The sequence below is a fragment of the Citrobacter sp. GW821-FHT02E08 genome, from assembly GCF_059421685.1.
In genome coordinates this window covers 1-230,686 of record NZ_JBWKVL010000005.1, presented here as the reverse complement: position 1 = coordinate 230,686, position 230,686 = coordinate 1, and the positions used below count along the sequence as shown (strand labels likewise).

At 53.1% G+C, this 230,686-nt stretch carries 200 protein-coding genes, 2 pseudogenes, 1 riboswitch and 1 other annotated feature (1 of these 204 cut by a window edge); of the genes and pseudogenes, 123 read left to right on the top strand and 79 right to left on the bottom strand.

Annotation, left to right across the window (positions count from 1 at the left end):
• Window positions 1–201 carry the 3' end of a multifunctional transcriptional regulator/nicotinamide-nucleotide adenylyltransferase/ribosylnicotinamide kinase NadR gene (gene nadR, locus AC07UY_RS09485; protein ID WP_494701063.1) on the top strand. 1,032 nt of this gene lie to the left of the window's left edge, so 201 of the gene's 1,233 nt are visible here — the last part of the coding sequence; its start codon lies beyond the left edge, outside the window; the stop codon is at window positions 199–201.
• 31 nt (window positions 202–232) lie between these two features.
• On the opposite strand, the gene ettA is transcribed toward nadR, so the two are convergent.
• Window positions 233–1,900, bottom strand: a complete 1,668-nt coding sequence (gene ettA / locus AC07UY_RS09480; RefSeq protein WP_203358996.1) for an energy-dependent translational throttle protein EttA — start codon at window positions 1,898–1,900, stop codon at window positions 233–235.
• Between the two features lie 212 nt (window positions 1,901–2,112).
• Between ettA and sltY the strand changes: the two genes are divergently transcribed.
• Window positions 2,113–4,050: a murein transglycosylase gene (gene sltY / locus AC07UY_RS09475; RefSeq protein ID WP_494701064.1), complete on the top strand. Its 1,938-nt coding sequence runs from the start codon at window positions 2,113–2,115 to the stop codon at window positions 4,048–4,050.
• Between the two features lie 89 nt (window positions 4,051–4,139).
• Window positions 4,140–4,466, top strand: coding sequence for a trp operon repressor (gene trpR / locus AC07UY_RS09470; RefSeq protein ID WP_192610991.1), 327 nt, complete (start codon window positions 4,140–4,142; stop codon window positions 4,464–4,466).
• Between the two features lie 80 nt (window positions 4,467–4,546).
• Here trpR and yjjX read toward each other — a convergent pair whose 3' ends face one another.
• Window positions 4,547–5,062 (bottom strand): inosine/xanthosine triphosphatase, encoded by a 516-nt coding sequence (gene yjjX / locus AC07UY_RS09465; RefSeq protein WP_494660000.1) that lies wholly within the window; start codon window positions 5,060–5,062, stop codon window positions 4,547–4,549.
• Window positions 5,063–5,113: 51 nt separating this feature from the next.
• On the opposite strand from yjjX, the gene gpmB reads away from it, so the two are divergent.
• Window positions 5,114–5,761, top strand: a complete 648-nt coding sequence (gene gpmB, locus AC07UY_RS09460; RefSeq protein WP_203358994.1) for a 2,3-diphosphoglycerate-dependent phosphoglycerate mutase GpmB — start codon at window positions 5,114–5,116, stop codon at window positions 5,759–5,761.
• On the opposite strand, the gene robA is transcribed toward gpmB, so the two are convergent.
• Entirely contained in the window at window positions 5,758–6,627 is an 870-nt protein-coding gene (gene robA / locus AC07UY_RS09455) for an MDR efflux pump AcrAB transcriptional activator RobA (protein WP_192610994.1), read from the bottom strand. The genes gpmB and robA overlap by 4 nt on opposite strands.
• Window positions 6,628–6,838: 211 nt before the next feature.
• Between robA and creA the strand changes: the two genes are divergently transcribed.
• From creA to creD, 4 genes are read left to right on the top strand one after another with little or no spacing between them, the layout of a single operon-like run.
• Entirely contained in the window at window positions 6,839–7,312 is a 474-nt protein-coding gene (creA, locus tag AC07UY_RS09450; protein WP_203358993.1) for a protein CreA, read from the top strand.
• A gap of 11 nt (window positions 7,313–7,323) precedes the next feature.
• Window positions 7,324–8,013, top strand: coding sequence for a two-component system response regulator CreB (gene creB, locus AC07UY_RS09445; RefSeq protein WP_203358992.1), 690 nt, complete (start codon window positions 7,324–7,326; stop codon window positions 8,011–8,013).
• On the top strand, window positions 8,013–9,437 hold the full coding sequence (gene creC, locus AC07UY_RS09440; RefSeq protein ID WP_494701065.1) for a two-component system sensor histidine kinase CreC: 1,425 nt from the start codon (window positions 8,013–8,015) through the stop codon (window positions 9,435–9,437). Before creB ends, creC begins: the two co-directional genes overlap by 1 nt.
• 58 nt (window positions 9,438–9,495) lie before the next feature.
• Window positions 9,496–10,854 carry a cell envelope integrity protein CreD gene (creD, locus tag AC07UY_RS09435; protein WP_494660002.1) on the top strand — a complete coding sequence of 453 codons (1,359 nt, stop codon included), beginning with the start codon at window positions 9,496–9,498 and terminating at the stop codon, window positions 10,852–10,854.
• Window positions 10,855–10,915: 61 nt separating this feature from the next.
• On the opposite strand, the gene arcA is transcribed toward creD, so the two are convergent.
• Complete coding sequence (gene arcA / locus AC07UY_RS09430) at window positions 10,916–11,632, bottom strand: two-component system response regulator ArcA (RefSeq protein WP_001194359.1); 717 nt, start codon at window positions 11,630–11,632, stop codon at window positions 10,916–10,918.
• A gap of 95 nt (window positions 11,633–11,727) precedes the next feature.
• Here arcA and yjjY point away from each other — a divergent pair.
• The 6 genes and pseudogenes from yjjY (at window position 11,728) to thrC (ending at window position 17,997) form a co-directional block, all read left to right on the top strand.
• Window positions 11,728–11,867 (top strand): annotated as a pseudogene (gene yjjY / locus AC07UY_RS09425) (YjjY family protein).
• A gap of 400 nt (window positions 11,868–12,267) precedes the next feature.
• Window positions 12,268–12,954, top strand: coding sequence for a tRNA/rRNA methyltransferase (locus AC07UY_RS09420; protein ID WP_494660003.1), 687 nt, complete (start codon window positions 12,268–12,270; stop codon window positions 12,952–12,954).
• Window positions 12,955–13,166: 212 nt separating this feature from the next.
• Window positions 13,167–13,232: a thr operon leader peptide gene (thrL, locus tag AC07UY_RS09415; protein ID WP_192614291.1), complete on the top strand. Its 66-nt coding sequence runs from the start codon at window positions 13,167–13,169 to the stop codon at window positions 13,230–13,232.
• Window positions 13,168–13,288: a sequence feature (Thr leader region), on the top strand. Its footprint overlaps the gene before it by 65 nt.
• Window positions 13,289–13,313: 25 nt before the next feature.
• Window positions 13,314–15,776, top strand: a complete 2,463-nt coding sequence (gene thrA, locus AC07UY_RS09410) for a bifunctional aspartate kinase/homoserine dehydrogenase I (RefSeq protein WP_494701066.1) — start codon at window positions 13,314–13,316, stop codon at window positions 15,774–15,776.
• A gap of 1 nt (window position 15,777) precedes the next feature.
• Window positions 15,778–16,707, top strand: a complete 930-nt coding sequence (gene thrB, locus AC07UY_RS09405; RefSeq protein ID WP_494660005.1) for a homoserine kinase — start codon at window positions 15,778–15,780, stop codon at window positions 16,705–16,707.
• 3 nt (window positions 16,708–16,710) lie between these two features.
• Window positions 16,711–17,997, top strand: coding sequence for a threonine synthase (gene thrC / locus AC07UY_RS09400; protein ID WP_192611002.1), 1,287 nt, complete (start codon window positions 16,711–16,713; stop codon window positions 17,995–17,997).
• Between the two features lie 104 nt (window positions 17,998–18,101).
• Here the strand turns inward: thrC and yaaA are convergent, their stop codons facing one another.
• A complete protein-coding gene (gene yaaA / locus AC07UY_RS09395) occupies window positions 18,102–18,875 on the bottom strand; it encodes a peroxide stress protein YaaA (RefSeq protein WP_203358986.1) in 774 nt (257 codons plus the stop codon).
• 69 nt (window positions 18,876–18,944) lie between these two features.
• The gene (locus AC07UY_RS09390; RefSeq protein ID WP_494701067.1) at window positions 18,945–20,390 is read right to left on the bottom strand and encodes an alanine/glycine:cation symporter family protein; all 1,446 of its coding nucleotides are present in this window, start codon (window positions 20,388–20,390) and stop codon (window positions 18,945–18,947) included.
• 272 nt (window positions 20,391–20,662) lie between these two features.
• Here AC07UY_RS09390 and tal point away from each other — a divergent pair, with 272 nt between their 5' ends.
• From tal to AC07UY_RS09375, 3 genes are all read left to right on the top strand, one after another.
• Entirely contained in the window at window positions 20,663–21,616 is a 954-nt protein-coding gene (gene tal, locus AC07UY_RS09385) for a transaldolase (protein WP_192611005.1), read from the top strand.
• Between the two features lie 111 nt (window positions 21,617–21,727).
• Window positions 21,728–22,315, top strand: coding sequence for a molybdopterin adenylyltransferase (gene mog / locus AC07UY_RS09380; RefSeq protein WP_203358983.1), 588 nt, complete (start codon window positions 21,728–21,730; stop codon window positions 22,313–22,315).
• 123 nt (window positions 22,316–22,438) lie between these two features.
• Window positions 22,439–23,746 carry an MFS transporter gene (locus AC07UY_RS09375; protein WP_494701068.1) on the top strand — a complete coding sequence of 436 codons (1,308 nt, stop codon included), beginning with the start codon at window positions 22,439–22,441 and terminating at the stop codon, window positions 23,744–23,746.
• 35 nt (window positions 23,747–23,781) lie between these two features.
• On the opposite strand, the gene satP is transcribed toward AC07UY_RS09375, so the two are convergent.
• Entirely contained in the window at window positions 23,782–24,348 is a 567-nt protein-coding gene (gene satP / locus AC07UY_RS09370; protein ID WP_203358981.1) for an acetate uptake transporter, read from the bottom strand.
• Window positions 24,349–24,880: 532 nt separating this feature from the next.
• Here satP and dnaK point away from each other — a divergent pair.
• From dnaK to nhaR, 4 genes are all read left to right on the top strand, one after another.
• Window positions 24,881–26,797: a molecular chaperone DnaK gene (dnaK, locus tag AC07UY_RS09365; RefSeq protein WP_494660009.1), complete on the top strand. Its 1,917-nt coding sequence runs from the start codon at window positions 24,881–24,883 to the stop codon at window positions 26,795–26,797.
• A gap of 86 nt (window positions 26,798–26,883) precedes the next feature.
• The gene (gene dnaJ, locus AC07UY_RS09360; protein ID WP_203358980.1) at window positions 26,884–28,017 is read left to right on the top strand and encodes a molecular chaperone DnaJ; all 1,134 of its coding nucleotides are present in this window, start codon (window positions 26,884–26,886) and stop codon (window positions 28,015–28,017) included.
• A gap of 205 nt (window positions 28,018–28,222) precedes the next feature.
• The gene (gene nhaA / locus AC07UY_RS09355) at window positions 28,223–29,389 is read left to right on the top strand and encodes a Na+/H+ antiporter NhaA (protein WP_494701069.1); all 1,167 of its coding nucleotides are present in this window, start codon (window positions 28,223–28,225) and stop codon (window positions 29,387–29,389) included.
• 68 nt (window positions 29,390–29,457) lie between these two features.
• A complete protein-coding gene (gene nhaR, locus AC07UY_RS09350) occupies window positions 29,458–30,357 on the top strand; it encodes a transcriptional activator NhaR (RefSeq protein ID WP_494701109.1) in 900 nt (299 codons plus the stop codon).
• A gap of 73 nt (window positions 30,358–30,430) precedes the next feature.
• Here the strand turns inward: nhaR and rpsT are convergent, their stop codons facing one another.
• Window positions 30,431–30,694, bottom strand: a complete 264-nt coding sequence (gene rpsT / locus AC07UY_RS09345; protein ID WP_003018940.1) for a 30S ribosomal protein S20 — start codon at window positions 30,692–30,694, stop codon at window positions 30,431–30,433.
• A gap of 105 nt (window positions 30,695–30,799) precedes the next feature.
• Here rpsT and AC07UY_RS09340 point away from each other — a divergent pair.
• From AC07UY_RS09340 to caiF, 11 genes and pseudogenes are all read left to right on the top strand, one after another.
• A pseudogene (locus AC07UY_RS09340) lies at window positions 30,800–31,014 on the top strand (DUF2575 domain-containing protein).
• Between the two features lie 7 nt (window positions 31,015–31,021).
• Complete coding sequence (gene ribF, locus AC07UY_RS09335; RefSeq protein ID WP_494701070.1) at window positions 31,022–31,960, top strand: bifunctional riboflavin kinase/FAD synthetase; 939 nt, start codon at window positions 31,022–31,024, stop codon at window positions 31,958–31,960.
• Between the two features lie 32 nt (window positions 31,961–31,992).
• Window positions 31,993–34,809, top strand: a complete 2,817-nt coding sequence (ileS, locus tag AC07UY_RS09330) for an isoleucine--tRNA ligase (RefSeq protein ID WP_494660012.1) — start codon at window positions 31,993–31,995, stop codon at window positions 34,807–34,809.
• A complete protein-coding gene (gene lspA, locus AC07UY_RS09325) occupies window positions 34,809–35,306 on the top strand; it encodes a signal peptidase II (RefSeq protein WP_192611018.1) in 498 nt (165 codons plus the stop codon). The genes ileS and lspA overlap by 1 nt, the downstream gene beginning before the upstream one ends.
• A gap of 183 nt (window positions 35,307–35,489) precedes the next feature.
• Entirely contained in the window at window positions 35,490–35,939 is a 450-nt protein-coding gene (fkpB, locus tag AC07UY_RS09320) for an FKBP-type peptidyl-prolyl cis-trans isomerase (RefSeq protein ID WP_203358975.1), read from the top strand.
• Between the two features lies 1 nt (window position 35,940).
• Window positions 35,941–36,891 carry a 4-hydroxy-3-methylbut-2-enyl diphosphate reductase gene (gene ispH, locus AC07UY_RS09315; protein ID WP_494660013.1) on the top strand — a complete coding sequence of 317 codons (951 nt, stop codon included), beginning with the start codon at window positions 35,941–35,943 and terminating at the stop codon, window positions 36,889–36,891.
• 66 nt (window positions 36,892–36,957) lie between these two features.
• Window positions 36,958–37,872, top strand: coding sequence for a ribonucleoside hydrolase RihC (rihC, locus tag AC07UY_RS09310; RefSeq protein ID WP_494701071.1), 915 nt, complete (start codon window positions 36,958–36,960; stop codon window positions 37,870–37,872).
• 173 nt (window positions 37,873–38,045) lie between these two features.
• Window positions 38,046–38,867: a 4-hydroxy-tetrahydrodipicolinate reductase gene (gene dapB / locus AC07UY_RS09305; protein ID WP_494701072.1), complete on the top strand. Its 822-nt coding sequence runs from the start codon at window positions 38,046–38,048 to the stop codon at window positions 38,865–38,867.
• Window positions 38,868–39,323: 456 nt separating this feature from the next.
• Window positions 39,324–40,472, top strand: a complete 1,149-nt coding sequence (gene carA / locus AC07UY_RS09300; RefSeq protein WP_494701073.1) for a glutamine-hydrolyzing carbamoyl-phosphate synthase small subunit — start codon at window positions 39,324–39,326, stop codon at window positions 40,470–40,472.
• Between the two features lie 18 nt (window positions 40,473–40,490).
• A complete protein-coding gene (gene carB, locus AC07UY_RS09295) occupies window positions 40,491–43,715 on the top strand; it encodes a carbamoyl-phosphate synthase large subunit (RefSeq protein ID WP_494701074.1) in 3,225 nt (1,074 codons plus the stop codon).
• Between the two features lie 289 nt (window positions 43,716–44,004).
• Window positions 44,005–44,397 carry a carnitine metabolism transcriptional regulator CaiF gene (gene caiF / locus AC07UY_RS09290; RefSeq protein ID WP_494660018.1) on the top strand — a complete coding sequence of 131 codons (393 nt, stop codon included), beginning with the start codon at window positions 44,005–44,007 and terminating at the stop codon, window positions 44,395–44,397.
• A gap of 103 nt (window positions 44,398–44,500) precedes the next feature.
• Here the strand turns inward: caiF and caiE are convergent, their stop codons facing one another.
• The 6 genes from caiE to caiT all read right to left on the bottom strand — a co-directional run bounded on the left by caiE (window position 44,501) and on the right by caiT (window position 51,719).
• Window positions 44,501–45,097, bottom strand: a complete 597-nt coding sequence (gene caiE, locus AC07UY_RS09285) for a carnitine operon protein CaiE (protein WP_494701075.1) — start codon at window positions 45,095–45,097, stop codon at window positions 44,501–44,503.
• 89 nt (window positions 45,098–45,186) lie between these two features.
• Window positions 45,187–45,972, bottom strand: coding sequence for a crotonobetainyl-CoA hydratase (caiD, locus tag AC07UY_RS09280; RefSeq protein ID WP_203358967.1), 786 nt, complete (start codon window positions 45,970–45,972; stop codon window positions 45,187–45,189).
• 116 nt (window positions 45,973–46,088) lie between these two features.
• A complete protein-coding gene (caiC, locus tag AC07UY_RS09275) occupies window positions 46,089–47,642 on the bottom strand; it encodes a crotonobetaine/carnitine-CoA ligase (RefSeq protein WP_494701110.1) in 1,554 nt (517 codons plus the stop codon).
• Between the two features lie 64 nt (window positions 47,643–47,706).
• Window positions 47,707–48,927: an L-carnitine CoA-transferase gene (caiB, locus tag AC07UY_RS09270; protein ID WP_494701076.1), complete on the bottom strand. Its 1,221-nt coding sequence runs from the start codon at window positions 48,925–48,927 to the stop codon at window positions 47,707–47,709.
• 100 nt (window positions 48,928–49,027) lie between these two features.
• Window positions 49,028–50,170, bottom strand: coding sequence for a crotonobetainyl-CoA dehydrogenase (gene caiA, locus AC07UY_RS09265; RefSeq protein WP_192611036.1), 1,143 nt, complete (start codon window positions 50,168–50,170; stop codon window positions 49,028–49,030).
• A gap of 31 nt (window positions 50,171–50,201) precedes the next feature.
• Window positions 50,202–51,719, bottom strand: coding sequence for an L-carnitine/gamma-butyrobetaine antiporter (gene caiT, locus AC07UY_RS09260; protein ID WP_494660022.1), 1,518 nt, complete (start codon window positions 51,717–51,719; stop codon window positions 50,202–50,204).
• Between the two features lie 481 nt (window positions 51,720–52,200).
• Between caiT and AC07UY_RS09255 the strand changes: the two genes are divergently transcribed.
• From AC07UY_RS09255 to folA, 8 genes are all read left to right on the top strand, one after another.
• Window positions 52,201–52,974 (top strand): electron transfer flavoprotein FixA, encoded by a 774-nt coding sequence (locus tag AC07UY_RS09255; RefSeq protein ID WP_301701346.1) that lies wholly within the window; start codon window positions 52,201–52,203, stop codon window positions 52,972–52,974.
• Window positions 52,975–52,985: 11 nt separating this feature from the next.
• A complete protein-coding gene (locus AC07UY_RS09250) occupies window positions 52,986–53,927 on the top strand; it encodes an electron transfer flavoprotein subunit alpha/FixB family protein (RefSeq protein ID WP_276292874.1) in 942 nt (313 codons plus the stop codon).
• 57 nt (window positions 53,928–53,984) lie between these two features.
• The gene (locus tag AC07UY_RS09245; RefSeq protein ID WP_203358962.1) at window positions 53,985–55,271 is read left to right on the top strand and encodes an FAD-dependent oxidoreductase; all 1,287 of its coding nucleotides are present in this window, start codon (window positions 53,985–53,987) and stop codon (window positions 55,269–55,271) included.
• On the top strand, window positions 55,268–55,555 hold the full coding sequence (gene fixX, locus AC07UY_RS09240; protein ID WP_162380925.1) for a ferredoxin-like protein FixX: 288 nt from the start codon (window positions 55,268–55,270) through the stop codon (window positions 55,553–55,555). The genes AC07UY_RS09245 and fixX overlap by 4 nt, the downstream gene beginning before the upstream one ends.
• A 117-nt stretch (window positions 55,556–55,672) precedes the next feature.
• On the top strand, window positions 55,673–56,998 hold the full coding sequence (locus AC07UY_RS09235; protein WP_494660025.1) for an MFS transporter: 1,326 nt from the start codon (window positions 55,673–55,675) through the stop codon (window positions 56,996–56,998).
• A gap of 120 nt (window positions 56,999–57,118) precedes the next feature.
• Window positions 57,119–57,649 (top strand): glutathione-regulated potassium-efflux system oxidoreductase KefF, encoded by a 531-nt coding sequence (kefF, locus tag AC07UY_RS09230; protein WP_494660026.1) that lies wholly within the window; start codon window positions 57,119–57,121, stop codon window positions 57,647–57,649.
• Window positions 57,642–59,504: a glutathione-regulated potassium-efflux system protein KefC gene (kefC, locus tag AC07UY_RS09225; RefSeq protein WP_494701077.1), complete on the top strand. Its 1,863-nt coding sequence runs from the start codon at window positions 57,642–57,644 to the stop codon at window positions 59,502–59,504. The genes kefF and kefC overlap by 8 nt, the downstream gene beginning before the upstream one ends.
• A gap of 198 nt (window positions 59,505–59,702) precedes the next feature.
• Window positions 59,703–60,182, top strand: a complete 480-nt coding sequence (gene folA / locus AC07UY_RS09220) for a type 3 dihydrofolate reductase (RefSeq protein ID WP_203358958.1) — start codon at window positions 59,703–59,705, stop codon at window positions 60,180–60,182.
• Between the two features lie 93 nt (window positions 60,183–60,275).
• On the opposite strand, the gene apaH is transcribed toward folA, so the two are convergent.
• The 6 genes from apaH to lptD are packed head-to-tail and all read right to left on the bottom strand — an operon-like array spanning window position 60,276 to window position 67,034.
• A complete protein-coding gene (apaH, locus tag AC07UY_RS09215; RefSeq protein WP_203358957.1) occupies window positions 60,276–61,124 on the bottom strand; it encodes a bis(5'-nucleosyl)-tetraphosphatase (symmetrical) ApaH in 849 nt (282 codons plus the stop codon).
• Window positions 61,125–61,134: 10 nt separating this feature from the next.
• On the bottom strand, window positions 61,135–61,512 hold the full coding sequence (gene apaG, locus AC07UY_RS09210; RefSeq protein WP_192611047.1) for a Co2+/Mg2+ efflux facilitator ApaG/CorD: 378 nt from the start codon (window positions 61,510–61,512) through the stop codon (window positions 61,135–61,137).
• Between the two features lie 2 nt (window positions 61,513–61,514).
• A complete protein-coding gene (rsmA, locus tag AC07UY_RS09205; protein ID WP_192611048.1) occupies window positions 61,515–62,336 on the bottom strand; it encodes a 16S rRNA (adenine(1518)-N(6)/adenine(1519)-N(6))-dimethyltransferase RsmA in 822 nt (273 codons plus the stop codon).
• Window positions 62,333–63,322 (bottom strand): 4-hydroxythreonine-4-phosphate dehydrogenase PdxA, encoded by a 990-nt coding sequence (pdxA, locus tag AC07UY_RS09200; protein ID WP_494660028.1) that lies wholly within the window; start codon window positions 63,320–63,322, stop codon window positions 62,333–62,335. Before pdxA ends, rsmA begins: the two co-directional genes overlap by 4 nt.
• A complete protein-coding gene (gene surA, locus AC07UY_RS09195) occupies window positions 63,322–64,608 on the bottom strand; it encodes a peptidylprolyl isomerase SurA (protein WP_192611050.1) in 1,287 nt (428 codons plus the stop codon). Before surA ends, pdxA begins: the two co-directional genes overlap by 1 nt.
• A gap of 53 nt (window positions 64,609–64,661) precedes the next feature.
• Window positions 64,662–67,034, bottom strand: coding sequence for an LPS assembly protein LptD (gene lptD / locus AC07UY_RS09190; protein ID WP_494660029.1), 2,373 nt, complete (start codon window positions 67,032–67,034; stop codon window positions 64,662–64,664).
• Between the two features lie 332 nt (window positions 67,035–67,366).
• On the opposite strand from lptD, the gene djlA reads away from it, so the two are divergent.
• Window positions 67,367–68,179, top strand: a complete 813-nt coding sequence (gene djlA, locus AC07UY_RS09185; protein ID WP_494660030.1) for a co-chaperone DjlA — start codon at window positions 67,367–67,369, stop codon at window positions 68,177–68,179.
• A gap of 53 nt (window positions 68,180–68,232) precedes the next feature.
• Here the strand turns inward: djlA and rluA are convergent, their stop codons facing one another.
• The 6 genes from rluA to araB form a co-directional block, all read right to left on the bottom strand.
• The gene (rluA, locus tag AC07UY_RS09180) at window positions 68,233–68,892 is read right to left on the bottom strand and encodes a bifunctional tRNA pseudouridine(32) synthase/23S rRNA pseudouridine(746) synthase RluA (protein ID WP_494660031.1); all 660 of its coding nucleotides are present in this window, start codon (window positions 68,890–68,892) and stop codon (window positions 68,233–68,235) included.
• Window positions 68,893–68,903: 11 nt separating this feature from the next.
• Window positions 68,904–71,810, bottom strand: coding sequence for an RNA polymerase-associated protein RapA (gene rapA, locus AC07UY_RS09175; protein ID WP_494660032.1), 2,907 nt, complete (start codon window positions 71,808–71,810; stop codon window positions 68,904–68,906).
• 131 nt (window positions 71,811–71,941) lie between these two features.
• Entirely contained in the window at window positions 71,942–74,293 is a 2,352-nt protein-coding gene (gene polB, locus AC07UY_RS09170) for a DNA polymerase II (RefSeq protein WP_494701078.1), read from the bottom strand.
• 112 nt (window positions 74,294–74,405) lie between these two features.
• On the bottom strand, window positions 74,406–75,101 hold the full coding sequence (gene araD, locus AC07UY_RS09165) for an L-ribulose-5-phosphate 4-epimerase (protein WP_494701079.1): 696 nt from the start codon (window positions 75,099–75,101) through the stop codon (window positions 74,406–74,408).
• A 95-nt stretch (window positions 75,102–75,196) separates the two neighbouring features.
• Window positions 75,197–76,699, bottom strand: a complete 1,503-nt coding sequence (araA, locus tag AC07UY_RS09160; protein WP_203358950.1) for an L-arabinose isomerase — start codon at window positions 76,697–76,699, stop codon at window positions 75,197–75,199.
• Between the two features lie 10 nt (window positions 76,700–76,709).
• On the bottom strand, window positions 76,710–78,419 hold the full coding sequence (araB, locus tag AC07UY_RS09155; RefSeq protein ID WP_494701080.1) for a ribulokinase: 1,710 nt from the start codon (window positions 78,417–78,419) through the stop codon (window positions 76,710–76,712).
• Between the two features lie 338 nt (window positions 78,420–78,757).
• Between araB and araC the strand changes: the two genes are divergently transcribed.
• Together araC and AC07UY_RS09145 are read left to right on the top strand one after the other, a co-directional pair.
• Entirely contained in the window at window positions 78,758–79,603 is an 846-nt protein-coding gene (araC, locus tag AC07UY_RS09150) for an arabinose operon transcriptional regulator AraC (protein WP_203358948.1), read from the top strand.
• Between the two features lie 119 nt (window positions 79,604–79,722).
• Window positions 79,723–80,490 (top strand): DedA family protein, encoded by a 768-nt coding sequence (locus AC07UY_RS09145; RefSeq protein ID WP_494660035.1) that lies wholly within the window; start codon window positions 79,723–79,725, stop codon window positions 80,488–80,490.
• A 66-nt stretch (window positions 80,491–80,556) separates the two neighbouring features.
• Here the strand turns inward: AC07UY_RS09145 and thiQ are convergent, their stop codons facing one another.
• The 4 genes from thiQ to sgrR form a co-directional block, all read right to left on the bottom strand.
• Window positions 80,557–81,255 (bottom strand): thiamine ABC transporter ATP-binding protein ThiQ, encoded by a 699-nt coding sequence (gene thiQ / locus AC07UY_RS09140; RefSeq protein ID WP_494660036.1) that lies wholly within the window; start codon window positions 81,253–81,255, stop codon window positions 80,557–80,559.
• Complete coding sequence (gene thiP / locus AC07UY_RS09135) at window positions 81,239–82,849, bottom strand: thiamine/thiamine pyrophosphate ABC transporter permease ThiP (RefSeq protein ID WP_494701081.1); 1,611 nt, start codon at window positions 82,847–82,849, stop codon at window positions 81,239–81,241. The genes thiQ and thiP overlap by 17 nt, the downstream gene beginning before the upstream one ends.
• Window positions 82,825–83,808 carry a thiamine ABC transporter substrate binding subunit gene (thiB, locus tag AC07UY_RS09130; RefSeq protein WP_494701082.1) on the bottom strand — a complete coding sequence of 328 codons (984 nt, stop codon included), beginning with the start codon at window positions 83,806–83,808 and terminating at the stop codon, window positions 82,825–82,827. Before thiB ends, thiP begins: the two co-directional genes overlap by 25 nt.
• 31 nt (window positions 83,809–83,839) lie before the next feature.
• A riboswitch (TPP riboswitch) is annotated at window positions 83,840–83,940 on the bottom strand.
• A gap of 35 nt (window positions 83,941–83,975) precedes the next feature.
• Window positions 83,976–85,631 carry an HTH-type transcriptional regulator SgrR gene (sgrR, locus tag AC07UY_RS09125; protein WP_494701083.1) on the bottom strand — a complete coding sequence of 552 codons (1,656 nt, stop codon included), beginning with the start codon at window positions 85,629–85,631 and terminating at the stop codon, window positions 83,976–83,978.
• Between the two features lie 93 nt (window positions 85,632–85,724).
• Here sgrR and sgrT point away from each other — a divergent pair, with 93 nt between their 5' ends.
• A complete protein-coding gene (gene sgrT, locus AC07UY_RS09120) occupies window positions 85,725–85,847 on the top strand; it encodes a glucose uptake inhibitor SgrT (protein WP_203358942.1) in 123 nt (40 codons plus the stop codon).
• A gap of 127 nt (window positions 85,848–85,974) precedes the next feature.
• Entirely contained in the window at window positions 85,975–87,153 is a 1,179-nt protein-coding gene (locus AC07UY_RS09115; protein ID WP_494660040.1) for a sugar efflux transporter, read from the top strand.
• 100 nt (window positions 87,154–87,253) lie between these two features.
• Here the strand turns inward: AC07UY_RS09115 and leuD are convergent, their stop codons facing one another.
• The 5 genes from leuD to leuL form a co-directional block, all read right to left on the bottom strand.
• On the bottom strand, window positions 87,254–87,859 hold the full coding sequence (gene leuD / locus AC07UY_RS09110) for a 3-isopropylmalate dehydratase small subunit (RefSeq protein WP_203358940.1): 606 nt from the start codon (window positions 87,857–87,859) through the stop codon (window positions 87,254–87,256).
• A 10-nt stretch (window positions 87,860–87,869) separates the two neighbouring features.
• Window positions 87,870–89,270, bottom strand: a complete 1,401-nt coding sequence (gene leuC / locus AC07UY_RS09105; protein WP_494660042.1) for a 3-isopropylmalate dehydratase large subunit — start codon at window positions 89,268–89,270, stop codon at window positions 87,870–87,872.
• A 2-nt stretch (window positions 89,271–89,272) separates the two neighbouring features.
• Entirely contained in the window at window positions 89,273–90,364 is a 1,092-nt protein-coding gene (leuB, locus tag AC07UY_RS09100; protein WP_192611069.1) for a 3-isopropylmalate dehydrogenase, read from the bottom strand.
• Window positions 90,364–91,935, bottom strand: coding sequence for a 2-isopropylmalate synthase (leuA, locus tag AC07UY_RS09095; RefSeq protein ID WP_203358937.1), 1,572 nt, complete (start codon window positions 91,933–91,935; stop codon window positions 90,364–90,366). Before leuA ends, leuB begins: the two co-directional genes overlap by 1 nt.
• 90 nt (window positions 91,936–92,025) lie before the next feature.
• The gene (gene leuL / locus AC07UY_RS09090; RefSeq protein WP_192614293.1) at window positions 92,026–92,112 is read right to left on the bottom strand and encodes a leu operon leader peptide; all 87 of its coding nucleotides are present in this window, start codon (window positions 92,110–92,112) and stop codon (window positions 92,026–92,028) included.
• Between the two features lie 656 nt (window positions 92,113–92,768).
• On the opposite strand from leuL, the gene leuO reads away from it, so the two are divergent.
• The 23 genes from leuO to mutT all read left to right on the top strand — a co-directional run bounded on the left by leuO (window position 92,769) and on the right by mutT (window position 119,888).
• Window positions 92,769–93,710, top strand: coding sequence for a transcriptional regulator LeuO (gene leuO / locus AC07UY_RS09085; protein WP_203361320.1), 942 nt, complete (start codon window positions 92,769–92,771; stop codon window positions 93,708–93,710).
• A 316-nt stretch (window positions 93,711–94,026) separates the two neighbouring features.
• On the top strand, window positions 94,027–95,751 hold the full coding sequence (gene ilvI / locus AC07UY_RS09080) for an acetolactate synthase 3 large subunit (protein ID WP_494701084.1): 1,725 nt from the start codon (window positions 94,027–94,029) through the stop codon (window positions 95,749–95,751).
• 2 nt (window positions 95,752–95,753) lie between these two features.
• Window positions 95,754–96,245, top strand: a complete 492-nt coding sequence (gene ilvN / locus AC07UY_RS09075) for an acetolactate synthase small subunit (RefSeq protein ID WP_162380992.1) — start codon at window positions 95,754–95,756, stop codon at window positions 96,243–96,245.
• Between the two features lie 180 nt (window positions 96,246–96,425).
• A complete protein-coding gene (cra, locus tag AC07UY_RS09070; RefSeq protein ID WP_203358935.1) occupies window positions 96,426–97,430 on the top strand; it encodes a catabolite repressor/activator in 1,005 nt (334 codons plus the stop codon).
• Between the two features lie 604 nt (window positions 97,431–98,034).
• Complete coding sequence (mraZ, locus tag AC07UY_RS09065; protein WP_203361319.1) at window positions 98,035–98,493, top strand: division/cell wall cluster transcriptional repressor MraZ; 459 nt, start codon at window positions 98,035–98,037, stop codon at window positions 98,491–98,493.
• Between the two features lie 2 nt (window positions 98,494–98,495).
• Window positions 98,496–99,437 carry a 16S rRNA (cytosine(1402)-N(4))-methyltransferase RsmH gene (gene rsmH / locus AC07UY_RS09060; RefSeq protein ID WP_276295228.1) on the top strand — a complete coding sequence of 314 codons (942 nt, stop codon included), beginning with the start codon at window positions 98,496–98,498 and terminating at the stop codon, window positions 99,435–99,437.
• A complete protein-coding gene (gene ftsL / locus AC07UY_RS09055; RefSeq protein ID WP_203358934.1) occupies window positions 99,434–99,799 on the top strand; it encodes a cell division protein FtsL in 366 nt (121 codons plus the stop codon). Before rsmH ends, ftsL begins: the two co-directional genes overlap by 4 nt.
• 15 nt (window positions 99,800–99,814) lie before the next feature.
• Window positions 99,815–101,581, top strand: a complete 1,767-nt coding sequence (locus AC07UY_RS09050) for a peptidoglycan glycosyltransferase FtsI (RefSeq protein ID WP_203358933.1) — start codon at window positions 99,815–99,817, stop codon at window positions 101,579–101,581.
• Window positions 101,568–103,055: a UDP-N-acetylmuramoyl-L-alanyl-D-glutamate--2,6-diaminopimelate ligase gene (gene murE / locus AC07UY_RS09045; RefSeq protein ID WP_203358932.1), complete on the top strand. Its 1,488-nt coding sequence runs from the start codon at window positions 101,568–101,570 to the stop codon at window positions 103,053–103,055. The genes AC07UY_RS09050 and murE overlap by 14 nt, the downstream gene beginning before the upstream one ends.
• Window positions 103,052–104,410 (top strand): UDP-N-acetylmuramoyl-tripeptide--D-alanyl-D-alanine ligase, encoded by a 1,359-nt coding sequence (gene murF / locus AC07UY_RS09040; RefSeq protein WP_494701085.1) that lies wholly within the window; start codon window positions 103,052–103,054, stop codon window positions 104,408–104,410. Before murE ends, murF begins: the two co-directional genes overlap by 4 nt.
• Entirely contained in the window at window positions 104,404–105,486 is a 1,083-nt protein-coding gene (gene mraY, locus AC07UY_RS09035; RefSeq protein WP_203358930.1) for a phospho-N-acetylmuramoyl-pentapeptide-transferase, read from the top strand. Before murF ends, mraY begins: the two co-directional genes overlap by 7 nt.
• Window positions 105,487–105,488: 2 nt before the next feature.
• Complete coding sequence (gene murD / locus AC07UY_RS09030) at window positions 105,489–106,805, top strand: UDP-N-acetylmuramoyl-L-alanine--D-glutamate ligase (protein ID WP_494660045.1); 1,317 nt, start codon at window positions 105,489–105,491, stop codon at window positions 106,803–106,805.
• Window positions 106,805–108,049, top strand: coding sequence for a cell division protein FtsW (gene ftsW, locus AC07UY_RS09025; RefSeq protein WP_494660046.1), 1,245 nt, complete (start codon window positions 106,805–106,807; stop codon window positions 108,047–108,049). Before murD ends, ftsW begins: the two co-directional genes overlap by 1 nt.
• Window positions 108,046–109,113: an undecaprenyldiphospho-muramoylpentapeptide beta-N-acetylglucosaminyltransferase gene (gene murG / locus AC07UY_RS09020; RefSeq protein WP_494701086.1), complete on the top strand. Its 1,068-nt coding sequence runs from the start codon at window positions 108,046–108,048 to the stop codon at window positions 109,111–109,113. Before ftsW ends, murG begins: the two co-directional genes overlap by 4 nt.
• Before the next feature lie 53 nt (window positions 109,114–109,166).
• Window positions 109,167–110,642, top strand: coding sequence for a UDP-N-acetylmuramate--L-alanine ligase (murC, locus tag AC07UY_RS09015; RefSeq protein ID WP_494701087.1), 1,476 nt, complete (start codon window positions 109,167–109,169; stop codon window positions 110,640–110,642).
• The gene (locus AC07UY_RS09010) at window positions 110,635–111,555 is read left to right on the top strand and encodes a D-alanine--D-alanine ligase (RefSeq protein WP_494701088.1); all 921 of its coding nucleotides are present in this window, start codon (window positions 110,635–110,637) and stop codon (window positions 111,553–111,555) included. The genes murC and AC07UY_RS09010 overlap by 8 nt, the downstream gene beginning before the upstream one ends.
• Before the next feature lies 1 nt (window position 111,556).
• A complete protein-coding gene (gene ftsQ, locus AC07UY_RS09005) occupies window positions 111,557–112,387 on the top strand; it encodes a cell division protein FtsQ (RefSeq protein ID WP_162381018.1) in 831 nt (276 codons plus the stop codon).
• Window positions 112,384–113,646, top strand: a complete 1,263-nt coding sequence (gene ftsA, locus AC07UY_RS09000; protein ID WP_192611085.1) for a cell division protein FtsA — start codon at window positions 112,384–112,386, stop codon at window positions 113,644–113,646. Before ftsQ ends, ftsA begins: the two co-directional genes overlap by 4 nt.
• Before the next feature lie 61 nt (window positions 113,647–113,707).
• Entirely contained in the window at window positions 113,708–114,859 is a 1,152-nt protein-coding gene (gene ftsZ, locus AC07UY_RS08995) for a cell division protein FtsZ (RefSeq protein WP_003018753.1), read from the top strand.
• Between the two features lie 100 nt (window positions 114,860–114,959).
• Window positions 114,960–115,877, top strand: coding sequence for a UDP-3-O-acyl-N-acetylglucosamine deacetylase (gene lpxC / locus AC07UY_RS08990; RefSeq protein ID WP_162381022.1), 918 nt, complete (start codon window positions 114,960–114,962; stop codon window positions 115,875–115,877).
• 281 nt (window positions 115,878–116,158) lie between these two features.
• Window positions 116,159–116,665: a secA translation cis-regulator SecM gene (gene secM, locus AC07UY_RS08985; protein WP_192611086.1), complete on the top strand. Its 507-nt coding sequence runs from the start codon at window positions 116,159–116,161 to the stop codon at window positions 116,663–116,665.
• A gap of 65 nt (window positions 116,666–116,730) precedes the next feature.
• Window positions 116,731–119,436 carry a preprotein translocase subunit SecA gene (gene secA / locus AC07UY_RS08980; protein WP_494660048.1) on the top strand — a complete coding sequence of 902 codons (2,706 nt, stop codon included), beginning with the start codon at window positions 116,731–116,733 and terminating at the stop codon, window positions 119,434–119,436.
• Window positions 119,437–119,495: 59 nt separating this feature from the next.
• Window positions 119,496–119,888, top strand: coding sequence for an 8-oxo-dGTP diphosphatase MutT (gene mutT / locus AC07UY_RS08975; RefSeq protein WP_276292835.1), 393 nt, complete (start codon window positions 119,496–119,498; stop codon window positions 119,886–119,888).
• Between the two features lie 74 nt (window positions 119,889–119,962).
• Here the strand turns inward: mutT and yacG are convergent, their stop codons facing one another.
• Genes yacG through coaE form a run of 3 tightly spaced genes read right to left on the bottom strand, consistent with a single transcriptional unit; the run spans window position 119,963 to window position 121,543 of the window.
• Window positions 119,963–120,157, bottom strand: a complete 195-nt coding sequence (gene yacG, locus AC07UY_RS08970) for a DNA gyrase inhibitor YacG (protein WP_276292834.1) — start codon at window positions 120,155–120,157, stop codon at window positions 119,963–119,965.
• A gap of 22 nt (window positions 120,158–120,179) precedes the next feature.
• On the bottom strand, window positions 120,180–120,923 hold the full coding sequence (zapD, locus tag AC07UY_RS08965; RefSeq protein ID WP_494660049.1) for a cell division protein ZapD: 744 nt from the start codon (window positions 120,921–120,923) through the stop codon (window positions 120,180–120,182).
• The gene (gene coaE, locus AC07UY_RS08960) at window positions 120,923–121,543 is read right to left on the bottom strand and encodes a dephospho-CoA kinase (protein WP_494660050.1); all 621 of its coding nucleotides are present in this window, start codon (window positions 121,541–121,543) and stop codon (window positions 120,923–120,925) included. Before coaE ends, zapD begins: the two co-directional genes overlap by 1 nt.
• Before the next feature lie 226 nt (window positions 121,544–121,769).
• On the opposite strand from coaE, the gene AC07UY_RS08955 reads away from it, so the two are divergent.
• Complete coding sequence (locus AC07UY_RS08955) at window positions 121,770–122,813, top strand: GMP reductase (RefSeq protein WP_494660051.1); 1,044 nt, start codon at window positions 121,770–121,772, stop codon at window positions 122,811–122,813.
• A 38-nt stretch (window positions 122,814–122,851) separates the two neighbouring features.
• Here the strand turns inward: AC07UY_RS08955 and hofC are convergent, their stop codons facing one another.
• The 4 genes from hofC to nadC all read right to left on the bottom strand — a co-directional run bounded on the left by hofC (window position 122,852) and on the right by nadC (window position 127,011).
• Window positions 122,852–124,051 (bottom strand): protein transport protein HofC, encoded by a 1,200-nt coding sequence (gene hofC / locus AC07UY_RS08950; protein ID WP_494660052.1) that lies wholly within the window; start codon window positions 124,049–124,051, stop codon window positions 122,852–122,854.
• A complete protein-coding gene (gene gspE / locus AC07UY_RS08945) occupies window positions 124,041–125,426 on the bottom strand; it encodes a type II secretion system protein GspE (protein WP_494701089.1) in 1,386 nt (461 codons plus the stop codon). The genes hofC and gspE overlap by 11 nt, the downstream gene beginning before the upstream one ends.
• A gap of 9 nt (window positions 125,427–125,435) precedes the next feature.
• On the bottom strand, window positions 125,436–125,873 hold the full coding sequence (gene ppdD / locus AC07UY_RS08940) for a prepilin peptidase-dependent pilin (protein ID WP_494701090.1): 438 nt from the start codon (window positions 125,871–125,873) through the stop codon (window positions 125,436–125,438).
• 244 nt (window positions 125,874–126,117) lie between these two features.
• Window positions 126,118–127,011 carry a carboxylating nicotinate-nucleotide diphosphorylase gene (gene nadC, locus AC07UY_RS08935; RefSeq protein ID WP_494660054.1) on the bottom strand — a complete coding sequence of 298 codons (894 nt, stop codon included), beginning with the start codon at window positions 127,009–127,011 and terminating at the stop codon, window positions 126,118–126,120.
• Between the two features lie 86 nt (window positions 127,012–127,097).
• Here nadC and ampD point away from each other — a divergent pair, with 86 nt between their 5' ends.
• Window positions 127,098–127,661 (top strand): 1,6-anhydro-N-acetylmuramyl-L-alanine amidase AmpD, encoded by a 564-nt coding sequence (gene ampD, locus AC07UY_RS08930; RefSeq protein WP_192611097.1) that lies wholly within the window; start codon window positions 127,098–127,100, stop codon window positions 127,659–127,661.
• Window positions 127,658–128,512 carry a beta-lactamase regulator AmpE gene (gene ampE / locus AC07UY_RS08925; protein ID WP_494701091.1) on the top strand — a complete coding sequence of 285 codons (855 nt, stop codon included), beginning with the start codon at window positions 127,658–127,660 and terminating at the stop codon, window positions 128,510–128,512. Before ampD ends, ampE begins: the two co-directional genes overlap by 4 nt.
• 80 nt (window positions 128,513–128,592) lie before the next feature.
• On the opposite strand, the gene AC07UY_RS08920 is transcribed toward ampE, so the two are convergent.
• The 3 genes from AC07UY_RS08920 to aroP form a co-directional block, all read right to left on the bottom strand.
• Window positions 128,593–129,543: a glycoside hydrolase family 43 protein gene (locus tag AC07UY_RS08920; protein WP_494701092.1), complete on the bottom strand. Its 951-nt coding sequence runs from the start codon at window positions 129,541–129,543 to the stop codon at window positions 128,593–128,595.
• Window positions 129,543–130,949 carry a glycoside-pentoside-hexuronide (GPH):cation symporter gene (locus AC07UY_RS08915; RefSeq protein WP_494701093.1) on the bottom strand — a complete coding sequence of 469 codons (1,407 nt, stop codon included), beginning with the start codon at window positions 130,947–130,949 and terminating at the stop codon, window positions 129,543–129,545. The genes AC07UY_RS08920 and AC07UY_RS08915 overlap by 1 nt, the downstream gene beginning before the upstream one ends.
• Window positions 130,950–131,105: 156 nt before the next feature.
• Window positions 131,106–132,479: an aromatic amino acid transporter AroP gene (aroP, locus tag AC07UY_RS08910; RefSeq protein ID WP_203358913.1), complete on the bottom strand. Its 1,374-nt coding sequence runs from the start codon at window positions 132,477–132,479 to the stop codon at window positions 131,106–131,108.
• 593 nt (window positions 132,480–133,072) lie between these two features.
• Here aroP and pdhR point away from each other — a divergent pair.
• The 5 genes from pdhR (at window position 133,073) to traT (ending at window position 141,101) form a co-directional block, all read left to right on the top strand.
• Complete coding sequence (pdhR, locus tag AC07UY_RS08905; RefSeq protein ID WP_192611100.1) at window positions 133,073–133,837, top strand: pyruvate dehydrogenase complex transcriptional repressor PdhR; 765 nt, start codon at window positions 133,073–133,075, stop codon at window positions 133,835–133,837.
• 161 nt (window positions 133,838–133,998) lie between these two features.
• The gene (gene aceE / locus AC07UY_RS08900; RefSeq protein WP_301701433.1) at window positions 133,999–136,662 is read left to right on the top strand and encodes a pyruvate dehydrogenase (acetyl-transferring), homodimeric type; all 2,664 of its coding nucleotides are present in this window, start codon (window positions 133,999–134,001) and stop codon (window positions 136,660–136,662) included.
• 14 nt (window positions 136,663–136,676) lie between these two features.
• Window positions 136,677–138,551: a pyruvate dehydrogenase complex dihydrolipoyllysine-residue acetyltransferase gene (aceF, locus tag AC07UY_RS08895; protein WP_494701094.1), complete on the top strand. Its 1,875-nt coding sequence runs from the start codon at window positions 136,677–136,679 to the stop codon at window positions 138,549–138,551.
• 199 nt (window positions 138,552–138,750) lie between these two features.
• Complete coding sequence (gene lpdA, locus AC07UY_RS08890) at window positions 138,751–140,175, top strand: dihydrolipoyl dehydrogenase (RefSeq protein ID WP_203361317.1); 1,425 nt, start codon at window positions 138,751–138,753, stop codon at window positions 140,173–140,175.
• Window positions 140,176–140,369: 194 nt separating this feature from the next.
• Window positions 140,370–141,101: a conjugal transfer complement resistance protein TraT gene (gene traT, locus AC07UY_RS08885; RefSeq protein ID WP_203358910.1), complete on the top strand. Its 732-nt coding sequence runs from the start codon at window positions 140,370–140,372 to the stop codon at window positions 141,099–141,101.
• A gap of 131 nt (window positions 141,102–141,232) precedes the next feature.
• Here traT and AC07UY_RS08880 read toward each other — a convergent pair whose 3' ends face one another.
• Both AC07UY_RS08880 and AC07UY_RS08875 read right to left on the bottom strand, forming a co-directional pair.
• The gene (locus AC07UY_RS08880; protein ID WP_494660095.1) at window positions 141,233–142,024 is read right to left on the bottom strand and encodes a DUF2950 family protein; all 792 of its coding nucleotides are present in this window, start codon (window positions 142,022–142,024) and stop codon (window positions 141,233–141,235) included.
• Between the two features lie 12 nt (window positions 142,025–142,036).
• On the bottom strand, window positions 142,037–143,734 hold the full coding sequence (locus AC07UY_RS08875) for a DUF3300 domain-containing protein (RefSeq protein WP_494660059.1): 1,698 nt from the start codon (window positions 143,732–143,734) through the stop codon (window positions 142,037–142,039).
• 400 nt (window positions 143,735–144,134) lie between these two features.
• Here AC07UY_RS08875 and acnB point away from each other — a divergent pair, with 400 nt between their 5' ends.
• Together acnB and yacL are read left to right on the top strand one after the other, a co-directional pair.
• A complete protein-coding gene (acnB, locus tag AC07UY_RS08870) occupies window positions 144,135–146,732 on the top strand; it encodes a bifunctional aconitate hydratase 2/2-methylisocitrate dehydratase (RefSeq protein ID WP_494701095.1) in 2,598 nt (865 codons plus the stop codon).
• Between the two features lie 220 nt (window positions 146,733–146,952).
• A complete protein-coding gene (gene yacL / locus AC07UY_RS08865) occupies window positions 146,953–147,315 on the top strand; it encodes a protein YacL (protein WP_276292816.1) in 363 nt (120 codons plus the stop codon).
• A 104-nt stretch (window positions 147,316–147,419) separates the two neighbouring features.
• Here yacL and AC07UY_RS08860 read toward each other — a convergent pair whose 3' ends face one another.
• Both AC07UY_RS08860 and AC07UY_RS08855 read right to left on the bottom strand, forming a co-directional pair.
• Entirely contained in the window at window positions 147,420–149,348 is a 1,929-nt protein-coding gene (locus AC07UY_RS08860; RefSeq protein WP_494701096.1) for a glycoside hydrolase family 36 protein, read from the bottom strand.
• Between the two features lie 140 nt (window positions 149,349–149,488).
• Entirely contained in the window at window positions 149,489–150,892 is a 1,404-nt protein-coding gene (locus AC07UY_RS08855) for a sugar porter family MFS transporter (protein ID WP_494660061.1), read from the bottom strand.
• 242 nt (window positions 150,893–151,134) lie between these two features.
• Here AC07UY_RS08855 and AC07UY_RS08850 point away from each other — a divergent pair, with 242 nt between their 5' ends.
• The gene (locus AC07UY_RS08850; protein ID WP_494660062.1) at window positions 151,135–152,133 is read left to right on the top strand and encodes a LacI family DNA-binding transcriptional regulator; all 999 of its coding nucleotides are present in this window, start codon (window positions 151,135–151,137) and stop codon (window positions 152,131–152,133) included.
• A gap of 25 nt (window positions 152,134–152,158) precedes the next feature.
• On the opposite strand, the gene speD is transcribed toward AC07UY_RS08850, so the two are convergent.
• The 3 genes from speD to AC07UY_RS08835 form a co-directional block, all read right to left on the bottom strand.
• Window positions 152,159–152,953, bottom strand: a complete 795-nt coding sequence (gene speD, locus AC07UY_RS08845) for an adenosylmethionine decarboxylase (RefSeq protein ID WP_494660063.1) — start codon at window positions 152,951–152,953, stop codon at window positions 152,159–152,161.
• Window positions 152,954–152,973: 20 nt separating this feature from the next.
• A complete protein-coding gene (gene speE / locus AC07UY_RS08840) occupies window positions 152,974–153,834 on the bottom strand; it encodes a polyamine aminopropyltransferase (RefSeq protein WP_494660064.1) in 861 nt (286 codons plus the stop codon).
• Window positions 153,835–153,940: 106 nt separating this feature from the next.
• Window positions 153,941–154,288 (bottom strand): YacC family pilotin-like protein, encoded by a 348-nt coding sequence (locus AC07UY_RS08835; protein WP_000846617.1) that lies wholly within the window; start codon window positions 154,286–154,288, stop codon window positions 153,941–153,943.
• 166 nt (window positions 154,289–154,454) lie between these two features.
• Between AC07UY_RS08835 and cueO the strand changes: the two genes are divergently transcribed.
• On the top strand, window positions 154,455–156,038 hold the full coding sequence (gene cueO / locus AC07UY_RS08830; protein WP_494660065.1) for a multicopper oxidase CueO: 1,584 nt from the start codon (window positions 154,455–154,457) through the stop codon (window positions 156,036–156,038).
• A 171-nt stretch (window positions 156,039–156,209) separates the two neighbouring features.
• Here cueO and AC07UY_RS08825 read toward each other — a convergent pair whose 3' ends face one another.
• Entirely contained in the window at window positions 156,210–156,482 is a 273-nt protein-coding gene (locus AC07UY_RS08825; protein WP_494660066.1) for a SemiSWEET transporter, read from the bottom strand.
• A 325-nt stretch (window positions 156,483–156,807) separates the two neighbouring features.
• Here AC07UY_RS08825 and AC07UY_RS08820 point away from each other — a divergent pair, with 325 nt between their 5' ends.
• The 3 genes from AC07UY_RS08820 to hpt all read left to right on the top strand — a co-directional run bounded on the left by AC07UY_RS08820 (window position 156,808) and on the right by hpt (window position 160,452).
• Entirely contained in the window at window positions 156,808–158,235 is a 1,428-nt protein-coding gene (locus AC07UY_RS08820; RefSeq protein WP_494660067.1) for an MFS transporter, read from the top strand.
• Window positions 158,236–158,263: 28 nt separating this feature from the next.
• Window positions 158,264–159,568, top strand: coding sequence for a glycoside hydrolase family 28 protein (locus AC07UY_RS08815; RefSeq protein ID WP_203358901.1), 1,305 nt, complete (start codon window positions 158,264–158,266; stop codon window positions 159,566–159,568).
• A 347-nt stretch (window positions 159,569–159,915) separates the two neighbouring features.
• Window positions 159,916–160,452, top strand: coding sequence for a hypoxanthine phosphoribosyltransferase (hpt, locus tag AC07UY_RS08810; RefSeq protein ID WP_192611113.1), 537 nt, complete (start codon window positions 159,916–159,918; stop codon window positions 160,450–160,452).
• A gap of 104 nt (window positions 160,453–160,556) precedes the next feature.
• Here the strand turns inward: hpt and can are convergent, their stop codons facing one another.
• Window positions 160,557–161,219 (bottom strand): carbonate dehydratase, encoded by a 663-nt coding sequence (gene can / locus AC07UY_RS08805; protein ID WP_203358899.1) that lies wholly within the window; start codon window positions 161,217–161,219, stop codon window positions 160,557–160,559.
• Window positions 161,220–161,327: 108 nt separating this feature from the next.
• Between can and AC07UY_RS08800 the strand changes: the two genes are divergently transcribed.
• The 4 genes from AC07UY_RS08800 to AC07UY_RS08785 all read left to right on the top strand — a co-directional run bounded on the left by AC07UY_RS08800 (window position 161,328) and on the right by AC07UY_RS08785 (window position 164,856).
• Complete coding sequence (locus AC07UY_RS08800; protein ID WP_203358898.1) at window positions 161,328–162,254, top strand: ABC transporter ATP-binding protein; 927 nt, start codon at window positions 161,328–161,330, stop codon at window positions 162,252–162,254.
• Entirely contained in the window at window positions 162,251–163,021 is a 771-nt protein-coding gene (locus tag AC07UY_RS08795; RefSeq protein ID WP_203358897.1) for an ABC transporter permease, read from the top strand. The genes AC07UY_RS08800 and AC07UY_RS08795 overlap by 4 nt, the downstream gene beginning before the upstream one ends.
• 102 nt (window positions 163,022–163,123) lie before the next feature.
• Window positions 163,124–163,564 (top strand): PTS sugar transporter subunit IIA, encoded by a 441-nt coding sequence (locus tag AC07UY_RS08790; RefSeq protein WP_494701097.1) that lies wholly within the window; start codon window positions 163,124–163,126, stop codon window positions 163,562–163,564.
• A gap of 62 nt (window positions 163,565–163,626) precedes the next feature.
• Complete coding sequence (locus AC07UY_RS08785; protein ID WP_494701098.1) at window positions 163,627–164,856, top strand: polysaccharide deacetylase family protein; 1,230 nt, start codon at window positions 163,627–163,629, stop codon at window positions 164,854–164,856.
• Between the two features lie 6 nt (window positions 164,857–164,862).
• On the opposite strand, the gene panD is transcribed toward AC07UY_RS08785, so the two are convergent.
• From panD to thpR, 9 genes are all read right to left on the bottom strand, one after another.
• A complete protein-coding gene (panD, locus tag AC07UY_RS08780) occupies window positions 164,863–165,243 on the bottom strand; it encodes an aspartate 1-decarboxylase (protein WP_203358894.1) in 381 nt (126 codons plus the stop codon).
• A gap of 93 nt (window positions 165,244–165,336) precedes the next feature.
• Entirely contained in the window at window positions 165,337–166,191 is an 855-nt protein-coding gene (gene panC, locus AC07UY_RS08775; protein ID WP_192611119.1) for a pantoate--beta-alanine ligase, read from the bottom strand.
• Between the two features lie 126 nt (window positions 166,192–166,317).
• Window positions 166,318–167,109 carry a 3-methyl-2-oxobutanoate hydroxymethyltransferase gene (gene panB, locus AC07UY_RS08770; protein WP_494660070.1) on the bottom strand — a complete coding sequence of 264 codons (792 nt, stop codon included), beginning with the start codon at window positions 167,107–167,109 and terminating at the stop codon, window positions 166,318–166,320.
• A gap of 119 nt (window positions 167,110–167,228) precedes the next feature.
• Window positions 167,229–167,708: a 2-amino-4-hydroxy-6-hydroxymethyldihydropteridine diphosphokinase gene (folK, locus tag AC07UY_RS08765; RefSeq protein ID WP_494701099.1), complete on the bottom strand. Its 480-nt coding sequence runs from the start codon at window positions 167,706–167,708 to the stop codon at window positions 167,229–167,231.
• A complete protein-coding gene (pcnB, locus tag AC07UY_RS08760; protein ID WP_238929257.1) occupies window positions 167,705–169,102 on the bottom strand; it encodes a polynucleotide adenylyltransferase PcnB in 1,398 nt (465 codons plus the stop codon). The genes folK and pcnB overlap by 4 nt, the downstream gene beginning before the upstream one ends.
• Before the next feature lie 59 nt (window positions 169,103–169,161).
• Window positions 169,162–170,058: a tRNA glutamyl-Q(34) synthetase GluQRS gene (gene gluQRS, locus AC07UY_RS08755; RefSeq protein WP_494660072.1), complete on the bottom strand. Its 897-nt coding sequence runs from the start codon at window positions 170,056–170,058 to the stop codon at window positions 169,162–169,164.
• A 72-nt stretch (window positions 170,059–170,130) separates the two neighbouring features.
• Window positions 170,131–170,586, bottom strand: a complete 456-nt coding sequence (gene dksA / locus AC07UY_RS08750; protein WP_003829221.1) for an RNA polymerase-binding protein DksA — start codon at window positions 170,584–170,586, stop codon at window positions 170,131–170,133.
• Window positions 170,587–170,763: 177 nt separating this feature from the next.
• Complete coding sequence (sfsA, locus tag AC07UY_RS08745) at window positions 170,764–171,468, bottom strand: DNA/RNA nuclease SfsA (RefSeq protein ID WP_494701100.1); 705 nt, start codon at window positions 171,466–171,468, stop codon at window positions 170,764–170,766.
• A 13-nt stretch (window positions 171,469–171,481) separates the two neighbouring features.
• The gene (gene thpR, locus AC07UY_RS08740) at window positions 171,482–172,012 is read right to left on the bottom strand and encodes an RNA 2',3'-cyclic phosphodiesterase (protein WP_494701101.1); all 531 of its coding nucleotides are present in this window, start codon (window positions 172,010–172,012) and stop codon (window positions 171,482–171,484) included.
• A 73-nt stretch (window positions 172,013–172,085) separates the two neighbouring features.
• Between thpR and hrpB the strand changes: the two genes are divergently transcribed.
• The 6 genes from hrpB (at window position 172,086) to fhuB (ending at window position 183,346) form a co-directional block, all read left to right on the top strand.
• A complete protein-coding gene (gene hrpB, locus AC07UY_RS08735) occupies window positions 172,086–174,515 on the top strand; it encodes an ATP-dependent helicase HrpB (RefSeq protein WP_494701102.1) in 2,430 nt (809 codons plus the stop codon).
• Window positions 174,516–174,636: 121 nt separating this feature from the next.
• On the top strand, window positions 174,637–177,168 hold the full coding sequence (gene mrcB, locus AC07UY_RS08730; RefSeq protein WP_494701103.1) for a bifunctional glycosyl transferase/transpeptidase: 2,532 nt from the start codon (window positions 174,637–174,639) through the stop codon (window positions 177,166–177,168).
• A 219-nt stretch (window positions 177,169–177,387) separates the two neighbouring features.
• On the top strand, window positions 177,388–179,631 hold the full coding sequence (gene fhuA / locus AC07UY_RS08725) for a ferrichrome porin FhuA (protein WP_203358884.1): 2,244 nt from the start codon (window positions 177,388–177,390) through the stop codon (window positions 179,629–179,631).
• A gap of 48 nt (window positions 179,632–179,679) precedes the next feature.
• Entirely contained in the window at window positions 179,680–180,477 is a 798-nt protein-coding gene (fhuC, locus tag AC07UY_RS08720; protein ID WP_192611128.1) for a Fe3+-hydroxamate ABC transporter ATP-binding protein FhuC, read from the top strand.
• The gene (fhuD, locus tag AC07UY_RS08715; protein ID WP_494660077.1) at window positions 180,477–181,367 is read left to right on the top strand and encodes a Fe(3+)-hydroxamate ABC transporter substrate-binding protein FhuD; all 891 of its coding nucleotides are present in this window, start codon (window positions 180,477–180,479) and stop codon (window positions 181,365–181,367) included. Before fhuC ends, fhuD begins: the two co-directional genes overlap by 1 nt.
• A complete protein-coding gene (gene fhuB, locus AC07UY_RS08710) occupies window positions 181,364–183,346 on the top strand; it encodes a Fe(3+)-hydroxamate ABC transporter permease FhuB (RefSeq protein WP_494701104.1) in 1,983 nt (660 codons plus the stop codon). The genes fhuD and fhuB overlap by 4 nt, the downstream gene beginning before the upstream one ends.
• Window positions 183,347–183,462: 116 nt before the next feature.
• Here fhuB and hemL read toward each other — a convergent pair whose 3' ends face one another.
• A complete protein-coding gene (gene hemL / locus AC07UY_RS08705) occupies window positions 183,463–184,743 on the bottom strand; it encodes a glutamate-1-semialdehyde 2,1-aminomutase (RefSeq protein ID WP_192611131.1) in 1,281 nt (426 codons plus the stop codon).
• Window positions 184,744–184,894: 151 nt separating this feature from the next.
• Between hemL and clcA the strand changes: the two genes are divergently transcribed.
• Genes clcA through erpA form a run of 3 tightly spaced genes read left to right on the top strand, consistent with a single transcriptional unit; the run spans window position 184,895 to window position 186,741 of the window.
• Entirely contained in the window at window positions 184,895–186,316 is a 1,422-nt protein-coding gene (gene clcA / locus AC07UY_RS08700) for a H(+)/Cl(-) exchange transporter ClcA (protein WP_494660079.1), read from the top strand.
• Complete coding sequence (yadW, locus tag AC07UY_RS08695) at window positions 186,240–186,404, top strand: small protein YadW (protein WP_494724431.1); 165 nt, start codon at window positions 186,240–186,242, stop codon at window positions 186,402–186,404. The genes clcA and yadW overlap by 77 nt, the downstream gene beginning before the upstream one ends.
• Window positions 186,397–186,741 carry an iron-sulfur cluster insertion protein ErpA gene (gene erpA, locus AC07UY_RS08690; RefSeq protein ID WP_006686771.1) on the top strand — a complete coding sequence of 115 codons (345 nt, stop codon included), beginning with the start codon at window positions 186,397–186,399 and terminating at the stop codon, window positions 186,739–186,741. Before yadW ends, erpA begins: the two co-directional genes overlap by 8 nt.
• A gap of 44 nt (window positions 186,742–186,785) precedes the next feature.
• Here the strand turns inward: erpA and AC07UY_RS08685 are convergent, their stop codons facing one another.
• Genes AC07UY_RS08685 through mtnN form a run of 3 tightly spaced genes read right to left on the bottom strand, consistent with a single transcriptional unit; the run spans window position 186,786 to window position 188,938 of the window.
• On the bottom strand, window positions 186,786–187,409 hold the full coding sequence (locus AC07UY_RS08685; RefSeq protein ID WP_203358879.1) for a TRIC cation channel family protein: 624 nt from the start codon (window positions 187,407–187,409) through the stop codon (window positions 186,786–186,788).
• A 37-nt stretch (window positions 187,410–187,446) separates the two neighbouring features.
• A complete protein-coding gene (btuF, locus tag AC07UY_RS08680) occupies window positions 187,447–188,247 on the bottom strand; it encodes a vitamin B12 ABC transporter substrate-binding protein BtuF (RefSeq protein ID WP_494660080.1) in 801 nt (266 codons plus the stop codon).
• Window positions 188,240–188,938: a 5'-methylthioadenosine/S-adenosylhomocysteine nucleosidase gene (gene mtnN / locus AC07UY_RS08675; RefSeq protein WP_203358877.1), complete on the bottom strand. Its 699-nt coding sequence runs from the start codon at window positions 188,936–188,938 to the stop codon at window positions 188,240–188,242. The genes btuF and mtnN overlap by 8 nt, the downstream gene beginning before the upstream one ends.
• Window positions 188,939–189,021: 83 nt before the next feature.
• On the opposite strand from mtnN, the gene dgt reads away from it, so the two are divergent.
• From dgt to AC07UY_RS08660, 3 genes are all read left to right on the top strand, one after another.
• Window positions 189,022–190,536, top strand: a complete 1,515-nt coding sequence (gene dgt / locus AC07UY_RS08670) for a dGTPase (RefSeq protein WP_203358876.1) — start codon at window positions 189,022–189,024, stop codon at window positions 190,534–190,536.
• A gap of 132 nt (window positions 190,537–190,668) precedes the next feature.
• Complete coding sequence (gene degP, locus AC07UY_RS08665) at window positions 190,669–192,105, top strand: serine endoprotease DegP (protein WP_494660081.1); 1,437 nt, start codon at window positions 190,669–190,671, stop codon at window positions 192,103–192,105.
• Window positions 192,106–192,283: 178 nt separating this feature from the next.
• On the top strand, window positions 192,284–192,694 hold the full coding sequence (locus AC07UY_RS08660) for a helix-turn-helix domain-containing protein (protein ID WP_494701105.1): 411 nt from the start codon (window positions 192,284–192,286) through the stop codon (window positions 192,692–192,694).
• 124 nt (window positions 192,695–192,818) lie between these two features.
• Here AC07UY_RS08660 and AC07UY_RS08655 read toward each other — a convergent pair whose 3' ends face one another.
• From AC07UY_RS08655 to map, 4 genes are all read right to left on the bottom strand, one after another.
• Window positions 192,819–193,205, bottom strand: coding sequence for a DUF3461 family protein (locus AC07UY_RS08655; protein WP_192611139.1), 387 nt, complete (start codon window positions 193,203–193,205; stop codon window positions 192,819–192,821).
• 110 nt (window positions 193,206–193,315) lie between these two features.
• Window positions 193,316–194,140, bottom strand: a complete 825-nt coding sequence (gene dapD, locus AC07UY_RS08650; RefSeq protein WP_203358873.1) for a 2,3,4,5-tetrahydropyridine-2,6-dicarboxylate N-succinyltransferase — start codon at window positions 194,138–194,140, stop codon at window positions 193,316–193,318.
• 30 nt (window positions 194,141–194,170) lie between these two features.
• Complete coding sequence (glnD, locus tag AC07UY_RS08645; RefSeq protein ID WP_203358872.1) at window positions 194,171–196,843, bottom strand: bifunctional uridylyltransferase/uridylyl-removing protein GlnD; 2,673 nt, start codon at window positions 196,841–196,843, stop codon at window positions 194,171–194,173.
• Between the two features lie 113 nt (window positions 196,844–196,956).
• Window positions 196,957–197,751 (bottom strand): type I methionyl aminopeptidase, encoded by a 795-nt coding sequence (map, locus tag AC07UY_RS08640; protein WP_494660084.1) that lies wholly within the window; start codon window positions 197,749–197,751, stop codon window positions 196,957–196,959.
• 321 nt (window positions 197,752–198,072) lie between these two features.
• Here map and rpsB point away from each other — a divergent pair, with 321 nt between their 5' ends.
• The 20 genes from rpsB to tilS all read left to right on the top strand — a co-directional run bounded on the left by rpsB (window position 198,073) and on the right by tilS (window position 221,575).
• Entirely contained in the window at window positions 198,073–198,798 is a 726-nt protein-coding gene (gene rpsB, locus AC07UY_RS08635; protein ID WP_203358870.1) for a 30S ribosomal protein S2, read from the top strand.
• Window positions 198,799–198,934: 136 nt separating this feature from the next.
• A complete protein-coding gene (gene tsf, locus AC07UY_RS08630) occupies window positions 198,935–199,786 on the top strand; it encodes a translation elongation factor Ts (RefSeq protein ID WP_203358869.1) in 852 nt (283 codons plus the stop codon).
• 151 nt (window positions 199,787–199,937) lie between these two features.
• Window positions 199,938–200,663: a UMP kinase gene (pyrH, locus tag AC07UY_RS08625; protein WP_046475796.1), complete on the top strand. Its 726-nt coding sequence runs from the start codon at window positions 199,938–199,940 to the stop codon at window positions 200,661–200,663.
• A gap of 152 nt (window positions 200,664–200,815) precedes the next feature.
• Window positions 200,816–201,373, top strand: coding sequence for a ribosome recycling factor (gene frr / locus AC07UY_RS08620; RefSeq protein ID WP_203358868.1), 558 nt, complete (start codon window positions 200,816–200,818; stop codon window positions 201,371–201,373).
• Window positions 201,374–201,468: 95 nt separating this feature from the next.
• Window positions 201,469–202,665 (top strand): 1-deoxy-D-xylulose-5-phosphate reductoisomerase, encoded by a 1,197-nt coding sequence (gene ispC / locus AC07UY_RS08615; RefSeq protein ID WP_203358867.1) that lies wholly within the window; start codon window positions 201,469–201,471, stop codon window positions 202,663–202,665.
• A 188-nt stretch (window positions 202,666–202,853) separates the two neighbouring features.
• A complete protein-coding gene (gene ispU, locus AC07UY_RS08610) occupies window positions 202,854–203,612 on the top strand; it encodes a (2E,6E)-farnesyl-diphosphate-specific ditrans,polycis-undecaprenyl-diphosphate synthase (protein WP_162381150.1) in 759 nt (252 codons plus the stop codon).
• Window positions 203,613–203,624: 12 nt separating this feature from the next.
• Window positions 203,625–204,482, top strand: a complete 858-nt coding sequence (cdsA, locus tag AC07UY_RS08605) for a phosphatidate cytidylyltransferase (RefSeq protein ID WP_192611145.1) — start codon at window positions 203,625–203,627, stop codon at window positions 204,480–204,482.
• 11 nt (window positions 204,483–204,493) lie between these two features.
• Complete coding sequence (rseP, locus tag AC07UY_RS08600) at window positions 204,494–205,846, top strand: sigma E protease regulator RseP (RefSeq protein ID WP_192611146.1); 1,353 nt, start codon at window positions 204,494–204,496, stop codon at window positions 205,844–205,846.
• Window positions 205,847–205,875: 29 nt separating this feature from the next.
• Complete coding sequence (gene bamA / locus AC07UY_RS08595; RefSeq protein WP_203358865.1) at window positions 205,876–208,305, top strand: outer membrane protein assembly factor BamA; 2,430 nt, start codon at window positions 205,876–205,878, stop codon at window positions 208,303–208,305.
• 122 nt (window positions 208,306–208,427) lie between these two features.
• Window positions 208,428–208,913: a molecular chaperone Skp gene (gene skp, locus AC07UY_RS08590; RefSeq protein WP_192611148.1), complete on the top strand. Its 486-nt coding sequence runs from the start codon at window positions 208,428–208,430 to the stop codon at window positions 208,911–208,913.
• Between the two features lie 3 nt (window positions 208,914–208,916).
• On the top strand, window positions 208,917–209,942 hold the full coding sequence (gene lpxD / locus AC07UY_RS08585; RefSeq protein ID WP_203358864.1) for a UDP-3-O-(3-hydroxymyristoyl)glucosamine N-acyltransferase: 1,026 nt from the start codon (window positions 208,917–208,919) through the stop codon (window positions 209,940–209,942).
• A 105-nt stretch (window positions 209,943–210,047) separates the two neighbouring features.
• The gene (gene fabZ / locus AC07UY_RS08580; RefSeq protein ID WP_003018528.1) at window positions 210,048–210,503 is read left to right on the top strand and encodes a 3-hydroxyacyl-ACP dehydratase FabZ; all 456 of its coding nucleotides are present in this window, start codon (window positions 210,048–210,050) and stop codon (window positions 210,501–210,503) included.
• Between the two features lie 3 nt (window positions 210,504–210,506).
• Window positions 210,507–211,295 carry an acyl-ACP--UDP-N-acetylglucosamine O-acyltransferase gene (gene lpxA, locus AC07UY_RS08575; RefSeq protein WP_203358863.1) on the top strand — a complete coding sequence of 263 codons (789 nt, stop codon included), beginning with the start codon at window positions 210,507–210,509 and terminating at the stop codon, window positions 211,293–211,295.
• A complete protein-coding gene (gene lpxB / locus AC07UY_RS08570) occupies window positions 211,295–212,443 on the top strand; it encodes a lipid-A-disaccharide synthase (protein ID WP_162381163.1) in 1,149 nt (382 codons plus the stop codon). Before lpxA ends, lpxB begins: the two co-directional genes overlap by 1 nt.
• Window positions 212,440–213,036, top strand: a complete 597-nt coding sequence (gene rnhB, locus AC07UY_RS08565) for a ribonuclease HII (protein WP_203358861.1) — start codon at window positions 212,440–212,442, stop codon at window positions 213,034–213,036. The genes lpxB and rnhB overlap by 4 nt, the downstream gene beginning before the upstream one ends.
• A 36-nt stretch (window positions 213,037–213,072) precedes the next feature.
• Entirely contained in the window at window positions 213,073–216,555 is a 3,483-nt protein-coding gene (gene dnaE, locus AC07UY_RS08560; protein ID WP_494701106.1) for a DNA polymerase III subunit alpha, read from the top strand.
• Between the two features lie 12 nt (window positions 216,556–216,567).
• Window positions 216,568–217,527 (top strand): acetyl-CoA carboxylase carboxyl transferase subunit alpha, encoded by a 960-nt coding sequence (gene accA / locus AC07UY_RS08555; RefSeq protein ID WP_203358859.1) that lies wholly within the window; start codon window positions 216,568–216,570, stop codon window positions 217,525–217,527.
• 98 nt (window positions 217,528–217,625) lie between these two features.
• Complete coding sequence (gene ldcC, locus AC07UY_RS08550) at window positions 217,626–219,764, top strand: lysine decarboxylase LdcC (RefSeq protein WP_494701107.1); 2,139 nt, start codon at window positions 217,626–217,628, stop codon at window positions 219,762–219,764.
• Between the two features lie 61 nt (window positions 219,765–219,825).
• The gene (locus AC07UY_RS08545) at window positions 219,826–220,215 is read left to right on the top strand and encodes a VOC family protein (protein WP_203358857.1); all 390 of its coding nucleotides are present in this window, start codon (window positions 219,826–219,828) and stop codon (window positions 220,213–220,215) included.
• Between the two features lie 61 nt (window positions 220,216–220,276).
• Entirely contained in the window at window positions 220,277–221,575 is a 1,299-nt protein-coding gene (gene tilS, locus AC07UY_RS08540) for a tRNA lysidine(34) synthetase TilS (protein ID WP_494701108.1), read from the top strand.
• Window positions 221,576–221,666: 91 nt separating this feature from the next.
• Here the strand turns inward: tilS and rof are convergent, their stop codons facing one another.
• Together rof and AC07UY_RS08530 are read right to left on the bottom strand one after the other, a co-directional pair.
• On the bottom strand, window positions 221,667–221,927 hold the full coding sequence (gene rof, locus AC07UY_RS08535; protein ID WP_162381175.1) for a Rho-binding antiterminator: 261 nt from the start codon (window positions 221,925–221,927) through the stop codon (window positions 221,667–221,669).
• Window positions 221,914–222,114, bottom strand: coding sequence for a YaeP family protein (locus tag AC07UY_RS08530; protein ID WP_192611158.1), 201 nt, complete (start codon window positions 222,112–222,114; stop codon window positions 221,914–221,916). The genes rof and AC07UY_RS08530 overlap by 14 nt, the downstream gene beginning before the upstream one ends.
• 199 nt (window positions 222,115–222,313) lie before the next feature.
• Here AC07UY_RS08530 and AC07UY_RS08525 point away from each other — a divergent pair, with 199 nt between their 5' ends.
• Genes AC07UY_RS08525 through nlpE form a run of 3 tightly spaced genes read left to right on the top strand, consistent with a single transcriptional unit; the run spans window position 222,314 to window position 224,015 of the window.
• Window positions 222,314–222,859, top strand: coding sequence for a YaeQ family protein (locus tag AC07UY_RS08525; protein WP_276292778.1), 546 nt, complete (start codon window positions 222,314–222,316; stop codon window positions 222,857–222,859).
• Window positions 222,856–223,278 (top strand): alternative ribosome rescue aminoacyl-tRNA hydrolase ArfB, encoded by a 423-nt coding sequence (arfB, locus tag AC07UY_RS08520; RefSeq protein WP_203358853.1) that lies wholly within the window; start codon window positions 222,856–222,858, stop codon window positions 223,276–223,278. Before AC07UY_RS08525 ends, arfB begins: the two co-directional genes overlap by 4 nt.
• A 32-nt stretch (window positions 223,279–223,310) precedes the next feature.
• Window positions 223,311–224,015 carry an envelope stress response activation lipoprotein NlpE gene (nlpE, locus tag AC07UY_RS08515; protein WP_494660088.1) on the top strand — a complete coding sequence of 235 codons (705 nt, stop codon included), beginning with the start codon at window positions 223,311–223,313 and terminating at the stop codon, window positions 224,013–224,015.
• Between the two features lie 61 nt (window positions 224,016–224,076).
• Here the strand turns inward: nlpE and proS are convergent, their stop codons facing one another.
• The 6 genes from proS to metN all read right to left on the bottom strand — a co-directional run bounded on the left by proS (window position 224,077) and on the right by metN (window position 229,788).
• A complete protein-coding gene (proS, locus tag AC07UY_RS08510) occupies window positions 224,077–225,795 on the bottom strand; it encodes a proline--tRNA ligase (protein WP_494660089.1) in 1,719 nt (572 codons plus the stop codon).
• Between the two features lie 233 nt (window positions 225,796–226,028).
• Window positions 226,029–226,736 (bottom strand): tRNA (N6-threonylcarbamoyladenosine(37)-N6)-methyltransferase TrmO, encoded by a 708-nt coding sequence (gene tsaA / locus AC07UY_RS08505; RefSeq protein WP_494660090.1) that lies wholly within the window; start codon window positions 226,734–226,736, stop codon window positions 226,029–226,031.
• On the bottom strand, window positions 226,733–227,137 hold the full coding sequence (gene rcsF, locus AC07UY_RS08500; RefSeq protein WP_198906381.1) for an Rcs stress response system protein RcsF: 405 nt from the start codon (window positions 227,135–227,137) through the stop codon (window positions 226,733–226,735). The genes tsaA and rcsF overlap by 4 nt, the downstream gene beginning before the upstream one ends.
• 118 nt (window positions 227,138–227,255) lie before the next feature.
• Entirely contained in the window at window positions 227,256–228,071 is an 816-nt protein-coding gene (gene metQ / locus AC07UY_RS08495; protein ID WP_192611165.1) for a methionine ABC transporter substrate-binding lipoprotein MetQ, read from the bottom strand.
• A 39-nt stretch (window positions 228,072–228,110) separates the two neighbouring features.
• Complete coding sequence (locus AC07UY_RS08490) at window positions 228,111–228,764, bottom strand: methionine ABC transporter permease MetI (protein ID WP_192611166.1); 654 nt, start codon at window positions 228,762–228,764, stop codon at window positions 228,111–228,113.
• Window positions 228,757–229,788, bottom strand: coding sequence for a methionine ABC transporter ATP-binding protein MetN (metN, locus tag AC07UY_RS08485; protein WP_203358849.1), 1,032 nt, complete (start codon window positions 229,786–229,788; stop codon window positions 228,757–228,759). The genes AC07UY_RS08490 and metN overlap by 8 nt, the downstream gene beginning before the upstream one ends.
• Window positions 229,789–229,975: 187 nt before the next feature.
• On the opposite strand from metN, the gene gmhB reads away from it, so the two are divergent.
• Window positions 229,976–230,542 carry a D-glycero-beta-D-manno-heptose 1,7-bisphosphate 7-phosphatase gene (gene gmhB, locus AC07UY_RS08480; RefSeq protein WP_203358848.1) on the top strand — a complete coding sequence of 189 codons (567 nt, stop codon included), beginning with the start codon at window positions 229,976–229,978 and terminating at the stop codon, window positions 230,540–230,542.
• Window positions 230,543–230,686: the final 144 nt, after the last annotated feature.

Sequence of the window (230,686 nt, the reverse complement as noted above, 5' to 3'; positions counted from 1 at the left end):
CTGGAAAACAACACGCCGTGGGTGGCTGACGGTTTGCGTAGCCTGGGGAGTTCGGTCGATCGCAAAGAGTTTCAGACGCTACTGGTTTCGATGCTTGAGAAAAACAATATTGAGTTTGTGCACGTCGAAGAAGCGGACTATGACTCGCGGTTCCTGCGCTGTGTGGAACTGGTCAAAGAGTTGATGGGCGAGCGGGGATAAAAAAATGGCCCTCCGCAGAGGGCCATTCAGATTACTTCGCGATACGCTTGTACTTGATACGCTTCGGCTCCAGCGCGTCTGCGCCCAGCGTGCGTTTCTTATACTCTTCGTATTCGGTGAAGTTACCTTCGAAGAATTCGATCTTACCTTCATCCTGATAATCCAGAATGTGGGTAGCGATACGGTCGAGGAACCAACGGTCGTGCGAGATAACCATGGCGCAACCCGGGAATTCCAGTAAGGCGTTTTCCAGTGCGCGCAGGGTTTCGATATCCAGGTCGTTGGTCGGTTCATCGAGCAGCAGCATGTTGCCGCCAACCTGCAGCAGCTTCGCCAGGTGCAGACGACCGCGCTCACCGCCGGAGAGTTCGCCGACGCGTTTGCCCTGATCAACACCTTTAAAGTTAAAGCGGCCAACGTAGGCGCGGCTTGGCATCTCGGTGTTGCCGATCTTCATGATATCCAGCCCGCCGGAAACTTCTTCCCATACGGTTTTGCTGTTATCCATCGCATCACGGAACTGGTCAACAGAGGCCAGCTTCACGGTTTCGCCCAGCGTGATAGTGCCGCTATCTGGCTGCTCCTGACCGGACATCATACGGAACAGCGTGGATTTACCCGCGCCGTTCGGACCGATGATGCCGACAATCGCCCCTTTCGGTACGGAGAAACTCAGATCGTCGATCAGTACGCGATCGCCGTAAGACTTACGCAGGTTACTGACTTCAACGACCTTATCGCCCAGACGCGGTCCAGGTGGAATAAACAGTTCGTTGGTTTCGTTACGTTTCTGGTATTCGGCGCTGTTCAGCTCTTCAAAGCGTGCCAGACGAGCTTTGCCTTTGGACTGGCGGCCTTTCGCGCCCTGACGCACCCACTCCAGCTCTTTCTCAATGGATTTACGGCGAGCCGCTTCCTGAGAGGCTTCTTGCGCCAGACGCTGGTCTTTCTGCTCCAGCCAGGAAGAGTAGTTGCCTTCCCACGGTATACCTTCGCCGCGGTCAAGTTCGAGGATCCAACCGGCAACGTTATCAAGGAAATAACGGTCGTGGGTGATCGCCACGACAGTGCCTTCGAAGTCGTGCAGGAAGCGTTCCAGCCAGGCCACGGATTCGGCATCCAGGTGGTTGGTCGGTTCATCGAGCAGCAGCATGTCTGGTTTTTCGAGCAGCAGACGGCAGAGCGCCACACGGCGACGTTCACCACCGGAAAGAGTAGCCACTTTCGCATCCCAGTCTGGCAGACGCAGTGCGTCAGCAGCACGTTCCAGCTGTACGTTCAGGTTGTGGCCATCATGCGCCTGGATAATTTCTTCAAATTTACCCTGCTGCGCAGCCAGCTTGTCAAAATCAGCGTCCGGTTCAGCGTACTTCGCGTACACCTCATCCAGACCTTTCAGTGCGTTAACCACTTCGGCAACCGCTTCTTCGATAGACTCGCGAACGGTGTGTTCCGGGTTCAGCTTCGGTTCCTGCGGCAGATAGCCAATTTTAGTGCCAGGCTGTGGGCGCGCTTCGCCTTCGATATCGGTATCGATGCCAGCCATAATGCGCAACAGGGTCGACTTACCGGCACCGTTCAGGCCCAGTACGCCGATCTTAGCGCCAGGGAAGAAGCTCAGAGAAATGTTTTTCAGAATGTGACGTTTCGGCGGAACCACTTTGCCGACACGATGCATGGTATAAACGAATTGAGCCACGTTGGACTTCGCCTCTATGTTTATCGTGATGAATAAGAGTTTTCAAAGGCGAAGTGTAGCTGTTTTCACTGTCCAATCCCAGCTAGCAGATCTCACTCGCAGTAAAAGTAAAAAAGTGTCCTCAACGTGGCGCAAATGCTAATGACTGGTTAGCATAAATTTATTACGTGGCATGAAGCCGCATTGACGCACATTGATTAGAGGAAGAGCTTGTGGACAAAGCCAAACAATTTACCTGGCGTCTTCTGGCGACCAGCGTATGCCTGCTGACGGTGAGTAGCGTGGCAAGGGCTGATTCACTGGACGAACAGCGTAACCGCTATGCGCAAATTAAACAGGCCTGGGATAACCGACAGATGGATGTCGTTGATCAGATGATACCAGGACTGAAGAATTACCCGCTGTACCCCTACCTTGAATACCGTCAGATCACTGACGATTTGATGAATCAACCAGCCGTGACGGTCACCAACTTTGTTCGCGCGAATCCGACGCTGCCTCCGGCCCGCACGTTGCAATCACGTTTTGTGAATGAGCTGGCACGACGTGAAGACTGGCGAGGGCTTCTGGCATTCAGCCCGGAGAAACCCGGCACCACAGAAGCACAATGCAATTATTACTACGCAAAATGGAATACCGGACAACCCGAAGAGGCATGGACCGGCGCAAAAGAACTCTGGTTGACGGGGAAAAGCCAGCCGAATGCCTGTGACAAATTATTTAGCGTATGGCGGGCTTCCGGCACGCAGGATCCGTTGGCCTATTTAGAGCGTATCCGGCTGGCGATGAAGGCGGGCAACACGGGGCTGGTGACGGTGCTGGCCGGACAGATGCCCGCAGAATACCAGACGATTGCCTCTGCCATTATCTCTCTGGCGAATGATCCCAACAGCGTGATGACATTTGCACGCACCACCGATGCGACCGATTTTACCCGTCAAATGGCGGCGGTCGCCTTTGCCAGCGTGGCGCGTCAGGATGTTGAGAATGCCCGACTGATGATCCCTTCTCTGGTGCAGGCGCAACAGCTGAATGAGGATCAAACTCAGGAGTTGCGTGACATCGTCGCGTGGCGACTGATGGGCAATGATGTCACCGATGAACAGGCGAAATGGCGTGATGACGCCATTATGCGATCGCAGTCGACGACGTTAGTCGAGCGTCGTGTCCGTATGGCGTTAGGAAATGGCGATCGCCGGGGGCTGAACACCTGGCTGGCGCGTCTGCCCATGGAAGCCAAGGAAAAAGACGAGTGGCGTTACTGGCAGGCCGACCTGTTGCTGGAGCGGGGCCGCGATGCGGAGGCGAAAGAGATCCTGCATGCGCTGATGCAGCAACGTGGTTTCTACCCAATGGTGGCAGCACAGCGTTTAGATGAAGAGTACGTCCTGAAAATCGATAAAGCGCCTGATAATGTTGATTCGGCGCTGACGCAGGGGCCAGAAATGGCGCGGGTCAGGGAACTGATGTACTGGAATATGGACAACACCGCGCGTAGCGAATGGGCGAATCTGGTGAGCAGCAAAACCAAATCCGAACAGGCACAGCTGGCACGTTATGCATTCAACAACCACTGGTGGGATCTCAGCGTGCAGGCGACGATCGCCGGTAAGTTGTGGGATCATCTGGAAGAGCGTTTCCCGCTGGCCTATAAAGATCTCTTCACACGCTATACCAGCAGCAAAGATGTTCCGCAGAGCTACGCGATGGCCATTGCGCGTCAGGAAAGCGCGTGGAATCCGAAGGTGAAATCCCCGGTGGGGGCCAGCGGTTTGATGCAAATCATGCCGGGCACGGCAACGCATACGGTGAAAATGTTCTCCATTCCGGGGTACAGCAGTCCGAACCAACTGTTAGACCCGGAAACCAATATCAATATTGGCACCAGCTACTTACAGTATGTGTACCAGCAGTTTGGCAATAACCGCATCTTCTCCTCTGCGGCTTATAACGCCGGGCCGGGTCGCGTACGTACCTGGCTTGGTAATAGCGCCGGGCGCATTGATGCCGTTGCGTTTGTGGAAAGCATTCCCTTTTCTGAAACGCGTGGCTATGTGAAGAATGTCCTCGCTTATGATGCTTACTATCGCTACTTCATGGGCGGTAAGCCGACGTTGATGAGTGACACAGAATGGCAGCGCCGTTACTGATCGCTTCGGTTGTGTTATGCTATCGTACTCGTTAAAGAGTACAATCAGGGGAAGCGAGTTCGTTTCCCCCAGCAATATGGCGATATTTTATGACCCAGCAATCTCCCTATTCAGCTGCGATGGCAGAGCAACGTCACCAGGAATGGTTACGTTTTGTTGAGCTGTTAAAACGCGCCTATGAGCAAGATCTACATCTTCCACTACTGAGTTTGATGATGACGCCGGACGAGCGTGAAGCGCTGGGAACGCGCGTGCGTATCGTTGAAGAGCTGTTGCGCGGCGAGATGAGCCAGCGTGAGCTGAAAAACGAACTGGGGGCGGGGATCGCGACGATCACGCGCGGTTCGAACAGCCTTAAGTCTGCGCCGGTTGAACTGCGCCAGTGGCTGGAGCAGGTACTGCTGAAAAACGGCTGACGGTTGATTGCCGGATGGCGGCCTGTGGCGAATTATGGCCATTTTGTAGGCCTTAACGCTGTGCGCCACCAGGCAAAATGCTATTGATACACCGCATTATGGAACGGACTTAACGCCAGAATCACCGCCTGATGATAGACGCTGGCGCGCGTTAACGTCCCGGCGGTAAACACGCCAATCGCCCCCTCTTTACGCCCAATCTCATCAATGCCGGTATAGTGAGACATCACCGGACCGAGCGCGTCTCCTGCCTGAACTTTCTCCAGAATGACAGTAGGTAACGGCAGAGTGGCTGAGCGTGATTCCCCGCGCTGTTCTCGGTTTTCGATAACGACCCAACTGAATGTACTGCCCTCATCAATACCCGCTTCAATGGCGACCCAAAAGTCAGCTTGCGGGCGTAGGGCGCGCGCGTTTTCTACGCGATTTCGTGCGCCAGCACGCGTTTCCGGACTTCCAAAGGGCTGTTCTGGTACCCCGCTCTCGACGGAGACGGATTCAATATGGCAGGATCCTTCACCGAAGATCTCGTTAAATGCCTGCAGAATTGCCTGAATTTTGGCGGGATTGGTGGTTGCTGAGACAACATGGTGCATAATCAGATTTACTCAGAAAAGAATGTCATCGCAGTATAACGGATAAAAAGCATGTTACAGGTATACCTTGTTCGCCACGGTGAGACGCAGTGGAACGCCGAGCGACGTATTCAAGGCCAGTCTGACAGCCCGCTGACCGCTAAAGGTGAGCAACAAGCCGTGCAGGTGGGCGTGCGCGCCAAAGAGCTTGGCATCACTCATATCGTGAGCAGTGATTTAGGTCGCACGCGTCGCACGGCAGAGATAATCGCCCAGGCGTGTGGTTGTGATATCACCTTCGATTCTCGTCTGCGTGAGCTGAATATGGGGGTGCTGGAAAAACGGCACATCGATTCACTCAATGAAGAAGAAGAGAACTGGCGCCGCCAGCTGGTTGATGGCACGGTCGATGGCCGTATTCCGGATGGCGAATCAATGCAGGAATTGAGTGAGCGCGTAAACGCGGCACTGATGTCTTGCCTGGAACTCCCGCAAGGCAGCCGACCTCTGCTGGTCAGTCACGGTATTGCGCTGGGCTGTCTGGTGAGTACGATTCTGGGGCTGCCAGCCTGGGCGGAACGTCGGTTACGTCTGCGTAACTGTTCTATTTCCCGCGTCGATTATCAGGAAAGTTTGTGGCTGGCGTCTGGCTGGGTTGTTGAAACCGCAGGGGACATCTCACATCTGGACGCCCCTGCGTTGGATGAGTTGCAGCGTTAACGACGAATCGGAATCAGGAATTCGCAGCGCAGGTTAATAGGGCGATCGCCGGCTTTGGCATCATCTGCCGGGAAGTATCGCTCTATATCCTGCCCTTTACGGCGGGTCAGATTCAGCGTTGGCATGCATGTACCGTAGACCGTCAGGATAAAGTCCTGAACGCCGGTGCCCAACCCTTCATAAGTGAACATCACGTATTCACCACCTTGCAGCAGGACAGGGTGTCCGGCCTGCACATAACCGTCGGCTTGCTCTCGCGGTAAGGCGGTGGTGTAAAACACTTCCTGCTCGTCATCTTTCTCAAGGCTTGGGCGCGACTCGTTAAGCCCGTACAGCACCGGAGGGATCGTCGGGGCATGGCTCAGGAAATCTCGCCAGAATTGAACGCGCATCTCGTGGCGGAAATCGGAAATTTGTTCCAGCGAACAGGAATAGCTCTGTGTAATGCCGAGCAGACTGGTGTCTTCCAGCGTGACAAACTGATGTTCAGGCAGGGTAAATTCGCCCAAACGCAGAGGAGGGCGGATCCCGAAGGAACTCCACTCTGGAGAGCGGCGATATAACGCTGGCGTTTGGGAGAACTGCTTCTTAAAAGCGCGTGTAAAAGTTTGTTGAGAATCGAAGCGGTATTGCAGAGCAATGTCCAGAATAGGACGCGCCGTCAGGCGCAACGCCACAGCGGATTTCGATAATCGACGGGCGCGAATATAAGCGCCGATAGCATGGCCCGTCACGTCCTTGAACATTCTCTGCAGATGCCACTTGGAATAACCCGCTTTTGCCGCCACATTGTCAAGCGACAGGGGCTGATCCAGATGACCTTCCAGCCAGATTAATAGGTCGCGAATAATGCCAGCCTGATCCATAAAATATCCTCATCCTTTCAACAACGAGTACCTGACATCAGGTATTCGGATAATAGCATTTTTTGCTGTTTTAGCATTCAGTGTTTTTTTTGCGCATAAATGCTTTTTTTGGTCAGTCGAAAGCGTGATTATTGTAATCCTGTGATCTGTAAACATTTTATCTTAGAATGTTTAATAATTGCACAGCGAAACATTTAAAAATGGTAACAATATGAAATATAAGAGCTTAGTAATATCCTCAATTCTGCTCATGCTGACACATGTTGCCCATGCAGAGCAGATTGGTTCGGTCGATACCGTCTTCAAAGTACTGGGACCGGATCACAAAATTGTCGTGGAAGCGTTTGATGATCCCGATGTCAAAAACGTCACCTGCTACGTGAGCCGTGCAAAAACCGGGGGCATTAAAGGGGGACTGGGACTCGCTGAAGACACCTCTGATGCCGCGATTTCGTGTCAGCAGGTTGGACCGGTTGAACTGAGCGAAAGAATTAAGAACGGTAAGGCGGAAGGTGAAGTCGTCTTTAAGAAGCGGACTTCGCTGGTGTTTAAGTCATTACAGGTCGTCCGTTTCTATGATGCGAAACGCAACACGCTGGCCTATCTGGCATACTCTGACAAGGTTGTCGACGGGTCGCCTAAAAATGCCATTAGCGCGGTACCCATTATGCCGTGGCGGGAATAACAAGGAAGTCTATGCAACAGGAACGGGTATGGTTGGTTGAAGATGAGCAAGGTATTGCCGATACGCTTATCTACATGCTGCAACAGGAAGGATTTACCGTCGAGGCGTTTGAACGCGGGTTCCCCGTACTGGAACAAGCGCGCTCCAGACTGCCCGATGTCGTCATTCTGGATGTAGGGTTACCCGATATTAGTGGTTTTGAGTTGTGTAGAAAATTGCTGGAACGCCACCCGGCATTACCGATCCTCTTTTTGACCGCACGTAGCGACGAAGTGGATCGGCTTCTCGGGCTGGAGATTGGCGCGGATGACTATGTCGCGAAACCGTTTTCTCCACGGGAAGTGTGCGCCAGAGTGCGCACACTGCTCAGGCGCGTGAAGAAGTTTTCGACCCCTTCACCTGTTCTGCGTATTGGGCAATTTGAGCTGAATGAACCTGCGGCGCAAATTGCCTGGTACGGTATGCCGCTCAACCTTACACGCTATGAATTTCTGCTACTGAAAACGCTGCTGGTGTCGCCAGGGCGCGTTTACTCTCGTCAGCAACTGATGGATCTGGTCTGGGCCGATGCGCAGGATACCTTTGACAGGACAGTCGATACGCATATCAAAACGTTGCGGGCGAAGCTTAGGGCAATCAATCCGGAAGTCTCTCCCATTAACACTCATCGCGGTATGGGATACAGCCTGAGGAGCGCCTGATGCGCATTGGGATGCGATTGCTGCTCGGTTACTTTCTGATTGTGGCCGTCGCCGCCTGGTTTGTGCTGTCGATCTTTGTACAGGAGATAAAGCCCGGTGTGCGCAGGGCAACGGAAGGGACGCTGATCGATACGGCGACGCTGCTGGCGGCGCTGGCGCGGGATGATATGCTCTCTGGCGATCCTGCACATGGCCGACTGGCGCAGGCGTTTAACCATCTACAGAACCGTCCTTTTCGCGCCAATATCAGCGGTATTAACAAAGTGCGCAATGAATACCATGTCTACATGACTGATACCCAGGGCAAGGTACTGTTTGATTCCGCAAACAAAGCGGTGGGCGAAGACTACTCCCGCTGGAATGATGTGTGGCTCACGCTTCGCGGGCAGTATGGTGCGCGCAGCACGCTGCAAAATCCGGATGACCCGGAAAGCACCGTGATGTATGTCGCCGCGCCGATTACCGAAGGTAACACTATCATCGGCGTACTCAGCGTGGGTAAACCCAATGCGGCGATGGCTCCGGTCATTAAGCGTAGTGAGCGCCGAATATTGTGGGCGAGCGCCATATTGTTGGGCATCGCATTAGTGATTGGCGTTGGGATGGTCTGGTGGATCAACCGCTCCATAGCCAGACTGGCGCGCTATGCCGATTCGGTAACCGAGAATCAACCCGTCGCCTTACCTGAACTGGGCAGCAGCGAGCTGCGTAAACTGGCGCAGGCGCTGGAAAGTATGCGTCTGAAGCTGGAAGGTAAAAACTACATTGAGCAGTATGTGTATGCCTTAACCCATGAATTGAAAAGCCCGCTGGCGGCGATTCGCGGCGCAGCGGAGATCTTGCGCGAAGGGCCGCCTCCCGATGTGGTCGCGCGGTTTACCGGGAATATACTGACGCAAAACGCCCGCATGCAGGCGTTGGTCGAAACCCTGCTGCGGCAGGCGCGACTTGAAAATCGGCAGGATATCGCGTTGACGCCGGTGGCTGTTGACCCGCTATTGGCTCAGGTGGGCGAGGCTCGCAGCATCCAGCTGGCGGCAAAAAATATCTCGCTGCATATCAGCCCTTCGCCATTTGTGGTTTTAGCCGATCTGGCGCTGCTGGAGCAGGCGCTGGGGAATCTGCTTGATAACGCGATCGATTTTACCCCTTTGCAGGGGGAGATTTTCCTGAAAGCGGAAGCCGATGCGGAATATGTCACACTCCTGATTTGCGATACCGGCAGCGGAATTCCCGATTTTGCGCTGCCGCGTATTTTTGAACGTTTCTACTCGTTGCCGCGTGAGAATGGGCACAAGAGCAGCGGTCTGGGACTGGCGTTCGTGAGCGAAGTGGCCCGTTTGCTCAAAGGAGAGGTCGCATTGAAGAACCGCCCGGAAGGCGGCGTTCAGGCATCGCTGACACTTCACCGTCACTTCACATAACTTCAAATTCTCCCCACATAGCCTCTCTACTCTGCTGTCATTGCAAAGGAGAAAGGCTATGTTTAAATCCCCCCTGTTCTGGAAAATGGTCACGCTAAGTGGCGCGATATTACTGCTGTTGATTCCGTTGATGATGGTCAGACAGGTAATCGTGGAGCGAGCGGATTACCGTAGCACCGTCGAGGATGCGATTCGTCAAAGCACCAGTGGATCGCAAAAAATGGTTGGCCCGCTGATCGCCGTTCCCGTGACAGAGCTGTATACCGTTCTGGAAAATGAGAAAGAGGTTCAGCATAAGCGCAGCTACATTCATTTCTGGCTGCCAGAATCCCTGATGGTGGAGGGAAATCAGAACGTCGAGTCCCGCAACATCGGTATTTATGACGCTCAGGTCTGGCACAGCGATTTGTCAGTGAAGGCGGAGTTTGATGCCACTCGCCTGAGTGAATTAGAAAGACCGAATATCACCCTCGGGAAACCGTTTATCGTGGTGGGCGTAGGCGATGCCCGGGGGATAGGTGTGGTTAATGCGCCGCAGGTGAATGGGACCGCACTGACCGTTGAACCCGGCACCGGACTTGCCGGAGGGGTACAAGGTCTCCATATTCCACTGCCGGATGCGCAATGGGTAAAGACCAATCTGAGTCTGGCGTTTTCGCTGAATCTGAGTGGAACCGGGAGTTTCTCCGTGGTGCCGGTGGGGCGAAATAGCGAAATGACGCTGGTCAGCAACTGGCCCCATCCCAGATTCCTGGGCGATTTCTTACCGACCAGCCGTGAGCTGAGCGAGTCGGGTTTTCACGCAAAATGGCAGAGTAGCTGGTTTGCCAATAATCTTGGAGAGCAGTTTCCCGAGGCCGGAGAGACCGAAAAAATGGGCTGGTACAGCCTACCGTCGTTCAGAGTCGCCGTCACCACGCCCGCCGATCAGTATCAATTAACCGACAGGGCGACAAAGTATGCCATTTTGCTGATTGCGCTGACGTTCATGGCCTTTTTTGTCTTTGAGACCCTGACGGCGCAACGCCTTCATCCCATCCAATACCTGCTGGTTGGGATGTCACTGGTCATGTTTTACCTGTTATTACTGGCACTGTCTGAACACATTGGTTTTACGGCGGCATGGGGCGCTGCAAGTCTGGTGGGCGCATTGATGAACGGTGTTTATTTACAGGCGGTGCTAAAAGGGTGGCGTAACAGCGTGGTGTTTACCCTGGCGTTATTGGCGCTGGATGGGGTGATGTGGGTACTGTTGAACTCTGCTGACAGCGCGTTGTTGCTGGGAACCGGCGTACTCCTGTTGGCGTTGAGCGGGGTGATGTTCCTGACGCGTCATTTTGACTGGTATTCGCTTTCCCGCCCAAAGGCGAAAGAATTGAAACCCGCGAGCGATGATGAACTGCGTATCTGGAAGTAGCGAAGGTGAAAAATGGAAAACGGCGCCAGGAGCGCCGTTTTTAATACCGGAGGGGTCAGGATTAATCCTGCAGGTCGCCGCAGAAACGGTAGCCTTCGCCGTGGATGGTGGCGATAATTTCCGGCGTATCCGGCGTTGATTCGAAATGTTTACGAATACGACGAATGGTCACGTCAACAGTACGGTCATGCGGCTTCAGCTCGCGACCGGTCATTTTCTTCAGCAGTTCTGCGCGAGACTGGATCTTACCCGGGTTCTCACAGAAGTGAAGCATGGCACGGAATTCGCTGCGGGGCAGTTTATACTGCTCGCCATCTGGACCAATCAAAGAACGGCTGTTGATATCGAGTTCCCAACCATTGAACTTGTAGCTTTCAACGCTACGGCGTTCTTCGCTGACAGTCCCCAGGTTCATGGTACGAGACAGCAGGTTGCGCGCACGGATAGTCAGTTCACGTGGGTTAAACGGTTTGGTGATGTAGTCATCCGCACCGATTTCGAGGCCGAGGATTTTATCGACTTCGTTATCGCGGCCCGTCAGGAACATCAACGCAACGTTAGCCTGTTCACGCAGTTCACGCGCTAACAGAAGACCGTTTTTCCCTGGCAAATTGATATCCATAATCACCAGGTTGATGTCATATTCAGAGAGGATCTGATGCATTTCCGCGCCATCTGTCGCTTCGAATACATCATAGCCTTCCGCTTCGAAAATACTTTTTAACGTGTTGCGTGTTACCAACTCGTCTTCAACGATAAGAATGTGCGGGGTCTGCATGTTTGCTACCTAAATTGCCAACTAAATCGAAACAGGAAGTACAAAAGTCCCTGACCTGCCTGATGCATGTCGCAAATTAACATGATCGGCGTAACATGACTAAAGTACGTAATTGCGTTCTTGATGCACTTTCCATCAACGTCAACAACATCATTAGCTTGGTCTGGGTACTTTCCCTCTGGACCCGACAGTGTCAAAAACGGCTGTCATCCTAACCATTTTAACAGCAACATAACAGGCTAAGTGATACCGGACACCCAATAAAACTACGCTTCGTTGACATATATCAAGTTCAATTGTAGCACGTTAACAGTTTGATGAAATCATCGTATCTAAATGCTAGCTTTCATCACAAAATTGCAGCAATCCAACTAGTTGCGCGACCTAACTAATAAATGTAATGAATCCAATGGATGCGATTCAGTTTAAATTAAATTATCCTAAATAAACAGAAGGATATGCAACTTTTATTAACATAATAATCGTTTGTAAACACAGGAAACAGTTTAGCGTCTTTTACTGAATGTGAAATGCTGATTCAGTGATTTTCGTTAAAAATTTGTAAATTCGCGCCGCGTAATATGATGATATGCATCACATTATTCCCCGCGGGCCAGTCAAAAAGAGTCTCATAAATGCGTTTAACAATCATCCTGGTCGCCCCGGCCAGAGCGGAAAACATTGGCGCTGCGGCACGCGCTATGAAGACGATGGGTTTTACCGATTTGCGTATCGTCGACAGTCAGGCCCACCTTGAACCCGCCACGCGTTGGGTCGCGCATGGTTCAGGTGATATTATTGATAATATTAGTGTTTTCAATACCCTGGCGGAGGCTCTGCACGACGTTGAATTTACCGTCGCGACGACAGCCCGTAGCCGCGCGAAATTTCATTACTATGCAACGCCAGCAGAACTGTTGCCCTTGTTGCAGGAAAAGTCCGGCTGGATGCGTCACGCCGCATTGGTGTTTGGACGCGAAGATTCAGGGCTAACAAATGAAGAATTGGCGTTGGCGGATGTGCTGACGGGGGTTCCGATGGTCGCTGATTACCCTTCGCTCAATTTAGGCCAGGCGGTGATGGTCTACTGCTATCAATTAGCAGGTTTAATGCAACAATCCATAAAAGAGACTGAAACATCTGATGAGTTTCAGTTGCAGGCATTACGCGCACGGATTGTAAGGTTACTGGGTTCTCTGGATGTGGCTGACGACATCAAACTGGCAGATTGGTTACAGCAACGCATTGGCCTGTTAGGGCAGCGGGACACCGCAATGTTGCACCGTTTGCTGCATGATATTGAGAAAAATATAGAAAAATAAAATCTCAACTAAGTATGGTTGTGTGGTTTTTTGTTCTGGTTTCAAGTGGGGTTTTCACTCTGTATTGGTTGAAAGTAAAGACGCAAGCAGCAGCTCGTGAACAAGTTTCGGAGTGTGATCAAATTAAAAATTTATTGACTTAAGTCATCAGATACTTTAACCAATATAGGCAACAGCACAGACAGATAATAATTACAGAGAACACAACATCCATGAAACGCATCAGCACCACCATGATTACAACCATCACCATTACCACAGGTAACGGTGCGGGCTGACGCGTACAGGAAACACAGAAAAAAGCCCGCACCTAAACAGTGCGGGCTTTTTTTTCGACCAAAGGTAACGAGGTAACAACAATGCGAGTGTTGAAGTTCGGTGGTACATCAGTGGCAAATGCAGAACGCTTTCTGCGGGTTGCCGATATTCTGGAAAGCAATGCCAGGCAGGGGCAGGTCGCAACCGTGCTTTCTGCCCCTGCGAAAATTACTAACCATCTGGTGGCGATGATTGAAAAAACCATCGGTGGTCAGGATGCTTTACCCAATATCAGCGATGCCGAACGCATCTTTTCCGAACTTCTGACGGGACTCGCTGCCGCGCAGCCGGACTTTCCGTTGGCGCAATTAAAAGCCTTTGTCGAACAAGAATTTGCGCAGATCAAACATGTGCTGCACGGCATCAGCCTGCTGGGTCAGTGCCCGGACAGCATCAATGCCGCGCTTATCTGCCGTGGTGAAAAAATGTCGATCGCCATTATGGCGGGCTTGCTGGAAGCACGCGGCCACGGCGTAACGGTCATCGACCCGGTTGAGAAATTACTGGCGGTTGGGCATTACCTCGAGTCCACCGTCGATATCGCTGAATCCACGCGTCGTATTGCTGCCGGGCGTATCCCAGCAGACCATATGGTGCTGATGGCTGGTTTTACCGCCGGGAATGATAAAGGCGAACTGGTCGTGCTGGGGCGTAACGGCTCTGACTATTCGGCTGCTGTCCTGGCAGCTTGTTTACGCGCGGATTGTTGTGAGATCTGGACTGACGTTGATGGCGTGTACACCTGCGATCCTCGCCAGGTGCCGGATGCCAGATTACTGAAATCGATGTCTTATCAGGAAGCGATGGAGCTTTCCTACTTCGGCGCCAAAGTTCTCCATCCTCGCACGATTACCCCTATTGCTCAGTTCCAGATCCCATGCCTGATTAAAAATACCGGAAACCCGCAAGCGCCCGGTACCCTGATTGGCGCCAGTTGCGATGATGACAATCTGCCGGTGAAAGGGATCTCGAATCTTAACAACATGGCAATGTTCAGTGTTTCCGGTCCCGGTATGAAAGGGATGGTGGGAATGGCGGCGCGTGTGTTTGCCGCCATGTCACGCGCCGGTATTTCGGTGGTCCTGATCACGCAGTCCTCTTCAGAGTACAGCATCAGTTTCTGTGTGCCGCAGGGCGACAGCGCACGTGCCCAGCGCGCGATGCAGGATGAGTTCTATCTGGAGCTGAAAGAAGGTTTGCTGGAGCCGCTGGCGGTGACTGACTACCTGGCCATCATCTCTGTGGTGGGCGATGGTATGCGAACGCTGCGTGGCATTTCAGCAAAATTCTTCGCGGCGCTGGCCCGCGCCAACATCAATATTGTTGCTATTGCGCAAGGCTCGTCCGAGCGTTCTATTTCTGTCGTGGTCAACAATGACGATGCAACAACCGGTGTCCGCGTCACACACCAGATGCTGTTCAATACCGATCAGGTCATTGAAGTGTTTGTCATCGGTGTGGGGGGCGTCGGTGGCGCATTGCTGGAGCAACTCAAGCGCCAGCAGACCTGGCTGAAGAATAAACATATCGATCTGCGCGTGTGCGGTGTGGCGAACTCAAAGGCGCTGCTGACCAATGTGCATGGCTTGAATCTGGAAAACTGGCAGGCGGAACTGACCGAAGCTAAAGAGCCATTCAACTTAGGCCGTTTAATTCGTCTGGTGAAGGAATATCACCTGCTCAACCCTGTGATTGTGGACTGCACCTCCAGCCAGGCCGTTGCGGATCAATACGCAGACTTCCTGCGCGAAGGTTTCCACGTGGTGACGCCAAACAAGAAGGCGAACACCTCGTCGATGGATTACTACCATCAGCTGCGTTTCGCAGCGGAAAAATCACGGCGCAAATTTTTATATGACACGAACGTCGGCGCGGGCCTGCCGGTGATTGAAAACCTGCAAAACCTGCTCAACGCGGGGGACGAGCTGCAAAAATTCTCCGGTATTCTCTCCGGCTCGCTCTCATTTATCTTCGGTAAACTGGATGAAGGGATGAGCCTCTCGCAGGCCACCACACAGGCTCGCGAGATGGGGTACACCGAACCCGATCCGCGCGACGATCTCTCCGGGATGGATGTCGCACGCAAGTTGCTGATCCTCGCCCGTGAAACGGGTCGGGCGCTGGAGCTTTCCGATATCGTGATCGAACCGGTGTTACCGGAAGGGTTTGATGACTCTGGCGATGTGGCGGCGTTTATGACGAATCTGCCGCAGCTTGATGACGTGTTTGCGGCACGCGTGGCGAAAGCCCGTGATGAGGGCAAAGTGTTGCGCTATGTGGGCAACATTGAAGAGGACGGCGTTTGCCGCGTGAAGATTGCCGAGGTCGATGGCAACGATCCGCTGTTCAAAGTGAAAAACGGCGAAAACGCGCTGGCGTTCTACAGCCACTATTATCAACCGCTGCCGCTGGTGTTGCGCGGTTACGGTGCGGGCAACGACGTCACGGCGGCGGGGGTCTTTGCCGATCTGCTGCGTACCCTCTCATGGAAGTTAGGAGTCTAAGATGGTGAAAGTTTATGCTCCGGCTTCCAGCGCCAATATGAGCGTCGGGTTTGATGTCCTGGGGGCGGCAGTGACGCCCATTGATGGTTCGCTGCTGGGTGATGTGGTCACCGTTGAGGCGTCGGACAGCTTTCGTCTAATTAATCGGGGGCATTTTGCTGACAAGCTGCCGCCAGAGCCGCGAGAAAATATTGTCTACCAGTGTTGGGAGCGTTTTTGCCAGGAGCTTGGCAAGCAAATCCCGGTGGCGATGACGCTGGAAAAGAACATGCCGATAGGTTCCGGGTTAGGTTCCAGCGCCTGTTCCGTTGTTGCTGCGCTGGTGGCGATGAACGAACACTGCGGTAAACCGCTGAACGATACGCGACTGCTGGCCATTATGGGGGAGCTGGAAGGACGTATCTCCGGCAGCATTCATTACGATAATGTCGCGCCGTGTTTTCTGGGCGGCATGCAGTTGATGATTGAAGAAAACGGCATCATCAGCCAACAGGTGCCAGGCTTTGATGAGTGGCTATGGGTACTTGCCTATCCGGGGATCAAAGTGTCCACGGCGGAAGCCCGCGCGATCTTACCCGCGCAGTACCGTCGTCAGGATTGCATCGCCCACGGGCGACACCTGGCTGGGTTTATTCATGCCTGCTATTCCCGTCAGCCGCAGCTTGCTGCAAAGCTGATGAAAGATGTGATTGCTGAGCCTTATCGCGCGCGTCTGCTGCCTGGTTTTAGCCAGGCGCGTCAGGCGGTGGCGGAGATAGGCGCGCTGACCAGCGGTATTTCCGGGTCCGGACCGACGCTGTTCGCGCTGTGCGATAAACCGGATACCGCTCAACGCGTAGCGGATTGGCTGACTAAACATTACCTGCAAAATCAGGAAGGCTTTGTTCATATTTGCCGTCTGGATACGGCGGGCGCACGAGTACTGGGATAATCAATGAAACTCTACAATTTAAAAGATCACAATGAGCAGGTCAGCTTTGCACAGGCCGTCACGCAGGGACTAGGCAAAAATCAGGGATTATTCTTTCCACACGAACTCCCGGAATTTAGCCTGACCGAGATCGATGAGATGCTGAACCAGGACTTCGTTGTCCGCAGCGCTAAGATCCTCTCTGCATTCATTGGGGATGAGATCCCGCAGGAGATCCTTGAAGAGCGTGTACGCTCCGCATTTGCGTTCCCGGCGCCGGTGGCGCAGGTAGAAAGCGATGTCGGCTGTCTGGAGTTGTTTCATGGACCCACTCTGGCATTTAAAGATTTCGGCGGGCGTTTTATGGCGCAGATGCTGACGCATATCAGCGGCGATAAACCGGTCACCATCCTGACGGCGACCTCCGGAGATACCGGTGCGGCAGTGGCTCATGCTTTCTATGGCCTGAAAAATGTGCGTGTCGTTATCCTCTACCCTCGCGGTAAGATAAGTCCATTACAGGAAAAACTGTTTTGTACGCTTGGCGGCAATATTGAAACCGTGGCAATCGACGGGGATTTTGATGCCTGCCAGGCCCTGGTGAAGCAGGCGTTTGATGATGAAGCGCTGAAGCAGGCGCTGGGACTGAATTCGGCCAACTCCATTAACATTAGCCGTCTGTTAGCGCAGATTTGTTACTACTTCGAAGCGGTTGCACAGTTGCCGCAAGAGGCACGTAATCAGCTGGTGGTTTCCGTTCCTAGCGGCAACTTCGGCGATCTGACCGCGGGCCTGCTGGCGAAATCGCTCGGTCTGCCGGTGAAGCGTTTTATCGCCGCGACCAACGTGAATGACACCGTACCGCGCTTCCTGCATGACGGGCAGTGGGCACCTAAGACAACGCAGGCGACCCTGTCGAATGCCATGGACGTCAGTCAGCCAAATAACTGGCCGCGTGTGGAGGAGTTGTTCCGCCGTAAGATCTGGCGTCTGAATGAACTGGGTTACGCGGCGGTGGACGACGCGACGACGCAAGAGACGATGCGTGAGTTAAAAGCAGTGGGTTACACCTCAGAACCGCATGCGGCAGTTGCCTACCGTGCGTTGCGCGATCAATTGCATCCTGGCGAGTATGGCCTGTTCCTGGGAACCGCGCATCCGGCAAAATTTAAAGAGAGCGTGGAAGCTATTCTCGGCGAAACGCTGGATTTGCCAAAAGAGTTGGCGGATCGCGCCGATCTGCCGCTGCTTTCTCATCATCTGCCCGCCGATTTCGCGGCGCTACGTCAGTTGATGATGACGCGCAGCTAGTTGCTGTGCCGGATGGCGACGCTGACGCGTCTTATCCGGCCTGCGGAACAGCCGTTATGTTTTGTAGGCCGGATAAGGCGTAGCCGCCATCCGGCACGCTTCAATTACTGCTCGTGGCGTTTAAACACCAGTTCACCCTGTCCTGACGCTTCTTCATCAAAGAAATAGCCTTCGCTGTTAAAGCCGGTGAGCTGCTCCGGCGTCGTCAGGCGATTTTCAATAATGTAGCGACTCATCAGACCGCGCGCTTTTTTGGCGTAGAAGCTGATGACCTTAAACTTGCCGTTTTTCTCATCAAGGAAAACCGGTTTGATAAGCTCGGCGTTCAGTTTCTTCGGCTTCACGGATTTAAAGTATTCGTCTGACGCCAGGTTGATGACAACCTGATCTCCCTGTGCTTTCAGGGCTTCATTGAGCTTTTCAGTGATCGTATCGCCCCAGAATTGGTAGAGATCTTTCCCTTTCGCGTTTTCAAGGCGAATCCCCATCTCCAGACGATAAGGTTGCATTAAATCCAGCGGGCGTAAGACGCCATACAAACCAGACAGCATGCGTAAATGTTGTTGGGCGAAGTCAAAATCCGCATCGCTGAAGGTTTCCGCGCGCAGTCCGGTGTAGACATCGCCCTTGAACGCAAGAATAGCCTGACGTGCATTCTCGGGGGAAAAGTTGGGTTGCCAGTCGTGAAAGCGGGTGGCATTGAGGTCGGCCAGCTTGTCGCTTACTCCCATCAGTTTACCAATCTGCGGTGCAGAGAGTTTACGCGCCTCGTGGATAAGCTGCTGGGAGTGATCCAGCAGCTCGGGCAGGGTATGACGCGTAGTCGCCAGCGGGCTCTGATAATCGAGCGTTTTTGCAGGTGAAATGAGAATCAGCATATCCAGTCCTTGCGGGAAATTTACTGCGACTTTAGCAAAAAAAACGACAGAATTGATCGATGGCTGCGATTACCTTATGTCATCCCGCTCACGAGGCGCGTCTTCCCAGCTCCCCGGCGCCAGCTGTTGGCCGATATCAGGATAACGAAGCGGATCAAAGACGGGTCGTACGCCGAGTTTACGCTGACGCAGGTAATCTCCCGCCAGGGTATACACCACCGGAGAGAGTAACAGTATTGCTGTCAGGTTGGTGATCGCCATGCAGGCCATAATAATGTCGGCCAGTTGCCAGACAACCGGTAGGCTCAGCAGCGTTCCCAGAACAACCATACAGACGGTGGTTATACGCAATATCCAGACATTTCGGCCGTTGTCCAACTGAAGAAAAATCAGGTTGTTTTCGGCGTAAATATAGTTGGCGACGATCGAGCTGAAGGCAAACAGCACCACAATCAACGCGACGAATCCTGCTCCCCATTCTCCGGTCAATGAGGTCATCGCCCGCTGAACAAGCTGAATACCTTCGGTCGGCATATAGGCGGTGCCGTGGTCGGCCAGTAAAATGATCATGGCGCTGGCGGTACATATAATCACCGTGTCGGTAAACACACCGATCATTTGCACAATGCCCTGCGCGGCAGGATGGGGAGGCCATGATGCCGCCGCCGCTGCGGCGTTAGGCGTGGACCCCATACCGGCTTCATTCGAGAACATGCCCCGCTGAAATCCACTGGTGATGGCCTGACTGAGCGTATAGCCAGCGACGCCTGCCGTCGCTTCCTGCCAGCCGAAGGCACTTTTCACGATGGCGATAATGATGCCGGGGAGTTGGTCGATATGCCAGACACAGATCGCCACACTGGCGGTCAGCCACAGCAAGGCCATCACGGGGACAAACCACTGCATGATCCGTGCGACACCTTTGATCCCGCGAACGATCACCAGCAATGCCAGAGACGCCAGCGCCAGACCAGAATAGAGGGGAGGTATGTCAAAAGCAAAATTCAGAGCCCGCGCGACAGAGTTTGCCTGGACACTGTTAAAAATAATACCGTAAGCAATGAGTAAGAAGACGGCAAAGATAACGCCCATCCAACGCATGCCGAGCCCTCGCGCCATATACCAGGCCGGACCGCCGCGAAACTGGCCTTTGCTGTCGCGTTCTTTATAGAGTTGGGCGAGCGAGCACTCAGCAAAGGATGTTGCCATACCTATCAGCGCTGACATCCACATCCAGAATACCGCACCGGGGCCGCCTGCGGTGATCGCGACGGCGACGCCCGCTAAATTGCCGCTGCCAACACGGGCGGCAAGGCTGGTGCAAAGTGCCTGAAATGACGTTAAGCCGCCGGGTTGTGGGGTAAGGCTATTTTTCAGACTTTTGCCAAACTGGCGAATATAGCGAAATTGAACGAACCCGGTACGGTAAGTGAACCAACACCCTGCGCCAAAGAGCAGGTAGATCATTACCGATCCCCAAAGTACGTCATTAATAAATGATAAAAAATCAGGCATTAACATCCCTCTTGTTGATGCCGGTACGCTTCTGTTTTCCTGTGTAAGCGTTACCAATTCATATGCAGTATATACCCTGCAAGATGATTCATAACAGAATCGTATGATACACAAGCGCGTGGTCAGTAATGCCGTGCAGGGTCAATGTCGCGTTAAAAACCGCATCGGGCGGATAACCGCATTGTCTTCGGTTGCGATGTCAGTACGTCGTGTTATCATCAGGGCAGACCGGTTACATCCCCCTAACAAGCTGTTTAAAGAGAAACACTATCATGACGGACAAATTGACCTCCCTTCGTCAGTTCACTACCGTGGTGGCTGACACCGGAGACATCGCGGCAATGAAGCTGTACCAGCCGCAGGATGCCACAACTAACCCTTCTCTCATTCTGAATGCAGCGCAGATCCCGGAATACCGTAAACTGATTGACGACGCTGTTGCCTGGGCTAAACAGCAGAGTAACGATCGCGCACAGCAAGTGGTTGATGCCACTGACAAGCTGGCGGTGAACATTGGTCTGGAGATCCTGAAACTGGTCCCTGGCCGTATCTCTACCGAAGTTGACGCGCGCCTGTCTTACGACACCGAAGCGTCTATCGCGAAAGCGAAACGTCTGATCAAACTCTACAACGATGCGGGTATCAGCAACGATCGTATTCTGATCAAACTGGCTTCCACCTGGCAGGGCATTCGTGCTGCGGAGCAGCTGGAAAAAGAAGGCATCAACTGTAACCTGACGCTGCTGTTCTCCTTCGCGCAGGCGCGTGCATGTGCAGAAGCAGGCGTGTACCTGATTTCTCCGTTCGTAGGTCGTATTCTTGACTGGTATAAAACCAATACCGACAAGAAAGAGTATGCGCCGGCTGAAGATCCGGGCGTGGTTTCCGTGACGGAAATCTACGAGTACTACAAACAGCACGGCTACGAAACAGTAGTGATGGGCGCAAGCTTCCGCAACATGGGTGAGATTCTGGAGCTGGCGGGTTGCGATCGTCTGACTATCGCGCCTGCATTGTTGAAAGAACTGGCTGAAAGCGAAGGCGCTGTTGAGCGTAAACTGTCCTTCTCTGGCGAAGTGAAAGCACGTCCGGAACGCATCACTGAGTCTGAATTCCTGTGGCAGCACAACCAGGATCCGATGGCTGTAGACAAACTGGCGGACGGTATCCGTAAGTTTGCTGTAGACCAGGGTAAACTGGAAAAAATGATCGGCGACCTGCTGTAATCATTTTTAGCGTGGCCCTGATACGGGTCACGCTAACCCCTCTGAAACCTGTCTGTCTGTCCCTTCGCAGTGTATCATTCTGTTTAACGAGACTGTTTAAACGGAATAATCATGAACACCTTACGTATTGGCTTAGTTTCCATCTCAGACCGCGCCTCCAGCGGTGTTTATCAGGACAAAGGTATCCCGGCTCTGGAAGAGTGGCTAGCCGCCGCCCTGACGACGCCTTTTGAAGTAGAAACCCGACTGATACCAGATGAACAGGCGATTATTGAGCAAACGCTGTGTGAACTGGTCGATGAGATGAGTTGTCACCTGGTGCTGACGACCGGCGGAACCGGGCCTGCGCGCCGCGATGTGACGCCGGATGCGACGCTGGCCGTCGCTGACCGGGAAATGCCCGGCTTTGGCGAACAGATGCGCCAGATCAGCCTGCACTTTGTGCCAACAGCAATTCTCTCTCGCCAGGTGGGCGTCATTCGCAAACAGGCGCTGATCCTCAATTTGCCGGGACAACCTAAATCCATCAAAGAAACGTTGGAAGGGGTGAAAGATGCGGACGGCAAAGCGCTGGTGGCGGGGATTTTTGCCAGTGTACCGTATTGTATACAGCTGCTGGATGGCCCGTATGTGGAAACCGCACCCGACGTGGTAGCATCATTTCGCCCGAAAAGCGCCATCCGCGATACAAACGCCTGAAGTTAACCGTTTCGTGACATAAGCGGTGAAGTGAGTGGAGTATTGAATTGTTTACGATATAGTAATTTTTAATTTACATATCGCTTAACCCAATCAATAACTCCACTTTACTCATGGTTTGCTATGTCACAACACACACGACCTCTGAATCGTCAGGATTATAAAACCCTTACGCTGGCCGCTCTCGGTGGCGCGCTTGAGTTTTATGACTTCATTATTTTTGTCTTCTTCGCGGCTGTCGTTGGCGAACTGTTTTTCCCTTCAGACATTCCAGAATGGCTCCGCCAGGTGCAGACCTTCGGCATCTTTGCTGCCGGTTATCTGGCACGTCCACTGGGAGGCATCATCATGGCGCACTTTGGCGACATGGTGGGGCGAAAAAAAATGTTCACCCTGAGCATTTTGTTGATGGCCGTGCCGACGCTGGCGATAGGTCTGTTACCCACCTTTTCCTCCCTGGGGATTCTGGCACCGTTGCTGCTGTTACTGATGCGCATTTTGCAGGGTGCGGCCATTGGTGGTGAAGTCCCCGGCGCGTGGGTGTTTGTGGCGGAACATGTTCCTGAACGTCGGATAGGGATCGCCTGCGGTACGCTGACTGCGGGATTGACGGTAGGGATCCTGCTCGGCTCTGTCGTTGCCACGCTAATTAACACCAGCATGACTCAACAGGCAGTACACGATTATGGCTGGCGTATCCCTTTTGTGCTCGGGGGTGTTTTCGGCTTTGTGGCGATGTATTTACGCCGCTGGTTGCAGGAAACGCCCATCTTCCTCGAGATGCAGCAGCGTAAAGCGTTGGCGCAGGAACTTCCGGTAAAATCTGTTGTGGTTAATCACCGAAAAGCGGTGGCTGTCTCGATGTTGCTGACCTGGCTTTTGTCGGCAGGTATTGTGGTGGTGATTTTGATGTCGCCAGTCTGGCTGCAAAAACAATACGGCTTTGCGCCAGCGCTGACCCTACAGGCAAACAGCATCGCAACCATCATGCTGTGTGTGGGATGTTTGCTGGCGGGACTGGCCGCCGATCGTTATGGTGCCAGTAAGACTTTCATTGTGGGGAGCCTGCTGCTGGCCTGCTCAAGCTGGTTCTTTTATCACTTATCAGGCGCGCATCCGGAGCAGCTATTCTTTCTTTACGGCGTTGTAGGACTGTGTGTCGGCGTGGTAGGGGCGGTGCCCTATGTCATGGTCAGAGCTTTTCCGGCGGAAGTTCGCTTCACCGGCATTTCGTTTTCTTACAATGTCTCGTATGCGATTTTTGGGGGACTGACGCCGATTTTCGTTACCGTGCTGATGGGCATTTCGCCGATGGCGCCTGCCTGGTATGTGCTGGCGTTATCACTGATAGGGTTGGGATTAGGAATGTGGCTGCGTCAGGATATTTATTACCGTGACATCCATGATGAGGCAAAACTGCAGCAAGAGTAAAAAAATATCCCCCCAGTCGGGGGGATATCAACAAATTAGTGCGCTTCGCCGATAGGCAGAATGGTGCGCCCAAACTGCTCGTTCAGCACTTCGCCCATGGCCAGATAGATGGCGCTGGAGCCGCAAACTAAGCCCACCCAGCCTGCAAAGTGGATCACTGCTGCATTACCGCCGATGTTGCCGACAGCCAGCAGAGCAAACAGCACTGTCAGACTCAGGAAGACAAACTGCAGTGCACGGTTGGCCTTCAGCGTACCGATGAACATGAACAGCGTGAACACGCCCCACAGTCCCAAATACACGCCCAGGAACTGCGTATTGGGTGCATCTGTCAGACCCATTTTCGGCATTAACAGGATCGCGACCAGCGTCAGCCAGAAGGAGCCGTAAGAAGTGAATGCGGTTAAGCCGAAGGTGTTGCCTTTCTTGTATTCCAGCAGGCCGGCAAAGATCTGCGCGATACCGCCGTAGAAAATCCCCATCGCGAGAATAATACCGTCAAGAGCAAATAAACCCACGTTATGCAGGTTAAGCAGAATGGTGGTCATGCCGAAACCCATCAGGCCCAGCGGTGCCGGATTAGCCAACTTAGTGTTGCCCATAATTCCTCAAAATCATCATTGATTGAATGGTGAAATAGTTCCCCCGATAAAGCAGTATCAGTTCGGGGCGCGGCATAATAATCATGGGGATGGGGGCTGTCTATGATCTACCAGGGGTAAAATGAAGTTTTTTTACTCAAGTGCGCGTTTTACTTTTGAGTGACGCCGATCACACAGCGTCTACACCGTTTATGCCGCGCTTTTTGGTTCTCCAACAAGAGACAGTGGCGCTGCGCTTTTCGTAAAGGTTCTGTCTGGATTTCGGTCTTATAAAGGTGGCAGAAGAGAGATAAAAGCACTTTTCAGGTCGGAGAACGGTCGTCCTATTATGCTTTTCTGGTGTTTATTTTCTCTTCGCGGTAAAAAAAATTTTCGTGCCCCCCTTGATGACGTGGGTTACGACCCCATCTTGTAGTCAACCGCAGTGAGTGAGTCTGAAAAAAAACGATTCAGGGTAGTTGAAACCGCACGTTTCGCCCTTATTACAGATTCACAACCACATGATGACCGAATTTTTAGTGGAGACGTTTAGATGGGTAAAATTATTGGTATCGACCTGGGTACTACCAACTCTTGTGTAGCGATTATGGATGGCACTACTGCACGTGTGCTGGAGAATGCCGAGGGCGATCGCACCACGCCTTCTATCATTGCTTATACCCAGGATGGTGAAACTCTGGTTGGTCAGCCGGCTAAACGTCAGGCAGTGACAAACCCGCAAAACACCCTGTTTGCGATTAAACGCCTGATTGGCCGCCGCTTCCAGGACGAAGAAGTACAGCGTGATGAAGCCATCATGCCGTACAAAATCATCGGTGCTGACAACGGTGATGCATGGATTGATGTAAAAGGTCAGAAAATGGCACCGCCGCAGATCTCTGCTGAAGTGCTGAAAAAAATGAAGAAAACGGCGGAAGATTACCTGGGCGAGCCAGTAACTGAAGCGGTTATCACTGTACCTGCATACTTCAACGATGCTCAGCGTCAGGCAACCAAAGATGCCGGTCGTATCGCAGGTCTGGAAGTCAAACGTATCATCAACGAACCGACTGCAGCAGCGCTGGCTTACGGCCTGGATAAAGAAGTTGGTAACCGTACTATCGCGGTCTATGACCTCGGTGGCGGTACTTTCGATATCTCTATTATCGAAATCGACGAAGTTGACGGCGAAAAAACCTTCGAAGTTCTGGCAACCAACGGTGATACCCACCTGGGTGGTGAAGACTTCGACAGCCGTATGATCAACTACCTGGTTGACGAATTTAAGAAAGATCAGGGCATTGACCTGCGTAATGACCCGCTGGCAATGCAGCGCCTGAAAGAAGCCGCAGAAAAAGCGAAAATCGAACTGTCTTCTGCGCAGCAGACCGACGTGAACCTGCCGTACATCACTGCAGACGCGACCGGTCCGAAACACATGAACATCAAAGTGACCCGTGCGAAACTGGAAAGCCTGGTAGAAGACCTGGTGAACCGTTCCATCGAGCCGCTGAAAGTTGCTCTGCAGGATGCTGGTCTGTCTGTTTCTGACGTTCAGGATGTTATCTTGGTCGGTGGTCAGACGCGTATGCCGATGGTGCAGAAGAAAGTTGCTGAGTTCTTCGGTAAAGAACCGCGTAAAGATGTTAACCCGGACGAAGCTGTTGCAATCGGTGCAGCTGTTCAGGGTGGTGTACTGACTGGTGATGTGAAAGACGTACTGCTGCTGGACGTTACCCCGCTGTCTCTGGGTATCGAAACCATGGGTGGCGTGATGACGGCGCTGATCAGCAAAAACACCACCATCCCGACCAAGCACAGCCAGGTGTTCTCTACCGCTGAAGACAACCAGTCTGCGGTAACCATCCATGTGCTGCAGGGTGAACGTAAACGTGCCGCTGATAACAAAGATCTGGGTCAGTTTAACCTGGATGGCATCAGCCCAGCACCGCGCGGTATGCCGCAGATCGAAGTGACCTTCGATATTGATGCCGATGGTATCCTGCACGTTTCCGCGAAAGACAAAAACAGCGGTAAAGAGCAGAAGATCACCATCAAGGCTTCTTCTGGTCTGAACGAAGAAGAAATTCAGAAAATGGTTCGCGAAGCAGAAGCGAACGCAGAATCTGACCGTAAGTTTGAAGAGCTGGTTCAGACCCGCAACCAGGGTGACCATCTGCTGCACAGCACCCGTAAGCAGGTTGAAGAAGCAGGCGATAAACTGCCGGCTGACGACAAAACTGCCATCGAGTCTGCTCTGACTGCGCTGGAAGCATCTTTGAAAGGTGAAGACAAAGCAGACATCGAAGCGAAAATGCAGGCACTGGCTCAGGTTTCCCAGAAACTGATGGAAATCGCCCAGCAGCAGCATGCACAGCAGCAGGCTGGTTCAGCTGATGCTTCTGCAAACAACGCGAAAGATGACGATGTTGTCGACGCTGAGTTTGAAGAAGTGAAAGACAAAAAATAATCGCCCTTTGATTGGGTAATTACTGACACGGGCGAAGAGGTTTTCCTCTCCGCCCGTTTATGCATGTTAAGGGCAGATAAAAAGAGATGGCTAAGCAAGACTATTACGAGATTTTAGGCGTTTCCAAAACAGCGGAAGAGCGTGAAATCAAAAAGGCCTACAAGCGCCTGGCCATGAAATTTCACCCGGACCGTAACCAGGGTGATAAAGAGGCCGAAGCCAAATTCAAAGAGATCAAAGAAGCCTACGAGATCCTGACCGATGCACAAAAACGTGCGGCTTACGATCAGTACGGCCATGCTGCGTTTGAGCAAGGCGGTATGGGCGGCGGCGGCGGTTTTGGCGGCGGGGCTGACTTCAGCGATATCTTTGGTGACGTGTTTGGCGATATCTTTGGCGGCGGTCGTGGCCGTCAGCGCGCTTCACGTGGTGCTGATTTACGTTACAACATGGATCTCACTCTGGAAGAAGCCGTGCGTGGCGTCACCAAAGAGATCCGCATCCCGACGCTGGAAGAGTGTGATATTTGCCACGGCAGCGGCGCGAAATCAGGTACCAAGCCGCAGACCTGTCCAACCTGTCACGGTTCAGGCCAGGTACAGATGCGTCAGGGCTTTTTCGCTGTACAGCAGACCTGTCCGCATTGTCAGGGCCGCGGTACGCTGATCAAAGATCCGTGCAACAAATGCCACGGTCACGGTCGCGTTGAGAAAAGCAAAACGCTGTCCGTTAAAATCCCGGCAGGCGTGGATACGGGCGATCGCATTCGTCTTTCTGGTGAAGGTGAAGCCGGTGAACATGGCGCGCCAGCAGGCGATCTGTACGTTCAGGTACAGGTAAAACAGCACCCTATTTTCGAACGCGAAGGTAACAACCTGTACTGTGAAGTGCCAATCAACTTCGCAATGGCGGCGCTTGGCGGTGAGATTGAAGTCCCAACGCTGGATGGCCGCGTGAAGCTGAAGGTGCCTGGCGAAACACAGACCGGCAAATTGTTCCGCATGCGCGGTAAAGGCGTGAAGTCCGTACGCGGTGGCGCACAGGGCGATTTACTCTGCCGTGTTGTCGTCGAAACGCCGGTTGGCCTGAATGACAAGCAGAAGCAACTGTTGAAAGATCTTCAGGACAGTTTTGGTGGCCCAACGGGCGAGAAAAACAGCCCGCGTTCAAAAAGCTTTTTCGACGGCGTGAAAAAATTCTTTGATGATTTGACCCGCTAATTGCTTGCATGAGATCGGACAAGGGCCTGAGGTTGAGAAATCTCAGGCCTTTTTTATTAAGCGTATTCATATAATTCGGCAAGGCGTAAGACTTCATTTCATCGTAAAAACCGAATTGTTTATCATAAATAATCTAATTTTAACGATCGATCATGCAGGTTAATATAGTAATTACGAAGTATTCACCTGATTGAGAGAATAAAAAGTGAAACATCTGCACCGTTTCTTTAGTAGCGATGCCTCTGGGGGCATCATTCTTATCATCGCCGCTGCGCTGGCTATGTTGATGGCGAACCTGGGGTGGACCAGTGGCTGGTATCACGCATTTCTGGAAACACCGGTACAACTGCGGGTCGGCGCGTTAGAAATCAATAAAAACATGCTGTTGTGGATCAACGATGCACTGATGGCGGTGTTTTTCCTGTTGGTAGGGCTTGAGGTCAAACGTGAACTTATGCAGGGGTCGCTGGCCAGTTTGCGTCAGGCGGCTTTCCCGATCATTGCCGCCATTGGCGGGATGATTGTCCCGGCCTTGCTCTATCTGGCGTTTAACTATGCGGATCCCATAACGCGTGAAGGGTGGGCCATTCCAGCCGCAACCGATATCGCGTTTGCTCTGGGTGTGCTGGCGCTGTTGGGGAGCCGTGTACCTCTGGCGCTGAAAATTTTCCTGATGGCGCTGGCGATTATCGACGATCTGGGCGCTATTGTGATTATCGCGCTGTTCTATACCAGTGACCTTTCCGTAATGTCGTTAGGCGTTGCCGCGTTTGCGATTCTGGTGCTGGCCGTCCTGAATATGTGCGGGGTAAGGCGTACTGGTATTTATATTCTGGTGGGCATGGTGTTGTGGACAGCAGTGCTGAAGTCTGGAGTGCACGCAACGCTTGCTGGCGTGATTGTCGGCTTCTTCATTCCGCTCAAAGAGAAGCACGGTCGCTCTCCGGCCAAACGTCTGGAGCACGTTTTGCATCCGTGGGTGGCGTATCTGATTCTGCCACTGTTCGCTTTTGCCAATGCTGGGGTCTCGCTGCAGGGGGTGACGATGGACGGGCTGACCTCCATGCTTCCTCTGGGGATTATTGCGGGTCTGTTAATCGGTAAACCGCTGGGTATCAGCCTGTTCTGCTGGCTGGCTCTGCGTCTCAAACTGACGCAATTACCGGAAGGGACGAACTTCCAGCAGATTATGGCCGTCGGGATCTTGTGCGGTATCGGATTTACCATGTCGATTTTCATCGCCAGTCTGGCATTTGGAAATGTCGATCCTGAGCTGATTAACTGGGCAAAACTGGGAATTCTGATCGGATCGTTGTTGTCGGCGATTGTGGGTTATAGTTGGCTTCGTGCCCGCTTAAATACGCCTGTTTAACGGGTGTGGAATGACAAGGGAGCCGAATGTGGCTCCCTTTGCGACATTGTTCAGGGAGAGAAATGAGCATGCCCCATATTAATTACAACCATCTTTATTACTTCTGGCATGTCTATAAAGAAGGTTCTGTTGTTGGTGCAGCAGAGGCGCTGTATCTGACCCCACAAACTATTACCGGCCAGATTAAAGCCCTTGAAGAGCGTTTACAGGGAAAATTGTTCAAGCGGAAGGGGCGTGGTCTGGAGCCCAGCGAGTTAGGGGAATTGGTTTTTCGCTATGCGGATAAAATGTTCACGCTGAGCCAGGAGATGCTGGATATCGTGAATTACCGCAAAGAATCTAACTTGCTGTTCGATGTGGGCGTGGCGGATGCGTTGTCTAAACAACTGGTCAGCAGCGTGCTGGATGCCGCTGTGGCTGAGGGAGAACAGATCCACCTGCGGTGCTTTGAATCTACGCATGAGATGTTACTTGAACAACTGAGTCAGCATAAGCTGGATATGATCATCTCTGACTGCCCGATAGACTCCACGCAGCAGGAAGGACTCTTCTCCGTGAAGATTGGCGAATGCAGTGTCAGCTTCTGGTGTACCCATCCGCTCTCCGAAAAACCGTTTCCTACCTGTCTGGAGGAGCGTCGCCTGCTGATACCAGGGCGTCGCTCAATGCTCGGGCGTAAGCTGCTGAACTGGATCAACTCGCAGGGGCTGAATGTTGAGATCCTCGGGGAGTTTGACGATGCCGCGTTGATGAAGGCATTTGGCGCGACTCACAATGCGATCTTTGTGGCTCCAACGCTCTATGCGAATGATTTTTATGCAGACGATTCGATTGTTGAAATCGGGCGCGTAGAGAATGTCATGGAAGAGTACCATGCCATTTTTGCGGAGAGGATGATTCAACATCCTGCGGTACAACGAATTTGTCATGCGGACTACAGCACGCTTTTTGCTCCTGCGAGCAAATAAGGCTTGTTTGCCAGACAGACATAAAAAAACCCGCTTGCGCGGGTTTTTTTACAAAGCTTCAACACTCAGGCGATTAAGCCAGTTTGTTGATTTGTGCAGTCAGGTTAGCTTTATGACGTGCAGCTTTGTTTTTGTGGATCAGACCTTTAGCAGCCTGACGGTCCACGATTGGTTGCATTTCGTTAAATGCTTTCAGTGCAGTAGCTTTGTCGCCAGCTTCGATAGCTGCGTATACTTTCTTGATGAAAGTACGCATCATAGAGCGACGGCTTGCGTTGTGCTTACGAGCCTTTTCAGACTGAACGGCGCGCTTCTTAGCTGATTTGATATTAGCCAAGGTCCAACTCCCAAATGTGTTCTATATGGACAATTCAAAGGCCGAGGAATATGCCCTCTTAGCCTTCTTTTGTCAATGGATTTGTGCAAATAAGCGCCGTTAATATTGCAGCACTCGTTGCGTAGTGATGGCGCAGGATTCTACCAGCTTGCGGACTGTGAATACAGCTTTTCCGCGATAAAAATTGAACAGGGCGGCCAGTTTTTTGTATTGATTTGGCCATAACAATGAAAACAAACCTCTTTATGTTTCGCTGCATCAATCGCCGGTTAACCTTGACCGCTGTACAAGGTATACTTTGGCGATTTTCACTGTTTTGAGCCAGACATGAAGCTGATACGCGGCATACATAATCTCAGTCAGGCCCCACATGGGTGTGTGCTGACCATTGGTAATTTCGACGGTGTGCACCGTGGCCATCGTGCATTGCTGCAGGGCTTGCAGGAAGAAGGGCGCAGGCGTGGGTTACCGGTAATGGTCATGATTTTCGAGCCGCAGCCGCTGGAGCTGTTTGCGACTGAAAAGGCGCCTGCGCGTCTGACCCGCCTACGGGAAAAACTACGCTACCTGGCAGAGTGTGGCGTTGACTACGTGTTGTGTGTGCGTTTCGACCGACGGTTTGCCGCGCTCACGGCACAAATGTTTATCAGTGACCTGCTGGTAAAGCGTCTCGGCGTCCAATTTCTTGCCATTGGCGACGATTTCCGCTTTGGCGCTGGTCGCGAAGGCGATTTCTTGTTATTACAGAAAGCGGGCGCTGAGTATGGTTTTGACATCACCAGCACCCAGACGTTCTGTGAAGGTGGTGTGCGAATCAGCAGTACAGCGGTGCGCCAGGCGTTGGCAGAAGACAACCTGTCGCTCGCTGAAAGTTTACTGGGACGCCCCTTTACCATCTCCGGGCGTGTTGTCCACGGCGATGAGTTAGGGCGCACCATCGGTTTTCCTACGGCGAATTTACCGCTACGTCGTCAGGTTTCCCCGGTTAAAGGGGTCTATGCGGTTGAAGTGATGGGCCTTGGCGACACGCCGTTACCCGGCGTCGCTAACATTGGCACTCGCCCAACGGTGGCGGGCGTGCGTCAACAGTTGGAAGTGCATCTGCTGGACGTTGCAATGGACCTCTACGGTCTCCATATAGATGTAATACTGCGTAAAAAGATACGCAATGAGCAGCGGTTCGCTTCTCTTGATGAGTTGAAAGCGCAGATCGCGCGTGATGAGTTAACGGCCCGCGAATTTTTTGGGCTATCAAACCCGGCGTAAGCCTACGTGAAAAATACGGAAACGAGAATCTGATGAGTGACTATAAATCAACCCTGAATTTGCCGGAAACAGGGTTCCCGATGCGTGGCGATCTCGCCAAACGCGAACCGGGAATGCTGGCGCGTTGGACTGATGATGACCTGTACGGCATCATTCGTGCGGCCAAAAAAGGCAAAAAAACCTTCATTCTGCATGATGGCCCTCCTTATGCGAATGGCAGTATTCATATTGGTCACTCAGTTAACAAGATTCTGAAAGACATTATCGTGAAGTCCAAAGGACTTACGGGATTTGACTCACCTTATGTTCCGGGCTGGGACTGTCATGGTCTGCCCATCGAACTGAAAGTTGAGCAGGAATACGGTAAACCGGGCGAGAAATTCACCGCGGCGGAGTTCCGCGCGAAGTGCCGTGAATATGCGGCGACGCAGGTCGACGGTCAGCGTAATGACTTTATCCGCCTGGGCGTGCTGGGTGACTGGTCGCATCCGTATCTGACCATGGACTTCAAAACCGAAGCCAACATCATTCGTGCGCTGGGTAAAATCATCGGCAACGGCCACCTGCACAAAGGCGCGAAGCCGGTGCACTGGTGCGTAGACTGCCGTTCCGCACTGGCGGAAGCGGAAGTTGAATACTACGACAAAACCTCTCCGTCTATCGATGTGGCTTTCCACGCCGCCTCTCAGGATGCCGTGAAAGCTAAATTCGGCGTCACTTCCGTGAACGGTCCGATTTCACTGGTTATCTGGACCACCACGCCGTGGACGCTGCCAGCTAACCGTGCGATTTCTCTGGCGGCGGATTTTGACTATGCGCTGGTACAGATTGACGATCAGGCGCTGATTCTGGCGAAAGATCTGGTTGAAGGCGTGATGCAGCGTATTGGCGCTGCAAACTACAGCATCCTTGGCACGGTAAAAGGTGCGGAACTGGAACTGTTGCGCTTTACCCATCCGTTTATGGGCTTCGACGTCCCGGCTATCCTTGGCGATCACGTGACGCTGGATGCCGGTACCGGGGCTGTTCATACCGCCGGTGGCCACGGTCCTGACGACTACACCATCAGCCAGAAATACGGTCTGGAAATCGCCAACCCGGTAGGGCCGGACGGCGCTTACCTGGCCGGAACTTACCCCGGTCTGGATGGCGTTAACGTATTCAAAGCCAACGACAAAATCGTTGAGATGCTGCGTGAGAAAGGCGCACTGCTGCACGTAGAAAAAATGCAGCACAGCTATCCGTGCTGCTGGCGTCACAAGTCGCCGATCATCTTCCGCGCGACGCCGCAGTGGTTTGTCAGCATGGATCAGCAAGGCCTGCGCGCGCAGTCGCTGAAAGAGATTAAAGGCGTACAGTGGATCCCGGACTGGGGTCAGGCACGTATCGAATCTATGGTCGCGAACCGTCCTGACTGGTGTATCTCCCGTCAGCGTACCTGGGGTGTGCCGATGTCTCTGTTTGTTCACAAAGACACCGAAGAGCTGCATCCTCGCGCCATTGAACTGATGGAAGAAGTGGCGAAGCGCGTTGAAGTTGACGGCATTCAGGCATGGTGGGATCTCGACCCGAAAGAGATTCTGGGCGATGACGCTGACCAGTATGTGAAAGTGCCGGATACGCTGGACGTCTGGTTTGACTCTGGCTCCACCCACTCTTCCGTGGTAGATGTGCGCCCTGAATTCTCCGGCCATGCTGCGGATATGTATCTGGAAGGTTCTGACCAGCATCGCGGCTGGTTCATGTCTTCTCTGATGATCTCCACCGCGATGAAAGGCAAAGCGCCATACCGCCAGGTACTGACCCACGGATTTACCGTGGATGGTCAGGGTCGCAAGATGTCTAAATCTATCGGTAATACCGTTTCTCCTCAGGATGTGATGAACAAACTGGGCGCGGATATCCTGCGTTTGTGGGTGGCATCTACCGATTATACCGGTGAGATGGCCGTTTCTGACGAAATCCTGAAGCGTGCTGCCGACAGCTATCGTCGTATCCGTAACACCGCGCGCTTCCTGCTGGCGAACCTGAACGGGTTCGATCCGGTGAAAGACATGGTGAAACCGGAAGAGATGGTCGTGTTGGACCGGTGGGCGGTTGGCTGTGCGCAAGCCGCACAGGAAGACATCCTGAAAGCGTATGAAGCCTACGACTTCCACGAAGTGGTACAACGCCTGATGCGTTTCTGCTCCGTTGAAATGGGCTCGTTCTACCTCGACATCATCAAAGATCGTCAGTACACCGCGAAATCAGACAGCGTGGCGCGTCGTAGCTGCCAGACTGCCCTGTATCACATTGCAGAAGCGCTGGTACGCTGGATGGCGCCGATCATGTCCTTCACGGCGGACGAAATCTGGGGCTACCTGCCGGGCTCCCGCGAGAAATACGTTTTCACCGGCGAGTGGTACACCGGCCTGTTTGGCCTGGCCGATGCCGAAGCCATGAACGACGCCTTCTGGGACGAGCTGCTGAAAGTCCGTGGCGAAGTGAACAAAGTCATCGAACAGGCACGTGCGGACAAGAAAGTGGGTGGTTCTCTGGAAGCGGCGGTGACGCTGTATGCGGAACCTGAACTGGCTGCCAAACTGACCGCACTGGGCAACGAATTACGATTCGTCCTGTTGACCTCCGGTGCTGTTGTTGCCGAGTATGCAAGTGCGCCTGCTGATGCACAGCAGAGCGAACTGCTGAAAGGGCTGAAAGTTGCCCTGAGCAAAGCTGAGGGTGATAAGTGCCCGCGTTGCTGGCATTACACGACGGATGTCGGCCAGGTGGCGGAACACGCAGACATCTGCGGACGCTGTGTCAGCAATATCGCCGGTGATGGCGAACAACGTAAGTTTGCCTGATGAGTAAGCCTATCTGTTCAACAGGACTGCGCTGGCTGTGGCTGGTGGTAGTCGTGCTGATTATCGATTTGGGCAGCAAGTACCTGATCCTCCAGAATTTTGCTCTGGGGGATACGGTGTCGCTGTTCCCATCGCTTAATCTGCATTATGCGCGTAACTACGGCGCGGCGTTCAGTTTCCTTGCCGATAGTGGTGGCTGGCAGCGTTGGTTCTTCGCCGGTATTGCCATTGGTATCTGCGTGATCCTGATGGTGATGATGTATCGTGGAAAAGCTTCGCAAAAGCTGAATAACATTGCTTATGCGTTGATTATCGGTGGCGCGCTGGGCAATTTATTCGATCGTTTGTGGCATGGCTTCGTGGTCGATATGATCGACTTCTACGTCGGCAACTGGCACTTCGCTACGTTTAACCTCGCGGATACGGCAATTTGTGTCGGCGCGGCAATGATTGTGCTGGAAGGCTTTTTGCCTTCGAAAGAGAAAAAAGCCGCATAAAAAATGGCCGGATGGCGCTTATCAGGTGCTGTAGGCCTGATAAGCGTAGCGCCATCAGGCAAACCTGTGCCGGATGGCGGCGTAAACGCCTTATCCGGCCTACAATAATCGCAATCCTTGTAGGCCCGGTAAGCGTAGCGCCACCGGGCAAACAGGCGGCAGCAATTTTAAAGAGCAACCTGCATGTCTAAATCAGTACAGAGTAACAGTGCGGTGCTGGTGCACTTCACCTTAAAGCTAGACGATGGCTCCACCGCAGAGTCGACCCGCAATAATGGTAAACCTGCGCTATTCCGCCTGGGTGATGGTTCTCTGTCTGAAGGACTGGAGCAGCATCTTCTTGGCCTGAAAAATGGCGAAAAGACCACGTTTTCTCTGGAGCCGGATGCCGCCTTTGGCGTACCGAGCCCGGATTTGATTCAGTATTTCTCGCGCCGGGAATTTATGGACGCAGGCGAACCCGAAATCGGGGCAATTATGCTCTTTACCGCAATGGACGGCAGTGAAATGCCTGGCGTGATCCGCGAAATTAATGGCGACTCCATCACCGTTGATTTCAACCATCCGCTGGCAGGGCGTATCGTTCATTTTGATATTGAAGTGCTGGAAGTCGATCCGGCACTGGAGGCGTAAAATGCAGATCCTGTTGGCCAACCCGCGCGGATTTTGCGCAGGTGTAGACCGCGCTATCAGCATTGTGGAAAACGCGCTGGCGATTTATGGCGCACCAATTTATGTTCGTCACGAAGTGGTACATAACCGTTATGTGGTGGACACCCTGCGCGAGCGTGGGGCGATTTTTATTGAGCAAATCAGTGAAGTACCGGACGGCGCGATCCTGATTTTCTCTGCCCATGGCGTGTCTCAGGCGGTACGCAACGAAGCGAAAAGCCGCGATCTCACGGTTTTTGACGCGACCTGTCCGCTGGTAACGAAAGTGCATATGGAAGTGGCGCGCGCCAGCCGTCGCGGCGAAGAGTCGATCCTGATTGGTCATGCGGGGCACCCGGAAGTCGAAGGTACAATGGGTCAGTACAGCAACCCGGAAGGGGGGATGTACCTGGTCGAGTCCCCAGAGGATGTCTGGAAGCTGAATGTCAAAAATGAGGGCAAACTCTCCTTTATGACGCAAACCACGCTTTCCGTGGATGACACCTCAGACGTTATTGATGCGCTGCGTAAGCGATTCCCGAAAATCGTCGGGCCGCGTAAAGACGATATCTGTTATGCGACGACCAACCGTCAGGAAGCGGTGCGGGCGCTGGCTGAACAGGCCGATGTGGTGTTAGTGGTCGGCTCAAAGAATTCCTCAAACTCCAACCGTCTGGCTGAACTGGCGCAGCGAATGGGGAAAACGGCATTTCTTATCGACGATGCGACCGATATTCAGGAAACGTGGGTCAAGAATGCGGCCTGCGTTGGCGTCACTGCCGGGGCATCCGCACCGGATATTCTGGTACAGAATGTCATTTCGCGTCTGCAGGAGCTTGGTGGCGGCGAAGCGATTCCGCTGGAAGGCCGTGAAGAGAACATCGTTTTTGAAGTGCCGAAAGAGTTACGAGTGGATGTTCGTGAAGTAGAGTAAATCTTGCACGTGATGATTATGAGAAGATGCCAGACTTGATGTCTGGCATTTTTTTATGGAGAAAATATGCGCCTACCCATTATTCTCGACACCGATCCCGGCATTGATGATGCCGCGGCGATTGCCGCTGCGCTGTTTGCCCCTCAGCTTGATCTGCGGCTGATGACCACGGTCGCCGGTAACGTCTCGGTGGAGAAAACCACCCGTAACGCCCTGCAACTGCTGCATTTCTGGAATACCGATGTTCCTCTGGCGCAGGGGGCCGCCAAGCCGCTGCTGCGTTCGTTACGCGACGCCGCTGATGTTCATGGCGAATCCGGTATGGAAGGCTATGATTTTGTTGGCCATGACCGACAGCCGCTGGCTAAACCGGCGTTTATCGCCATCCGTGACGCGCTGATGAGCGCCCCGGAACCGGTAACATTGGTGGCAATTGGCCCGTTAACCAACATTGCACTGCTGCTGATGCACTCTCCGGAATGTACGTTCAATATCCGCCGTCTGGTGATCATGGGCGGTTCTGCCGGGCGAGGGAACTTCACCCCTAATGCCGAATTTAATATTGCTGTCGATCCGGAAGCTGCCGCCTGTGTATTCCAGAGTGGAATTGAAATTGTGATGTGCGGGCTGGATGTCACGAATAAGGCCATGCTGACGCCGGAGTATCTGGCCGCGTTACCCACCCTGAATCGTACCGGAAAGATGCTGCATGCCCTGTTCAGTCACTATCGCAGCGGAACAATGAGCACTGGCGTGCGGATGCACGACCTCTGCGCTATCGCCTGGCTGGTTCGCCCGGATCTGTTTACCGTCAAGCCGTGCTTCGTCGCGGTAGAAACGCAGGGGGAATATACCGCCGGAACAACCGTTGTGGATATTGAGGGACGAATGAACAGACCGGCAAACGCACAGGTCGCCCTCGATATCGATGTCGCTGGTTTTCAGCAATGGGTGGCAGAGGTGCTGGCATTGGCTCCGTAAATCCAGATGTATAAAACGGTTTGGTGCGACTTATTCCGATGCATCATGCCTTTTACTGATATCTCACCCTGTTTATCATTAAATTCTAATTATCGACGTTTTTGGCTAGCGGTGCGGCAGCGCGCTGGTTAATCTGAAAACGATTTACGTAAAATTAACAAAAGAGAATAGCTATGCATGATGCACATATCCGCGTTGCCATCGCGGGAGCCGGTGGACGCATGGGACGTCAGTTGATTCAGGCGACACTGAGCATGGAAGGCGTCCAACTGGGCGCGGCGTTGGAGCGGGAAGGTTCCTCATTGCTGGGCAGCGATGCGGGTGAACTGGCGGGTGCCGGAAAGTGCGGTGTTACCATACAAAGCAGCCTTGATGCCATCAAAGACGATTTTGATGTGTTCATTGATTTTACCCGCCCGGAAGGGACGCTGACGCATCTGGCCTTTTGCCGCCAGCACGGCAAAAGCATGGTGATAGGTACGACCGGGTTCGACGAGGCCGGTAAGCAGGCCATTCGCGACGCCGCTCAGGAGATAGGAATTGTGTTTGCGGCGAACTTTAGCGTGGGCGTCAACGTCATGCTGAAGCTTCTCGAAAAAGCGGCAAAAGTAATGGGCGACTACGCCGACATTGAAATTATTGAAGCGCACCATCGTCATAAAGTGGATGCGCCGTCAGGTACGGCACTGGCGATGGGGGAAGCGATTGCCCATGCGCTGGACAAAGATCTTAAAGACTGCGCCGTCTACAGCCGGGAAGGCTATACCGGTGAGCGAGTACCCGGCACGATTGGTTTTGCTACCGTACGTGCGGGTGACATTGTGGGTGAACATACTGCGATGTTTGCCGATATTGGCGAGCGCGTTGAGATTACGCATAAGGCATCCAGCCGCATGACATTTGCTAACGGAGCCGTAAAATCGGCAATTTGGTTAAAATGCAAATCAAATGGCCTTTTTGATATGCGAGATGTGCTTAATTTAAATGATTTATAAGCATGAGTTACCCTTAGTGATGTGGTCATTGTAGTCATAATTTATTGATTACATAGGGCAATATTTTATTGCCCTTTTATTTTATTGGTTTGGTTATCTGTTTTTCATGAGTGGCTATAAATTTCGTGTTTTTGTCTTTGTTTATGTTGGTTTTATGTAAATTTTGACCAAATGGTCTACTTTTTTCATCTTGAACGCGTATTTCCATACTCTTTTCATCGCGCAAGCGTTTTCCGATACGACTTAGCTGATCTTTTTGCCTGTTAAATCGCGTGATTTATCTCAGTGACGTAAAATAATAATAAAAATTCCCCTTTCAGGTAGACTTTTGTCTGGTCTGTCTCTAGAATGCCGCCGTTTGCCAGAAATACATGGGTAAGCAAATTTGCATTGATTCATGCAATCAAAATGAATTAATATGCAAATAAAGTGAGTGAATATTCTCTGGAGGGTGTTTTGATTAAGTCAGCGCTATTGGTTCTGGAAGACGGAACCCAGTTTCACGGTCGGGCCATAGGGGCAACGGGTTCGGCGGTTGGGGAAGTCGTTTTCAATACTTCAATGACCGGTTATCAAGAAATCCTCACTGATCCTTCCTATTCCCGCCAAATCGTCACTCTTACTTATCCTCATATCGGTAATGTCGGCACCAATGAAGCCGATGCAGAATCCTCTCAGGTACATGCGCAAGGCCTGGTCATTCGCGACCTGCCGCTGATTGCCAGCAACTACCGCAATACTGAAGACCTCTCTTCTTACCTGAAACGCCATAACATCGTGGCGATTGCCGATATCGATACCCGTAAGCTGACGCGCCTGCTGCGTGAGAAAGGCGCTCAGAACGGCTGCATCATCGCCGGTGATAATCTGGATGCGCAGCTGGCGCTGGAAAAGGCCAAAGCGTTCCCGGGGCTGAATGGTATGGACCTGGCGAAAGAAGTGACCACGGCTGAAACCTACGGCTGGACTCAGGGTAGCTGGACGCTGGCAGGCGAACTGCCAGAAGCCAAAAAAGAAGATGAGCTGCCGTTCCACGTCGTTGCCTACGATTTTGGCGCCAAACGCAATATTCTGCGCATGCTGGTAGACCGCGGCTGCCGCCTGACGGTTGTCCCGGCGAAAACCTCTGCCGAAGACGTCCTGAAGATGAATCCGGACGGCATTTTCCTCTCAAACGGCCCTGGCGACCCGGCTCCGTGTGATTACGCTATCGACGCGATTGAAAAATTCCTCCAGACCGAGATTCCGGTATTCGGTATCTGCCTGGGCCATCAGCTGTTAGCGCTGGCCAGCGGTGCGAAAACCATCAAGATGAAATTCGGTCACCACGGTGGTAACCACCCGGTGAAAGATATTGATAACAACGTGGTGATGATTACCGCGCAGAACCACGGTTTTGCGGTAGATGAAGCGACGCTGCCTGCTAACCTGCGTGTGACCCACAAATCGCTGTTCGATGGCACTCTGCAGGGAATTCACCGCACCGATAAACCGGCGTTTAGCTTCCAGGGACACCCGGAAGCCAGCCCAGGCCCGCACGATGCCGCGCCACTGTTCGATCACTTTATCGAACTTATCGAGCAATACCGTAAGACCGCTAAATAATCAGGAGCCGAGAAGACAATGCCAAAACGTACAGATATAAAAAGCATCCTGATCCTTGGCGCTGGTCCGATTGTAATCGGCCAGGCCTGCGAATTTGACTACTCCGGCGCACAGGCCTGTAAAGCCCTGCGTGAAGAGGGTTACCGCGTTATTCTGGTGAACTCTAACCCGGCGACCATCATGACCGACCCGGAAATGGCCGATGCCACCTACATCGAGCCGATTCACTGGGAAGTAGTGCGCAAAATCATTGAAAAAGAGCGTCCGGACGCCGTACTGCCAACCATGGGCGGTCAGACGGCGCTGAACTGCGCGTTGGAGCTGGAACGTCAGGGCGTGCTGGAAGAGTTCGGCGTCACCATGATTGGTGCTACCGCTGATGCAATTGATAAAGCCGAAGACCGCCGCCGTTTCGACGTGGCGATGAAGAAAATCGGCCTCGACACCGCACGTTCCGGTATTGCACACACCATGGAAGAAGCGCTGGCGGTTGCCGCTGACGTTGGCTATCCGTGCATCATCCGTCCAAGCTTCACCATGGGCGGCACCGGCGGCGGTATCGCTTACAACCGCGAAGAGTTCGAAGAGATTTGCGAGCGCGGCCTGGATCTTTCCCCAACCAAAGAGCTGCTGATTGACGAGTCGCTGATTGGCTGGAAAGAGTACGAGATGGAAGTGGTGCGTGATAAAAACGACAACTGCATCATCGTCTGCTCTATCGAAAACTTCGATGCCATGGGTATCCATACCGGTGACTCCATCACTGTAGCGCCTGCCCAGACGCTGACCGACAAAGAATACCAAATCATGCGTAACGCCTCGATGGCGGTACTGCGTGAAATCGGTGTTGAGACCGGCGGTTCTAACGTCCAGTTCTCGGTGAACCCGAAAGACGGTCGTCTGATCGTTATCGAAATGAACCCACGTGTCTCCCGCTCCTCGGCGCTGGCATCTAAAGCAACCGGCTTCCCAATTGCCAAAGTGGCAGCGAAACTGGCGGTGGGCTACACCCTCGATGAGCTGATGAACGACATCACCGGCGGCCGTACTCCGGCTTCCTTCGAACCGTCCATCGACTACGTCGTTACCAAGATTCCACGCTTTAACTTCGAAAAATTCGCCGGTGCGAACGACCGTCTGACCACCCAGATGAAATCTGTCGGTGAAGTGATGGCGATTGGCCGCACTCAGCAGGAATCCCTGCAGAAAGCGCTGCGCGGTCTGGAAGTCGGTGCAACCGGCTTTGACCCGAAAGTCAGCCTCGACGACCCGGAAGCCCTGACCAAAATTCGCCGCGAACTGAAAGACGCGGGTGCCGAGCGTATCTGGTACATCGCCGATGCCTTCCGTGCCGGCCTGTCTGTCGACGGCGTGTTTAACCTGACCAACATCGACCGCTGGTTCCTGGTGCAGATTGAAGAGCTGGTACGTCTGGAAGAGAAAGTGGCTGAAGTCGGTATCACCGGCCTCAACGCTGACTTCCTGCGCCAGTTGAAGCGCAAAGGCTTTGCCGATGCGCGTCTGGCTAAACTGGCCGGCGTACGCGAAGCGGAAGTTCGCAAACTGCGTGACCAGTACAACCTGCACCCGGTCTACAAACGTGTGGACACCTGCGCCGCAGAGTTCGCCACCGACACCGCCTACATGTACTCCACGTACGAAGACGAGTGCGAAGCCAACCCGTCCACCGACCGCGATAAAATCATGGTCCTCGGCGGCGGCCCGAACCGTATCGGTCAGGGCATCGAGTTCGACTACTGCTGCGTACACGCCTCACTGGCGCTGCGCGAAGACGGTTACGAGACCATCATGGTCAACTGTAACCCAGAAACAGTTTCTACCGACTACGACACTTCTGACCGTCTGTACTTTGAGCCGGTGACGCTGGAAGACGTGCTGGAAATCGTGCGCATCGAGAAGCCGAAGGGCGTTATCGTGCAGTACGGCGGCCAGACCCCGCTGAAGCTGGCGCGTGCGCTGGAAGCCGCTGGTGTACCGGTTATCGGTACCAGCCCGGATGCTATCGACCGTGCAGAAGACCGCGAGCGCTTCCAGCATGCGGTTGACCGTCTGAAGCTGAAACAGCCGGCCAACGCCACCGTCACCGCGATTGAGATGGCGGTTGAGAAGGCGAAAGAGATTGGCTACCCGCTGGTTGTTCGCCCGTCCTACGTACTCGGCGGCCGCGCGATGGAAATCGTCTACGACGAAATCGACCTGCGTCGCTACTTCCAGACCGCCGTCAGCGTCTCCAACGATGCACCGGTACTGCTGGACCGCTTCCTTGACGACGCCATTGAAGTCGATGTCGACGCTATCTGCGACGGCGAAATGGTGCTGATTGGCGGCATCATGGAGCACATTGAGCAGGCAGGCGTTCACTCCGGTGACTCCGCGTGTTCTCTGCCAGCCTACACGCTGAGCCAGGAAATCCAGGATGTGATGCGCCAGCAGGTGCAGAAACTGGCCTTCGAACTGCAGGTACGTGGTCTGATGAACGTGCAGTTTGCGGTGAAAGACAACGAAGTCTACCTGATTGAAGTCAACCCACGTGCGGCACGTACCGTACCGTTCGTCTCTAAAGCGACCGGTGTACCGCTGGCGAAGGTGGCGGCGCGCGTGATGGCAGGCCAGACTCTGGCACAGCAGGGCGTCACCAAAGAAATCATCCCACCGTACTACTCGGTGAAAGAAGTGGTGCTGCCGTTCAATAAATTCCCGGGCGTTGACCCGCTGTTAGGGCCAGAAATGCGCTCTACCGGGGAAGTGATGGGCGTCGGTCGCACCTTCGCAGAAGCGTTCGCGAAAGCACAGTTGGGCAGTAGCTCTACTATGAAGAAATCCGGTCGTGCATTGCTCTCTGTTCGCGAAGGCGACAAAGAGCGCGTGGTTGACCTTGCCGCAAAACTGCTGAAACAGGGCTTTGAACTGGATGCCACCCACGGCACGGCGATTGTGCTGGGAGAAGCCGGTATTAACCCGCGTCTGGTGAACAAGGTGCATGAAGGTCGTCCGCACATTCAGGACCGTATCAAGAATGGCGAATACACCTACATCATCAACACCACCGCAGGTCGCCAGGCGATTGAAGACTCCAAACTGATTCGCCGCAGCGCGCTGCAGTATAAAGTGCATTATGACACCACGCTGAACGGCGGTTTCGCCACGGCGATGGCGTTAAATGCGGATGCTACCGAGAAGGTGACATCAGTGCAGGAAATGCACGCGCAGATTAAAAAATAATCTCGGCTGGCGGGGACTTACCCGCCTTCCGGCAAAACGGAATATTTGCCATTAATCTTAACGGTTCCTGAAAAGGAGCCGTTTTTTTTGGTCGGTAAGTTAATTCCAGGGCGTTTATATTTCTTTAATCATATTTACAATGTGACAAGCAAGATTTAGCTCACACTAATTAATCTTTAACTTGCATATTATCGCTGATATCCACGACTTTAATATGGCTAATGGCATTGCGTTAATTTGCGCCGACAGAGCCTGAGCAAGAATTTTAATTAGTGAAAATGGTGTGCCTATGTGTGAAGAATATGTTGAAAAACCACTTTATTTGTTAATTGCTGATTGGGTGATGGCGCAAAATCGTTGGGTTAGCGCCAAAGAGATAGCAAAGCATTTTGATATGGACCATTGCAAAGCGATTAATACGGTTTCTTATATTCTCTCTGAGGTTGGGGAAATAGCCTGCGAAACCAAGACAATTCCAAACCAACTTGAGGGGCGGGGATGTCAATGTCAGCGACTGGTGCGTATCAATAATATTGATGCTTCACTGTATACCCGCCTGGGTATCAGTGCGCAGACAAAAGTGGTCAGCCCGGTGAGCCGAACCTGTATGTCTGTACCGCCGAGGGAGCTCAATCGCGAACAAAAATGGCAGATGATGCTCTCTAAAAGCATGCGTCGTTAATCGTAATGGCCTGTTTGTCGGAGGGCGTCGTGAAACGCCTTATCCGGCAAACACTTTCACCTTTCTGAACGGCCAGACAGGCGCTGGCGCCATCCGGCATGGTTTACATTTCCGATTTTGGTTTTACTTCCGTGGTGCCTTTTAGCCGCGGCCGGTTTTCTTCTACCTGTGTTAACGGTTGTGTTTCATGTAGCGCGGTCCGACAGCGGACAGCAAGATCCTGATATTCCTTCGTATTGAGCCGCTTCCAGCGTAACTCGTCGTCCGTCACCGGGCGCAGAAAACGTGCGGGTGTGCCCACCAGTAGCTGGCGGGGAGCACCGGCAAATCCTGCTTTCACAAAACTCATTGCAGCGACGATGCTCTCTTCGCCAATCACTGCGCCGTCCATGATGACGCTGTTCATGCCGACCAGCGCGTCCCGCCCTACAATGCAACCGTGCAGAATCGCGCCGTGTCCAATGTGCCCATTCTCATGCACTATGGTGTCGGTGTCGCAATAGCCATGCATAATGCAGCCATCCTGGAGATTGGCGCCCGCTTCAAGGATCAGGCGGCCATAGTCGCCGCGCAGCGAAGCGTGTGGGCCGATATACACCCCGGCCCCAACAATCACATCTCCAATAAGCACGGCGCTGGGATGGACATACGCCTCTGGGTGTACCACCGGAATCAGGCCTTCAAAGGCGTAATAGCTCATAAATTTTCCTTTATTTTTTTGCCGGATGGCGGCATTAATGCCTTATCAGGCCTACGAAACAGTTACTCTTTGTAGGCCTGAATCAGGTATTAACGTCCTTTCCAGACCGGGTCGCGTTTTTCTGCAAACGCCAGTGGCCCTTCGACGGCATCTTCGGAATGCAGTACTGCAGGATAATGTTTTAGCGCGCCGCTGCGGATGTGGCGATAGCCTTCTTCAACCGGCATTTCGCTGGTTGCGCGGTAAATCTCTTTGAGCGCGGCGATGGCCAGCGGTGCGCTGTCTACCAGTTGTTGCGCCAGTTCGCGGGCGCTATCCATGAGTTCAGACTGGCTCACGACGCGGTTCACGATCCCCCAGCGCAGTGCTTCTTCAGCATCCATGCGTCTGCCGGTCATCACCATTTCATTGACGATGGCAGGAGGCAGCAGTTTAGGCAGACGCAGTACGCCGCCGCTGTCTGGCACGATCCCCAGTTTGGCTTCCGGCAACGCGAAGCTGGCGTTTTCTGCGCAGACAATAAAGTCAGCCGCCAGTGCCAGCTCAAAACCGCCGCCAAACGCATAGCCGTTAACGGCGGCAATGACCGGTTTGTCGAGGTCAAAGATTTCGGTTAAACCGGCGAATCCGCCAGGACCAAAATCGGCATCTGGCGCTTCACCTTCAGCGGCGGCTTTCAGGTCCCAGCCGGCAGAAAAGAATTTTTCTCCGCCGCCAGTAATAATGGCCACGCGCAGCTCTGGATCGTCACGGAACTGGAGAAAAACCTCGCCCATTTCGAAACTGGTTTTGGCGTCGATGGCATTCGCTTTTGGCCTGTCCAGGGTAATTTCCAGAATGTGGCCGTTGCGGGTCAGATGTAATGATTCACTCATTTTTTTCACTCCTTAATTATTTTTATTCCGTTACAGAGGCAGCACGGATCCTGCAAAGCGCTGCATCCATTTCGTCGTGATATTTTTCTGCGTGGGCTATTTCCCCACCGTGTGCGTTATTTCAGATTTTTTTTGATTATTTTTCCTGAACAATTGCGTGGCAAATCGGTTCGTATCTCCATAAAAGAGGGAACTTTAAATTTCGCCATATTCATTTCACAAAAACCGAAAAATTCATCTTCGCTTAACGTTTCCCCTTCATTAAGGACCACAAAGGCTTTAATCGCTTCATCGCGAATAGAATCTTTAATCCCGACGACAACGATGTCCTGAATCTTCGGGTGTGCGGAAATAATATTTTCCAGTTCAACGCAGGAGACGTTTTCCCCTCCACGCTTGATCATGTTGCAGCGCCGGTCGACAAAATAGAAAAAGCCCTCTTCGTCCCGGTAGCCGGAGTCACCGGTATGCAACCAGCCCTCTGGCTCCAGCGCTTTTGCGGTCGCATCCGGGCGGTCGTAATATTCTTTGAAAATGGTTTTCCCTGGGATGCCTTTGATACAGATTTCACCTGTCTCACCCGGGGGAAGAGGGCGGTTGTTCTCATCACGAATTTCGGCTTCATAGCAAAAACCGACGCGCCCGATAGAGGGCCAGCGTCGCTTGTCTCCCGGTCTGTCGCCAATGATCCCGACAATGGTCTCCGTCATTCCGTAGGAGGTCAGTAATCTGACGCCGAAGCGCGTAATAAAGTCATCTTTTTCCTGTACCGACAGGTTGAGGTAGAACATCACTTCGCGCAGGTGATGCTGCCGGTCTTGCGGCGATTCGGGTTGCACCATCAGCGTTCGGATCATCATTGGGATGCATTCGGTGACGGTGGCGCGGTATTTTCGTACCTGTTCCCAAAACGCGCGGGCGCTGTATTTCTCGAGCAATACAAAGGTACTGCCTACCGAGAACGCGGCCATTGCCGCCGTACACTGACAGTCGATATGAAAAGCAGGCATCACCGTCAGGTAAATATCATCCTCGCGCAAGGCGCACTGCCAGGAGGAGTAGTAGCCTGCGAAACGTAAATTATAGTGGGTGATGACCACCCCTTTCGGGCGTGATGTGGTGCCAGAGGTGAACAGGATTTCGGCGGTATCGTCTGTACTGAGCGGCGGGGCATAACGAAGCGTGGTGGATTGCTGCTCTCTCAACTGCGTAAAGTTGATAACGCCATCGACCTTTGGAATGTCCTGCCCGATGAGACAAATGTGCGTAAGCGGATTGTCGTCATCCTGCTGAATTTGTTGGTACATCGGATAGAACTGACTGCTGGTGACTAACAGCTGAGCCTGGCTACTTTGCAAAATCCAGGTGCTTTCTTCCCGCAGTAATCGGGCATTAATTGGCACCATGACAGCCCCAATTTTTGCCAGTCCGAACCAGCAGAAGATAAATTCCGGACAGTTATCCAGATGCAGTGCAACCTTATCGCCCTTTCGAATACCTAACGAATGGAACAAGTTTGCTGTACGGTTGATTTCCTCATTCAGCGAGGCATAACTGAATTGCTGTACGATGCCCTCGCTGGACTCGAAAATGAGCGCCATTTTATCATCATAGACGTCCGCAAGGTCGTCCCACATCTGACGTAAGTTTTGTCCGCCAACGATATCCATTGCACCTCTATCCATTTTTCACCGTGATGGCGCTAACTGGCAAAGCCAGCCAGCGCGACCGCGTTTAGTTCTCAACTTTGGCCAGACCTTTGCCGACCAGCTCTTTAATGTCTGCTTCGCTATAACCGATATTTTTAAGAATGGCGGCGGTATCCATGCCGTGTGAAGGCATGCCTCGCCAGATTTTCCCAGGGTTGTTTTTGAATTTCGGCATCACGTTCGGCCCTTTACAGGTGCGGCCGTCTATCGTTTGCCACTGGGTGATGGATTCACGGGCAACGTATTGCGGGTTGCCTTCCAGTTCCGGGATAGTCAGCACTTTTGCACAGGCGATATTCAACTCGGCAAAACGTTCCTGCACCTCGGCGATGGTGTGCGTTGCCAGCCAGGCATCCAGTTTTTCTTCCACTAAAGGTCCATACGGACACTCGATGCGGTGAATCAGCTGCGTGCCTTCCGGGACTTCTGGCGTTCCCAGGATGTGTGCAAGGCCAATATCTTTAAAGCATTCGTTAATTTGGGTAATGCCGACCAGCTCCATGACGATATAGCCGTCCGCGCATTTATAGAGTCCGCACCCGGCGTAATAGGGGTCTTTGCCTTTGGTCATTCGCGGGCAAACTTCACCGCCGTTGAAGTGATCCATCATGAAGTACTGCCCCATGCGCAACATGACTTCGTACATGGCGATATCAATACTTTCGCCTTTACCGGTTTCACGCACTTTGTGCAGTGCCGCCAGCGCCGCGGTGGTCGCGGTCATGCCGGAAAAATAGTCCGCCGTGTACGGGAAGGCAGGCATCGGCTGATCGACGTCGCCGTTTTGAATCAGGTAGCCGCTGAAAGCCTGGGCGATGGTGTTATACGCCGGAAGGTTGGTGTACTCCTCGGTACCGTACTGGCCAAAACCGGAAAGATGGGCGATAACCAGCTTCGGGTTATGCTCCCAGAGCACTTCATCGGTGATCCCCCGACGGGCAAATGCCGGACCTTTACTGGCTTCAATGAAGATATCGGTGGTTTCCATGAGTTTAAGAAACGCTTCCCGGCCTTCATCTTTGAAAATGTTCAGGGAAAGAGCGTGCAGATTACGACGTGAAAGTTGTGGATAGTTGGGCTGGACGCGGATCGTATCGGCCCAGGCAACGTTTTCAATCCAGATGACTTCCGCGCCCCACTCGGCAAACATTTGCCCGGCGAACGGTCCAGCGATTTCAATCCCGGAGAAGACAACCCTCAACCCGGTAAGTGGCCCAAAGGTGGGCATCGGTAAATGCTCGGTCATGATATGGCTCCTGCTGCATGTTGCCGGACAGCGACGTAAACGCCTTATCCGGGCAACAAAAACGTAGGCCCGGTAAGCGAAGCGCTACCGGGCATTCCATTTAGCGATATTGTTTCAGTACTGCACGACCCAGCGTCAGGATCTGCATTTCGTCAGAACCGCCGGATACACGGTCAACGCGCAGGTCACGCCAGAAACGCGTGATACGGTGGTTGCCCGCAATCCCCACGCCGCCCAACACCTGCATAGCACTGTCCACAACTTCAAACGCAGCATTGGCGCAGAAGTACTTACACATCGCGGCATCACCGGAGGTGATGGTGCCGTTATCGCTCTTCCATGCTGCTTCAAACAGCATGTTTTTCATGGAGTTTAATTTAATCGCCATGTGAGCGAATTTTTCCTGAATCAGCTGGAAGCGGCCGATAGTTTCGCCAAACTGCACACGCTGATTCGCATAGCGCGCGGCATCTTCAAAGGCGCACATCGCGGTACCGTAGTTGGTTAAGGCCACCAGGAAACGTTCGTGATCGAACTCTTCTTTTACGCGGTTAAAGCCATTACCTTCACGACCGAACATGTCTTTCTCTTCCAGTTCGACGTCGTCAAAGTTGATTTCACAGCAGCTGTCCATGCGCAGACCGAGCTTCTCAAGTTTGTTAACTTTGATGCCCGCTTTGCTCATATCGACACACCATTCGGTATAAACTGGTTTGTCCGGAGAGGCGGCGTCTCGTGCCATTACCACAACGTAAGGGGTATAGGCGCTACTGGTGATAAAGCACTTACTGCCGTTAAGATAAACCTTACCATTTTTGCGTGTATAAGTAGTTTTTAAACTGCCAACATCTGATCCCGCTCCCGGTTCTGTGATGGCGGAGTTCCACATTTGCTTCCCGGTCCCCTGGAAAGCCATGATCTTATCGATCTGCTCCTGGGTTCCTTCGCGCAGGAAGGTGTTAAACCCGCCTGGAAGCTGGTACAGAACATACGTTGGCGCGCCCAGGCGTCCCAGTTCCATCCAGACCGCTGCGACGGTGACAAAACCGGCTTCCAGTCCGCCGTGTTCTTCCGGGATCAGCAGGCTATCAATGCCCATATCCGCCAGTGCTTTTACAAAACGTTCTGGATAGACGCTGTCGCGATCGCACTCGGCAAAATACGCTTCCCAGTTTTCACTGGCCATCAGTTCACGAATACCGGCGACAAACAGTTCCTGCTCGTCATTTAAATTAAAATCCATCTTCCAACCTCTTGATATATTGGGGTTAAAGTTACTTGTCTTTCCAGTGCACTTTGGCGTCTTTAATAAAGGACAGCGTCACCATGATATTGACGAAGAACAACGGACAGCCGCCGGCGATAATGGCGGTTTGAATCGGTTTCAGCCCACCAAGCGCCAGCAGTACGATACCGATGATGCCAACCAGCACTGACCAACCGATGCGAATCAGCAGAGGCGGTTCTTCGCCGTCGCGTACTTCGCGGCAGGTCGACATTGCCAGGGTGTAAGAACAGGCGTTAATCAGTGTTACCGTGGCGATAAAGCAGAGGATAAAGAATCCCCACATCGTGGCGGTACTGAACGGCAGTGCGGCCCAGGTTTCGATGATGGCGCGCGCCACACCGTGCTGTTCGATCAACTGCGGAATATTGAGAATGTTTTTGTCCATCAGCAGCAGGGTGTTACTGCCGAGAACGGTCCACAGGATCCAGGTAGATGCGGTCAGACCCAGCACCATCCCGAAGCACAATTCACGAACGGTACGTCCACGGGAAATACGGGCGAGGAAGATACTCATCTGGATGGCGTAGATAACCCACCAGGCCCAGTAGAAGACCGTCCAGCCTTGCGGGAAGCCGCCTTTGCCGATGGCATCGGTATAAAACAGCATGCGTGGGAGATACATCAGCAGCATGCCGACGGAATCAGTGAAGTAGTTCATGATGAAGCTGGCGCCGCTGACAATAAACACCCAGCCCAACATCAGGAAACTCAAATAACTACGTACGTCACTGGCGATTTTCACCCCTTTTTGCAGACCACAGGCGACGCAAATCGCGTTCAGGATGATCCAACAGGTGATGATGATGGCGTCCAGTTGCAGGGTGTGCGGAATGCCAAACAACCACTGCATACACTCTGTGACCAGCGGTGTCGCCAGACCCAGACTGGTACCCATCGCGAAGATCAGTGCCACCAGATAGAAGTTATCAACGATGGTCCCGAATAAGCCTTTTGCGTGTTTCTCTCCGACCAGCGGCACCAGCGTTGAGCTGGGGCGAATAACGTCCATTTTGCGAACAAAGAAAAAGTAAGCGAACGCGACGGAGAGGAAGCTATAGGTTGCCCACGGTAACGGTCCCCAGTGGAACAAGCTGTAGGCAAGGCCGAGCTCTTTCGCGCCCGTGGAATTCGCCGCAAGGGCAAACGGCGGTGTCGAGATGTAGTAGTAAATCTCAATCGAACCCCAGAATAAGACGGCGGCTGAGGTACAGGAGGCAAACATCATAAAAATCCAGCTGGTGGTGCTGAATTCCGGTGCTTCATCGCCTAATTTCTTTTTGGCATAGGGGCCAAAAACCAGCCAGAACCAACCAAAAAGCATAACGATCATGTACCATTCGAATGCCCAACCCCAGACATTCGTGACGTAACTAAATACGGCGTTAATAACGACATTTGCCGCATCAAGATCGCGAACGGTTAACCAACATAGTATTCCAACAATTATTAAGGGCGGAAAAAAAACCTTTGGTTCAATTCCAGACTTTTTCTTTTCATTTTTCATGAGTTAATTCCAGTGTCAAAACAAAATTTATTTTGTGTTCCCGGATGTTATTTATTGTTTGTTTTTTGTAATAATAATTTAATGATTTATTAACCTCGGGGACGCGTTGGAAAGTACTTCATAATGGGTATTCAGCCCTCTGTGTACTGTTACCTGCGTCACACTTTTATACCGGGTGATTTTTGGCGATTATTTGTTTGTTTTTGATTTAAAATCAAATGCTTATGTGTGATTTTTTTACTTTTTTAACTCTCTGGCATTCAATATTGGTGATCAACAAAACAATATTGAAAGTTTTGGGCTTTGATGTCTGCTTTCAATATTGGTGAGGGACTTAACATTATTGAAAGTTGAAAATATCAGTGTGTGACATTTTCAATATTGGTGATTAATGTTTTATTTCCGAATTAAAGAGCGTGGTATCTGTATATTTAACACTGCCGATATGAACGACGTTTCCTTCATGATTTCTGGAGATGCAATGAAGATAATTACTTGCTACAAGTGCGTACCTGATGAACAGGATATTGTAATTAATAATGCTGATGGATCATTAGATCTCAGCAAAGCGGATGGCAAAATCAGCCAATATGATCTGAATGCGATCGAAGCTGCTTGTCAGTTAAAACAGCAGGTTGGTGAGGCTCAGGTTATTGCGCTCAGCGTGGGCGGCAAAGCGCTGACTAACGCCAAAGGGCGTAAAGATGTGCTTTCCCGTGGTCCTGATGAACTGATCGTGGTGATTGACGACCAGTTTGAACAGGCGTTACCGCAGCATACGGCTGCCGCGCTGGCTGCCGCCGCGAAAAAATCCGGCTTTGATCTGATTGTCTGTGGCGATGGTTCTTCTGACCTTTATGCACAGCAGGTGAGCCTGCTGGTAGGCGAAACGCTGCAGATCCCCGCCATTAATGGCGTCAGCAAGATCCTCTCGCTGGCGGATAACACCCTCACGGTGGAACGTGAGCTGGAAGATGAAATCGAAACTCTGAGCATTCCCCTTCCTGCGGTGGTGGCCGTTTCTACCGACATTAACACTCCGCAGATTCCGTCCATGAAAGCTATTCTTGGCGCGGCCAAAAAACCGGTTCAGGTCTGGTCATCTGCGGATATCGGATTCAATGCGGTTGACGCTTATTCCGCTCAACAGGTTGCTGCGCCGAAACAGCGCGAACGTCAGCGCATCGTCATTGAAGGCGATGGTGAAGAACAGATCGCCGCGTTTGCCGATCATCTGCGCAAAATTATTCGTTAAAAGGGGATGTTATGAGCAAGTTTTCCAGTGTCTGGGTATTCAGCGATACCCCTTCTCGCCTGCCGGAACTGATGGGTGGCGCACAGGCTTTAGGTGAACAGATTAATGCGTTTGTGCTTAACGATACTGATGGCGTAACGGCGTTTCAGTCCGGCGCAAATCACGTCTGGCAACTGAGCGGTAAGCCCGATGACCGCATGATGGAAGATTATGCCGACGTGATGGTGCAAACCATTCGTCAGCAAAGCGAGGCGGGAGTGGTGCTGCTGCCTAATACCCGTCGCGGCAAACTGCTGGCGGCAAAGCTGGCGTTTCGTTTGTCAGCCGCCGTCTCCAACGACGCGAGCGCGGTAGAGCAAAAAGAGGGGCGTGCGGCCGTTAAACATATGGTCTATGGCGGTCTGGCCATTGGTGAAGAGACGATCGCGTCGCCATTTGCTGTTATCACGCTCAGCAGCGGCACGTTTGAGGCCGCGGCTCAGGATGCCTCTCTGAGTGGGACTGCGCAGGTTGTACAGTGGCAGTCACCTGAGATTGCGGTGACCCGCACGGCAACACTGGCGCGTCAAAGCAACAGCGTTGATCTCGACAAAGCGCGCCTGGTGGTCAGCGTTGGACGAGGTATCGGCAGCAAAGAGAATATTTCTCTGGCGGTCGCGCTGTGCGAAGCCATTGGCGCGGAGCTGGCTTGCTCTCGCCCGGTAGCGGAAAACGAAAAGTGGATGGAGCATGAGCGTTATGTCGGGATCTCCAACCTGATGCTTAAGCCAGATCTGTACCTGGCGGTCGGGATTTCCGGGCAAATTCAGCACATGGTAGGGGCGAACGGCTCACAAACCATTTGCGCCATTAACAAAGATAAAAATGCCCCGATATTCCAATACGCTGATTACGGCATTGTCGGCGATGTTATGAAGATCCTGCCAGCGCTCACGAGCGCGTTAGCACGCTGATCCACCAGGCAGGGCCGGATCCCGGCCCTGCCATCGACAGGTTAATCTGGAGTTCTTATGTCCGAAGATATCTTTGATGCCATCATCGTGGGAGCAGGGCTGGCCGGTTCGGTTGCGGCGCTGGTGCTCGCCCGTGAAGGGGCACAGGTGTTAGTTATCGAGCGCGGCAATTCCGCAGGTGCGAAGAATGTCACCGGTGGGCGTATTTATGCCCATAGTCTTGAACGCATTCTCCCTGGGTTTGCTGAACAGGCCCCCGTCGAACGTGTGATTACCCACGAAAAACTCGCCTTTATGACGGATAAAGGGGCGATGACGGTGGATTATTTCAACGGTGAAGACGCCGCACCTTCACAAGTCTCTTATTCCGTACTGCGCAGTAAATTTGATGCCTGGCTCATGGAACAGGCGGAAGAAGCGGGTGCGCAGCTGATCACCGGCATCCGCGTCGATAACGTCGTTAAGCGCGACGGGAAAGTGGTGGGTGTAGAAGCCGATGGCGATATTCTCGAAGCGAAGGTCGTTATCCTTGCCGACGGGGTGAATTCTCTGTTGGCGGAACAGCTGGGCATGGCAAAACGCGTTGAAGCAGAACACGTTGCGGTCGGGGTAAAAGAGCTTATCGAATTACCTAAATCGGTGATTGAAGATCGCTTCCAGCTGCAGGGCAACGAAGGGGCTGCCTGTCTGTTTGCGGGATCGCCAACCGACGGCCTGATGGGCGGCGGTTTCCTCTATACCAATGAAACAACCATTTCTCTGGGACTGGTGTGTGGCCTTCATCATCTGAAAGACGCCAAAAAATCGGTTCCACAAATGCTGGAAGACTTTAAACAACACCCGGCAGTCGCGCCGCTCATTGCAGGCGGCAAGATGGTCGAATACGCTGCGCACGTCGTTCCTGAGGCCGGAATGAACATGCAGCCTGAGCTGGTAGGTGACGGCGTGTTGATTGCCGGTGATGCCGCCGGAATGTGTATGAACCTGGGCTTTACTATTCGCGGTATGGATCTGGCGGTATCAGCCGGTGAAGCCGCCGCGAAAACAGTGCTCTCTGCCATGCGTAGCAACGATTTCAGCAAGCAAGGACTGGCGGAATATCATCAGCATCTGGACAACGGCCCGATGCGTGATATGCGCATGTACCAGCGTTTACCTGCATTCCTCGACAACCCGCGCATGTTTACGCAATACCCTGAAATGGTGGTCGGCATTGCGCGCGATCTCTTCACCATTGATGGCAGCGCGCCAGTGCCGATGCGTAAAAAAATCCTGCGCCATGCCAAGAAAGTCGGCTTTATCAATCTGATGAAGGACGGCATTAAAGGAGTAACCGCATTATGACTTCTTCCGTCAATGTAGACGTCAAACTGGGCGTTAATAAATTCAATGTGGATGAAGAGAACCCACACATCATTCTGAAAACTGACCCCGATAAACAGGCGCTGGAAGTTCTGATCAAGGCCTGCCCTGCGGGATTGTATAAAAAACAGGATGACGGTAGCGTACGTTTTGATTATGCAGGGTGTCTTGAATGCGGCACCTGCCGGATCCTCGGTTTGGGGACGGCGCTGGAAAAGTGGGAATACCCGCGTGGCACCTTTGGCGTGGAGTTTCGTTACGGCTGAGCCCGATGCCGGGTAGCGCTTACGCGCATCCGGCCAACTAAAATATGCAGTTTTTTGGCCGGATAAGACGTTTCTCGTCGCCATCCGGCAATATTGCCGATGAAACAGGAAATAGCCATGCAGCAGCCCAGGAATTTTGATGACCTCAAATTCTCATCTATTCACCGCCGTATCATGCTGTGGGGAAGCGGTGGGCCTTTTCTGGATGGATATGTACTCGTCATCATCGGCGTTGCCCTGGAGCAATTGACCCCGACATTGGGCCTGGATGCCGAGTGGATCGGTATGCTCGGCGCCGCGACGCTGGCTGGGCTGTTTGTCGGTACTTCGCTGTTTGGCTATATTTGCGACAAGGTCGGACGTCGCAAAATGTTCCTTATCGATATCGTCGCCATTGGGGTGATATCGGTGGCGACCATGTTTGTCTCTACACCGTTTGAACTGCTCATCATGCGCGTGCTGATTGGGATTGTGATAGGCGCAGATTATCCCATCGCCACCTCGATGATCACCGAGTTTTCCAACACTCGCCAGCGGGCGTTTTCCATCGGTTTTATTGCCGCCATGTGGTATGTGGGCGCGACCTGCGCCAATCTGGTCGGTTACTGCTTATATGACGTTGAAGGCGGCTGGCGCTGGATGCTTGGCAGCGCTGCGATTCCGTGCCTTATCATCCTGATTGGCCGTTTTGACCTCCCGGAGTCCCCGCGATGGCTGCTACGCAAAGGGCGGGTGGAAGAGTGCCAGAAGATGATGATCAAACTGTTTGGCGAACCCGTCGTTTTTGATGATGAACCGCCTAAGGAAACCCGCTTCCTGCAGTTGTTCAACCGCCGCCATTTTCCGTTTGTGCTTTTCGTGGCGGTTATCTGGACCTGCCAGGTGATCCCGATGTTTGCCATCTACACCTTTGGTCCGCAGATAGTCGGGTTGCTCGGCTGGGAGCAGGGGCGGAGTGCGGCATTAGGAAACGTGGTGATCAGCCTCTTCTTTATGCTGGGCTGTGTTCCGGCCATGTTCTGGCTGAACAGCATCGGTCGCCGCCCGTTGCTTATCGGCAGCTTTGCGATGATGACGTTCGCCCTGGCGCTGCTTGGGTTTATCCCCAATTTAGGGATCGGTCTGGTGGTGGTGGCGTTTGCGGTCTATGCGTTTTTCTCCGGTGGGCCGGGTATTTTGCAATGGCTTTACCCCAACGAGCTGTTTCCCACTGACATTCGCGCTTCTGCGGTCGGTGTGATCATGTCGCTCAGCCGTATCGGGACGGTGGTCTCCACCTGGGCGTTACCGATTTTCATCACCCGCTACGGAATTAATAACGTGATGCTGATTGGGGCACTGATTTCGCTGATAGGTCTGGTTGTCTCCGTCATGTTTGCCCCGGAAACGCGTGGCCTGACGCTGTTGCAGACAGGGAATATGAAAATTCGCGGTAAGCCATAAGCGGCCGGAACCACTCGTTCAGAATTCTCATCCTGACCGCTCAAGAATATTGACTATAAGCCTGGTGAATAACTGACTACACTCTGTGGTAAAAGAGTGTCGCAAAATAACAGGCTAATCATGATTCTTATCATTTACGCGCATCCCTATCCGCACCATTCGCATGCGAATAAGCGGATGCTCGAACAGGCAAGGACGCTGGACGGTGTAGAAATTCGCTCTCTTTACCAGCTCTATCCCGACTTCAATATCGATATCGCCGCAGAACAGGAAGCGCTATCCCGCGCTGACCTGGTCATCTGGCAACACCCGATGCAGTGGTACGGCGTTCCCCCCTTGCTTAAACTCTGGATGGATAAAGTCCTTTCTCACGGCTGGGCCTATGGGCACGGCGGAACCGCGCTTCGCGATAAACACCTGATGTGGGCCGTCACCACGGGCGGCGGCGAAAGCCATTTTGATATTGGCTCACACCCGGGGTTTGACGTGCTTTCTCAACCTCTGCAGGCCACTGCAATTTACTGCGGATTGACCTGGCAGCCGCCGTTTGCTGTGCATTGCACCTTTATTTGCGATGACGAAACGTTGCAGGCGCAGGCGCGTCACTACAAGCAGCGGTTGATGGAATGGCAGGAGGCGCACAATGGATAGTCACACGCTAATACAGGCGTTAATTTATCTGGGTTCTGCGGCGCTGATTGTGCCGATTGCTGTGCGGCTTGGCTTAGGGTCGGTGCTGGGGTATCTCATTGCCGGATGCATTATCGGCCCCTGGGGATTACGCCTGGTGACAGACGCCGAATCTATCCTGCATTTTGCTGAGATTGGCGTGGTGCTGATGCTGTTTGTTATCGGCCTTGAGCTGGATCCGCAGCGTTTGTGGAAACTGCGGGCCTCGGTGTTTGGCGGCGGCGCTTTGCAGATGGTGGTTTGTGGCGGCCTGATTGGGCTGTTCTGTATGTTCCTCGGTCTGCGCTGGCAGGTTGCAGAGCTGATTGGTATGACGCTGGCGCTCTCCTCGACGGCCATCGCCATGCAGGCGATGAACGAACGTAATCTGACGGTTTCTCAAATGGGGCGTAGCGCCTTTGCGGTGCTGCTGTTCCAGGATATCGCGGCGATTCCGCTGGTGGCGATGATTCCCTTGCTGGCGGCCAGCGGTGCAGCCACGACCCTGGGGGCGTTTGCGCTTTCGGCATTGAAAGTCGCAGGTGCTCTGGTGTTGGTGGTGTTGCTGGGGCGCTATGTCTCGCGTCCGGCACTGCGCTTTGTGGCTCGTTCAGGCCTGCGGGAAGTCTTCAGCGCCGTGGCGCTGTTCCTTGTTTTCGGCTTCGGTTTGCTGCTGGAAGAGGTGGGGCTCTCAATGGCGATGGGCGCGTTTCTGGCTGGCGTGCTGCTGGCGAGTTCAGAATACCGACATGCGCTGGAAAGCGATATTGAGCCGTTTAAAGGGCTATTGCTGGGGCTATTTTTCATTGGCGTCGGCATGTCGATCGATTTTGGCACGCTGATTGATAACCCGCTGCGTATCGTCATTCTGCTGGTGGGCTTCCTGGTCATTAAAATGGGTATGCTGTGGCTGATTGCCCGACCATTGCAGGTTCCGAACAAACAACGTCGCTGGTTTGCCGTATTATTAGGGCAAGGGAGTGAATTTGCGTTTGTGGTGTTTGGTGCGGCGCAAATGGCGAATGTGCTGGATCCTGAATGGGCCAAAGCGCTGACGCTGGCGGTGGCACTCTCTATGGCGGCGACGCCGATTTTGCTGGTGCTGCTGACCCGGATGGAAAAATCCGCGGCCGAAGAAGAACGTGAAGCTGATGAAATTGATGAAGAACAACCGCGGGTGATCATCGCCGGGTTCGGGCGCTATGGTCAGATAACCGGTCGTTTGCTGTTGTCGAGCGGGGTGAAAATGGTCGTCCTCGATCACGACCCTGACCATATTGAGACGCTGCGTAAATTTGGTATGAAGGTGTTTTACGGCGATGCGACGCGCATGGATTTGCTGGAATCTGCGGGGGCTGCAAAAGCAGAGGTGTTAATTAACGCCATTGACGATCCGCAAACCAGTCTTGAGCTGACTGAAATGGTGAAGACCCATTTCCCCAGTCTGCAAATTCTTGCCCGCGCCCGCGATGTCGATCACTACATTCGTTTGCGACAGGCCGGGGTGGAGATGCCGGAACGTGAAACCTTTGAAGGCGCGTTAAAGACCGGGCGTCTGGCGCTGGAAAGTTTAGGATTAGGCCGTTATGAAGCGCGTGAGCGCGCGGACTTGTTCCGCCATTTCAATACGCAAATGGTTGAAGAGATGGCAATGGGGGAAAATGACGCAAATGCCCGCGCGGCCGTCTACAAACGCACCAGTGCAATGCTGAGTGAAATCATCACCGAAGATCGCGAACATTTGTCTTTAATTCAACGCCATGGCTGGCAAGGCACGGATGAAGGTAAACATACGGGCGACGTTGCCGATGAGCCGGAAGTGAAACCGTCAGCATAAGGTAAAAAATGTGATGTTCTGCAAACTTTACTGCTAATTGACTGTTTTTAAAATACTGTAAGGCTGGCACTCCACTTTAAATCAGTGGGGTCGCCAGCAGAACGGAAAATTTTCGTGCTCATCTTCTTTCCGCCAGTCGACGAAAGATTACGCTTTCCGTATAGTGGCGACAATTTTTTTGCATCCGGGAATTATTCAATGATCAGTCTGATTGCGGCGTTAGCGGTAGATCGCGTTATTGGCATGGAAAACGCCATGCCGTGGAACCTGCCTGCCGATCTCGCCTGGTTTAAACGTAACACGTTAAACAAGCCTGTCATTATGGGACGTCACACCTGGGAATCCATCGGTCGACCGCTGCCAGGGCGTAAGAATATCGTTATCAGCAGCCAGCCAGGCACTGACGATCGTGTGCAGTGGGTGACCTCTATTGACGACGCGGTGGCAGCCTGTGGTGATGCGCCAGAGATTATGGTGATTGGCGGTGGCCGTGTTTACGAGCAGTTCTTGCCGAAAGCGCAAAAGCTGTATCTGACGCACATTGATGCCGAAGTTGAAGGGGATACGCATTTCCCGGACTACGAGCCTGATGACTGGGAATCGGTATTCAGTGAGTTTCATGACGCCGACGAGCAGAACTCACACAGCTACTGCTTCGAAGTTCTGGAACGCCGGTAAGACTGATAAGCGACGCGTTATCAGAGAATCAGGCGCAGAGTGCCGGATGACGACGCTGACGCGTCTTATCCGGCCTGTATTCCTGTTGCGCGATTACGACGCCACCGCTTCATGTCCGCCAGGATTTCGGTGGCGGTTTGATGGCTGCACAAAATATTTTTTATCTTCCCAACGCAGGCAGGTTAAGTCACCGCCCCAGCAGCATCCTGTATCCAGCCCGTAAATACCCTCTGGCGTGCCTCTTCCTTCCAGTGAGGCCCAGTGTCCGAAAGCAATGCTGTACGCTTCGCTAACCGGTCCCGGAATGGCAAACCAGGGCTTCAGCGGCGCCGGTGCGTTTTCCGGTGACTCTTTGCTGTACATATCCAGTTGACCGTTCGGAAAACAGTAGCGCATGCGGGTAAACGCGTTGGTGATAAAACGCAGCCGCGCCAGCCCTGTTAACTCCGGTGTCCAGTTGTTTGGCATATCGCCGTACATTGAGTCCAGAAAGAAAGGGTAAGAGTCGCTGGATAAGACCGCTTCGACATCGCGTGCGCACTCTTTGGCGGTGTGTAGATCCCACTGTGGTGTGATGCCCGCGTGGGCCATGACCAGTTTCTTCTCTTCATCAACCTGTAATAGCGGCTGACGACGCAACCAATTGAGCAGTTCGTCTGCATCTGGCGCTTCCAGCAGCGGGGTAAGTCTGTCTTTGGGTTTATTGCGACTGATGCCAGCAAAGACGGCCAGCAAATGAAGGTCGTGATTGCCCAGCACTAAGCGAACGCTGTCACCCAGTGATTTAACGTAGCGCAGCACATCCAGAGAACCGGGACCACGGGCGACCAGATCGCCCGTCAACCATAAGGTGTCATTCCCTGGGGTAAATTCTACTTGTTCTAACAATGCGATCAGTTCGTCGTAGCAACCGTGAACGTCGCCAATGAGGTATGTTGCCATCGCTCTAGTTTTAATGAATGAGTGTAGGAACAGCGAGTCGAAATACGGGGATATCGATCGTAAAGGCGACGCCATTTTCGTCGATCATTTCGTAATGACCCTGCATGGTGCCCAGCGGCGTTTCAATGACGGCACCGCTGGTATACTGATATTCTTCACCAGGCGCGATGTGTGGCTGTACGCCAACCACACCTTCACCCTGTACTTCAGTTTCACGGCCATGACCATTGGTAATCAGCCAGTAGCGACCTAACAGCTGTACTGGCGCTCGCCCCAAATTGCGGATGGTCACGGTATATGCAAAGACGTAACGTTCATCATCAGGTGCGGACTGCGCCTCAATATAGACGCTTTGTACCTGAATACACACTCGGGGCGAATTGATCATGCTTAACTCTCCTTCGACGGCGGGTTCTCTGACAGATAGTTCGCCATCTTGCAGTATTGCGCGACAGAAATATTCTCTGCCCGCATTGCCGGGTCAACGCCCAGTTCGATCAGCAGCTCAACGCTAAACAAATTACCGAGGCTGTTGCGAATCGTTTTGCGACGCTGGTTAAAGGCTTCGGTAGTAATACGGCTCAGTACGCGAACATCTTTGACCGGATGCGGCATCGTTGTATGCGGTACCAGACGTACGACGGCAGAATCCACTTTAGGCGGCGGTGTGAAGGCCGATGGCGGCACTTCAAGAACCGGGATCACCTGACAGTAATACTGCGCCATGACGGTTAATCGACCATACGCTTTACTGTTTGGTCCTGCAACCAGACGGTTCACAACCTCTTTTTGCAGCATAAAGTGCATGTCAGCAATGGCATCAGTATAGCTAAAGAGATGGAACATCAACGGTGTGGAGATGTTGTAGGGCAGGTTGCCAAACACACGCAGCGGCTGCCCCATTTTTTCGGAAAGCTCGCCAAAATTCATGGTCATGGCATCTTGCTGATAAATCGTCAGCTTCGGCCCCAGGAACGGGTGTGTTTGCAGACGTGCAGCCAGATCGCGGTCGAGTTCGATGACCGTGAGCTGATCCAGGCGTTCGCCTACCGGCTCCGTCAGTGCTGCCAGTCCAGGACCGATTTCGACCATGGCCTGACCTTTCTGCGGGTTGATAGCAGAAACGATACTGTCGATCACAAACTGATCGTTGAGAAAGTTTTGCCCGAAGCGTTTACGGGCTAAGTGGCCCTGATGGACTCTATTATTCATTGAGTATTAACAATCATTTTGATGGCGAGATTAAGCGCCGTAATAAAACTGCCGACATCGGCTTCTCCACGACCCGCGAGTTCAAGCGCGGTGCCGTGATCAACAGATGTGCGAATAAAGGGTAGGCCCAACGTGATATTCACGCCGCGCCCAAAGCCCTGGTATTTTAGCACGGGAAGACCCTGATCGTGGTACATTGCCAGAACAGCATCGGCACTATCGAGGTATTTAGGCTGAAATAGCGTATCGGCGGGCAGTGGGCCGCTTAAAAGCATACCCTGCGCACGTAGCGCATCCAGCACCGGAATGATCGTATCGATCTCTTCCGTTCCCATATGACCGCCTTCTCCGGCATGCGGATTCAAACCACATACCAGAATATGCGGATCGGTCAGGCCAAATTTCAGGCGCAGGTCGTGATGCAAAATACCGATCACCTCTTGCAGCAGGGCAGGCGTAATCGCATCGGCAACGGCTCTGAGCGGCAGATGCGTGGTGACCAGCGCAACGCGAAGTTCTTCGGTTGCCAGCATCATGACCACTTTCTTTGCCTGTGAGCGTTCTTCTAAAAACTCCGTGTGTCCGGTAAATGGCACGCCAGCATCATTAATGATGCCTTTGTGAACCGGGCCGGTCACCAGCGCCGCAAATTCGCCCTGCAGACAACCATCGCAGGCGCGAGCCAGCGTATCCACCACATACTGCCCATTTTCGACCGCCAACTGACCTGCTGAGACCGATGCACGCAGTGCGACAGGCAAGAGGGTCAGCGTGCCTGCTGACTGGGGCCTGGCTGGAGAGTGGGGCGAATAAGGGAGTAGTGTGAGCGGTAAACCGAGCATGGCTGCTCGGTCTGTTAATAGCGTGGCATCGGCACAGACGACGAGTTCTACCGGCCACTCACGCTGTGCAAGCTGGACAACCAGGTCCGGACCAATCCCGGCGGGTTCGCCGGGAGTGATGACAACACGTTGTGTTCTGCTCATTAATTGCTCAGAATTTTAACGTATGCGCTGGCGCGCTGTTCCTGCATCCAGGTCGCTGCTTCTTCCGAGAATTTACGGTTCATCAGCATGCGATAGGCTCTGTCTTTCTGGGCTGCGTCGGTTTTATCAACGTTACGTGTATCCAACAGTTCGATCAGATGCCAGCCAAAGGAAGAGTGCACTGGGGTGCTCATCTGGCCTTTGTTCAGTCGGGTCAGCGCATCACGGAAGGCAGGGTCGAAAATGTCAGCCGCAGCCCAGCCCAAATCGCCGCCCTGGTTGGCAGAACCCGGATCCTGAGAGAACTCTTTCGCAGCGGCGGCAAACGTGGTTTTACCACTCTTGATGTTCGCAGCGATCTCTTCCAGTTTCAGGCGCGCCTGTTGATCGGTCATGATCGGCGACGGTTTCAGAAGAATATGACGGGCGTGAACTTCAGTCACCGAAATGCTCTGGCTCTGGCCACGCATATCATTCACTTTCAGAATATGGAAACCGACACCTGAACGAATCGGACCGACGATATCGCCTTTTTTCGCTGTGCTCAGTGCCTGAGCGAAGATACCCGGCAGTTCCTGAATTCGACCCCAGCCCATCTGGCCGCCATTCAGCGCCTGTTGGTCAGCAGAATGGGCGATGGCCAGTTTGCCGAAATCAGCGCCGCTTTGCGCTTGCTCAACGACAGAACGCGCCTGGCTTTCGGCTTCGTTCACCTGGTCGGAGGTTGGGTTTTCCGGCAGCGGAATCAGAATATGGCTCAGGTTCAGCTCGGTGCTGGCATCGTTTTGTTTACCGACCTGCTGGGCGAGCGCATCAACTTCCTGCGGTAGAATCGTTACACGACGGCGTACTTCGTTGTTACGCACTTCAGTAATGATCATCTCTTTGCGGATCTGGCTACGGTAGGTCGAGTAGTTCAGACCGTCGTAAGCCAGACGGCTACGCATCTGATCCAGCGTCATGTTGTTCTGCTTGGCAATGTTGGCGATGGCTTGATCCAACTGCTCGTCAGAGATTTTGATGCCCATTTTCTGGCCCATCTGCAGCATAATCTGATCCATGATCAAACGTTCAAGGATCTGATGGCGCAGCGTAGCGTCATCCGGAAGCTGTTGACCCGCCTGACCCGCGTTGAGTTTTACTGACTGCATTAACCCATCGACGTCACTTTCGAGTACGACGCCGTTATTGACGACGGCTGCGACTTTATCGACTACCTGCGGGGCAGCGAAACTGGTATTCGCGATCATGGCGATACCGAGAAGCAGCGTTTTCCAGTTCTTCATACTTTTTCCATTTCAATTAACCGCAATGCGGATTACGTGGTAAATCAATCAGATCACAAAGAGTTCTGGTACGGCAGAATGTTCGAGCGCAGCATCTCTTGCGTGCCGAGGCCATAGTTGGAGCTCAGGCCACGCAGCTCGATGTTAAAGCCGATCACGTTGTCATAGACAGACTCTTGTTTGTCACTATCCCAACCGTTCAGCTTACGTTCGTACCCGAAGCGCAGCGCATAGCAGCAGGAGTTATACTGTAGAGCGAGCATCTGGTCGGCAGCTTTATTCACATTGGTGTCATAATAGTAGGCGCCAACAATGGACCACCGGTCAGCAATCGGCCAGCTCGCCACCATACCGACCTGATTAATCCCGTCTTTGTACTGTGGGGCATTCCAGTGAGTATCGTCACTATTTTTGGGCAATGTTGCCTGAATATATTCCGGGCTGGCATACCGGTAGTTCAGTTGCACCAGGCGATTTTCATCCCGACGGTATTCAATGCTGCTGCTGCTGGTCGCCACGCTGTCCAGACGCGTGTCATATTGCACCCCACTGCGTAAACCCCAACGATCGGAAATACGCCAGTAGGTGTCGCCCGCCCACACCAGTGAGCCCGTTTCGTCATCGTTCTCCCATTTAATGTTGTCATCGCCAGTGCGAGACTCCGTGAAATAGTAGATTTGACCCAGAGAAACGTTAAAACGTTCAACGGCAGCGTCATCATATACACGAGATGTGACGCCGGTCGTGACCTGGTTTGCAGAAGCGATGCGGTCCAGTCCGCCATAAGTCCGGTCGCGGAACAGGCCAGAATAGTCAGACTGCAGTAAAGACGAATCGTAGTTGTAGATACCACTCTGGTCACGGAACGGCACATACAGATACTGCGCGCGCGGCTCCAGCGTCTGGGTATAACCTGGGGCGAAGGTGGCCATGTCGCGTTCAAAAATCATCTTACCGTCGACTTTGAACTGCGGCATCACACGGTCTGCGGACTCATCCAGCTTATTCAAATTCTTGGGATTGTTATTGTACGAATCCAGATTGGTCTGTTGGTAGTGGGTTGCCATCAACTTGGCTTCCGTATTGATACTGCCCCACTGATTCGACAACGGCAAATTGATGGTCGGTTCGATGTGCAGACGAGTTGCTTCCGGCTGATCGTCTTTGGTGTTAACAAAATGCACTGCCTGACCGTAGACACGCATATCAAAAGGACCGACGTCATTCTGATAGAGGTTAACGTCTAACTGTGGTTCCGCCGAGTAACTGCTGGTGCTCTGATCGCTAAAGACCTGGAATTGTTTGGTCGACACGGTGGCGTCAAAGTTTTCCACCGCATAGCCAACGCTAAATTTCTGCGTCGCATAGCCGTCAGTACTGGAACCGTACTTGTTATCGAAGTCATTGAAATATTGTGAGTCGCTGACCTTGGTATAGTTGACGTTGAAACGCCATACCTGGTCCATGACACCTGAGTGTTGCCAGAAGAACAACCAGCGGCGCGAGTTGTCATCGTTAGGATTTTCGTCACTATAGACATCATCGGAGTTCAGGTAGTCAAACTCCATCAAACCGGCGCCCGCATGGGTGAGGTAGCGGAATTCGTTCTCCCACATAATGCCGCCACGGCGGTGCATATAATGTGGTGTGATCGTGGCGTCCATATTGGGCGCGATGTTCCAGTAATACGGCAGATAGAACTCAAAATAGTTATTACTGCTGTACTGCGCATTCGGGATCAGGAAGCCTGAGCGGCGTTTATCGCCAACCGGTAACTGCAAATACGGGCTATAGAAGACCGGAACAGGGCCGACTTTAAAACGGGCGTTCCAGATTTCCGCCACCTGTTCTTCGCGGTCGTGGATAACTTCACTGCCCACCACGCTCCAGGTGTCAGCGCCGGGTAAACAGGAGGTGAAGCTACCGTTTTCAAGGATGGTATAACGGTTTTCGCCACGCTGTTTCATCAGGTCCGCTTTACCACGCCCCTGACGACCGACCATCTGATAGTCGCCTTCCCACACGTTAGTGTCTTTGGTATTCAGGTTCGACCAACCTTTCGGTCCCTTCAGGATGACCTGGTTGTCATCATAATGGACGTTACCCAGCGCATCGACAGTACGAACGGGCTCGGGGAGGCCTTGCGCTTCTTTCTGATGGAGTTGTACCTCATCAGCCAGAAGGCGACTATTGCCCTGGGCGATATCCACATTACCGGTAAACACCGCGTCATCAGGGTAGTTCCCTTTGGCGTGATCGGCTGTAATGGTAACGGGTAGCTCGTTCGTCTCGCCCTGCACCAGTGGACGGTTATAGCTCGGCACACCCAGCAAACACTGTGAGGCGAGATCGGCTGCGGCGCCCTGCTGGCTATAAAGGGCGCTGGCAATCATGGTGGCCAGAAGAGTGGGAATACGTTTTTTCATACGTTGTATTTATTGTTCCATCATCGGTAGCGTTGCGCGTGACAAACGGTCAGAGACTAACGTACTCATCTTCACTGCGCTAGTGTTAATCCTGTCCGTTTTATACCCGCCATCTTCCTGGCTGCATCGTTTTTGGCGGTACGTTATCGCCGTGTTGCAACTCGAAATCCAATGGATATAGCGTCTGTGGTGTTAGGCACGGCATTGAATGACAGGTATGATAATGCAAATTATAGGCTATGTCCCACAATTGACCGTAGCGTTGATTACCGTAAAAGCACCTTATATTGTGGGACATAGCCTCACTGACCGCGTAAAGATTTGGGGAGTCTATGCAGTACTGGGGAAAAATAATTGGTGTCGCCGTGGCTCTAATGATGGGCGGAGGCTTCTGGGGCGTGGTTTTAGGCCTGCTGGTCGGGCATATGTTCGACAAAGCCCGCAGTCGCAAAATGGCGTGGTTTGCGAACCAACGTGAGCGTCAGGCGCTGTTTTTTGCCACGACTTTTGAAGTCATGGGACACTTAACCAAATCGAAGGGGCGCGTCACCGAAGCCGATATTCATATCGCCAGTCAGTTGATGGATCGGATGAATTTGCACGGTGAATCGCGTACAGCGGCGCAACATGCCTTCCGCGTCGGAAAATCAGACAATTACCCATTACGTGAAAAAATGCGCCAGTTTCGTAGCGTCTGTTTTGGGCGATTCGATCTGATCCGCATGTTTCTGGAGATTCAGATTCAGGCGGCGTTTGCCGATGGCACTTTGCATCCGAACGAGCGGGAAGTGCTGTATGTCATCGCCGAAGAGTTAGGGATTTCCCGCACGCAGTTTGACCAGTTTCTGCGCATGATGCAGGGCGGGGCACAGTTTGGCGGCGGATATCAGCAGCAATCTGGCGGCGGATGGCAACAGGCGCAGCGAGGACCGACGCTGGAAGATGCCTGTAATGTACTCGGCGTGAAAGCTGGCGACGATGCGACGACGATCAAACGCGCCTATCGTAAGCTGATGAGCGAGCATCATCCTGACAAACTGGTGGCGAAAGGTCTGCCGCCAGAGATGATGGAGATGGCGAAGCAAAAAGCGCAGGAAATTCAAAAGGCGTATGAACTGATTAAGGAACAAAAAGGGTTCAAGTAATCCGTGATGCCGGATAGCAATGCGTTGCACGCTATCCGGCAGTCAGACCGACATTAAAAATCTGCCGGGGCTTTGAAGGTCATGCTGTTACCGTAAGCGGGATGCGTAATGGTGAGCATTTCGGCATGCAGTAACAAGCGTGGCGCCATCGCCAGCGCTTCCGGGGGCGCATAAAACCGGTCGCCTAAAATAGGATGCCCGAGTGCCAGCATGTGTACGCGTAGTTGATGAGAACGCCCGGTAATCGGTTTGAGGACGACCCGGGCGGTATTATCCGCCGCGAAATCCACCACTTCATACCCAGTTTGGGCCGCTTTTCCCGTCTCATAACACACTTTTTGTTTTGGCCGGTTCGGCCAGTCACAAATCAGCGGTAAATCGACCACTCCCTCGCTGGGCGCGGGATGCCCCCACACACGCGCAACATACTGCTTTTTCGGTTCACGCTCGCGAAACTGGCGTTTGAGTTCACGCTCAGCCGCTTTCGTGAGCGCCACTACAATCACGCCGCTGGTCGCCATATCAAGACGATGCACCGACTCTGCCTGCGGGTAATCGCGTTGGATACGCGTCATCACGCTGTCTTTGTGCTCTTCCTGACGACCCGGCACAGACAACAAGCCGCTCGGCTTGTTGACCACCATAATGTGTTCATCCTGATACAGGATAACCAGCCAGGGATCCGTCGGCGGATTGTAGTTTTCCATTCCCATTTTCAGCTCCGTTATTGATGCGTGACGACAATAAGGCGCAACGCATCCAGACGCCAGTTCGCCTGATCAAGGCTTTCCAGAATCTGCTGACGATTTGTCTCGATAGCCGTCAGTTCGTCATCACGGATGTTAGGGTTGACGGCGCGCAGCGCTTCCAGACGTGACAACTCTGCGGAGAGTTTTTCATCGGCTTCGCTACGTGCGGCATCGATCAACGCACGGGCGGATTTTTCTACCTGCGCTTCACCCAATTGTAAAATCGCGTGGACATCCTGCTGAACCGCATTGACCAGCTTACTGCCGGTGTGACGGTTCACGGCGCTTAACTGGCGGTTGAAGGTTTCGAACTCAACCTGTGCCGCCAGATTGGTGCCGTTTTTGTCCAGCAACATACGGACCGGCGTTGGCGGCAGGAAGCGGTTAAGTTGCAGCTGTTTCGGTGCCTGGGCTTCCACCACATACACCAGTTCAACCAGCAACGTACCGACCGGCAATGCTTTGTTTTTCAACAGGGAAATCGTACTGCTGCCGGTATCGCCCGACAAAATCAGATCCAGACCGTTACGGATCAGCGGGTGTTCCCAGGTCACAAACTGCGCATCTTCGCGCGACAGCGCCACGTCGCGCTCGAAGGTAATGGTGCAGCCATCTTCAGGTAAACCCGGGAAGTCCGGCACCAGCATGTGATCGGAAGGGGTCAGAACAATCAGATTCTCACCGCGATCGTCCTGATTAATACCTACGATATCAAACAGGTTCATGGCAAACGCAATCAGGTTGGTATCGTCATCCTGCTCTTCAATACTTTCGGCCAACTGTTGCGCTTTTTCACCGCCGTTAGAGTGAATTTCGAGCAGACGGTCACGACCCTGCTCCAGTTGTGCTTTCAGTGCTTCATGCTGTTCGCGGCAGGATTTGATCAGTTCGTCAAAGCCATCGCTGTTTTCAGGCGCGGCCAGGAAGGTGATCAGATCGTTATAAACCGTGTCATAGATGGTGCGCCCGGTCGGGCAGGTGTGCTCAAACGCATCCAGACCTTCGTGATACCAGCGAACCAGTACCGACTGCGCGGTTTTTTCTAAGAAAGGAATGTGGATCTGAATATCATGCGCCTGACCAATACGATCCAGACGACCAATACGCTGTTCCAGCAGGTCCGGGTTGAATGGCAGGTCAAACATTACCAGGTTGCTGGCGAACTGGAAGTTACGGCCTTCGGAACCGATTTCAGAACAGAGCAGAACCTGAGCGCCGCTGTCTTCTTCCCCAAACCAGGCGGCAGCGCGGTCGCGCTCAATAATCGACATGCCTTCGTGGAATACGGCGGCGCGAATACCTTCGCGTTCGCGCAGAACCTGCTCCAGCTGTAATGCGGTGGTGGCTTTCGCACAAATCACCAGCACTTTCTGCGAGCGATGGCTGGTCAGGTAGCCCATCAGCCATTCAACGCGGGGATCGAAGTTCCACCAGGTTCCCGTATCGCCTTCGAATTCCTGATAAATCTGCTCCGGGTAGAGCATGTCGCGGGCTCTGTCTTCCGCGCTTTTACGTGCGCCCATAATCCCGGAGACTTTAATCGCCGTTTGATACTGCGTTGGCAGCGGGAGTTTAATGGTGTGCAGTTCGCGTTTCGGGAAGCCTTTAACACCGTTACGGGTGTTACGGAACAGCACGCGGCTGGTGCCATGGCGGTCCATCAGCATGGAGACCAGTTCCTGACGGGCACTCTGTGCGTCTTCACGATCGCTGTTGGCGGCTTGCAGCAGCGGTTCGATATCCTGCTCGCCAATCAACTCGCCGAGCATATTGAGTTCGTCATTGCTCAGCTTATTGCCTGCCAGCAGCATCGCAACGGCATCCGCAACCGGACGGTAATTTTTCTGTTCTTCGACAAATTGCCCGAAGTCGTGGAAACGGCTTGGGTCCAGCAGACGCAGACGCGCGAAGTGGCTTTCCATCCCCAGTTGTTCCGGCGTTGCGGTAAGCAGCAGGATCCCCGGAACGCGTTCCGCCAACTGTTCGATAGCGGCATATTCACGGCTGGGCGCATCTTCACTCCACACCAGGTGGTGCGCTTCATCGACAACCATCAGATCCCATTCGGCGTCGCACAGGTGTTCCAGGCGTTGCTTACTGCGACGGGCGAAGTCCAGCGAGCAGATAACCAGTTGTTCGGTTTCAAACGGGTTATAGGCGTCATGCTGGGCTTCTGCGTAACGTTCATCATCAAACAGCGCGAAACGCAGATTAAAACGACGCAGCATTTCAACCAGCCACTGATGTTGTAATGTTTCAGGCACGATAATCAATACGCGCTCTGCCGCACCGGCCAACAATTGCTGATGCAGGATCATCCCCGCTTCAATGGTTTTTCCCAGACCGACTTCGTCCGCTAACAGCACGCGCGGGGCGTGGCGACGGCCAACGTCATGAGCGATATTGAGCTGATGCGGGATCAGGCTGGTACGCTGACCGCGCAGACCGCTCCACGGCATACGATACTGTTCGCTCTGAAATTTACGGGCGCGATAGCGCAGCGCAAATCGGTCCATACGGTCGATTTGACCGGCAAACAGACGATCCTGCGGTTTACTGAAGACCAGTTTACTGTCGAGCAGCACTTCACGTAGCATGACGCCCGCTTCTTCGCTATCAAGACGAGTACCCACGTAGGCAAGCAGACCGTTTTCTTCTTTTACTTCATCGATTTGCAACTGCCAGCCTTCATGGCTCGTAATCGTATCACCGGGATTAAACATCACGCGGGTCACGGGGGAGTCACTACGCGCATACAGACGGTTTTCACCTGTAGCCGGGAAAAGTAAGGTGACGGTTCGCGCATCCATCGCAACAACAGTTCCAAGTCCCAGTTCGCTTTCTGTATCGCTGATCCAGCGTTGACCAAGTGTAAAAGGCATATGTGTTTGGCTCTATATCTTTAATTGCAGGCAATAATCACCCACTGCCAAGCTAAAGTGGCAGCAGTGTTATATGGGTCCAGGAGTGGAAAGGGCGCTATGGTACTGGATGGCGGCGCGTTCGTCACGCGTCAAAATAACCCCAGTTGCCCAGTCAGTAGTGTAGCAAAATTATCATCAATAAAGGGAAGAATTCCTTCTGCCACGGGCTGTAGCTGGCGCGTCAGGTAGTGCTCGTAATCCAGCGGCGAGTGTTGATAATCCACAGGTTCGGGGCCGTTTGTGGTCCACACATATTTTATGGTACCGCGATTCTGATACTGCGCAGGTCGCCCGCGCGCCAGGTTCTGCTCATCGGCGAGCCGGGCTGCGCGAACGTGTGGAGGGACATTTCGTTGATATTCACTTAATGGACGGCGCAGACGTTTACGATAGACCAGCCTTTCGTCCAGCTCTCCCGCCATCAGTTTATCTATGGTTTCCCGCACGTAATCCTGATACGGCTCGTTACGAAAAATACGCAGATACAGCTCCTGCTGGAACTGCTGCGCCAGCGGCGTCCAGTCGGTGCGTACCGTTTCCAGACCTTTGAACACCATTCTCTGCGCGTCGCCTTCCTGAATCATCCCGGCATAACGCTTTTTGCTGCCGGTATCCGCCCCGCGAATAGTGGGCATCAGAAAGCGGCAGAAGTGGGTTTCAAACTCCAGTTCCAGCGCACTGGTTAACTGCTGTTGTTGCAACGAGTGCGCCCACCACGCATTGACATGCTGTACCAACGAACGACCTATTTTCGCCGCCTCCTCTTCCGAGTGCGCCCCCTTCAGCCAGACGAATGTGGAGTCGGTATCGCCATAGATCACGTCATAGCCTTGTTCTTCAATGAGCGCTTTGGTCTGGCGCATGATCGCGTGGCCGCGCATGGTGATCGAGGAAGCGAGTCGGGGATCGAAAAAGCGGCAGGCGGTGGTGCCGAGCACGCCGTAAAACGCGTTCATGATGATCTTGAGCGCCTGCGAAAGCGGTTTATTGCCGTGGCGCTTTGCCTCGTCGCGCCCGAGCCAAATCTGGGTAACGATCTCCGGCAGACAGTGTTTTTCCCGCGAGAACCAGGCGTCGAGGAATCCTTCGGTACTGTGTGTGGGATCGGGCTGCGCCATGCCTTCCACCAGACCGACGGGATCAATGAGAAAAGTGCGGATGATTGAGGGGTACAGGCTTTTGTAATCCAGTACCAGCACCGAGTCATACAGGCCGGGGCGAGAGTCCATCACATAACCGCCGGGGCTGGCTAAGGGCGGTACTTCCCCCAGATTTGGCGCCACATAACCGGCGCGGTGCATACGCGGAAAATAGAGGTGCCCGAAGGCGGCGACCGAGCCGCCGTGACGATCGGCGGGCAGACCGTTGACCGTCGCGCGTTCCAGTAAAAATGGCATGATTTCCGTTTTGTGAAAAATCCGCGTGACCAGCTCGCAATCTTTCAGGTTATAGGTGGCCAGTGCGGGTTTATCTTCGGCGAAACGGCGGTCAATTTCGTCCATGCGATCCCAGGGATTGTCGATGGATTTCCCTTCGCCGAGCAACTCCTGAGAAACGGTCTCCAGAGAAAATGAGGAGAAATTCCAGAACGCGGATTTCAGCGCTTCAATGCCGTCGATAATGAGCCGTCCCTTTGCCTGGGCGAAGAACACCCCGTTTTTAAAGCCGTGCTCGCGCCATTCCAGCTCAGTCTTCTCGCGCCCCAGACACAGAGGAATGCGATAGCGTTCAGCATGTTTTTGCAGGACGCGTAAATCGAACTGCACCACATTCCAGCCAATGAGCACGTCAGGATCATGTTGGGCAAACCAGGCGTTGAGTTTCTCCAGCAACAGAGGGCGGCTTGCCACGTATTCGAGCTCAAAATCCAGCCCCCCGGCATCGCCATTCTCCGGGCCGAGCATATAAACGGTACGTTGGCCGCAGCCTTCCAGGCCAATGCAGTAAAGCTCGCCGTGGCGATTGGTTTCGATATCCAGCGACACCCACTTCAGCGGCGGTCGATAGTGCGGATTGGGTTTCAGGCGCGCATTTACGATGGCGCCATGATGGTGGTCGCCATCGACCCACACCGGAGAGGTGATAAACCGCTCCATCAGATAGCGTTCCGGCGGGCGTACATCGGCTTCATAGACCGTAATGCCGTTTTCTTTCAGCCGTTTTTCCAGACGCATAAGCTGTCGATGGGAGCGGCAATACAAACCGGAAACTGGCTGGCGGTGAAAATCACGCAGATTGAGCGGCGCGATACGATAGCCATTTTCAGTGTTTAACAGTGAAGTGGCGCGGGGAATTTGATCGACGGGGATAAACGCCACTGACTCCTGCGGCGCGAGCGTGACCTGCAGCGGGCCGTTGTCCGTCGCCAGCCAGAATGAGACTTCCGTTCCCTGCGGGGTATCCCGCCAGTGCCGGGTTAAAATAAAACCTGCCTGCGCCACGCTGTGTACCCATCAAAAAAACCAGGCGTTATTATAGCCTGGTTTAGGTGATTTTGCTGTGGTTTTATACAGGTGTCATTCCAGTGAAACGTGGCGACACCGGGCGGGTTTTTTACTGCCCGTAGTAGGCTTTTGCACCATGCTTGCGCAGGTAATGTTTGTCCAGCAGCGTCTGTTGCATATCCGGCAATTGCGGTGCGAGCTGGCGACAGAAAATGCCCATATAGGCCACTTCTTCCAGCACAATGGCGTTGTGTACGGCGTCTTCTGCTGTTTTTCCCCACGCAAACGGGCCGTGGGAGTGCACCAGCACACCAGGCATTTGTGCTGCATCAATCCCCTGTTTTTCAAAGGTTTCGACGATCACGTTGCCGGTTTCCCATTCGTATTCGCCGTTGATTTCCGCATCGGTCATTTTACGGGTACAGGGAATGGCGCCATAGAAATAATCGGCGTGGGTCGTTCCTGTGGCCGGGATCGATTGGCCCGCCTGCGCCCAGATAGTGGCGTGGCGTGAGTGGGTGTGAACGATTCCGCCGATTGTCGGAAACGCCTGATACAGCAGTCGGTGGGTCGGTGTATCGGAAGAGGGTTTCTTCGTACCTTCAACGACGTCTCCGGTGGCGATGCTCACGACCACCATATCATCAGCAGTCATCACACTGTAATCGACGCCAGAGGGTTTAATCACGAATACGCCGTGTTCCCGGTCGACCGCGCTGACGTTCCCCCAGGTGAGGGTCACCAGATTGTGTTTTGGTAACGCCAGATTGGCTTCTAACACCTGGCGTTTGAGGTAGTCTAACATGTTGGCTCCTGTGTGCCGGATGGCGCTGCGCTTATCCGGCCTACAAGAGCGTAGGCCCGGTAAACGCAGCGCCACCGGGCATTCCGATACGACGCTTAGCGTTTAAAGCCGTAATAAACCTCGTTCCAGCGCAGCGCATCCTTAAAGGCAGGCAAGCGGGTGTCGTTATCGATGACGCTGATTTCGATGTCGTGCATTTCAGCGAACTGGCGCATGTCGTTCAGATCCAGCGCATGGCTGAAGACGGTGTGGTGCGCGCCACCGGCGAGGATCCAGGCTTCGGACGCGGTCGGCAGATCGGGTTGCGCTTTCCACAGGGCGTTGGCCACCGGCAGTTTCGGGAGGTCGTGCGGCGTTTTTACCGTGTCGATGCAGTTGACCAACAGACGGTAGCGATCACCCAGATCAATCAGGCTGGCGACGACTGCCGGACCCGTTTGGGTATTGAAGATCAGACGGGCAGGGTCATCTTTACCGCCAATGCCGAGGTGCTGCACATCGAGGATCGGTTTTTCCTCCACGGCAATCGAAGGGCACACTTCCAGCATATGCGAGCCGAGCACCAGATCGTTGCCTTTCTCGAAGTGGTAAGTGTAATCCTCCATAAAGGAGGTGCCGCCCTGCAGACCGGTTGACATCACCTTCATGATGCGAAGCAGGGCGGCGGTTTTCCAGTCGCCTTCACCGGCAAAGCCGTAGCCTTGCTGCATCAGGCGTTGTACGGCGAGGCCAGGAAGCTGTTTCAGGCCGTGTAAATCTTCAAACGTGGTGGTGAAGGCATGGAATCCGCCTTGCTCCAGAAAACGCTTCATGCCCAGCTCAATGCGCGCCGCTTCACGCACGTTCTGACGTTTATCACCGTGGATCTGGGTGGCTGGAGTCAGGCTGTAGCTGCTTTCGTACTCGTCGATGAGCGCGTTAATGTCGCCGTCGCTGATGGCATTTACCACCTGCACCAGGTCGCCCACCGCCCAGGTATTAACGGAGAAGCCAAACTTGATCTGTGCGGCCACTTTATCGCCGTCCGTCACTGCCACTTCACGCATGTTATCGCCAAAACGGCACACTTTCAGATGACGGGTGTCCTGTTTGGAAACGGCGTGGCGCATCCACGAACCAATACGCTCGTGTGCCTGTTTGTCCTGCCAGTGACCGGTGACAACCGCGTGCTGCTGACGCATACGTGCGCCGATAAAACCGAACTCGCGGCCGCCGTGTGCGGTCTGGTTCAGGTTCATAAAGTCCATATCGATGCTGTCCCACGGCAGAGCGGCATTGAACTGGGTGTGGAATTGCAGCAGCGGTTTGTTGAGGATCGTCAGACCGTTGATCCACATTTTGGCCGGAGAGAATGTGTGCAACCACACCACCATACCGGCACATTTTTCGTCATAATTGGCGTCGCGGCAGATGGCGGTGATCTCGTCCGGACGCGTGCCCAGCGGTTTGAGGACCAGTTTGCACGGTAGTTTGGCTTCGGTATTCAGTGCTTTTACGACGTGCTCGGCATGCTGAGTCACCTGACGCAGGGTTTCAGGACCATACAGATGCTGGCTACCAATCACAAACCACACTTCGTAATTATCAAAAATCGTCATTGTCGTGTCCTTAATGAGTCAGGGTTGCCTGAGTTTCCGGGGCTTTTGGCGCCGGGGCGGCAGTCGGGAGATAGTGTTGTTCAGCGCTTATCGCCCACTGTTGGTAGCGACGATAAAGCTGTTCAAAACGTTGAGCCTGTTCCGGGCGAGGTTGCAGCGTGTGTTCGACGGCGCTCGCCATTTTGTCCTGCGCGGCAGGAATGTCGGCGTGTACCTTTGCGGCGACGGCGGCAAAAATCGCTGCGCCGAGTGCGCAACATTGATCGGAGGCAACAATTTGTAATGGGCGATTGAGCACGTCGCAGCACGCCTGCATAACGCTAACGTTTTTACGGGCGATACCGCCGAGCGCCATCACGTTATTGACCGCAATGCCTTGTTCGGTAAAGCATTCCATGATGGCGCGTGCGCCAAAGGCCGTGGAGGCGATCAGACCGCCAAACAGCGCTGGTGCGTCGGTAGCAAGGTTGAGATCGGTGATCACCCCTTTCAGGCGCTGGTTGGCGTTTGGCGTGCGGCGGCCGTTAAACCAGTCGAGCACCACAGGCAGGTGATCCAGCGACGGATTTTTTGCCCACGCTTCGGTCAGTGCGGGTAAGAGCTGTTTCTGGCTGGCTTTGATCTGATCTTTCAGCTCAGGATGCTGAGCGGCAAGCTGTTCCAGCGGCCAACTGAGAATGCGACCAAACCAGGCGTAGATATCGCCAAAGGCGGATTGACCGGCTTCCAGGCCGATAAAACCGGGCACCACGCTGCCGTCGACCTGCCCACAAATCCCTTTCACCGCACGCTCACCGACGCTCTCTTTGTCGGCAATCAGGATGTCGCAAGTGGACGTCCCGATCACTTTCACCAGCGCATTTGGCTGCGCGCCAGCGCCGACGGCGCCCATATGGCAGTCAAACGCGCCGCCGGAAATCACCACGCTTTCTGGCAAACCGAGGCGCTGCGCCCACTCTGCGCTGAGTGTTCCAACGGGAATGTCGGCAGTGAACGTTTCGGTAAACATTGGGTAAGACAAGTGGCGGTTAAGCAGCGGATCAAGTTCGTCGAAGAAACTGGCGGGGGGGAGTCCTCCCCAGCTTTCATGCCACAGTGATTTGTGTCCGGCGCTGCAGCGACCACGACGAATATCTTGCGGGCGGGTGGTGCCGGAGAGCAGGGCAGGCACCCAGTCGCACAGCTCAATCCATGAAACGGCGGCTTGCGCGACAGCGCTATCCTCGCGGGTAACATGCAGAATTTTGGCCCAGAACCATTCGCTGGAGTAAATGCCGCCAATGTAACGGGAGTAATCAACCTTGCCCGGCGTATGACACAGACGGGTAATCTCTTCCGCTTCTTCTACCGAGGTGTGGTCTTTCCACAGCACAAACATCGCGTTTGGGTTGTCGGCGAACTCCGGGCGCAGGGCGAGGACATGACCGTCGGCATCAATGGGAGCCGGTGTGGAGCCGGTGCTGTCAACGCCAATCCCGACCACCTCTGCGCGCTGTGATGCGCTGAGTTCAGCCAGGACGGTTTTCAGTGCGGATTCCATCGACTCAATATAGTCGCGCGGATGATGGCGGAACTGGTTATTCGGACCGTCGCAATAGCGCCCTTCCTGCCAGCGTGGATACCACTCTACGCTGGTGGCGATCTCTTCGCCGGTGGCGCATTCCACCGCCAAAGCTCGTACTGAATCACTGCCAAAATCGAGGCCAATTGCAATCGCCATCGTCTTACTCCATCCAAAAAACGGGTATGGAGAAACAGTAGATAGTGGGGATAAAAACCGTCAGGCAGGATCCGCTAATCTTATGGATTAAAATGCTGTGCCATCGCAAAGTGTGACGCTGTGCAAATAATCAATGTGGACATTTCTGCCGTATTTATAGACACTTTTGTTACCCGTTTTCGTCGCCTCTGATGTGTGCCTTTGTTACAGAATGCTTTTCACCCGCGGGATTGATGGTTTGTCACTGAAATTGCGGCGGCCGGAAGCGGTGAAATTGAAGGTGCCTCATGCAATATGGACAATTTGTTTCTTCACAGAACGCCCGGAGTAATGAATTTATGGCCGAAATACAAAATGATCCTCTGTTGCCGGGGTACTCGTTTAACGCGCATCTGGTGGCGGGGTTAACCCCTATCGAAGCCAACGGATACCTGGATTTTTTTATCGACAGGCCGTTGGGGATGAAAGGTTACATTCTTAATCTGACCGTTCGCGGCGAAGGGGTTATCAATAACCACGGGAAACAGTTTATCTGCCGTCCGGGGGATATTTTACTGTTTCCGCCAGGCGAAGTTCACCATTATGGACGCCACCCCGACGCCAGCGAGTGGTATCACCAGTGGGTCTACTTTCGCCCGCGAGCCTACTGGCAAGAATGGCTGGCCTGGCCGACAATTTTTGCTCAGACGGGATTTTATCGCCCGGATGAGGCCCATCAGCCCCATTTCAATGACATGTTCGGTCAGATTATTAACGCCGGGCAGGGGGAAGGGCGTTACTCTGAACTCCTGGCGATAAACCTGCTGGAGCAACTGCTGTTGCGCCGCATGGAAGCGATCAACGAATCGCTACACCCGCCGATGGATAACCGTGTGCGTGACGCCTGCCAGTACATCAGCGATCACCTGGCGGACAGCCATTTCGATATCGCCAGCGTAGCACAGCATGTTTGCCTGTCGCCTTCCCGTTTGTCACACCTGTTCCGTCAGCAACTTGGCATCAGCGTATTGAGCTGGCGTGAAGATCAGCGTATCAGTCAGGCGAAACTGTTGCTCAGTACAACACGAATGCCGATTGCCACCGTTGGGCGTAATGTGGGGTTTGACGATCAGCTCTATTTCTCCCGCGTCTTCAAGAAATGTACCGGGGCCAGCCCAAGCGAATTCCGTGCCGGATGTGAATAAAAAGTGAATGATGTGTCTGCAAAAGTGTCATAACCCGTAAACTATTCAGATAAATGATGGCTTGACGAAGTGAGAGAGGGTTTGCAGAATCCCAGCTTCGTAAAACTGACGGGCATACTATGCAAGCATTGCTGGAACACTTTATTCTCCAATCCACCCTCTATTCGTTAATTGCGGTCATGCTGGTGGCATTTCTGGAATCGCTGGCATTGGTCGGTCTGCTCTTACCTGGCACGGTACTGATGGCGGGGCTGGGGGCGCTCATTGGGAGCGGAGAAGTGAATTTCTGGCATGCCTGGCTGGCGGGCATTGTGGGATGTTTACTGGGCGACTGGATCTCTTTCTGGCTGGGGTGGCGCTTTAAAAAACCGTTGCACCGCTGGTCATTCATGAAAAAGAACAAAGCGCTACTGGATAAAACCGAGCATGCGCTGCATCAGCACAGCATGTTCACCATTCTGGTGGGGCGTTTTGTGGGACCCACCCGCCCGCTGGTGCCGATGGTAGCAGGAATGCTGGATCTGCCGATCGCGAAGTTCGTCATACCCAATATCATTGGCTGCGTGCTGTGGCCGCCTTTCTATTTTTTGCCGGGGATCCTGGCCGGTGCGGCGATCGATATTCCCGAGGGCATGCAGAGCGGCGGTTTTAAATGGCTGTTACTGGCCACGGCGCTGCTGCTGTGGGTCGCGGGCTGGCTGTGCTGGCGGTTGTGGCGTTTCGGTAAGGCTGCCCCCGATCGTCTGACCTCCTATTTGCCGCGTGGCCGCTTGTTGTGGCTGACCCCGGCGCTCCTCGCTATCGGCGTGATGGCGCTGGTGGCGTTGCTACGCCACCCGCTGATGCCGGTCTATCTTGATATTCTGCGAAAAGTCGTGGGTTACTGAGTTCGGTTTATGCCGGATGGCGGTTTCACCTTATCCGGCCTACACGCCGCCATCCGGCAATGCTATTTATGCTTTAATCCCCAATAGCGCCGACGCGCTGGAATGACCGCTTAACAGTTCATCCGTGGTTCCCTGCCACGCAATGCGCCCGTCAGCCACCACGACGGAACGTGTCGCAATACGCGCCGCGTCCTCTATGCTGTGAGACACCATCAGCAAGGTCAATTGCCGTTCGCGGCACACGTCGCTGACCAACGTCAGCATTTCCTGGCGCAGGGCGGGGTCGAGTGCGGAAAACGGTTCGTCGAGCAGCAGCACCGGCTGTTCGCGGACCAGGCAGCGCGCCAGCGCCGCACGTTGGCGCTGACCGCCGGAAAGCTCGCCCGGTAAACGCGCCATCAGGTTATCGATGCCCATCTGGCGGGCAATATGCTGAATTTTCTCCCGCTGGAGCGCATTGAGCTTCAGTCCCGGATCAAGCCCAAGACCGATGTTTTGTTGCACCGTCAGATGGCTGAACAGGTTGTTTTCCTGAAACAGCATCGAGACCGGGCGACGGGCCGGGGGCGTGGTGGTGTGATCCTCGCTTTCAATCAGCAGAGTACCGCTGGCGGGTGCGAGGAATCCCGCAACGAGATTCAACAAGGTGCTTTTCCCGGCACCGCTTGGCCCCAGCACCGCCACCTGTTCGCCGCGTTCCACAGAAAGCGTAAAACGCATCGGCAAATGGTGATAAAGCCAGGTGATATCAGTCAGAGTTAGCATGTCGCCCCGGTAGTTTTTCAATCACGGTAAAGAGCATAAAGCAGAGTATCAGCAGCAATAATGCCGTTACCGCACCGTCCTGACTGCGGTAAGAGCCAATCTGCTGGTACAGATAAAATGGCAGTGTGCGGAAATCATCGTTGCCAAACAGGGCGACGACGCCAAAATCGCCAATCGAAAGTACGCAGGCAAACGCCAGCGCCTGCGCCAGCGGCCGTTTCAGTGCGCGCAGTTCCACCACGTTCAGGCGTGACCATCCCTCGATCCCCAGCGACTGGCACAGCATACTGTAACGTGCCGTCACGTCTCGCATAGGGTTCTCCAGCACTTTCAGTGCGTAAGGAATCGCCATTAACGCATTGGTGAAAATCACAATTCCGTCTGCGGATTCCGGCAAACCGATACTGTTGTTCAGCAGCAGAAAAAAGCCTGTTGCCAGGACAATACCGGGCATGGCAAGAATCAACATGCCGCTCAATTCCAGCGTTTGACCTGCCAGCACCTGTTGCCGTGCCCGCAGTTCTCGGCTACTCCACAACAGCATCATGGTCAGAACCACGCACAGCAAACCGGCGGCCAGTGCGATCCGCAGTGATGTCCACAGGGCCTGCCAGAGCACAGGTTGTGCGAGGACATCCAGCAAATGGCGGTTGAAACCGTCAACAATGACCGCCAATAGCGGAGGCAGCAGTAGCAACAGTGCCAGAATAATCAGCGCTGCGTCGGTCAGGCGGCTATGCAGGCGATCGTCCGGATCGCGCCAGCCTTGCACCAGCGTCGTTCCCGGCGCAATGGCCTTGCTTAAACGCTGGCTGAGCAGCACCAGCGCCAGGCAGCATGTCATCTGGATCAACGCCAGTATTGCCGCCCGCGCAGGATCGAAGTCGTAACTGAGAGCCTGATAAATCGCCAGCTCGATGGTGGTGGCCTGAGGGCCGCCGCCGAGTGAAAGTACGGTCGCAAAACTGGCGAAGCAGAGCATAAAAATGAGCGCCGCCACCGGAGGGATCTGCCGACGTAACCACGGCCACTCCACAAAGCGGAAGAAATTCCAGCCGCGCATGCCTAACTGCGCCGCGAGCTGTCGCTGTTCGCCGGGGATGTTTTCCAGCGCCTGTAGCAGCAAGCGGCTGGCCATCGGCAGATTAAAAAAGACGTGCGCCAGCAAAATGCCCTGCAACCCGTAAGGCGAGAAACGCCACTCCAGCCCCAGCGCTTGCCAGAGTGTGGCGAGCCAACCCTGGCGACCGTAGACGCTGAGAATACCGAAAACGGCGACCAGTACCGGCAGAATCAGGGTCATGGCGCATAAGCGTAATAACGCCAGACGACCGGGGAAACGGCGTCGGTAAAGCGCCCTGGCAAGGAAAATCGCCGGGACCACCGACAACAGCGCCGAGAGAAACGCCTGCCAGAACGAAAAACGCACCACGTGCCACAGGTAGCTGTCCTGCCAAAGCGAGAGCCATTCTCCCTGCGGCGCGTTAAGCCAGAGCGCCAGAAATGCGGCCAGAGCAACCGCCACTATCAGCGTGGCGGCACAAAGTCCGGGTATCAGCCAGCCGGGAATTAACGGCTGACGGCGCGTTGCCATTCGCTGATCCATGCCTGACGTTGGGATGCCACTTCAGCAGGAGTGAACTCCAGCGTAGTGGCCGGTTTGGTCAACTGATCAAACCCGGCGGGCAGAGTGACGTTGGTGACAGGGTACATCCAGTTGCCGGTGGGGATGGCGTTCTGGAATGCCGGAGAAACCATAAATTTGAGGAATTTCTCTGCCAGTTCTGGCTGTTTGCTGGCGGCGGTACGGGCGGCGACTTCTACCTGCAGATAGTGGCCTTCGCTGAAGTTTGCCGCGGCGTAATGGTCTTTTTTCTCTTCGATAATGTGATACGCCGGAGAGGTGGTGTAGCTCAGCACCAGATCGCTTTCCCCTTTCAGGAACAGGCCATAAGCTTCGCTCCAGCCTTTGGTGACGGTGACCGTTTTGGCCGCCAGTTTTTGCCAGGCTTCGGGGGCTTTATCGCCATAGACTTTCTGCATCCACAACATCAGTCCAAGACCCGGCGTGCTGGTACGCGGATCCTGATAAATCACGCGCCATTTCTGGTCGCTTTCGACGAGCTCCTTCAGGCTTTTAGGCGGGTTTTTCAGCTTGTTTTTGTCATAAACAAACGCGAAGTAACCGTAATCGAAGGGGACAAAGGTCTCGTTCTGCCAACCGCCAGGTACGTTGACGGCATCAGGTGCAATGCCGCTTTTCGCAAACAGGTTGGTTTGCGTGGCGGCCTCGAGCAGGTTGTTGTCCAGCCCAAGCACCACATCCGCTTTGCTGTTCTTCCCTTCCATGCGCAGGCGATTAAGCAACGAAACGCCATCTTCCAGCGCCACCATTTTCAGTTCGCACTGGCAGTCGGCTTCGAAAGCTTTCTTGATGGTGGGACCGGGTCCCCAGTCGGCAGCGAAAGAGTCGTAGGTGTACACGGTCAGGATCGGTTTAGCGAAGACCGGTGCAGCACACAGCACCAGTAAGGGAAGACATTTTTTTAACACTTTGCACCTCAGTAAAAGAGTGGCAAAGGACTTGAGCATGAGCCTCAAATCCCTTCGCCGGCGTTATCCGGATCAGGTTCGACGGGTATTTTCTCAGCCCGCGCACATGGCGCAGCACCCCGTTGAGAACGGCACATTGTAATGATTACGTGAAGAGATCAAAAGGGTTAAGGATCCGGTGGGGCAAACCACGCCGATTTAAAGTCGAACCAGCCGAGCGTGTTCATCCGCAAGCCGCGCATACTGCGCTGTCCCTGAATGATCAGCCAGTGGTGAATAAGCGGCACAATCGCTTTGCTGGCGAGCAACTGTTGGCACCAGGCTGCCAGATTCATCTCGCCTGCGTGCCACTGCGCGGCATCTTCTTTCCAGTCTCGCGGGATACAGTTTTGTAGCAAAGGCACTTCGCATAAGTGAGCAAACAGTGAGAAGTCGAGCGGCAACGTAAAGTTGGCGCTGTTGAGCCAGATGTCGCTCTCGATCTCGCCTGCGTGCCACTGATCGTAGTCGATCTCCTGAATATTCAGGTGAACCTGGTGTTCTGCCAGCAGGGCGCTCATGATCTGGGCGATAACCCGATGTTCAATGTGTTCGCGATAGTACGTCAGCGTCAGGGTTTCCAGACCCGCAGGTTTTTCACCGCGCCCCGGCCGGGCATGGTGCCAGCGGGGCAGTAATCCATAGGCGGGGAACCACAGGCGCTGGTACTGCTCATCGGCGTGGTAAAGCAAATGGGTAGGGGAAAGCACGTGGCTTACCCACTCTCTGACGTGCTGATTGGCACCTCGATGGGTTCGTGCATCAAAGAGTAAATAGTAACAACCTTCCTCAAGACGACTCTCAATGGCCTTTTCACTTTCTACAGTGCCTTCGAGCATCAGGCCGCACGTCGGTTCTTCGCTAATGTCCGGCAACACCCAAACATTCACTTCATCAATGAGTGCCCGGTAGCCAAAGTAATCGTCAAAGGCGTGGATCTTCAGCTGATTACGCGTATTGCGCATCACGGCATAAGGGCCAGTACCTATTGGATGGCTGGAGAAATTGTTCAGGGTTTCCCATTCTCGCGGCAGGATCATCGCCGGAACCTGGCCTAACAACCACGGAAGCCAGCGATCGGGTTGTGAGAGATGGACATCCAGCGTCCAGGTTGTCGGAGAGACAATCTGCGTGATGTGCGAGTAGAGCGGAAGGGCGTTGATGCGCGTGAGAGACGCCACCACATCTTCCATTTCCAGCTCTCGCCCGTGGTGAAAGTGAATCCCCGGTCGCAGAAAGAATCGCCATTGCAAAGGAGAAATTTGCTGCCAGTGATGGGCAATATCGGCTTCCAGTTCCCCATTTTCCTCATTTACGCGGGTTAGCGCGCTGAAGATTTGCCGGGCGATGTGGGTTTCAGAACGGCGTAATGCGCTGCCCGGCAGCAGGTTGTGCATCGGTCGATAGTAAAGCACACGCAGGATATGTCGGCCCTGACGGAAGCTGCGCCCCAGATGTGAAACCAGCATTTGCCGTACGGCCGTTTTGTCACCGACTAATTGCACCAGCTGGTCTATGCGGTCCTGCTCCAGCAGGTCCTCCGCCCGCTGTTGCTGTAGCGCAAGTCCGGTGTAGAGGAAGGTCAGGCGTGAGCGTTTACCGCGTCCGACTTCGGCTTCCCAGGTCAGCCAGCCGCGCGCCTGCATGGTGTTCAGCAGCGTACGCATATGGCGGCGGGAGCAACTTAACAGTTCCGCCAGCTCATTCAGCGTGGTGTCTTGCGTTTTTCCATCACAGCATTGCCACAGACGGATGAACTGTTGTTGCAGACGACCTGAAGACATAAAAGAGGAACTCCTGCGAAAAACTCAGCAATTTTATAATCCCCATATTAGGCCAATAATGGATTCCGATGAAGCAATATGGAGAGGTCGACTATGCGTCCGTTTTTTCTGCACTACTTTACCGCGACAGAAGGGTTGTCCTGGTTGGCTTGCCTGAGCGCGCCGCAGCGCTTAAAGGTGCTCGAAGAACTGATGCAATGGGAGGTGACAGCCTGACCTCTGAGGTCCAAATTGCAGACATCATGTGTGACTGAGTATTGGTGTAGGCTCTGGCCTAAAATCACCCGCCAGCAGATAATACCTGCTGGCTTTTTTCGTTTCAGCAGCACAATTAAGAAACTGTATGCTCTGGATTATGACGATGGGGCGGCGTCTTAACGGCGTTTACGCGGCGTTCATGCTGGTGGCTTTTATGATGGGCGTGGCAGGCGCGCTTCAGGCACCGACGTTGAGCCTGTTTTTGAGCCGTGAAGTGGGGGCGCAACCGTTTTGGGTCGGGCTGTTTTATACGGTAAACGCCATTGCCGGGATCGCGGTGAGTCTGGGGCTGGCAAAACGTTCGGATAGCCGGGGCGACCGCCGTCGACTGATCATGTTTTGCTGTCTGATGGCCATCGGTAACGCGCTGTTGTTTGCGTTTAATCGCCATTACCTCACGTTGATTACCTGTGGCGTACTGCTGGCATCGCTGGCGAATAGCGCCATGCCGCAGCTGTTTGCGCTGGCGCGGGAGTATGCAGACAGTTCGGCGCGGGAAGTGGTGATGTTCAGCTCGGTGATGCGTGCCCAGCTCTCGCTGGCGTGGGTGATTGGCCCGCCGCTGGCGTTTATGCTGGCGCTGAATTATGGCTTCACCACGATGTTTGCTATTGCGGCCGGGATCTTTGCTATCAGCCTCGTGCTGATTGCGTTGATACTGCCTTCGGTGGCGCGCGTTGAGCAACCCGTTGATGCGCCTGAAACGCCGACCGGCGGCTGGCAGGATAAAAATGTGCGGATGTTGTTTATTGCCTCCACCTTAATGTGGACCTGCAACACCATGTACATCATTGATATGCCGCTCTGGATTAGCAGCGATCTTGGGCTGCCGGATAAACTGGCGGGGATCCTGATGGGGACGGCAGCAGGGCTGGAAATTCCGGCGATGATCCTCGCGGGCTATTATGTGAAGCGCTTCGGAAAGCGGCGCATGATGATCACGGCGGTCGCGGCAGGCGTCCTTTTCTATCTTGGACTTATCTTTTTTCACAGCCATGCGGCGTTGCTGGTGCTGCAACTGTTTAATGCGGTGTTTATTGGCATTATCGCGGGCATCGGGATGCTGTGGTTTCAGGATCTGATGCCGGGGCGGGCGGGGTCGGCAACAACGTTGTTCACCAACAGTATTTCAACGGGAGTGATCCTGGCCGGAGTTATCCAGGGCGCGGTAGCGCAAAGTTACGGGCATTTTGCCGTCTACTGGGTGATTGCGGCGATTTCTGTGGTGACGCTGGCGATGACCGGACGAGTAAAAGATGTTTAATTTTGCCGGGTGGCGGCTTCGCCTTACCCGGCCTACACGGACTTTGTAGGCCCGTGCAAACGAAGTGCCGCCGGGCAATTCTCCCAGGCGGCACCTGGGGTTAGCGCATAAACGCCGGTTGCTTCTCTTCATATGCCGTAATGGCATCTTCGTGTTGCAGTGTCAGCCCGATGCTGTCCAGACCGTTCATCATGCAGTGGCGGCGAAATGCGTCGAGCGCAAAGGGGTAGGATTTATCTCCCGCTTTTACCACCTGAGCTTCCAGGTCCACGTCGAATGTGATGCCCGGATTCGCCTGCACCAGGGTAAACAGTTCATCCACTTCTGCATCGCTTAACTTCACTGGCAGCAACTGATTGTTGAAGCTGTTGCCGTAGAAAATATCCGCGAAGCTGGGGGCGATGACCACTTTGAACCCGTAATCCGTCAGCGCCCATGGCGCGTGCTCGCGCGAAGAGCCGCAGCCAAAGTTTTCCCGCGCCAGAAGAATGGAGGCCCCTTTATATTGCGGGAAGTTCAGTACGAACTCCGGGTTGGGCTGCTGGCCCTGTTCATCCAGGAATCGCCAGTCGTTAAACAGGTGTGCGCCAAAGCCGGTACGGGTGACTTTCTGCAAAAACTGCTTAGGAATAATGGCGTCGGTGTCGACGTTGGCGGCATCCAGCGGGACAACCAGGCCTGTATGTTGGATAAATTTCTCTGCCATGGTGGTTTCCTTATTTGATGCTGCGAATGTCGGCAAAATAACCGGTAACGGCGGCGGCGGCGGCCATGGCCGGGCTGACTAAGTGTGTGCGTCCACCGCGTCCCTGACGACCTTCAAAGTTACGGTTGCTGGTGGAAGCGCAACGTTCACCCGGATTCAGGCGATCGTTGTTCATTGCCAGACACATGGAACAACCGGGTAAACGCCACTCAAAACCGGCTTCAATGAAGATCTTGTCCAGACCTTCCGCTTCCGCCTGGGCTTTCACCGGGCCAGAGCCTGGCACGACCAGCGCCTGTACACCCGGAGCCACTTTGCGGCCTTTGGCGATTTCTGCCGCCGCACGCAAATCTTCAATACGCGAGTTGGTGCAGGAGCCGATAAATACTTTATCAATAGCCACTTCCGTTAACGGAATACCGGGTTTCAGTCCCATATAGGCCAGCGCTTTTTCGGCGGAGGCGCGTTCGACCGGGTCGGCAAATGATGCGGGATCGGGAATATTCTCCGTCACGGAGATGACCTGGCCTGGGTTGGTGCCCCAGGTGACCTGCGGCGCGATCTCTTCCGCCTGCAGGGTAACGACGGTATCAAATTTGGCGCCATCGTCGGTCTTCAGGGTTTTCCAGTATGCTACGGCATCGGTAAAATCTTTCCCCTTCGGCGCGTGCAGACGACCCTGTACATAGTTGAAGGTGGTGTCATCCGGCGCGACCAGACCGGCTTTCGCGCCCATTTCGATGGCCATGTTGCACAGCGTCATACGGCCTTCCATGCTCAGGGCCTGGATCGCGTCACCGCAAAATTCAACCACATGTCCGGTACCGCCAGCGCTGCCGGTTTTCCCAATGATCGCCAGCACGATATCTTTTGCCGTAATCCCCGGCGCCGCAGTGCCATTAACTTCGATTTTCATGGTTTTAGCGCGGCCCTGTTTCAGGGTCTGCGTCGCCAGAACGTGCTCAACTTCAGAGGTTCCGATTCCGAACGCCAGTGCGCCAAATGCGCCGTGGGTCGCCGTGTGGGAGTCGCCGCAGACAATGGTCATGCCCGGTAAGGTGATACCCTGTTCAGGGCCCATCACGTGGACGATGCCCTGATACGGGTGATTCAGGTCGTACAGCTCGACGCCGAACGCGTTGCAGTTTTTAATCAACTCCTGCATCTGAATGCGGGCCATCTCGCCGGACGCGTTGATGTCTTTGGTTTGCGTGGAGACGTTGTGATCCATCGTCGCGAAGGTTTTACCCGGCTGGCGAACCGGACGGCCATGCGCGCGCAGACCATCAAATGCCTGCGGAGAGGTCACTTCATGCACCAGATGACGGTCGATATATAACAGCGGGGTTTCGTTCGGCGCCTCATAGACGACGTGCGCATCGAACAATTTTTCATACAATGTTTTAGCCATGATTACACCCCTTCTGCGACGTAGCGGGCGATGATATCGCCCATCTCATCGGTACTGACTGCGGCAGCGCCACGGGCTAAATCACCGGTGCGGATACCTTCTTCTAACGCGCGATTAATGGCGCTTTCTATCGCGGTTGCGGCGTCGTTTGCCTCCAGGCTGTAGCGCAACAGCAGCGCCAGAGAGAGGATTTGCGCAATCGGATTGGCAATATTTTTCCCGGCGATATCTGGCGCCGAGCCGCCCGCAGGTTCATACAGGCCGAAACCTTGTTCATTCAGGCTGGCGGAAGGCAACATGCCCATGGAACCGGTAATCATGGCGCATTCGTCAGACAGGATGTCGCCAAACAGGTTGGAGCACAGCAGCACGTCGAACTGAGACGGATCTTTGATCAACTGCATGGTGGCGTTGTCGATGTACATGTGCGCCAGTTCAACGTCCGGATACTCTTTCGCGATTTCATTGACGATCTCACGCCACAGAATGGACGTTTGCAGTACGTTCGCTTTATCAATTGACGTCACTTTATGGCGGCGTTTACGGGCTGACTCAAAAGCAATGCGTGCGATACGCTCGATTTCAAAACGGTGATAGACCTCGGTATCAAAGGCTTTTTCATACTGACCGTGACCTTCACGGCCTTTTGGCTGACCGAAATAGATCCCGCCGGTCAACTCGCGCACGCACAGGATATCGAAACCGTTGGCGGCAATATCCGCACGTAACGGGCAGAAGGCCTCCAGCCCCTGGTACAGTTTGGCTGGACGCAGGTTGCTGAACAATTTGAAATGCTTACGCAGCGGCAGTAAGGCGCCGCGCTCGGGCTGCTGGTCAGGCGGCAGTTTTTCCCATTTTGGACCGCCGACCGAGCCAAACAAAATGGCATCCGCTTGCTCACAGCCTTCAACCGTGGCCTGCGGCAGCGGTTGACCGTGATTGTCGATGGCAGCGCCGCCTACGTCGTAATGGCTGGTGGTAATACGCATGGCAAAGCGGTTGCGAACGGCATCCAGTACTTTCAGGGCTTGCGCCATGACTTCCGGGCCAATACCGTCGCCCGGCAACACAGCAATATGGTAATTCTTCGACATCACACGGTTTCCTTGTTGTTTTCGTTGTTCTGAGCTTTGCGTTGCAACTCTTTTTCGACTTCAGCCGCACGCCAGATGTTGTTCAGGACATGCACCATCGCTTTGGCGGAGGATTCGACGATATCCGTCGTCAGGCCGACGCCGTGGAAACGGCGACCGTTATAGTTGGCGACGATATCCACCTGGCCCAGCGCATCTTTGCCGTGGCCTTTTGCCGTTAAGCTGTATTTCACCAGCTCGACGTTGTAATCAGTGATACGGTTGATGGCCTGATAGATAGCATCGACGGGACCGTTGCCGTTGGCCGCTTCTGCCTTCACTTCGTTGCCGCAGGCCAGTTTGACGGACGCCGTGGCGATATCGTTCGAGCCGGACTGCACGTTGAAATAATCCAGACGGAAATGCTCTGGCTCTTCCTGCTGTTTGTTAATGAAGGCCAGCGCTTCCAGGTCGTAGTCGAATACCTGACCTTTTTTATCCGCCAGTTTCAGGAACGCGTCATACAGATTGTCCAGGCTGTATTCGTCCTCTTTATAACCCATCTCATCCATACGGTGTTTTACCGCCGCGCGGCCTGAGCGTGACGTCAGGTTCAACTGAACTTGATTCAGGCCGATCGATTCTGGTGTCATGATTTCGTAGTTTTCACGATTTTTCAGCACGCCATCCTGATGGATGCCGGAAGAGTGGGCAAAGGCGCCGCTGCCAACAATCGCTTTGTTCGCCGGAATCGGCATGTTACAGATTTGGCTGACTAACTGGCTGGTACGCCAGATTTCCTGGTGATGAATGCGGGTCTGTACGTTCAGGATATCTTTACGCACTTTAATCGCCATGATCACCTCTTCCAGCGAGCAGTTACCGGCACGTTCGCCGATACCGTTCATCGCGCCTTCTACCTGACGCGCGCCCGCATGCACTGCTGCCAGTGCGTTACCCACGCCCAAACCTAAGTCATCGTGGGTGTGAACAGAGATGATGGCTTTATCGATGTTCGGAACTCGCTCATACAGCCCGGAAATGATACCTGCAAACTCGAAAGGCATGGTGTAACCCACGGTATCAGGGATATTGATGGTTCTTGCCCCTGCGTTGATGGCGGCTTCTACTACGCGAGCCAGGTCGGCAATTGGGGTGCGGCCTGCATCTTCGCATGAGAATTCCACGTCATCCGTGTAATTGCGTGCACGTTTGACCATGTAAACCGCGCGTTCAATGACCTCGTCCAGCGTGCTGCGCAATTTGGTGGCGATATGCATCGGCGATGTAGCGATAAACGTATGGATACGGAATGCCTCAGCGACTTTCAGCGACTCAGCCGCCACATCGATATCTTTTTCTACACAGCGGGCCAGAGCACACACACGGCTATTTTTAACCTGGCGCGCAATGGTCTGTACGGACTCAAAATCGCCAGGGGAAGAGACAGGGAAACCGACTTCCATTACGTCAACGCCCATACGCTCAAGCGCCAGAGCAATCTGCAGTTTTTCTTTCACACTCAGGCTTGCCTGTAACGCCTGTTCACCGTCGCGTAAGGTCGTATCGAAAATAATGACTTGCTGGCTCATGGTTTAGGTCCTTGTCTCTGAGAGCGCCTTGCATCAGGCATAAAAAAACCCGCGCAACGGCGCGGGTTTTTTGTCTTACTGGAAGATGACTTAATGCTGAATGTCGCTCACCAGTCTACCGCGCAACGAGGATGCGTTTAGTAGTAGTAGGCTGAGGAAGCGAACGTTACGAATCATTAATCAAACTCCAGGCGAAAGCGATATGCTTTTAGTGGTACTGGATACGTTGTCTGAAGTCAACCCTCTCCCCTGTAAAATGCTGTTGTTGCGAGGGGGATTTTGTCTTTTACTTTAGCTAATTGTGCTGGGCAATCAGTCCAATAAAAGACAAATTAGTTGTTTGTCGTTCACACTTTTCATCATTTGAAATACTTAAGCATATTTTTTTTCATTTGCCTGTGAAGAAAGGTCTTTGGAAGGTCTTGTAAAGGCGTTGTTTATCTTTATGATTTACATTGTTTTTATATTTTCAGTGAATGAGTTTTTATCCTCGCCAGCACCTTATTGATAAATTAATGTTAAGAGTAAGGGTTCTGTTAATATAAATATTTAATTAAAACTTAAATAATCATTCACTAAACGTATGATTGTGTATTCGTCGCGCTTATGGTTATATTACTTCCGTAATTTGAACATTATGAATTATTGGGTGTGACATTTATCACGTTATGTTTGTCATATCTTTCACCGTTTTCTAAACGATGCCTTTATGTTTTCCTAATTTTTTTATTTTTCTTTTTCTTATTCTATATGCATGGTAAATCATATTTTCTGAGTTTATTTCTGCATTCCCCCCAAGGAAAAGGAAGTGTAGTGTGACAGTGGAGTTAAATATGCCAGAGGTAAAAACTAAACCGCATCTTTTAGAGATGGGGAAACCGCAACTTCGAATGGTTGATCTCAATTTATTAACCGTTTTTGATGCGGTAATGCAGGAACAGAATATCACGCGAGCGGCACATTCTCTGGGGATGTCACAACCTGCGGTAAGTAACGCAGTTGCGCGTTTGAAAGTCATGTTTAATGACGAGTTATTTGTGCGTTACGGGCGTGGTATTCAGCCGACAGCGCGTGCATTTCAGCTATTCGGTTCCGTTCGGCAGGCGCTGCAACTGGTGCAGAATGAGTTACCGGGTTCGGGCTTCGAACCGACCAGCAGCGAACGCGTGTTCAATCTTTGTGTCTGCAGTCCGTTGGATAATATTCTGACGTCTCTTATTTATAATCGTGTAGAACAAATTGCCCCGAATATACATGTTGTTTTTAAATCATCATTAAATCAGAACACAGAACATCAATTACGTTATCAGGAAACGGAATTTGTTATTAGTTATGAGGAATTTCGTCGTCCCGAGTTCACCAGCATTCCGCTGTTTAATGATGAAATGGTATTAGTTGCCAGTAAAAAACATCCGCATATCAATGGTCCATTGCTGGAAAGCGATGTGTATAATGAACAGCACGCTGTTGTTTCACTGGATCGTTTTGCTTCTTTTAGCCAACCCTGGTATGACTCAGCGGATAAACAAGCCTGTGTCGCCTATCAAGGTATGGCGATGATTAGCGTGCTTAATGTTGTTTCGCAAACGCACCTGGTTTCTATTGCCCCTCGCTGGCTGGCAGAAGAATTTGCGGGCTCATTAGAATTACAAATATTGCCTCTACCTTTAAAACTGAATAACCGGACGTGTTATCTCTCCTGGCATGAAGCAGCCGGTCGCGATAAAGGACATCAGTGGATGGAAGAGTTATTGGTTTCTGTCTGCAAGCGATAAAACGGGCAGAATAAATCAGGGTGCGGCTTCTGGTTTATTCTGCATTCTTTAATAAGTGTGAAATTTTATACTGAATTTACTGTTGAGCTTCATGTTGGGCATCCTGAAAAATAGAGGAATTGCTGTAACTCCTCATTTTTAAGCGATTAATTGTCACCACGAATACGTATCATGGTGTAATCCGCCATTAAATCCTTTCATTCCTCTCATTTATTCTATTCTCACTCTGTTTACCGGCGTCTACCCGAATTGCCTGCATCAGGACGAGCGGTTAATGTGTTTAGCAAATGTTAATCATCATACAGTGAGGCAAGCCATGGAGATGTTGTCTGGAGCCGAGATGGTCGTGCGATCGCTCATCGATCAGGGCGTGAAACAGGTTTTCGGATATCCCGGGGGCGCAGTTCTCGATATTTATGATGCACTGCATACGGTGGGGGGGATCGATCACGTCCTGGTACGTCATGAACAGGCTGCCGTGCATATGGCGGATGGGTTAGCGCGGGCGACCGGTGAGGTAGGCGTGGTGCTGGTGACTTCAGGTCCCGGAGCGACAAACGCCATTACGGGCATCGCTACGGCCTACATGGATTCTATTCCGCTGGTGATCCTTTCCGGCCAGGTGGCGACCTCGTTGATTGGCTACGATGCGTTTCAGGAATGTGACATGGTGGGGATCTCCCGCCCGGTGGTAAAACACAGTTTCCTGGTCAAGCAGACGGAAGATATCCCTCAGGTGCTCAAAAAGGCGTTTTGGCTGGCGGCGAGCGGGCGGCCCGGCCCTGTCGTGGTGGATTTACCCAAAGATATTCTAAGCCCGGCGAAAAAACTGCCTTATGTCTGGCCGGATGCCGTCAGTATGCGTTCGTATAATCCGACAACGACAGGGCATAAAGGGCAAATTAAGCGCGCGTGGCAAACCCTTGTGGCAGCGAAAAAACCGGTGGTCTACGTGGGCGGCGGGGCGATAAATTCAGCCTGCCATGAGGAACTACGTCAGACGGTTGAGACGCTCAATCTCCCGGTTGTCTCTTCATTAATGGGGCTTGGCGCATTCCCGGCAACGCATCAACAGTCCTTAGGGATGTTGGGCATGCATGGCACGTATGAAGCGAATATGACCATGCATAACGCGGATGTAATTTTTGCGGTGGGGGTACGGTTCGACGATCGCACAACTAATAACCTGGCAAAATATTGTCCGAATGCGACCGTTTTACATATTGATATTGATCCTACGTCTATCTCAAAAACCGTGACGGCAGATGTGCCGATTGTGGGCGACGCGCGTCTGGTGCTGGAGCAGATGCTGGAATTGCTACCGCAAGAGTCCGCCGCGCAACCGTTGGATGATATTCGCGACTGGTGGCAGCAGATTGAGCGCTGGCGTGCCCGCCAGTGTCTGAAATATGACACGCAAAGTGAGAGCATCAAACCGCAAGCGGTGATCGAGGCTATCTGGCGTCTTACCAAAGGCGAGGCGTACGTCACCTCCGACGTCGGCCAACACCAGATGTTTGCCGCGCTTTACTACCCGTTTGATAAACCGCGCCGCTGGATTAACTCCGGTGGTCTGGGCACCATGGGGTTCGGTCTGCCAGCGGCGCTGGGGGTGAAGATGGCGCTGCCCGAAGAAACGGTCGTTTGTGTGACCGGCGATGGCAGTATCCAGATGAACATCCAGGAGCTGTCGACTGCGCTGCAGTATGAATTGCCTGTTCTGGTGCTCAACCTGAATAACCGATATCTGGGGATGGTTAAGCAGTGGCAGGACATGATCTACTCGGGGCGGCATTCGCAATCTTACATGCAGTCGTTGCCTGATTTTGTACGTCTGGCGCAAGCCTATGGTCATGTTGGGATCCAGATTAACCATCCGGGCGAGCTGGAAAGCAAACTGAGCGAGGCCCTTGAGCACGTACATAATAATCGCCTGGTCTTCGTCGACGTGACGGTGGATGGCAGTGAGCATGTCTACCCTATGCAGATTCGCGGGGGCGGGATGGATGAAATGTGGTTAAGCAAAACGGAGAGGACCTGATTATGCGCCGGATATTATCTGTATTGCTGGAGAACGAGTCAGGGGCATTGTCGCGCGTTATCGGCCTCTTTTCGCAGCGTGGCTACAATATTGAAAGCCTGACCGTTGCGCCGACTGACGATCCGACATTATCGCGTATGACCATCCAGACCGTGGGTGATGAAAAAGTCCTCGAACAAATCGAAAAACAGTTGCACAAGCTGGTCGATGTGTTGCGGGTGAGCGAGCTTGGGCAAGGGGCGCACGTTGAACGTGAAATCATGCTGGTGAAGATCCAGGCCAGCGGCTACGGGCGTGAAGAGGTCAAGCGCAACACCGAGATCTTCCGTGGGCAGATTATCGACGTCACCCCGTCTATTTATACTGTCCAACTGGCGGGAACCAGTGAAAAACTGGATGCTTTCCTGGCAACGTTGCGCGAGGTGGCGAAGATTGTCGAAGTTGCGCGTTCAGGCGTGGTCGGCCTTTCGCGCGGTGATAAAATCATGCGCTAAGGAATACCTTACGCCGATTTCGCAGGCCCAACGTTACCGGTTGGGCCTTTTTTTGCGAAATCCGCAATAACCAGAGACAAAAGCGGTTGCCGCAGTGCGTATTCTGCGATTAGATGTTAATTAATTTTACCCATGCCGTCTCAGTGGTTATGGTTTGTACTTTTTACGCAAGGGGCAATTGTGAAACTGGATGAAATCGCTCGGCTAGCCGGTGTATCGCGAACGACTGCAAGCTACGTTATTAACGGAAAAGCAAAGCAATATCGCGTGAGCGACAAGACCGTTGAAAAAGTCATGGCGGTGGTGCGCGAGCATAATTATCACCCCAATGCTGTGGCTGCCGGGCTGCGTGCGGGACGCACTCGCTCCATTGGTCTGGTCATTCCTGACCTTGAGAACACAAGTTATACCCGCATTGCAAACTATCTGGAACGCCAGGCGCGCCAGCGGGGTTATCAACTGTTGATCGCCTGTTCTGAAGATCAGCCGGATAACGAAATGCGCTGTATTGAACACCTTTTGCAGCGCCAGGTTGATGCAATTATTGTGTCGACCTCTTTGCCGCCGGAGCATCCTTTCTATCAGCGCTGGGCGAATGACGCGTTCCCAATTGTTGCGCTGGATCGTGCCCTCGATCGCGAACATTTTACCAGCGTTGTTGGCGCTGACCAGGATGATGCGGAAATGCTGGCTGGAGAGCTTCGCAAATTCCCTGGGGAAACGGTGCTCTATTTGGGCGCGCTGCCAGAACTGTCGGTGAGTTTCCTGCGTGAGCAGGGATTCCGTACCGCGTGGAAGGATGATCCGCGTGAAGTGCATTTCTTGTATGCCAACAGTTACGAGCGGGCCGCCGCAGCGCAGCTGTTTGAAAAATGGCTGGAAACGCACCCGATGCCGCAGGCGCTGTTTACCACTTCTTTTGCACTGTTGCAGGGCGTGATGGATGTGACATTACGTCGTGACGGGAAATTACCTTCCGAACTGGCTATCGCCACTTTTGGTGATAATGAACTGCTTGATTTTCTGCAATGTCCGGTACTTGCCGTGGCGCAACGCCATCGTGATGTCGCCGAGCGTGTTCTTGAGATTGTTCTGGCGAGTCTGGATGAGCCCCGTAAGCCAAAACCGGGTTTAACACGGATCAAACGTAATTTGTATCGCCGTGGCGTCCTTAGCCGTAGCTGAGTTAATACCCCCGCGCCAGAAAATGCTTAGGTGCGGGGGAAATAAAAAAAGAAAATCAATAACCGTATCAGAATTAAGATTATTCCTTAAAATCTCGCTGAGATATCTTATAAATAATCCTGATTGCACTCTCACAACCCTTTTTCAGGTTATTGGGCGGTAACGGCAGGTTGCTCTTGTATTATTTTGTTACATGCTTGTGGGGAATTGCCGAATTAACAAACACTTTCCTTCCCTGATGCGGTAACGCATCGTACTCCCTGGCTGCAGGGGGCATAACGACCGATAAACAGGTACTGTTATCCCGCTGCAATATGTCCTAAAATGCCGCTCGCGTCGCAAACTGACACTTTATATTTTCTTCAGATGGTATTGAGTCGTTTTAAACGGTGATGAGTTTTTGTTTTTTTTTCTTACAAATATTCATGACGTTAATTTGCTTCGTTCGTTGGACGTAATTTAATCAACGCTGATATTAGCCGTAAACATTGGGTTTTTTGCTCCGGTAAGCGTTGCTACTGGCTTGACAAGCTTTTCCTCCGCTCCGTAAACTCCTTTAAGTGGGATTTTGTGGGATAAAGTGGTAATTGGGGGTGAGGCTGGCATGTTCCGGGGAGCAACGTTAGTCAATCTCGACAGTAAAGGGCGCTTATCTGTGCCCACCCGTTATAGGGATCAACTGCTCGAGAGCGCTACCGGTCAAATGGTGTGTACCATTGACATTCATCACCCGTGCCTGCTGCTGTACCCCCTGCCTGAATGGGAAGTTATCGAGCAAAAATTATCGCGTCTGTCGAGCATGAATCCGGTTGAGCGCCGCGTGCAGCGCTTACTATTGGGACATGCCAGCGAATGTCAGATGGACAGTGCCGGTCGTCTATTGATCGCGCCGATTCTGCGGCAACATGCCGCACTGACGAAAGAAGTGATGCTGGTTGGACAGTTCAACAAATTTGAACTGTGGGATGAAACGACCTGGTATCAACGGGTCAAGGAAGATATCGACGCTGAGCAGTCTGTTACCGAAACCTTGTCGGAGCGACTGCAGGACTTGTCTCTATAATGATGATGGAAAATTTTAAACATACAACGGTGCTGCTGGACGAGGCCGTAAACGGTCTGAACATTCGCCCTGACGGCATTTACATTGATGGGACATTTGGTCGCGGTGGTCACTCACGTCTGATCCTGTCGCAACTTGGCGACAACGGACGTTTACTGGCAATCGATCGCGATCCGCAGGCTATTGCCGTTGCCGAAACCATCAATGATCCTCGCTTCTCCATCATTCATGGACCTTTCTCTGCGCTGGCTGAGTACGTCGCCGAGCGTGAACTGACGGGTAAGATTGACGGAATCCTTCTCGATCTTGGCGTCTCTTCTCCGCAACTCGATGATGCCGAGCGCGGCTTTTCCTTCATGCGTGATGGTCCGTTGGATATGCGAATGGACCCAACGCGTGGCCAGTCTGCTGCCGAATGGCTGCAAACGGCTGAAGAAGCGGACATCGCCTGGGTGATCAAAACCTTTGGCGAGGAGCGTTTTGGTAAACGTATTGCCCGCGCCATTGTTGAACGTAACCGCATTGAGCCGATGACTCGTACCAAAGAGCTCGCAGAAGTGATTGCGGCTGCGACGCCGGTGAAGGACAAACACAAACATCCCGCGACCCGTACCTTCCAGGCGGTGCGCATTTGGGTGAACAGTGAACTGGAGGAGATAGAGCAGGCGCTAAAAAGCTCGCTCAGCGTGCTGGCCCCGGGAGGGCGACTTTCCATCATCAGTTTCCACTCGCTGGAAGACCGTATTGTGAAGCGCTTTATGCGTGAGCAAAGTCGCGGTCCGCAAGTACCAGCAGGATTGCCGATGACGGAAGATCAGCTCAAAAAACTGGGTGGCCGCGAGTTGCGAGCGTTAGGCAAGTTGATGCCGGGCGAAGAAGAGGTGGCAGAGAATCCACGTGCCCGTAGTTCAGTTCTGCGAATTGCAGAGAGGACGAACGCATGATCAGCAGAGTGACAGATGCCCTCAGCAAAGTTAAGGGATCAATAGGAAGCAACGAGCGCCATGCTTTGCCTGGCGTGATCGGTGACGATCTTTTGCGGTACGGGAAGCTGCCACTCTGCCTGTTCATTTGCATCATTTTGACGGCGGTGACTGTCGTCACCACGGCGCATCACACGCGACTATTGACCGCGCAGCGTGAGCAATTGGTTCTGGAGCGGGATGCGTTGGATATCGAATGGCGCAACCTGATCCTTGAAGAAAATGCGCTCGGCGATCATAGCCGGGTGGAACGGATTGCAACGGAAAAACTGCAGTTGCAGCATGTTGATCCCTCACAAGAAAATATCGTAGTGCAAAAATAAGGATAAACGCGACGCATGAAAGCAGCGGCAAAAACGCTCAAACCAAAACGCCAGGAAGAACAGCCCAACTTTATCAGTTGGCGTTTTGCGTTGCTGTGCGGCTGCATTTTACTGGCGCTGGTTTTTCTGTTGGGTCGCGCGGCCTGGCTGCAGATCATCGCGCCGGATATGCTGGTGCGCCAGGGGGACATGCGTTCTCTACGTGTGCAGGAAGTCGCAACATCACGCGGCATGATAACCGATCGGTCTGGTCGTCCGCTGGCTGTGAGTGTCCCGGTAAAAGCGATTTGGGCCGATCCGAAAGAGCTGCATGATGCCGGTGGCATTACACTGGATAATCGCTGGAAAGCGCTGGCTGACGCGCTGAAAATGCCGCTCGATCAGCTGGCGGCGCGTGTTAACGCGAATCCAAGAGGCCGCTTTATTTATCTGGCGCGTCAGGTAAACCCGGATCTTGGCGATTACATCAAAAAGCTGAAGCTTCCTGGTATTCATCTGCGTGAAGAATCCCGCCGTTACTATCCTTCCGGAGAAGTGACCGCTCACCTCATTGGTTTTACCAACGTCGACAGTCAGGGTATTGAAGGCGTTGAGAAGAGCTTTGATAAGTGGCTTACGGGTCAGCCGGGCGAACGTGTTGTGCGTAAAGATCGCTATGGTCGCGTCATTGAGGATATCTCTTCTACCGACAGTCAGGCGGCGCATAACCTGGCGTTGAGCATTGATGAACGCTTACAGGCGCTGGTGTATCGCGAGCTGAATAACGCTGTAGCCTTTAACAAGGCGGAGTCGGGTAGCGCCGTGCTGGTGGATGTGAGCACTGGCGAAGTGCTGGCAATGGCTAACAGCCCGTCTTATAACCCGAACAACCTGACCGGCACGCAGAAAGATGTCATGCGTAACCGTACCATTACCGACGTCTTCGAACCGGGGTCAACCGTCAAACCGATGGTGGTGATGACCGCGCTACAACGCGGCGTGGTGCGTGAAAATACCGTACTCAACACCATTCCCTACCGAATTAACGGTCACGAAATCAAAGACGTGGCGCGTTACAGCGAACTGACCCTTACCGGGGTTTTACAGAAGTCGAGTAACGTCGGTGTTTCTAAGCTGGCGTTAGCGATGCCGTCCTCAGCGTTAGTAGATACTTACTCACGTTTTGGGCTGGGAAAAGCGACCAATTTGGGGTTGGTCGGAGAACGCAGTGGCTTATATCCTCAAAAACAACGGTGGTCTGACATAGAGAGGGCCACCTTCTCTTTCGGCTATGGGCTAATGGTAACGCCGTTACAGTTAGCGCGAGTCTATGCAACGATTGGCAGCTACGGCGTCTATCGCCCGCTCTCAATTACCAAAGTTGACCCGCCCGTTCCGGGCGAGCGTATCTTCCCGGAATCTACCGTTCGTACCGTCGTGCACATGATGGAGAGCGTGGCATTACCGGGCGGCGGTGGCGTAAAAGCCGCGATCAAAGGGTATCGCATCGCCATTAAAACCGGTACGGCGAAAAAAGTGGGCCCGGACGGGCGCTACATCAATAAATACATTGCGTATACCGCAGGCGTTGCGCCTGCGAGTCAGCCGCGCTTTGCGCTGGTTGTTGTTATCAACGATCCGCAGGCGGGTAAATACTACGGCGGCGCCGTTTCCGCGCCGGTCTTTGGTGCCATCATGGGCGGCGTACTGCGCACCATGAACATCGAACCGGACGCACTGGCAACGGGCGAGAAAAGTGAATTCGTAATTAATCAAGGCGAGGGAACAGGTGGCAGATCGTAATTTGCGCGACCTTCTTGCTCCATGGGTGCCGGGCGCACCGGAGCGAGCACTGCGGGAGATGACACTCGACAGCCGTGTGGCTGCATCGGGCGATCTCTTTGTGGCAGTAAAAGGTCATCAGGCGGACGGGCGTCGATATATCCCGCAGGCGATAGCGCAAGGTGTGGCTGCCATTATTGCAGAGGCAAAAGATGAGGCGACCGACGGTGAGATCCGTGAAATGCACGGCGTTCCGGTCATCTATCTCAGCCAGCTCAACGAGCGTTTATCTGCACTGGCTGGTCGCTTCTATCATGAACCCTCAGAAAGAATGCGTCTGGTGGGCGTGACCGGCACAAACGGTAAAACCACAACCACCCAACTGCTGGCGCAATGGAGCCAATTGCTCGGCGAAACCAGCGCGGTGATGGGAACAGTAGGCAATGGTTTGCTGGGCAAAGTGATCCCGACGGAAAATACCACCGGTTCAGCGGTTGATGTCCAGCATGTGCTGGCGGGACTGGTTGAGCAGGGCGCGACACTCGGCGCGATGGAAGTTTCTTCTCACGGCCTGGTGCAACACCGCGTCGCTGCGCTGAAATTTGCGGCGTCAGTCTTTACGAATTTAAGTCGTGATCACCTCGACTATCACGGTGACATGGAGCATTACGAAGCGGCGAAATGGCTGCTGTACTCCACGCATCACTGCGGTCAGGCGATTGTTAATGCTGATGATGACGTGGGGCGTCGCTGGCTGGCGAAACTGCCGGACGCGGTTGCCGTTTCGATGGAAGACCGTATTAATCCCAACTGCCATGGCCGTTGGTTGAAAGCCGTTGAGGTGAATTACCACGACAGCGGAGCGACCATTCGTTTTGCTTCCAGTTGGGGCGAAGGCGAGATTGAAAGCCGTCTGATGGGCGCGTTTAACGTCAGCAACCTTCTGCTGGCGCTGGCTACGCTGCTGGCGTTGGGTTATCCGTTGGCAGAACTGCTGAAAACAGCCTCCCGCCTGCAGCCCGTTTGCGGGCGCATGGAAGTCTTCAGTGCGCCGGGTAAACCGACTGTCGTTGTTGACTACGCCCATACGCCGGACGCGCTGGAAAAAGCGCTCGAAGCGGCACGCCTGCATTGCGCAGGCAAACTGTGGTGCGTCTTCGGCTGCGGCGGCGATCGCGACAAAGGCAAACGTCCGCTAATGGGCGCGATTGCTGAACAATTTGCTGATGTGGCGGTGGTGACCGACGACAACCCGCGTACTGAAGAGCCGCGCGCCATTATCAACGATATCCTTGCCGGAATGCTGGACGCCGGGCATGCGAAGGTGATGGAAGGCCGTGCCGAAGCCGTCACCAACGCCATTATGCAAGCGAAAGAGGACGACGTCGTACTGATTGCGGGTAAGGGGCATGAAGATTATCAGATCGTCGGCTCCCAGCGTCTCGACTATTCCGATCGTGTGACCGCCGCGCGTCTGCTGGGGGTTATCGCATGATTAGCGTAACGCTCAGCCAGCTGGCTGAGATTCTGCACGGCGAGTTGCAAGGTGCCGATTTAACGCTGGACGCGGTAACGACCGATACGCGTCAACTGACGCCAGGCTGCCTGTTTGTGGCGCTGAAAGGCGAACGCTTCGACGCCCACGATTTTGCCGATAAAGCGAAAGCAGGCGGGGCAGGGGCGCTGCTGGTCAGCCGTCCGCTCGATATCGACCTCCCGCAACTGATTGTCAAAGACACGCGTCTGGCGTTTGGTGAACTGGCGGCGTGGGTACGCGCGCAGGTTCCGGCCCGCGTGGTGGCGTTAACCGGTTCATCCGGTAAAACATCGGTTAAAGAGATGACGGCGGCCATTCTGAGCCAGTGCGGAAACACTTTATATACCGCCGGCAATCTCAATAACGACATCGGCGTGCCGATGACGCTGCTACGTCTGAATCATGATTATGACTATGCGGTGATTGAATTAGGCGCTAACCACCAGGGTGAAATTGCCTGGACCGTCGGCCTGACGCGTCCGGAAGCGGCGCTGGTGAACAATCTCGCTGCGGCGCACCTGGAAGGGTTCGGCTCGCTGGCGGGCGTGGCGAAAGCCAAAGGCGAAATCTTTACCGGTCTGCAGGAAAACGGCATTGCCATCTTGAATGCCGATAACAACGACTGGTTGAACTGGCAGAGCATTATTGGCGATCGCACGGTCTGGCGCTTTTCACCCAATGCCGCCCACAGTGATTTCACGGCAACCCAAATCCACGTGACGCTGCATGGCACAACGTTTTCTCTGCAAACCCCGAAGGGCAGCATTGATGTGCTGCTGCCGTTACCTGGCCGCCACAATATCGCCAATGCACTCGCTGCGAGCGCGTTGTCGATGGCGGTTGGTGCGCCGCTCGAGGCTATCAAAGCGGGTCTGGCTAACTTAACGGCCGTACCTGGCCGTTTGTTCCCGATCTCACTGGCAGAAAACCAGCTGTTGCTTGATGACTCCTACAACGCCAATGTAGGGTCGATGACCGCAGCCGTACAGGTTCTTTCTGAAATGCCGGGCTTTCGTGTGTTGGTGGTTGGCGATATGGCGGAACTGGGGGCAGAAAGCGAAGCGTGCCATGTGCAGGTTGGCGAGGCGGCGAAAGCGGCAGATATCGATTGTGTATTGAGTACCGGGAAACTGAGCCAGGCCATCAGTGACGCCAGCGGCGTCGGCGAGCATTTTGCTGACAAATCTGCGTTGGTGACGCGTCTTAAGGCGCTGGTTGCAGAGCATCAGACAATGACTGTTTTAGTGAAAGGTTCACGTAGTGCCGCCATGGAAGAGGTAGTACACGCATTACAGGAGAATGGGACATGTTAGTTTGGCTGGCCGAACATTTGGTCAAATATTATTCCGGCTTTAACGTCTTTTCGTATCTGACGTTTCGCGCCATCGTCAGCCTGCTGACCGCGCTGTTCATCTCTTTGTGGATGGGCCCGCGCATGATTGCCCGTTTACAAAAATTGTCGTTTGGCCAGGTTGTGCGTAACGACGGTCCGGAGTCGCATTTCAGCAAGCGCGGGACGCCGACGATGGGCGGCATTATGATCCTGACCGCGATTGTCGTTTCTGTGCTGCTGTGGGCTTACCCGTCTAACCCGTATGTCTGGTGTGTATTGGTCGTGCTGGTTGGCTACGGCATTATTGGGTTCGTCGATGACTATCGCAAAGTGGTCCGCAAAGACACGAAAGGCCTGATTGCGCGCTGGAAGTATTTCTGGATGTCCGTCATTGCATTAGGCGTGGCGTTTGCCCTCTATCTGGCGGGCAAAGATACGCCAGCCACTCAACTGGTGGTGCCGTTCTTTAAAGACGTGATGCCTCAGTTGGGGCTGTTCTACGTTCTGCTGGCGTACTTCGTGATTGTGGGGACGGGGAACGCGGTCAATCTGACCGATGGCCTTGATGGCCTGGCGATTATGCCAACCGTGTTTGTCGCGGCTGGTTTTGCGCTGGTGGCGTGGGCGAGCGGTAACATGAACTTCGCCAGCTACCTGCACATTCCCTATTTACGCCATGCCGGTGAACTGGTGATTGTCTGTACGGCGATTGTCGGCGCGGGGTTAGGCTTTCTGTGGTTTAACACTTATCCGGCGCAGGTCTTTATGGGTGACGTCGGTTCACTGGCGCTGGGCGGTGCACTCGGGATTATCGCCGTGCTGCTGCGTCAGGAATTCCTGCTGGTAATTATGGGCGGGGTGTTCGTGGTGGAAACGTTGTCGGTCATCCTGCAGGTCGGTTCCTTTAAGCTGCGCGGGCAGCGTATTTTCCGCATGGCGCCGATTCACCATCACTATGAACTGAAAGGCTGGCCGGAGCCGCGCGTCATTGTGCGCTTCTGGATTATTTCGCTGATGCTGGTGCTGATTGGCCTGGCAACGCTGAAGGTACGCTAATCATGGCTGATTACCAGGGTAAAAACGTCGTTATCATTGGTCTGGGTCTCACCGGACTTTCTTGCGTGGACTTTTTCCTCGCGCGTGGCGTGACGCCCCGTGTGATGGATACCCGCGCGACGCCGCCGGGACTGGATAAATTACCTGAAGCGGTTGAACGCCACGTTGGCAGCCTGAACGACGAGTGGCTATTAGCCGCCGATTTGGTGGTTGCCAGCCCTGGTATTGCCCTTGCGCATCCTTCACTACGCGCTGCTGCTGATGCGGGTATTGAAATTGTGGGCGACATTGAGCTGTTCTGTCGCGAAGCGCAGGCACCCATTGTCGCTATCACCGGGTCGAACGGTAAAAGTACGGTAACGACGCTGGTTGGCGAAATGGCGAAAGCGGCGGGCGTTAACGTCGGTGTGGGCGGCAATATCGGTCTGCCAGCCCTGATGTTGCTGGATGACGATCGCGAACTCTATGTGCTTGAACTGTCCAGTTTCCAACTGGAAACCACCTCCAGTCTACAGGCCGCTGCCGCAACAATTCTGAACGTTACGGAAGATCATATGGACCGATATCCATTTGGTCTTCAACAGTATCGCGCGGCGAAACTGCGTGTGTACGAGAATGCGAAAGTGTGCGTGGTGAATGCCGATGATGCGCTAACCATGCCGGTACGCGGTGCGGATGAGCGCTGCGTGAGTTTTGGCGTCAATATGGGTGACTATCACCTTAACCGTCAGCAGGGCGAAACCTGGCTGCGGGTCAAAGGCGAAAAAATACTGAACGTGAAAGAGATGAAGCTTTCCGGTCAGCATAACTACACCAACGCGCTGGCGGCGCTGGCACTGGCGGACGCAGCAGGATTACCGCGCGCCAGCAGCCTGAAAGCGTTAACGACGTTTACCGGTCTTGCGCATCGCTTCCAGTTGGCGCTGGAGCATAACGGTGTTCGCTGGATCAACGATTCTAAAGCGACCAATGTAGGCAGTACCGAAGCGGCGTTGAAGGGGCTGCATGTCGATGGCACGCTGCATCTGCTGCTCGGCGGAGATGGTAAATCAGCGGATTTCTCTTCGCTGGGGCGTTATTTGAACGGCGATCGTGTTCGTCTGTACTGCTTTGGCCGTGACGGCGCACAACTGGCGGAACTGCGTCCGGACGTCGCTGAACAGACGGAAACGATGGAAGAGGCGATGCGCTTGATCGCGCCGCGCGTGAAGCCGGGAGATATGGTGCTGTTGTCGCCCGCCTGCGCCAGCCTCGATCAGTTCAAGAATTTTGAGCAGCGGGGGGATGAATTTACCCGCCTGGCGAAGGAGTTGGGTTGATGCGCTTCTCTCTGCCTCGCCTGAGAATGCCGCGCCTGCCGGGATTTGGACTCCTGGCATGGGGCTTTGCTGCGCTTAAGGGCTGGGTGATGGCTTCGCGTGAGAAAGACGCGGACAGCCTGATTATGTACGACCGCATGTTGTTGTGGTTAACCCTGGGACTTGCAGCGATTGGTTTCGTGATGGTGACCTCAGCGTCGATGCCCGTGGGGCAAAGGCTGGCGAACGACCCGTTCCTGTTTGCCAAGCGTGATGCGCTGTATATCTTCCTGGCATTTTGCCTGGGGATGATCACGCTGCGTTTGCCGATGGAGTTCTGGCAAAAGTACAGCACCACGATGCTGATTGCGTCGATCATCATGCTGTTAATAGTACTGGTGGTGGGGAGTTCCGTTAACGGGGCATCGCGTTGGATTGCGCTGGGGCCGCTGCGTATTCAGCCTGCGGAATTTACCAAGCTGTCGTTGTTCTGCTACCTCGCGAACTACCTGGTGCGTAAGGTCGACGAGGTACGTAATAACCTGCGCGGCTTCTTAAAACCGATGGGCGTGATCCTGGTGCTGGCAGTGCTTTTGCTGGCGCAGCCTGACCTCGGTACGGTGGTGGTGTTATTTGTGACCACGCTGGCGATGCTGTTTCTTGCCGGGGCGAAACTGTGGCAGTTCATCGCCATCATCGGGATGGGGATATCGGCGGTTGTTCTGCTGATCCTAGCCGAGCCTTATCGTATTCGCCGAGTGACCTCTTTCTGGAACCCCTGGGAAGATCCGTTTGGCAGCGGTTACCAGTTGACGCAATCGCTGATGGCATTTGGTCGCGGTGAAGTCTGGGGGCAAGGACTGGGGAATTCGGTTCAAAAACTGGAGTACCTGCCGGAGGCGCATACCGACTTTATCTTCGCCATTATTGGGGAAGAACTGGGTTATATCGGTGTGGTATTGGCACTTTTAATGGTATTCTTCGTCGCTTTTCGCGCGATGTCGATTGGACGTAAAGCGCTGGAAATTGACCACCGTTTCTCCGGTTTTCTCGCCTGTTCGATCGGTATCTGGTTTAGTTTCCAGGCACTTGTCAACGTTGGCGCGGCTGCCGGTATGCTGCCAACCAAAGGTCTGACGCTGCCGCTGATCAGCTACGGTGGTTCGAGTTTGTTGATTATGTCGACAGCCATCATGTTTTTGTTACGTATTGATTATGAAACGCGTCTGGAAAAAGCGCAGGCGTTTACACGAGGTTCACGATGAGTGGTCAACCGAAGCGGTTAATGGTGATGGCAGGCGGTACCGGCGGACATGTGTTCCCGGGATTGGCCGTTGCTCACCATTTAATGGCCCAGGGCTGGCAGGTTCGCTGGCTGGGCACCGCCGATCGTATGGAAGCGGATTTAGTGCCAAAACACGGCATTGAGATTGACTTCATTCGTATCTCCGGTTTGCGTGGCAAAGGGATCAAGGCATTGCTTGCCGCCCCGCTGCGTATTTTTAACGCCTGGCGTCAGGCGCGCGCCATCATGCAACAGTTCAAACCCGACGTGGTGCTGGGCATGGGTGGCTATGTTTCCGGTCCCGGCGGCCTTGCTGCCTGGTCTTTAGGGATCCCGGTGGTACTGCATGAGCAGAACGGTATTGCCGGTTTGACCAATAAATGGCTGGCGAAGATCGCAACCACGGTTATGCAGGCTTTTCCTGGCGCCTTCCCGAAAGCGGAAGTGGTGGGGAATCCGGTGCGTACGGACGTGCTGGCGCTGCCTCTGCCGCAGGAGCGTCTGGCGGGGCGTGAAGGCCCGGTTCGTCTGCTGGTGGTTGGCGGTTCCCAGGGCGCTCGCGTTCTGAACCAGACGCTACCGCAGGTTGCCGCAAAACTGGGTGATGCGGTCACTATCTGGCATCAGAGCGGTAAAGGCGCGCAGCAGACGGTTGAAGACGCTTATGCACAGGTGGGGCAACCGCAGCATAAGGTGACGGAGTTTATTGACGACATGGCTGGCGCTTATGCGTGGGCGGATGTTGTCGTTTGTCGTTCGGGTGCATTAACCGTGAGTGAAATTGCTGCCGCGGGACTCCCTGCGCTGTTTGTGCCCTTTCAGCATAAAGACAGACAGCAGTACTGGAATGCGCTGCCGCTGGAAAAAGCGGGCGCAGCCAAAATTCTCGAGCAGCCACAGTTTACCGTGGATGCCGTCGCCAGCACCCTTTCCGGGTGGTCGCGAGAAACGTTACTCACCATGGCAGAGCGTGCTCGCGCTGCATCGATACCTGATGCCACAGAACGAGTCGCAAATGAAGTGAGCCGGGCTGCCCGGGTGTAATTGTGGCGGTGCCTTTTGCATCGCATGAAATTTTGAAGTTAATGGCGTAAAGAATGAATACACAACAATTGGCGAAACTGCGTTCCATCGTGCCTGAAATGCGTCGCGTTCGGCATATTCACTTTGTCGGCATCGGTGGTGCTGGTATGGGCGGTATTGCCGAAGTTTTGGCCAATGAAGGGTATCAGATCAGTGGTTCCGATTTGGCGCCGAATCCGGTTACGCAACAGTTAACGAGTCTGGGTGCCACTATCTTTTTCAACCATCGCCCGGAGAACGTCCGTGATGCGAGCGTGGTGGTGGTATCCAGCGCTATTTCGGCGGATAACCCGGAGATTGTCGCCGCGCATGAAGCGCGCATTCCGGTGATTCGCCGTGCAGAGATGCTGGCGGAATTAATGCGTTTTCGTCACGGCATCGCCATTGCCGGGACGCATGGCAAAACCACAACCACCGCAATGGTTTCCAGTATTTATGCCGAAGCGGGTCTGGATCCGACCTTTGTGAACGGTGGTCTGGTAAAAGCGGCGGGCGTGCATGCGCGTCTTGGCCACAGTCGTTATCTGATTGCTGAAGCAGATGAGAGTGATGCGTCGTTCCTGCATCTGCAACCGATGGTGGCGATTGTCACCAACATCGAAGCGGACCATATGGATACCTACCAGGGCGACTTCGAAAATTTAAAGCAGACGTTCATTAATTTTCTGCACAATTTGCCGTTTTATGGTCGTGCAGTGATGTGCGTTGATGATCCGGTAATCCGTGAGCTGCTGCCGCGTGTGGGGCGTCAGACCACGACCTACGGTTTTAGCGATGATGCGGATGTGCGTATTGAAGACTATCAGCAGATTGGCCCGCAGGGGCATTTCACGCTCTTGCGCCTGGACAAACCTGCGCTGCGCGTGACCTTGAATGCGCCAGGTCGCCATAATGCCCTGAATGCGGCTGCTGCCGTGGCGGTAGCAACGGAAGAAGAGATTGAAGACGAGGCAATCCTGCGTGCGCTGGAGAGCTTCCAGGGGACAGGACGCCGTTTCGATGTTCTTGGTGAGTTCCCGCTTGAGCCGGTAAACGGAAAAGCCGGTACGGCGATGCTGGTCGATGATTACGGCCATCATCCAACGGAAGTTGACGCGACCATCAAAGCCGCGCGCGCGGGCTGGCCGGACAAAAATCTGGTTATGCTGTTCCAGCCGCACCGTTTCACGCGTACGCGCGATCTGTACGATGACTTCGCCAACGTATTGACCCAGGTTGATACGTTACTGATGCTGGACGTTTATGCGGCGGGAGAGACACCGATCCCTGGCGCGGATAGCCGCTCACTGTGCCGTACCATTCGTGGACGCGGCAAGATTGACCCGATTCTGGTGTCCGACCCTGCCCAAGTGGCGGAGATGCTGGCACCGGTATTAACCGGCAACGATTTGATTCTGGTGCAGGGTGCGGGAAATATCGGCAAAATCGCACGTTCCTTAGCTGAAATCAAACTGAAGCCGCAAACTCAGGAGGAAGAACAACATGGCTGATAAGATTGCGGTCCTGTTGGGGGGAACCTCCGCTGAGCGTGAAGTTTCGCTGAATTCCGGTGCCGCCGTGTTGGCTGGCTTACGCGAAGGCGGCGTGGATGCGTATCCGGTGGATCCGCAAGAGGTTGACATCACCCTTCTGAAATCGATGGGTTTTCAGAAGGTGTTCATCGCGCTGCACGGGCGCGGTGGTGAAGATGGCACTTTGCAGGGAATGCTGGATCTGATTGGCCTGCCGTACACCGGCAGTGGCGTGATGGCATCTGCCATTTCAATGGATAAACTGCGCAGCAAATTGCTGTGGCAAGGGGCTGGATTACCGGTCGCGCCGTGGGTGGCGTTAACGCGCGCTGAGTTCGAAAAAGGGCTTAGCGATGACGTCATGACGCAAATTTCCGCGTTGGGTTTACCGCTGATTGTGAAGCCGAGCCGTGAAGGCTCCAGCGTGGGAATGTCGAAAGTTGAAGAACAAAATGCTTTGCAAAACGCATTAGCATTGGCTTTTCATCATGATGAAGAAGTATTGATTGAAAAATGGCTCAGCGGTCCAGAATTTACGGTAGCGATGCTCGGTGAAGAAATTTTACCGTCAATTCGTATCCAACCCGCTGGAACCTTCTATGATTATGAGGCGAAGTATCTGTCTGATGAGACACAATATTTCTGTCCTGCTGGTCTGGAAGTGGATCAAGAGGCCGCGTTACAGGCATTAGTCCTGAAAGCGTGGACCGCGCTGGGCTGCAAAGGTTGGGGTCGTATCGATGTCATGAAGGACAGCGATGGCCAGTTTTATCTGCTGGAAGCCAATACCTCTCCGGGTATGACCAGCCACAGTCTGGTGCCTATGGCGGCACGTCAGGCGGGCATGAGCTTCTCGCAGTTGGTGGTACGAATTCTGGAGTTGGCGGACTGATATGTCGCAGGCTGCGCTGAACACGCGAAACAGTGAAGAAGAACTCTCATCTTCACGCCGCAGTAATGGAACGCGTCTTGCAGGAATCCTTTTCCTGCTGACAGTGTTGTGCACCGTGTTTGTCAGCGGCTGGGTGGTGTTGGGCTGGATGGAAGACGCGCAGCGTTTACCCTTGTCGAAACTGGTGCTGACCGGCGATCGGCATTACACGCGCAATGATGATATCCGACAGTCAATTCTGGCTCTCGGGGCGCCTGGAACCTTTATGACCCAGGACGTGAACATCATTCAGAGTCAGATTGAACGTTTGCCATGGATTAAACAGGCGAGTGTCAGAAAACAGTGGCCTGATGAATTGAAGATTCATCTGGTTGAATATGTGCCGATTGCGCGTTGGAATGATCAGCATATGGTGGATGCGGAAGGTAATGCCTTCAGTGTACCCACCGATCGGACCAGCAAACAGGTTTTACCCATGTTATACGGCCCGGAAGGCAGCGCGAGTGAAGTGTTGCAAGGGTACCGTGAAATGGGGCAGGTGCTGGCTAAGGATAGATTCACCCTGAAGGAAGCGGCAATGACCGCTCGTCGTTCCTGGCAGTTGACGCTGAATAACGATATTAAGCTCAATCTGGGTCGGGGCGACACCATGAAACGTTTGGCTCGCTTTGTAGAACTTTATCCGGTTTTACAGCAGCAGGCGCAAACCGATGGCAAACGGATTAGCTACGTTGATTTGCGTTATGACTCGGGGGCGGCAGTAGGGTGGGTTCCCTTACCTCCTGAGGAATCTAATCAGCAACAGAATCAGGCACAGGCAGAACAACAATGATCAAGGCGACGGACAGAAAACTGGTAGTTGGACTGGAGATTGGCACCGCGAAGGTTGCCGCTTTAGTAGGGGAAGTTCTGCCCGATGGTATAGTCAATATCATTGGGGTGGGCAGTTGCCCGTCGCGCGGTATGGATAAAGGCGGAGTGAACGACCTTGAGTCAGTGGTAAAGTGCGTACAGCGCGCCATTGACCAGGCTGAACTGATGGCGGATTGCCAGATCTCCTCGGTGTATCTGGCGCTTTCTGGGAAGCATATTAGCTGTCAGAATGAAATCGGCATGGTGCCGATCTCCGAAGAGGAAGTGACGCAGGAAGATGTGGAAAACGTGGTGCACACCGCAAAGTCGGTCCGTGTTCGTGATGAACATCGTGTTCTGCACGTTATTCCGCAAGAGTACGCGATCGACTACCAGGAAGGCATCAAAAATCCTGTCGGTCTTTCCGGCGTACGTATGCAGGCAAAAGTGCATTTGATTACGTGCCACAACGATATGGCGAAAAACATTGTCAAAGCCGTGGAACGTTGTGGCCTGAAAGTTGACCAATTGATATTTGCCGGACTGGCGGCCAGTTATTCCGTGTTGACGGAAGATGAACGTGAACTGGGCGTCTGCGTGGTGGATATTGGTGGTGGTACAATGGATATCGCCGTTTATACTGGCGGGGCATTGCGCCATACCAAAGTAATACCTTACGCAGGAAACGTAGTGACCAGTGATATCGCCTATGCCTTTGGTACGCCGCCGAGCGACGCCGAAGCCATTAAAGTGCGCCACGGGTGTGCGTTAGGCTCCATCGTTGGGAAAGACGAGAGCGTGGAAGTGCCCAGCGTAGGTGGGCGACCGCCGCGCAGTCTGCAGCGTCAGACGCTCGCAGAGGTCATTGAGCCGCGTTATACCGAACTGCTCAATCTGGTCAACGAAGAGATACTGCAATTACAAGAACAACTTCGCCAGCAGGGTGTGAAACATCATCTGGCGGCGGGGATTGTGTTAACCGGTGGCGCGGCGCAAATTGAAGGCCTTGCAGCCTGCGCCCAGCGTGTGTTCCATACGCAGGTGCGTATTGGTGCGCCGCTGAATATCACCGGACTGACGGATTATGCTCAGGAGCCGTATTACTCAACGGCGGTGGGGTTGCTTCACTACGGGAAAGAGTCCCATTTGAGTGGTGAAGCAGAAGTAGAAAAACGTGTTACGGCTTCAGTTGGCTCGTGGATCAAGCGACTTAATAGCTGGCTGCGAAAAGAGTTTTAATTTTTATGAGACCGGAGAAGATTAACGGTCTCAGGCGACAGGCACAAAACGGAGAGAAACTATGTTTGAACCTATGGAACTGACCAACGACGCGGTGATTAAAGTCATCGGCGTCGGTGGCGGCGGCGGTAATGCCGTTGAACACATGGTGCGCGAGCGCATTGAAGGTGTTGAATTCTTTGCAGTCAATACTGACGCCCAGGCGTTGCGTAAAACTGCTGTTGGCCAGACCATTCAGATCGGTAGCGGTATTACCAAAGGTCTGGGGGCGGGCGCAAACCCGGAAGTGGGTCGCAATGCGGCTGACGAAGATCGTGAAGCTCTGCGTGCAGCGCTTGACGGGGCAGACATGGTGTTTATCGCAGCAGGCATGGGTGGCGGTACCGGTACCGGTGCAGCGCCAGTGGTTGCTGAAGTCGCAAAAGATTTAGGTATTCTGACCGTTGCTGTCGTGACTAAGCCTTTCAACTTTGAAGGCAAGAAGCGTATGGCATTCGCGGAGCAGGGTATCACCGAGCTGTCCAAACATGTGGACTCTCTGATCACTATTCCGAACGACAAACTGCTGAAAGTGCTGGGACGCGGTATTTCCCTGCTGGACGCATTTGGCGCAGCAAACGACGTGCTGAAAGGCGCGGTACAGGGTATCGCAGAGCTGATAACCCGTCCTGGCCTGATGAACGTCGACTTTGCAGACGTACGCACCGTGATGTCCGAAATGGGCTATGCGATGATGGGCTCCGGCGTGGCGAGCGGTGAAGACCGTGCGGAAGAAGCGGCTGAAATGGCTATCTCTTCTCCGCTGCTGGAAGATATCGATCTGTCTGGCGCTCGCGGCGTACTGGTCAACATTACTGCGGGCTTCGATCTGCGTCTGGATGAGTTTGAAACCGTGGGTAACACCATCCGTGCATTTGCTTCGGATAATGCAACCGTGGTTATCGGTACGTCTCTTGACCCGGATATGAATGACGAACTGCGCGTTACCGTTGTTGCCACTGGAATTGGTATGGACAAACGTCCGGAAATCACCCTGGTCACCAATAAGCAGGTGCAGCAGCCAGTGATGGATCGCTACCAGCAGCACGGCATGGCGCCGTTGACGCAAGAGCAAAAACCGGTTGCTAAAGTGGTTAACGACAACACGCCGCAAACCACTAAAGAGCCGGATTATCTCGATATCCCTGCGTTCCTGCGCAAGCAAGCTGACTAAGAATTAGCTGGAATTTGGGTATCGTGGCTCTTTGTGCTAAACTGACCCGCCGAATGTATAGTACACTTCGGTTGGATAGGTAATTTGGCGAGATTATACGATGATCAAACAAAGGACACTTAAACGTATCGTTCAGGCGACTGGCGTCGGTTTACATACCGGCAAAAAAGTCACCCTGACATTACGACCTGCGCCGGCCAACACCGGGGTCATCTATCGTCGCACCGACTTGAATCCACCGGTAGATTTCCCGGCCGATGCCAAATCTGTGCGTGATACCATGCTCTGTACGTGTCTGGTTAATGAGCATGATGTACGGATTTCAACCGTTGAGCACCTTAACGCTGCTCTGGCGGGCCTGGGCATCGATAACATTGTTATCGAAGTCAATGCTCCGGAAATCCCGATCATGGATGGCAGTGCTGCTCCGTTCGTCTACCTGCTGCTTGATGCGGGTATTGAAGAACTGAAAAGCGCCAAGAAATTTGTACGCATCAAAGAGACTGTTCGTGTCGAAGATGGCGACAAGTGGGCTGAGTTCAAGCCGTACAATGGTTTTACGTTGGATTTCACCATCGACTTTAACCATCCGGCGATCGACTCCAGCACACAGCGCTATGCGATGAACTTCTCTGCTGACGCGTTCATGCGCCAGATCAGCCGTGCGCGTACTTTCGGCTTCATGCGTGATATCGAATATCTGCAGTCTCGTGGTTTGTGCCTGGGCGGCAGCTTCGATTGTGCCATCGTTGTTGACGATTATCGCGTATTGAACGAAGACGGCCTGCGTTTTGAAGATGAATTTGTTCGTCACAAAATGCTTGATGCTATCGGTGACTTGTTCATGTGTGGTCACAACATTATCGGTGCATTTACCGCGTATAAATCCGGTCATGCACTGAATAACAAACTGCTGCAGGCAGTCCTGGCTAAACAGGAAGCCTGGGAATTTGTGACCTTCCAGGACGACGCAGAACTGCCGTTGGCTTTCAAAGCGCCTTCGACTGTACTGGCATAACGACACACCCTGTCGCATAAATTCGACTGGTTAATCTGGCACTCTCTCCGGCCAGGTAAGCCAGTCGTTTTTTTTTGTAGCGCGCCCGTCATTTTTTCCGAAGCGATTTTTATGTGTTGCTGAATCGAAATGCAGCGCGTTCGCTGCTTTCTTAAGCATTTTTACCCTTAGCTTTTTGTCATTCCTGCTGTAGTACAGCGGTATTAGTGATAAGATTTGTGCGCAAAAATAACGTTTAGAAAGCATAAACCCGACGATCGGGCTTTTAAGGTGGCAATGACGTGAGTGGAATACTGACGCGCTGGCGACAGTTAGGCAGACGGTACTTCTGGCCGCATCTCTTATTGGGGATGGTCGCGGCGAGCTTTGGTCTGCCCGCTCTCAGTAACGCTGCCGAGCCGAATACGCCAGCAAAAGCGACAGCCAGCAACCACGATCAATCTGCGAAGGTAAACTTTAGCCAGCTTGCGTTGTTGGAAGCCACCAATCGTCGCCCGAATTTTACCGTCGATTACTGGCACCAACATGCAATTCGAACGGTTATTCGCCATCTTTCCTTCGCAATGGCGCCGCAAGCGCTGCCCGTTGCTGAAGAACCGTTACCGCTCCAGGCGCATCATCTTGCTTTACTGAATACGCTCAGCGCCATGCTGACTCAGGAAGGCCAGCCGCCTGCGATCGTGCGCCATCTGGCGTACGCCCATTTTACACCTCAGGCCGTATTTAACGTTTCCGTCTGGATTAGCCAGGCGCAGGGAATACGTGCCGGTCCTCAACGCCTCAGCTAACAACAAAAAAACCTTTAATTCATTTTTATGACTTCGCTTCGCGGGGCGTTTGAGATTTTATTATTATGCTAATCAAATTATTAACGAAAGTATTCGGTAGTCGTAACGATCGTACGTTGCGTCGCATGCGCAAAGTGGTCGGCGTGATTAATGCCATGGAACCGGAGATGGAAAAACTCTCCGATGACGAACTGAAAGCGAAAACAGCAGAGTTCCGTGCTCGTCTGGAAAAAGGTGAAAGCCTGGAAAGCCTGATTCCGGAAGCCTTTGCGGTTGTCCGCGAAGCCAGTAAACGTGTCTTCGGGATGCGCCACTTTGACGTTCAGTTGTTAGGCGGTATGGTCCTTAACGATCGCTGCATCGCGGAAATGCGTACCGGTGAAGGTAAAACGCTGACTGCAACGCTGCCTGCTTACCTGAACGCATTAAGCGGGAAAGGTGTGCATGTGGTGACCGTGAACGACTACCTGGCACAGCGTGACGCCGAAAATAACCGCCCACTGTTTGAATTCCTCGGCATGAGCGTCGGCATCAACATGTCTGGCCTGCCAGCTCCTGCAAAACGTGAAGCATACGCGGCGGACATCACTTACGGCACCAACAACGAATACGGCTTTGATTACCTGCGCGACAACATGGCGTTCAGCCCTGAAGAACGCGTTCAGCGTAAACTGCACTACGCGCTGGTGGATGAGGTGGACTCCATCCTGATCGATGAAGCACGTACGCCGCTTATCATTTCTGGTCCGGCTGAAGACAGCTCAGAAATGTATATGAAAGTGAACAAAATCATCCCGCGCCTGGTGCGCCAGGAGAAAGAAGACTCCGACACCTTCCAGGGTGAAGGCCATTTCTCCGTTGATGAAAAAGCCCGTCAGGTGAACCTAACTGAACGTGGTCTGGTACTGATTGAAGAACTGCTGGTGAATGAAGGCATCATGGACGAAGGTGAGTCGCTGTACTCTCCGGGCAACATTATGCTGATGCACCACGTCACCGCAGCGCTGCGCGCGCACGTGCTGTTCACCCGCGACGTCGACTACATCGTGAAAGACGGTGAAGTTATCATCGTTGACGAACACACCGGTCGTACCATGCAGGGGCGTCGCTGGTCTGACGGTTTGCACCAGGCCGTTGAAGCGAAAGAAGGCGTGGATATCCAGAACGAAAACCAGACGCTGGCCTCCATTACGTTCCAGAACTACTTCCGTCTGTACGAGAAACTGGCCGGTATGACCGGTACAGCAGATACCGAAGCATTTGAATTTAGCTCTATCTACAAGCTGGATACCGTTGTGGTTCCGACCAACCGTCCGATGATCCGTAAAGACATGCCGGACCTGGTCTACATGACGGAAGCGGAAAAAATTCAGGCGATTATTGAAGATATCAAAGAGCGTACTGCGAATGGTCAGCCGGTGCTGGTCGGTACGATCTCTATCGAGAAATCCGAAGTGGTTTCTAACGAGCTGGTGAAAGCCGGTATCAAACATAACGTTCTGAACGCCAAATTCCACGCCAACGAAGCGGCGATCGTTGCACAGGCGGGTTACCCGGCTGCAGTGACCATCGCGACTAACATGGCGGGTCGTGGTACCGATATCGTGCTGGGCGGTAGCTGGCAGGCGGAAGTGGCCGAGCTTGAAAATCCAACTCCGGAACAGATTGCGCAGATCAAAGCAGACTGGCAGGTGCGTCATGATGCGGTGCTGGCATCGGGCGGTTTGCACATCATTGGTACCGAGCGTCACGAATCTCGTCGTATCGATAACCAGCTTCGTGGCCGTTCTGGTCGTCAGGGTGACGCCGGTTCTTCCCGTTTCTACCTGTCGATGGAAGATGCGCTGATGCGTATCTTCGCCTCTGACCGTGTTTCAGGCATGATGCGCAAACTGGGCATGAAACCGGGCGAAGCCATTGAGCACCCGTGGGTAACTAAAGCGATTGCCAACGCACAGCGTAAAGTGGAAAGCCGTAACTTCGATATTCGTAAGCAACTGCTGGAATATGATGATGTGGCGAACGATCAGCGTCGCGCTATCTACAGCCAGCGTAATGAACTGCTGGATGTGAGTGACGTAAGCGAAACCATCAACAGCATCCGCGAAGATGTGTTCAAAGTCACCATCGATGCCTATATTCCGCCGCAGTCGCTGGAAGAGATGTGGGATGTTCCAGGGCTGCAGGAACGCCTGAAAAACGATTTTGATCTCGAGATGCCGATTTCAGAGTGGCTGGATAAAGAGCCTGAACTGCATGAAGAAACGCTGCGTGAACGTATTCTGGCGCATGCTATCGATGTGTACCAGCGCAAAGAAGAAGTGGTCGGTGCAGAAATGATGCGCCACTTCGAGAAGGGCGTTATGCTGCAAACACTCGATTCACTGTGGAAAGAGCACCTGGCGGCGATGGATTACTTGCGTCAGGGTATCCACCTGCGTGGCTATGCGCAGAAAGATCCGAAGCAGGAATATAAACGTGAATCTTTCGCCATGTTTGCCTCTATGCTGGAGTCACTGAAATACGAAGTGATCAGTACGCTGAGCAAAGTTCAGGTTCGCATGCCGGAAGAGGTTGAAGCCATGGAACAGCAGCGTCGTGAAGAAGCTGAACGTTTGGCGCAAATGCAACAACTGAGCCATAAAGGTGATGATTCCGCTGTGGCAGAAGAGCTGGCTGCGCAAACGGGCGATCGCAAAGTGGGTCGTAATGATCCATGCCCTTGCGGTTCCGGTAAAAAATACAAACAGTGCCATGGTCGTCTGAGCTAAGGTCTGAATAAAAACGATAAAGGCGCAGATATCTGCGCCTTTTTTATGGACGAGATAATATGAAAATACTGCAAATCGCGGTGGGCATTATTCGCAACGACGCGGGGGAGATCTTCATAACTCAACGCGCCGCAGATGCCCATATGGCGAATAAGCTGGAATTTCCTGGTGGGAAAATTGAATTGGGTGAAACGCCGGAACAGGCGCTGATTCGTGAGCTACAGGAAGAGGTAGGCATTACACCGCAAGGTGCGACGTTATTTGATACGCTGGAATATCAGTTCCCGGATCGGCATATCACCCTCTGGTTCTGGCTGGTCGAAAGCTGGGAAGGGGAGCCGTGGGGAAGGGAAGGACAACCCGGTCAGTGGATTGCACAGAGCGAGCTGGATGCGAAAGATTTTCCGCCGGCAAATGAACCCGTTATTACGAAGTTAAAGCAGAACATGTAGGCCACAGGCCGGATAAGGCGTAGCCTCCATCCGGCAAACAATGGCGGTACCCGCCCGACAGAACAGCAGCAGATTTACTGCTGTTCTTCGCTCCAGTCATCACTCTCTGACAGATCGCCAGAACTGGGAATGCGTTTTTCTTCGGCGGCCCATTCACCTAAATCGATCAACTGACAGCGTTTGGAACAGAACGGACGAAATGGACTGGCTTCGCTCCAGACAACATTTTTACCGCAGGTTGGGCAGTTTACGATGGTTTGTTCAGACATTTTCGCTCCTTAAACTCACTTCTTAACAACATGCCAGCTCAAAGTCCAGGCGTTCAGGAACCAGGCCATTTTCACTGTCCAGCGGCATAAAACGGATCGCAAAACGGCTCTTGTGCCCTGAAATTTGCGGATAAAGCTGTGAGTCCAGCGTCAGTTGCAGACGCAACAGATCCGCATCATCACCGTTATCCTGATAGAAACCATTCAGGCTGGTTTGCTTACGGAAAGGCGCGGAGTTACGGATCAGATCCAGGATCAACGTCAACGCCTGATTGAGTGGATTCAGGCTTGTAAGCCATGTTTCAACCTGGGCATCGCGTTGCGATTGCGGAAGATGCAGCCAGATGTGCAGCGTTGGCAGGTCAAAACTACAGCAGCCGCCTGGAATACTCAGGCGTTGGCGCACCAGAGCGACAAGGCGATCTTCACGCAGTTCCTGGCCAATTCGCGGCGCTGAAATCAAAATGCTGCCAGCCGTTTTTAATTGTTGGCGAAGGGCATCGATTCGACTTTGATCTACACCAGGCACTTCCATCCAGGCCTTAAGCTTACGCTGCTGGCGCTCAAGTTCTTTGAGAAGTTCTGTGCGCACTTCACCACGCTCAAACACGTCCAGCAAGTCGCCGATATTGCGGAAGAAATGCAGTGCCCCGGCATGATCTGCAATAGGGAGTTTGACGGAAAGTTGTTGAATCAGAAATTCAATGCGCAGCCATGTACGCATCTTCTCATTGAGAGGGTGTTCAAAAAGGACCTGGGTGTGCATTACGGTTTTTCCTGTGAGACAAACTGCGACGCAAGTTGCAAATAGCGCGCGTGCAGGCGTGCGACATCCGATGCAATGGCATCCGGTGCGCCGTTATTATCAATAACATCGTCCGCCACGGCAAGACGCGCTTCACGCGTCGCCTGGGCAGCCAGAATTTGTTCAACATGCTCACGCGTCACATCATCGCGTTGCATGGTTCTAAGGCGCTGTGTTTCCGGGGTGACATCAACCACCAGTACGCGATTGGCCTTTTTGTAGAGCGCGTTTTCAACCAGCAGCGGCACCACCCAAAGCACGTAAGGCGATGTGGTTTGCTGAAATTGCCGCTGAGTTTCCTGCTGGATGAGTGGGTGCAGCAAGCCATTTAGCCAGGACTTCTCTTCTGGGGCGGCAAATATGCGTTCGCGCAAAACTCGCCGCTGCAACGAACCGTCCGCAGCGATAACGTCTGAACCAAAATGTTCCGCAATCGCGTTAAGGGCGGGTTGGCCGGGTTCAACCACCTGGCGGGCAATAATATCTGCATCAATCACGTTTATTCCGAGGTCAGCAAATGCATTTGCAACGGTGCTTTTACCACTGCCGATGCCGCCCGTTAAGGCTACCGTATACCTCATATAATTTGATCCCGGGAAATTGATTTTGATAATCAAATGGTTAAAAGTTAAACATGCGAAGGCGAGGCTGTCGTGGGGGTTGCCCACTGTTCGCCAGGTAAATTTATGGGATTGTAGCGTAAAAAAAGAGAATTTCGCAGTCTTGCGAAGCCATGATTAGTGCGTATGATAGCGTCACTGGAGTTGTGCTCTCATTCTAATAGTCATTAACCCCAGGAATCCGCACATGCGTATCGAAGAAGATCTGAAGTTAGGTTTCAAAGACGTTCTTATCCGCCCTAAGCGTTCTACTCTCAAAAGTCGTTCCGATGTTGAACTGGAACGTGAATTTACCTTTAAACACTCAGGTCAGACCTGGTCTGGCGTCCCGGTTATTGCTGCGAATATGGACACCGTTGGTACATTTTCGATGGCTGCCGCTTTGGCTTCTTTCGGTATTCTGACCGCCGTTCACAAGCACTACTCCGTTGCAGACTGGAGCGCGTTTGTCAGTGAAGCATCTGCAGATGTCATTAAGCACGTGATGGTCTCTACCGGGACTTCTGATGCTGATTTTGAAAAAACGAATCAGATTCTGGCGCTGAATCCGGCACTGAACTTTATCTGTATTGATGTGGCAAACGGTTACTCTGAGCATTTCGTACAGTTTGTGGCAAAAGCGCGTGAAGCATGGCCAACAAAAACCATCTGTGCAGGTAATGTAGTCACCGGTGAAATGTGTGAAGAACTGGTTCTTTCCGGCGCGGATATCGTGAAGGTTGGGATTGGCCCTGGTTCTGTATGCACAACCCGAGTGAAAACTGGCGTGGGCTATCCGCAGCTTTCTGCTGTGATTGAATGTGCCGATGCAGCACACGGTCTGGGCGGCATGATTGTCAGCGATGGCGGTTGTACGATGCCAGGCGATGTTGCCAAAGCCTTTGGCGGTGGCGCAGACTTCGTGATGCTGGGCGGAATGCTGGCGGGTCACGAAGAAAGCGGCGGGAGAATTGTCGAAGAGAACGGCGAGAAGTTCATGCTGTTCTACGGTATGAGTTCAGAGTCTGCAATGACTCGCCACGTAGGTGGCGTTGCGCAGTACCGTGCTGCAGAGGGTAAAACCGTTAAGCTGCCGCTGCGTGGCCCGGTTGAAAACACCGCGCGTGATATCCTGGGCGGTTTGCGTTCTGCCTGTACTTATGTTGGGGCATCCCGTCTGAAAGAACTGACCAAGCGCACCACCTTTATTCGCGTTCAGGAACAAGAAAACCGCGTTTTCAATAGCCTGTAATCGCCTGTGCTGGCGCTGTATTCAGCGCCAGCCTCTCACTATCCTCCACTCATTGCATCCCCGAGATGGAAAATGGGCAAATACATTGCCACCACCAGCGTTCCTATAATTAACCCGGTTATCACCAACAGCGTGGGTTCCAGCAGTGCCGCCAGGTTATCTGCCAGGGAGAGCGTATTTTCACTGTGATGTCGGGCAAGGTTATGCAGCATCGTATCCAGCGAGCCAGAGGCTTCTCCTGTTCTCACCAGTTGCAGGCATAATGGACTAAATTCTCCGGCATTTTTGAACGCCAGCCAGATGGGGTGTCCTGCGGTAATGTCGTGCTGAATTTGCATCAGTCGTTGCGACCACCAGGGGCAAACGATCGTTTCTCTCACGCTCTCCAGCCCGTGTAAAAAAGTGATGCCCGCACTTTGCGTCAGCGCCAGAATGGTAAATATTTGAGTAAGCTTCTGTCCCCGCGCCAGACGACCAATCACCGGTGTTCGCAGTAGAAGACGCTGGCACACGATCTGCCAGGAAGGCTTTCGCCTTAGCAGCATATTTGCCACCGCTAACACGATGCAAAGCAATGCCAGTAGCCATCCCGAGGACGCTGTAAAATCAGCGAATGCCATCACCCCACGCGTCAGGGTGGGTAGCGGTGTATTGAACGTTTTATAGATGGCCGCAAATTCCGGCAGAACAAAGTGCAGTATAGCGATAACCACCAGTACCGCCATGGTTAAAATGATGATGGGATAGCGCAGCGCTTTTTTCACTTTTTCCGTAAGCTGTTGCTGCGCCTTTTGCTGGCGGGCCAGCTCAAAACAGCATTCATCAAGCTTACCCGTTAATTCCCCAGTACGAATCATCGCCTGATAGAGCGGGGGAAAGACATTAGACCATTGCGACAGCGCGCTGGAAAACGGTATTCCCTGTTCCAGGTCGTGCGCCAGAACGTGTAGTAATGCCCGCCATTGCCCACTGGGATGCTGCCCTGCAAGTAACGTCAGCCCTTCTGAAAGTGTCAATCCTGCTTTGAGGAGCGTTGCCAGTTGGTAGATAAGTTCTGCCGTTTTTTCTGCACGCCATTGGGCAGTTTTCACGCTTATGCGCCTGACTCGAAGCGGTGTAATTCGTTGTTGCGCCAGAGCCACAAGCAACAATACCCGGTTCTCAGCCCACAACGTGCCGTCGGCAGAGACGCCTTCGTTGTTAAGGCCCTGCCAACGCCAAAGTTGTTTAGCTGCCATGAGGCATACCCAGTATACGGATCAACTCTTCAAATGTCGTTAATCCTTGTTCAACGGCCTGGCAGCCATTGTCAAAAAGCGAACGCATACCGGCCTGCTGGGCATGGGATTCAAGCGTTTCAATGTCAGTTCCGGTAGCGATGAGTTGCCTGAGCGCTGGCGTGACGGGCAGGACTTCGAACAGTGCCGTTCGCCCGTAGAACCCATGGTGACAATGTTCGCAACCGGGCGCCTGCCAGCGCGGTAGCCACGTGGGCCATAGTGCAGCCGGGAGAGTTATGGAATCTCCGGTGGTATGCCGACAGTGCGGGCACAGTTTTCGCACCAGACGTTGGGCAACCACCAGCGTCAACGCTGAGGAAAGCATCCAACGCGCCACGCCCATTTGCTGCAAACGGACCAATGTTTCAATGGTTGAGTTGGTATGCAGCGTAGAGAGAACCAAATGGCCGGTTTGCGCTGCTTTAATGGCAATTTCTGCTGTTTCTCCGTCGCGGATTTCCCCAACCATGATGATATCGGGATCCTGGCGTAGCAACGCACGTAATACGCCCTGAAAGGTGAGACCCGCACGAGGGTGAATTTGTGTCTGGTTGAGACCTTCAATGGGGATCTCGACCGGATCTTCCACACTACAGAGGTTAAGGTCTGGCATGTTTCGTGTTTGCAGCGCGCTGTAGAGTGTGACTGTTTTTCCGCTCCCGGTCGGGCCTGTGACCAACACCAGTCCCTGCGGTTGCTGTAGCGCTTGCATGAATTCGGTTAACTGGGATTCCTGCATCCCCAGCATTTTTATGTCCAGCGCCTGATTGACCTGGTGTAGCAGGCGGAGCACCACTTTCTCTCCTCCCCGACAGGGAAGCGTGGCGATACGAAATGAGACTGTGCTACCGGTTAATTCGATGGTGAACTGCCCGTCCTGTGGGAGACGGTGTTCCGCGATGTCCAGATGACCCAGCACTTTGAGTCTTGCCGTCAGCGCCGTGCCCGTGTCTGACGAAATGTTCGGCAAGGCGTGTAACACGCCGTCCACGCGCAGTCTGATTCGGTAATGGTTTTCAGACGGTTCAATGTGAATATCAGAGGCGCGTTTTGCCAGTGCCGTCTGTAAGGTCTGATGCAGCAATCCAGCGGCAGTGGGGCTGTTTTCCGGGATAGCTGTCGACGGCGCTTGTTGGGGTTTGTGCAGATGACTTTCCATCTGTTGTTGGGTCCAGCACACGAGATCGATCCGTTTTTGCGTAGCGAACCGCAGCGCATCCAACAATCCCTGAGAGGGCGAGTCGATCACGGCGATATGGACAGTATCGCTATCCACATTGATGAGTACAGCCTGATGGCGCTGGCACAAGGCCTGGAGTTGTGCGTCTTTCATTATTTAACCTCAGTTGGCGTCAAAGCGAAAAACGTCTTCGCAGGCTTGCTGCAACGCACTGTCATTCTGAATCGCGCAAACGCGTGTCCAGCCAGTAATACCGTTAGCGTTATCCCAGCCAGGCGTCATGGTGACGCTCAGACCATTGAGGCTTTCTTGTCCGGTAAGGATGACGACGCCTTTCGCTACGCTCATTTCTGAGACATAGCGGGTGGTCGTGGGGGATGGAATACCATTGGTAGCGGCATTGCACGTATCCGTCCCGCCATGGTCCAGTGCGCACAGTTCCACCGCTGTGCGATAGGGGACGAAGGTTTGCAGCATGTCGGTCAGTGCCGCTTTACGCAGGTAGTTCTGATAAGCCGGGATACCAATTGCACTTAAAATGGCGATGATGCCAATGACGACCATCAATTCGATAAGCGTGAAGCCACGTTGCTTGTCCATTGTCTGCTCCTTGAGTTAGCTGGCGCTACTGTGGCAAACACAGGGCTCTGCATACGAGTGGCAAAAAGCAAAACGGGAAGGCGAGTTCAGGCGTATTTATGTTGGTTTCAAAGTCAGACAGAGCCTTTGCGAAGAGGCTCGAAGAAAATGCCGGATGGCGGCGTGAGCGCCTTATCCGGCATACAAAAGAAGCGAGGATGCCAGGCCCGATAAGCGAAGCGCCATCGAGCAATGCAATCAGCGATTAGCGAAAACGCATGGAGAGATCCAGTGCGCGTACGTGCTTGGTGAGTGCGCCTACGGAGATGAAATCGACACCCGTTTCGGCAAATTCACGCAGGGTTTCATGGGTCACATTACCCGAAACTTCCAGTCGCGCCTGACCGTTAGTGCGTTTAACTGCCTCGCGCATTTGTTCTGTTTCGAAATTGTCCAGCATGATGATATCCGCGCCCGCTTTCAGCGCGTCGTCCAACTCATCCAGATTTTCAACTTCGACCTCTACCGGAACATCCGGGTGCAGCCAGAACGCTTTTTCAACGGCCTGGCGTACGGAGCCGGAGGCAATAATGTGGTTCTCTTTGATCAAGAATGCGTCAGAAAGACCTAGCCGATGGTTCGCGCCGCCACCGCAGAGTACCGCGTATTTTAGCGCAGTACGCAGACCTGGCAGCGTTTTGCGTGTATCCAGCAATTGGGTGTTTGTGCCAGCAAGCAGATCGACATATTCGCGTACCACGCTGGCAACGCCAGAGAGCGTTTGAACAAAATTGAGCGCGGTGCGTTCACCCGTCAGCAAGATACGAGACGGGCCATCAAGTTCAAATAGCGGCTGGTTGGCTTTGATGCTGTCGCCATCTGCGACATGCCAGGTGAGGCTTACATCGTCGCCTGCCAGTTGAATAAAGACCTCTTCAACCCAGCGTTTGCCGCAAAATACGCCGTCTTCGCGTGTAATAACGATGGCGTGAGAACGTGTGTTCTCCGGCAAAAGTTGCGCGGTAATATCGTTACTGGCGTCAACTTCTCCGCCTAAATCTTCGCGCAGCGCCTGGGCAACAGCGGCAGGGATATCCAGATTTATGCGTTCCAACAGCGCGTCACGTCGGTAGTCAGGGTTATAGCGGCGAGGCGGCATGATAAAACTCCAATTGCTAACGAATCATAAGGTAGAAACATGCTACTCTGAACCGGATATCAGCACCACATTTAAGGAGATCTTGCATGTTGTTAGACAAGGGATGGCTGGCAGAGGCGCGACGTGTCCCCTCTCCGCATTTTGATTGCCGCCCGGACGACGAAATTCCTTCATTATTGGTGGTGCACAATATCAGCTTACCGCCCGGTGAGTTTGGTGGCCCCTGGATTGATGCATTATTCACAGGAACTCTGGATCCCGATGCCCACCCATTTTTTGCCGGGATTGCTCACCTGCGTGTTTCTGCCCATTGTCTGATTCGCCGCGATGGCGAAATCGTCCAGTATGTTCCTTTCGATAAGCGAGCATGGCATGCAGGCGTGTCGAACTATCACGGGCGTGAGCGCTGTAATGATTTTTCCATCGGTATTGAGCTGGAAGGTACAGACACGTTGGCCTATAGCGATGAGCAGTATCAGCAACTGGCCGCAGTGACGCGTACGCTAATCGCGCTTTACCCGGCAATAACCAACAACATGACCGGACATTGCGATATCGCGCCTGAGCGTAAAACCGATCCTGGCCCGTCGTTTGACTGGGCGAAGTTTCGCGCTCTGGTCACCCCCTCGTCGCACAAGGAGATGACATGACGCTGTTTACAACATTATTGGTGCTGATCGTTGAGCGCCTGTTTAAGCTGGGTGAACACTGGCACCTCGATCACCGGCTGGAGGCGTTTTTCCGCCGCATTAAGAATTTTTCGATGCTGCGAACGCTGGGAATGACGGCGATTGCGATGGGCATCACCTTTTTGCTGCTGCGCGCGCTGGAAGGTTTGCTGTTCAATGCCCCAACGCTTGCGGTCTGGATCCTGATCGGCCTGCTCTGTGTCGGCGCAGGTAAAGTGCGCCTGCATTATCACGCCTATCTGAATGCGGCTTCTCGCGATGACGCGCATGCGCGTGAGGCGATGGCCAACGAGTTGACGCTGATCCATGGCGTTCCACCGGAGTGCAATGAGCGCGAGTTTCTGCGTGAACTGCAAAATGCGCTGTTATGGATTAACTTTCGTTTCTATCTGGCGCCGCTGTTCTGGTTTATTGTCGGTGGTTCGTGGGGGCCTGTGACGCTCATTGGTTACGCCTTTTTACGCGCATGGCAATCCTGGCTGGCGCGTTATCAAAACCCGCATCAGCGTCTGCAATCGGGGGTTGATGCCATTCTGCATGTGGTGGACTGGATCCCTGTGCGTCTTGCCGGTGTGGTTTATGCCTTGTTGGGACACGGAGAGAAGGCGTTGCCAGCCTGGTTTGCTTCGCTGGCGGATCTGCGCACCTCGCAGTATCAGGTGCTGACGCGTCTGGCGCAGTTCTCACTGGCGCGGGAGTCACATACGGGCAAAGTAGAAACGCCGAAAGCCGCTGTTTCGATGGCGAAGAAAGCGTCGTTTGTGGTGGTGGTAGTGATAGCACTGCTGACGATTTATGGAACGCTGATTTAACGTTGTATCGCCGGATGAGGCTGCGCAATCCGGCCTACGGAAGAGTAGGTCCGGCAAGCGCAGCGCCACCGGGCGATGAGTTAAGGTGTATCCACAGGCGGGATGCCAAAATCAGGCATCCCGTTTTCCTTCCAGTGAACTAACTTCAGACGTGTGTGACGATTAGGATCGTAGAGCGGATCGCCTTCGATTTCGGTGTAGTTACGTGCGTGATAAACCAGCACATCTTCTCCATCCGGTGTTTTCGTAAAGCTGTTATGCCCTGGGCCGTACTGGCGGTTCTCATTGCTGGTGGTAAAGACCGGATGCGGTGATTTTTGCCAGTTTTCCGGGTTCAGCGGATCGGCATCTGCCGCAATCCACAGCAACCCCATACAGTAGTTTTCATCCGTGGCGCTGGCCGAATAGCTGATAAACAGCGTATCGTCGTGTCGCAAAACGGCGGGGCCTTCGTTAACCAGGAAGCCACGACATTCCCAGTCATACTCGGGTTTGCTGAGCATGACCGGCTCACCTTTGAGCGTCCACGGATTGGACAGTTCCGCGAGATAGATGTTCGAGTTCCCGGCGATGTCAGGCGATTTTTGCGCCCACAGATACCACTGTTTCCCCTGATGGTTAAACGTGGTGGCATCCAGCGCGAAGGTGTCAAACGGTGTTTTGATCTGGCCTTTTTCAACCCAAACGCCAGTGAGTGGGTCGTCATTTGTGCACTCGAGGGCAAACATGCGGTGCTGAAACATGCCCAAACTGTCGAGCGCCTGGGTGTGCGCGGCGGCAAAATAGATGTACCACTTATTTTCAATGTGGTGCAGTTCTGGCGCCCAGATCAGTTCGCTCATTGGGCCGCTTTCTGGCTTGCGCCAAACCACAACGGGCGTGGCATCGCGCAATCCTTCCAGTGAATCAGCCCGACGGATCTCCAGGCGATCGTATTCCGGGACGGAAGCAATGAAGTAGTAATGGCTGCCGTCCTGGAGGATAAACGGATCGGCGCGTTGCTCAATAAACGGATTTGGCCAGGTGTGCATTAGGCTTTCCTTACTGTTTCTGCAGAGTGAATGTCCTGATACTCGTTGAGCTCGCGGTAGTTGATACGGCGTTTCTCCAGATCGGCCTGAATCTGCTGCATAAATTCGCGATCGACTTTCAGCAGGCGGACGACACCCGCCGTGATCAGATAGCCAATGCCAGGAATGATGGTGAACAGCAGCATAATGCCATTGATGGCATTTTCACTTTGCGCTTTCGCTCCAGCGTCGTAGCCGTACCAGGAGAGCAGAAAACCCACCATCGCCCCGGCAATCGCCAGACCCAATTTCAGGAAGAACAGGTTGCCGGAAAAACTGATCCCGGTGATACGTTTACCTGTTTTCCATTCGCCGTAGTCATCGACGTCCGCCATCAGCGACCAGTGCAGAGGGGAAGGGATCTGATGGAGAATATTGAGCAATACGTACAGTACGATAATCAGTGTTGTCGCATGCGGGTCGAGGAAGTAAAAGGCGCAGGAGAAAATCGCCAGAACGATGTTGGTCCAGAAAAACACCTTCAGTTTGCACCAGCGGTCCGTCAGCACTTTCGCCAGCATGCTGCCCCCCATCATACCGACCACGCCCAGGCTGATAAACAGCGTCGCGAAATGGGTACTCTGTTGCATAACCCAGGTGACGTAATACATGGTTGCCGCCATGCGAATAAACCCCGGGCATACATTGCACAGGGTTAACAGCAGGATTTTAACCCACTGATCGTTCTTCCAGACGTCTTTGAGGTCCGCTTTTAAATCGTCGTTGGTCGGAACCGCCGGACGTATACGCTCGCGCACGGTGGCGAAGCAAAACAAGAACATGCACATGCCGATAAAGGCCAGTACGGTCATCGCCATCTGATAGCCTTTGGCTTTGTTCTCGCCGCCGAACCAGTCAGCCATCGGCAAGAGCGTGAGCGACAGCAGCAGGGTGGCGATACCCACCATCACAAAGCGATAAGACTGACAGGCGACGCGCTCCTTCGGGTCGTTGGTGATCACGCTGCCTAACGAGCAATAAGGAATGTTGATGGCCGTGTAAGTGATGGATAACAGGAAATAGGTGACAAACGCATAGATAACCTTGCTGTTGTAGCTCCACTCAGGTGTGGTAAACATCAGTACGCTAAACAGGGCATAGGGGAAGGCAATCCACAGTAGCCAGGGGCGAAAACGCCCGTATTTGCTGCGCGTGCGGTCTGCCAGAGCCCCCATAATCGGGTCAGTGACGGCGTCAATGACGCGCACAGAAAGCAGCAACACGCCGACCAGTGCCGGAGCCAGACCAAAAATATCCGTATAAAAATAGTTAACAAACAGCATAATAGCGCCAAAGATGATGTTACATCCGGCGTCACCCATGCCATAACCGATCTTTTCTCTTACAGACAGCTTACGCGTTTCCATTGAGAATTCTCCCCCATCAGGTGTAAAGAGGATTATTCGCTCCGGTATGGGTAATTGCGTTGCAGTAAAAGGTCAGTGATATGGACAAAATAGCTATGCGTGGGAAAGTGTGAGGCAGGTAACAACCCTCACCCGGGCGGGTGAGGGTGGAGAAGATTAATGCGCTTTTACGGCTTTAGCGGTTTTCTGTTTGCACAGATAGCCGACGCCAAGGATCACCAGCCAGACCGGGATCAGCCAAACGGAGATCGCCATACCCGGTGTCATCAGCATAATCACCAGCACTGCCGCCATGAAAATCAGGCAGATCCAGTTACCTAACGGATAAAACAGCGCCGGGAAGCGGGTGGTTGCACCCTGTTGCTCTTTAGCGCGACGGAACTTGATATGCGCGAGGCTGATCATGGCCCAGTTGATGACCAGCGCAGAAACCACCAGCGCCATCAGCAGGCCGAACGCAGATTCTGGCGCCAGGTAGTTGATCAGTACGCACAGGGCGGTGACCAGCGCAGAAACCAGAATGGTGTTCACCGGCACGCCGCGTTTATCGACACTCATCAACGCTTTCGGCGCGTTACCCTGCTGAGCCAGACCAAACAGCATACGGCTGTTACAGTACACGCAGCTGTTATAGACAGAAAGAGCGGCGGTCAGTACCACAACGTTCAGCGCGTTCGCTACAAAGGTATCGCCCAGTTCGTGGAAGATCAGGACGAACGGGCTGACGTCAGCGGTAACACGCGTCCATGGCATCAGAGAGAGCAGGACGGCCAGCGAACCCACATAGAAAATCAGGATACGGTAGATAACCTGGTTAGTGGCTTTCGGGATGCTTTGCTCCGGGTTATCCGCTTCTGCGGCGGTGATCCCCACTAATTCAAGGCCGCCAAACGAGAACATGATAATGGCCATCATCATGACCAGACCGGTGAAGCCATGTGGCAGGAAGCCACCTTGATCCCACAAGTTGCTGACGCTGGCCTGCGGACCACCGTTACCGCTAAACAGCAGCCAACCGCCAAACAGGATCATCGCTACAACAGCAATAACCTTAATAATGGCGAACCAAAACTCCATTTCACCGAACACTTTGACGTTGGTCAGGTTAATGGCGTTGATGGCAACAAAGAAGACGGCAGCTGAGACCCAGGTCGGGATTTCCGGCCACCAGAACTGGACATACTTGCCAACGGCGGTCAGTTCCGCCATTGCGACCAGAACGTACAGCACCCAGTAGTTCCATCCGGAGGCAAAACCGGCGAATCCGCCCCAATATTTGTAGGCGAAATGGCTGAAGGAGCCCGCAACCGGCTCTTCAACGACCATTTCACCTAACTGACGCATGATTAAAAAAGCGATAAAACCGGCGATCGCATAACCCAGAATAATGCCGGGTCCTGCAGACTGAATAACGGAAGCGCTACCCAGGAACAGCCCGGTGCCTATCGCGCCACCCAAAGCGATGAGCTGGATATGGCGGTTTTTAAGGCCGCGCTTTAGCTGCTCGCCATGCTGTTGACCATCCATCATGAAACCTCGTGTGTGGTTTTACTCTTCATATTCCAGGCGGCTTTGGCGCTGCCCGCACTATTTTGAGTCATTATTTTTGAACTACGCAGTGATGCGTGTGTAAGTTTGCAATTCCGTTTGTTGTATTAATTTGTTTACGGCAATGAATTCTAAAATGTTACACAAAGACTTTTGTCTTATTCAGAATAATGGTATGCGGTCGCGAATGCACCTGCTTTATGAAGGGCGGGTGACGACTTGAATAAAAAGAAACCATTTGTAAATGCCATTTCACCGGAAACGCTGTTTGCAATATGAATGTTTATTCAATAATTAGGCAGTGAAAATCGATAATTAAGCAGGTGAATCGGTTCAGATGGGATATTTTTTCGTTTCAATTACGTTAAATCTGCTTGCCTGGGGGTAAATTTAACATTTGTGCATGGTTACATGTTTGAAACGTTATTTCTGTAATCTTGTTAAAATGTGCTTGGTTTACTGATTTCAATCAAAACCTGTATGGACAGAAGGTGAATACTTTGTTACTTTAGCGTCACGAACGTGAAATTGGTAAGACCAATTGACTCCGGGCAAATGGCTTAAGACAGGGAATCATGGCCTACAGCAAAATTCGCCAACCTAAATTATCCGATGTGATTGAGCAGCAGCTGGAGTTTTTAATTCTTGAGGGGACCTTGCGCCCCGGCGAAAAACTCCCACCGGAACGCGAACTGGCAAAACAGTTCGATGTTTCCCGACCCTCCTTGCGCGAGGCGATCCAACGTCTCGAAGCGAAGGGTCTGCTGCTTCGTCGCCAGGGCGGCGGAACTTTTGTTCAGAGCAGCCTGTGGCAGAGTTTTAGCGACCCACTGGTAGAACTGCTCTCCGATCACCCTGAATCCCAGTTTGACCTGCTCGAGACGCGCCATGCGCTGGAAGGCATTGCTGCATACTACGCGGCACTGCGCAGCACGGATGAAGACAAGACTCGTATTCGTGAACTCCACCATGCCATTGAACTGGCGCAACAGTCAGGCGACCTGGACGCAGAGTCCGACGCCGTTCTCCAGTATCAAATTGCGGTCACTGAAGCAGCACACAATGTGGTGTTGCTCCATTTACTGAGATGCATGGAGCCGATGCTGGCGCAAAACGTTCGTCAAAACTTTGAATTACTGTATGCGCGTCGGGAGATGCTGCCGCTGGTAAGCAGTCACCGTACCCGTATTTTTGAAGCGATTATCGCCGGGAATCCGGAAGAGGCGCGTGAAGCGTCGCACCGTCACCTGGCGTTTATCGAAGAGATTCTCCTGGACCGAAGCCGTGAGGAAAGCCGTCGTGAACGCGCCTTACGCCGCCTGGAGCAACGAAAGAATTAGTGATTTTTCTGGTAGAAAGTTAACCAGAAGATGTTGTAAATCAAGCGCTATTTAAGGCGCGGCAACTAAACGCAGAACCTGTCTTATTGTGTTTTCCAGCGAAAATGCAATGGGACAGGTTCCAGATAACTCAACGTATTAGATAGATAAGGAATACCCCCATGTCAGAACGTTTCCCAAATGACGTGGATCCGATCGAAACTCGCGACTGGCTACAGGCGATCGAATCGGTCATCCGTGAAGAAGGTGTTGAGCGCGCTCAGTATCTGATTGACCAGCTTCTTTCTGAAGCCCGCAAAGGCGGCGTGAAAGTAGCGGCAGGTGCAGGGGCCAGCAATTATGTAAACACTATTGCCGTTGAAGATGAGCCGGAATACCCGGGCAATCTGGAGCTGGAACGTCGTATTCGTTCTGCTATCCGCTGGAACGCCATCATGACGGTGCTGCGTGCATCTAAAAAAGACCTTGAGCTGGGTGGCCACATGGCATCCTTCCAGTCTTCCGCAACCGTTTATGATGTGTGTTTCAACCATTTCTTCCGTGCGCGCAACGAGCAGGATGGCGGCGACCTGGTGTACTTTCAGGGTCACATCTCCCCGGGCGTCTACGCACGTGCATTCCTCGAAGGCCGTCTGACTGAAGAGCAGATGGACAACTTCCGTCAGGAAGTGAATGGCAAAGGCCTGTCTTCCTACCCGCACCCGAAACTGATGCCGGAATTCTGGCAGTTCCCGACCGTCTCTATGGGTCTGGGTCCAATCGGTGCGATCTACCAGGCTAAATTCCTGAAATATTTGGAACACCGTGGCCTGAAAGATACCTCTAAACAAACCGTTTACGCCTTCCTGGGTGACGGTGAGATGGATGAGCCGGAATCCAAAGGTGCGATCACCATCGCTACCCGTGAAAAACTGGACAACCTGGTCTTTGTTATCAACTGTAACCTGCAGCGTCTTGACGGCCCGGTCACCGGTAACGGCAAGATTGTCAACGAACTGGAAGGCATCTTCGCGGGTGCTGGCTGGAACGTGATTAAAGTGATGTGGGGCGGTCGTTGGGATGAGCTGCTGCGTAAAGATACCAGCGGTAAACTGATCCAGCTGATGAACGAAACCCTTGACGGTGACTACCAGACCTTCAAATCCAAAGATGGCGCTTACGTTCGCGAGCACTTCTTCGGTAAATACCCGGAAACCGCAGCGCTGGTCGCTGACTGGACTGATGAGCAGATCTGGGCACTGAACCGTGGTGGTCACGATCCGAAGAAAGTTTACGCTGCACTGAAAAAAGCGCAGGACACCAAAGGCAAAGCAACTGTCATCCTCGCCCATACCATTAAAGGTTACGGCATGGGCGACACCGCCGAAGGTAAAAACATCGCGCACCAGGTGAAGAAAATGAACATGGACGGCGTGCGTCATATCCGCGACCGTTTCAACGTTCCAGTCACCGATGAGCAGGTTGAAAAACTGTCTTACATTACCTTCCCGGAAGGTTCTGAAGAGCACACCTATCTGCACGCTCAGCGTCAGAAACTGCACGGCTACCTGCCGAGCCGCCAGCCGAACTTCACTGAGAAGCTGGAACTGCCGACCCTGGAAGACTTCGGTGCGCTGCTGGAAGAGCAGAACAAAGAGATCTCCACCACTATCGCTTTCGTTCGTGCCCTGAACGTGATGCTGAAGAACAAGTCGATCAAAGATCGTCTGGTGCCGATCATCGCTGACGAAGCGCGTACTTTCGGTATGGAAGGTCTGTTCCGTCAGATCGGTATTTACAGCCCGAACGGCCAGCAGTACACCCCGCAGGACCGTGAGCAGGTTGCTTACTACAAAGAAGACGAGAAAGGTCAGATCCTGCAGGAAGGTATCAACGAGCTGGGCGCAGGTTCTTCTTGGCTGGCCGCTGCAACTTCTTACAGCACCAACGATCTGCCGATGATCCCGTTCTACATCTACTACTCCATGTTCGGGTTCCAGCGTATCGGCGACCTGTGCTGGGCAGCAGGTGACCAGCAGGCTCGCGGCTTCCTGATCGGTGGTACTTCCGGTCGTACGACGCTGAACGGCGAAGGTCTGCAGCACGAAGATGGTCACAGCCATATTCAGTCTCTGACTATCCCGAACTGTATCTCTTACGATCCGTCTTACGCGTACGAAGTTGCGGTCATCATGCACGATGGTCTGGAGCGCATGTACGGTGAGAAACAAGAGAACGTTTACTACTACATCACCACGCTGAACGAAAACTACCACATGCCGGCAATGCCAGCAGGTGCCGAGGAAGGTATCCGTAAAGGTATCTACAAACTCGAAACCCTCGAAGGTAGCAAAGGTAAAGTTCAGCTGCTGGGCTCCGGTTCTATCCTGCGTCACGTCCGTGAAGCAGCGCAGATCCTGGCGAACGACTACGGCGTAGGTTCTGACGTGTATAGCGTCACTTCCTTCACTGAACTGGCACGTGATGGCCAGGATTGTGAGCGCTGGAACATGCTGCACCCGCTGGAAACTCCGCGCGTTCCGTACATCGCTCAGGTGATGAACGACGCTCCGGCTGTGGCATCTACTGACTATATGAAACTGTTTGCCGAACAAGTTCGTACTTATGTACCGGCTGATGATTACCGCGTACTGGGTACCGATGGTTTCGGTCGCTCTGACAGCCGTGAAAACCTGCGTCACCACTTCGAAGTTGATGCTTCATACGTGGTTGTAGCGGCACTGGGCGAACTGGCTAAACGCGGCGAAATCGATAAGAAAGTGGTTGCGGACGCAATCGCCAAATTCAACATCGATGCAGAAAAAGTTAACCCGCGTCTGGCGTAAGAGGTAAAAGAAGAATGGCTATCGAAATCAAAGTACCGGACATCGGCGCAGATGAAGTTGAAATCACCGAGATCCTGGTCAAAGTGGGCGACAAAGTTGAAGCTGAACAGTCGCTGATCACCGTAGAAGGCGACAAAGCCTCTATGGAAGTTCCGTCTCCGCAGGCTGGCGTTGTTAAAGAGATCAAAGTCTCTGTCGGCGACAAAACCGAGACCGGTAAACTGATCATGATTTTCGATTCCGCCGACGGTGCAGCAGCTGCTGCACCTGCTCCGGCAGAAGCGAAAAAAGAAGCGGCTCCGGCAGCAGCACCTGCTGCTGCAGCGGCGAAAGATGTTCATGTACCGGACATCGGCGGTGACGAAGTTGAAGTGACTGAGATCATGGTGAAAGTGGGCGACACCGTTGCCGCTGAACAATCCCTGATCACCGTTGAAGGCGACAAAGCCTCTATGGAAGTCCCGGCTCCGTTCGCGGGCGTGGTCAAAGAGATCAAAATCAACACCGGCGACAAAGTGTCTACCGGCTCTCTGATCATGATCTTCGAAGTGGCTGGCGCTGCAGCTCCGGCTCAGGCGGCTGCACCAGCAGCTGCGGCGGCTCCTGCGGCTTCAGGTTCTAAAGAAGTGAACGTTCCAGACATCGGCGGTGACGAAGTTGAAGTTACCGAAGTGATGGTCAAAGTGGGCGACAAAATTGCCGCTGAGCAGTCTCTGATCACCGTAGAAGGCGACAAAGCCTCTATGGAAGTTCCGGCACCGTTCGCGGGCACCGTGAAAGAAATCAAAATCAGCACTGGCGATAAAGTGAAAACTGGTTCTCTGATTATGGTCTTCGAAGTGGAAGGCGCTGCGCCTGCCGCGGCTCCGGCTGCTGCACCTGCTGCTGCCGCTCCTGCGCCTGCTGCTAAAGCAGCGGCACCGGCCGTGAAAGCCGAAGGCAAATCTGAGTTTGCTGAGAACGACGCTTACATTCATGCGACCCCGCTGATTCGCCGTCTGGCGCGCGAGTTCGGTGTGAATCTGGCGAAAGTGAAGGGCACTGGCCGTAAAGGTCGTATCCTGCGCGAAGACGTTCAGACTTACGTGAAAGACGCTATCAAGCGCGCTGAAGCGGCTCCGGCTGCTGCAGCGGGTGGCGGTATTCCGGGCATGCTGCCGTGGCCGAAGGTTGACTTCAGCAAGTTCGGCGAAATCGAAGAAGTGGAACTGGGTCGTATCCAGAAAATCTCTGGTGCTAACCTGAGCCGTAACTGGGTGATGATCCCGCACGTTACGCACTTCGACAAAACCGATATCACCGATCTGGAAGCGTTCCGTAAACAGCAGAACGCCGAAGCTGAGAAGCGCAAACTGGACGTGAAATTCACCCCGGTTGTCTTCATCATGAAAGCCGTTGCGGCGGCGCTTGAGCAGATGCCTCGCTTCAACAGCTCTCTGTCCGAAGATGGTCAGCGTCTGACGCTGAAGAAATACATCAACATCGGTGTTGCGGTTGATACGCCAAATGGTCTGGTTGTTCCGGTCTTCAAAGACGTGAACAAGAAGAGCATTACTGAGCTGTCTCGCGAACTGACCGCCATCTCCAAAAAAGCGCGTGATGGTAAGCTGACGGCTGGCGAAATGCAGGGCGGTTGCTTCACTATCTCCAGTATCGGCGGCCTGGGTACCACCCACTTCGCGCCGATTGTGAACGCGCCGGAAGTGGCTATCCTCGGTGTTTCCAAATCGGCGATGGAGCCGGTATGGAACGGGAAAGAGTTTGTACCGCGTCTGATGATGCCAATCTCTCTCTCCTTCGACCACCGTGTGATCGACGGTGCTGATGGTGCGCGCTTTATTACCATCATCAACAACACGCTGTCTGATATTCGCCGCCTGGTGATGTAATCGAAAAGCCGGCCTGACGGCCGGCTTTTTTCTGGTAATCTCATGTATGTTGTGAGGTTATTGGGTGACAAAGACAATTCGTTTGCCGTTTGTTGTTTCAAAATTGTTAACATTTTTGTACACTACGGACGGATAGAACGACCCGGTGGATGATGGGCGACAAGACCAGGGATCGCCGGAAATAAATTAAGAGGTCATGATGAGTACTGAAATCAAAACTCAGGTCGTGGTACTTGGGGCAGGCCCGGCAGGTTATTCTGCGGCCTTCCGTTGCGCTGATTTAGGTCTGGAAACCGTAATCGTAGAACGTTACAGCACCCTCGGTGGTGTTTGTCTGAACGTTGGCTGTATCCCTTCTAAAGCGCTGCTGCACGTTGCAAAAGTTATCGAAGAAGCCAAAGCGCTGGCTGACCACGGTATCGTCTTCGGCGAACCGAAAACCGATATCGACAAGATTCGTACCTGGAAAGAGAAAGTGATCACTCAGCTGACTGGCGGTCTGGCTGGTATGGCGAAAGGCCGTAAAGTGAAAGTGGTCAACGGTCTGGGTAAATTTACCGGGGCGAACACCCTGGAAGTGGAAGGCGAGAACGGCAAAACCGTTATCAACTTCGACAACGCTATCATCGCGGCGGGTTCCCGTCCGATCGAACTGCCATTTATTCCGCATGAAGATCCGCGCGTATGGGATTCCACCGACGCACTGGAGCTGAAATCCGTACCGAAACGTCTGCTGGTTATGGGCGGCGGTATCATCGGTCTGGAAATGGGTACTGTGTACCATGCGCTGGGTTCAGAGATTGACGTGGTTGAAATGTTCGACCAGGTTATCCCGGCTGCCGATAAAGATGTAGTGAAAGTCTTCACCAAGCGCATCAGCAAGAAATTCAACCTGATGCTGGAAACCAAAGTAACTGCCGTTGAAGCGAAAGAAGACGGTATCTACGTTTCCATGGAAGGCAAAAAAGCGCCTGCTGAAGCACAGCGTTATGATGCCGTGCTGGTGGCTATCGGTCGTGTGCCGAACGGTAAAAACCTCGACGCCGGTAAAGCGGGCGTGGAAGTGGACGACCGTGGCTTCATCCGCGTAGACAAGCAACTGCGTACCAACGTACCGCACATCTTTGCTATTGGCGATATCGTCGGTCAGCCGATGCTGGCGCATAAAGGTGTTCACGAAGGTCACGTTGCCGCTGAAGTTATCGCCGGTAAGAAACACTACTTCGATCCGAAAGTTATCCCTTCCATTGCATACACTGAACCAGAAGTTGCATGGGTAGGTCTGACTGAGAAAGAAGCGAAAGAGAAAGGCATTAGCTACGAAACCGCCACCTTCCCGTGGGCTGCTTCTGGCCGTGCTATCGCTTCCGACTGCGCAGACGGTATGACCAAGCTGATTTTCGACAAAGAGTCTCACCGTGTGATCGGTGGTGCGATTGTCGGCACCAACGGCGGCGAGCTGCTGGGCGAAATCGGTCTGGCGATCGAAATGGGTTGTGACGCTGAAGACATCGCGCTGACCATCCACGCGCACCCGACGCTGCACGAATCTGTTGGCCTGGCCGCAGAAATATTCGAAGGTAGCATCACCGACCTGCCAAACCCGAAAGCGAAGAAGAAGTAATCTTCTGACTTTTGTGAAAGCGCCTCTTCGGAGGCGTTTTTTTTGCCTGAAAGCTACCTGTTCTGGTAGTCATCTTATTGATTTATTCCCTAAAAAAAACCGCTCTTCTGCCGATAACCCTTTCACCTTTGTGTGGCTTCTGGCTGCGCGCTTACTGGGATCTGGACTCTCATTACACGAAGAAAGGAATAAACATGTCTTTAAAAAAAATCGCGGTTGTTGGTATGGTCGTCGCGGCAATGACGCTGACCGGCTGCGGCGCAATGACTACTGCAGTGAAAAAACGTAACCTTGAAGTGAAAACGCAGATGAGTGAAACCATCTGGCTGGAGCCTTCCAGCGAGAAGACCGTCTACATTCAGGTAAAAAACACTTCTGATAAAGACATGAGCAACCTGCAAACTATGCTGGCAAATGATCTGTCAGCGAAGGGTTATAAAGTGACCAGCTCACCGGACAGCGCGTACTACTGGGTACAGGCCAATGTGCTGAAAGCGGACAAAATGGATCTGCGCGAGGCTCAGGGATTCCTGAAAACCGGTTATGAAGGCGCTGCAATGGGGGCGGCTTTGGGCGCGGGTATCACCGCCTACAACAGTAACTCTTCAGGCGCTGCGCTGGGTGTGGGGCTGGCGGCGGGTCTGATCGGGATGGCCGCTGATGCGATGGTAGAAGACGTGAACTACACCATGGTAACCGACCTGCAAATTTCCGAGCGTAGCAAAGCGAAAGTCACTACGGATAATGTTGCTGCGCTGCGTCAGGGCACCTCCGGCATCAAGCTGCAAACCAGCAGTGAGAAGGGCGATCGCGCAAAATACCAGACTCGCGTCGTCTCTAACGCCAACAAAGTTAACCTGAAGTTTGAAGAGGCGAAACCGGTGCTGGAAGCGCAACTGGCAAAATCCGTTGCCAACATTCTGTAATCTGACGCTGCACCCGTAAAATGGCGAATCACTTGAGCCATACCGGGGTTCTGTAGACAAAAAATCCCCGTGTTATTACACGGGGATTATGAGCAGTCAGCAGCAGCGTATCGCTGCTTTTTTTATGCCGGTTATTCGACCGGTGTCCAGGGGGCATCCTGGGTATATTGGGTGATAGCCGTCACTTTCTCTACGGTATCGTTGCCTAAATCAGCCTGATAAACCCGATCGTCCTGATTCACGATAAAGCTCATCACGCCCGTTTCTCCCCACTCGACCGGCCAGGCCAGCAGCGCGAATCCTTTCTCATCATTGCTTTTGACGATGCGGAAGTGGTAGCCATGATAACCTGTGCCTGGCACAACCGGGCTGAATGCCGGCCCCAACGGGCTTGGGTCTTCTCCGGGTTTCATCGGCCAGTACAGGCCATCCTGCTTGCCTTCACTGCTGATCAATTTGGTGGCGAAAACCTGTTTGCGCTGCCAATAGTCGTACTGGGCGTCAACATAGGCACGCATTGCTTGTATAGCCGACAGTTCATTACGACCGATGGCGCGGGTGAGGATCTCATCCTCTGCGGCAGCCATATCGAAATGCCAGCCTTTGCTGGTTTTGACGATAGGGACGGGCAGTTGCCAGTCTTCCTGGCCGACATTCAGATGCGCTATGTTCTCTTGTTTTACTATGCGATGGCTGACCTTCCAGTCACGGTTAAAGCGAGCGACCGCTTCCGGGTCGGCCCCTTCCGGCGGGAGATACTGTTGCCAGTTGTCGCCTAACACGGCATTAAGGTGCGTTTCATTTTGCTGAGCAACAGCATCAGCAAAGGCCTTTGCCGCCTCTTCGGGGGAAGAGAACAACTGCTGCGCGTGGCTCATCAGAGGCAATGACAACAGCAGGGCACTTAACATGATTTTTTTCATCATTTGCTCCGATTAACGACGGCGTTCGTGACGCTCAGACACATTTCCACGCGCCTCGGCACGCTGTTGGGTATTCGCACGGCTCACACGGCGGCTTTCCTGACCTCGCGATTGCTGAGATTGCCAGGAGGGTGAACGGCTGTCGTTCCCACTGAATGCGTTAGAACGGTTACTCTGTACGCGTGCCTGACGTTGATCTGGCGAGACAGTGCTTCGCCGTTGCGTTGTGGATGACTCTACGCGCTGGCGAGCGTTATCGCGTTGCTGCTGAGAAACCTGCTGTTGGGCTTTCGCTCTCTGCTCATTGCGATTCTGCTGTTGCTTTGGCGTTGTCGATTTTTGTAGCGTTTTTTGTGCGGCTTCCCGACGCGTGCTGTTTTGCGGGGTATCGTAACCGCGATAGTTGTTACGCTGGGCAACTTGATTCAGTTGCTGTGAAGCCGCTTTGCGTTGCATATCGCGGGAAGAGACCGACTGCTGGGCCGTTTTGGTTGACGTGTTGTTGCGCTGCTGGAGCTGCGTCATTGCCGCCTGGCGCTGGCTGTCGCGGGATGCTGTTGTGGCAGCTGATTGCTGCGTTGTACGTAATCCACCGTTGGCATTGGTCTGATTAAACCGTTGTGAGACCGCGTTGCTCTGATAAGGCACGCCGCCGCGATAAGCAGGGTTATGCTGCCAGTTCATGTTCCTGTCTTTAAGATTTTGACCGGAGATACGGTTGAGGTTTTCCACATCAATATTGATGTTGTTGTCCCCGTTACGTTCATAATGGCCGCCACCACCGTTGTAGTCATCATGATCGTGGTGATAATCGTCGTCGTCATCATCCCAGTCAATGTCACTAAACAAAGCGTAAGTGGTGGCAACGCCCAGACTAAACCCAAAACCGTTAACAAAACTGCTGGCAAACTGTTGCCCCGGAGGCGGTGGCATATATACCGGCGGGTAGGCCGTATTTGGCCAGGTGCCGTAGACCGTTGACGGGTTATAGCTCGGGACATAGACGACCTGCGGGTCGGTGGGCTCAATTTTGATGACGGTCGGCGCCGGGGCTTGCGTCGTCGTATTTGTGGTGTTGTTGGTGGTTGTTGTGGTGGTGGTCTGTGTCGCGGCAACCGTTTTCTTCGGTTCGCTGGTCACCGTTTGTTGCGGTGAAGATTTCAGCGCACCGGTTTGTTGCGCCAGTAATCGCAGTCGCTGAACGGAATCCATCACATCCTGCGGCTGTCCCAGGAAGGCGTCACCCAGGTTTTGTACCCACGGTGGATTCTCGCCCATCATCGCCATCAGCTGTGGAAATGCGACCAGAGATTTGACGCTCGGATCCCACGGTTGACCTGCTACCGCCTGAATTGCGGCATCTCCCTGCAAATTCGGATTATCACGCGACCATTGTACAGCCTGAACCACGTTCGCCGGGTAGGTAGAGGCCATCAGTACCTGAGAAAGCAGCGGATCAGGGAAAAGCGCGATAGGGGCAACCCACTGATCAATTTGGGCATTGGTGAACGTCGGTTTTGCGTCAGGCGCGGCGGCGGCAGTGGGGGCTTGAGGCGGCGTCGCTACAGGGGCTGGGGCGGTCTGAACCGGGACAGGCGCTGGAACGGGCGCTTCAGGGCTACGGCTTTTGACATACAAAACACCCGAAGCGGCGAGTAATCCAGTGCAACACACCAGAGCAATCACATGGGGCTTAAAGGGCAACTTCATCTTCTCTCTCCCGATTCCTGCGGAATCGCCAGGGTCATAATACCTGCCGCATGACGTTGCGGTGTGGCATGAGTATAGAGAGACAATAGTTTAATTTTTAACTTATCTTGGGATCGATACCGCAAGATGACTATCATCAGACGAAATTATGTGACTAAACGTAACGGGGGAAAATAATTTCTTGTCCTCATGATGAAGGGCATTAGACCATACGTATCGATTCAGCCACTTTTTTATGTTGCTTTTTTGTAAACGCATTAACACCCCACTAAAATCCTGCTATTCTGCCGATTGCGGTATCGGGCATTTACCCTACTAACTGCTGTCTCACAGGAGCGTGAAGAGAATCGCCCATATACAAAAGCGCCGCACTATGACAATGAGAGCGAGGAGAACCGTCGTGCTAGAAGAATACCGTAAGCACGTAGCTGAGCGTGCCGCTGAGGGGATTGTACCCAAGCCCCTGGATGCTACCCAAATGGCTGCGCTTGTCGAGCTGCTGAAGAACCCGCCTGCTGGCGAAGAAGAATTCCTGTTAGACCTGTTAATTAACCGTGTACCGCCGGGCGTTGACGAAGCTGCTTACGTCAAAGCCGGATTCCTTGCTGCTGTCGCCAAAGGCGAAGCAACTTCCCCGCTGGTTACCCCTGAAAAAGCCATTGAACTGCTGGGCACCATGCAGGGTGGTTACAACATTCATCCGCTGATCGACGCGCTCGACGATGCGAAACTGGCGCCGATTGCCGCGAAAGCACTCTCCCACACCCTGCTGATGTTCGATAACTTCTACGACGTCGAAGAGAAAGCGAAAGCGGGCAATGCCTTTGCTAAGCAGGTGATCCAGTCCTGGGCCGATGCCGAGTGGTTCCTGAACCGCCCTGCGCTTGCCGAAAAAATTACCGTTACCGTCTTCAAAGTGACCGGTGAAACCAACACCGATGATCTCTCCCCGGCACCGGATGCGTGGTCGCGTCCTGATATTCCGCTGCACGCGTTGGCGATGCTGAAAAACGCCCGTGAAGGGATCGAGCCGGATCAACCGGGCGTTGTTGGTCCGATCAAACAGATCGAAGAACTGAACAAGAAAGGGTTCCCGCTGGCCTACGTCGGCGACGTTGTGGGAACCGGTTCTTCACGTAAATCCGCAACCAACTCCGTACTGTGGTTCATGGGCGATGACATCCCCCATGTGCCGAACAAACGCGGCGGCGGTCTGTGCCTCGGCGGCAAAATTGCACCGATCTTCTTTAACACCATGGAAGATGCGGGCGCACTGCCGATTGAAGTGGACGTGAACAACCTGAACATGGGCGACGTGATTGACGTTTACCCGTTCAAAGGCGAAGTGCGTAACCACGAAACCGGCGAGCTGCTGGCAAGCTTTGAACTGAAAACCGACGTGCTGATTGACGAAGTGCGTGCCGGTGGTCGTATCCCGCTGATTATCGGTCGTGGCCTGACCACCAAGGCGCGTGAAGCGCTGGGCCTGCCGCACAGCGATGTGTTCCGTCAGGCAAAAGACGTAGCGGAAAGCAACCGTGGCTTCTCGCTGGCGCAGAAAATGGTTGGCCGCGCCTGTGGCGTGAAAGGCATTCGTCCGGGTGCGTACTGCGAACCGAAGATGACCTCCGTCGGTTCCCAGGATACCACTGGCCCAATGACCCGTGATGAGCTGAAAGACCTGGCGTGCCTGGGCTTCTCTGCTGACCTGGTGATGCAGTCCTTCTGTCATACTGCGGCCTATCCGAAGCCGGTTGACGTCACCACGCACCATACGCTGCCAGACTTCATTATGAACCGTGGTGGTGTTTCCCTGCGTCCGGGCGACGGCGTTATCCACTCCTGGCTGAACCGTATGCTGCTGCCGGATACCGTCGGTACCGGTGGTGACTCCCATACCCGTTTCCCGATTGGTATCTCCTTCCCGGCGGGCTCTGGTCTGGTGGCGTTTGCTGCTGCGACCGGCGTGATGCCGCTGGATATGCCGGAATCCGTGCTGGTGCGCTTCAAAGGCAAAATGCAGCCGGGCATCACCCTGCGCGATCTGGTTCATGCCATCCCGCTGTACGCCATCAAACAGGGTCTGCTGACCGTTGAGAAGAAAGGGAAGAAAAACATCTTCTCTGGTCGTATCCTGGAAATTGAAGGCCTGCCGGATCTGAAAGTCGAGCAGGCGTTTGAGCTGACCGATGCCTCCGCTGAGCGTTCCGCTGCGGGCTGTACCATCAAGCTGAACAAAGAGCCGATCGTTGAATACCTCAGCTCTAACATCGTTCTGCTGAAGTGGATGATCGCAGAAGGTTACGGCGATCGCCGCACCCTGGAACGTCGCGTTCAGGGTATGGAAAAATGGCTGGCGAACCCTGAGCTGCTGGAAGGCGACGCAGATGCAGAGTACGCAGCGGTGATCGACATCGATCTGACCGATATCAAAGAGCCGATTCTGTGCGCGCCGAACGATCCGGACGACGCGCGTCTGCTCTCTGACGTACAGGGCGAGAAGATCGACGAAGTGTTTATCGGTTCCTGCATGACCAACATCGGTCACTTCCGTGCGGCAGGTAAACTGCTGGATGCGCACAAAGGCCAACTGCCGACGCGCCTGTGGGTGGCTCCGCCAACCCGTATGGACGCCGCGCAGCTGACCGAAGAGGGCTACTACAGCGTCTTCGGTAAGAGCGGTGCACGCATCGAGATCCCTGGCTGTTCACTGTGCATGGGTAACCAGGCACGTGTGGCGGACGGTGCGACGGTGGTTTCTACCTCCACCCGTAACTTCCCGAACCGTCTGGGTACCGGCGCGAACGTCTTCCTGGCCTCTGCGGAGCTGGCTGCGGTTGCTGCGCTGATTGGCAAACTGCCGACGCCGGAAGAGTATCAGACTTACGTAGCGCAGGTAGATAAAACCGCTGTCGACACATACCGTTATCTGAACTTCGATAAGCTCTCTCAGTACACCGAGAAAGCGGACGGCGTGATTTTCCAGACCGCGGTATAAGGCGTTACATGCTGTTAAAGGCCGGGTGAATTCGTTACCACCCGGCAATATGGCTGGAAGCGCTCCGCTTACCGGCCTATAAAACCCCACTTCCTTCGAAGCGGGGTTTTTTATTTTCATTCCTTCCACTCGTGGCGCTTTTTTTCTGCGACCAGGCTGCGATAATTACAGCATGGCGCAGTGCGGGAATTACGCATTGCCGGGAGCAGAGGAACACATTATGGATTACGAATTTCTGCGTGATATTACCGGAGTCGTAAAGGTGCGGATGTCCATGGGCCACGAAGTGGTGGGGCACTGGTTTAATGAAGAAGTGAAAGAAAACCTGGCCTTGCTTGATGAAGTGGAACAGGCAGCGCAGGCGGTGAAAGGCAGCGAACGTTCCTGGCAACGGGTAGGGCATGAATACACGCTCTGGATGGATGGCGAAGAGGTGATGGTTCGCGCTAATCAGCTTGAGTTTTCTGGCGACGAAATGGAAGAAGGGATGAACTACTACGACGAAGAGAGCCTGTCACTCTGCGGCGTGGAGGATTTTCTTCAGGTGGTGAACGCCTACCGGGAGTTTATGCAGCAGCGCTAATTCAGACTGCTGATAAAGTCGCCCGGACGAACGGAGTGACGCCGGGTATACTTTCCCGGAGTCGGTGCTAACGCACTTCATCCGGGCTACTCCGGGGTGCAGTATTAGTCAGCGAACGTAAGGTGGAATAACCTTGCTGTCATCTTATCTGGCAGAGAAACGCTGATGTCTTGTGGCTGAAGAACAGGCTGGCAGCGCCGTTGCTCGGTCTGTGGATAAATGCAGGTCATCGTCTCAACGAAGGGAATGGGCAGCGTGATGGCCTCCTGTTCGCTCTCCATACGCCACACCGCCAACCATGCTTCCTGTTCATTACGCAGCCCAAATGCCAGCCAGGGAGAAGCGAAGGAAGGCATCTCCAGAGGCCAGAAAGGTTCCAGATGAGGGATTTTTTGGCGATAGGTTTTATACAAAGCTATCCCTTCGCGAACCAACGCAAAACGTTCCTTGCTGAGTTCTGCCAGGTGACCACTCTGATGAACCCGCAGTAGCAGACTATTGATCATATTCATGACGACCTCTTCCCGATCGCCCTCGCGCAGCGGATAGGACCAGATTGCCGCCTGTTCTGGGGTAACTGCGGAAGCGGAGGCTGCGGCGATGCAGGCCATCAGCCGATAGTCAGTTTGATCCGATACCGATTGAATGCTGTGCTGCTGCAACAAGGCATAATCCATCCGCAGCCCTCCGCTACCGCAGTTCTCAATGACAAGATGCGGATAGCGATCCAGCGTTTTTTTTAGCCACGCCAGCCACGCGCGGTTATGTTGCAATAGTCCGTCGCCGGGACTATCTGCGGCAAGTTCAGTACCGCTCCCTGCGTTAATGTTGTAATCCATTTTGATATAACTAATGCCATAGTCTTCCACCAGTCGCGTGATGACCTGGTCGGCGTGCGCCTGCACCAGAGGGTGGCGAAAATCAAGCTGATAGCGTTGATGGTCAATGACTCTTTTGCCGTGGCGGATAAAAAAGCAAGCATCGGGTAGGGTGTTCGCTAACTGACAGGCGGTGCCCATAACTTCAAGCTCCAGCCACAAACCCGATTTCATCCCTTTGGCGGCGATATACTCCAGCGGCTCGCGGATCCCGCCGGGAAAACGGGCTGCTGAAGGTTGCCATTCGCCGACGCCGTCCCACCATTCACCATCCGAGTACCAGCCGCAGTCGATACAGAAATATTCACAGCCAGCCTCTGCTGCCGCGTCGATTAACGGGATGAGTTTTTCGGTGGTCGGATCGCCGGAAAGGCAGTTCATATAGTCGTTGAAGATAACCGGCAGCTCGATATTGTCGGCCGAGGGACGCAGGATCCGTCTTCGGTAGCGGGTTATCTCGCGCAGAGCCGCATCAAGCCCTCCGGTGACCAGCGTGATGGCGACGGGGACGGAGGTAAAGCTTTCTCCTGGCGCCAGCTGCTTCCACCAGTGACTCTCATTTTCGGTCGGACCGCTAACCTGCAAATAGAGTTGGTCACGATAATCGCCAATCTCCCACTGCCAGGAGCCGTTATGCTCGATTTGCCAGAGTAGCGTGGTCCCCGCGATGGTATCTTCAAAGGCGGCGCAGGGCAGATAACCAATACTTGACCAGGTGCCGGTATTTTCGATGGAGATACGGTCGAGTGAGAAGTGGTTAACCTTTTCCAGACCTAGCTCGGGAAGCGAGCTGTTTTTCCATTGTGCTTCGCCATACCAGTTATTGTGCGCCAGATGCAGGCGACCGCTTTTTTCCCACGGCAGGCTACCGATAGCATAGAGCGACAGGGAACTGACGTACTCAAGTCCGATAGGCTCATCGCTATGGTTGATTATTTCACACCAGATGCGGGCGGCCGCCAGCCCGCGAAAATGTTGCAGATGCCAGCGGGCATGGAGCTCATCACCCTGTAGGTCGATCTCCAGCTTTCTTCCCATCGCGTTTTCGGTTTCGCGATGAGTCTGATAGCGAAGCGAGGAGCCGGGTTCGCTACCAGTATGTTTACGCGCATGGTGATCATTCTGGTTGTAACCGCTGGCGTGTACCTGCAGCAAAGGGAATTCGCCGTGCGTTTCAGCATGCTGATGTGTTGAAAATCTGTTGATATATATATTTCTGTTATGGTTAAGTTCGAAAGAAATATAAAAATCATCTTGGTTAAATTCCAGAAAACTCATGTCCGGGACTCCATCTTTCATCGGCCAATATCACGAAGCGGCTTACCCGCCATCAGGTTTTGTTCAATCTGCTCCAGAGAAATATTTTTCGTCTCGGGGACAAAACGGAAGATAATAGCCAGTGCGACGATGTTTAACAGGGAATACAAATAAAAGGTATGCGCACTTCCTAATGAATTTAATAACGATAAGAACGTGGCGCTTACGATCATACCGGCAATGTGACAGGTAAACGTGGAACAGGTGATGCCGAACTCCCGACCCTTCAGCGGCTGAATTTCTGAACACAGTAGCCAGATAAGCGGACCGGCTGACATTGAGAATCCGACAATAAACAGCAGCAACATGGTCACGGTGATCCCTTTTTCCACGCCCGAGAGCGACTCGCCTCCTAACAGCGTTCCAACGACGGCCATGGCGATCCCCATCGTGATGAAGCCGGTATACAGCATGGGTTTACGCCCCCAGCGGTCAACGAAACCCACGGCGATAAAGGTAGCGATGGTCATGACAAAACCGACGATCACGGTTCCCCACATCTGATCTGCCGTTGAAGCAAAGCCGATTTCATGGAAGATACGCGGCGCGTAGTACATCATGACGTTAACGCCGGAAAACTGCTGCATAACTTGCAGGACGATACCCAGACCAACGCTCCGGCGGAAGTTGCGGTTCTCTTTGAATAAATGCCAACCCTGCTGTTTGACCTTGAGCTGCTCTTTAATATCCTGCAACTCCGTTTCCACCTCTTCACGACTATTGCGCAGGCGCAGCAGTACGTTGCGGGCATCTTCCTCCCGATTGTGGATCATAAGCCAGCGGGGGCTGCGAGGAAGAAACAGTGCGCCAAACAGAAAGATTAACGAAGGAACCGCCACTACAAGCAGCATTCCGCGCCAGTTCCCGCTGTAGCTGAAGGCGGTATTCGTAAGAAAGACGATGAGGATACCGAGGGCGATCATCAACTGGTAGGCGGAAATCATGGCGCCGCGAATGTTTTTCGGTGTTATTTCAGAAAGATAAAGCGGCGTAGCGTAGGAGGCGACACCGAGGCCAACCCCCAGTACCAGGCGGCCGATAATCAGCATATTGGCACTGACTGCGCAGGTGCAGATAATAGCGCCGATGCAGAAGGAAGCGGCGGCAATCAGCAGCGCATATTTGCGGCCGAAGCGATAAGCTAAAAATCCGCTACATAGCGTAGCCGCCGCCGCGCCGACCATCATTGAGCTGACAATCCACTCCTGCTGCCGATCGAGTAAATGGTACTCTTTGGCGATAAGCGGCAGGGCACCGGAAATGACGCCGATATCCAGACCAAACAGCAGGCCAGCCAGCGCGGCAAGCAGACATATCCAGATAACTTGCGGTCGGGTTTTATTACGTGGTGCTGAGACTGAAAGGGTGTTATCTAATTGCATTGGAGACGACCTTTGTCAGCGGTTAAGTTATAAGTGGCGCTTTTTAAAAAAATACTTAATCGATTTCGTATTGTTTCATGCTAGATCTGAAAAATATTGTTATCAATGGCCTTTTCAGCATAATTGTGATCGTCGTTGCACAATTAATTGACCTGTTGAGGTTTTTTTATTGTCATAAAAATATTAATGGTTTAGATTGGCAGGAATATCCTTGTTGGAAGCTATTTAGTCCATAATGAACGATGAATATTAAAGAACTGGCAGCGTCCCTCGGTCTTTCAACGGCAACGGTGTCGAAGGCGTTAAATAATAAAAGCGATATCAGCAGTCATACCCGGAAAAAGGTCCTCGCTGCAGCTGAAAAGTTTGGCTATCGACCGAACGCTTCCGCGCGGCATCTACGCAGCGGTAAGGTCGGGGTCGTTGCCCTGCTGCTACCCGCATCCGACGGCGGCAATATCCATACCGCCTCCTTTTTTATGCGCATTGCCAGAGGATTACAGGCGAGCCTGAAAGAGAGCGGGCTCGATCCGGTTATCCATATTACGACGGACCGTGAGGGTGAGCGGCAGTTACTGCGCAAGATAATCGAGCAAAATCGTGCTGATGCCATCATTCTGACCGATACCCGCATTAATGATGAACGCATTGAGTTACTGAATGAATTGCAGTTTCCCTTTGTCACTATGGGCCAGAGCCTTGCATTGAATGGCCATTTTAACTGGGTCGATTTTCACCACGAGGAGATGGGACGGCGCTGCGTTCGCTATGCGTTGGGTAAAGGGGCGCAGCGCCTGGCGGTTGCCACATTAGGTGCAGATAGCATGCACGGCCAGCAGTTCCTGGACGGTTGCCTTGAGGAAATGCGCAGAAATAATCTCGACGTCGATGAGGCGTTGATTTTCTATGGCTCAGTGACGGAGTTTTCGGGCGAAATGGCCGCTCGCCAGTTTATGCAGCAGAAGAAGCGTCCTGATTTTATTATTTTTATAAACGATTTTTTGTTAATGGGCGCCAGTCATTACCTGTCGACGTTAACGGACTGCGAGCTAAATGAACAATCGATGCTGTGCGCCGCCGCCAGCAGCGACTTTTCCTCAAGGGTCATCTCATCGCCTTGTCTTTTTACGGTTGATCATGAGGTTATCGGTCGCCGATTGGGGGACGCGGCGCTGCGGGTTATTGCAGAAGAAGAGTCAGTTGCATCCGTACTGCTGAGCTTCCCGGCGAACCCATGTTAGAAAGGGGCGTCCTTGCCCTATTCAGTCACACTGTAGGGATATTGCGCGCGTAGTAAATCTCGCGCATTTCCTTCCACAGCGCAGCGGTAATCTCTTTGCGCTCGGTTTCTGTCAGGTCTTCCGGTTTGGTGTGGAACATGTAGTGCTTAAGGTCGAACTCTTTAAGCAACATTTTGGTATGGAAGATATTTTCCTGATAGACGTTCACATCCACCATGTCATACAGCGACTTCATATCCTCGGACATAAAGTTCTGGATTGAATTAATCTCATGATCGATAAAGTGCTTCATGCCGTTGATATCACGAGTAAAACCCCGCACGCGATAATCAATCGTCACAATATCTGACTCGAGCTGGTGGATCAGGTAATTCAGCGCATTCAGCGGTGAAATCACGCCGCAGGTGGAAACTTCAATGTCGGCGCGAAAGGTACACAATCCGCCCTCAGGGTGACTCTCCGGATAGGTGTGTACGCAGATATGGCTCTTATCAAGGTGCGCGACGACCACTTCCGGCAAAGGACCTGGATGTTCGGTTTTATCGATAAGTTTGGGGTCCATCGGCTCTTCGCTCACCAGAATGGTGACGCTGGCGCCCTGCGGTTCGTAGTCCTGACGGGCAATATTCAGGATGTTTGCGCCGATGATGGAACAGGTTTCCGAGAGGATCTCGGTCAGACGGTTGGCGTTGTAGAGTTCATCGATATAGGCGATGTAGCCGTCACGCTCTTCGGCGGTTTTGGCATAGCAGATATCGTAAATACAAAAACTCAGGCTTTTGGTCAGGTTATTAAAGCCATGCAGTTTCAGCTTTTTCAATTTTTATCACATCCTTAGATTCACTGCGCGGACAGTGCATCTTGCAAGTATTGAGGTAAGGCAAAGGCAGCCGTGTGAATTGCCGGATTGTAGTAACGGCATTTCAGACCGGAAGTGTGGAATCGGGCCTGAATAATCTCGGTCGAAAGATGGCGCAGGGCTTCGTTGTCGGTCGCCCAGGCAAAGGTCATGATCCCGCCGTAATAGGTTGGAATGGCGGCCTGATAGAAACCAACGTCATCAAAGTAGTGGCTGAGTTTTCGATGGCTGTCGAGGGCTTCATCTTGCTGCAGGAAGCAGACGCCATTTTGGGCGACAAAAATCCCGCCAGGGTTCAGGCAGCGTTTGCAGCCTTCATAGAATGCCGAGGTGAACAGGCTTTCGCCGGGACCAATTGGATCTGTGCAGTCGGAAATGATCACATCGAAGGTCTGGTGAGTCTGATTCACGAAGTTGACACCGTCGTCGATCACCAGTTTAAACCGCGGATCGTCGTAGCTGCCTGCGTTGTGGTTCGGCAAATACTGTCGGCAAAATGAGACCACACCTGCATCGATCTCCACCATCGTAATGGTTTCGATGTTTTTATGGCGTGTCACTTCGCGCAGCATTGCGCCGTCGCCGCCGCCGATGATCAGCACATGTTTAGCGTGACCGTGCGCCAGCAAGGGCACATGGGTCATCATTTCGTGATAGATAAATTCATCGCGCTCGGTGGTTTGCACCACGCCGTCCAGCGCCATCACGCGACCAAACGCGGCGTTCTCGAAAATGATCAAATCCTGATGGTCGGTTTTCTCATGATACAGCACGTTATCCACGGCAAAGTACTGACCAAACTGGTCGTGTAGCGTTTCATGCCACGGGGTATTTTCGGCCATTGGTTGATACCTCCATTGTTGACGCCCGTGAAAAAGGGCGCAACATCATAGCTAACAATGACCGGTGTTGCACGGTCATTACTTCAGCAATCTGGTATCGGGGAATTTATTTGACGTAGGCCAGCAGACTGAGGGAATCTCGTGCCAGTGCTTTGCATTTTTTTGCGACGGGGATACCAATTCCGCTGAGATCCCGGTAGCTGTCTTCACCGAGGGATTTCATGTCGAAGGTGTCGTAATTACTGAGATCCCACTGGTTTTGCTGGGCAAAAAAGACCAGTGCGCGACGAATCTGCCCATTGGGTAAATTCTGGTATCCGCAGTCATTTTTCAGAAACACAAAAACTGCCGTTAAATCGGCCATATCTTCGGCTTCGGACTCACTGAGCGCATAGCTGTTTGCGCATACGGCCATCAGGCTGCCGAACAACACGGTTCTGAAAAACGTCTTCATTGCTTCTACCACTGCATCACGGAAATTAAACGTTAGCATACTGCGAGCGAGGCGACGACTTTTATTATTACATTCGATGCAGTCCCTGACTTGACCTTCCTGTAGGGGGAGGGTCTATGCTCAAGTTTTAGGCTGTGTCCCGCCTGCTGAGAATAAGGAAGTGAAAATGCAACGTCGTGATTTCTTAAAATATTCTGTCGCACTTGGGGTCGCATCTGCATTGCCACTGTGGAGCCGGAGTGTCTTTGCCGCCGCGCGCCCCGCGTTACCGATTCCCGATCTGTTAACCGCCGATGCACGCAATAAAATACAGTTGATCGTCAAAACCGGGCAATCGGCATTCGCGGGCAAGACGGCCACGACATGGGGTTACAACGGTAATCTGCTGGGACCGGCGTTAAAACTGCACAGGGGGAAAGCCGTCACCGTCGACATTCATAATCAGCTCGCTGAAGAGACCACATTACACTGGCATGGCCTGGAAATTCCTGGTGAAGTGGATGGAGGCCCGCAAGGCGTTATTCCTGCCGGTGGTTCGCGCACTGTTACGTTCACACCTGAGCAGCGGGCCGCCACCTGCTGGTTCCACCCACATCAGCATGGAAAAACAGGACGTCAGGTCGCGATGGGGCTGGCGGGACTGGTGCTCATCGAAGATGAAGAGATTCGTAAGCTGCTGCTCCCTACGCAGTGGGGCATCGACGATGTACCGGTGATAATCCAGGACAAACAGTTTTCCGCTGACGGACAGATTAATTACCAACTGGATGTAATGACCGCCGCAGTAGGGTGGTTTGGTGACACATTGCTGACCAACGGGGCGATTTACCCTCAACACGCCGCGCCAAGAGGCTGGCTACGACTGCGTTTGCTCAATGGCTGTAACGCCCGTTCGCTCAACATCGCTGCCAGCGATGGCCGCCCTCTGTATGTGATCGCCAGTGACGGTGGATTGCTGGCTGAGCCTGTCAAAGTGAATGAACTGCCCATGTTGATGGGGGAACGGTTCGAAGTGCTGGTGGATATCAGCGATGGCAAAACGTTTGATTTGGTGACTCTGCCGGTCAGCCAGATGGGAATGGCGGTTGCGCCTTTTGATCAACCGCACCCGGTCATGCACATCCAGCCGCTGGTGGTGACCGCTTCTGGTACGTTGCCGGATACGTTAACCCGCATGCCGACATTACCGTCCCTTGATGGCCTGACGGTACGCAAGCTGCAACTCGCCATGGACCCTATGCTCGACATGATGGGCATGCAAATGCTGATGCAAAAATACGGCGATCAAGCGATGGCGGGGATGAAGAGTGGGCAGATGATGGGGCATATGGGCAATGGAAAAATGAATCACGGCAATATGAATCATGGCAACATGGGGCATATGAATCACGGTGGGCAGTTTGATTTCCATAACGCCAACAAGATCAATGGTCAGGCTTTTGATATGAACAAGCCGATGTTTGCGGCGGCGAAAGGGCAGTATGAGCGCTGGGTCATCTCCGGTGAGGGCGACATGATGCTACATCCATTCCACATCCACGGTACCCAGTTCCGTATTCTGTCGGAAAACGGCAAAACGCCAGCAGCACATCGTACGGGCTGGAAAGATACAGTACGCGTCGAAGGCGGTGTTAGCGAGGTGTTGGTCAAGTTTGATCATGAGGCCCCGAAAGAGCATGCCTATATGGCGCACTGCCATCTGTTAGAGCATGAAGATACGGGAATGATGCTTGGATTTACCACTCAGTAATACTTCGCGCCCGCGGCTTGCCGGCGTGCGCGACTCCGAAAATGGCTCAACCTGATGCCTGAGATATTTTATCTCTGTGGCGCTGTACAGGGGAAAGGTCTGGTCTGTCATTATCCAGGTAGTAAAAGTAGCAGGCATTATCCATACTCGCTTTACTACCTGGCGCTACAATCATCGATTTTTTTGAATAATTTCGTTTTTTATCTTCATAAACAGAATTGAACCTGCCAGTACGAAAGTAATCAAATTGGGGATGATGACGGGGAGTGCGCCCGACAAAATTCCGTATAGCAGCCATAAAGAAATGCCGAAAACAAAAACGGAGTACATCATCAACGAGATATCTTTCGTTGACTTTGTTTTTAGCACTAAAACAACCTGCGGAATAAAAGAAATGGTAGTGCAACCGCCGCCAATAAAACCAATGATATTAATGTAATCCATCTATAACTTCCGCGAATGTATATGTGTTGTTAATTTCCTGAAACCATTTCATATGTAAAACGTATAGTTCTACAAAGCGTAGCCAGGTTTTACTGCATTATAGTTATCACACCAATTTTATTTGAAATATATACCTTTTGTGCTGTCGTTAAAGGGGCTGTTGAGATTGTGTGATCTCCAGCACTCCATCTTGATGTCATACCAATTATTCTTTACAGCGAAAATGTGTCGTACCAAAAATGGTTAGCGATAGTACATCTTTCTATTACCCAGACTATCAGAATGTATACATAATTTTTGTGAATAATACGTGTAAGGAGTTGGTATGACGGTTCGAGATGAACATATCATCGAAAGTAATAAAAGTATTAATATCAGGCCCTTCGGGTTTAGAGATAAATTTGGTTATATGTGCGGTGACCTGGGTAACTGTTTTATCCTTGGGTTAGTGAACAGTTTTTTAATGATTTATTACACCAATGTTCTGGGTATTTCTGGCGTTATCGTCGGGTCACTCTATTTTGTGACAAAACTCTTTGATGCGTTTGTCGATGTGGCCGTGGGGCGTTTATGCGATACCTCTAAGCTAACCGCCAAAGGGCGTTTTAACCCCTGGGTTAGTCGCATGAAGTATCCTTTTTGCGCCGTTGCGGTATTGCTGTTCCTGCCATTTGTGAGTGAATTTTCATATACCGCGAAAATCATTTACATCTGCGGCTCCTATTTTGTCTACGGTGCGCTGTTATCGACCGTTAACATTCCTTATGGCGCAATGTCGGCGGCTATCAGTTCCAATCCGGACGACCGTGTTTCGCTCTCTACGTATCGCAGCATTGGTTCCGCTATCGGTGGTGGGGCGACCGGCTTCTTTATTCCTATCCTGATGTATACCACCCTTGTTGACGGTAGCCAGGTTATTTCTGGTGAGCGCTTCTTCTGGATTTCGATCGGATGTTCAGTGCTGGCTTTCATCTTCTTGACACTGACGTGCCAGTTAACGACGGAACGTGTGCGCGTGGAGACAAAAGAGAACGTGCCGGTATCTGTTTTACTGAAAGGATTGTTGCGTAATAAGGCTTTGATTGTTTTGGTTATTGTGGATTTGCTCATCGTTATCAACCAGGGGCTCTCTGGTACCAACATGACCTATCTGTTTAATGACTACTTCCACAACAAAGAGGCGATGTCTGTCGCATTACTGTTTACCTTCGGTTCTCTGGTCCTGCTTGCGCCATCGGCGTCCTGGCTCACGAAGCGGTTTGGTAAAAAAGAGGCAAGCGTAGGCGCACTGCTCTTTTCGGTGGTTATGTATCTGGTTATGTACTTCTGCCATATCACGGATGCGAAAACCTATCTGGTCTTCCTGTTCCTTGCGACCCTGGGTGCTGGACTCTTCAACCTGATGATTTGGGCATTCATGACGGATGTTTGTGATTATCACCAATATGTCACCGGCGACCGCGAGGATGGCACCGTTTATGGTGTGAACTTCTTTGCCCGCAAAGTGGGTCAGGCGTGTGCGGGTGCAATTGGCGGCTTCATGCTGGCCATTATCGGTTATCAATCCTCTTCAAAGGGGGGAATCGTCCAGAGCAGTGCCGTGCAGGAAAATATTTACGCGATGGCGAATCTTTTGCCTGCGTTATGCCTGTTTTTGGCTGCGATAACGCTGATTTATTTCTATCCATTGAACCGTAAACAAACGCTCGAAATGGAAAAAACGCTGAATAAATTAAATGGTATTAGCAAATAACCCCGAGAATGAGAGAAGGACTGAATTAATGCCTGTACAAATTGAAGTGAAAGATTTTGGTGCGATGGGTGATGGTGTTGTGAAAGACACTCTGGCAATTCAACGGGCTATTGATGCTGGTGCTGAACAGGGACTTCCCGTCGTGATTTCACCGGGGAACTACCTGGTAGGTTCGCTCTTTCTGAAAGAAGGGAGCAAATTGCAATTCGCGCAAGGCGCGACCCTGCTGGGTTCTACCGATCTTTCTGACTATCCGGAGATCCCAACGCGGGTCGCGGGCGTTGAGATGATGTGGCCCGCTGCAGTACTCAATGCTATTGAGGTTAACAACATTGAGATCTCAGGTCCTGGCAAGATTGACGGTCAGGGTACGCACTGGTGGGATCTCTATTGTGGTCCGGATAAAGAGAGTGGACTGCGCGTCGATTACGACAAAAAAGGGCTGCGCTGGATTGCGGACTACCTCGTTAAACGCCCACGCGCCTGCCTGATTTACAAGGCAGAAAACGTCACGATCTCTGATCTGACCTTTGAACGTGCCGGGTTCTGGAATTTACAGATAACCTATGCGAACCAGGTTCTGGTGAGTGGTTTAACCATCCGTGATAACCATGGGCCAAGCACCGACGGCATTGACATTGATTCATCCAGCCATGTACGCGTCACCCGGTGTGATGTGTCGTGCGGCGATGACTGTATTGTCGTCAAATCGGGTCGTGATGGCGATGGTTACCGGGTCGGTAAGATTGCGGAACATATCGAAATCGACAACTGTCTTATTCGCTCAGGCTACGGCGTGACGCTGGGCAGTGAAGTCAGCGGCGGCATTCGGAATGTCTATGTGCATGACATTACCTTTGAGAACTCTGATTGCGGGTTGCGCATGAAGTCGTCGAAAGAACGTGGCGGTTTCATGGAAGATGTGGTTGTGGAAAATTTGCAGATGCACAACGTGCAATTCCCATTTTCCTGGATTATGGATTGGCACAATTCCTACAACCGCAAACTCTTTGACAACATTGATGAACTGCCAGAAGACTGGCAGGCAGTAGCAAGGCAGATCCCGGAGCATTTACAGATGACCAAAGTGCGTAATATCCGCATTAGTCACGTTAATGCCACTCTGGATGCCGACTATGCTTTACCGGCACGCGCGTTCGATCTGGTCGCCTTCCCAGAAAAACCGATGGAGAACATTAGTTTTAGCAACTGTCGGATTGAAGCCAGGGAGTTTGGACGCATTGTTGCGGTGAATGATTTGCGCTTTGATGACGTTGTTGTGTCTGTTGCCGCAGAAAATGACGGCTCCAACGATACGTTTGATAACCGTTAAAACAGAAAAGCAGCGTGGGGTCACCACGCTGCTTTTGTAAAAAACAGGCAGCTACTTTTCATCATCCGGCTGTGCATAGGCGACAATGAGTCGCCTATTTTTTTGCCAAACGAACCGCGATCATCGTGTGTTATTTCCTGCTATAACAATACGTTATCTCAATTTTCTGATTTTTATGGTAGTCGGTTTTTGGATTTAAGAGGCGCGATCCTAATTGTAAAATTAGACTTATTAACGGATGCCGCGAACAATTACTTTTGCTGGTATACTGCGTGCCTTGCGCTTCGATGCTGTGCAATTCCGAGAAGGCATTGAGTGATTTGTTTTTAAATCATATGGTTAGAGATATGAAACATACTGTAGAAGTCATGATCCCCGAAGCGGAGATCAAAGCACGTATTGCTGAACTGGGTCGTCAGATTACTGAGCATTATAAAGACAGCGGCAGTGATATGGTGCTGGTGGGTCTGCTGCGCGGTTCATTTATGTTTATGGCGGACCTGTGCCGTGAAGTTCAGGTATCTCATGAAGTCGATTTTATGACCGCCTCCAGCTACGGTAGCGGCATGTCCACGACCCGCGATGTTAAAATCCTCAAAGACCTGGATGAAGATATTCGTGGCAAAGATGTGCTGATCGTCGAAGACATCATCGACTCCGGTAACACATTGTCAAAAGTGCGTGAAATCCTGAGCCTGCGTGGGCCTAAATCACTGGCGATTTGTACCCTCCTGGATAAACCGACGCGTCGTGAAGTGGACGTACCGGTCGAATACGTGGGCTTTGCTATTCCGGACGAATTTGTGGTGGGTTATGGCATTGATTACGCACAGCGTTATCGCCATCTGCCGTATGTTGGGAAAGTGGTACTGCTGGACGAGTAATCAAAAAAAGAAGCGCCTGATGGCGCTTCTCTTATCAGGCTTACGCGAAGCCAGGTCCAGATGCCGGGTAAGGCGACACCGCCGCCCGGCATTTTATTGTGAACTTACTTGTGGTTGATGTGTTTCTGTTTGAGATTGGAAATTCCCTGACGGTAACGCTGTTCAAGGGATTCGCGGCTGGTGGCTGTCACGTCGAGATCGCGCAGCAGGCCATCATGAATACCATACGCCCAACCGTGGATCGTCACTTTCTGACCGCGTTTCCAGGCGGACTGCATAATGGTGGAGTGACCCAGGTTATATATCTGTTCCATGACGTTCAGCTCGCACAGGGTGTCCATACGACGCTCCTGAGGCATTTCACCCAGCAGGGAGCTATGCTTAAACCAAATATCACGGATGTGTAGCAGCCAGTTGTCGATCAACCCCAGTTCCGGGTTTTCAACAGCGGCCTGAACACCACCGCAACCGTAGTGACCACAAATAATAATATGTTCAACTTCTAACACATCAACGGCATACTGAACGACAGAGAGGCAGTTGAGGTCGGTGTGGATGACCAGGTTGGCCACATTACGGTGCACAAATAATTCGCCCGGTTCAAGCCCGGTTAAACGTTCTGCGGGAACGCGACTGTCGGAACATCCAATCCATAGAAAGCGCGGCTTCTGTGCTTGCGCCAGTTTCTCAAAAAATCCGGAATCCTCTTCCACCAGCATTTTTGACCATAGTGCATTGTTACTGATGAGTGTATCTATGTCTTTCATGGAGGTTAACGACCTGTAACCAAATAAACGCGTTGGGCTAATATAGGTCAACTCCGGGATTATTTAAACCACATATAAAGTGTAGGAACGTAAGGTAAGTAAAAATTTATGACCATTGCACTGGAACTTCAACAACTTAAAAAAACCTATCCTGGCGGCGTTCAGGCGTTGCGTGGGATAGATTTACAAGTCGAAGCGGGTGATTTTTATGCGCTTCTGGGGCCGAATGGGGCAGGAAAATCCACCACGATCGGCATTATCAGCTCGCTGGTAAACAAAACGTCTGGCCGCGTCAGCGTCTTTGGCTACGATCTGGCGAAAGATGTGGTCAATGCCAAACGTCAGCTGGGTTTAGTGCCGCAGGAATTTAACTTCAACCCGTTTGAAACCGTCCAGCAGATCGTGGTGAATCAGGCGGGTTACTATGGCGTCGAACGAAATGAAGCCATCATACGCAGCGAAAAGTACCTAAAGCAGCTCGATTTGTGGGAAAAACGTAACGAACGCGCGCGCATGTTGTCGGGGGGGATGAAGCGGCGCCTGATGATCGCACGTGCGCTTATGCATGAACCGAAACTGTTAATCCTTGATGAACCGACAGCGGGCGTCGATATCGAACTTCGCCGCTCAATGTGGGGTTTTTTGAAGGATTTAAACGACAAAGGCACCACGATCATTCTAACTACCCACTACCTGGAAGAAGCGGAAATGCTGTGCCGCAATATCGGGATTATTCAGCACGGAGAGCTGGTGGAAAACACCTCAATGAAAAACCTGCTCTCGAAGCTGAAATCAGAAACGTTCATTCTCGATCTGGCGGCAAAAAGCCCGCTACCGAAGCTCGAAGGTTATCAGTATCGCCTGGTGGATACCGCCACGCTGGAAGTAGAAGTGCTGCGCGAGCAGGGGATCAACAGCGTATTCAGCCAGCTCAGCGAGCAGGGGGTTCAGGTGTTGAGTATGCGCAATAAAGCGAACCGTCTGGAAGAGCTGTTTGTTTCACTGGTTCATGAAAAACAAGGAGATCGCGCATGATGCAGCTTTACTGGGTCGCGCTGAAAAGCATCTGGGCCAAAGAGATCCATCGCTTTATGCGCATCTGGGTACAAACGCTGGTTCCGCCCGTCATCACCATGACGCTCTACTTCATTATTTTTGGCAACTTGATCGGTTCGCGGATAGGTGAAATGCATGGTTTTAGCTACATGCAGTTTATCGTGCCGGGTCTTATCATGATGGCGGTGATTACCAACTCTTACGCCAACGTGGCGTCGTCGTTTTTTAGCGCCAAATTTCAGCGCAACATTGAAGAGTTGTTGGTTGCCCCGGTACCGACACATGTCATCATTGCCGGATTTGTCGGCGGCGGTGTGGCGCGCGGGCTGTGCGTCGGTGTGCTGGTGACGGCAATTTCGCTGTTCTTTGTGCCGTTTCAGGTTCATTCGTGGCTGTTTGTTGCGTTAACGCTGGCATTGACGTCGGTGCTGTTTTCGCTGGCCGGATTGTTGAATGCTGTGTTCGCAAAAACCTTTGATGATATCAGCCTGATCCCCACGTTTGTGCTGACGCCGCTGACCTATCTCGGCGGGGTATTTTACTCGTTGACGCTGCTGCCGCCGTTCTGGCAGGGGCTGTCGCATCTGAACCCGATCGTCTACATGATCAGTGGTTTCCGCTATGGTTTCCTCGGTATTCATGATGTTCCGTTAATCACTACGTTTGGCGTACTGGTGATTTTCACCGTCGCTTTCTACATGCTTTGCTGGTATTTGATCCAGCGTGGACGTGGGCTACGTAGCTGATTTCACATTCCTCTCCCGTTTTGGGAGGGGAATCCTTTGACGGTTGTCACCATTACCTATTGATTCCCCTGATAAACTACTTGCTTGCTAAGGAGGTAGGCAATGTTAGGTTGGGTCATTACCTGTCATGACGATCGTGCAGAGGAACTGCTGTATCGTCTGGAAAAGAAACACGGCCCGCAGGCGCAATGCCGCGCGGTGAATTTCTGGTGCGGATTAAGTGCAAATATGTTGAGCCGCATGCTGTGTGACGCGTTGCATCAAACGGACTCCGGCGAAGGCGTGATCTTTTTAACCGACGCGTCGGGTGCTGCGCCTTATCGCGTTGCGTCATTGTTGAGCCATAAACATTCTCAGTGCGAGGTTATTTCCGGCATCACTCTGCCATTGCTGGAAAAAATGCTGTCGTCGCGAGAGACATTGAGCAGCGTTGAGTTTCGCAATCACATCGTCGCGCGAGGCACATCAGAGGTGACGAGCCTCTGGCATCAGCAGCAAAAAAATCCTCCTTTTGTGTTGCTGCATGATTTGTATGAGCATTAGCCGTTGGTATTGAGAAGGGTTTTGTTACAATAGGCAGGGTGTTCACGTCCCGGCTATTTCTCATGATCAAACACGGTCTTTTTCTTCTGTTGCTGCTGGTTTCAGTGGGAGCTGACGCTGCGTTGCCTGCGCGTTATATGCAAACAACGGAAGATGCCGCTATCTGGGCGCAGATTGGCAACAACATGAAGAACGTGGGAACGCTTCGTGCCGGACAGATAATCTCTGTTGAACCCATTGCCGCAGAGTATTACGAATTCAAATTTGGCTTCGGCACCGGATTTATCGATAAAGGCCACCTGGAGCCAGTGCAGGGTCATCAGAAAGTGGAAGATGGTCTGGGCGATCTTAATAAACCCCTCAGCAACCAGAACTTAGTCACCTGGAAGGATACGCCCGTCTATAATGCGCCGGATGCAGGAAGCGCGCCTTTCGGCATACTCGCAGAAAACCTACGTTATCCCATTATCAGTAAGTTAAAAGGTCGACTCAACCAAACCTGGTACCAGGTACGGGTAGGTAACCGGCTTGCCTATGTCAGCGCGCTGGACGCGCAGGAAGATCACGGTATCCCCGTGCTCACCTACCACCATATTTTACGCGATGAAGAGAACACCCGTTTTCGCCATACCTCGACGACGACATCCGTGCGTGCTTTTAGTAACCAGATGACCTGGCTGCGGGACATGGGATATACCACGCTGACGATGTACCAACTGGAAGGGTATGTGCGCAATAAGATGAATCTGCCGGCGCGCGCGGTAGTCATTACCTTTGATGATGGACTGAAATCGGTCAGTCGCTATGCGTATCCGGTATTGAAGCAGTATGGCTTTAAGGCGATAGCCTTTATCATTTCATCCCGTATTAAGGGGCATCCGCAGAAATGGGACCCCAAATCACTGCAATTTATGAGTGTTTCTGAACTGCAGGAGATCAGAGATACCTTTGATTTCCAGTCGCATACGCACTTTTTGCACCGGGTAGACGGTAATCATCGGCCGATTCTGCTCAGCCGCAGCTATCACAACATTTTTATGGATTTTTCACGTTCACGCCGCGCGCTGGCGCAGTTTAACCCACACGTACTTTATCTCTCTTATCCGTTCGGCGGCTATAACGCCACGGCGGTAAAAGCGGCTAATGATGCGGGATTCCATATGGCGGTCACGACGGTGAAAGGGAAGGTAAAGCCGGGGGATAATCCGTTCTTACTGAAACGCCTGTATATCTTAAGAACGGATTCGCTGGAAACCATGTCACGGCTGATCAGCAATCAGCCGCAGGGGTAACTCTGCTCAGGCAACTTGTACCGGGATCGCCTTCGCCGTGCGTTTCATTTCGTTGTCGCCCTCAAAGTAGGCCACTTTTGGCTGCCAGCGACGCGCTTCTTCGTCGGACATGCTCACGAAACTGGCGATAATCACAATATCGCCCACGCTGGCGCAGTGTGCCGCCGCACCGTTTACAGAGATAATTTTAGAGCCGCGTTCAGCCGCAATAGCATAGGTTGAGAAACGTTTACCGTTGGTGACGTTCCAGATATCAATGGCTTCGTTCTCAAGAATGCCCGCCGCGTCGAGAAAATCCTGGTCAATAGCGCAAGAGCCTTCGTAATGCAGGTCCGCCTGAGTCACTTTCACGCGATGGAGTTTGCCCTGCAACATAGTGCGAATCATAACGTCTACCTTTCTACCATAACGATAACAAAGCTGATATTTCTAACAGCTTCAGGAAATTCCAGGCAGTATTGCCCGATTTTTAACCCCTGTCTACTGGGTTAATGCAACGCTCTGATTGTCGATCAGACGCGCCTGACCTAACCATGCAGCAACGAGGATGACCGCACGTTTGCTGGTATCTGTGAGTTCCAGCAGGGTGTCGGCATCACGGATCTGAATATCATCAGCGCGGAAGCCTTTTTCGTTCAACTCTTGCTCGGCAATGGCGATCATCTCTTCACAATCCCGATCTCCGGCCAGTAATTTCCCGGCAATGCCATTCATGACTTTGTGTAAGCCCGGCGCAATTTTACGTTGTTCAGCCGTCAGGTAGCCGTTACGGGAGCTCAGAGCCAGACCGTCTTTGGCGCGGATGATGGGAACGCCCACGATTTCAATGTCGTAACCCATATCGGCAACCATTTTGCGGATCAGCGCCAGTTGCTGAAAATCTTTCTCGCCAAAGCAGGCAACGTCTGGCTGCACCAGGTTGAACAGCTTGCTGACGATAGTAGAAACGCCGCGGAAATGGCCTGGGCGACTGGCGCCTTCCAGCATGGTGGAGAGTCCCGGTACGTCAACGTAGGTCTGGCCTTCAGTACCGTGCGGATAAATTTGGTCAGGCGCGGGAGCAAATACCAGATCGACTTTGCGCTTGTTCAGCTTTTCGCAGTCTTCCTGCAGCGTACGGGGATAACGCACCAGGTCGTCCGGACGGTCAAACTGCATCGGGTTAACGAAAATACTGACCACCACGACGTCAGCGTGCGTTTTGGCTTCATCAACCAGTTTCATATGGCCATCATGCAAGTTGCCCATGGTAGGCACCAGTGCAACACGTTTGCCCTCCTGACGCAGACGACGGATATGCTGGCGTAGCAGCGGCAGGGTTTCAATAATTAACACAACAGGACTCCTTTAGTGGCCTGATTATCCGTAGGCCTGATAAGTGCAGCGCCAGAAGGCATCTCTGCACAAATGCCGGACGGCGACACGACGCGTCTTATCCGGCCTACACGATCCAAACGTAGCTTAATGGAAACTGTGTTCTTCGCCCGGATAGACACCGGACTCCACTTCGGCAATATACTGCCGCACGGCGGCGCGGATGTCGCCCGCTTCTGCCAGGAAATTTTTAGCAAATTTTGGAATATGCCCGCCGGTGATACCAAACGCGTCATGCATCACGAGGATCTGCCCGTCGGTGACATTGCCCGCGCCAATGCCGATCACCGGAATGGAGAGCGCTTCCGTTATCCGCTTCGCCAGCTCAACCGGAACGCACTCCAGCACCAGCAACTGTGCGCCTGCCGCTTCCAGTGCCAGCGCGTCATCGAACAGCACCTGACCGGCATCGCCGCGCCCCTGAATTTTATAGCCACCGAAGATATTGACTGATTGTGGCGTTAAACCCAGATGTCCGCAAACCGGCACCGCGCGTTCTGTCAGCATTTTTACGGTATCCACCAGCCACGCACCGCCCTCGATTTTGACCATGTTCGCGCCCGCGCGCATGACCACCGCCGCATTCTCAAACGCCTGTTCTGGCGTGGCGTAAGCCATAAATGGCAGGTCAGCCAGCAGCAGGCTGTTTGGCGCGCCGCGACGTACGGCGCGGGTGTGATAGGCAATGTCCTCGACGGTCACCGGCAGGGTGGAGTCGTGACCTTGTACCGTCATGCCAAGCGAGTCGCCCACCAACATCACGTTCAGCCCTTCATCGGCAAACAATTTGGCGAAGCTGTAGTCGTAAGCAGTAATGGTGGCGAAGCGTTTTTTGTCTTGTTTGTGTTTCTGCAGTAACGAGATGGTGGTCGGTTTCATAACATTTCCGGATCATAAAAGTATCATTATCCGGCATTCTAACAGTCGCAGTCAGGGGGGCAATTATTTTAAGGAAATGATTAACGCGTCCGCAGAACATGTTAAGCGGAAAGCCAAAATTACCAGTAAGCAGGTTTTTCTGCTGCAAGAAGGGTGAGTTGTTGGCGCAATGTGATGCTATCTGGAAATACCAACTCAGGCGCGATTTCAAACAGTGGCCACAGCATAAAGCCGCGGTTTTTCATGTCATAGTGGGGAATGGTCAGACGTTCAGTGTTAATCACTTGATCGCCGAACAGCATGATATCGAGGTCCAGCGTGCGTGGTCCCCAGCGCTCTGCTTTACGGACACGTCCCTGCTGTAACTCAATACATTGGGTATGGTTCAGCAGCGCTTCCGGCAGCAGCGTCGTTTCCAGCGCCACGGCGGCGTTCAGATAATCGGGCTGATCCTGCGGTCCCAGCGGCGGGGTGCGGTAAAACGAGGAGAGCGCGACAATCCGGCTTTCCGGGATTTCTCCCAGCGCCTGAATTGCCGCATTGACCTGCTCCAGCGGAGAGGCCAGATTACTGCCAATTGCGATATACGCAAGGGTCATGCACTGCCCTCACGACGCGGAGCGCGTTTGCGTGGGCGACGATGACGTCGACGGGCGGCCGGCTCTTCATCCAGTTCGTTCAACATGCCTTTTTGCTCAGGCGGCGCAGAGACCTGGAACTCACCCCACCACTGTACCAGACGTTGCAGTTCCGTGTTGTTTTCTACTTCGGCGCGCAAAGCCAGTAAATCGTAAGCCGCACGGAACTTAGGATGTTCCATCAGCTTCCAGGCACGTTTACCCTGGCGACGTGACATACGCAACTGGAGCTGCCAGATATCACGCGTGAGGGACGTCAGACGTTTCGGGATTGCCAGCGAGCGGCACGCTTCGTCCAGCACATCATTCATGGCGAGCGCAAACGCGTCGTAATAAGCCAGACCGCTTTCCTGTGCAATTTTCTGCGCCATCTCGAGCAACGGATACCAGAACATGGCGGCGAACAGGAATGCCGGGTTGACGCGCATATCATTGTGGATACGGGTGTCGGTGTTCTTCAGTACCTGCGCGATGATGCGTTCCATTGGGCTATCGCCGTTTTCGGTGAAATAGCGCGTAATGGTCGGGAACAGCGGCTGGAACAGGCTGTACTCGCACAGTTTTTTATAGGTTTCAAAACCATAACCCGCCTGCAGAAGTTTCAGCGATTCTTCAAACAGACGTGCAGGAGGAATATCGTTGAGCAGTGTTGCCAGGCGTGGAATAGGCTCTGCGGTTTCCGGACTGATGCGCATGTCGAGTTTGGCCGCAAAACGGACAGCACGTAACATACGTACGGGATCTTCGCGGTAACGCGTTTCCGGATTACCGATCAGACGGATCACGCCGTCTTCCAGATCCTTCATGCCGCCGACATAATCACGCACGGTAAAATCAGCCACGCTGTAATAGAGGCTGTTGATCGTGAAATCGCGACGTTGTGCATCTTCTTCAATCGAGCCGAAGATGTTGTCACGCAGCAGCATGCCGTTTTGTCCGCGCTGAGACGTGGTGCGGTCAGTGTCGCCGCTTTCATGATGACCACGGAAGGTGGCGACTTCGATGATTTCCGGGCCAAACATAACGTGGGCCAGACGGAATCGGCGACCAACCAGACGACAGTTGCGAAACAGTTTACGTACCTGATCAGGCGTGGCGTTAGTCGTGACGTCGAAATCTTTCGGCTTTTTGCCGAGCAGAAGATCGCGCACACCGCCGCCGACCAGCCAGGCTTCGTAACCCGCCTTATTGAGCCTGTACATTACCTTCAGGGCATTTTCACTGATATCTTTGCGGGAAATTCCGTGCTGTTCACGCGGGATTACCGTCATATGTGGACGGGCGACGACCTGTTCAGCCTCGCTCTCTTCGCGACTTAGCACTTTGCGGCAAAAATTAGCGACTCGGGTAAAAATAGTGCACCTCGGTAGTGTCAAACTTCAATCAGGACAAAAAAATAGCGGCTAATCATAGCTCAGCATGACGCGTTTGAGAACGCTGAATTTACAATAGACGATGCAGGCACTGTCGCAAGCGTCCAGTTCTTCACCGCATTTTGCAGCAATTCTTCCACTTTCATCTCCTGCCATTCTAACGTGACGTTCTGACCCAGGAAGCGTAACGCATCAATGAGTACCGGGCGCGGATCGCCTTGCGGTAGCGCAGGTGCATGATTCTGCTTGGAGAGTTTAGCGCCTTGTTCGTTGAGCGCCAGCGGAAGATGAATATAGTCAGGTGCTTGCCAGCCGAATTGCTGGTACAACGAAATTTGTCGAACGGTGGGTTCGATTAAGTCCGCGCCGCGCACGATTTCAGTAATGCCCTGAAAATGATCGTCAACCACCACCGCGAGGTTATAGGCAAACAGGCCGTCGCGGCGATGAATAATAAAATCTTCTTGCGCCAGATGACGGTCCGCCTGGATATCCCCGCGCAGCACATCATAAAACTGGGTAACGGGATGCTGCTGTTTAATACGCACGGCAGCATGTTCTGGTCCATGGGCCAGGGTGCGGCAATGGCCGTCGTAAATCCCGCCAAGGCTTTGGATTCTGGCGCGCGAGCATGTGCAGTTGTAGCTCAGACCTTGTTCAAAGAGCCAGGCCAGCGCTTCCCGGTAAGCATCGTGGCGCTGAGATTGCCATAGTATGTCGCCGTCCCAGTGCAGACCGTAATGTTCCAGCTGACGCAGGATGGTTTCTGCGGCACCGGGAACTTCACGAGGAGGGTCAATGTCCTCAATGCGCACTCGCCAGATGCCGCCCTGCGCACGCGCCCGTAGGTAGCTACCCAACGCAGCGATCAACGAACCAAAGTGTAGCTCGCCGGAAGGGGAAGGGGCGAAGCGGCCAATATAGTGTGACTCTGTCATGGATTAAGAAACATAAAAAAATAAGGCGGGAGTGACTCCCGCCTGGATTGAAGGTGGTAAAAATGGCCGGGATTAACCCGCCATTTGTTTTTCGCGAATCTCAGCCAGCGTTTTGCAGTCGATGCACAGATCGGCTGTCGGACGCGCTTCCAGACGACGAATACCAATTTCTACACCGCAGGATTCGCAGTAGCCGAAATCTTCGTCTTCTACTTTCTTCAGCGTTTTCTCGATCTTTTTGATCAATTTGCGTTCACGATCGCGGTTACGCAGTTCAAGACTGAACTCTTCTTCCTGTGCGGCACGGTCCACCGGATCAGGGAAGTTCGCTGCTTCGTCCTGCATATGAGTTACAGTGCGATCGACTTCATCCCTAAGTTGATTACGCCATGCTTCCAGAATACGTCTGAAGTGCGACAGCTGGGCTTCGTTCATATACTCTTCGCCCGGCTTCTCCTGGTACGGCTCCACCCCAGCGATGGCGAGAATACTCAGGGACGATGTTTTACGGTTTTGCCCTTCTTGCATGTTGCTTCTCCTTAACACGCACTATCGATCCCCATGTTCGGGGGAAAAATCAGGTCGCTATAAATAGCAGATGCTTTTCCGGATAGCAATTATCTATACCTAACACTTGACAACCCTGTGAGGAAAAGCGTATTTGCGCACGCGGCCAGAATACTAATTAACCAGTTGTTTTTACCACTACAATGTAATGGGCAACGGTTCATTAAGAGTCATGCCTTCGGCAGAAAGTTCCGCTTTATAAACCAGAATTTCTACCCCCTTTTGTTGTGCTTCAATCAGGAGTCGCGCATATTTTGCATCGATATGCCGCGCGGGTGAAAACCGTGTAATGGCTGTGTGCAGCACCGCAAATAACACCACCGCGCGATGGCCAGCAGCCGCTACGCTCATCAGTTCCCGAAGATGTTTCTGACCGCGTTCAGTAACGGCATCGGGAAAATAACCCTGCTCTTCTTCCGCCAACGTAACCGATTTTACTTCAATATAGCAGTCGGGTCGGGAATCTGCCTGTAACATAAAATCAATACGGCTACGTTCGACGCCGTATTTTACTTCGCTTTTCAAGACACTGTAGCCTGACAATTCCGGCAGGTGGTTATTTTCTATTGCCTCTTTCGTTAATCTGTTTGCCCACAGTGTATTAACGCAAATGAATGCCCCGGACTGAGTTTCAGTTAATTCCCAGGTATGAGGATATTTTCGTTTCGTATTTTCTGACGCCGAATACCAAACGGTATCGCCTGCTGTCGCACAGCCGGTCATTGCCCCTGTATTAGGGCAATGCAGCGTTAATTCGGTGCCGTCTGGCGTGATCACATCGGCTAAAAAACGCTTATAGCGCTGAATCAGCGTCGCGCGCTGTAAAGGGGGAGAGAATTTCATCTGAGTTCCTTGGTTATTCGGCAAGCGTCCAGCGTTGCAGAGCGGTGTATCGCGTACGTCCCCGCTCGAATGAAGAGGCATAAAGGGAAAATTCTGTCACCGGAAACGACCAGCAGAAACCTGGCGGTGGAATCGCTACGGCATGGCTGGCGTCGCGCAGCAGGGTGATATGCGGATGAAAAGGTTGAGGACTCTGATAACAGCCGCTACGCGCAGCCTGCGCCCGCAGCATGTTGGCCAGTTGCAGAAGTCCCCGCGGCGGCTGGCGCATCCCCAGCCAGACGACGCGCGAACGTAGCCACTGGCCCGCGTCATCCAGTTTGAGCGTAAACCCCGGTTGACGAATGCGTCCGGCAAGTTGTGACAGCGCCTGTTGTTTTTCCGGGCTGACGTCGCCCAGGAAGGCCAGCGTCAGATGCAGATTTACGCTGGCCACCGGACGACCATCCTCAGGGGCAAAATGGGCGGCGCGCCAGGTGATAATTTGCTCACGAACAGGGCCGGGCAATTCAATCGCAAAGAACAGCCGTTTTGGCTCAGTCATGATGGGTACTCGGTTATGAATTAACGCGATGCTACAATGCAGCGCGAAGAAAGTTAACCCTCTGGAGTCATTTGTGACGTCGTTGCCTGTAGCCGCCGTACTGCCTGAACTGCTCACTGCCCTTGATAGCGCCCCCCAGGTCTTACTGAGCGCGCCGACCGGCGCCGGGAAATCAACCTGGCTACCGCTGCAGTTCCTGACGCATAAAGGCATCCAGGGGCGGATTATCCTGCTGGAACCACGCCGTCTGGCGGCGCGCAATGTGGCGCAGCGACTGGCGGAACTCCTGAACGAAAAAACCGGTGAAACGGTAGGCTACCGGATGCGGGCACAAAGCTGCGTGGGGCCACAGACGCGGCTTGAAGTGGTCACCGAAGGCGTGTTGACACGAATGATCCAACGCGACCCGGAGCTTAACGGCATCGGGATGGTGATCCTCGATGAATTTCACGAGCGCAGTGTGCAGGCTGACCTGGCGCTGGCGTTGCTGTTGGACGTACAGCAGGGGCTGCGCGACGATTTAAAACTGCTGATCATGTCCGCGACGCTGGATAACGACCGCTTACAACAACTGCTGCCGGATGCGCCGGTGGTGGTCTCCGAAGGGCGCGCCTTTCCTGTCGAACGTCGATACCAGCCACTGGCGGCTCAACTGCGTTTTGATGAGGCTGTGGCCATTGCCACGGCGGATTTATTGCGCAGCGAGTCGGGGTCGTTGCTGCTGTTTTTACCCGGCGTAGGGGAGATCCAACGCGTGCAGGAACACCTGACTTCGCGCGTGGGGAGCGATGTTCTGCTGTGCCCGCTCTACGGAGCATTGTCGTTGGATGACCAGCGGAAAGCCATTTTGCCAGCGCCAGCCGGTATGCGCAAAGTGGTACTGGCAACCAATATTGCCGAAACCAGTTTAACGATCGAAGGGATCCGCCTGGTGGTGGACAGCGCGCAGGAGCGGGTGGCGCGTTTTGACCCACGAACGGGGCTGACGCGCCTGATAACCCAGCGCGTCAGCCAGGCCTCCATGACGCAGCGGGCGGGACGAGCGGGGCGACTGGAACCGGGAATCTGTCTTCATCTTCTGCCTAAAGATCAAGCAGAGAGAGCGGCGGTGCAAAGCGAGCCGGAGATTTTGCAAAGCGATCTGTCGGGCGTACTGATGGAGCTGTTGCAGTGGGGATGTCACGATCCCGCCCAGCTCACCTGGTTAGATCTTCCGCCCGCGAACCATCTGCTGGCGGCTAAGCGGCTGTTACAGATGCTGAACGCGCTCGAGGGCGATCGCCTGAGCGCAACCGGTCAAAAAATGGCGGCACTTGGCAACGATCCCCGACTGGCGGCGATGCTGGTGAGCGCCAGCAACAGCAGTGAAGCCGCAACGGCGGCGAAGCTCGCGGCGATACTTGAAGAGCCGCCGCGGGGAGGGAGCAGCGATTTAAGCGTCGCGTTTTCACGTCATCATCCTGGCTGGCAACAGCGAAGTCAGCAACTTCTGAAACGCCTCAACGTGCGCGCCTCGGAACCGGACAGTCGTCTGATTGCTCCGTTGCTTGCCCACGCATTTGCCGATCGCATTGCGCGTCGGCGCGGGCTGGACGGACGCTACCAACTGGCGAACGGGATGGGGGCAAAACTGGATGCCGATGACGCGCTGGGTCGCCATGAGTGGCTGATTGCGCCGCTCTTGTTGCAAGGAAGCGCCTCGCCGGATGCGCGTATTTTGCTGGCGCTGCCGCTGGAGATCGACGCGCTGATCCAGACGTGTCCTGCACTCTTGCAGCAATCCGATACGGTTGAGTGGGATGATGCGCAAGGCACGCTGAAGGCGCTACGACGGTTGCGTATCGGGCAACTGACGGTAAAAGTTCAGCCGCTTGCCAAACCTTCTGAAGACGAACTGCATCAGGCGATGCTGAATGGCATTCGCGATAAAGGCTTAAGTGTGCTCAACTGGACGCCGGAAGCAGAGCAGCTACGGCTGCGTTTGCACTGCGCGGCAAAATGGCTGCCGGAGTACGCGTGGCCTGCCGTGGATGAGGCCTCTTTGCTGGCTAGCCTGGAATCCTGGTTACTGCCGCAGATGACCGGTGTGCATTCACTGCGTGGGCTGAAGGCCGTGAATGTGGGTCTGGCGTTACGCAGTTTGCTGGACTGGTCTATGCTGCAACGTCTGGATAGTGAACTGCCCGCGCATTACACTGTGCCGACGGGAAGCCGGATAGCCATTCGCTATCATGACGATAATCCGCCTGCGCTGGCCGTCAGAATGCAGGAGATGTTTGGGGAAGCGCAAACACCTACTATTGCTCAGGGGCGCGTTCCGCTGGTGCTGGAGTTATTATCACCGGCGCAGCGACCGCTGCAAATCACGCGGGATTTAAGCGCGTTCTGGCAGGGCGCCTACCGTGAGGTGCAAAAGGAGATGAAAGGACGCTATCCCAAACATGTGTGGCCGGACGATCCGGCGAATACCGCGCCGACGCGGCGCACCAAAAAGTATTCGTAGTATTTGTAGACCGGATGCCATCCGGCACAAGAGCGGCAAAAATTGAGAGATTTCTTCTTCTGTCCTCTGGCGGAAGAACAGAGAATCAGGCCTTTGCGCCTGAACGTAGCGGAGAAAAAGCATGGCGGGGAATGACCGCGAGCCAATCGGGCGTAAAGGGAAACCGACGCGTCCGGTGAAACAAAAGGTGAGCCGTCGTCGACTCAGAGATGAAGAGTATGACGACGATTATGATGATGACTATGAGGATGAAGAACCGATGCCGCGTAAGGGTAAAGGCAAAGGCGGTAAGCCTCGTGGTAAGCGCGGCTGGGTCTGGCTGCTGCTAAAACTGTCGATTGTGTTTGTGGTGCTGATTGCCATTTACGGCGTCTATCTGGATCAAAAAATCCGTAGCCGTATTGATGGCAAAGTCTGGCAATTGCCCGCGGCAGTCTATGGCCGCATGGTAAACCTTGAGCCAGAAATGCCGGTCAGCAAAAACGAAATGGTGAAGTTGCTGGAAGCGACGCAATATCGTCAGGTGTCGAAAATGACGCGCCCTGGCGAGTTCACCGTACAGGCGAACAGCATTGAGATGATTCGTCGTCCGTTTGACTTCCCGGATAGCAAAGAAGGGCAGGTACGGGCGCGTTTGACGTTTGATGGCGATCATCTCGACACCATCGAGAACATGGACAACAACCGCCAGTTCGGTTTCTTCCGTCTCGATCCGCGCCTGATCACCATGCTCTCTTCACCGAACGGCGAACAGCGTCTGTTTGTACCGCGTAACGGTTTCCCGGATCTGCTGGTGGATACGCTGTTGGCGACCGAAGACCGCCACTTCTATGAGCATGATGGCGTCAGCCTGTACTCCATCGGACGCGCGGTGCTGGCGAACCTGACCGCCGGACGTACGGTGCAAGGGGCGAGTACGCTGACTCAGCAGCTGGTAAAAAACCTCTTCCTCTCCAGCGAACGTTCCTACTGGCGTAAAGCCAACGAAGCCTATATGGCGCTGCTGATGGATGCGCGTTACAGCAAGGACCGCATTCTCGAACTGTACATGAACGAAGTGTACCTCGGTCAGAGCGGCGACAATGAAATTCGCGGCTTCCCGCTGGCGAGTTTGTACTATTTTGGTCGTCCGGTTGAGGAACTGAGTCTTGATCAGCAGGCCTTGCTGGTGGGGATGGTGAAAGGGGCGTCCATCTATAACCCGTGGCGTAACCCGAAACTGGCGCTGGAGCGTCGTAACCTGGTGTTACGTCTGCTGCAACAGCAGCAGGTCATTGACCAGGAACTTTACGAAATGCTGAGCGCGCGTCCGTTGGGCGTGCAGCCGCGCGGCGGGGTGATCTCCCCGCAACCGGCGTTCATGCAGATGGTGCGCCAGGAGTTGCAGGCGAAGCTGGGCGACAAGGTTAAAGACCTCTCCGGGGTGAAGATCTTCACGACGTTTGACTCTGTGGCGCAGGATGCCGCTGAGAAAGCCGCCGTTGAAGGGATTCCGGTACTGAAGAAACAGCGCAAACTCAGCGATCTGGAAACGGCCATCGTGGTGGTTGACCGCTTCAGTGGCGAAGTGCGTGCGATGGTCGGCGGGGCTGAACCACAGTTTGCCGGTTATAACCGTGCAATGCAGGCGCGTCGTTCCATTGGCTCGCTGGCGAAACCGGCGACCTACCTGACCGCGCTCAGTCAGCCGAAACTGTATCGTCTCAATACCTGGATTGCCGATGCGCCGATTGCTCTGCGTCAGCCAAACGGCCAGGTCTGGTCGCCGCAGAACGATGACCGTCGCTACAGCGAGAGCGGTAAAGTGATGCTGGTGGATGCCCTGACGCGTTCAATGAACGTGCCGACGGTAAATCTGGGGATGGCGCTGGGACTGCCTGCCGTCACCGATACCTGGCTGAAGCTGGGCGCGCCGAAAGATCAGCTTAATCCGGTGCCAGCGATGCTGCTCGGGGCGTTGAACCTGACGCCAATCGAAGTCGCGCAAGCATTCCAGACGATCGCCAGCGGCGGCAACCGTGCGCCGTTGTCGGCGTTACGTTCGGTGATTGCTGAAGATGGCTCGGTGCTCTATCAGAGCTTCCCGCAGGCGGAACGCGCGGTTCCGGCACAGGCGGCCTATATGACGTTGTGGACCATGCAGCAGGTTATACAGCGTGGTACCGGACGTCAGCTGGGCGCGAAATATCCGGGACTGCATCTGGCAGGTAAAACCGGGACCACCAACAATAACGTGGATACCTGGTTTGCCGGTATTGACGGTAGCCAGGTCACGATTACCTGGGTGGGCCGTGATAATAACCAGCCAACCAAACTGTACGGCGCTAGCGGTGCGATGTCGATTTATCAGCGTTACCTGGCCAACCAGACGCCAACTCCGCTGGTGCTAACACCACCGGAAGACATTGTGGACATGGGCGTGGATTACGACGGCAACTTTGTGTGCGGCGGCGGAATGCGTACGCTCCCGGTCTGGACTACCGATCCGGATGCGCTGTGCCAGCAGGGCGAGATGATGCAACAACCGCAAACGGGCAATCCGTTTGATCAGTCCTCTCAACCGCAGCAGCAACAACAGCAACCGCCACAGCAGGAGAAGCAAGACGGTGACGGCGTCGCAGGCTGGATAAAGGATATGTTTGGCAGTAACTGATGCCCTCAAAACCCGCTTCGGCGGGTTTTCTTTTGCCGTACGGCAAGGCGATTTCACCTGATTTATTAACCCCTTCTTTTCATCTGGTTATTTCTTAACCCCTCAGTTTTCTTAGGGTCGCGTATCGCTTGCGATCTCGCCAGTATTTCGAATATTATGCTGCGGCATAATAATAATTCTCGTTCACGTTATCATTCACTTTTCATCAGAGATATACCAATGGCGCGTTTCAAAACTGCTCAGCCAACCTACTCGCTGCGTAAAATCGCAGTCGTAGTAGCCACAGCGGTTAGCGGCATGTCTGTCTATGCACAGGCAGCGGTTCAACCGAAAGAAGAAACCATTACTGTTACTGCCGCACCTGCTCCGCAAGAAAGCGCATGGGGGCCCGCAGCCACCATCGCAGCACGACAGTCCGCTACGGCGACCAAAACGGATACCCCGATTGAAAAGACGCCTCAGTCTATTTCCGTGGTGACCGCCGAAGAGATGGCGCTGCATCAGCCTAAATCTGTAAAAGAGGCGCTCAGCTACACGCCTGGCGTTGCCGTGGGCACCCGTGGCGCGTCCAACACCTATGATTACCTGATTATCCGCGGTTTCGCCGCCGATGGCCAAAGCCAGAATAACTATCTGAATGGCCTGAAGATGCAGGGTAACTTCTACAACGATGCGGTGATCGACCCCTATATGCTGGAGCGCGCTGAAGTGATGCGCGGTCCGGTTTCCGTTCTGTACGGAAAGAGCAACCCGGGCGGCTTACTGAACATGGTCAGCAAGCGTCCAACCACGGAGCCCCTGAAAGAAGTTCAGTTCAAAATGGGCACCGACAACCTGTTCCAGACCGGGTTTGACTTCAGCGATGCGCTGGATGACGATGGCGTTTACTCCTATCGTTTAACCGGCCTGGCGCGTTCCGCCGATGCGCAGCAGCAGGGCGCGGAAGAGCAGCGCTATACCATCGCGCCGTCTTTCTCCTGGCGTCCGGATGACAAAACCAACTTCACCTTCCTCTCTTACTTCCAGAACGAGCCGGAGACCGGTTACTACGGTTGGTTGCCAAAAGAGGGGACCGTGTCTGAATTGCCGAACGGTAAGCGTCTGCCTACCGATTTCAACGAAGGTGCTGACAACAATACCTACTCTCGTAACGAGAAAATGGTGGGCTACAGCTTCGATCACGAATTTAACGACACCTTTACCGTGCGTCAGAACCTGCGCTTTGCGGAAAATAAAACCTCGCAAAACAGTGTCTACGGCTATGGCGTCTGCACCGACCCGGCGAACGCGGGCAGCAAACAATGTGCGGCGCTTGCTCCGGAAGACAAAGGCCACTACCTCGCGCGTAAGTACGTTGTTGATGATGAAAAATTACAGAACTTCGCTGTGGATACCCAGTTGCAGAGTAACTTTGCGACCGGCGACGTCGACCATGTCCTGCTGACTGGCGTTGACTTTATGCGTATGCGTAATGACATCAACTCCTGGTTTGGTTATGACGACTCGGTTCCGCTGCTGGATCTGAACAATCCAGTGAACGGCGATTTCGATTTTAATTCGAAAGATCCGGCCACCTCTGGTCCTTATCAGGTGCTGAACAAGCAGAAACAGACGGGTTTGTATATTCAGGATCAGGCTCAGTGGGATAAAGTTCTGGTAACATTGGGCGGTCGTTATGACTGGGCCGATCAGGAGTCGTTTAACCGCGTTTCCGGCACGACCTCAGAGCGTGATGACAACCAGTTCACCTGGCGTGGCGGTGTAAACTACCTGTTCGATAACGGTGTGACACCTTACTTCAGCTATAGCGAATCGTTTGAACCGTCTTCACAGACTGATGCGCAAGGTAATCTGTTTGCCCCTTCAAAAGGCAAACAGTACGAAGTCGGCGTGAAGTATGTACCGAAAGATCGCCCGATCGTGATTACCGGTGCCCTGTATCAACTGACGAAAACCAACAACCTGATGGCGGATCCGTCGGGTTCATTCTTCTCGGTTGACGGTGGCGAGATTCGTGCGCGTGGCGTTGAGATCGAAGCGAAAGCGGCGCTGTCAGCGAGTGTTAACATCGTCGGTTCATACACTTATACCGATGTTGAATACACGACGGACACCAAATACAAAGGCAACACGCCTGCACAGGTGCCGGAACATATGGCGTCACTGTGGGGGGATTACACCTTTTATGATGGCGCATTGTCTGGTCTGACGCTGGGTACCGGGGGACGTTTTAGCAGCTCAAGCTATGGTGACCCGGCAAACTCCTTTAAAGTGGGGAGTTATGCAGTTATGGATGCGTTAGTACGCTACGACCTGGCTCGCGTGGGTATGGCGGGTTCCAACGTGGCGCTCCACGTCAACAACCTGCTTGATCGTGAATACGTCGCCAGCTGCTTCAACACGTATGGTTGCTTCTGGGGCGCGGAACGTCAGGTTGTTGCAACCGCAACCTTCCGTTTCTAATTTCTCTTAGGGCACGGTTTTCCGTGCCCGCTATACAAGTTGGCCGCTATGCAGGAAAACACAACCCATTCCGACACGACGTTTGCGTTGCGCAAAGTCTCCTTTCGCGTGCCTGGACGCACGCTGCTGCATCCTCTCTCTCTGACCTTTCCTGTCGGCAAAGTGACCGGACTTATCGGGCATAACGGCTCAGGTAAATCCACCCTGCTGAAAATGCTGGGGCGACATCAGCCGCCTTCGGAAGGCGAGATTTTGTTGGACGGTCAGCCGCTGGAAAACTGGAGCAGCAAAGCGTTTGCGCGCAAAGTCGCTTACCTGCCGCAGCAGTTGCCGCAGGCTGAAGGGATGACGGTGCGTGAACTTGTCGCGATTGGGCGTTATCCGTGGCATGGCGCATTGGGGCGTTTTGGCGTGGCCGACAGAGAGAAAGTGGAAGAAGCGATTGCGCTGGTCGGCTTAAAACCGTTAGCGCATCGGCTGGTGGATAGTCTTTCCGGTGGCGAACGTCAGCGGGCATGGATAGCGATGCTGGTGGCGCAGGATAGCCGCTGCCTGTTGCTTGATGAACCCACCTCGGCGCTGGATATTGCGCATCAGGTTGATGTGCTGGCGTTGGTACACCGTTTAAGCCAGCAGCGCGGCCTGACCGTGATTGCTGTGCTTCATGATATCAACATGGCTGCGCGCTACTGCGACTATCTGGTCGCGCTGCGTGGCGGTGAAATGATTGCGCAGGGAACGCCCGCCGAACTGATGCGTGGTGAAACGCTGGAACAGATTTACGGCATCCCGATGGGGATTTTACCGCACCCTGCGGGCGCCGCACCTGTGAGTTTTGTTTATTAATGAGTGGTTTATATCCTCTTTCTCGCCGTCGCTTATTAACCGCGATGGCGCTTTCTCCGTTGCTCTGGAAAATGGGGCAGGCGCGCGCCGCCTCAGTCGACTTGCAGCGTATCGTGGCGCTGGAATGGCTGCCAGTAGAGCTTCTGCTGGCGCTGGGTATTACGCCTTACGGCGTGGCGGATATTCCTAACTACCGTTTGTGGGTTAACGAACCGCCGTTGCCGGATTCCGTTATTGACGTGGGTCTGCGTACGGAGCCTAATCTGGAACTGCTGACCGAAATGAACCCCTCATTTATGGTCTGGTCGGCAGGATACGGCCCTTCACCTGAGAAGCTGGCACGTATTGCGCCAGGGCGTGGGTTTAACTTCAGTGACGGCAAAAATCCCTTAGCAGTGGCGCGCCAGTCGCTCACGGAGATGGCGCAACTTCTCAATGTAGAACCCGTAGCCCAACGCCATCTGGCGGAGTTCGACAGCTTTATTGAAAGCCAGAAAACTCGCTTTACGCAGCGCGGGGAGAGACCGTTGCTGATCACGAGCCTGTTGGATTCGCGTCATATGCTGATCTTCGGGCCGAATTGCCTCTTTCAACCGGTGCTGGACGAGTATGGCATTCGTAATGCCTGGCAGGGTGAAACCAATTTTTGGGGAAGCACCGTGGTGGGGATTGATCGTCTGGCAGCCTATAAAGAGGCTGATGTTATCTGCTTTGATCACGGTAATCACCGTGAGATGGACGCATTGATCGCCACACCGCTGTGGCAGGCTATGCCGTTTGTGCGTGCCGGGCGTTTTCAGCAGGTGCCCGCCGTCTGGTTCTATGGTGCAACGCTTTCCACTATGAGCTTTGTTCGTATTCTGGATAATGCGCTGGGAGGCAAGTCGTGAGTAAACGTATTGCGCTGTTTCCAGCATCATTTCTGGCGGTGCTGCTGATTGTCGCCGCCGGACTAACCTGGACTAATTTCTCGATCGCACTGCCGCGTAGCCAGTGGCTGCAGGCGGTGTGGTCACCCGATATTGATGTGGTTGAGCAGATGTTGTTCCACTACAGCTTGCTGCCGCGTTTGGCGATCTCTTTGCTGGTGGGCGCCGGGCTGGGTCTGGTGGGCGTACTCTTTCAGCAGGTACTGCGTAACCCGCTGGCGGAGCCGACGACGTTGGGTGTGGCAACCGGTGCGCAACTGGGGATCACCGTCACCACCCTGTGGGCGCTCCCCGGCGCATTGACAACGCAATTCGCCGCGCTGGCGGGCGCCTGTGTCGTCGGTGCCGTGGTGTTTGGCGTCGCATGGGGTAAACGTCTGTCTCCGGTGACATTAATTCTCGCCGGGCTGGTCGTCAGCTTGTACTGCGGCGCAATCAATCAACTGATGGTCCTTTTCCATCATGATCAACTGCAAAGTATGTTTCTCTGGAGTTCCGGGACGCTGACGCAAACGGACTGGGGCGGCGTGCAGCGTCTGTGGCCGCAGTTGTTGGGCGGGGTGATGCTCACTTTGCTGCTGTTACGCCCCATGACCCTGATGGGGTTAGACGACGGCGTGGCGCGCAATCTGGGACTGGCCTTGTCGCTGGCGCGACTGGCAGTACTGTCACTGGCGATTGTGATCAGTGCGCTACTGGTGAACGCGGTGGGGATTATCGGCTTTATCGGTCTGTTTGCGCCGCTGCTCGCGAAAATGCTCGGTGCGCGGCGTCTGCTGGCGCGTCTGATGCTGGCGCCGCTGATTGGGGCGCTGATCCTCTGGCTTTCCGATCAAATTATTCTCTGGCTGACGCGGGTGTGGATGGAAGTCTCCACCGGGTCGGCAACCGCGTTGATTGGCGCGCCGCTGCTTCTGTGGCTACTTCCGCGCCTGCGCAGTATGAGCATGCCGGCGATGAATGCGAATGACAGGATTGCAGCCGAACGACAGCATGTGCTGGGTTTTGCGCTGGCAGGCGGCGTGGTGCTGCTGGCGGTGGTGATTGTGGCGCTCTCACTGGGACGTGATGTGCACGGTTGGACGTGGGCCAGCGGCGTAATGCTGGATGAGTTAATGCCCTGGCGCTGGCCACGTATTCTGGCCGCTATGATTGCCGGTGTGATGCTGGCGGTCGCCGGGTGCATTATTCAACGCCTGACCGGAAACCCGATGGCGAGCCCGGAAGTGTTGGGGGTAAGCTCCGGTGCGGCGTTTGGCGTGGTATTAATGCTGTTTCTGGTTCCGGGAAACGCGTTCGGCTGGTTACTGCCTGCCGGGAGTCTTGGCGCGGCAGTGACGTTGCTGATCATTATGATCGCCGCGGGGCGCGGAGGGTTCTCTCCACACCGTATGTTACTGGCGGGGATGGCGCTCAGTACGGCATTCACCATGCTATTGATGATGCTGCAGGCAAGCGGCGATCCGCGAATGGCGGAAGTGTTAACCTGGATCTCGGGTTCGACCTATAACGCCTCGGGTGAGCAAGTGCTGCATACCGGGATCGTGATGGTGATTTTGCTGGCGATTGCGCCGCTGTGCCGTCGTTGGCTGACCATCTTACCATTAGGCGGCGATACCGCACGGGCTGTGGGGATGGCGCTGACGCCTTCGCGCATTGGCTTGTTGATGTTGGCCGCGTGTCTGACGGCGACGGCGACGATGACTATTGGCCCGCTGAGCTTTGTCGGACTGATGGCACCGCACATTGCGCGGATGTTAGGTTTTCGCCGGACGATGCCGCATATGATGATGTCGGCGCTGGCGGGGGGCGTGCTGTTAGTCTTCGCTGACTGGTGCGGCAGGATGGTACTGTTCCCGTATCAGATCCCGGCGGGATTGTTGTCGACGTTTATTGGCGCGCCGTACTTTATCTATCTGTTGAGAAAGCAGAGCCGATAATCATGCGACACGCTTAAATGTTGTATCTGTAGGCCGGGTAAGGCGTCAGCCGCCACCCGGCATTTTATTGCCAGATGGCGCTGACGCTTATCAGGCCTACGATTTTGCAGCGAAACTTACAGCTTCGCGAACACCCGACGTGCTGCGTCGATGGTGTTATTGATATCGTCCACGCTGTGCGCCACGGACATAAAGCCCGCTTCAAACGCTGACGGCGCCAGATAAACGCCTTCATCCAGCATCAGATGGAAGAAACGCTTAAAGCGTTCCACATCACATGCCATCACATCCTGGTAGCAGGTCACGGATTCGGCATCGGTGAAGAATATCCCGAACATACCGCCAACATGGTTCATCACCAGCGGAATTCCCGCCTCCTGTGCTGCCTCCAGCAAACCTTCTGACAGTTGCGTGGTCAGCTCATTCAGCGTTTCATGGATCCCCGGTTGGGCGACTTCGGTCAGACAGGCAAAACCGGCTGCCATCGCGATAGGGTTACCGGAAAGCGTTCCCGCCTGGTAAACCGGACCGGTCGGGGCCAGCGCATCCATCACGTCGCGGCGACCGCCGAAAGCGCCGACAGGCATACCGCCGCCGATGATTTTGCCCAGGCACGTCAGGTCTGGCGTCACGCCGTAGTAATCCTGTGCGCCAGCCAGCGCGACGCGGAAACCGGTCATCACTTCGTCGATAATCAGCAGTGCACCAAATTCGTCGCACAACGCGCGCAGGCCAGGCAGGAATTCCGGCAGCGGCGGGATGCAGTTCATGTTACCTGCGACGGGCTCAACGATGATGCAGGCAATCTCCTGCGGATACTGTTCGAATGCCGCGCGAACCGAGTCCAGATCGTTGTAAGTACAGGTCAGGGTATGTTTAGCGAAATCTGCCGGTACGCCCGGTGAGTTCGGCTGACCCAGCGTCAGTGCGCCGGAACCGGCTTTGACCAGCAGGCAGTCGGCGTGACCGTGGTAGCAGCCTTCAAATTTGATGATCTTGTCGCGACCCGTAAAGCCGCGTGCCAGGCGGATGGCGCTCATGGTGGCTTCGGTACCTGAGTTCACCATACGCACCATGTCCATGGTTGGCACCAGATTGGTGACCAGCTCCGCCATTTTCACTTCCATCTCGGTAGGGGCACCGAAACTCAGACCCCGTTGGGCAGCTTCAATCACCGCGTTACGGATAGCCGGATGGTTGTGACCCAGCACCATCGGTCCCCAGGAACCGACGTAATCGATGTAGGCTTTGCCATCGACATCATACAGATACGCGCCGTCTGCTTTTTCGATAAACAGCGGAGTTCCCCCCACGCCAGTAAAGGCGCGAACAGGGGAGTTAACGCCGCCGGGGATAAGCTCGCGTGCTGCGCTGTAGAGGTTTTCAGACTTACTCATGGATGGGTTCCTGGTTCGTAGAAAAAGTGAATGCCCGCTATTCTAAGTAAAGTTATCCGCATTTGAAACAACACGATTTACAGGGGATTTTCATCATTGGGACGAGTAGAATGCCGTCTCTGTATTTGTATTACCAATTAATGATCATCCGATGAAAACAGACACTCCCTCTTTTGAAGCACAGCACGTTTTGCGCTTACGGCGCAGGGATCTGATCCGCCGACTCGTTGAGCGCGATAAAACGCCGCTGGCGATTTTGTTGATGGCGGCCGTTGTCGGTACTGTCACTGGGTTGGTTGGCGTGGCATTCGAAAAAGCGGTGACCTGGGTCCAGAACCAGCGTCTCGGCTCATTGGCCCATGTCGCAGACCATGCGCTGTTGGTCTGGCCGCTGGCCTTTATTCTCTCTGCCGGGCTTGCGATGGTCGGTTATTTTCTGGTGCGTAAATTTGCGCCGGAGGCCGGTGGTTCGGGTATCCCAGAAATTGAAGGCGCTCTGGAAGAGCTGCGTCCCGTGCGCTGGTGGCGCGTCCTGCCGGTTAAGTTTGTTGGAGGTATGGGGACGCTCGGCGCGGGGATGGTGCTCGGACGCGAAGGACCCACGGTGCAGATCGGCGGTAATATTGGTCGCATGGTGCTGGATGTGTTTCGCATGCGCAGCGCCGAAGCGCGCCACACGTTACTGGCAACCGGTGCGGCTGCGGGGCTGTCTGCCGCTTTTAACGCGCCGTTGGCGGGCATTTTATTCATTATTGAAGAGATGCGTCCGCAGTTTCGTTACAACCTTATTTCGATCAAGGCGGTGTTCACTGGGGTTATCATGTCCAGCATCGTGTTTCGGATCTTCAACGGTGAAGCGCCGATCATTGAGGTGGGGAAACTGTCGAATGCGCCGGTTAACACCCTGTGGCTCTATTTGATCCTCGGGATGGTTTTTGGCTGCGTGGGGCCGGTCTTCAATACCCTGGTGTTGCGTACCCAGGATATGTTCCAACGCTTTCATGGCGGCGATATCAAAAAATGGGTATTGATGGGCGGCGCTATCGGCGGGCTGTGCGGTATTCTCGGGCTGATTAAACCGGAGGCGGCCGGCGGAGGATTTAACCTGATCCCCATTGCCGCAGCCGGTAATTTCAGCGTTGGACTCCTGCTGTTTATTTTTATCGCCCGAGTCATTACCACGCTGCTCTGTTTTTCATCCGGCGCGCCTGGCGGTATTTTTGCGCCAATGCTGGCGTTGGGGACGTTGCTGGGCACCGCGTTTGGCATGGCGGCGGCGGTATTTTTCCCGCAATATCATCTTGAGGCGGGGACGTTTGCGATTGCCGGAATGGGGGCATTGCTGGCGGCATCTGTGCGGGCGCCGTTGACGGGGATTGTGCTGGTGCTGGAAATGACCGATAACTATCAGCTCATTTTGCCAATGATTATTACCTGTCTTGGCGCAACACTGTTAGCGCAATTTATGGGCGGAAAGCCGCTATACTCTACAATCCTTGCCCGCACACTGGCAAAGCAGGACGCAGAGCAGGCGGCAAAAAGCCAGGGCGTTACCGCTGGCGAGAATACTTGAACGAAATACCAGGGTATTAGATAATGACAAGAGTATTGGGTTAGAATTTGCCCAATTGCCAATGTCGTTTGGAGCAAAAAATGAGTGATGACGTAGCGCTGCCACTGCAATTTACTGAAGCAGCAGCCAATAAAGTAAAAAGCCTGATCGCTGATGAAGATAACCCGAATCTGAAATTACGTGTGTATATCACCGGTGGTGGTTGCAGCGGTTTCCAGTACGGTTTCACCTTTGATGATCAGGTGAACGATGGCGATATGACCATTGAGAAACAGGGCGTCGGTCTGGTTGTCGATCCGATGAGCCTGCAGTATCTGGTGGGCGGATCCGTTGACTACACCGAAGGTCTGGAAGGTTCTCGTTTCGTCGTGACCAACCCGAACGCAAAAAGCACCTGCGGGTGTGGCTCGTCCTTCAGTATCTGATTGTACTGAACATGAAAAAGCCGTGTCATAGACACGGCTTTTTGCTATCTGGTGCGATCATCCAGTGCAAAGGTCGGCAACTTCAGATGCCAGCGAATGGCGGCAAGTCGAATGAGCAACGTCACGACCATCCCCATCATACTGGACGTCTCCAGTGGAATATCAAACGTATAATACGCAGTAGCATGCACAATTCCGCCGATGATACAGGCCGTTGCATAAATTTCAGTGCGTAAAATCATGGGGACTTCGCGGGCTAGCACATCACGAATAATCCCGCCGCCGACGCCGGTAATCACGCCCATACAGATGGCGACCAGTGGACCGCTTCCGGCAATAAAGGCTTTGTTCACGCCGATACCAACAAACACCGCTAAGCCAACGGCATCCAATACCGGGAGCATCCATTTAGGCAGTCGTCTGGGCTGACGCACCAGCACAATGGTGAGCATGCTGGTGATCATCGCTACCACCAGGTCGGTCGGATCTTTTACCCAAAATACCGGCCCGTTATCCAGCGCCATATCGCGAATGGTTCCCCCGCCAACGGCCGTGACAACGCCAAGAACCAGAACGCCAAAAGGGTCCATGCGCAGTTTTCCGGCCAGTAATACGCCAGAGATAGCAAATACCGCTGTGCCTACAATATCGAGCCAATAGACGAGCATTGTCGAATCCCCACTGAGAGCCTGGCGGGGCCTGGCTCTATTTCACTTGTGAAAGCGCATTACAGAGTTGTTTTGCGGCGAGGATAATACGCGGGCTTGCGCGTTCAAACCAGTCACTGGTGAGTGGAATAACCGGAATTTTTAGCTGATTTCCCCAGTATTGTTTGATTTTGAGAATTTCGCCCGAATCTCCTGCGACGACGATCGCCTGGGGAGCCCTTGCCAGCACCTGTTCGCGACTCACCTGCGGCCAGGGAACCCGACTATCGGCAAAGACATTTTCTCCGCCACAAAGCTCAATAACCTGGTTCTGAATCGAGTTTTTTCCGCTGGTAAAGGGTGGATTGATGCCAAACTGGAGAAACACCCGCTTTTTCGGTTTCTCTGCATACTGAGATTTTAGCTGAGCATACTCATCCAACAAGGTTTGCGCCGCACGATTGGCTTTCTCGGGATCGGGGCTCCAGGCAGCCAACTGTTGCAACGCGCCAGCAACTTGCTCGATGGTCTCCGCGTCTATCCAGATGACGTCGATGCCCAGAGAGGTCAGTTGATTGACCTGCCGCTCTGAATTCCCGCCACGCCAGGCGATAACCAGATCGGGCTTTAGCGCCACAATCCGTTCCAGATTCATCCCTTGCCAGGTAGAAACCTCATCGATGCCTTTCGCTTCCGGGGGATAGTCGGAATAACTGCTAACGCCAACGGGGGTAATGCCTGCGGCAAAGGCGAGTTCGGTGTTAGCGGGGGAAAGAGAAACGACGCGCGGCGCGGCAGACAGCCACACCGGAAGAGTGAGAAGCAGGGCGGCCAGCGCCCTGGATAATGATTTAGCCATGTGCCAGTTTCTGGACCAGCGTTTCCACCATCAGGCTGGACTGTTTGGCGGCAACCACCAGGAACTCGTCAAAGCTGAGGTGAGACTGCTGATCGGCCACGTCAGAAATGGCGCGAACCACCACAAAAGGCACGTTAAAGTTATGGCAAACGTGCGCGATAGCGGTCGCTTCCATCTCCACGGCAATCGCGTTCGGGAAGTTATGGCGGATCCTCGCCAGACTGACTGAGCCATTAATGAAGGCGTCACCACTGACGATCAACCCGCGAACTGCATTCAGGTTCAGTTCTGCGATGCAGGATTCGGCAGCTGTGATCAGCTTGTCATCTGCTTTAAAACCTGCCGGGCAACCTGGAAGCTGACCAAATTCATAACCAAATGCGGTGACGTCGGCATCGTGATAACGCGCTTCGTCAGAAACCACGATGTCACCGACTTTCAGCGTCGGCGCCAGGCCGCCCGCAGAACCGGTGTTAACAATGACATCTGGCTTGCATCGCTCGAGAAGCAGAGTTGCGCCCAGCGCAGCCGCGACTTTACCGATGCCTGATTTCAGTAGCGCAACCTCGGTTCCGTTCAGTTGGCCGGTGTAAATTTCACAACCGCCAAGGGTAATTGTCTGACGGTTTTCGATTTTGTCACGCAGCAGCGTAACTTCTTCTTCCATTGCACCAATGATGCCGATTTTCATAGATTTACTCGCGATAAGCCAGATTTGAGGGCATAGTCTATCATGCGCTTAAGGTGAAGCGCATTGCTCAGGCGGGAGAGAACATGGCACAGATCGATTTCCGAAATAAAATTAACTGGCACCGTCGTTATCGCTCACCGCAGGGCACGAAATCTGAGCATGAAATTCTACGGATCTTTGAGAGCGATCGTGGTCGGATCATCAACTCACCCGCGATTCGCCGTCTGCAACAGAAAACGCAGGTGTTCCCCCTTGAGCGCAATGCGGCGGTGCGGACGCGACTGACGCACTCTATGGAAGTGCAGCAGGTTGGGCGTTATATCGCTAAAGAGATACTGAGTCGCCTTAAAGAGCTGAAACTATTAGAGAAGTACGGCCTTGATGAGTTGACCGGTCCTTTTGAGAGCATCGTGGAGATGTCTTGCCTGATGCATGATATCGGCAATCCGCCGTTTGGGCATTTTGGCGAGGCGGCGATTAACGACTGGTTTCGCCAGCGTTTGTTCCCGGCAGATGCGGAAAGCCAGCCACTCAGTGACGATCGTTGTGTCGTTGCCGCGCTGCGATTGCGTGAGGGTGAGGAGTCAGTGAATCATCTTCGTCGTAAAGTGCGCCAGGACTTATGTCAGTTTGAAGGGAATGCGCAGGGGATACGTCTGGTTCATACATTGATGCGAATGAATCTGACCTGGGCGCAGGTGGGCGGTATTTTAAAATATACGCGACCCGCCTGGTGGCGGGGTGAAACGCCTTCCTCACATACCTATTTAATGAAAAAGCCGGGCTACTATCTTTCTGAAGAGCCCTATATTGAGCGGTTACGTAAAGAGCTTGAAATGGCGCCTTACAGCCGATATCCATTGGCGTGGATTATGGAGGCGGCTGACGATATTTCATATTGTGTGGCCGATCTTGAGGATGCTGTTGAGAAAAGAATCTTCAGCGTGGAGCAGCTTTATCATCATCTTTATGAAGCCTGGGGGCATCATGAAAAAGGCTCACTGTTCACACAGGTGGTTGAGAATGCCTGGGAGAAATCGCGCGCCAATTCATTAAGCCGCAGTACGGAAGACCAGTTTTTTATGTATTTACGCGTGAATACACTTAATAAACTGGTGCCGTATGCTGCCCAACGCTTTATTGATAATTTGCCGCAAATCTTTGACGGTAATTTCAATCATGCATTGCTGGAAGATGCCAGTGGCTTCAGTCAGTTGCTTGAATTATATAAGAATGTCGCGGTAAAACACGTGTTTAGCCACCCGGATGTCGAACAGCTGGAATTACAGGGATATCGGGTGATCAGCGGTTTGCTGGAGATTTATCAGCCGCTATTAAAAATGTCGCTATTAGATTTTTCTGAGCTGGTGGATAACGAACGACTGAAACGCTTTCCTATTGAGTCCAGACTATTCCAGAAGCTCTCTACGCGTCACCGCCTGGCCTATGTTGAAGTGGTGGGTAAATTAGCCTCAGATTCCCCGGAATACGCCACGCTGGAATATTATTATCGCTGCCGTCTGATCCAGGATTATATCAGCGGGATGACCGATTTGTATGCCTGGGATGAATATCGCCGACTGATGGCGGTTGAATAATATTCAACCTTTTGTAAAGATGAACAATAAATATTTACCGTTTCCAGAAACTTTATACCGGAACTTCGCGCTATAAAACGAATCTGATGTACACAGCAATTTTGCGTTATCTGTTAATCGAGATCGAAACACATGAAAAAAACCACATTAGCAATGAGTGCACTGGCTCTGAGTTTAGGTTTGGCGTTGTCCCCCCTGTCTGCAACGGCGGCTGAGACGGCGTCTTCAGCAACAACAGCCCAGCAGATGCCAAGTCTGGCGCCGATGCTCGAAAAAGTGATGCCATCGGTGGTGAGTATTAACGTGGAAGGCAGCACGACGGTGAATACGCCGCGTATGCCGCGTAACTTCCAGCAGTTTTTCGGTGAAGATTCTCCGTTCTGTCAGGATGGCTCGCCATTCCAGAGCTCGCCTTTCTGTCAGGGCGGGGTGCAGCAGGGCGGCGATAACGGCGGCGGTCAGCAACAAAAATTCATGGCGCTGGGTTCCGGTGTCATCATTGACGCCGCAAAAGGTTATGTTGTGACCAACAACCACGTGGTCGACAAAGCCAGCGTTATCAAAGTACAACTGAGCGATGGCCGTAAATTCGATGCGAAGGTCGTCGGTAAAGATCCGCGCTCCGATATCGCGCTGATCCAGATTCAGGATCCGAAAAATCTGACGGCGATTAAGCTGGCGGACTCTGACACGCTGCGCGTGGGGGATTATACCGTTGCCATCGGTAACCCGTTCGGTCTGGGCGAGACGGTGACGTCCGGTATTGTTTCTGCGCTGGGCCGTAGCGGTCTGAACGCAGAGAACTATGAAAACTTTATCCAGACTGATGCCGCCATCAACCGGGGTAACTCCGGTGGTGCGCTGGTGAACCTGAACGGCGAACTGATCGGTATTAACACCGCCATTCTTGCGCCGGACGGCGGCAATATCGGTATCGGTTTTGCTATCCCAAGCAACATGGTGAAAAACCTGACGGCCCAGATGGTTGAGTACGGTCAGGTGAAACGCGGTGAGCTGGGGATTCTGGGGACCGAACTGAGCTCTGAGCTGGCGAAAGCAATGAAAGTTGATGCGCAGCGTGGCGCATTCGTAAGCCAGGTATTGCCGAACTCGTCGGCGGCGAAAGCGGGCATTAAAGCGGGTGACGTCATTACGTCGCTGAACGGTAAGCCGATCAGCAGCTTTGCCGCACTGCGCGCTCAGGTAGGGACGATGCCGATTGGCAGCAAAATCAGCCTGGGTCTGCTGCGCGAAGGCAAGCCTGTGACAGTAAGCCTGGAGCTGCAGCAAAGCAGCCAGAATCAGGTCGACTCCAGCACCATCTTCAGCGGTATTGAAGGTGCTGAGATGAGTAATAAAGGCCAGGATAAGGGCGTTGTCGTGAATAACGTCAAAGCCAATTCTCCGGCTGCCATGATTGGCCTGAAGAAAGGGGACGTGATCGTTGGGGCAAACCAGCAGGCGATTAAAAACATCGCTGAACTGCGTAAAATCCTCGACAGCAAACCGTCTGTGCTGGCGCTGAACATTCAGCGTGGCGATAGCTCCATCTACCTGCTGATGCAGTAATCTCTCGCAAAGCCCTTTCCCCGTTGGGGAAAGGGTTCTCCTCCGTTTTGTGAAGTTTCCCACAACTCCATATATCTCCCCGTCTGTTTGTGCATCTGCACAATGTTGCAGGCTAACATCTTCCCTATGCTTGAGTTCCGCTCACAGGAGGGTTTATGGCTGGCATCTTGATACCAACATGGCACAGGATATCGTGTCGCGGACCATGCGCATCATTGATACCAATATCAACGTAATGGATGCCCGTGGGCGTATTATCGGCAGCGGCGATCGCAAACGTATTGGTGAATTGCACGAAGGTGCATTGCTGGTGTTGTCGCAAGGGCGCGTTGTCGATATTGATAATGAGCTGGCGAGGCCGTTAGCACGACTGAAATCCATGGATAACAACGGATTATTGCGCAGGACACTGGCGGCGTGGTTTCGCCACAACGTACAGCCGCTGGCGACGTCAAAATGGTTATTTATCCACCGTAATACGCTGGAGTATCGTCTGAACCGAATCTCTGAACTCACCGGGCTGGATTTGGGGAGTTTTGACGATAGGTTGTTGTTGTATGTGGCATTGCAACTGGATGAACAACGGTAGGCGGGATTTGTTTTGTCGGCCTGATAAACGTAGTGCCATCAGGCAAAATAAAGCCGGGTGGCGGCGGGCGCGCATCAATGGGTAGGCCGGGTAAGGCGAAGCCGCCACCCGGCAACAAACCGCGTTATTTGCGTGTCAACTTCTCAAGATCGGCTTCAATCTCGCTGATCTTATTGGTCACGACCGATTCCAGATGACGTAAATCGTCGAGGATCTTACGTTTAAGATCGACTTCGGTGCGGTCACGCTGGCAGATTTGATCCAGCTCGTCGATCACATAGCGTAGATTCGGGCTGATCTCCTGAACCTCTTTGTACCCCTGACCAACACCATCAGCGACGACCGTTTTGCGCTGGCGAGGATATTTAAACTTAACGCTCTTGGCAAAGAATTCGCCTTTATCCTTCTGGAAATAGATTTTCAGGATATCGTTGTTGGCTTCTTGCCGCAGGCTGTAACGATCGATTTCTTCAGGATTGGTAATGCCCAGACTTTTCAGATTGTCGTACATAGCGGTACCCTTAATCTCAACATAACCTTTGAATAATTAACGAAAAGTTCTTTTTCCGCCACCAGAAGATATAAAAAAAGCGGGGTTGCCCCCGCTTTTTCTAATCAGGATTAGTCGATGGTGCGTAGCAGCTCGTTGATGCCCACTTTGCCGCGGGTTTTCGCATCCACTTTTTTCACAATCACTGCACAGTACAGGCTGTATTTCCCGTCTTTAGACGGCAGGTTGCCGGAAACAACCACCGAGCCCGCCGGAACGCGACCGTAATGCACTTCACCGGTTTCGCGATCATAAATACGGGTGCTTTGACCGATGTACACGCCCATGGAGATCACGGAACCTTCTTCCACGATCACCCCTTCAACGACTTCTGAACGCGCGCCGATAAAGCAGTTGTCTTCGATGATGGTTGGGTTAGCCTGCAGTGGCTCCAGTACACCACCGATGCCCACGCCGCCAGACAGGTGAACGTTTTTACCAATCTGCGCGCAGGAGCCAACGGTCGCCCAGGTATCAACCATGGTACCTTCGTCAACGTAAGCACCGATGTTCACGTAAGATGGCATCAGCACCGTATTGCGAGCGATAAATGCGCCCTGACGCACAGCCGCAGGCGGAACCACACGGAAGCCTTCTTTCTGGAAACGCGCTTCATCGTAGTCGGCGAATTTCATCGGCACTTTATCGAAGTAGCGGCTTTCCGCACCGTCGATAACCTGGTTATCGTTAATACGGAAAGAGAGCAGTACCGCTTTCTTCAGCCACTGATGGGTGACCCACTGGCCATCAATCTTTTCTGCGACACGCAGCACGCCGGAATCCAGCAGAGAAATGACCTGATTAACCGCTTCACGGGTCACGGTATCTACATTTGCCGGAGTGATGTCGGCACGACGCTCGAAAGCTGACTCAATAACGTTCTGTAACTGCTGCATTGTTAAACTCTTTCCATATAAATAAACACACTACACTTTATCGTTTGGATTGAGGGCCTCTGTCAACCGTTGATGCACTTCCTGCTGCAGCTCATTATTAAGCGCACGCCGGTCGGCTGTGGCGATTATGAATAAATCTTCTACTCGCTCACCAATGGTTGTAATTCGGGCGCCATGAAGCGAAATTCCCAGATCGGCAAAAATTTGCCCGACCCGCGCCAGCAGGCCTGGCTGATCGAGTGCTATCAATTCCAGGAACGATTTCCGGTCGGTATGGGTTGGCAGGAAATTCACTTCGGTCTCGACGGTGAAATGGCGGAGCTTGGCCGGTTGTCGACGCGGTTGCGGCGGTTGCCAACTGCGCTGTGTGATTGCCTGTTCCAGCCCAAAACGGATGGCTTCGTGGCGATCCGACGAAAGAGGGCTGCCATCGGGTTCCAGAACGATAAACGTATCCATCGCCATGCCGTCGCGAGTGGTGAAAATCTGCGCGTCGTGAACGCTCAGATTGCGCCTGTCCAGTTCAGCGCAGACGGCGGCAAACAGATACGGTCTGTCCGGACTCCAGATAAAAATTTCGGTTCCGCCGCGCGTGGCCTGCGGGCTGAGCAGAATTAATGGATCACTGAGGTCATGCTGCAACAGATGTCGGGCGTGCCAGGCCAGCTGATTTGGGCTATGGCGGACAAAATAGTTGGCGCGACAGCGTGACCAGATGTGATGTAGCGCCTCTTCGTCAATATTATCCATACGCAGCAGCGCCAGGGCTTGCAACTGGTGATGACGCACACGCTCGCGCATATCTGGCGTATTCTGCATTCCCCGGCGGAGCTGTTTCTCGGTGGCGAAATAGAGTTCACGCAACAGGCTCTGCTTCCAGCTATTCCACAGCGTTTCATTGGTGGCGCAAATGTCGGCTACCGTCAGACAGGCCAGGAAACGCAGACGGTGTTCTGTTTGCATCTCTTCGGCGAATTGCTTGATCACTTCCGGATCCTGAATATCCCGCCGCTGCGCCGTGACAGACATCAGCAGGTGATGACGCACCAGCCAGGCAACCAGCTGCGTTTCGCGTGAGTTCAGACCGTGCAGCTCGGCGAATTTAAGCACGTCCTGCGCGCCCAGAACCGAGTGGTCGCCGCCGCGTCCTTTGGCGATATCATGAAACAGCGCGGCGATAAAAATCAGCTCGGGTTGTCGCAGGCGAGGCCAGAGATCCACACACAGCGGGTGAGCCTGACGCGTCTCTTCTTTGGCGAAGCTCTCCAGCTTCAGCATGACCCGAATGGTGTGCTCATCCACGGTATAGGCGTGGAACAGGTCAAACTGCATTTGACCGACGATGTGCGACCATTGCGGCATATAGGCCCACAGCACGCTGTGACGGTGCATCGGCAACAGACCGCGACTGACGGCGCCGGGATGGCGCAGCATACTCAGAAACAGCGATCGTGCTTCCGGGATGTAGCACAGCGGTTGATTAAGATGGCGACGCGCATGGCGAAGATGACGCAGCGTGGTGGAATAGATGCCCGTGATCGCGCTGTTGCGCACCATGGTATAGAACATCCGCAGGATCGCTTCCGGTTCACGGATAAAAAGATCCTCACTGCGCAGATCGATCAGCGTACCGCGTAACTGAAAATCGTCATCGATGGGGCGCGGTTTTTCGTCGGCGGACAGCGCGAGGATCGCTTCGTCAAACAGTTGCAGCAGCATCTGATTAAGTTCAGTAACGCGGCGGGTGACCCGGAAATAATCCTTCATCATCTGCTCGACCGGTTCGTTGCCTTCGCCGCTATAGTTGAGGCGCTGGGCAACGTTTAACTGGCGGTCAAACAGTAGACGGTTATCGTAACGGCTGACCACCAGGTGGAGTGCAAAGCGAATGCGCCACAGAATATGCAGGCACTCGTTCAGCTCGGCACGTTCCGCCTGCGTTAAAAAGCCGAAACCGACCATCTCGTCTAACGATGTCGCGCCAAAATGGCGACGCGCCACCCACTGCAGAGTATGAATATCGCGAAGACCGCCGGGACTGCTTTTGATGTCAGGTTCCAGATTGTAACTGGTACCGTGATAGCGGTGATGGCGCAGGTGTTGCTCTTCAACTTTCGCGGCAAAAAATTTTTCAGACGGCCAGAACCCTTCGCTGAAGATGTGTTTCTGCAATTCAAGAAATAACGCGACATCCCCGATGAGCAGACGTGTTTCGATAAGGTTAGTGGCGACGGTGAGATCCGACAAACCTTCCAGCAGGCACTCTTCCAGAGTCCGCACGCTGTGCCCAACCTCCAGTTTGACGTCCCACAGCAGAGTCAGCAATTCACCAATTTTTTGCGCCTGCGCGTCGGGCAACTTTTTACGGCTTAAGATCAGCAGGTCGATATCGGAAAGCGGATGAAGTTCACCGCGACCGTAGCCGCCAACCGCCACCAGCGCGACATCGCTAATTTGCCCAAAGCCGTAATCGATCCACAGTCGCTGCAGGAGCTGGTCAATAAATTCGGTACGGGCTTCAATGAGCATTTCGGCGGAAACGCCTTCGTCAAAGGCCTCGCCCAGCCAACGCTGAAAGACATCAAGGTGGGCTTTTATGTCCGCACAGGTTAGCTCATGTTGCGGCCAGACGCCGGGGTTTTGCGGTTGGCCAGGTAGGGTGGGGAGGGCCGTGTTCGCATGCTGTTCTGGAAGAGTTTTCATCGTATGCCACCCATTAAAAAGCCGGATGACGGCGCGAGCGCCTTATCCGGCCTACGGGATAGTGCAATTTGTAGGCCTGATAAGATGCGGGAGCATCGCCATCAGGCAAAAAATTATTCGTCGTGCGTGATTACCGCCGGGATGGTGTCATCCTTGCGTAATGTCAGAATTTCACAGCCATTCTCTGTCACCACAATAGTATGCTCATACTGTGCGGACAAGCTGCGATCTTTCGTTTTTACCGTCCAGCCATCTTTCATGGTACGGATACGATAATCACCGGCGTTCAGCATCGGTTCAATGGTGAATGTCATCCCGGTTTGCAGCACAACACCACCGTCATCAGCATCGTAGTGCAGAACCTGTGGTTCTTCATGGAAGCCGCGACCAATGCCGTGACCACAGTATTCACGCACCACGGAGAAACCTTCGCCTTCCGCATATTTCTGAATGGCAGCACCCAGCGTACGCAGACGGATGCCCGGTTTTACCATCCGCAGTGCCAGATACAGGCTTTCCTGCGTCACACGGCACAGACGTTCGCCCAGAATGGTAGGTTTGCCGACGATAAACATTTTTGAGGTATCGCCGTGGTATTCGTCTTTAATGACGGTCACGTCGATGTTGACGATATCGCCATCTTTCAGATGTTTGGCATCATCCGGAATACCGTGACACACCACTTCATTAATAGAGATGCAGACGGATTTCGGGTAGCCGTGATAGCCCAGACATGCGGAAATAGCATGCTGTTCATTAACGATATAGTCGTTACAGATACGATCCAGTTCACCGGTGCTGACGCCCGGTTTGATATACGGTTCGATCATTTCCAGCACTTCGGCAGCCATACGGCCAGCGACGCGCATTTTTTCGATTTCTTCAGGGGTCTTGATTGAGATAGCCATGAATTCTGTCCATCAGTGTCGATTATTTCGACAATAATTGTGTAAGTGCTGTCAATGGTATCAGTCAGGGGTACACGCTGCCAAATTGAGAATCATTAACAGCACAGACTGCCAACAATTATTGGTGTCTGCGGCGTATTTGTGGTATAAAGCGCGCCGGACTTCCGTTCTCTCTCAGATACACAAGATAGACGGAAGCGACAAATCTCACTTTGTGTAACAACACACACGTATCGGCACATATTCCGGGGTGCCCTTTGGGGTCGGTAATATGGGATACGTGGAGGCATAACCCCAACTTTATATATAGAGGTTTTAATCATGGCAACTGTTTCCATGCGCGACATGCTCAAGGCTGGTGTTCACTTTGGTCACCAGACCCGTTACTGGAACCCGAAAATGAAGCCGTTCATCTTCGGTGCGCGTAACAAAGTTCACATCATCAACCTTGAGAAAACTGTACCGATGTTCAACGAAGCTCTGGCTGAACTGAACAAGATCTCTTCTCGCAAAGGCAAAATCCTTTTCGTTGGTACTAAACGCGCTGCAAGCGAAGCGGTGAAAGACGCTGCTAACAGCTGCGACCAGTTCTTCGTGAACCATCGCTGGCTGGGCGGTATGCTGACTAACTGGAAAACCGTTCGTCAGTCCATCAAACGTCTGAAAGACCTGGAAACTCAGTCTCAGGACGGTACTTTCGAAAAGCTGACCAAGAAAGAAGCGCTGATGCGCACTCGTGAGCTTGAGAAACTGGAAAACAGCCTGGGCGGTATCAAAGACATGGGCGGTCTGCCGGACGCTCTGTTCGTTATCGATGCTGACCACGAGCACATTGCTATCAAAGAAGCAAACAACCTGGGTATTCCGGTATTTGCTATCGTTGATACCAACTCTGATCCGGACGGTGTTGACTTCGTTATCCCGGGTAACGACGACGCAATCCGTGCTGTTAGCCTGTACCTGGGCGCTGTAGCTACAACCGTTCGTGAAGGCCGTTCTCAGGATCTGGCTTCCCAGGCGGAAGAAAGCTTCGTAGAAGCTGAATAATAAGGCACGCTCGTTAGAGCCCTTATAGACCAGGTAGTATCACGTTTGGTTAGGGGGCCTGTATATGGCCCCCTTTTTCACTTTTAAATCTGTGCGGTTTATGGCCGGGCAGATCAAATCTTCCGAGGATTTTAGAATGGCTGAAATTACCGCATCCCTGGTAAAAGAGCTGCGTGAGCGTACCGGCGCAGGCATGATGGATTGCAAAAAAGCACTGACTGAAGCTAATGGCGACATCGAGCTGGCAATCGAAAACATGCGTAAATCCGGCGCAATCAAAGCGGCGAAAAAAGCAGGCAACGTTGCTGCTGACGGCGTAATCAAAACCAAAATCGACGGCAACATCGCTTTCATTCTGGAAGTTAACTGCCAGACTGACTTCGTTGCTAAAGATGCTGGTTTCCAGGCATTTGCTGACAAAGTACTGGACGCTGCCGTTGCTGGCAAAATCACTGACGTTGAAGTTCTGAAAGCACAGTTCGAAGAAGAACGTGTTGCTCTGGTTGCTAAAATCGGTGAGAACATCAACATCCGTCGTGTTGCTTCCCTGGAAGGCGAAATTCTGGGTAACTACCAGCACGGTGCGCGTATCGGTGTTCTGGTTGCTGCAACTGGCGCTGACGAAGAACTGGTTAAACAGCTGGCAATGCACGTTGCTGCAAGCAAACCAGAATTTGTTAAGCCGGAAGACGTGTCTGCTGAAGTGGTAGAGAAAGAATACCAGGTTCAGCTGGACATCGCGATGCAGTCCGGTAAGCCGAAAGAAATCGCAGAGAAAATGGTTGAAGGCCGCATGAAGAAATTCACCGGCGAAGTTTCTCTGACTGGCCAGCCGTTCGTCATGGAGCCGAGCAAATCTGTTGCTCAGCTGCTGAAAGAGCACAACGCTGACGTTACTGGCTTCATCCGCTTTGAAGTGGGCGAAGGCATCGAGAAAGTTGAGACTGACTTTGCAGCAGAAGTTGCTGCGATGTCCAAGCAGTCTTAATTTTATAAGGAGCCGCCTGAGGGCGGCTTCTTTTTGTGTCCGTCAGGCAAAATTCAGACAGACTCCAGGCGTTTCTGTGCTGATATGCGACATATCATATGTCGCCAGAATTAACCCCCATCTTAATCGTTGACAGTCTCAGGAAAGAAACATGGCTACCAATGCAAAACCCGTCTATAAACGCATTCTGCTTAAGTTGAGCGGCGAAGCTCTGCAGGGTACGGAAGGCTTCGGTATCGACGCAAGCATACTGGATCGTATGGCTCAGGAAATCAAAGAGCTGGTTGAACTGGGTATTCAGGTTGGTGTGGTAATTGGTGGCGGTAACTTGTTCCGTGGTGCTGGTCTGGCGAAAGCGGGTATGAACCGCGTTGTGGGCGACCACATGGGCATGCTGGCCACCGTAATGAACGGTCTGGCAATGCGCGATGCGCTTCACCGCGCCTATGTGAACGCCCGCCTGATGTCTGCTATTCCCCTGAACGGCGTATGTGACAATTACAGCTGGGCAGAAGCGATTAGCCTGCTGCGTAATAACCGTGTGGTTATTTTGTCTGCCGGTACGGGTAATCCGTTCTTCACTACCGATTCCGCAGCGTGCCTGCGTGGTATTGAAATTGAAGCGGACGTTGTACTGAAAGCCACCAAAGTAGATGGCGTATTTACTGCCGATCCTGCGAAAGATCCAACCGCGACCATGTACGAGCAATTGACCTACAATGAAGTGCTGGATAAAGAGCTGAAAGTGATGGATCTGGCTGCCTTCACGCTGGCTCGTGACCACAAATTGCCGATTCGTGTATTCAACATGAACAAGCCTGGTGCGCTGCGTCGTGTTGTGATGGGCGAAAAAGAAGGGACTTTAATCACGGAATAATTCCCGTGATGTCCAAATACAGGTAATATTCCGCTTTACTGTCGCGGGAGAGGCTCTTACCCGTATATGAATTAATCAGGGCTATACTTAGCACACTGCCACTGTGTGCGACTGTCTGGTCTGACTGAGACAAGTTTTCAAGGATTCGTAACGTGATTAGCGAAATCAGAAAAGATGCTGAAGTACGCATGGACAAATGCGTCGAAGCGTTCAAAAACCAAATCAGCAAAATACGCACGGGTCGTGCTTCTCCCAGCCTGCTGGATGGCATTGTCGTAGAATATTACGGTACGCCGACGCCGCTGCGTCAGCTGGCAAGCGTAACGGTAGAAGATTCCCGTACTCTGAAAATCAACGTGTTTGACCGTTCTTTGGGGCCTGCTGTTGAGAAAGCGATTATGGCTTCTGACCTCGGCCTGAACCCAAGCTCTGCAGGTAGCGATATTCGTGTTCCGCTGCCTCCGCTGACGGAAGAACGTCGTAAAGATCTGACGAAAATCGTTCGTGGTGAAGCTGAACAAGCACGTGTTGCCGTACGTAACGTACGTCGCGATGCGAACGACAAAGTGAAAGCTCTGCTGAAAGAGAAAGAGATCAGCGAAGATGACGATCGTCGTTCTCAGGAAGACGTGCAGAAAATGACCGACGCAGCCATCAAGAAAGTTGATGCGGCGCTGGCAGAAAAAGAAACAGAACTGATGCAGTTCTGATTTTCCTGTACGACTAAAACGCCGCACAGAAAACCTGTAAGGGTTGGCTGGCGGCGTTTTGCTTTTTATCGTATCTCAATTCTTCTGGACGTCTTATGAAGCATTTAACCATTCTGGGCTCAACCGGCTCTATTGGTTGCAGCACACTGGATGTGGTGCGCCATAACCCAGACAATTTCCGTATTGTTGCACTTGTGGCGGGTAAAAATGTTACCCGTATGGTCGAGCAGTGCCTGGAATTCACCCCGCGTTACGCAGTGATGGACGATGAGAACAGCGCCCGTCAGGTGAAAGCTGCGCTTTTGCAGCATGGCAGCCGTACTGAGGTACTGAGCGGGCAACAATCGGCCTGTGATATGGCGGCGCTTGATGACGTTGATCAGGTGATGGCGGCGATTGTTGGCGCTGCCGGTCTGTTGCCAACGCTGGCGGCTATCCACGCGGGGAAAACCATTCTGCTGGCGAATAAAGAGTCGCTGGTGACCTGCGGGCGGCTGTTCATGGATGCGGTGAAACACAGTAAAGCCCAGCTTTTACCGGTAGATAGCGAACATAACGCGATTTTTCAGAGTTTACCGCAACCTATTCAGCACAACCTGGGATACGCTGACCTGGAGCAAAATGGCGTAATGTCGATTTTGCTTACCGGGTCTGGTGGCCCGTTCCGTGAAACGCCATTGCACGATCTGACGGCGATGACGCCCGATCAGGCATGCCGTCATCCGAACTGGTCGATGGGGAGAAAAATCTCTGTCGATTCGGCCACTATGATGAATAAAGGTCTGGAATACATTGAAGCGCGTTGGTTGTTCAATGCCAGCGCAAGTCAGATGGAAGTGCTGATTCATCCGCAGTCTGTGATTCATTCCATGGTGCGCTATCAGGACGGTAGTGTGCTGGCGCAATTGGGAGAACCGGACATGCGCACGCCAATTGCCCATACGATGGCATGGCCGAATCGTGTTTCCTCTGGCGTGAAGCCGCTTGATTTTTGCTCGCTCAGTGCGTTGACGTTCTCTGCGCCGGATTATCAGCGCTATCCGTGCCTGAAACTGGCCATGGACGCCTTCGAGCAGGGACAAGCTGCCACAACCGCGCTTAATGCGGCAAATGAAGTCACTGTTGCAGCATTTCTTGCACAGCAGATTCGTTTTACCGATATTGCCAGTCTGAATTTATCGGTGCTGGATAACATGGATCTGCAGGAGCCACAAAGCGTAGACGACGTACTGAGGGTCGATGCTGTCGCACGGGAAGTCGCCAGAAAGCAAGTGACGCGACTCTCCGTATGACGATAATCCATCTACAGTAGATCGTGCTATTTGTTAGCGTTGTGCTTCAGTGATATAGTCTGCGCCACCTGATCGTAGGTATTTGGCTTTTTTCGGTCAGGTAAGCCGTGGTTTGACACGGCTTTTTTTTGTAAAGGCTTCAGTATTCCTGAGTACCGTTAAATCCTTTCAGGGACTAAAAACGCGTTATGTTGTCTGCAACTCAACCATTAAGCGAAAATTTGCCAGCACATGGCTGTCGTCATGTTGCGATCATTATGGATGGCAATGGTCGCTGGGCGAAGAAACAAGGGAAGATTCGAGCCTTTGGGCACAAGGCCGGGGCAAAATCTGTCCGCCGTGCTGTGTCTTTCGCTGCCAATAACGGTATTGACGCGTTAACGCTGTATGCCTTTAGTAGTGAGAACTGGAACCGACCAGCGCAGGAAGTCAGTGCGTTAATGGAGCTGTTTGTGTGGGCGCTTGATAGTGAAGTAAAAAGCCTGCATCGCCATAACGTTCGTCTGCGCATTATTGGAGATACCAGTCGATTTAACTCGCGTTTGCAGGAACGTATTCGCAAATCTGAAGCGCTAACGGCCCAGAATACCGGGTTGACGCTGAATATTGCCGCGAACTACGGCGGACGTTGGGATATTGTCCAGGGAGTCAGGCAACTGGCAGAACAGGTGCAGGAAGGTCTTCTGCGCCCTGATCAGATCGATGAAGAAATGCTAAGTCAGCAAATCTGCATGCATGAGCTGGCTCCTGTGGATTTAGTAATTAGGACTGGGGGAGAGCATCGCATCAGTAATTTTTTGCTGTGGCAAATTGCCTACGCCGAACTTTACTTTACTGATGTTCTTTGGCCCGATTTCGATGAACAAGACTTTGAAGGTGCGCTGCATGCCTTTGCTAATCGAGAGCGTCGTTTCGGCGGCACCGAGCCCGGTGATGACAAAGCCTGATGGGGGTCGCTTTTGCTGAAGTATCGCCTGATTTCTGCTTTTGTTTTAATACCTGTTGTCATCGCGGCGCTTTTTCTGTTGCCGCCGGTGGGGTTCGCCATTGTTACGCTGGTCGTTTGTATGCTGGCCGCCTGGGAATGGGGACAGTTAAGCGGTTTTGCCACTCGTACACAACGGGTCTGGCTGGCGGTGCTGTGCGGGTTATTGCTGGCACTGATGCTATTTTTATTACCCGAATATCATCACAATATTCGCCAACCGCTCGTTGAAGCCTCGCTTTGGCTGTCGCTAGGCTGGTGGGTTGTGGCGTTATTGCTGGTGTTGTTTTATCCGGGCTCAGCCGCAATGTGGCGTAATTCGAAGACATTACGCGTTATTTTCGGCGTATTGACCATCGTTCCCTTCTTTTGGGGAATGCTGGCGCTTCGCGCCTGGCACTATGATGAGAATCATTACAGTGGCGCCGTGTGGCTGCTCTATGTCATGATCCTTGTCTGGGGAGCTGACTCCGGGGCGTATATGTTTGGCAAACTGTTTGGCAAACATAAGCTGGCGCCAAAGGTTTCTCCCGGTAAAACATGGCAAGGTTTCATTGGTGGTCTGGTGACCGCTGCGGTGATCTCATGGGGTTACAGTATGTGGGCTAACCTTGATGTCGCGCCTTCAACCTTGTTCATATGCTCTATTGTTGCTGCGCTGGCCTCTGTGCTGGGTGACTTAACGGAGAGTATGTTTAAGCGTGAAGCGGGAATTAAGGATAGCGGTCATTTGATCCCTGGACATGGTGGTATTCTTGATCGTATTGATAGCCTGACGGCTGCAGTACCGGTCTTTGCGTGCCTGCTGTTGCTGGTATTCAGGACGCTTTAACGGAAGGTATTATGCTGAGTATTCTCTGGAATCTGGCTGCATTCATCATCGCACTGGGTGTGCTTATCACCGTGCATGAATTTGGTCATTTCTGGGTTGCCCGGCGCTGCGGCGTTCGTGTCGAGCGCTTTTCCATCGGTTTTGGTAAAGCGCTTTGGCGACGTACCGATCGTTTTGGCACTGAGTATGTCATCGCTCTTATCCCCCTCGGCGGTTACGTCAAAATGTTGGATGAGCGCGCAGAGCCGGTGATACCGGAACTGCGCCACCATGCATTCAACAACAAAACCGTTGGACAGCGGGCGGCGATAATCGCCGCAGGTCCGATTGCAAACTTCCTTTTCGCTATATTTGCTTACTGGCTGGTCTTTATCATCGGTGTCCCTGGTGTGCGTCCGGTGGTTGGCGAAATAACGCCCAACTCCATTGCTGCTCAGGCGCAAATTCGTCCAGGGACGGAACTTAAAGCCGTTGATGGTATCGAAACCCCTGATTGGGATGCCGTCCGTTTACAATTGGTGTCGAAAATCGGCGATGAGCATACGACTATCAGCGTGGCGCCGTTTGGTAGCAACCAACGACAGGACAAAACGCTGGATTTGCGTCAGTGGGCATTTGAGCCAGACAAAGAAGATCCTGTATCGTCTTTAGGGATTCGACCACGCGGTCCACAGATTGAACCCGTGTTGTCAGAAGTGCAAACGAACTCCGCAGCAAGTAAGGCGGGTTTGCAAGCTGGCGACAGGATCGTTAAAGTCGATGGTCAATCGCTAACGCAATGGATGATGTTCGTGACGCTGGTGCGCGATAATCCAGGTAAGCCGTTAGCTCTCGAAATCGAAAGGCAGGGGAGTTCCTTGTCTTTGACGTTAATTCCGGATACAAAACCGGTTAACGGTAAAGCAGAAGGTTTTGCGGGCGTGGTGCCTAAAATTATTCCTCTGCCAGATGAGTACAAGACAGTACGCCAGTATGGGCCATTCAGCGCCATCCTCGAGGCCACGGACAAAACGTGGCAGTTGATGAAGCTGACGGTCAGTATGCTGGGAAAATTGATTACCGGTGATGTGAAACTGAACAACCTCAGTGGGCCGATTTCTATCGCCCAGGGGGCTGGGATGTCAGCGGAGTTTGGGGGCATTTATTACCTGATGTTTCTTGCGCTTATCAGCGTGAACTTAGGGATAATCAACCTGTTTCCGTTGCCCGTTCTTGACGGGGGGCATCTGCTGTTCCTGGCGATTGAAAAGCTGAAGGGCGGTCCGGTATCCGAGCGGGTTCAAGACTTTAGTTATCGCATTGGCTCGATTTTGCTGGTGTTGTTAATGGGGCTTGCACTTTTCAATGATTTCTCTCGGTTGTAAGAGAGTGTTAGGAAGAACGCATAATAACGATGGCGATGAAAAAGTTGCTCATAGCGTCGCTGCTGTTTAGCAGCGCCACCGTATACGGTGCTGAAGGGTTCGTAGTGAAGGACATTCATTTCGAAGGCCTGCAGCGAGTCGCTGTTGGTGCGGCCCTCCTCAGTATGCCGGTGCGCACAGGCGACACGGTTAATGATGAAGATATCAGTAATACCATCCGCGCTCTGTTTGCCACTGGTAACTTTGAGGATGTCCGTGTCCTGCGTGACGGTGATACCCTTCTGGTTCAGGTAAAAGAACGTCCGACAATTGCCAGCATTACTTTCTCCGGTAACAAATCGGTAAAAGAAGAAATGCTTAAGCAAAACCTCGAGGCGTCTGGCGTGCGTGTTGGCGAATCTCTGGATCGCACCACTCTGGCTGATATCGAAAAAGGACTGGAAGACTTCTACTATAGCGTCGGTAAATACAGCGCCAGCGTGAAAGCGGTTGTCACACCGTTGCCGCGTAACCGTGTTGACCTCAAACTGGTGTTCCAGGAAGGCGTATCGGCGAAGATCCAACAGATCAATATCGTCGGTAACCATGCCTTCAGCACTGACGAACTCATTTCTCACTTCCAACTGCGGGATGAAGTACCGTGGTGGAACGTCGTGGGCGACCGTAAGTACCAGAAACAGAAACTGGCGGGCGACCTCGAAACTTTGCGCAGCTACTATCTGGATCGCGGTTACGCGCGTTTCAATATCGACTCTACGCAGGTAAGTCTGACACCGGACAAGAAAGGGATCTACATCACTGTTAACATCACCGAAGGCGAGCAGTACAAGCTTTCGGGTGTTGAGGTGAGCGGTAACCTGGCGGGTCATTCAGCTGAAATTGAGAGCCTGACGAAGATAGAGCCAGGTGAACTCTATAACGGCACCAAAGTGACCAAAATGGAAGATGATATCAAGAAGCTTCTGGGTCGCTATGGTTATGCATATCCGCGTGTACAGTCGCAGCCTGAAATCAACGATGCTGACAAAACCGTAAAATTACGTGTGAACGTGGATGCGGGTAACCGTTTCTATGTGCGTAAGATCCGTTTCGAAGGTAACGATACCTCCAAAGATTCCGTTTTGCGCCGTGAAATGCGTCAGATGGAAGGGGCATGGTTAGGCAGCGATCTGGTCGATCAGGGTAAAGAACGTCTGAACCGTCTGGGTTACTTTGAAACCGTCGACACCGATACACAGCGTGTTCCAGGCGTCCCGGATCAGGTTGATGTGGTGTACAAGGTCAAAGAACGTAACACCGGTAGCTTCAACTTCGGTATTGGTTACGGTACGGAAAGCGGCGTCAGCTTCCAGGCGGGCGTTCAGCAGGACAACTGGTTGGGTACGGGTTATTCCGTTGGGATCAACGGTACCAAAAACGACTATCAAACCTATACTGAGTTGTCTATAACGAACCCGTACTTTACCGTTGATGGTGTTAGCCTCGGTGGTCGTGTCTTCTATAACGACTTTGAAGCTGATGATGCTGACCTGTCCGACTATACCAACAAAAGTTATGGTACGGACGTCACGCTGGGCTTCCCAATCAACGAATACAACACGCTGCGTGCCGGTTTAGGTTATGTGCATAACAAACTGTCTAACATGCAGCCGCAGGTAGCGATGTGGCGTTATCTTGATTCGATGGGAGAAAATCCAGACCCGACGAATGATAATAACAGTTTCGCTGCAGATGACTTCACCTTCAACTATGGTTGGACGTACAACAAACTTGACCGCGGGTACTTCCCGACGGAAGGGACGCGTATCAACCTGAACGGTAAAGTGACCATTCCGGGCTCTGACAACGAATACTACAAAGCGACATTGGATACGGCGACCTATGTGCCGATTGATGATGATCACAAATGGGTGGTTCTGGGTCGTACCCGTTGGGGCTATGGTGATGGCTTAGGCGGCAAAGAAATGCCGTTCTATGAGAACTTCTATGCGGGTGGTTCAAGCACCGTGCGTGGTTTCCAGTCCAATACCATTGGTCCGAAGGCACTGTATTTACCTGCGAACAGTCGTCATGACGGTGACGATGATTTCGAAAACGAGTGCGCAAGCACTAACACAGCGCCGTGCGAATCTGATGATGCAGTGGGCGGTAACGCGATGGCTGTCGCCAGCCTGGAATTCATTACCCCAACGCCGTTCATTAGCGAAAAATACGCCAACTCGGTCCGTACCTCGTTCTTCTGGGATATGGGTACCGTGTGGGATACTAACTGGGATTCCAGCAAGTATGCCGGTTATCCGGACTACAGCGATCCAAGCAATATCCGTATGTCTGCAGGTATCGCATTACAATGGATGTCCCCATTGGGGCCGTTGGTCTTCTCCTATGCCCAGCCGTTTAAGGATTACGATGGAGACAAAAAAGAGCAGTTCCAGTTTAACATTGGTAAAACCTGGTAACTGTTCTTCGCAAAGGAATGTAAGTGTTGTGTAGCGATGACTTTTGGCGATCCCATTAAGGGTCGCCTGGCCACGCAAAGAGCTGTACCTTCGGGTGCAAATGGGATGGTAAGGAGTTTATTGTGAAAAAGTGGTTATTAGCTGCAGGTCTCGGTTTAGCGATGGTTACGTCCGCACAGGCTGCTGACAAAATTGCAATCGTCAACATGGGTAGTCTGTTCCAGCAGGTTGCGCAGAAGACGGGTGTTTCCAGCACGCTGGAAAATGAGTTCAAAGGCCGTGCCAGCGAACTGCAGCGTATGGAATCCGATCTGCAATCTAAAATGCAACGTCTGCAGTCTATGAAAGCAGGTAGCGATCGTACTAAGCTGGAAAAAGAAGTAATGGCTCAACGCCAGACTTTTGCTCAGAAAGCACAGTCTTTTGAGCAGGATCGTGCGCGCCGTTCCAACGAAGAACGTGGCAAACTGGTTACTCGTATCCAGACTGCTGTGAAATCCGTCGCTAACAGCCAGGATATCGATCTGGTCGTTGATGCTAACACCGTTGCTTACAACAGCAGCGAAGTGAAAGATATCACCGCTGACGTACTGAAACAGGTTAAATAAGTAATGCCTTCAATTCGACTGGCTGATTTAGCAGAGCAGTTGGATGCAGAATTACACGGTGATGGCGATATCGTCATCACCGGCGTTGCGTCCATGCAATCTGCGCAAACAGGTAATATCACGTTCATGGTAAATCCTAAGTACCGTGAACATCTGGCCTTATGTCAGGCTTCTGCCGTCGTGATGACGCAGGATGATCTTCCTTTTGCTAAGAGTGCCGCCCTGGTAGTGAAGAATCCCTACCTGACGTATGCGCGAATGGCACAAATTTTAGATACCACGCCGCAGCCCGCGCAAAACATTGCACCCAGTGCAGTGATTGATGCAACGGCGACGCTGGGTAGCAATGTCTCCGTAGGTGCAAATGCGGTGATCGAATCTGGCGTAACGCTCGGCGATAACGTGGTTATCGGTCCGGGTTGCTTCGTTGGAAAGAATACAAAAATCGGCGCAGGTTCACGCTTGTGGGCAAATGTGACGATTTACCACGACATTCATATTGGTGAAAATTGTCTGATCCAATCCAGCACGGTTGTGGGTGCAGACGGTTTTGGCTATGCCAACGATCGTGGTAATTGGGTTAAGATCCCGCAACTTGGTCGCGTTATTATCGGCGATCGCGTGGAGATCGGCGCTTGTACAACTATCGATCGTGGTGCGCTGGACGATACCATTATCGGTAATGGTGTGATCATTGATAATCAGTGTCAGATTGCACATAACGTCGTGATTGGCGACAATACGGCGGTTGCCGGTGGCGTCATTATGGCGGGCAGCCTGAAGATTGGCCGTTACTGCATGATTGGCGGCGCCAGTGTGATCAACGGGCATATGGAAATATGCGACAAAGTCACGGTGACTGGCATGGGTATGGTGATGCGTCCCATCACTGAACCTGGCGTCTATTCCTCAGGCATTCCGTTGCAACCTAATAAAGTATGGCGTAAAACCGCTGCGCTGGTGATGAACATTGATGATATGAGCAAGCGTCTCAAAGCGATTGAGCGCAAGGTTAATCAGCAAGACTAACGCTTCACCTTTTGCGTGCCAAACTTTCCGGCCTGTCAGCATTCTTTCGATTGCGGCAGGCCGTGTTATTATTGCCTTTTAGTATATTTAGACAGGAAGAGTATTTTGACTACTAACACTCATACTCTGCATATTGAAGAGATTTTAGAACTTCTGCCGCACCGTTTTCCGTTTTTGCTGGTTGATCGTGTGCTGGATTTTGAAGAAGGTCGTTTTCTGCGCGCAGTGAAGAATGTCTCCGTTAACGAGCCATTTTTCCAGGGCCATTTCCCTGGCAAACCGATTTTCCCGGGTGTGCTGATTCTGGAAGCGATGGCTCAGGCAACAGGTATCCTCGCATTTAAAAGCGTAGGAAAACTGGAGCCAGGTGAACTGTATTACTTCGCGGGTATTGACGAAGCACGCTTTAAGCGTCCTGTCGTGCCAGGCGATCAGATGATCATGGAAGTCACTTTCGAGAAAACACGCCGTGGCCTGACTCGCTTTAAAGGGGTTGCTCTGGTTGACGGTAAAGTCGTTTGCGAAGCAACTATGATGTGTGCCCGTAGCCGGGAGGCCTGATACGTGATTGATAAATCCGCCTTTATTCATCCTACCGCCATTGTGGAAGAGGGCGCTTCTATTGGCGCTAACGCTCACATTGGTCCTTTTTGTATTGTTGGACCCCATGTAGAAATTGGTGAGGGTACCGTACTGAAGTCTCACGTTGTCGTGAATGGCCATACTAAAATTGGTCGCGATAATGAGATTTATCAGTTCGCCTCTATCGGTGAAGTTAACCAGGATCTGAAATATGCGGGTGAACCGACCCGTGTGGAAATTGGCGATCGTAACCGCATTCGCGAAAGCGTCACCATTCATCGTGGCACAGTGCAGGGCGGTGGGTTGACGAAGGTGGGCAGCGATAACTTACTGATGATCAATGCCCACGTGGCACATGATTGTACGATCGGTAACCGCTGTATTCTGGCCAATAACGCCACCCTTGCGGGCCATGTTTCGCTTGATGATTTTGTTATCATCGGCGGCATGACCGCTGTGCACCAGTTCTGCATTATCGGTGCCCACGTAATGGTTGGCGGTTGTTCTGGCGTTGCTCAGGACGTTCCGCCGTATGTTATTGCTCAGGGCAACCACGCGACGCCGTTTGGCGTCAACATCGAAGGGCTGAAGCGCCGCGGTTTCACCCGCGAAGCGATTACTGCGATCCGCAACGCCTATAAAGCGTTGTACCGTAGCGGCAAAACGCTGGAAGAAGCCAAACCGGAAATCGCCGAACTGGCGAAGCAGTACCCGGAAGTTCAGCTATTCAGTGATTTCTTTGCCCGCTCAACACGCGGTCTGATTCGTTAATGGCTGAACAGCGCCCTTTAACGATTGCCCTGGTCGCCGGAGAAACCTCCGGCGATATTCTTGGTGCAGGTCTAATCCGTGCTCTCAAATTACGTGTGCCCAACGCCCGTTTTGTCGGTGTTGCTGGCCCACTGATGCAGGCCGAAGGCTGCGAAGCCTGGTACGAAATGGAAGAGCTGGCGGTGATGGGCATTGTTGAAGTGCTCGGACGCCTGCGCCGTTTGCTGCACATTCGAGCCGATCTCACGAAGCGTTTTACCGAACTGCAGCCAGATGTCTTTGTGGGTATTGATGCCCCGGATTTTAACATCACCCTTGAGGGCAACCTCAAAAAGCAGGGTATTAAAACCATTCATTACGTCAGTCCGTCCGTCTGGGCGTGGCGACAGAAACGCGTTTTCAAAATAGGCAGATCCACCCATATGGTGCTGGCGTTTCTGCCTTTCGAAAAAGCGTTTTACGACAAATTTAATGTACCGTGCCGCTTTATTGGTCACACGATGGCGGATGCCATGCCGCTGGACCCGGATAAAAATGCGGCGCGCGATGTACTGGGGATCCCTCATGATGCCCATTGCCTCGCATTGTTACCTGGTAGCCGTGGCGCAGAAGTCGAAATGCTTAGCGCTGACTTCCTGAAAACCGCGCAGCTGTTGCGACAACACTATCCCGATCTTGAAGTCGTGGTGCCGTTGGTCAATGCCAAACGCCGCGAGCAGTTCGAGCGAATCAAAGCTGAAGTGGCGCCTGAGCTCTCTGTCCATTTGCTTGATGGAATGGGACGTGAAGCCATGGTGGCGAGCGATGCTGCCCTGCTGGCTTCGGGGACGGCGGCGCTGGAGTGTATGCTGGCGAAATGTCCGATGGTGGTGGGCTATCGCATGAAGCCCTTCACGTTCTGGTTAGCGAAACGACTGGTAAAAACCGACTATGTTTCGTTGCCTAACCTGCTGGCAGGAAGAGAGTTAGTCAAAGAGCTGTTGCAGGAAGAGTGTGAACCGCATGCGTTGGCGGAAGCATTATTGCCCCTGTTGGCAAACGGTAAAACCAGCCACGCAATGCACGACACATTCCGCGCACTGCATCAGCAGATCCGTTGCAATGCCGATGAGCAGGCGGCGGATGCAGTTCTGGAGTTAGCACGATGATTGAATTTGTTTATCCGCATACCCATTTAGTGGCCGGTGTGGATGAAGTTGGGCGCGGACCTCTGGTCGGCGCGGTCGTTACCGCCGCCGTCATTCTTGATCCGGCTCGCCCAATTGTAGGGCTCAACGACTCAAAAAAGCTTTCAGAAAAGCGTCGCCTGGCGCTGTATGACGAAATTAAAGAAAAAGCGTTAAGCTGGAGCCTGGGACGTGCGGAGCCGCATGAGATCGATGAGCTGAATATTTTGCACGCGACCATGCTGGCGATGCAGCGAGCTGTTGCGGGCCTGCATATTGTGCCGGAATACGTGCTGATAGACGGTAATCGCTGCCCGGCGCTGCCGGTGCCTTCTATGGCCGTGGTGAAAGGCGATAGCCGGGTGGCGGAAATAAGTGCCGCATCCATTCTGGCAAAAGTTACGCGAGATGCTGAGATGACCGCGCTGGATGCCGTATTTCCCCAATATGGCTTTGCGCAACACAAAGGTTATCCAACTGCTTTTCATCTGGAGGCGCTTGCTGAACATGGTGCGACGGAGCATCACCGACGCAGCTTTGCTCCTGTCAAACGTGCACTGGGACTTGCGTCCTGATTCTTGCGTCGAGAATAAGTAAACCGGAATCTAAAGATGTCTGAACCACGTTTCGTCCACCTGCGGGTGCACAGTGACTACTCTATGATCGATGGGCTGGCGAAAACCGGACCGCTGGTGAAAAAGGCGGCCGCGTTGGGCATGCCTGCGCTGGCGATCACCGATTTCACTAACCTTTGCGGTCTGGTGAAGTTCTACGGAGCGGGCCACGGCGCGGGGATAAAACCTATCGTCGGCGCTGATTTTCACGTTCAGAGCGAGCAGTTGGGCGATGAGCTCACCCAACTGACGGTACTGGCGGCGAACAATACCGGTTATCAGAATCTGACGTTATTGATCTCTAAAGCGTATCAGCGCGGTTATGGCGCAGCCGGGCCGATTATCGATCGTGACTGGCTGGTCGAATTAAAAGAGGGATTGATCCTGCTCTCCGGCGGGCGGATGGGCGATGTGGGGCGTTGTCTGCTGCGCGGTAACAGCGTGCTGGCTGACGAGTGTGTCGCGTTTTACGAAGAACATTTTCCCGATCGTTACTTCCTTGAGCTGATTCGCACCGGCAGACCGGATGAAGAGACGTACCTGCATGCGGCGGTAGCGCTGGCTGAAACGCGCGGCTTGCCGGTCGTGGCCACCAACGACGTCCGTTTTCTCGAAACGGGCGATTTTGATGCACATGAAATTCGCGTCGCCATCCACGATGGCTTTACCCTTGACGATCCAAAGCGTCCGCGTAACTATTCGCCGCAGCAGTATATGCGCAGCGAAGAGGAGATGTGCGAGCTTTTTGCCGACATTCCGGAAGCGCTGGAAAATACCGTTGAGATAACCAAGCGGTGTAACGTCACGGTACGTCTGGGCGAATACTTCCTGCCGCAGTTCCCGACCGGAGACATGACCACCGAAGATTACCTGGTCAAAAAATCGAAAGAGGGGCTGGAAGAGCGTCTGGCGTTTTTGTTCCCGGACGAAGCAGAGCGTATAGAGAAGCGCCCACCCTATGACGAACGTCTGGATATTGAACTTCAGGTTATTAACCAAATGGGTTTCCCGGGTTACTTCCTGATCGTTATGGAGTTTATCCAGTGGTCGAAAGATAACGGCGTGCCGGTAGGGCCGGGACGTGGTTCCGGTGCGGGTTCATTGGTGGCCTATGCACTCAAAATTACCGACCTTGATCCGCTGGAATTTGACCTGCTGTTCGAACGTTTCCTTAACCCGGAACGTGTCTCCATGCCTGACTTCGACGTTGACTTCTGTATGGAGAAACGCGATCTGGTGATCGAGCATGTGGCGGAAATGTATGGTCGCGATGCGGTATCGCAGATCATTACTTTCGGTACGATGGCGGCAAAAGCGGTTATCCGTGACGTCGGCCGCGTGCTGGGGCACCCGTACGGCTTTGTTGACCGCATTTCTAAGCTGGTGCCTCCCGATCCGGGCATGACGCTGGCAAAAGCGTTTGAAGCAGAACCAAAGCTGCCGGAAATTTACGAGGCAGATGAAGAGGTTAAAGCGCTAATTGATATGGCGCGTAAGCTGGAAGGCGTCACTCGTAACGCCGGTAAACACGCCGGTGGTGTGGTGATCGCGCCAACCAAAATTACCGATTTTGCGCCGCTGTACTGTGATGAACAGGGGCTGCATCCGGTCACCCAGTTTGATAAAAACGACGTGGAATATGCCGGGCTGGTGAAGTTCGACTTCCTGGGTCTGCGTACGCTCACTATCATCAACTGGGCGCTGGAGATGATCAACGCCCGCCGTGAGAAAAACGGCGAACCGCCGCTGGATATCGCCGCGATTCCGTTAGACGACAAGAAAAGCTTCGACATGCTGCAGCGTTCGGAGACCACTGCGGTCTTCCAGCTTGAATCCCGCGGCATGAAAGACCTGATCAAACGTCTGCAGCCTGACTGCTTCGAAGATATGATCGCACTGGTGGCGCTGTTCCGTCCTGGTCCGTTGCAATCGGGGATGGTCGATAACTTTATCGACCGTAAGCACGGTCGCGAAGAAATTTCCTATCCGGATGTTCAATGGCAGCATGAGTGTCTGAAACCGGTTCTGGAGCCAACCTACGGCATCATCCTGTACCAGGAACAGGTGATGCAGATTGCGCAGGAACTCTCCGGCTATACGCTCGGCGGCGCGGATATGCTGCGTCGTGCGATGGGTAAGAAAAAGCCGGAAGAGATGGCCAAGCAGCGCGGTACCTTTGAAGAAGGTGCGAAAAAACGCGGCGTCGACGGCGAACTGGCGATGAAAATCTTTGACCTGGTGGAGAAATTCGCCGGTTACGGGTTTAACAAATCTCACTCCGCTGCTTATGCACTGGTATCGTACCAAACGCTGTGGTTGAAAGCGCACTATCCGGCGGAGTTTATGGCCGCAGTAATGACCGCCGATATGGACAACACCGAGAAGGTGGTTGGCCTGGTGGATGAGTGCTGGCGCATGGGGCTGAAGATCCTGCCGCCGGATATCAACTCCGGACTGTATCATTTCCACGTTAATGATGACGGTGAGATTGTTTACGGCATCGGCGCGATTAAAGGCGTGGGCGAAGGTCCAATTGAAGCTATTATTGAAGCGCGTAACGAAGGCGGCTATTTCCGGGAGCTGTTTGATCTGTGTGCGCGTACGGACACCAAAAAGCTTAACCGCCGGGTGCTGGAAAAACTGATCATGTCCGGGGCGTTTGACCGCCTTGGGCCGCATCGCGCCGCACTGATGAACGCGTTGGGCGATGCCCTGAAAGCCGCCGATCAGCACGCAAAAGCAGAAGCCATCGGCCAGGCGGATATGTTTGGCGTTCTGGCGGAAGAACCGGAACAAGTTGAGCAATCCTACGCCAGCTGCCAGCCATGGCCTGAGCAGGTGGTGTTAGATGGGGAGCGAGAAACGTTAGGTTTGTACCTGACGGGACACCCCATCAACCAGTATTTAAAAGAAATTGAGCGCTATGTCGGAGGCTACAGGCTGAAAGACATGCATCCGACAGAACGTGGTAAAATCACCACGGCTGCGGGGCTCGTCATTGCCGCAAGGGTTATGGTCACCAAGCGCGGCAATCGTATCGGCATCTGTACCCTGGATGACCGTTCCGGGCGTCTGGAAGTCATGTTGTTTACCGATGCCCTGGATAAATACCAGCAATTGCTGGAAAAAGACCGCATACTTATCGTCAGCGGACAGGTCAGCTTTGATGACTTCAGCGGGGGGCTTAAAATGACCGCCCGCGAAGTGATGGATATTGACGAAGCCCGGGAAAAATATGCTCGCGGGCTTGCTATCTCGCTGACGGACAGGCAAATTGATGACCAGCTTTTAAACCGACTCCGTCAGTCTCTGGAACCCCACCGCTCGGGGACAATTCCAGTACATCTCTACTATCAGAGGGCGGATGCACGTGCGCGGTTGCGCTTTGGCGCATCGTGGCGTGTCTCTCCGAGCGATCGTTTACTTAACGATCTCCGTGGCCTCATTGGTTCGGAGCAGGTGGAACTGGAGTTTGACTAATACAGGAATACTATGAGTCTGAATTTCCTTGATTTTGAACAGCCGATTGCAGAGCTGGAAGCTAAAATCGATTCTCTGACTGCGGTGAGCCGTCAGGATGAGAAACTGGATATTAACATCGATGAAGAAGTCCATCGTCTGCGCGAAAAAAGCGTAGAACTGACGCGCAAAATCTTCGCCGATCTTGGTGCATGGCAGGTGGCCCAACTGGCACGCCATCCACAACGTCCATATACCCTGGATTATGTCCGCCTGGCGTTTGATGAATTTGACGAACTGGCGGGCGATCGCGCTTATGCAGATGATAAAGCTATCGTCGGCGGTATCGCACGTCTGGAAGGTCGTCCGGTGATGATCATTGGTCACCAGAAAGGCCGTGAGACTAAAGAAAAAATCCGTCGTAACTTCGGTATGCCAGCGCCAGAAGGCTATCGTAAAGCGCTGCGTCTGATGGAAATGGCCGAGCGTTTCAACATGCCGATCATTACCTTTATCGACACCCCGGGCGCCTATCCAGGCGTCGGTGCGGAAGAGCGCGGTCAGTCCGAAGCCATTGCACGCAACCTGCGTGAAATGTCACGTCTGAGCGTCCCGGTTATCTGCACCGTTATCGGTGAAGGTGGTTCCGGCGGCGCACTGGCGATTGGCGTGGGTGACAAGGTTAACATGCTGCAGTACAGCACTTATTCCGTTATCTCTCCGGAAGGTTGTGCCTCTATCCTCTGGAAGAGCGCAGACAAAGCGCCGCTGGCCGCAGAAGCCATGGGCATCATCGCTCCGCGTCTGAAAGAGCTGAAGCTGATTGATTCGATCATTCCAGAACCGCTGGGCGGCGCGCATCGCAACCCGGAAACCATGGCGGCTTCTTTGAAAGCGCAATTGTTGTCTGATTTGGCCGATCTTGATGTGTTAAGCAAAGACGATTTGAAAAACCGTCGTTATCAGCGCCTGATGAGCTACGGCTACGCGTAACTCTCTACTTTTCTGAAAAGGGCCACTTTTTGTGGCCCTTTTTTTTACCTGCGGTTTGACCAGGCTATGATTAGCTAAGGATTTTCCAGGAGGAACGCATGAATATCATTGCCATAATGGGACCGCACGGGGTTTTTTATAAAGACGAGCCCATCAAGGAACTTGAACACTCCCTGCAATCACAGGGATTCCAGATAATCTGGCCACAAAATAGCGTTGACCTGCTCAAGTTTATCGAACACAACCCGCGGATCTGCGGCGTGATTTTTGACTGGGATGAGTACAGCCTCGAACTGTGTAGCGATATAAATCAACTGAACGAATATCTTCCCCTTTACGCGTTTATTAATACGCACTCGACCATGGATGTGAGTGCGCAGGATATGCGGATGGCGCTGTGGTTTTTTGAGTACGCGCTGGGTCAGTCCGACGATATCGCAACGCGCATTCGCCAGTACACTAACGAATACCTGGAAAACATCACACCGCCGTTTACCCGGGCGTTGTTTACCTATGTGAAAGAGGGGAAGTATACCTTTTGTACGCCAGGCCATATGGCGGGGACCGCATACCAAAAGAGTCCTGTAGGTTGCCTGTTCTATGATTTTTTCGGCGGTAATACGCTGAAAGCCGACGTCTCTATCTCTGTTACCGAGTTAGGATCTTTGCTGGACCATACGGGGCCGCATCTGGAAGCCGAAGAATACATTGCCCGCACATTTGGCGCAGAACAGAGCTACATGGTGACAAACGGAACCTCGACATCGAATAAAATTGTCGGGATGTATGCGGCTCCGGCAGGCAGTACGCTGCTTATCGATCGCAACTGTCATAAATCCCTCGCCCACTTGCTGATGATGAGCGATGTGGTTCCCATATGGTTGAAACCCACGCGAAATGCGCTCGGTATTCTCGGCGGGATCCCCCGACGCGAATTTTCCCATGCGAACATTGAACGCAAAGTGGCAGAAACGGCACGGGCGCAGTGGCCGGTACATGCGGTCATTACCAACTCGACCTACGACGGCTTGCTCTATAACACTAACTGGATCAAGCAAACGCTGGAGGTGCCTTCGATTCATTTTGACTCTGCCTGGGTACCGTACACCCATTTTCATCCGATCTATCAGGGGAAAAGCGGAATGAGCGGTGAGCGGGTGCCAGGGAAAGTGATTTTCGAAACGCAATCTACGCACAAGATGCTAGCGGCCTTATCCCAGGCATCCCTCATCCATATTAAAGGTGAGTACGATGAGGACACTTTTAACGAAGCATTTATGATGCACACCTCTACGTCACCCAGCTATCCCATTGTGGCATCCATCGAGACGGCGGCGGCAATGCTGCGTGGAAATCCGGGTAAGCGGTTAATCAACCGTTCGGTAGAACGCGCGCTCCATTTCCGCAAAGAGGTGCAGCGACTACGGGAAGAGTCGGATAGCTGGTTCTTTGATATCTGGCAGCCAGAAGATGTCGATGACGCGCAGTGCTGGCCCGTCGCGCCAGGGGATGCGTGGCATGGATTTTCCGATGCCGATAGCGATCACATGTTTCTCGACCCGGTCAAAGTCACGATCCTGACGCCGGGGATGGATGAGCAGGGTACGATGAGCGAGGAAGGGATACCGGCGGCGCTGGTGGCGAAATTCCTTGATGAACGCGGTGTGGTTGTTGAGAAAACAGGACCGTACAACCTGTTGTTCCTGTTTAGTATCGGTATTGATAAAACGCGGGCGATGGGATTGCTGCGCGGTCTGACGGAGTTCAAACGCTCCTACGACCTTAATCTTCGCGTTAAAAATATGCTGCCGGATCTGTACGCGGAAGATCCCGATTTTTATCGAAATATGCGGATTCAGGATCTGGCTCAGGGGATCCATACCCTGATTCGTCAGCACGATCTTTCTGGCCTGATGCAGCGGGCGTTCGATACATTGCCTGAAATGAAAATGACACCTCACGAAGCCTGGCAGCGGCAAATCAAAGGTGAAGTCGAAACCATCGCGATTGATCAACTGGTGGGGCGTATTTCGGCCAATATGGTGTTGCCTTATCCACCGGGAGTACCGCTGCTGATGCCGGGGGAAATGATCACTGAAGAGAGTCGTGCAGTGCTCGATTTTCTGTTAATGCTGTGTTCTATCGGTCATCACTATCCCGGGTTTGAAACGGACATTCATGGTGCGAAGCAGGATGACGATGGGGTATACCGTGTGAGAGTCCTAAAAACGGTCTAACCGCTTGCTTTCGCCGGTGTTTGACGGGTAACGTGCTGATAACATGCCTAAAGGAGACGCTATGCTGGGATTAAAACAGGTTCACCATATTGCGATCATCGCGACAAACTACACCGCCAGTAAGGCATTTTATTGCGATGTGCTGGGATTTACGCTGATGAGCGAAGCGTACAGAGAGGAGCGTGACTCCTGGAAAGGTGACCTGGCGTTAAACGGGCAGTATGTCATTGAGCTGTTTTCGTTTCCCTTCCCGCCAGCGCGCCCCAGTCGACCAGAAGCCTGTGGCTTGCGTCATCTTGCCTTTAGCGTGGATGATGTGGAAAAGGCTATTGCGCATCTGGAAGAAAACGGCGTGAAATGCGAGCCAGTGCGTATTGATCCGTTTACCCACAAACGTTTCACCTTTTTTAATGATCCTGACGGGTTGCCGCTTGAGTTGTACGAGCAGTAGGACTTGTCATTACGGCTTCTGCCCGGTAACGTGCCGGGCAACGCCACAGTAAGTAAGCATCATGACGATACTCACCCTGAACACTTCACTCCTGACCTGCCGCCAGATTCTGGTGGCTTTTAGCGGTGGTCTGGATTCCACTGTGCTTCTGCATCAACTGGTGCAGTGGCGGCAACAGAGCCCAGGCCTCACTCTGCGCGCGATTCATGTTCATCATGGACTCAGTCCCCATGCAGACAGCTGGGTGGCGCACTGTGAAGCGGTTTGTCAGCAATGGCAGGTACCGCTGGTGGTCGAACGCGTCCAGCTTGAGGATAAGGGGCTGGGGATTGAGGCGCAGGCTCGCCGCGCGCGGTATGACGCTTTTGCCCGAACTTTGCAGCCAGGTGAAGTGCTGGTCACCGCCCAACACCTCGACGACCAGTGCGAAACCTTTCTGCTGGCGCTTAAGCGCGGCAGCGGTCCGGCGGGTCTGTCGTCGATGGGGGAGCGTTCGCCGTTTGCCGGTTCGTCTCTTATTCGCCCGCTGCTGATGGAAACGCGTAGCGCGCTTGAACAGTGGGCAAGAGCGCATGAGTTACGCTGGATTGAAGATGAGAGCAATCAGGATGATGCCTACGATCGTAATTTTTTACGGCTGCGCATCATTCCGCTCCTGCAACAACGCTGGCCGCACTTTGCCGGGGCGACAGCCCGTAGCGCGGCATTGTGCGCTGAGCAGGAGAACCTGCTGGATGAGTTGCTAGCTAACGAGGTCGCTGACTGCACCACACCGCAAGGCTCGCTACAGCTGGAACCGCTCATGGTGATGAGCGATGCCCGTCGTGCTGCAATATTACGTCGTTGGCTGGCGGCGCAGAATGCGCCGATGCCCTCGCGTGACGGGCTGGAACGAATCTGGCAGGAAGCGGCGCTGGCGCGCGAGGATGCGTCCCCGTGCTTGCGTTTTGGCGAGTATGAAATCCGTCGTTACCAGTCACAACTATGGTGGGTTAAATCCGTTGCAGGGCAAAGCGATACGGTGCTGAGCTGGTTGTCGTGGCAAACGCCGCTGATGTTGCCTGCGGGCCTTGGAACGGTACACCTGGTGACCGGTGGTGACCTGCGAATGCCACGTGCCGACGAGCCTGTCAGTATCCGTTTTAAAGCATCTGGATTACTGCACATTGTGGGGCGCAATGGTGGACGCAAATTGAAGAAAATCTGGCAGGAGCTGGGCGTTCCCTCTTGGCGACGGGATACAACGCCGATGCTGTTTTACGGCGAAACGCTGATTGCGGCTGCTGGAGTATTTGTGACGCGTGAAGGGCTTGCAGAGGGGGAATCGGGTGTGAAATTGGTGTGGGATAAGCGCATCTGAAATGCCTGATGACGCTGCGCTTATCAGGCCTACATATCGCATGGAGAGTAGGCCAGATAAGGTGCTTGCACCGTCATCCGGCAACACATATTCAGGATTCGCTGACCACCACGGTTCCAATTTGTGGATGGCTGAAACTGGAAATTTTGTCGAGACGTAGCTCACGCGTTTCGCCTGAGACATCTGCAATCAGGTATTCCACGTTTTTACGAGAGACCAGATCGTTGGCTTTTGCCTGCATAACCTCGCCATCTTTCAGCGTCAGCGTCAGTATTAAATGATGCTGGCAGGCGAGCTCGAGATTGTCGTAGTCATCGCAATTGATGGGTTGATATGTTTCATTCATGGACATAATCGCTCACCAGTAAGTTCGCGGCAGCATAGGCCGCCTTTTCCCTGACCGACTCTGAAATGGCGCTGTCTTCCGCCACTTCATTAAGCACTTTCAATACGCAACCCAGCGCATCCGGGATATACCCTAAGTCTCCGCTGGCGATTTCCGCGTACCGCTTGCGTATTAACTCACAATATTTTTCCACATGCCCTCCTGTCAGCATTCTGACTTAACCGTGGATGCAAGTCTAAGCCTACGAAGATAAACTCTGTTTAGCAAGGTGACTATACCATACTCATTCAAGCAATATCAGCGTCTTGATAGAGGAGACATAAGGCATCCGTTAACAGCCTTTTGGCGCCGATTTCGTTACAATGTGCGCCTGATTCGAAAGGAGCTCTCTCATGGCGCTTAAAGCGACAATTTATAAAGCTGTTGTCAATGTGGCGGACCTGGATCGCAACCAGTTCCTTGATGCGACATTAACGCTGGCGCGTCACCCCTCTGAAACGCAGGAGCGCATGATGCTGCGCTTGTTGGCGTGGATTAAATATGCCGACGAACGGCTACAGTTTACGCGCGGCCTGAGTGCGGAAGATGAGCCTGAAGCGTGGCTGCGTAACGATCACCTCGGTGTTGATCTGTGGATTGAGCTTGGACTCCCCGATGAGCGCCGTGTCAAGAAAGCCTGTACTCAGGCCGCAGAGGTCGCGCTGTTTACCTACAATAGCCGCGCTGCACAAATCTGGTGGCAACAAAACCAGAGTAAGTGCGCGCAGTTCTCTAACTTGTCCGTGTGGTATCTGGATGATGAACAGCTAGCGCAACTGAGCGATTTTGCCGGTCGTACCATGACATTGCAGGCGACCATACAAGATGGTGCTATCTGGCTGTCGGATGCTCAGAATAATCTGGAAATTCATCTGACTGCGTGGCAACAGGCTTCATGATCGTTATCTCCCGAAACGTCTCTATTCCCGACAATGAGCTGGAGATCACGGCGATTCGTGCTCAGGGAGCGGGTGGGCAGCACGTTAATAAGACGTCGACGGCTATCCATTTGCGTTTTGACATTCGGGCCTCCGGGCTGCCAGAGTATTATAAGGAACGCCTGTTAAGCGCCAGTCACCATCTGATTAGTCAGGAGGGTGTCATTATTATCAAGGCGCAGGAATACCGCAGCCAGGAGCTAAACCGGGAAGCTGCAATTGCCCGGTTAGTGGCGGTCATAAAAGAATTAACCGCAGTACAGAAAAGCCGCCTGGCGACGCGACCTGGGCGCGCTGCAAAGGAGCGTCGGTTGTCGTCGAAGGCGCAAAAGTCTTCAGTGAAAGCGCTACGCGGTAAAGTTCGCCATTCTCAGGATTGACGAGCGAGATTGAAAATTTTTATAAGGAATTCATGGTGAAAACAGCGATTTTGTCCGTCGTGGCAGCCTGTACACTCTTTTCATTAATGGGGTGTAATAATCGTCACGACGTGGAGGCGTTACAGCCCGCACAGGCAGCAGAATTAAAACCAATGCAGCAAAGCTGGCGCGGTGTATTGCCCTGCGCGGATTGCGAAGGTATTGAAACGTCTCTGTTTCTTGAAAAAGACGGAACATGGGTGATGAACGAACGCTATCAGGGCGTGCGCAAAGAGCCTTCATCATTTGCTTCATACGGCACATGGGCACGTACCGCTGATAAGCTGGTGCTGACGGACAGTAAAGGCGAGAAGTCTTACTATCGCGCGAAAGGCGATGCCCTGGAGATGCTCGATCGTGAAGGTAATCCGATTGAGTCGCAGTTCAACTACACGCTTGAGTCTGTGTCTGCCAGTCTGCCGGTAACGCCAATGCCAATGCGCGGCATGTATTTCTATATGGCAGACGCGGCGACCTTTACCGATTGTGCAACCGGGAAACGGATGCCGGTAGCGAATAATGCCCAACTGGAACGAGACTATTTGTCGGCGCGTGGGGAAACGGGCAAACCCGTTCTGCTGACGGTTGAAGGTCACTTTACGCTGGAAGCCAATCCGGATACGGGTGAGAAGGTAAAAACACTGATGGCGGATAAAGCGATAAAATTTATTCCTGGTCAGGATTGCGGCAGTAAATAACGCGTGACCCCTTGCTAATAACGATAGAAAAAACCCCGCACTTGCGGGGTTTTTTTATGGCTTAACCTTTAATGGCTTTCACCAGATAGTTAAGAATGTCACCGGTTTTGATCAGCTGCTTCTCGCCGTTACGACGATATTTATATTCGATATCGTCGTTGTCGAGGTTACGGTCGCCCAGCACGATGGTGTGCGGAATACCAATCAGCTCCATGTCGGCAAACATCACGCCCGGACGCTCTTTACGATCGTCCATCAGCACTTCGATACCCTGCGCACGCAGCTCTGCGTACAGCTTCTCGGCCAGCTCCTGCACACGGTAGGATTTGTGCATGTTCATCGGCAGAATCGCAACCTGGAACGGGGCGATGGCGTCAGGCCATACGATGCCGCGATCGTCGTAATTCTGCTCAATCGCCGCCGCCACAACGCGAGTGACCCCGATACCGTAGCAACCCATGGTCAGGATCTGGTTACGGCCATCTTCGCCCTGTACGGCCGCTTTCATTGCTTCAGAGTACTTAGTACCCAACTGGAAGATGTGACCGACTTCGATACCGCGTTTAATCAGCAGCGTGCCTTTACCGTCCGGGCTTGGATCGCCAGCGACAACGTTACGGATGTCCGCGACTTCCGGGGTCGCAACGTCGCGATCCCAGTTGATGCCGAAGTAGTGTTTACCGTCGATGTTCGCACCCGCGCCGAAGTCGCTCATCGCAGCCACGGTACGGTCAATAACCATCGGAATCGGCATGTTCACCGGACCGAGAGAACCCGGACCTGCTTTCACCACGGCGCGAATTTCTTCTTCGGTCGCGAAGGTCAGCGGGCTGGCAACCTGCGGAAGTTTTTCTGCTTTTACTTCGTTCAGCTCGTGGTCGCCACGAACCAGCAGCGCAACCAGTGGGTAAGCGCTTCCTTCCACTGCTTTTACCAGCAGGGTTTTCACGGTTTTTTCGATCGGCAGATTGAACTGTTCAACCAGTTCGGCGATGGTTTTCGCGTTCGGCGTATCAACCAGCGTCATCTCCTGAGTCGCAGCAGCGCGTGGCTCTTTCGGCGCGACGGCTTCAGCGAACTCGATGTTTGCTGCGTAGTCAGAAGAGTCAGAGAAGATCACATCATCTTCGCCGCTCTGCGCCAGCACCTGGAATTCATGGGATGCGCTACCGCCGATAGAACCGGTATCAGCCTGCACAGCACGGAAATCCAGGCCCATACGGCTGAAGATTTTGCTGTAAGCCGCGTACATGGCGTCGTAGGTTTCCTGCAGGGATTCCTGAGACGTATGGAAAGAGTAAGCATCTTTCATCAGGAATTCACGGGAACGCATCACACCGAAACGTGGGCGAACTTCGTCACGGAATTTGGTCTGGATCTGGTAGAAGTTCAGCGGCAGCTGTTTGTAAGAACTCAGTTCGTTACGAATCAGGTCGGTGATCACTTCTTCGTGAGTCGGGCCGAGTACGAACGGACGATCGCCACGGTCTGCAATACGCAGCAGTTCCGGGCCATACTGTTCCCAACGACCACTCTCTTGCCACAGTTCAGATGGCTGAACCACTGGCATTAACACCTCGATGGCACCGGCGTTGTTCATCTCTTCACGCACGATATTTTCGACTTTTTTCAGGACGCGCACGCCGGTCGGCAGCCAGGTGTATAACCCGGAGGCCAGCTTGCGGATCATCCCGGCGCGCAGCATCAGCTGGTGGCTGATAACCTCGGCGTCGGCAGGTGTCTCCTTCAGAGTGGAGAGCAGGTATTGGCTAGTACGCATGTTGTTACGGTTCCAGTTGAACGATCGAACAGGCTCAACGCGAGCCTGACACAAAAAAAGTGATTTACCCGTCATACTTCAAGTTGCATGTGCGTTGGCTTTCCTCGTTCACCCCAGTCACGTACTGGTGTACGCTCCAGGGGATTCACTGCGTCGCTAACTTCCTGCAACTCGAATTATTTAGGGGCTAGTTTACCAGCGAGAAAGGGATGTCAAAAGAGAAGGCCGCGAAATTACCGTGGTTCCAGTGCAAAGACTTCAAAACCCTCTTCAGTGACGCGCCAGCGCACGTTGAAATCGTGTAGCCACACGGCGTAGGTTTTACCTGTCTCTTCACCCTTACGATAGGCAGGGCGCGGATCCTGCGCCAGCACTTCACGAATAAACGCTTTTAATTGCGGATAACGCTTTTCGTGTGACAGAAGTTGCTGCTCAATCTCGGCAGTAAAGCTGACCTTCATTTCGGCTATGGGCGCATGTTGCGCATAGCTGGCTGTGGCATCCGGCAGCGCCTCAGCAAACGGCAGGTAGGGCTTGATGTCGATGACCGGCGTCCCGTCTACCAGGTCCAGACTGCCTAATCTCAGGATGACGTTGTCTTTCTGGCAATGAATTCCTTTTAGCTCGACCAGCGACATCCCGATGGGATTCGGACGAAAAGTGGAGCGCGTGGCGAAAACGCCCATTCTGGCGTTGCCGCCCAGGCGAGGTGGCCGCACTGTGGGGCGCCATCCGCCTTCCATTGTCTGGTGAAAGACAAAAATCACCCACAAATGACTAAATGCTTCCAGGCCGCGAACAGCATCGGCCTGGTTATAGGGTGCGAGCAAATGCAGTTCGCCGTTGGCGCTTTTCACCAGACCCGGCTGGCGCGGAACAGCGAACTTTTCTTTATAAGGAGAGCGGATAACGCCTATTTGCTCGAACTGAAAATGGCTCATTTAGACGAAATGTTCAGGGCCGAACCAATACAAACCGCCTGACGGTAGCAACCTGGCGTACCGCTGGTGACTTCGCAGCTGTGCTGCAGTACCGCATTAGCTTTCATTTTAGATGCGTTAATCTGCATGCGTTTGCGTGCGGTTGGAATGCTCGGAGGGGAGTCCTGATTTGATGCCTGGCAGGATTCTCCGCTGACTTCGCCAAGATCGCGGAACGGTTTACCCACTAAATCTTCAGCATTGGTAATAATTCTGACCGGTGTCGCGCGCGGTGCTTTTGGTTTTTCCGGCTCCGCTTTAGGCGGGGTTGCGGTGCTTTGAACGGGTTCAACAGGGGATCTGCTTAACATAGAACAGCCGCTCAGCATGAGTGCTACTAAACAGATCGGTAAAGCACGCATAATATTTCCTCAATGAATGATCTAATCGTCAGATATTGAATCAGTTGCCTGCATAAATGACAAGACGGGCTTTCGCCCGTCCTGAATAATATTACAGATTGTGCAAACAGCCTAAAAATTACCAGCCTTTAACCGCGCCGCCATTGAAGACTTTATTTGCTGCTTCGTAGACTTCGTCAGACTGGTAAGCCTGAACGAATTTCTTCACGTTTTCAGCATCTTTGTTATCTTCACGAGTGACGACCAGGTTAACGTACGGGGAGTCCTTGTCTTCAACAAAGATACCGTCTTTTGCTGGGGTCAGGTTAATCTGACTTGCATAGGTCGTATTGATCACTGCCAGTGCAATCTGTGCATCGTCCAGAGAACGCGGCAGCTGTGGCGCTTCCAGCTCAACCAGTTTCAGGTTTTTCGGGTTTTCGGTAACGTCCAGCGCCGTCGGCAGCAGGCCAACACCCTCTTTCAGCTTGATCAAGCCCACTTTTTGCAGCAGCAGCAGGGAACGACCAAGGTTAGTCGGGTCATTTGGGATAGCGACCTGTGAACCGTCCTGCAGCTCATCCAGCGATTTGATTTTTTTGGAGTAGCCTGCAATCGGGTAAACGAACGTGTTGCCTACTGCCACCAGTTTGTAGCCACGATCCTTGATCTGCTGATCCAGATAAGGTTTGTGCTGGAACGCGTTAGCATCGATATCGCCTTTGCTCAGCGCTTCGTTTGGCAGAACGTAGTCGTTGAACGTGACCAGCTCAACATCCAGACCGTATTTTTCTTTTGCCACTTTCTGGGCCACTTCAGCAACTTGTTGTTCCGCGCCAACAATCACACCCACTTTGATGTGGTTCGGATCTTTTTCATCCTGGCCGCAACCCACAAGTGCCAGAGAACCGATCAAGGCTCCAACTGCCGCAAAGGTTTTGAATTTGAACGCCATGCTTATTTCCTTAATGAGTTATTTGTGTTGTGTTTAATGTTACTTGTGCGTCACTGCCCGAACGATGCGATCGCCGGATAACTGAATTAAATAAACCAGAACGACGAGTAATACCAGCACCGTATTCATCACGGTCGCATTGTATCCGATGTAACCATACTGATAGCCAATTTGGCCCAACCCGCCAGCGCCGACGGCACCGCCCATCGCTGAGTAGCCGACCAGCGTAATGAGCGTAATGGTTGCTGCGTTCACCAGACCAGGCAATGCTTCTGGCAGGAGCACTTTACGCACGATCTGCAGCGGTGTGGCCCCCATCGCCCGGGAAGCTTCGATAAGCCCGGCAGGGATTTCCAGCAGGGCGTTTTCTACCATACGTGCGATGAACGGCGCGGCGCCAACCGTCAGCGGTACGATGGCCGCCTGTAGACCGATTGACGTGCCAACAATCATTCTCGTGAATGGAATCATCCACACTAATAAGATAATGAAAGGGATAGAACGGAAAATATTGACCAACGCAGAAAGCGTACGGTAAAGCTTTGCGTTCTCAATAATTTGCCCTGGACGTGTGACATACAGCAGCACGCCCACTGGCAGTCCAATGACAAAACCAAAAAAGCCGGACACAAAAGTCATTGCCAGCGTTTCCCAGACGCCACGCACCAGCAACCATATCATCGGCTCAGACATAACCCAGTACCTCTACTTTTACATGGTGTTGCTGCAGCCAGGCAATGGCGGCTTGCGTTTCTTCTGGCGTACCGTGCATTTCCGTCAGCATGATGCCGAACTTCACACCGCCTGCGTAATCCATCTGCGCACTAATAATGTTGTTATTCACGTTGAAGCGACGCGCCGTCTCTGAGAGCAGAGGGGCATCAACCGATTGACCGGTAAATTCCATACGCAGCATTGGGACGCTGTCTGCGTGCGGCTCGGGTTTTAAACGTTCCAGATAATCTTCCGGAATATCCAGATGCAGGGTGGACTGAATAAATTTCTGTGCCAGCGGGGTTTTCGGGTGTGAAAACACTTCGCTTACCGTGTCCTGTTCAATCAGTTCGCCGTCACTGATCACCGCTACGCAGTCACAGATACGTTTAACCACGTCCATTTCATGCGTAATAAGAAGAATGGTCAGACCGAGACGACGGTTAATGTCTTTCAATAACTCCAGAATGGAGCGCGTTGTTGCCGGATCCAGTGCACTGGTGGCTTCATCGCACAGCAAGACTTTCGGATTGCTGGCCAGTGCGCGGGCAATCGCGACACGTTGCTTTTGACCGCCGGAGAGATTGGCCGGGTAGCTGTCATGTTTATCACTGAGGCCAACCAAATCTAACAACTCTGACACGCGACGTTTAATCTCGTCTTTAGGCGTGTTGTCCAGTTCCAGCGGCAAAGCGACGTTACCAAATACGGTACGTGAAGATAACAGGTTAAAATGCTGGAAAATCATGCCTATCTGGCGGCGGGATTTAGTCAGCTCAGATTCTGACAACGTAGTCAGTTCCTGACCGCCAACCTGCACGCTGCCTTCGGTTGGACGTTCAAGCAGGTTTACACAGCGAATTAATGTACTTTTACCGGCACCGGAGGCGCCAATAACGCCATAAATTTGCCCGGCAGGGACATGCAGGCTGACATTATTCAGAGCCTGAATGGTGCGAGTCCCCTGTTGGAACACTTTGGTGATATTCGAAAGTTTAATCATTGATTATTTATTATCGTAATTAAGTTAGCCGTGGCATTTTCGTCTGCCTGATACGGTCGACGCTGTCAACAAGATGGATGTTAAGGCATCCAGACGTCTAAATCAATCCGGCTTTCGACGATGAGCACTTTCTTGCTTGCGGAAACATGCGATACTAGCGGCATATACCTTATTCAGGAGTAAACCGGTGGCAAAATCAGTACCTGCAATTTTTCTCGACCGCGATGGCACAATCAATGTGGATCATGGCTACGTACATGAAATAGACGAGTTTGAGTTTATCGATGGCGTTATCGACGCAATGCGTGAACTTAAGAAGATGGGTTATGCGCTTGTGGTTGTCACCAACCAGTCGGGTATTGCACGCGGTAAGTTTACCGAAGCGCAGTTTGAAACGTTGACTGAATGGATGGACTGGTCTCTGGCCGACCGGGATGTTGAACTGGACGGTATCTATTATTGTCCGCATCACCCGCAGGGGAGTGTGGAAGAGTTCCGTCAGGTCTGCGATTGCCGTAAACCGCATCCCGGTATGTTTATCTCCGCTCGCGATTTCCTGCACATCGATATGGCTGCTTCTTATATGGTCGGCGATAAAGTAGAAGACATGCAGGCAGCGGCAGCAGCTAATGTAGGAACAAAAGTTTTGGTGCGTACAGGTAAACCTGTCACCCCTGAAGCGGAAAATGCAGCTGATTGGGTGATAAATAGCCTTGCAGATCTGCCTCAGGCCATCAAAAAGCAGCAAAAATAGGCATTATGGTGAAAAGGTGAACGGTTGGCGTTTTTTTTCTATTTTTGACTTGTCAGCCCGAAATAACTCCCTATAATGCGCCTCCATCGACACGGCGGATGTGAATCACTTCACACAAACAGCCGGTTCGGTTGAAGAGAAAAA

Excerpts from the sequence above, each read along its gene's own strand:
- dksA (WP_003829221.1), bottom strand. The coding sequence starts at position 170,586 with ATGCAAGAAGGGCAAAACCGTAAAACATCGTCCCTGAGTATTCTCGCC.
- ispC (WP_203358867.1), top strand. The coding sequence starts at position 201,469 with ATGAAGCATTTAACCATTCTGGGCTCAACCGGCTCTATTGGTTGCAGC.
- fhuD (WP_494660077.1), top strand. The coding sequence starts at position 180,477 with ATGAGTGGTTTATATCCTCTTTCTCGCCGTCGCTTATTAACCGCGATG.
- gluQRS (WP_494660072.1), bottom strand. The coding sequence starts at position 170,058 with ATGACAGAGTCACACTATATTGGCCGCTTCGCCCCTTCCCCTTCCGGC.
- rnhB (WP_203358861.1), top strand. The coding sequence starts at position 212,440 with ATGATTGAATTTGTTTATCCGCATACCCATTTAGTGGCCGGTGTGGAT.
- pdhR (WP_192611100.1), top strand. The coding sequence starts at position 133,073 with ATGGCCTACAGCAAAATTCGCCAACCTAAATTATCCGATGTGATTGAG.
- rof (WP_162381175.1), bottom strand. The coding sequence starts at position 221,927 with ATGTCCATGAATGAAACATATCAACCCATCAATTGCGATGACTACGAC.
- rihC (WP_494701071.1), top strand. The coding sequence starts at position 36,958 with ATGCGCCTACCCATTATTCTCGACACCGATCCCGGCATTGATGATGCC.
- AC07UY_RS09145 (WP_494660035.1), top strand. The coding sequence starts at position 79,723 with ATGCAAGCATTGCTGGAACACTTTATTCTCCAATCCACCCTCTATTCG.
- fhuC (WP_192611128.1), top strand. The coding sequence starts at position 179,680 with ATGCAGGAAAACACAACCCATTCCGACACGACGTTTGCGTTGCGCAAA.
- AC07UY_RS09050 (WP_203358933.1), top strand. The coding sequence starts at position 99,815 with ATGAAAGCAGCGGCAAAAACGCTCAAACCAAAACGCCAGGAAGAACAG.
- rluA (WP_494660031.1), bottom strand. The coding sequence starts at position 68,892 with ATGGGAATGGAAAACTACAATCCGCCGACGGATCCCTGGCTGGTTATC.
- folA (WP_203358958.1), top strand. The coding sequence starts at position 59,703 with ATGATCAGTCTGATTGCGGCGTTAGCGGTAGATCGCGTTATTGGCATG.
- nlpE (WP_494660088.1), top strand. The coding sequence starts at position 223,311 with ATGGTGAAAACAGCGATTTTGTCCGTCGTGGCAGCCTGTACACTCTTT.
- caiC (WP_494701110.1), bottom strand. The coding sequence starts at position 47,642 with ATGGATATCGTTGGCGGACAAAACTTACGTCAGATGTGGGACGACCTT.
- lspA (WP_192611018.1), top strand. The coding sequence starts at position 34,809 with ATGAGTAAGCCTATCTGTTCAACAGGACTGCGCTGGCTGTGGCTGGTG.
- leuD (WP_203358940.1), bottom strand. The coding sequence starts at position 87,859 with ATGGCAGAGAAATTTATCCAACATACAGGCCTGGTTGTCCCGCTGGAT.
- gspE (WP_494701089.1), bottom strand. The coding sequence starts at position 125,426 with ATGAAAGACGCACAACTCCAGGCCTTGTGCCAGCGCCATCAGGCTGTA.
- djlA (WP_494660030.1), top strand. The coding sequence starts at position 67,367 with ATGCAGTACTGGGGAAAAATAATTGGTGTCGCCGTGGCTCTAATGATG.
- thrA (WP_494701066.1), top strand. The coding sequence starts at position 13,314 with ATGCGAGTGTTGAAGTTCGGTGGTACATCAGTGGCAAATGCAGAACGC.
- kefF (WP_494660026.1), top strand. The coding sequence starts at position 57,119 with ATGATTCTTATCATTTACGCGCATCCCTATCCGCACCATTCGCATGCG.
- rpsB (WP_203358870.1), top strand. The coding sequence starts at position 198,073 with ATGGCAACTGTTTCCATGCGCGACATGCTCAAGGCTGGTGTTCACTTT.
- leuA (WP_203358937.1), bottom strand. The coding sequence starts at position 91,935 with ATGAGCCAGCAAGTCATTATTTTCGATACGACCTTACGCGACGGTGAA.
- satP (WP_203358981.1), bottom strand. The coding sequence starts at position 24,348 with ATGGGCAACACTAAGTTGGCTAATCCGGCACCGCTGGGCCTGATGGGT.
- AC07UY_RS08920 (WP_494701092.1), bottom strand. The coding sequence starts at position 129,543 with ATGCACACCTGGCCAAATCCGTTTATTGAGCAACGCGCCGATCCGTTT.
- yjjX (WP_494660000.1), bottom strand. The coding sequence starts at position 5,062 with ATGCACCATGTTGTCTCAGCAACCACCAATCCCGCCAAAATTCAGGCA.
- AC07UY_RS08915 (WP_494701093.1), bottom strand. The coding sequence starts at position 130,949 with ATGGAAACGCGTAAGCTGTCTGTAAGAGAAAAGATCGGTTATGGCATG.
- lpxD (WP_203358864.1), top strand. The coding sequence starts at position 208,917 with ATGCCTTCAATTCGACTGGCTGATTTAGCAGAGCAGTTGGATGCAGAA.
- tilS (WP_494701108.1), top strand. The coding sequence starts at position 220,277 with ATGACGATACTCACCCTGAACACTTCACTCCTGACCTGCCGCCAGATT.
- araD (WP_494701079.1), bottom strand. The coding sequence starts at position 75,101 with ATGTTAGACTACCTCAAACGCCAGGTGTTAGAAGCCAATCTGGCGTTA.
- AC07UY_RS08880 (WP_494660095.1), bottom strand. The coding sequence starts at position 142,024 with ATGAAAAAAATCATGTTAAGTGCCCTGCTGTTGTCATTGCCTCTGATG.
- kefC (WP_494701077.1), top strand. The coding sequence starts at position 57,642 with ATGGATAGTCACACGCTAATACAGGCGTTAATTTATCTGGGTTCTGCG.
- ampD (WP_192611097.1), top strand. The coding sequence starts at position 127,098 with ATGTTGTTAGACAAGGGATGGCTGGCAGAGGCGCGACGTGTCCCCTCT.
- murC (WP_494701087.1), top strand. The coding sequence starts at position 109,167 with ATGAATACACAACAATTGGCGAAACTGCGTTCCATCGTGCCTGAAATG.
- AC07UY_RS08660 (WP_494701105.1), top strand. The coding sequence starts at position 192,284 with ATGGCACAGGATATCGTGTCGCGGACCATGCGCATCATTGATACCAAT.
- zapD (WP_494660049.1), bottom strand. The coding sequence starts at position 120,923 with ATGCACACCCAGGTCCTTTTTGAACACCCTCTCAATGAGAAGATGCGT.
- hemL (WP_192611131.1), bottom strand. The coding sequence starts at position 184,743 with ATGAGTAAGTCTGAAAACCTCTACAGCGCAGCACGCGAGCTTATCCCC.
- panB (WP_494660070.1), bottom strand. The coding sequence starts at position 167,109 with ATGAAACCGACCACCATCTCGTTACTGCAGAAACACAAACAAGACAAA.
- robA (WP_192610994.1), bottom strand. The coding sequence starts at position 6,627 with ATGGATCAGGCTGGCATTATTCGCGACCTATTAATCTGGCTGGAAGGT.
- caiB (WP_494701076.1), bottom strand. The coding sequence starts at position 48,927 with ATGACCGAGCATTTACCGATGCCCACCTTTGGGCCACTTACCGGGTTG.
- arfB (WP_203358853.1), top strand. The coding sequence starts at position 222,856 with ATGATCGTTATCTCCCGAAACGTCTCTATTCCCGACAATGAGCTGGAG.
- caiA (WP_192611036.1), bottom strand. The coding sequence starts at position 50,170 with ATGGATTTTAATTTAAATGACGAGCAGGAACTGTTTGTCGCCGGTATT.
- caiF (WP_494660018.1), top strand. The coding sequence starts at position 44,005 with ATGTGTGAAGAATATGTTGAAAAACCACTTTATTTGTTAATTGCTGAT.
- ftsL (WP_203358934.1), top strand. The coding sequence starts at position 99,434 with ATGATCAGCAGAGTGACAGATGCCCTCAGCAAAGTTAAGGGATCAATA.
- map (WP_494660084.1), bottom strand. The coding sequence starts at position 197,751 with ATGGCTATCTCAATCAAGACCCCTGAAGAAATCGAAAAAATGCGCGTC.
- degP (WP_494660081.1), top strand. The coding sequence starts at position 190,669 with ATGAAAAAAACCACATTAGCAATGAGTGCACTGGCTCTGAGTTTAGGT.
- lpxB (WP_162381163.1), top strand. The coding sequence starts at position 211,295 with ATGGCTGAACAGCGCCCTTTAACGATTGCCCTGGTCGCCGGAGAAACC.
- AC07UY_RS08850 (WP_494660062.1), top strand. The coding sequence starts at position 151,135 with ATGAATATTAAAGAACTGGCAGCGTCCCTCGGTCTTTCAACGGCAACG.
- AC07UY_RS09390 (WP_494701067.1), bottom strand. The coding sequence starts at position 20,390 with ATGCCTGATTTTTTATCATTTATTAATGACGTACTTTGGGGATCGGTA.
- gpmB (WP_203358994.1), top strand. The coding sequence starts at position 5,114 with ATGTTACAGGTATACCTTGTTCGCCACGGTGAGACGCAGTGGAACGCC.
- dnaK (WP_494660009.1), top strand. The coding sequence starts at position 24,881 with ATGGGTAAAATTATTGGTATCGACCTGGGTACTACCAACTCTTGTGTA.
- folK (WP_494701099.1), bottom strand. The coding sequence starts at position 167,708 with ATGACCCTTGCGTATATCGCAATTGGCAGTAATCTGGCCTCTCCGCTG.
- AC07UY_RS09010 (WP_494701088.1), top strand. The coding sequence starts at position 110,635 with ATGGCTGATAAGATTGCGGTCCTGTTGGGGGGAACCTCCGCTGAGCGT.
- leuO (WP_203361320.1), top strand. The coding sequence starts at position 92,769 with ATGCCAGAGGTAAAAACTAAACCGCATCTTTTAGAGATGGGGAAACCG.
- carB (WP_494701074.1), top strand. The coding sequence starts at position 40,491 with ATGCCAAAACGTACAGATATAAAAAGCATCCTGATCCTTGGCGCTGGT.
- ftsW (WP_494660046.1), top strand. The coding sequence starts at position 106,805 with ATGCGCTTCTCTCTGCCTCGCCTGAGAATGCCGCGCCTGCCGGGATTT.
- ileS (WP_494660012.1), top strand. The coding sequence starts at position 31,993 with ATGAGTGACTATAAATCAACCCTGAATTTGCCGGAAACAGGGTTCCCG.
- lptD (WP_494660029.1), bottom strand. The coding sequence starts at position 67,034 with ATGAAAAAACGTATTCCCACTCTTCTGGCCACCATGATTGCCAGCGCC.
- yacL (WP_276292816.1), top strand. The coding sequence starts at position 146,953 with ATGGATTACGAATTTCTGCGTGATATTACCGGAGTCGTAAAGGTGCGG.
- sgrR (WP_494701083.1), bottom strand. The coding sequence starts at position 85,631 with ATGTCTTCAGGTCGTCTGCAACAACAGTTCATCCGTCTGTGGCAATGC.
- AC07UY_RS08855 (WP_494660061.1), bottom strand. The coding sequence starts at position 150,892 with ATGCAATTAGATAACACCCTTTCAGTCTCAGCACCACGTAATAAAACC.
- metN (WP_203358849.1), bottom strand. The coding sequence starts at position 229,788 with ATGATTAAACTTTCGAATATCACCAAAGTGTTCCAACAGGGGACTCGC.
- ispH (WP_494660013.1), top strand. The coding sequence starts at position 35,941 with ATGCAGATCCTGTTGGCCAACCCGCGCGGATTTTGCGCAGGTGTAGAC.
- rsmH (WP_276295228.1), top strand. The coding sequence starts at position 98,496 with ATGATGGAAAATTTTAAACATACAACGGTGCTGCTGGACGAGGCCGTA.
- AC07UY_RS08825 (WP_494660066.1), bottom strand. The coding sequence starts at position 156,482 with ATGGATTACATTAATATCATTGGTTTTATTGGCGGCGGTTGCACTACC.
- AC07UY_RS08490 (WP_192611166.1), bottom strand. The coding sequence starts at position 228,764 with ATGTCTGAGCCGATGATATGGTTGCTGGTGCGTGGCGTCTGGGAAACG.
- ldcC (WP_494701107.1), top strand. The coding sequence starts at position 217,626 with ATGAATATCATTGCCATAATGGGACCGCACGGGGTTTTTTATAAAGAC.
- AC07UY_RS09235 (WP_494660025.1), top strand. The coding sequence starts at position 55,673 with ATGCAGCAGCCCAGGAATTTTGATGACCTCAAATTCTCATCTATTCAC.
- pdxA (WP_494660028.1), bottom strand. The coding sequence starts at position 63,322 with ATGAGCAGAACACAACGTGTTGTCATCACTCCCGGCGAACCCGCCGGG.
- ampE (WP_494701091.1), top strand. The coding sequence starts at position 127,658 with ATGACGCTGTTTACAACATTATTGGTGCTGATCGTTGAGCGCCTGTTT.
- ispU (WP_162381150.1), top strand. The coding sequence starts at position 202,854 with ATGTTGTCTGCAACTCAACCATTAAGCGAAAATTTGCCAGCACATGGC.
- metQ (WP_192611165.1), bottom strand. The coding sequence starts at position 228,071 with ATGGCGTTCAAATTCAAAACCTTTGCGGCAGTTGGAGCCTTGATCGGT.
- fhuA (WP_203358884.1), top strand. The coding sequence starts at position 177,388 with ATGGCGCGTTTCAAAACTGCTCAGCCAACCTACTCGCTGCGTAAAATC.
- fixX (WP_162380925.1), top strand. The coding sequence starts at position 55,268 with ATGACTTCTTCCGTCAATGTAGACGTCAAACTGGGCGTTAATAAATTC.
- araA (WP_203358950.1), bottom strand. The coding sequence starts at position 76,699 with ATGACGATTTTTGATAATTACGAAGTGTGGTTTGTGATTGGTAGCCAG.
- mtnN (WP_203358877.1), bottom strand. The coding sequence starts at position 188,938 with ATGAAAATCGGCATCATTGGTGCAATGGAAGAAGAAGTTACGCTGCTG.
- AC07UY_RS09245 (WP_203358962.1), top strand. The coding sequence starts at position 53,985 with ATGTCCGAAGATATCTTTGATGCCATCATCGTGGGAGCAGGGCTGGCC.
- lpdA (WP_203361317.1), top strand. The coding sequence starts at position 138,751 with ATGAGTACTGAAATCAAAACTCAGGTCGTGGTACTTGGGGCAGGCCCG.
- creD (WP_494660002.1), top strand. The coding sequence starts at position 9,496 with ATGTTTAAATCCCCCCTGTTCTGGAAAATGGTCACGCTAAGTGGCGCG.
- aceF (WP_494701094.1), top strand. The coding sequence starts at position 136,677 with ATGGCTATCGAAATCAAAGTACCGGACATCGGCGCAGATGAAGTTGAA.
- AC07UY_RS08790 (WP_494701097.1), top strand. The coding sequence starts at position 163,124 with ATGTTAGGTTGGGTCATTACCTGTCATGACGATCGTGCAGAGGAACTG.
- murG (WP_494701086.1), top strand. The coding sequence starts at position 108,046 with ATGAGTGGTCAACCGAAGCGGTTAATGGTGATGGCAGGCGGTACCGGC.
- rseP (WP_192611146.1), top strand. The coding sequence starts at position 204,494 with ATGCTGAGTATTCTCTGGAATCTGGCTGCATTCATCATCGCACTGGGT.
- ftsA (WP_192611085.1), top strand. The coding sequence starts at position 112,384 with ATGATCAAGGCGACGGACAGAAAACTGGTAGTTGGACTGGAGATTGGC.
- ribF (WP_494701070.1), top strand. The coding sequence starts at position 31,022 with ATGAAGCTGATACGCGGCATACATAATCTCAGTCAGGCCCCACATGGG.
- ilvI (WP_494701084.1), top strand. The coding sequence starts at position 94,027 with ATGGAGATGTTGTCTGGAGCCGAGATGGTCGTGCGATCGCTCATCGAT.
- dnaE (WP_494701106.1), top strand. The coding sequence starts at position 213,073 with ATGTCTGAACCACGTTTCGTCCACCTGCGGGTGCACAGTGACTACTCT.
- caiD (WP_203358967.1), bottom strand. The coding sequence starts at position 45,972 with ATGAGTGAATCATTACATCTGACCCGCAACGGCCACATTCTGGAAATT.
- creC (WP_494701065.1), top strand. The coding sequence starts at position 8,013 with ATGCGCATTGGGATGCGATTGCTGCTCGGTTACTTTCTGATTGTGGCC.
- AC07UY_RS08800 (WP_203358898.1), top strand. The coding sequence starts at position 161,328 with ATGACCATTGCACTGGAACTTCAACAACTTAAAAAAACCTATCCTGGC.
- lpxC (WP_162381022.1), top strand. The coding sequence starts at position 114,960 with ATGATCAAACAAAGGACACTTAAACGTATCGTTCAGGCGACTGGCGTC.
- AC07UY_RS08875 (WP_494660059.1), bottom strand. The coding sequence starts at position 143,734 with ATGAAGTTGCCCTTTAAGCCCCATGTGATTGCTCTGGTGTGTTGCACT.
- dapD (WP_203358873.1), bottom strand. The coding sequence starts at position 194,140 with ATGCAGCAGTTACAGAACGTTATTGAGTCAGCTTTCGAGCGTCGTGCC.
- thiQ (WP_494660036.1), bottom strand. The coding sequence starts at position 81,255 with ATGCTAACTCTGACTGATATCACCTGGCTTTATCACCATTTGCCGATG.
- AC07UY_RS09115 (WP_494660040.1), top strand. The coding sequence starts at position 85,975 with ATGCTCTGGATTATGACGATGGGGCGGCGTCTTAACGGCGTTTACGCG.
- AC07UY_RS09250 (WP_276292874.1), top strand. The coding sequence starts at position 52,986 with ATGAGCAAGTTTTCCAGTGTCTGGGTATTCAGCGATACCCCTTCTCGC.
- ftsZ (WP_003018753.1), top strand. The coding sequence starts at position 113,708 with ATGTTTGAACCTATGGAACTGACCAACGACGCGGTGATTAAAGTCATC.
- AC07UY_RS08795 (WP_203358897.1), top strand. The coding sequence starts at position 162,251 with ATGATGCAGCTTTACTGGGTCGCGCTGAAAAGCATCTGGGCCAAAGAG.
- hofC (WP_494660052.1), bottom strand. The coding sequence starts at position 124,051 with ATGGCAGCTAAACAACTTTGGCGTTGGCAGGGCCTTAACAACGAAGGC.
- caiT (WP_494660022.1), bottom strand. The coding sequence starts at position 51,719 with ATGAAAAATGAAAAGAAAAAGTCTGGAATTGAACCAAAGGTTTTTTTT.
- proS (WP_494660089.1), bottom strand. The coding sequence starts at position 225,795 with ATGCGTACTAGCCAATACCTGCTCTCCACTCTGAAGGAGACACCTGCC.
- AC07UY_RS09375 (WP_494701068.1), top strand. The coding sequence starts at position 22,439 with ATGTCACAACACACACGACCTCTGAATCGTCAGGATTATAAAACCCTT.
- ftsQ (WP_162381018.1), top strand. The coding sequence starts at position 111,557 with ATGTCGCAGGCTGCGCTGAACACGCGAAACAGTGAAGAAGAACTCTCA.
- caiE (WP_494701075.1), bottom strand. The coding sequence starts at position 45,097 with ATGAGCTATTACGCCTTTGAAGGCCTGATTCCGGTGGTACACCCAGAG.
- thrB (WP_494660005.1), top strand. The coding sequence starts at position 15,778 with ATGGTGAAAGTTTATGCTCCGGCTTCCAGCGCCAATATGAGCGTCGGG.
- leuL (WP_192614293.1), bottom strand. The coding sequence starts at position 92,112 with ATGATTCGTAACGTTCGCTTCCTCAGCCTACTACTACTAAACGCATCC.
- ppdD (WP_494701090.1), bottom strand. The coding sequence starts at position 125,873 with ATGGACAAGCAACGTGGCTTCACGCTTATCGAATTGATGGTCGTCATT.
- AC07UY_RS08545 (WP_203358857.1), top strand. The coding sequence starts at position 219,826 with ATGCTGGGATTAAAACAGGTTCACCATATTGCGATCATCGCGACAAAC.
- panD (WP_203358894.1), bottom strand. The coding sequence starts at position 165,243 with ATGATTCGCACTATGTTGCAGGGCAAACTCCATCGCGTGAAAGTGACT.
- btuF (WP_494660080.1), bottom strand. The coding sequence starts at position 188,247 with ATGGCTAAATCATTATCCAGGGCGCTGGCCGCCCTGCTTCTCACTCTT.
- tsaA (WP_494660090.1), bottom strand. The coding sequence starts at position 226,736 with ATGAGCCATTTTCAGTTCGAGCAAATAGGCGTTATCCGCTCTCCTTAT.
- murF (WP_494701085.1), top strand. The coding sequence starts at position 103,052 with ATGATTAGCGTAACGCTCAGCCAGCTGGCTGAGATTCTGCACGGCGAG.
- speE (WP_494660064.1), bottom strand. The coding sequence starts at position 153,834 with ATGGCCGAAAATACCCCGTGGCATGAAACGCTACACGACCAGTTTGGT.
- arcA (WP_001194359.1), bottom strand. The coding sequence starts at position 11,632 with ATGCAGACCCCGCACATTCTTATCGTTGAAGACGAGTTGGTAACACGC.
- rsmA (WP_192611048.1), bottom strand. The coding sequence starts at position 62,336 with ATGAATAATAGAGTCCATCAGGGCCACTTAGCCCGTAAACGCTTCGGG.
- fkpB (WP_203358975.1), top strand. The coding sequence starts at position 35,490 with ATGTCTAAATCAGTACAGAGTAACAGTGCGGTGCTGGTGCACTTCACC.
- secA (WP_494660048.1), top strand. The coding sequence starts at position 116,731 with ATGCTAATCAAATTATTAACGAAAGTATTCGGTAGTCGTAACGATCGT.
- AC07UY_RS08785 (WP_494701098.1), top strand. The coding sequence starts at position 163,627 with ATGATCAAACACGGTCTTTTTCTTCTGTTGCTGCTGGTTTCAGTGGGA.
- thiP (WP_494701081.1), bottom strand. The coding sequence starts at position 82,849 with ATGGCAACGCGCCGTCAGCCGTTAATTCCCGGCTGGCTGATACCCGGA.
- mrcB (WP_494701103.1), top strand. The coding sequence starts at position 174,637 with ATGGCGGGGAATGACCGCGAGCCAATCGGGCGTAAAGGGAAACCGACG.
- leuC (WP_494660042.1), bottom strand. The coding sequence starts at position 89,270 with ATGGCTAAAACATTGTATGAAAAATTGTTCGATGCGCACGTCGTCTAT.
- tsf (WP_203358869.1), top strand. The coding sequence starts at position 198,935 with ATGGCTGAAATTACCGCATCCCTGGTAAAAGAGCTGCGTGAGCGTACC.
- trpR (WP_192610991.1), top strand. The coding sequence starts at position 4,140 with ATGACCCAGCAATCTCCCTATTCAGCTGCGATGGCAGAGCAACGTCAC.
- ilvN (WP_162380992.1), top strand. The coding sequence starts at position 95,754 with ATGCGCCGGATATTATCTGTATTGCTGGAGAACGAGTCAGGGGCATTG.
- AC07UY_RS08835 (WP_000846617.1), bottom strand. The coding sequence starts at position 154,288 with ATGAAGACGTTTTTCAGAACCGTGTTGTTCGGCAGCCTGATGGCCGTA.
- araC (WP_203358948.1), top strand. The coding sequence starts at position 78,758 with ATGGCCGAAATACAAAATGATCCTCTGTTGCCGGGGTACTCGTTTAAC.
- mraY (WP_203358930.1), top strand. The coding sequence starts at position 104,404 with ATGTTAGTTTGGCTGGCCGAACATTTGGTCAAATATTATTCCGGCTTT.
- aroP (WP_203358913.1), bottom strand. The coding sequence starts at position 132,479 with ATGATGGATGGTCAACAGCATGGCGAGCAGCTAAAGCGCGGCCTTAAA.
- AC07UY_RS09255 (WP_301701346.1), top strand. The coding sequence starts at position 52,201 with ATGAAGATAATTACTTGCTACAAGTGCGTACCTGATGAACAGGATATT.
- tal (WP_192611005.1), top strand. The coding sequence starts at position 20,663 with ATGACGGACAAATTGACCTCCCTTCGTCAGTTCACTACCGTGGTGGCT.
- coaE (WP_494660050.1), bottom strand. The coding sequence starts at position 121,543 with ATGAGGTATACGGTAGCCTTAACGGGCGGCATCGGCAGTGGTAAAAGC.
- mraZ (WP_203361319.1), top strand. The coding sequence starts at position 98,035 with ATGTTCCGGGGAGCAACGTTAGTCAATCTCGACAGTAAAGGGCGCTTA.
- can (WP_203358899.1), bottom strand. The coding sequence starts at position 161,219 with ATGAAAGACATAGATACACTCATCAGTAACAATGCACTATGGTCAAAA.
- murD (WP_494660045.1), top strand. The coding sequence starts at position 105,489 with ATGGCTGATTACCAGGGTAAAAACGTCGTTATCATTGGTCTGGGTCTC.
- dnaJ (WP_203358980.1), top strand. The coding sequence starts at position 26,884 with ATGGCTAAGCAAGACTATTACGAGATTTTAGGCGTTTCCAAAACAGCG.
- AC07UY_RS08955 (WP_494660051.1), top strand. The coding sequence starts at position 121,770 with ATGCGTATCGAAGAAGATCTGAAGTTAGGTTTCAAAGACGTTCTTATC.
- glnD (WP_203358872.1), bottom strand. The coding sequence starts at position 196,843 with ATGAAAACTCTTCCAGAACAGCATGCGAACACGGCCCTCCCCACCCTA.
- rcsF (WP_198906381.1), bottom strand. The coding sequence starts at position 227,137 with ATGCGTGCTTTACCGATCTGTTTAGTAGCACTCATGCTGAGCGGCTGT.
- mog (WP_203358983.1), top strand. The coding sequence starts at position 21,728 with ATGAACACCTTACGTATTGGCTTAGTTTCCATCTCAGACCGCGCCTCC.
- mutT (WP_276292835.1), top strand. The coding sequence starts at position 119,496 with ATGAAAATACTGCAAATCGCGGTGGGCATTATTCGCAACGACGCGGGG.
- creA (WP_203358993.1), top strand. The coding sequence starts at position 6,839 with ATGAAATATAAGAGCTTAGTAATATCCTCAATTCTGCTCATGCTGACA.
- erpA (WP_006686771.1), top strand. The coding sequence starts at position 186,397 with ATGAGTGATGACGTAGCGCTGCCACTGCAATTTACTGAAGCAGCAGCC.
- cueO (WP_494660065.1), top strand. The coding sequence starts at position 154,455 with ATGCAACGTCGTGATTTCTTAAAATATTCTGTCGCACTTGGGGTCGCA.
- thrC (WP_192611002.1), top strand. The coding sequence starts at position 16,711 with ATGAAACTCTACAATTTAAAAGATCACAATGAGCAGGTCAGCTTTGCA.
- traT (WP_203358910.1), top strand. The coding sequence starts at position 140,370 with ATGTCTTTAAAAAAAATCGCGGTTGTTGGTATGGTCGTCGCGGCAATG.
- apaH (WP_203358957.1), bottom strand. The coding sequence starts at position 61,124 with ATGGCAACATACCTCATTGGCGACGTTCACGGTTGCTACGACGAACTG.
- sgrT (WP_203358942.1), top strand. The coding sequence starts at position 85,725 with ATGCGTCCGTTTTTTCTGCACTACTTTACCGCGACAGAAGGGTTGTCC.
- AC07UY_RS08525 (WP_276292778.1), top strand. The coding sequence starts at position 222,314 with ATGGCGCTTAAAGCGACAATTTATAAAGCTGTTGTCAATGTGGCGGAC.
- thpR (WP_494701101.1), bottom strand. The coding sequence starts at position 172,012 with ATGACTGAGCCAAAACGGCTGTTCTTTGCGATTGAATTGCCCGGCCCT.
- AC07UY_RS08820 (WP_494660067.1), top strand. The coding sequence starts at position 156,808 with ATGACGGTTCGAGATGAACATATCATCGAAAGTAATAAAAGTATTAAT.
- nhaR (WP_494701109.1), top strand. The coding sequence starts at position 29,458 with ATGCCCCATATTAATTACAACCATCTTTATTACTTCTGGCATGTCTAT.
- accA (WP_203358859.1), top strand. The coding sequence starts at position 216,568 with ATGAGTCTGAATTTCCTTGATTTTGAACAGCCGATTGCAGAGCTGGAA.
- AC07UY_RS08815 (WP_203358901.1), top strand. The coding sequence starts at position 158,264 with ATGCCTGTACAAATTGAAGTGAAAGATTTTGGTGCGATGGGTGATGGT.
- creB (WP_203358992.1), top strand. The coding sequence starts at position 7,324 with ATGCAACAGGAACGGGTATGGTTGGTTGAAGATGAGCAAGGTATTGCC.
- yacG (WP_276292834.1), bottom strand. The coding sequence starts at position 120,157 with ATGTCTGAACAAACCATCGTAAACTGCCCAACCTGCGGTAAAAATGTT.
- nadC (WP_494660054.1), bottom strand. The coding sequence starts at position 127,011 with ATGCCGCCTCGCCGCTATAACCCTGACTACCGACGTGACGCGCTGTTG.
- AC07UY_RS08655 (WP_192611139.1), bottom strand. The coding sequence starts at position 193,205 with ATGTACGACAATCTGAAAAGTCTGGGCATTACCAATCCTGAAGAAATC.
- yaaA (WP_203358986.1), bottom strand. The coding sequence starts at position 18,875 with ATGCTGATTCTCATTTCACCTGCAAAAACGCTCGATTATCAGAGCCCG.
- surA (WP_192611050.1), bottom strand. The coding sequence starts at position 64,608 with ATGAAGAACTGGAAAACGCTGCTTCTCGGTATCGCCATGATCGCGAAT.
- bamA (WP_203358865.1), top strand. The coding sequence starts at position 205,876 with ATGGCGATGAAAAAGTTGCTCATAGCGTCGCTGCTGTTTAGCAGCGCC.
- aceE (WP_301701433.1), top strand. The coding sequence starts at position 133,999 with ATGTCAGAACGTTTCCCAAATGACGTGGATCCGATCGAAACTCGCGAC.
- apaG (WP_192611047.1), bottom strand. The coding sequence starts at position 61,512 with ATGATCAATTCGCCCCGAGTGTGTATTCAGGTACAAAGCGTCTATATT.
- araB (WP_494701080.1), bottom strand. The coding sequence starts at position 78,419 with ATGGCGATTGCAATTGGCCTCGATTTTGGCAGTGATTCAGTACGAGCT.
- clcA (WP_494660079.1), top strand. The coding sequence starts at position 184,895 with ATGAAAACAGACACTCCCTCTTTTGAAGCACAGCACGTTTTGCGCTTA.
- AC07UY_RS08685 (WP_203358879.1), bottom strand. The coding sequence starts at position 187,409 with ATGCTCGTCTATTGGCTCGATATTGTAGGCACAGCGGTATTTGCTATC.
- dapB (WP_494701072.1), top strand. The coding sequence starts at position 38,046 with ATGCATGATGCACATATCCGCGTTGCCATCGCGGGAGCCGGTGGACGC.
- dgt (WP_203358876.1), top strand. The coding sequence starts at position 189,022 with ATGGCACAGATCGATTTCCGAAATAAAATTAACTGGCACCGTCGTTAT.
- pyrH (WP_046475796.1), top strand. The coding sequence starts at position 199,938 with ATGGCTACCAATGCAAAACCCGTCTATAAACGCATTCTGCTTAAGTTG.
- rapA (WP_494660032.1), bottom strand. The coding sequence starts at position 71,810 with ATGCCTTTTACACTTGGTCAACGCTGGATCAGCGATACAGAAAGCGAA.
- leuB (WP_192611069.1), bottom strand. The coding sequence starts at position 90,364 with ATGTCGAAGAATTACCATATTGCTGTGTTGCCGGGCGACGGTATTGGC.
- AC07UY_RS09420 (WP_494660003.1), top strand. The coding sequence starts at position 12,268 with ATGCGTTTAACAATCATCCTGGTCGCCCCGGCCAGAGCGGAAAACATT.
- hpt (WP_192611113.1), top strand. The coding sequence starts at position 159,916 with ATGAAACATACTGTAGAAGTCATGATCCCCGAAGCGGAGATCAAAGCA.
- sfsA (WP_494701100.1), bottom strand. The coding sequence starts at position 171,468 with ATGAAATTCTCTCCCCCTTTACAGCGCGCGACGCTGATTCAGCGCTAT.